Origin of the sequence: Streptomyces sp. NPDC002476 (assembly GCF_042889785.1) — a bacterium.
Taxonomy (GTDB): Bacteria; Actinomycetota; Actinomycetes; order Streptomycetales; family Streptomycetaceae; genus Streptomyces.
In genome coordinates this window covers 1-182,099 of sequence record NZ_JBIARH010000014.1, presented here as the reverse complement: position 1 = coordinate 182,099, position 182,099 = coordinate 1, and the positions used below count along the sequence as shown (strand labels likewise).

Sequence of the window (182,099 nt, the reverse complement as noted above, 5' to 3'; positions counted from 1 at the left end):
AGCGGGCTCCCGACGCCCTGCGACTCCGCCTCCCGCGTCGTCGTCGGTCACCGACGCCCCTTCCCCGAGCTCTCAGCTGCTTTCGAGCAGGGGAGACCCCATCCGCCTCCCTCCTCCGCCCTGGAGTCGAAGCCGCATGACGCCGCTCGCCGATCCACTCCCTGTTGTTCCCCAGGTCGTTAGAGTGGCGGGGACCCAACCGACCGTGCCGTCTGAGATCTGAGGAACACGTGCGCCGACTTGCCGGCCTTCTCGTCGCCCCCCTGTTGCTGCTGACAGGGGCCTGTGGCAACGACAATGGCTCCGCTTCCGAGTTCCCCGCGATCACCGCGGGGGCGAAGTTCGGGGAGAAACCCACTCTGTCCAAGGGGTCCGGTAACCCGCCCAAGGAGCTGAAGACGAAGGTCCTCAGCCAGGGCGACGGTCCCGAGGTCAAGAACGGCGAGGCGGTCCAGGTCAACTACCTCGGCCAGTCCTGGGACTCCGACAAGCCCTTCGACAACAGCTTCGACCGCAAGCCGTTCGATCTGACGCTCGGCGCCGGGATGGTCATCCAGGGCTGGGACAAGGGCCTGGTCGGCAAGAAGGTCGGCAGCCGGGTCCAGCTGGTCATCCCGCCGGACCTCGGTTACGGCGCACAGGGCCAGGGCGACATCAAGCCCAACTCCACCCTCGTCTTCGTCGTCGACATCCTGAAGGCGACACAGATCCCGGCATCCGCCAAGGGCACCGTGGTCGCCCAGGACGACGTCGACCTGCCGAAGGTCGGCACCAACACCGACGGCAAGGCCCCGAAGGTCACCATCCCGTCCAAGAGCACCCCGCCGTCGAAGCTGGTCTCCAACTACGTCCTGGAGTCCAAGGGCGAGGTCGTGAAGGACACCGACAGCGTCATCGTGCACTACGTGGGCCTGGTGTGGAAGGACGGCAAGACGTTCGACAGCACGTACGCCACGGGCCGGACACAGACCTTCCCGCTCGCCCAGGTCACCCTGAAGGGCCTCAAGAACGGGCTGGTCGGCAAGAAGATCGGCAGCCGCGTGCTCCTCGTCGTCCCGCCGGACCAGGGATTCGGCGACCAGGCGCAGCAGACCATTCCCGCGAAGTCCACGCTGGTCTTCGCAGTGGACCTGCTGGCGAAGATGTAAGACTGTCCCGGTTGCGCAGTTCATCATCAAGAGGAGCAACTCAGTGAGCATCGAGAAGCCCGAGATCGACTTCCCGGGCGGCGAGCCGCCGGCCGACCTGGAGATCAAGGACATCTGGGAGGGCGACGGCGCGGTGGCCCAGGCGGGCGACACCGTCTCGGTCCACTACGTGGGCGTGGCCTTCTCCACCGGTGAGGAGTTCGACGCCTCCTGGAACCGCGGCACCCCGCTGCGGTTCCAGCTCGGTGCCGGGCAGGTCATCTCCGGCTGGGACCGGGGCGTGCAGGGCATGAAGGTCGGCGGGCGCCGCCAGCTGACCATCCCCGCGCACCTCGCGTACGGCGACCGCGGCGCCGGTGGCGGCCGCATCGCCCCCGGCGAGACGCTGATCTTCGTCTGCGACCTGGTCGCCGTCTGATCCGCGCCCCTACGCGACGAGGGCCCGTGCCGCAAGGCGCGGGCCCTCGCTTTTGTCCCGGAAGCGGGGAGCGGTACGGTCGACGATCGTAGAGCGGAGAAGAAAGGGCGTCGATGGCGATCGCCAAGGCCGAGCGGCTGATGAACCTGGCCCTGTGCCTGCTGGGAACGAGGCGCCCGCTGAGCAAGCGTGAGCTCCGGGGGTCCATCGAGGCGTACTTGGAAGCGGGCTCCGACGATGCCTTCAACCGGATGTTCGAGCGCGACAAGGACGACCTGCGCGAACTCGGTCTGGTCATCGAGACCGTGGAGAACCTGGACGGCGACACCGGGTACCTCGCCCGCCGCGACAGCAACCGCCTCCCCCCGATCACGCTGGACGCCGAGGAGGCCGCCGCGCTCGGGCTGGCCGCGAAGGTCTGGCAGCAGGCACGGCTGGCCGGTGCCGCCAGCGGCGCGCTGCAGAAGCTCCGGGCGGCCGGGATGCCGGAGACCGAGGACACGTACGAGGTGCACAGCGCCCTCGAACCCCGCATCCCCGTGCACGAGGCCGCGTTCGAGCCGCTGATGCTGGCCTGCCGGGACCGCCGCCCGGTGACCTTCGACTACCGCAAGGCCAACGCCGCCCGGCCCGAGACGCGCCACGTCGAGCCGTGGACCCTGGAGTGCTGGCGCGGCCACTGGTACCTGGCTGGCTGGGACCGGGACCGCCGCGCCGAGCGGGTCTTCCGCCTCTCTCGGATCACCGGCAAGGTGCGTTCGCGAGCGGCCGGGACGTTCACCACCGAGGTGCCCGACGTCGTGACCGTCCGCGAGACCGTGGAGAGCTGGGCGGGGGAGACGGCCACCCGGACCGCGCTGATCAGGCTGCGCACCGGCGCCGGATACCCGCTGCGCTCGCGCGCCGTTTCGGTCCGGGAACTCGGCAACGGGTGGGACGAGTTGGAGATTCCGTACGGGCACGGACTGGACGCCTGGCTCGTCGAGTTCGGCCCGGACGTCGTCGTGGAGGAACCCGCGGACCTGCGGGCCGACGTGGTGGAACGGCTGCGCGCCGTGGCCAAGGACTGAAGGGGGCCGTTCATGGCCACGAACGCGATCGACCAGACCCGCCGGATGCTCTCCCTGGTCACCTATCTGCGCGAGCGCCCCGGCGCCCATGTCCAGGACGTCGCCCGCGCCTTCGGGATCACCGAGGACGAGCTGATCTCGGACCTCGACGTGCTGCCCATGTGCGGGACGAGCTTCCGCGGCGGCGACCTGCTGGACATCGACACCGACGGCGAGCGGATCTGGTGGCACAACCCCGACGACGTCGCCGAGCCGCTGCGGCTCGCGGCCGACGAGGCGACGGCGCTCCTGGTCGCCGCCCGCGCCGTGGCCACGCTGCCGGGCCTGCGCGAGAGCGACCGGCAGGCGCTGCTGCGGGCCACCGCGAAGCTGGAGACCGCGGCCGGTGAGGTGGGGGCGGCCAGTTCGCGGCTCTCGGTCACCTTCGAGTCCGAGGGCGGTGTCTTCGCCGAGGTCGACCGGGCGATCTCGGAGCGGCGCCGGCTGTGGCTGCGCTACTACTCGCCCGCGCGCGACGAGCTCACCGAGCGCGAGGTGGACCCGATCCGGCTGTTCGCCGTGGGCCACACGTACATGGAGGCGTGGTGCAGGTCCTCCGAGGACCGGCGCACCTTCCGCCTCGACCGGGTCGCTGCGATCCGGCTGCTGGACGAACCGGCCGCACCGCCGGAGCTCGAACTGCGCGACCTGTCCGAAGCACTGGTCCAGCCCTCGGCCGAGGACCCGGAGGTCGTGGTCGAAGTCGGCCCCGGCGGGCGGTGGGTCGCCGAGTACTACCCGCACGACACCGCCCGGGAACTCCCGGACGGCGGGCTGCGGATCGCCCTGCGCACCCCCGACCCGGCCTCGCTGCGCAGGCTCGCGCTGCGGCTCGGCGGAGAGGGGCGCATCGTCTCCCCGCCGGAGCTGGCGCGGAGTGCCCAGGAGGCGGCCCGTGCCGCACTCGCCGCCTATGACGCCCCGGTCTGACCGGACATTCGAGGGAGATGTGAGCGATATGTCTGCGATGTCAGGTGTGCCGACCGTGGTGATCCCGGACTCCGTGCGCTTCAGAGCGGCCTGTCCGGACTGCCGGGAGCGGTTCGAGCTGACGGCCGGGGCGATCCGGCTCGCCGTGGGCGCCAGCCGCCGCACCACGTTCTACTCCTTCACCTGCCCGGAATGCGGCTCGGCCGTCCGTAAGCCCGCGGGGGAGCGGATAGTCGAGCTCCTCACCCACGGCGGGGTACGGACGCTGCGCCTCCACAGCAGTCTCTAGTGCCCCTCCCGGCGCCGGCCGCCCCGGGGCTCAGGTTCCCTCCGCGTTCCATGTCCACCACCCGTCACCGGCCACCCGCCGCCGTCCTCGGAATTCTCCGAGGCCCCGACACATCGAGGATCCCCGCATGTTCTGGCCCATGCTCGCCATCGCCCTGGGCTTTCTCGGGATCGCCGTTCTGGGCGTGCTGGCCGTCAGGGTCTTCATCGAGGTCCAGCGTCTGGGGCGCCAGGTGACGCTGACCACTCAGCGCATCAACCGTGCCGCGGAGGACCTTGAACGGGCCGCGACGGACCTCGCCGCCACGGGCGAGGCGTTGCGCTAGGGCGTGTTGCGAACGTCCCGTCCGGCCCGCGACGCCTGGCACGGCACCTCGCCACGTTGTCGGGATCGTCCGCGTACGTCCAGCGCGAGGGCGACCCTCCGCCTTGCGACGCACCGCACCGGACGCCGCGGGCCCCGCCCTTCGGGCGGACGACGCTCCTTTCGAAACACGCCCTGGCCGGGCTCCCCCGCAGACGTACACCTCCGGGCGACAGGAGCACAGCAGCCGCGGCCCCACGCGTTCGTGTGAGGCTGTGACCAGGGCCGGTCGGTCGTCCAGAGCGCGGCCTCCTGTTTCCCGGAGTCGGGGGGGTACGCTGCTCGAGCGGCTCGCAGAGCGAGGCGTGGGCCGTCACCGCGGGGACGCACGGGTATTGCCCCGTGTTCACTCCCGCGGGATACGATCGCTGACAGTACGACGATCGGACGCCCGTTGTTCGATCCGCCCCACCCCGGCTGCCTCGGTGAGAAGGTACACGCTTATGTTCGGAAAAATCGGCGCTCCCGAGATCATCCTGATCCTCGTCGTCATCGTTCTGCTGTTCGGCGCGAAGAAGCTTCCTGACATGGCTCGCTCGCTCGGCAAGTCCGCCCGCATCCTGAAGAGCGAGGCCAAGGCGATGAAGTCCGAGAGCGGCCCGTCGGCCACTCCGGCCGAGCCGGCGGCCAACGACCAGGCCCAGGACCAGGCCGCCCCGCGTACCATCAAGGCCGCGCCGGGTGACGTGACCAGCTCCCGCCCGGTCGCCGAGCCGACCGACTCGACCAAGCGCTGACAGTAACGGGCCGACGCAGGCGCCGGGGATTCGGTGACGGCCTGCTGCACGAGATGAGGACGTGGGTTGCTCAAGTCTTCCCGCAAGCAGGAGAGGGACCCAGAGGGCCGCATGCCCCTGGTGGAGCACCTGCGAGAGCTGCGTAACCGGTTGGCGAAGGGGCTGCTGGGGATCGTCGTCGTCACGATCGTCGCCGCCTTCTTCTACAAGGGGATCATCGAGTTCTTCACCAACCCGGTACTGAAGGCAGTCGGTTGCGAGTCGAGCTTCGCCGAACTCGCCAAGAGGGAGGACGGCACCTGCGCGCGCATCGTCCTGAACGGTCTGCTCACCCCGTTCACCCTGGCCCTCAAGGTCTCCCTGATGGCGGGCATCGTCGTCTCCTCGCCGATCTGGTTGTACCAGCTGTGGGCCTTCGTCGCGCCCGGGCTGCACAGGCACGAGAAGAAGTACTCCCTCGCCTTCGTGGGCGCGGGCTTCCCGCTGTTCCTCGCCGGCGGCTTCTTCGCGTACAAGACCCTGCCCACGATGGCGCGGGTGCTCCTGGACTTCTCACCGGCCGATCTCGACAACCAGCTGCCGCTGGACGAACTGCTGGATCTGATCACGCGCATGGTCGTGGTCTTCGGGCTCGCCTTCGAACTGCCCCTGCTGCTCGTGATGCTCAACTTCGGCGGGGTCCTCACCGGCAAGCGGATGCTCGGCTGGTGGCGGGGCATGATCATGGGGATCACGGTCTTCGCGGCGGTGGCCACTCCCAGCACCGACCCGGTCAGCATGCTGCTGCTCGCCGGACCGATCTGGGTCCTGTACTTCCTGGCCACGGGGATCTCCCTCGTCAACGACCGGCGCAAGGCGCAGCGCGAGGCGGCGGGCCCGGGCGACGACGAGGCGTCGGAGCTGGACCTCACCCCTGCGGACATCGGAGAGGTCGAACCGGTCCGGTCCCGCGGCGCCCTGCCGCACCAGACGAGCTCGGACCGTGACCGGGTGAACGGTTACGACGACATCACCTGACCTGTAGGGTCCCCCGGGTGACCAGCGAGATCACCCTTTTCGTCAATCCCACCGCGGGACGCGGCCGGGGCGCGCGTGCCGCGCAGCCGGCCGCTTCCGCGTTGCGGGACGCGGGATTCTCCGTGCGCACCGTCCTCGGCGAGCATGCCGACGACGCCCTGCGACGGGCCCGCGAGGCCGTCGCGGGGGGCACCGGCGCACTGATCGCCGTCGGCGGGGACGGCATGATGTCCCTCGCCCTCCAGGCCGTCGCCGGGACGACGACCCCGCTCGGCGTCGTCGCCGTGGGCACCGGGAACGACTTCGCCCGCGCGCTGGGGGTGCCGGTCGTGGACCCGGCCGGCGCCGGACGGCTGGCCGCCGAGGCGCTCAAGGGCGGCGGCGTCCGCGAGATCGACCTCGGCAGGGTCGGGGACCGGTGGTTCGGGTCCGTGCTCGCCTCCGGCTTCGACTCCCGGGTCAACGACCGCGGCAACCGAATGCGTTTCGTGGGCGGGCGGTTCAAGTACGACCTCGCGATCCTCGCCGAACTCGCCGCGTTCCGGCCCGTCCCGTACCGGCTGCGGCTGGACGGCGGGCCGGTGCGGGAGATCGAGGCGACGCTCGTCGCCGTCGGCAACGGGACGTCGTACGGCGGCGGCATGCGGATGTGCGCCGACGCCGTCATGGACGACGGGCTCTTCGACGTGGTCGTGGTCGGGAACTGCAGCCGCGCCGCGCTCCTGAGGGTCTTCCCCCGGGTCTACCGGGGAACGCATCTCGGCCACCCCGCGGTGACCGTGCACCGGGCCTCCTCGGTCGAACTGTCCGCGGCCGGTGTCACCGCGTACGCGGACGGTGAACCGCTGGGGGCGCTGCCGCTCACCGCGACGTGCGTACCGGGCGCGGTCACGGTGCTCGCGCCCGGTTCTCCCGGCGTACTTTAAAGATCGAGCCGCTGTCACAGGCGGCGGGTACGCTCGTAGGCAAGATGACAGAGGACCTCTCACCCGCTGAGCGATACCAGGCTTCTCGGATCCGTGCCGCCGAGCTGGCCACCGCACTCGCACCCTTCCGGGAGCTGTACGAATTCGAGCTGGACCCCTACCAGATCGAGGCATGCGAGGCACTGGAGGCCGGAAAGGGCGTGCTCGTCGCCGCCCCGACCGGCTCGGGCAAGACGATCGTCGGTGAGTTCGCCGTGCACCTCGCCCTCCAGCAGGGGCGCAAGTGCTTCTACACCACCCCGATCAAGGCCCTCTCCAACCAGAAGTTCGCCGATCTGGTCAAACGCTACGGACCGGACAAGGTCGGCCTGCTGACCGGTGACAACAGCGTCAACGGCGACGCCCCCGTGGTCGTCATGACCACCGAGGTCCTGCGGAACATGCTGTACGCGGGCTCGCAGGCGCTGCGCGGCCTCGGCTACGTGGTCATGGACGAGGTGCACTACCTCTCCGACCGGTTCCGGGGCGCCGTCTGGGAGGAAGTGATCATCCACCTCCCGGAGTCCGTGACGCTCGTGTCGCTCTCGGCGACCGTGTCCAACGCGGAGGAGTTCGGCGACTGGCTGGACACCGTCCGCGGCGACACCGAGGTCATCGTCGCCGAGCACCGTCCGGTGCCGCTCTGGCAGCACGTGCTCGCGGGCCGCCGGATGTACGACCTCTTCGAGGAGGAGAGCGACCACGGCGGACGCGGTACCGCACGCCGCGAGGTCAACCCCGACCTCACTCGGCTCGCCCGGATGGAGAACCAGCGGACGTACAACCCCCGCGACCGCCGCCGGGGCAAGATGGTCCGCGAGGCGGACCGGGAGCGCGAGCGCCGCCAGCGCGGCCGGATCTGGACCCCGGCCAGGCCCGAGGTCATCGACCGGCTGGACGCCGAGGGGCTGCTCCCGGCCATCACGTTCATCTTCAGCCGGGCGGGCTGCGAGGCGGCGGTGCAGCAGTGTCTGCACGCCGGACTGCGGCTCAACGACGAGGCGGGGCGCCGCCTGGTCCGCGAGATCGTCGAGGAGCGGACCGCGTCCATCCCCGGCGAGGACCTCCACGTCCTGGGCTACTACGAGTGGCTCGAAGGGCTGGAGCGGGGCATCGCCGCGCATCACGCCGGCATGCTGCCCACGTTCAAGGAGGTTGTCGAGGAGCTGTTCGTGCGCGGTCTCGTCAAGGCGGTCTTCGCGACCGAGACCCTCGCCCTCGGCATCAACATGCCCGCGCGCTCGGTCGTGCTGGAGAAGCTCGTCAAGTGGAACGGCGAGCAGCACGCCGATGTCACGCCCGGCGAGTACACCCAGCTGACCGGGCGGGCCGGCCGCCGCGGCATCGACGTCGAGGGTCACGCCGTGGTCCTGTGGCAGCGCGGCATGGACCCGGTACAGCTGGCCGGGCTCGCTGGCACCCGCACCTACCCCCTGCGGTCCAGCTTCCGGCCCTCGTACAACATGGCCGTCAACCTGGTGCACCAGTACGGGCGGCACCGCTCGCGCGAGCTGCTGGAGACCTCCTTCGCGCAGTTCCAGGCCGACCGGTCCGTGGTCGGGATCTCCCGGCAGGTCCAGCGCAACGAGGAGGGGCTCGCGGGCTACCGCGAGGGCATGACCTGCCACCTCGGCGACTTCGAGGAGTACGCGCGGCTGCGCCGCGACCTCAAGGAGCGGGAGAACGAACTGGCCAAGCGGGGCGCCACCCAGCGACGGGCCGAGGCGGCGGCCTCCCTGGAGAAGCTGCGGCCCGGCGACGTCATCCACGTGCCCACCGGCAAGTTCGCCGGGCTGGCGCTGGTCCTCGACCCCGGTCTGCCGGCCGGCCGGGCCAACGGCCACGGGCACCGCGGTCTCGAATACCACGACGGGCCGCGGCCGTTGGTGCTGACCGTCGAACGGCAGGTGAAGCGGCTCGCCTCCATCGACTTCCCGGTTCCGGTGCAGGTGCTGGAACGGATGCGGGTGCCGAAGTCGTTCAATGCGCGCTCGCCGCAGTCGCGCCGCGACCTGGCCTCCGCCCTCCGGACGAAGGCCGGGCACATCGTGCCGGAGCGGCACCGCAAGGGACGGTCCCCGGCCGCCGACGACCGGGAGATAGCCCGGCTGCGGGCGGCCCTGCGCGCCCACCCCTGCCACGGGTGCGACGAGCGCGAGGACCACGCCCGGTGGGCCGAGCGCTACCACCGACTGCGGCGCGACACCAAGCAGTTGGAACGCCGCATCGAGGGCCGGACGAACACGATCGCCCGGACCTTCGACCGCATCGTCGCGCTGCTCACCGAGCTCGACTACCTGCGGAGCGACGAGGTCACCGAGCACGGGCGGCGGCTCGCCCGCCTCTACGGGGAACTGGACCTGCTGGCCAGCGAATGCCTGCGGGACGGCGTGTGGGAGGGCTTGAACCCCGCCGAACTCGCGGCCTGTGTCTCGGCGTTGGTGTACGAGGCGCGGCAGGCCGATGACGCGGTGGCGCCCAAGCTGCCGTCGGGGCCCGCGCGGGCCGCGATGGGGGAGATGGTCCGGATCTGGGGCCGGCTCGATGCCCTGGAGGAGGAATTCAAGATCAATCAGGCGGAGGGGGTCGGGCAGCGCGAGCCCGATCTGGGCTTCGCCTGGGCCGTCTACATGTGGGCGTCGGGACGCACGCTGGACGAGGTGCTGAACGAGGCGGAGATGCCCGCGGGGGACTTCGTCCGGTGGTGCAAGCAGGTGATCGACGTGCTGGGCCAGATCGAGGCCGCGGCGCCCCGGGACGGCAGTACGGTCGCGCGCAACGCGCGCAAGGCGGTGGACGCGGTGCTGCGCGGGGTGGTCGCCTACAGCTCCCTGGGGTGACCCGGGGTCCGGGATGGGCGCCCGGACGGTGCTGCTGGAACGCGTCCCGGCCGGGGCGGGTGGCCGCTCTGCGCGCCCTGGAGAAGCACATCGGCCGCCGCGCCACCACATCGCGCCGATCGAGGTCGGCGGCGTCAACTCGATGCTGTCCGTTGCCTGCGCCGCCGAGGCGGGACTTCCGCTGGTCGACGGGGCCGCCTACTTCGGGTACGACGTGGACTACCTGCCGTTCCGCCGGGACTGCCCCGCGCGACGGTTGCGGGGCGGGCCGAATCACGCGGCGGGCTCCGGGACCGGTCGGTGGCACGGGTCCGGTCGCGGTCGGCCGGTCCGCGGGAGGCGGACCGGCCGACCGCCGGTTCGGGCAGAGTCCCTTGCTCAGGCCGGACGGTCGGCTCGGGCGGACTGGTCGACCCGGGCCGCTCGCCTGCCGGTCGTGTGCTTGCCGGCCTTCATCGACGCGGCCGCGCAGACCAGCCCGAGCAGCAGGGTCAGCGCGCCGATGATGACGTTGTTCAGGATCACCCCGAGGCTCGGGGCGCTGCCGACGACCCAGGTCGAGATGATCATCCAGATGCCCATGGCGCAGATGGCCCAGCTCAGGCCGTACATCCGCTCCGGCATGGCGGTGAACCCCAGACCCAGTGCCGCGATCGCGATACCCATGATCAGGTTGTGCGTCGACAGTCTGGGCTGGGTCCCCAGGAAATTGACCACCCAGGGCGAGATGGCGCAGTAGAGACCGACGAGGAACACCGGTGCGTCCACGAGCGCCACGTCCCGCCCGCCCATCACGCGGGCGTAGCGGTCGCGCATTTCGGAAACATCGGGGTGACCGGCCATGTCACGGCCGGCGTGCGAGAGGTTCGACATGGGGTTCGTCTCCTTCGCTTCTGCAGACCTGGCCGCCTCTTCCGAGCGATAGCGGCCTGCTCTGCCATTCTGCTCTTATATGCCCCTTATGTGTAGTTCTGGGGTGTGTGGGCATCCGGAGAAGCGGAACGCTTACTGGGCGACCGGCCGTCCAGCCGCTGCGCCAGGGCGCCCAGGTGGGCCGTTCGCAGCACCCGGTTCCCGAACCCCGGAAGCGGAACGTGCAGCGGTCCGGTCCAGCGCGCCGGAATCGCGGCGTACCCGTACACGGCACCCGCCAGCGCGCCGGTCACGGCAGCGACCGTGTTCGTGTCCCCGCCCACGTCGACCGCGGCGGACAGCGCCTCCTCGAACGTACGCGTGGTGCGCAGCGCCCACAGCGCGGTGCCCAGGCACGGCCACACCGCCCCGTTGAACTCCGTCGCCGCGCCCGGGTGCCAGCCGGGTGCGAGAACGGTCGCCCACCGCTCGCGGTGATCGCCGTGCACGCGGTCGAGCGTGTCCGGAACGGCGGTGAGCGGATCGTCGCCGTTCAGCGCCACCCGGACGAGTTCGTGCAGAACGGCGGTGCCCTCCCAGGCGGCCCGGTCGCCGTGGGTGAGCGCGGCGATCCGGCGGGCGGCGTCCATCGTCGCCGTCCGCCCCGCACGCGCGAAGTACACCGCCGACGTGGCGGCCCGCATCAGCGAACCGTTGCCCGCGGCACGCCCCTCGGCCTGGAAGTGCAGAGCCGCCGCGAGGTCCCAGGGGTCGCCGCTCATCAGTACGGCCTCGGTCTGCAGGCCGATGTCCTTCGGCCCGGCGTCCGCCCAGCGGCGGAACCGGTCGAAGAGGTCGGCCGGATCGAAGCCGCCCCGCTCCAGCAGGGACTCGGCGACCAGCACGGCCATCTGTGTGTCGTCCGTGGCCTCGCCCGGCTCCCAGCCGCCGCCCCCGCACATCGTGCCGACGCCGTCGGGGAAACGCGCCGCGTACGCGCCGGCGGGGCCGAACTCGAACGGCGCGCCCAGGGCGTCGCCGACCGCCGAGCCGACCACCGCCCCCGCGACCCGGTCCGGCCGGTCCGGGGCCACCGGCCGCCTCGGCCGCTCCCGTCGGTTCCATGAGGTCATGGGCGGAGCGTACGGGGACCGGCCTCCTCACGCGCGCACTTTCCCCCAGCGGTCCCGGTCGCGAGTACGGGGGCGGCGATCCGCTCCGGTGCCGGCCGGCGCTCAACGCAGGCCGCGGGCCCGTTCGAAGCGGGTGCGCGCCTCGCCGAGGTCCACGATCGGCTCCGGGTAGTCCGGAGCCGCCTCCCGGGCGGCCGGTTTCCACGGCTCGTGGACGGCGCCGCCCGTCAGCCCGGCCAGCTCCGGGACCCAGCGGCGCACGTAGTCGCCCCGAGGATCGAACCGCTTTCCCTGGACCACCGGATTGAAGACACGGTTCGGCCGGGTGTCCGTGCCCGTGCCGGCCACCCACTGCCAGTTCAGCTGATTGTTCGCCAGATCGCCGTCGACCAGCAGGTCCAGGAAGTGCGCGGCGCCGACCCGCCAGTCCACGTACAGTGTCTTGGCCAGAAAGCTCGCCGTCAGCAGGCGCGCCCGGTTGTGCATCCAGCCCTCGTGCGCCAGTTGCCGCATCCCCGCGTCCACGAGCGGGTAACCGGTGCGCCCGGCCCGCCAGGCGGCGGCCCCGTCCTCGTCCGCACGCCAGCGGTCGCCGCGCGGGCGGTAGTCGTCGTGCGCGGCACCGGGGCGGGCGGCGAGCACCTGGTGGTGGAAGTCCCGCCAGGCCAGCTGCCGTACGAACGCCTCGGCGCCGATGCCGCCGCGTCGCCGCGCCCGCTGGACCGCCTCGGCCGCGGAGAGGCAGCCGAAGTGGAGGTAGGGGGAGAGATGTGACGTCGCGTCGGCGGACAGATCGTCATGACGGCTCCCGTAGGCGTCCATCGGACCGTTCACCCAGGCGGACAGCAGTCGGCGTGCCACCGATTCGCCGCCGGTGGCGAGTCCGGGCGACACCCCGGTCACCTCCTTCCGCTGCGGCAACGGCTCGCCCCGCACTTCCTCCGGCACCCGCACCGCGTGGGGAGCGGCCAGTACACCTCGTACCCCCGTCGCCTCCCAGCGGCGGAAGTAGGGCGTGAACACCGCGAAATGGTCCCGGCCCGCCGGAACGACCCGGCCCGGCGGGAGCGCGGTGACCACCGCGTCATGGACGTGCAGCGCGCAGCCGGCCGGCGCCAGCGCGGTCCGCAATCGCTCCTCGCGGCGCAGCGCGTAGCCGCTGACGCCCGCCGCGACGTGCAGCTCGCGCGCTCCGGTCGCCACGACCACGGCACGGGCGGCCGCCACCGCGTCGCCGCTCCGGACGACCAGTCGGCCGCCGCGGCGGCGCAGGCCCCCGTCGAGGTCGTGGAGGCAGTCCGCGAGGAACGCCCGGCGGTTGGGGGCGTCGAAACCGGCCTGCCGGATCCCGTCGTCACGCACGAACAGCGGGACGACTTCGTCCGCGTCGCGCACGGCCGCCCGCAGCACCGGGTTGTCGTGCAGCCGCAGGTCGGAGGTGAGGAGTGCCACGGACACCGGCATGGGGCGTACGCCTTTCCGTCGTCGTTCGCACGCCCGGGAGGCCGGGGAACGCGGGTCCGGAAGGCCGTGCTGCGGGGAACCGGGGCCGAGGCGCGCGGGTCCGGAGGCCGATGGCGCGGGCCCGGAACGGTGCGGCAGCGGGGCCGGGGCGCGACGGTCCGGGGGGTGACGCTCCGGGGCCGGGCGTGCGCGAGATCCTTCCACGTGGCCGGGCCGGGCGCCCGTCGGCCGCCCGGAGCGTCCCCCTCACGGCCGTACCGGCGCAGGTCCGTTCGACGCGGGGCCGCCGCGCTCACCCCGGAAACGCGTGTGCCCCCGGCCGGGGGCACACGGGAGCGGGCGGTCTCATGCCGCCGCGCTCTCCTGTTCGCGCTCCACCTGGGCGTTCCACTCGCGCTTGACCGCGCGCCAGGCGTCGTCGTTCTGGCCGAGCCGCCAGTACCCGGAGATCGACAGCCGGGAGAGCGGGATCCCGCGTTCCAGGCGCAGATGGCGGCGGATCTCCTTCACGAAGCCCGCCTCGCCGTGGATGAACGCCTGGACGTCGCCCTGCGGGAACTCCAGCTCCGCGACGGCGGCGACCAGAGCTTTGCCGACATGGCCCTCCCCGCGGTGCAGCCAGGTCACCTCGACCCCGTCCGGCGTCACGATCTTCTGCTCCTCGGAGGCGTCCGCCACCTCCACGAAGGCGTGCACCACCGCGCCCGCCGGCATCCGCTCCAGGGAGGCGGCGATGGCAGGGAGGGCGCTCTCGTCGCCCGCCAGGAGGTGCCAGTCGGCCGCGGCCTCCGGGACGTAGGCCCCACCGGGCCCGAGCATCGTCACCTGCTGGCCCGGGACCGCGCGCAGCGCCCAGGGCCCGGCGAGGCCCTCGTCGCCGTGGACCACGAAGTCGACGGCCAGCTCCCGGGCGGCCGGATCCCAGGAACGCACGGTGTAGGTGCGCGACGAGGGCCACAGCTCCCGGGGCTGCTCCTCGCGGATGCGGGCCATGTCGAACGGGTGCGGGTAGTCCGCGCCCTCGGGCGCGAAGCAGATCTTGACGTAGTGGTCGGTGAACCCGGCGAGTTCGAAGTCGGCGAGCCCGTCGCCGCCGAACACGACGCGCACCATGTGCGGGGTGATCCGCTCGGTGCGCAGGACCTCGGCCCGCTGCGCCTTGGGTGCCTGCCGTGCCGGTCGCTCTGCCACGAGGTTCTCCCCTGATCCGATTTGCTTAGGCTTGCCTAAGCTAGCATCTCAGGCGTGCAGTGTGGAGAGCAGGCGCTGCAGGGCACCTCCCAGCCCCCAGCGCTTCGCGAGGGTCTCCAGGGCGACGGGATCGCGCGGCTCGGCGGGCAGTGCCGGGTCGAACGCGGGCAGCGGTACGTCACCGGCGACGCGGACCACCTTCGGGGCGACCGCCACGTAGTCCCGGGCCTCGTCGAGCCGCTTGCGCTGCGAGGGCGTCAGCCGGGAGGACGGGTCGTCGACGGCGGCCATGATCCCGGCCAGGTCACCGAAGGTGTCCAGCAGTTTCGCCGCGGTCTTCTCGCCGATGCCGGGAACCCCGGGCAGGCCGTCGCTCGGGTCGCCGCGCAACAGGGCCAGGTCGGCGTAGCCGGAACCGTCCACCCCGTACTTCTCCCGCATCCAGGTCTCGTCGGTGAGCTGGAGCGAGCCGACCCCCTTCAGCGGGTACAGCACCCGCACGCCGCGGGCGTCGTCGACCAGCTGGTACAGGTCGCGGTCGCCGGTGACGATGTCCACCGGCCCGGTGGCCAGGCGGGTGAGCGTGCCGATCACGTCGTCCGCCTCGTAGCCCGCGACGCCGACCCGGGCGATGCCCAGCGCGTCCAGCACGTCCTCGATCACCGGCACCTGAGGGGCCAGCGTGTCGGGGGTCTCCTCCTCGTCGGGCAGGCCCTCGGCGGTCTCGACCGCCACCCGGTGCGCCTTGTACGAGGGGATCAGCTCCACCCGCCAGTGCGGCCGCCAGTCCGCGTCCATACAGGCGACCAGGTCGTCCGGGCGGTGGTCCTGCACCAGGCGCGCGATGAAGTCGAGCAGCCCGCGCACGGCGTTGACCGGCGTCCCGTCCGGTGCGCGCACCGAATCGGGGACCCCGAAGTAGGCGCGGAAGTAGAGGGAGGCGGTGTCCAGGAGCATGAGTCGTCGCGTCACACCCCGATGATGCCGCACCCCGCCGACGCCGCCCGTCGGCCGCGTGGGCGCGGCGGGGTGAGGGGCGGGCCGGGGTGCCGTCGCGGGCCGGGGTGCCGTCGCGGGCCGGGGCGCCCGGTCCGGTGCGTGCCGTTCACCCCGGGGCGATCGCGTGCATACCCCGTTCGAATGTGACCTGAATCACTCTTGCGTTTGGCTCGTGTAAGTGGGGGCAGGCGCGCAGCCGGAGCGGAACACGTAGCGATTTCAACCAGTGCACGTGCCGTGCGGACCGAATCCGCGCCGCTCCACGGTCTGCCGGAGGGGGTGGCAGACCGTTTTTCGGTTCAACGCGCGAGGTGTATGTGTCAAGGCTGCAAGCCGAACACCTGTACAAGGTGTTCGGTAGACGACCCGATCAAGCAGTGCGAAAGCTCGAAGGCGGCGCCGACCGCGACGAGCTGCGCGCCGACGGAACGACCGCAGCGGTGATCGATGCCTCGTTCGCCGTGGAACCGGGACAGATCTTCGTCGTGATGGGTCTGTCCGGGTCCGGAAAGTCCACGTTGCTGCGCATGCTCAACGGGCTTCTGGAGCCCACAGCCGGACGAGTCCTGTTCGACGGCCAGGATCTGACCGCCCTGAGCCCCGCCGAACTGCGCCACGTCCGGTCCTCCAAGATCAGCATGGTGTTCCAGCACTTCGCGCTCTTCCCTCACCGGAGCGTGCTGGAGAACGCCGCGTACGGTCTCGAAGTGCAGGGCGTGCCGCGCGCCGAGCGCGAGAAGCGCGCCGTCGAGGCGCTGGAGCTGACCGGCCTCGCCGGCTGGGAGAAGTCCTGGCCCGACGAGCTGTCCGGCGGCATGCAGCAGCGTGTCGGCCTGGCCCGCGCCCTGGCCACCGACGCCGACCTGCTGCTGATGGACGAGTCCTTCAGCGCGCTCGACCCGCTGATCCGCCGCGACATGCAGGACCAGTTGCTCGAACTGCAGAAGCGCCTGAAGAAGACCATCGTCTTCATCACCCACGACCTCAACGAGGCCATGCGCCTCGGCGACCGCATCGCCGTGATGCGCGACGGCAGGATCGTCCAGCTCGGCACCGCCGAGGACATCCTCGTCACCCCGGCCAACGACTACGTCGCCTCCTTCACCCAGGACGTCGACCGCACCCGGGTGCTCACCGCGGGCGCCATCATGGCCGAGCCGCACACCGTCCTGGGCACCAGCACGGACGACGGCGAGGAACTGCGTACCCCGGACGACGTGCTGCGTGCGGCCCCGGCCACCGTCACCGAGTCCACGCCGATCATCGAGCTGTTCACCCCCTGCTCGCGCAGCGGGGTCGCCGTCGCCGTCACCGACACGGAGGGCGAGCTCGTCGGCGTCGTGCCGCGTGCCCGGCTGCTCGCCGTCCTCGGTGAACCGATGAGCCCCACCGAGGTCCCGCAGGACGTCCGGACCCCGGCCGCCGACGCGAAGGGCGCCGAGAACCCGAAGAAGGTGGCCAGTGTTTAGGCTTCCTCTCGGTGACTGGGTCGACTCCGCCGTCGACTGGCTCCAGATCCATCTGTCCTGGCTGTTCGACGCGATCAGTTCGGTCGTCAGCGGCATGTTCGACGGCATAGCCGCCGTGCTCTCCGCCCCCGCCCCGCTGCTCTTCGCGGGCATCGTCGCCGTCATCGCCTGGTGGCTGCGCGGTCTGCTCGCCGGTGTGCTCGCCTTCGTGGGATTCGCCCTCATCGACTCCGTCGAGCTGTGGGACGAGGCGATGGACACCGTCACGCTGGTGCTCGTGGCCACGATCATCTCGTTGGTGCTGGCCGTGCCGCTGGGCATCTGGGCCTCCCGCTCGAAGGCCGTGAGCGCGGTGACCCGGCCCGTCCTGGACTTCATGCAGACCATGCCCGCCATGGTCTATCTGATCCCCGGCGTCATCTTCTTCGGCGTCGGCGTGGTCCCCGGGATCATCGCCACCATCATCTTCTCGCTGCCCCCGGGCGTCCGGATGACCGAACTGGGCATCCGCCAGGTCGACGGCGAGCTGGTGGAGGCGGCCGAGGCGTTCGGCACCACCCGGCGCGACACTCTGCTGCGGGTGCAGCTGCCGCTGGCGCTGCCCACGATCATGGCGGGCATCAACCAGGTCATCATGCTGGGCCTGTCCATGGTGGTCATCGCCGGCATGGTCGGCGGCGGCGGCCTCGGCGGCGCCGTCTACCGCGCCATCGGCAACGTCGACGTCGGCCTCGGCTTCGAGGCGGGCATCTCCATCGTCATCGTGGCCATGTACCTGGACCGGATGACCGGCGCGCTCGGCCGCGAGGTCTCGCCGCTGGCCCGCCGGGCGGTCGCCAAGGCGCAGGCCATGGCCGGCGGAATGAAGATCTGGAACCACCGCCCGCAGCCCGTCGTCGCGGTCGTCGGGGTCGTCGTCCTCGCGCTCGTCGCGGGCGGCATGGGCCTCTTCGGTTCCGGCGGCGCGGACCAGGGCACGGGCGCCGACGCCGCGAAGCCGGGCACCGGCAAGAAGATCAGCATGGGATACATCCCTTGGGACGAGGGCATCGCCTCCACGTTCCTCTGGAAGGAGATGCTGGAGCGGCGCGGCTACCAGGTCGATGTCGAGCAGTACGAGGCCGGGGCGCTGTACACCGGCATGGCGGGCGGCCAGATCGACTTCGAGACCGACTCCTGGCTCCCGGTCACCCACGCCCAGTACTGGGAGAAGTACCAGGACCGGCTGGAGGACCTGGGTCCCTGGTACGGCCCCACCTCGCTGGAGCTGGCCGTCCCCGCGTACATGAAGGACGTCCGGTCCCTGGAGGACCTCAAGGGCAAGGGTGCGCAGTTCGAGGGCCGGATCGTCGGCATCGAGCCGAGCGCCGGCGAGATGGGCCTGCTCAAGGAGAAGATCCTGCCGGGCTACGGCCTGGACAAGGAGTACAAGGTCGTCGACGGCTCCACGCCGTCCATGCTGGCCGAGCTGAAGCGCGCGTACGCCAAGAAGGAACCGATCGTCGTCCCGCTCTGGTCGCCGCACTGGGCCTACAACCAGTTCGAGCTCACCAAGCTCGAGGACCCCAAGGGCCTGTGGGGCAAGGGCGACGGCGTCCACACCCTGGCCCGCAAGGGCTTCTCCGCCGACAACCCCGAGGTCAGCAGCTGGCTCAAGAACTTCAAGATGAGCGAGGAGCAGCTCACCAGTCTTGAGGCGGAGATCCAGAAGGCCGGCTCCGGCAATGAGCAGGAGGCCGTCCGCACCTGGCTGGAAGCGAACCCCGGCGCCGCCGACAAGTGGACCCCCGTGGCGGGGGCCGGCAAGGCCGGGGGCGCGAAGGGCAAGGACGAGCGCTCCCGCCCCCTCGATGTCGCCTGGTTCCCCTGGGAGGAGGACATCGCCGCCACCTACCTGTGGAAGGCGGTCCTGGAGGAGCGCGGCTACCAGGTCAATCTCAAGCAGTTCGAGGTCGGCCCGATGTACGCGGCGATGTCCCGCGGCCAGATCGACGTGCAGTTCGACGGCTGGCTGCCGTACACGCAGAAGAACTACTGGGAGAAGTACGGTTCGCAGCTGAGCGACCTCGGTTCCTGGTACGGCCCGACGTCCATCGAGGTCGCGGTGCCTTCCTACGTGAAGGACGTCGAGTCCCTCGCCGACCTCAAGGGCAAGGCGTCGCGGTTCAAGGGCCGGATCGTCGGCATCGAGCCGGGCACCGCCACGATGGAGAACCTCAAGAAGAACGTGCTGCCGACGTACGGTCTCGACAAGGAGTACCAGGTCGTCGACTCCTCGACACCCGGCATGCTGGCCGAGCTGAAGCGCGCGTACGCCAAGAAGGAGCCCATCGCGGTACTGCTGTGGACCCCGCACTGGGCGTACGACGAGTTCGACATGACCAAGCTGAAGGACCCCGAGAAGGCCTTCGGTGACGGCGACCGTCTGCACACCATCGCCGGCAAGGACTTCCCGAAGACCTACCCGCAGCTGACGAAGTGGTTCAAGGACTTCAGGCTGAGCGAGGACCAGCTCGCCGGACTGGAGAACGAGATCCAGAAGCGCGGCGCCGGTCACGAGGAGGAGGCCGTCGGCGCCTGGATGAAGGAGAACCCGGACATCGTGGACACGATGGCCCCGCAGTAAGGTCCGGACAGGGACTCCCGGACACCGGGGGAGGGGTGGGCACCGCCACGGGCGGGCCCACCCCTTTCCGTTGTCCGCGGGCCGGCGAGCAGCGGTCCGTGAACCGTCCACCGGTCCCGCCCCGGAGGGCGTACGCGGGTCGTGCGGAAGCCGTACGCGGGTCCGTGCGGAACCGCCCGGAGGGGCCCTAACCGGCCGATCTCGCGCAACCATGTGCGGAACGCGCCGACAACCGGAAGGATGAACAGTCGGGAGGGAGCCGCACATGGACGAGAAGGAAACACTCCGAGTGGGCGCCGCGATCCGCCGAAGGCGCAGGTCCCTGGGGCTCACACTGGCCGCGGTCGCGACGCGCAGCGGTCTGTCCGTGCCGTTCCTCAGCCAGATCGAGAACGAGCGGGCACGGCCCAGCACCCGGTCCCTGGACCGGGTCGCCGGAGCCCTGGAGACCACGCCGGCCCGGCTGCGTGCCGCCGCGGACTCGGCACGCGCCGTCGACGTCGTACGGGCGGCCGGGAGCCGGGCGGACACCGGGACCGGAGCGGTCGCCGGGCGCCACGGCGACTGCCAGGGGATCGAGGAGGCCGGCGGGCACGAAGGGAGCGGCTCGGCCGACGGGGTGCGCAGGGTGGTGCGCGGACGTCACCAGCTCAGCGCCCTGGAGTTCACCGGTGAACTCGACCTCGGGCGCGAGTTCCAGCACCGCAACGACGAGGTGATGTACGTGGTGCGGGGCGCCGCGGAGGTGGAGGCGGAAGGGCGGGCGTACCGGCTGGAGGAGGGCGACACGCTGTTCCTGTCCGGCGGGGTGCGGCACCGCTGGCGGGCCACGACGTCCGGCACGCGGTTGCTGGTCGTCGCGGTCTCCGAGCACATCGACGCGACCGTCGACCCGCGCCGCTGAGAGGGTGTCCGTCGTGCGCGTCGTCTCCCTGGTGCCCTCGCTCACCGAGGCCGTCGCCGTCACCGCCCCCGGCCGGCTCGTCGGCGTCACCGACTGGTGCACCCACCCCGCCGGGCTGACCGCCGCCCGCGTCGGCGGCACCAAGAACCCCGACGTGGCCGCGATCGTCGCGCTGCGGCCCGACCTCGTCCTCGCCAACGAGGAGGAGAACCGCGCCCCGGACCTCGCGGCTCTCCGGGACGCCGGTGTCGAGGTGCTCGTCACTGAGATCCGCACCCTCGACCAGGCGTTCGAGCAGCTGGAGCGGGCCCTGGCCGCCGCCTGCGGCGCGCCCCGGCCGCGCTGGCTGGACGACGCCGAGGCCGCCTGGGCCGCGCTGCCCCCGCCCCGGGCCCCGCGCCGTGCGGTCGTGCCCGTCTGGCGCAGGCCCTGGACGGTGCTGGGCCGCGACACCTTCGCCGGCGACCTGCTGTCCAGGCTCGGCGTCGACAACGTGTACGCGGGCCACGCCGAGCGCTACCCCCGGATTCCGCTCGACCGGCTCAACGCGGCCGGCGCCGATCTGGTGGTCCTGCCCGACGAGCCGTACCGCTTCACGGCGGGCGACGGGCCGGAGGCGTTCCCGGCGCTGCCCGCCGCACTCGTCGACGGGCGGTACCTCACGTGGTACGGGCCGTCGCTGGCGCGGGCGGCTGCGGCGCTGCGAGCAGCGCTCCGCTGAGCAGCCCGCGCAGCGTCCGCGCCCCGGCCACCGCCCATGCCGTCACCAGCAGTACGTACAGCGCGACGGCCAGCCAGGTGTACGCGTCGAGGCCGGTGTGCCGGGCCAGCCCCGCGGCGCCCGTGACACACGTGCCGACCGGGAAGGTGAAGCCCCACCACGTCATGGCGAAGGGCATGCCGCCCCGCATCGCGCGCACCACCAGGGCGGAGGCCAGGGCCAGCCACATCAGCGCGAAACCCATCACCGGCACCCCGTAGAGCACGGCGAACGCCTCGAAACCCGCGGCGTACGGCGCCGGGACCGTCCCCTCCGCCACATCGGCGAGCTGGCCGACCGCCGTCGTCGACTGGCCCAGCGGCCCGAGGACCAGGAACAGCGTGGGCGTCAGTGCGAGCGGCAGCGGCCCCTGGTGGACCAGCCGGGCGAAGATCAGCGGCAGCATGACCAGCGTGGCCAGCAGGCTCAGCCCGAACATCGCGTAGCAGGCCAGCAGCGCCGCCTGGCGCCACTGACCGGCGGGCAGCTCGGGGATCAGCAGCGGGCCGAGCGCCGCGGAGACCATCGGGGCCACCACCGGCAGCAGCCACACCGGCGAGGCGGTGCCGGCCCCGATCCGGTGGTGCGCCACCATCAGGTACGGGATCGCGACCGCCGCGGCCAGCCCGATCAGCGTGCCCGCCGTGTACAGCACCGCGTCCAGGGCCACGGCCGCCCCGTGACCGATGACGTCCCGGCCGACCACCATCGTCGAGCCCCCGACGGCCAGCAGCGCCATCGAGAGGCAGCCGTAGAACGGGGCGACGGTGGGGTCCAGCAGATGGTGGCGGGCCTGGTCGCGGTGGGCGGCCCAGTGCCCGGCACGGGCCACGAGCACCGCGGCCAGCATGACCACCGCGAGCGCCCACACCACCGTGCAGGCGCCCCGCAGTCCGGGAACGTGCACCGGCAGCGTGGCTCCCGCGCTCGCCACGATCGAGGTGCCCATGACGCTCGCGTACCAGTTGGGGCCGATGTGCCGCAGCCGGGGGAGGGAGGGAACATCCGGTCGAGCGGTGGCGGACCGCCCGGTCGGCTGCGGGGCGTCGGACTGCCGGGGCTGTGAAGAGATAGCCATGCCACGATTCTCGGAAGTGGCGCGAAGCCCCACCAGGGACTCTGTCCCTATGAGGTCATAAGCTGAATTTATGACCGCTGACCCGCACGTTCCGCTTTCCCACCGGGTTCCCGACCTCGGCGCGCTGGAGCTGCTGCTCGCCGTCGCCCGGCACGGCAGCCTGGGGCGCGCGGCCCGCGCCGTCGGGGTCACCCAGCCCGCGGCCAGCAGCCGGATCCGGTCCATGGAGCGGCAGCTCGGTCTGGCCCTGCTGGACCGTTCACCGCGTGGTTCCCGGCTCACCGACGCGGGCGCGCTGGTCACCGACTGGGCGCGCAGGATCGTCGAGGCGGCCGAGGCGTTCGACGCCGGTACCCAGGCGCTGCGCGACCGCCGGGACTCCCGGCTGCGGGTCGCGGCCTCCATGACCATCGCCGAATACCTGCTGCCGGGCTGGCTGATGACGCTGCGCGCCGAGCGGCCGGACACCGCGGTCTCGCTGCTCGCCGGGAACTCGGCGGCGGTCGCGGGGCGGCTGCTCGCCGGGGAGGCCGATCTCGGGTTCGTGGAGGGCCTGTCGGTGCCGGCGGGGCTCGACGGCACGGTCATCGCCCACGACCGCCTCGTCGTCGCGGTCGCCCCGTCCCACGCATGGGCCCGCCGCCGCACCCCGGTGACCCCGCGGGAACTCGCCGAGACCCCCCTGGTACTGCGGGAGCCGGGCTCGGGGACCCGCCAGGTCCTGGACGCGGCCCTGGCCGCGCACGGCGGGCTCGCCGTGCCCCTGCTCGAACTCTCCTCGACGACCGCGGTGAAGGGCGCGGCCCAGAGCGGGGCCGGACCGTGCGTGCTCAGCGAGCTGGCGGTGGGCGAGGAACTGTCCGCCCGGCGGCTGGTGAAGATCCCGATCGGCGGCATGCGGCTGCGGCGCCAGCTGCGCGCGGTGTGGCCCTCCGGCCACCGCCCGACGGGCCCGGCGCGCGATCTGCTGTCCCTTACGGCGCGGGACGCCCGGCCGCACTGAGGGCGGGCGGGACCCGCCCGTGGAGCCGGTGGTGCGCCCCGCCCGCCGGTCGGTCGCCCGTTCACCGAGGCGGGGCGAGGCCCTCCAGCGTCGCGCGGGCCGGGACCGGGCGGGATGTCGAGGCCGCCGCCACCAGGGCCCGTGCCACCCGCAGGTCCTCGCCCATCTCCGGATGCCACTGCACCCCGAGCACCCAGGACGGCGCCGCGGGCAGCTCGACCGCCTCGACCGTTCCGTCCGCCGCGTGCGCCGAGGCCACCAGGCCCGGGGCGAGCCGTCGTACGCACTGGTGGTGGTAGGTGGGGACGGCGCTCTCCTCCGGCACGATCGACGCGTAGAGCGTCCCCGCCACGGGGGCGACCGGGTGCGAACCGAGGACCCCGGCCGCCCCCAGCGGTCCGCCGTGCCCGTCGAGGTGCTGGGTCAGTGTGCCGCCGAGCGTCACGTTGAGCAGCTGCATGCCGCGGCAGACGCCGAGCAGTGGGGTGCCGCGCTCCAGCGCGGCCCGGATCAGGGCCGTCTCCCAGATGTCGCGTTCCTCGGCGGGAGGGCCCGTCCTGAAGTCGCGCTCCGCGCCGTACAGGGACGGCTCCACGTCCGCGCCGCCCGCGACGACGAGACCGTCCAGCCGGGCCACGGCGGCTGCGGCCCGGGCCGGGGCGTCCGGCGGGAGCAGCACGGCCAGGCCGCCCGATCGCTGGATCATGCGCGGATAGGCGGCGGGGAGGAGCGCGGCGGGCAGCTCCCAGACGCCCCAGCGGGCCGCGGGTTCCAGATAGGTGGAGACGCCGATGAGAGGTTCGGACACGGGACGGTCCCTCCGGTCGGCCGCCGCTGGGCGGGCGGCGGGCTCGGTTCCATCATGTCAATGGTGGCAGAGGATACCTTTGGGATCGGGTGGGAGCACCGCCCGGGCGGCTCCGGTCCCGGCCGCTCGGGCCGGGAACCTCAAGAGCCCGGGCGGGGTCCTCGGCGGCCCGCGCCGGGAGGCTCAGGCCAGGAAGCCGCGCAGCAGCGCGGCCGTACCGTCGCAGTGCTCGCGCGTCACCGCGCGCGCGGCCTCCGCGTCCCCGTCCAGGACCGCCTCGACGATGCTCGTGTGCTGGTGCTGGGAATGCTCCAGGTTCCGCACCAGCAGTGGTATGCAGTCCAGCAGGTCGTTCACCGTGGCCCGGACCGCCGCGTACTGCGCGGTCAGCGAGGGCGAGCCGGCGAGTTCGGACAGGGTCAGATGGAAGAGGGTGTCGCGCCTGCGGTATTCGGGCAGAGGGGCCTCGTGCGTCGCCGCCAGAGCAGCCCGCAGCCGCTGCACGCCCGCGTCCGTCAGCGCCTGTTCGGCGCAGAGCCCGGCCGCCCCGGCCTCCAGCACCTCACGGAAGCGCAGCACGTCCTCCAGGTCGACCGACTCCACCTTCCGGCGCAGCTCCGCCTCGCCCGTCCCGGCGCACCGGGGCACCACGAACGTGCCGCCGTACCGCCCCCGCCTGCTCTCCACCAGGCCCTGGTCGTGCAGCACCTTCAGCACCTCGCGCAGCGTGACCCGGCTGATCCCCAGCAGTTCGGCCAGCTCGCGCTCGGCCGGCAGCCGCCCGCCGCCCGGCACCAGGCCCAGCCTGACCACCTGGAGGATCTGCTCCAGCGCCTCCTCGAAGCCGTTGCCCGCCCGGACCGGCCGGAGCACGGGCAGCAGACGGTCGGTGAACTCGTTTTCCTCGGCCACGCCCCGTGGTTCCCTTCACAATCAAAGGTTCTCTCCCATACCTTAGGGGGTCCGGCAGTGGCCCGCACGGGAGCAGGAGCGGGGCCGGGGTGCGTGCATCGCGAGGCGGAGGACCGAGCCGATGCGGGGCATCGGCGATCGACGACGACGCCGCGAGACGCGTGCCCGGGTCCGCGACGCCCGCTGCCGGACCCTCTCATGCGTTCCGGCTGACCGAAGGAGGAGTGTCCCGTGGCAGACCCGACGGCACCGCTCGGCATCGAGGAGCTGCACGCCCTGGTCGCGAACGGCGAGATCGACACGGTCGTCCTGGCCTTCCCCGACATGCAGGGGCGGCTCCAGGGCAAGCGGTTCGCCGCCCGCCACTTCCTCGACGAGGTCGTGGAGCACGGCACCGAGGCCTGCGACTACCTGCTCGCCGTCGACACCGACATGAACACCGTCGACGGATTCGCGATGTCCTCCTGGGAGAACGGCTACGGCGACTTCGCCCTCCACGCCGACCTCACCACCCTGCGCCGGACCCCCTGGAACGAGGGCACGGCCCTGGTCGTCGCCGACCTCGCACGGGCCGGCGGCGCCCCGGTCGCCGCAGCGCCCCGCCACATCCTGGACCGCCAGCTGGAACGGCTCGCCGCGCACGGCTACACCGCCCACGTCGGTACCGAACTCGAGTTCATCGTCTTCCGGAACACCTACGAACAGGCGTGGGACCGCAACTACCACGACCTGACCCCAGCCAACCGGTACAACGTCGACTACTCGGTCCTCGGCACCGGCCGCGTCGAACCCCTGCTGCGCCGCATCCGCAACGAGATGGCCGCCGCGGGGCTCACCGTCGAGTCGGCCAAGGGCGAGTGCAACCCCGGACAGCACGAGATCGTGTTCCGCTACGACGAGGCCCGGATCACCTGCGACCAGCACGCCGTCTACAAGACCGGGGCGAAGGAGATCGCCGCCCAGGAGGGCGTGGCGCTCACCTTCATGGCGAAATTCAACGAACGCGAGGGCAACTCCTGCCACATCCACCTCTCGCTCCGCTCCACCGACGAGCCCGGACACAGCGTCATGGCCGACGGGGACGGCGGCATGTCCCCGGTGATGCGCCACTTCCTCGCCGGACAACTGGCCACCCTGCGCGAGTTCTCCCTCCTCTACGCACCGAACATCAACTCCTACAAGCGCTTCCAGCCCGGCTCCTTCGCCCCGACCGCCGTCGCCTGGGGCCACGACAACCGCACCTGCGCCCTCCGCGTCGTCGGCCACGGCCACTCGATGCGCTTCGAGAACCGGCTGCCCGGCGGCGACGTCAACCCGTACCTCGCCGTCGCCGCGATGGTCGCGGCGGGCATCCACGGCATCGACAAGGGCCTCGAACTCCCCGAACCCTGCGCGCGCAACGCCTACACCGCCGACTACGACCACGTGCCCACCACCCTGCGCGAGGCCGCCGGACTCTGGGAGCGCAGCGAGGTGGCCGCGGCCGCCTTCGGCGACGACGTCGTCGCGCACTACCGCAACATGGCCCGCGTCGAGCTCGAAGCCTTCGACGCCGCCGTGACCGACTGGGAGCTGCGCCGCTCCTTCGAACGTCTGTGAGGCACCCGTGACCCCGACCGACCGGCCCGAACGGCCTCTGGAACACCACGTACTCGACCCCGCGACCGAAGAACTCCTCGCCACCGTCCCGTCCACCACCGTCGCCGAGGTCGACGCGGCGGTCGTACGCGCGAGGGCGGCCCGGCGCGTCTGGGCCGCCCTCGCCCCCGCCGACCGCGCCCGCGGGCTGCGCCGCTTCGCCGCCGCCGTCGACGCCGAGGCCGAGGAACTGGCCCGTCTGGAGGTGCGGGAGGCCGGACACACCATCGGCAACGCCCGCTGGGAGGCAGGTAACGTCCGTGACCTGCTCGACTACGCCGCCGGGGGAGTGGAACGCCTCACCGGACGGCAGATCCCGGTGCCCGGCGGACTCGACGTCACCCTCCTCGAACCCCTCGGCGTCGTCGGCGTGATCGCGCCGTGGAACTTCCCCATGCCGATCGCCGCCTGGGGGTTCGCCCCCGCCCTCGCCGCGGGCAACGCCGTCCTGCTCAAACCTGCCGAGACCACGCCGCTCACCGCCCTGCGCCTGGCCCGGATCGCCCTGGACGCGGGACTGCCCGAACACCTCCTCCAGGTGCTGCCCGGCGCGGGCGCCGTCACCGGCGGCGCCCTGGTCGAACACCCCGGCGTCGACAAGATCGTCTTCACCGGCTCCACCCGTACCGGCAGACGGATCATGGCCAGGTGTGCCGACCGCGTGAAGCGGCTCACCCTCGAACTCGGAGGCAAGAGCCCCAACATCGTCTTCGCCGACGCCGACATCGAGGCCGCCGCGGCAGCCGCCCCCATGGCGTTCCTGGACAACGCGGGCCAGGACTGCTGCGCCCGCACCCGCATCCTGGTCCAGCGGTCCGTCCACGACCGCTTCCTCGAACTCCTCGCTCCCGCGGTCGAATCGGTCGTCGTGGGCGACCCGTCCGACGAACGCACCGGCATGGGACCGCTGATCTCCCGGGAGCACCGCGACCGGGTGCGCGCCCTCGTGCCCGAGGAAGCGGAGGCTATCCGCGGCAAGGCGCCCGAAGGACCCGGCTTCTGGTTCCCGCCCACCGTCCTCACCGGCGTGGGCCCGGACGCGCCCGTCGCCGCCGAGGAGGTCTTCGGACCGGTCGCCGTCGTCCTCCCGTTCGACGACGAGGGTGACGCCGTCCGGCTCGCCAACGCCACGGAGTACGGCCTCGCCGGCTCGATCTGGACCCGGGACGTGGGCCGCGCGCTGCGCGTCTCGCAGGGGGTCCGGGCCGGGAACCTCTCCGTCAACTCGCACGCGAGCGTCCGTTACTGGACCCCGTTCGGGGGCTTCGGCCGGTCCGGACTCGGCCGGGAACTCGGCCCCGACGCCCTCGCCGCCTTCACCGAGACCAAGAACGTCTTCATCAGCACGGAGGACTGAACCGACATGACCACCACCGACGCCGAGAACGTCTGCCGCCGCCTGACCGGCCGGACCGCCGTCATCACCGGGGCCGGCAGCGGCATCGGTCTCGCCACCGCCCGCCGCCTGGCGTCGGAGGGCGCCCACGTCGTCTGCGCCGACATCGACGAGACGACGGGCAAGGCCGCGGCCGAGGAGGCCGGCGGCATCTTCGTACGCACCGACGTCACCGACCCCGAAGAGGTCGAGGCTCTCTTCGCGGCCGCGTTCGACACCTACGGCTCCGTCGACATCGCCTTCAACAACGCGGGCATCTCCCCGCCCGAGGACGACTCCATCCTCACCACCGGCCTGGAGGCGTGGAAACGCGTCCAGGACGTCAACCTCACCTCCGTCTACCTCTGCTGCAAGGCCGCCCTGCCCTACATGCGGCGACAGCGTCGCGGCTCGATCATCAACACCGCGTCCTTCGTCGCGGTCATGGGAGCGGCCACCAGCCAGATCTCCTACACCGCGTCCAAGGGCGGAGTCCTCTCCCTGTCCCGTGAACTCGGCGTCCAGTTCGCCCGCGAGGGCATCCGGGTCAACGCGCTGTGCCCGGGACCGGTCGACACCCCGCTGCTCCGGGAGCTGTTCGCCGAGGACCCGGAGCGCGCGGCCCGCAGGCTCGTGCACATCCCGGCCGGGCGGTTCGCCGACGCCACCGAGATCGCGGCGGCCGTCGCGTTCCTCGCCAGCGACGACGCCTCGTTCGTCAACGCCACCGACTTCCTCGTCGACGGAGGCATCTCCGCCGCCTACGTCACCCCGCTCTAGAACGACCGGAGGCGGGGGCCGTCCGGCCCCCCGCCGCGGGACGCCCGCCGAACTCAGAGGAACGTACGGCCCTCGCCCCGGTACGTCGGCACCGTCGCCGTCACCCGGTCGCCCTCGACCAGCCGCAACACGTCGAAGCGTTCGCACAGTTCACCGGCCTTCGCGTGCCGGAACCACACCTTGTCGCCGATCAGCAGATCGTCGGCCGGTGAACCCAGCAGCGGCGTCTGCACCTCGCCGGGCCCCTCCTGGGGGTCGTAGCGCAGCCCCTGGGGCAGATACGGGACCGGCAGCCGGTCCGTCCCCGCGGGGCCGGACGCCGGGTAGCCGCCGCCGAGCACGGTCACCACCCCCACCCCCGGGCGGCGCACCACCGGCTGGGCGAACAGCGCCGCCGGACGCGCCGTGAACGACGTGTAGTTGTCGAACAGCCGGGGCACGAACAGCCCCGACCCGGCCGCGATCTCCGTCACCGCCCGCTCCGCCGCCGTGTGCTGCACACTGCCGGTGCCGCCGCCGTTCACGAACTCCAGGTCCGGGGCGACCGCCCGCACGGCCCGCACCGACTCGGCCCGCCGCACGACCAGCTCCCTGCGGCTCGTGGCCTGCATCAGCCGGACCGCCCGCGAGCGCAGCGGATGCCCCGCGACCGCGTCCCCGACCCCGGCGATGTGCCCCTCGTACGCCATCAGACCCACCAGCCGGAAGCCGGGCCTGCGCACCACCGAGCGTGCCAGCTCGGCCAGTCGGGCGGGCGTCCGCAGCGGCGAGCGGCGGGAGCCGATCCGGACCCGGCCGCCCAGCAGACGCAGCGAGGTGTCCAGTTCGAGACAGACCCGGATCTCCTCCCGGCCGCCGGCCCGTGCCGCGTCGATCAGCTCCAGCTGCGCGGGGTCGTCCACCATCACCGTCACGGTCGCGGCGAGCTTCGGGTCGGCGGCCAGCTCCGCGAAACCGGCCCGGTCGGCCGACGGATAGGCCAGCAGCACGTCGTCGAAACCGGCCCGCGCCAGCCACAGCGACTCGGCCAGGGTGAACGACATGATCCCCGCGAACCCGGGCCGGGCCAGCACCCGTTCCAACAGGGCCCGGCAGCGCACGGACTTGCTCGCGACCCGGACCGGTTTGCCGCCCGAACGGCGCACCAGGTCGTCGGCGTTGGCGTCGAACGCGTCCAGGTCGACGACGGCGAGCGGGGCGTCCAGATGGGCGGTGGCCCGGTCGTAACGGGTCCGGTCAGCGGCGCGGGCAGTCATGGCCGCAGCTTGCCAGACGTCCGTACCGCTGGGTAGGGGGTGATCCGCGCAGATCGCCCCGCCGCCCCGGCGTCCCGCTCCCAACCGGGCCCCGCCACCCCGTAGAGTGACGGCACGCGGCGAACCAACGGGCCTGCCTGCGGCGTCGGTCCGCGCACGGTACGGAATGGGATCAGGGGGGCGGATGAGTACCGAGGCGCAGCGTCCTCCCGTTCCGCCCCGCCCGGCCGTGGCCCCGGCCCCCGTCCCCGCACCCGCCGCACCGCCCTCCCCGGTCCCGCCGCCCGCCTCGGCGGCAGCACCCGTACCGACCCCGACGGCCGCCACGGCACCGCCGCCCGCCGCGACGCCACCGGTCCGCGCCCCGCACCCGCATACGTACCGGCAGCCGTTCCCCGATACGCCCGCGGAGACCACCACCCGGCTGCGCCCGGTACGGACCCGCCACCCCGCCCGTACCGCGGCCGCCGCGGTGTGTGTCGTGCTCGGGCTCGGACTGATCGGCGGCGCCGCCACGGGCGCCTGGCTGACCAGCACCTCCTCCGCCGACCCCGCCGTCCGCAGCCCCTACACCGTCGGGCGCTCCGCCTGGCACAGCGTCCCCGTGGACACACTCTTCCCGCGCGTCCTCGACGGCCGGGGAGCGGGGCCCGGCGGCGCCGACCGGGTCTGGACCAGGCTCGCCGTGGCCCCGGACGGCGGCTGCGCGCCGGCCCTGGACCCGCTGCTGGCCCGGGCCCTGCGCCCGGTCGGCTGCGAACGGCTGCTGCGGGCCACGTACACCGACGCCACCACGAGCTCCGTCACCACGGTCGGGGTGATCTTCACCGAGGGGGACGCCCGGGCCATGACGGCGCTGCGCGACCGGTTCTCCGAGCAGCACCTCGACCGCCGCGCCGACCTGATGCCCCGCACCTACCCCGTCGACGGCACGGTCGCCGCCGCGTTCGGCGACCGGCAGCGTGCCGCCTGGTCCGTCCGCGTGCCGACCGGAATGCCCGTCGTCGTGTTCGCCGTCTCCGGGTTCGCCGACGGGCGCCCCGTCACCGACCCGCGACCCGCGGACCGGGCCGCCGACCCCGAGGCGAAGGGCACGGTCGCCGAGGCCGGGCTCGGCCACGAGGCCGGAGGCGTCGCCGACCGGATCGAGCGCGGTCTGCGCCGGACCGTCACCGACCTCACGGAGAAGCCGCGATGAGCCGCGCCCGCCACCACCGCCGCCTGCTGGGCGCGGTCTGCGCCGCCACAGCGTTCGCGCTGCTGCCCGCGGTCCCGGCTCGCGCCGACGCCATACGGGACCAGCAGTGGGGTCTCGAGGCGCTCCACACCGACCAGGCGTGGCGGACCACCAAGGGCCGGGGGATCACCGTCGCCGTCGTCGACACCGGGGTCGACGGCAGCCTCCCCGACCTGGACGGCCAGGTACTGCCCGGCAAGGACATGATCGGCTTCGGCGCCCGCCGCGGCGACCATGCCTGGGCGCGGCACGGCACGGCGATGGCGGGCATCATCGCGGGCCGCGGCCACGGAGCCGGTGGCGCCGACGGGGTGCTCGGCGTGGCGCCCGGGGCGAGGATCCTCCCGGTCCGGGTGATCCTCGAAGCCTCGGACCCGGCCCGCGCCAGGGCCCGGGAGTCCCGCGGCTCGGCCCTCGCCGACGGCATCCGCTGGGCCGCCGACCACGGCGCCGACGTCATCAACCTCTCGCTCGGCGACGACAGCGAGTCGGCCCACCCGGAAGCGGATGAGGACGCCGCGATCCAGTACGCGCTGGGGAAGGGGGCCGTTGTCGTCGCCTCCTCGGGCAACGGCGGGGAGAAGGGCGATCACGTCTCCTACCCCGCCGCCTACCCGGGGGTGATCGCCGTCGCCGCCGTCGACCGGTACGGCACCCACGCCGCCTTCTCCACCCGCCGCTGGTACACCACCGTCAGCGCGCCCGGGGTCGACATCGTCGTCCCCGCCCCCGACCGTCAGTACTACGTGGAGTGGGGCACCTCCGCCGCGGCCGCGTTCGTCTCCGGGGCGGTGGCGCTGGTGCGCGCCGCGCATCCCGGACTGACCCCGGCCCAGATCAAGCGGCTGCTCATGGACACGGCCCGCAGCGGCTCCGGCTCCGGCCACGACGACGCCCGGGGGTACGGCATCGTGGACCCCGCCGCCGCGATCGAGGCGGGCTCCGCGCTCCGCCCCGCCGGTCTGCGGGCCGAGTCGGCCGAGGCCGGGTACCGCGAGCGGTACTTCGGACCGGGGCCCGCCCCCGAGCACCACGACACCAGGCCCACCGGCCGGCTCGCCCTCGCCGCCGGCGGTCTCGGGGCCGTCCTGCTGGCCCTGGCCGTGGTGCTGTGGCGCGGCGGGGCCGGCGGCTGGGCCGAAGCGCGGCGCCGGGCCTGATCCGGTACGCCGACGGGCATCCGGCACGGCGGCGGAGTGCACGCCGACCTGCCGGAAGGGCGCGCGGGCGCGGGGACTACGCTCACCCCGTGGAGCTGAAGAACATTCCGGACCCCGGTTACTCCGACGACGACGGCTCGGCCGACCCGGCACTCGCGGCGGCGCTCGCCGCCTGGGCCGAGGACCGGACGGCGGTCGGCCCGGTACTCGAAGCACTCCAGGGGACCCGGCTGCTGGTCCCCGTCGTCGCCGTGCTCGGCGAGGTGGAGGTGGACGAGAACGGGCTGCGTCGCGAGAAGACCAGCGACATGGCCGTCCCCACCCTCCTGGCCGGGGACCGCCGCGCCCTGCCCGCCTTCACCTCGACCGACTCGCTGGCCCTCTGGGACCCCGGGGCCCGCCCCGTCGCCGTCCCCCTGCACCAGGCCCTGCGCGCCGCCGCGCACGAGAAGGCGGACACCGTCGTGCTCGACCTCGCCGGACCGGTCGCGTTCGAACTGACCGGTCCCGCGCTGCTCGCCCTCGCCGAGGGCCGTACCAGCGCCGATCCGCTGGACGACCCCGCGGTCACCACGGCGGTGCGCGACGCGGTCGCCGCCGAGCCGGCCGTGGTCCGCGCACATCTCGGCCCCGGCCGGGCCGACGGCACCCTCGCCCTCGTCCTCGACGCCGGGACGGATCCCGCCGACGCGGCCCGCCGGGTCGCCGAGCGGCTGGCGGCCGACGAGGTCCTGCGCGCCCGTCTGGTGCGGGGCCTGGACCTGGCGGTGCTCCCGGCCGACGCGGCGGCACCGGGCGAGGCCCTGTTCACGCGCTGAGCCCCCGGAGCCCGTACGACACGCGTGAGCCCACCGCCCCCGGGGGCGGTGGGCTCACGTCTGCGCGGAAGAAGGAAGAGCGGGTCAGCCGAAGATCGGACCGGTGTACTTCTCGCCGGGGCCGGTGCCGGGCTCGTCCGGCACGAGCGACGCCTCGCGGAAGGCGAGCTGGAGCGACTTCAGACCGTCACGCAGCGGAGCCGCGTGGAAGGAGCTGATCTCCGTCGTACTGGCGTCCAGCAGACCGGCCAGGGCGTGGACCAGCTTGCGGGCCTCGTCGAGGTCCTTGTGCTCGTCGCCGTCCTCGGTCAGGCCGAGCTTCACGGCGGCGGCGCTCATCAGATTGACCGCGACCGTCACGATCACCTCGACCGCGGGCACCTCCGCGATGTCGCGGGCCATCTCGTCGAAGCCGGGGGAATCGTTCACGGGGGTCGCGTCACTCATGCGCCATACGATAGGCGCACGTGAACGCCGTGCCGTGGGCGGGAGTGCGGGGAGACACCGGGTTAGCGCACGCTCTGCGGAACTGCTAGCCTTGTGTGACGACCGGCTGGGCGACTATGTGCCCGGCCCACAAGTGGAGGCTCCGATCTCCCACCTGGCTGCCCCTCGGGGCGGCGGGTCACCGGTCAGGCGGTGCCCATCGTTCCGTACGGACGATGGAGCCGCCCGATGCGCCCCGCGGAGGACCGCGGCGGTGTTCCGGTTGTTCCAGGAGCCCCGCCTGTGTCCCGTCGGGGCATTTTTCTTGTCCTTGTGCGGTTGGTCTGATCGAAAACAGACGTTACGCGGCTGTCCGCCAGGCGGTCGCGTGGTGCTACCGAGGAGGATCCATCAGCGCCGAGCCCCGCATCAACGACCGGATTCGCGTTCCCGAGGTGCGACTTGTCGGTCCCAGCGGCGAGCAGGTCGGGATTGTTCCGCTTGCCAAGGCCCTGGAACTCGCGCAGGAGTACGACCTCGACCTGGTCGAGGTGGCGGCGACCGCCCGTCCGCCCGTGTGCAAGCTCATGGACTACGGGAAGTTCAAGTACGAGTCGGCCATGAAGGCCCGTGAGGCGCGCAAGAACCAGGCGCACACGGTCATCAAGGAGATGAAGCTCCGGCCGAAGATCGACCCGCACGACTACGACACCAAGAAGGGTCACGTCGTCCGGTTCCTCAAGCAGGGCGACAAGGTCAAGATCACGATCATGTTCCGTGGTCGTGAGCAGTCCCGCCCCGAGCTGGGCTTCCGACTGCTCCAGCGTCTGGCTTCGGACGTGGAGGACCTCGGTTTCATCGAGTCCAACCCGAAGCAGGACGGCCGGAACATGATCATGGTTCTTGGCCCGCACAAGAAGAAGACCGAAGCTATGGCCGAGGCCCGCGAGGCCCAGGCCGCCCGCAAGGCGGGGCGTCAGGGTTCCGGCTCCGACGCCGCCGCCGAGGGCGGGAACGCCCAGGCTTCGGGAGAGACACCTTCCGAGGCGTGATCTCAGGGGCCGCCATCCAGGCGGCCCCGGGTCCCCCCGGAATCCCCACCAAGAACTGACGCCCCTGCTGTCCGGTGCCTGCACCGAGAGGGGCGCCACTGACGAGGAGAGAACGGCGCGATGCCGAAGAACAAGACGCACAGCGGTGCCAGCAAGCGTTTCAAGGTCACCGGCTCCGGCAAGGTGATCCGCGAGCGCGCCGGCAAGCGCCACCTTCTTGAGCACAAGTCGTCCAAGAAGACCCGCTCGCTGACCGGCACGGTCGTGCTGGCCCCGGCCGACGCCAAGAAGGTCAAGAAGCTTCTCGGCAAGTGAGTCCGTCGCCCCGGGTGATCCCGCGGGCGCGACCTCGACTGAGACCGGGACCCATTCGTTTTCGGGTCGTGTGAGTCCAACCACGGCCCCGCTGCAAGGAGTTGACAAGTGGCACGCGTCAAGCGCGCAGTAAACGCCCACAAGAAGCGCCGGGCGATCCTGGAGCAGGCCAGCGGTTACCGCGGCCAGCGCTCGCGGCTGTACCGCAAGGCGAAGGAGCAGGTCACCCACTCCCTCGTCTACAACTACAACGACCGCAAGAAGCGCAAGGGCGACTTCCGCCAGCTGTGGATCCAGCGCATCAACGCCGCTGCCCGTCAGAACGGCATGACGTACAACCGCCTCATCCAGGGTCTGAAGGCCGCCAACATCGAGGTGGACCGCAAGATGCTGGCCGAGCTCGCGGTCAACGACGCCAACGCGTTCGCCGCCCTGGTCGAGGTCGCCCAGAAGGCCCTTCCGAGCGACGTCAACGCCCCGAAGGCCGCCGCCTGATCCAGGCCGCACCTTCCGTTCGCTGAGCCGGACCCGCAGGCGCTCGCCGTCTGCGGGTCCGGTGCTTTGCACTCCCGTTCCGTTCCGTACGTCCGTCACCTCCGTACGCAGAGAGGCTCGCCGCCGACCATGGGCACCCCCGAACTGATCTCCCCGCGATCCCCGCGCGTCACCGCCGCCCGGCGGCTGGCCAAGCGCAACTTCCGCGGCAAGGAGCGCAGGTTCATCGCCGAGGGCCCGCAGGCCGTGCGCGAGGCAGCCGGACACCGCGGCGCCGACGGCGAACCCACCCTGATCGAGCTCTTCGCCACCGTCGAGGCCGCCGAGCGGTACGCCGACATCGTCGACGCCGCCCACGCGGCCGGCGCCCGGGTGCACCTCGCGGACTCCGGTGTCCTCGCCGACGTGTCGCAGACCGTCACCCCGCAGGGCCTGATCGGCGTCTGCCGCTTCCTCGACTCCCCGTTCGACGCCATCCTCGCCGCGCGGCCGAAACTGGTCGCCGTGCTCGCCCACGTACGCGACCCCGGCAACGCCGGCACGGTGCTGCGCTGCGCCGACGCCGCGGGCGCCGACGCCGTCGTGCTCACGGACGCCTCGGTGGACCTCTACAACCCCAAGTCCGTCCGTGCCTCGGTCGGTTCGCTCTTCCACCTGCCGGTCGCGGTCGGCGTCCCGGTCGAGCAGGCCGTACAGGGGTTGAGGGGGGCGGGCGTACGTATCCTCGCCGCCGACGGCGCGGGCGACGACGACCTCGACGACGAGCTCGACGCCGGGACCATGGGCGGGCCGACCGCCTGGGTCTTCGGCAACGAGGCGTGGGGGCTGCCGGAGGAGACCAGGGCGCTGGCCGACGCCGTCGTGCGGGTGCCGATCCACGGCAAGGCGGAGAGCCTCAATCTGGCGACCGCTGCTGCCGTCTGCCTGTACGCCTCCGCGCGGGCCCAGCGGTCCCGCTCCTGAGCCCGCTCCCGGGCCGGGACGGGGGTCCGTGACGGCGCCGTGACCGTGCCCCGCCGGACGGCGCACGGCGCAGGGCGGGCGCGCGCCCCCGCAGGGTGTCGCACCGTCACCGACGACTAGTAGGGTGACGGGCCCGGGGGCCCACTGCACCGGTCGGCATCGCGAGAGGTGGGATAAGGGATATGGGCGTCGGCATGAACAGGCCGCACGGGACACGCACCGCCGCCGTGCACGCCTGCGAGGAACCCGACGCAGCGGACGGGCCGCCCGACGGCCGGAGCCCCGCACCCGATCCCCGCCCGGACGCCGACGCCCCCGGGGATCCCCACCGGGGCATCGACCCCGACGACCTGCCCGACGGGCTGGTCGTCGCCGACGGGTCCGGCCGGATCGTCCGCTACAACGCCGCGGCGGCCCGCATCACCGCCGTGCCCCGGGCCGCGGCCCTCGGCCGCCTCCTGGAGCAGGCGCTGCCGCTGGAGGACCTCAAGGGCCACCGCTGGTGGACCCTGACCGATCCGTACGGGGGGCTGGCCACCCGCACCGGCCAGCCCGAGCGCCACCTGCTGCTGCCGGGCGGCCGCGAGGTCCTGGTCTCCGCACGGTACGTGCGCGAGCGCCCGACCGGTCCCGTGCGCCGCGTGGTGGTCTCCCTGCGCGGCACCGAGGCCCGCCGCCGCAACGAGCGCAGCCACGCCGAACTGATCGCGACCGTCGCCCACGAACTGCGCTCCCCGCTGACCTCGGTCAAGGGGTTCACCGCGACGCTCCTCGCCAAGTGGGAACGGTTCACCGACGACCAGAAACGGCTGATGCTGGAGACCGTCGACGCCGACGCGGGCCGTGTCACCCGGCTCATCGCCGAACTCCTCGACATCTCCCGGATCGACTCCGGCCGGCTGGAGCTGCGCCGGCAGCCGGTGGACCTCTCCGCCGCCGTCGAGCGCCACGTCCAGGCCCTCACCGCCAAGGGACAGGACCCCGACCGCTTCCTCGTCCGCACCTGCCAGCCGGTGCCCGCGGTCTGGGCCGACCCGGACAAGGTCGACCAGGTGCTCGGCAACCTCCTGGAAAACGCGGTGCGCCACGGCGAGGGAACCGTCACCATCGAAGTCGCACCCGCACCGGCGGACGACGACGAGAAGGGAACGGCCGTCACCGTGAGCGACGAAGGTCCCGGCATCCCCGAGGAATCGATGTCCCGCGTCTTCACCCGCTTCTGGCGGGGCAGCAAGCGCGGCGGCACCGGTCTGGGCCTCTACATCGTCAAGGGCATCGTCCAGGCGCACGGCGGGACGATCACGGTCGGCCGCGGCCCCGGCGGCGGCGCCGAATTCCGGTTCGTCCTGCCGGTGAGCACTCCCGCCTACCTCGGATAGCGGCCTCCACGCCCCGGTCCACGCCTCGGACGGCCGCGTTCGCGCGGCGGCCGGACGGGCCGGGGGCGGGGTGCCCGGAGGCCGCCCGCGCCGCCCGCGGACCCTGCGCACGTCCGGAGCCCTTTAGACTCGTCCTTTGGCACCTTTGCGTCCTCCGGCCGTCGGGCGGGGCCGCCGGGGTCCGGGGCGTCCCCGGTTCAGAGCAGTACCAGCCAATCGGAAGCACGGGAAGAGATGTCGGCACCGAACAAGTCGTACGACCCAGTCGAGGTCGAGGCACTGAAACCGGAAGAGATCGAGCGCATGCGGGACGAGGCGTTCGCCGCCTTCGCCGCCGCCGGTGACCTCGACGCGCTCGCCCGGGCGAAGACCGCGCACACCGGCGGCACCTCGCCGCTGGCGCTCGCCAACCGCGAGATCGGCGCGCTGCCGCCCCAGGCCAAGGCCGAGGCGGGCAAGCGCGTGGGCCAGGCCCGCGGCGCCGTGAACAAGGCCCTCGCCGCCCGCCAGGCGGAGCTGGAGGCCGAGCGGGACGCCCGCGTGCTGGTCGAGGAGGCGGTGGACGTCACGCTGCCGTACGACCGTGTCCCGGCCGGCGCCCGCCACCCGCTGACCACCCTCATGGAGCGCGTCGCGGACGTCTTCGTGGCCATGGGCTACGAGATCGCGGAGGGCCCCGAGGCCGAGGCGGAGTGGTTCAACTTCGACGCGCTGAACTTCGTGCCCGACCACCCGGCCCGGCAGATGCAGGACACCTTCTTCGTCCGCGGCGCCGACGGCGCGGACACCGACGAGTCCGGGGTCGTGCTGCGCACCCACACCTCGCCGGTCCAGGCCCGCACCCTGCTCGACCGCGAGCCCCCCGTCTACGTCGTCTGCCCCGGCCGTGTCTACCGCACCGACGAGCTCGACGCGACGCACACCCCGGTCTTCCACCAGATCGAGCTGCTGGCCGTCGACGAGGGCCTCACCATGGCCGACCTCAAGGGCACCCTCGACCACATGGTCCAGGCGCTCTTCGGCGCGGACATGAAGACCCGGCTGCGGCCGAACTTCTTCCCGTTCACCGAGCCGTCCGCCGAGATGGACATGGTCTGCTACGTCTGCCGCGGCGCGTCCGTCGGCAACCCGGACCGCCCCTGCCGCACCTGCGGCAGCGAGGGCTGGATCGAGCTCGGCGGCTGCGGCATGGTCAACCCCAGGGTGCTCATCGCCTGCGGCGTCGACCCCCAGAAGTACAGCGGATTCGCCTTCGGGTTCGGCATCGAACGGATGCTGATGTTCCGCCACAACGTCGAAGACATGCGAGACATGGTCGAGGGTGACGTCCGTTTCACCCGGCCGTTCGGGATGGAGATCTGATGCGTGTCCCGCTTTCCTGGCTGCGGGAGTACGTCGACCTGCCGGCGACGGAGACCGGCCGTGACGTACAGGCCGAGCTCGTCGCCGTCGGCCTGGAGGTCGAGACCGTCGAGCAGATCGGCGCCGGCCTCAAGGGCCCCCTGGTCGTCGGACAGGTCCTGACCATCGAGGAGCTGGAGGGCTTCAAGAAGCCCATCCGCTTCTGCACCGTCGACGTCGGCGACGCCAACGGCACCGGCGAGCCGCAGGAGATCGTCTGCGGAGCCCGCAACTTCTCCGTCGGCGACAAGGTCGTCGTGGTCCTCCCGGGCGCCGTCCTGCCCGGCGACTTCGCGATCTCCGCGCGCAAGACGTACGGCCGGACCTCGCACGGCATGATCTGCTCCGCCGACGAGCTCGGCATGGGCGACGACGGCACGCACGGCATCATCGTGCTGCCGCCGGAGCACGAGGTCGGCACCGACGCCATCGAACTGCTCCAGCTCGTCGACGAGGTCCTGGACATCGCCGTCACGCCCGACCGCGGCTACTGCCTGTCCATGCGCGGTGTCGCCCGCGAGACCGCCATCGCGTACGGCCTGCCGCTGCGCGACCCGGCGCTCCTGGACGTGCCCGCGCCGAACGCGTTCGGCCACCCGGTGAAGGTCGCCGACCCGGTCGGCTGCGACCGGTTCACCGCGCGGACCGTCGTCGGCCTCCAGCCCGAGGCGCGCTCCCCGATCTGGATGCGGCGCCGGCTGCAGAAGGCCGGGATGCGCCCGATCTCGCTCGCCGTCGACATCACCAACTACGTGATGCTGGAGCTCGGCCAGCCGCTGCACGCCTACGACCGCACCCGTCTCGACGGGCCGATCGGGGTGCGCCGCGCCCAGCAGGGCGAGAAGCTCACCACCCTCGACGGCACGGTCCGCGTCCTGGACGCCGAGGACCTGGTCATCACCGACGACCGCGGCCCGATCGGCCTCGCGGGCGTCATGGGCGGTGCCAACACCGAGATCGCGGACTCCCAGGACGGCACCCACGGCACCACCGAGGTCGTCATCGAGGCGGCGCACTTCGACGCGATCTCGATCGCCCGTACCGCGCGCCGCCACAAGCTGTCCTCCGAGGCGTCCAAGCGCTTCGAGCGCGGCACCGACCCGCAGGCCGCGGCCGCCGCCGCGCAGCGCACCGTCGACCTGCTGGTGCTGCTCGCGGGCGGTACGGCCGAGGCCGGGGTCACCGAGGTCTGCGCCCCGTCCGCGCCCCGCACCATCGCGATGCCCGCGTCCCACCCCGACGAGGTGGCCGGCGTGGAGTACGGCCGCGAGACCGTCGTGCGCCGCCTCCAGGAGGTCGGCTGCGACGTCTACGGGCAGGACGAGCTGATCGTCACCGTGCCGTCCTGGCGTCCCGACCTCAGCGAGCCGAACGACCTCGCCGAGGAGGTCATCCGGCTGGAGGGCTACGAGAACCTCCCGTCCACGCTCCCGACGCCCCCGTCCGGGCGCGGGCTCACCGATCGCCAGCGGCTGCACCGCCGGATCGGCCGGGCGCTCGCCGGGGCCGGGTACGTCGAGGCGCTGAACTACCCGTTCGTCGGCGGCGCCGTGTTCGACCAGCTCGGGCTCGACGCCGACGACGCCCGTCGCCGCACCGTCGACCTCGTCAACCCGCTGTCCGACGAGGAACCGTCCCTGCGCACCACGCTGCTGCCGGGGCTGCTCGGCGCGCTGCGGCGCAACGACGGCCGGGGCGGTCACGACCTGGCGCTGTTCGAGACCGGGCTCGTCTTCGGGCCCGCCGACGGCGCGGCGAAGGCCGTCCGGCTGTCCGTCGACCGCCGTCCCGGCGACGAGGAGATCGCCGCGCTCGACGCCGCGCTGCCGCACCAGCCCCGCCACGCCGCGGTCGTCCTCGCGGGCGCCCGCGAGCAGGCCGGCTGGTGGGGCGCGGGCCGCCCGGCGGACTGGGCCGACGCCGTCGAGGCCGCCCGCACGGTCGCCCGGGAGGCGGGTGTCGAGGCGACCGTCCGGGGCGCCCAGCACGCGCCGTGGCACCCGGGCCGGTGCGCCGCGCTGTACGTCACGGTGAACGGGGAGGAGACCCTCCTCGGGCACGCCGGCGAGTTGCACCCGCGCGTCGTCAAGGCGCTCCATCTGCCGGAGCGCACCTGCGCCATGGAGGTCGAGCTGGACGTCCTGGAGCGGGCCGTCGACGGACCGGTCCGGGCGCCCGGCATCTCCGCCTTCCCGGTGGCGACCCAGGACGTCGCGCTGGTCGTCGCGGAGAACGTCCCGGCGGCCGACGTGGAGCGGGCGCTGCGCGAGGGTGCGGGTGAACTCCTCGAATCGCTGCGGCTGTTCGACGTCTTCACCGGCGACCAGATCGGCGCGGGCCGCAAGTCCCTGGCGTACGCGCTGCGCTTCCGCGCCGCGGACCGCACGCTGACCGTCGACGAGGCCACGGCCGCCCGCGACGCCGCGGTGGCGCTGGCCGCCGAGCGGACGGGCGCGGTGCTGAGGGGCGCGTAACGGCACACCGCGCATCGCGCGGCATGGGACGAAGGGGCGTGTCCGGGCTTCGGACACGCCCCTTCGTGCTCGCAGGGAGATGTGTTCGCGGGTGCGGTCCGACCCGTCCGACACCCTCGCGGAGTGCGCCCCGGGACGGCGCGGGAACGCGAACGGGGCCGGACCGGGTGCACCGGTCCGGCCCCGAAAGGGCGCGGTCGGGGATCAGGAGTACACGTAGAAGCCCGAACCGGTCTTGCGGCCGAGCCGCCCCGCGTCCACCATGCGCTGGAGCAGCGGGGGAGCGGCGTACAACGGCTCCTTGAACTCCGCGTACATCGAATCGGCGACCGATGCCACGGTGTCCAGCCCGATCAGGTCGGAGAGCTTGAGCGGCCCCATGGGGTGGGCGCAGCCGAGCTCCATGCCGTTGTCGATGTCCTCGCGGCTGGCGATCCCCGACTCGAACATCCGGATCGCGGAGAGCAGGTACGGGATCAGCAGCGCGTTGACGACGAAGCCGGACCGGTCCTGGGCGCGGATCGGGTGCTTGCCGAGGACGTCCTGCACCAGGGCCTCCGAGCGCTTCACCGTCTCGTCGGACGTCGTCAGCGCGGGGATCAGCTCGACGAGCTTCTGCACCGGTGCCGGGTTGAAGAAGTGGATGCCGATGACCTGGTCGGGGCGGGAGGTCGCCACGGCCAGCTTCACCAGCGGGATGGAGGAGGTGTTCGAGGCCAGGATCGCGTCCGGCCGGGTCACCACCTGGTCGAGCACCTGGAAGATCTCGGTCTTGACCTGCTCGTTCTCCACGACGGCCTCGATGACGAGATCGCGGTCGGCGAACTCTCCGAGGTCGGTCGTGAAGGTCAGCCGGGCGAGTGCCTCGTCCCGCTCCTCCGGTGTGATCTTGCCGCGGTCGGCGGCCTTCGAGAGGGAGTTGTGGAGCCTGGTGCGGCCGATCTCCAGCGCCTCGCCGGTGGTCTCGGCCACCTTGACCTCGAGACCGCTGCGGGCGCACACCTCCGCGATGCCCGCGCCCATCTGGCCACAGCCCACCACTCCGACGCGTGAAATATCGGCCATAGAGTCCGTCACCTCGTGCCTTTCGCTGATCTCCGAGTCGCAGGTTCCCGTGTGAGTCCGGTGCCCGCCCCGACCCCCCGACGTTACTCCGCCGCATACGGGTGATCGCGGGCCGGGGCGGGCATGCTCTGCCGTACGCCCGGACACGGAGGCGACGGACACCGGCGCGGACCGACGGCGACGGCGGTGCCGGCGCCGGTGGTCACGACGAGGACGACGAGGGAGAGAGACGGCAGGTGCGAGACGAGATGCGGCAGATGGCCCGAAGAGGCTTTGTGACGGGAGCGGCCGGAGCGGTCGCCGGAGCGATGGGCGGGGCCGTCCTGGCGGGTGACGCCGTCGCGGCTCCCGCCCGGCAGGGTTCCGTCTCCCGGACGGTCGACGGCCCCGGGCGGGAGGGCGCGCCGCCGCACGGTGGCGGCCACCGGACCGCGCGGCGCGAACTGCGCGGTGTGTGGGTCGCCACCGTCGCCAACCTCGACTGGCCGTCGAAGCCCGGTCTGACGGCCGCAGCGCAGCGCGCGGAGCTGACCGACCACCTGGACGAGGCCGTCGACCGGCGGCTGAACGTCGTGATGCTCCAGGTCCGGCCGACCGCCGACGCCCTGTGGCCCTCGCCGTACGAGCCATGGGCCCAGTACCTCACCGGCGTCCAGGGCAAGGACCCCGGCTGGGACCCCCTGGGCACCGCCGTGCGCGAGGCCCACGCCCGGGGGCTGGAGCTGCACGCCTGGTTCAATCCGTACCGGGTCGCCAACCACACCGACCCGTCCCGGCTGGCCGCGGCCCACCCCGCCAGGCGGCACCCCGACTGGGTCCTGCCGTACGGCGGGAAGCTCTACTACAACCCGGGCCTCCCCGAGGTCCGCCGCTTCGTCCAGGACGCGATGCTGGACGCGGTACGCCGCTACGACATCGACGCCGTGCACTGGGACGACTACTTCTACCCGTACCCGGTGGCAGGGCAGGAGTTCGCCGACGACGCCGCGTACGCGAAGTACGGTGCGGGGTTCCCCGACCGGGCCGCCTGGCGGCGCGACAATACCGACCGGCTGGTGCGAGAGACCGGCGAGCGGATCAAGAAGATCAAGAAGAACGTCCGGTTCGGCATCAGCCCGTTCGCGGTCTGGCGCAATGCCGCGACCGATCCGCGCGGCTCCGCCACGAAGGCGGGCGTGCAGACCTACGACGACCTGTACGCCGACACCCGCGGCTGGGTCGAGAAGGGCTGGATCGACTACATCTGCCCGCAGGTCTACTGGAACCTCGGGTTCGCCGCCGCCGACTACGCCGAACTGGTGCCCTGGTGGAACGAGGTCGTGCGGGGCACGGGCGTCGATCTGTACATCGGCGAGGCGCTGTACAAGGCCGGTGATCCCGGCCAGCCGGCCGCCTGGCAGGATCCGGCCGAACTCTCCCGCCACCTCGACTTCGCCGCCGCCTGCGACCAGGTGCGCGGCCATGTCTACTTCTCGGGCAAGGACGTGGTCGAGGACCGGATCGGCGCGATGACCCGCGTGGTGGACGACCACTACCCGGGCCGGGTGCGCCCGCCCCGCTGAGGGAACGGCGGAGCGGACGCCGGGACGGGGCGGGCGACCGGGAGGAATCCGGTCGTCCGCCCGTGGCCCGGGAGCGACGAGCGCCGCCGTGGAGGCCGCTACGGGCTCTCCGGTGTCCGCTTCCTGTCGGCGGTGTGCTGTACGACGCTGTCGGGACCAGGCGAAATCAGGTGCTCGTGTCCGTCCTCGGACCGGACGCGGTACGGGGGAGCGCCCCCGGCACCGAGCACTTCGACGATCTCTTCGACCTTGTCGCGCTGCCCCACGGTCCTGCCGTGCGTCAGCAGCCGGTCGCCCGCGTGTGCCTCCATCGGGAGTGACCTCCTCACGGGTGGCGGTCCTTGTCGACAAGTCTATGACCGAAAAGTGACTTCGCCCGCTGGGGGAGCGGGGATCGCGGGCCGGACGCCGGGGCCGGGTCCGCACGCGTACGGCCACCGGGACGCCGTCCCTTCCGGGGGCGTCCGGTCAGCCCTCCTTGTTGCCCTCGTCCGTGCTGTCGTCGCCCTTGCCCTCGCCCTCGCCCTTGTCCGGGGAGTCGGAGAGGAACGCGAGGGCCTCGGCGATGGCCGCCTCGGCAGTCGACTTGTCGATACCGAGACCCGACAGCACGCCCGCGCCGTCCTCCTGCTCCAACAGGGCGAGCAGGATGTGCTCGGTGCCGACGTAGTTGTGCCCCATGCGCAGCGCCTCGCGGAACGTGAGTTCCAGCGCCTTGCGGGCCCCGGCGTCGTACGGGATCAGGTCCGGCACCTCGTCCGCGGCGGCGGGCAGGGCCTCGGTCGCGGCCCGGCGGATCGCGTCCGGAGTGATGCCCTGGGCCTTGACGAAGGCGATGCCCAGCCCCTCCGGCTCGCTGAGCAGCCCCAGCACCAGGTGTGCGGCGCGCAGCTCGTCGTTGCCCGCCGCACGGGCCTCGTTCTGTGCGGCCATGACGACGTTCTTGGCCCGCGGGGTGAAGCGGCCGAAGCCCTGGCTCGGGTCGAGGTCCGACGGCTCGCCGGGGTCCTTGGCGACGAACCGCTTCTGGGCCGCCTGCCTGGTCACGCCCATGCTCTTGCCGATCTCGGTCCAGGAGGCGCCCGAGCGCCGGGCCTGGTCCACGAAGTGGCCGATCAGATGGTCGGCCACGTCGCCGAGGTGGTCCGCGGCGATGACGGCGTCGGAGAGCTGGTCGAGGGCGTCGGTGTGGGTCTTCTTGATGGCCTCGATCAGGTCGTCGAGGCGCACGGGATGGGGCATGCGTACGGGATTCACCATGCGTCAACCGTAGGTTGACAGTGGAGGGGTGTCAACCGCGAGTTGACAGTGGGGGTGCCGGGAACGACGGAGCGCGCCGCCCGACGGGGTCCGTCGGACGGCGCGCTCGTTCAGAGGCCGCGCATGCGCTCGGTCATGCGGTCGTGCAAAGGATGCGTACGCCGCGCGCGAGGGCGCGGGCGCGGGTCAGAGGACGCCGCTGTCCGCGATGGTGATCTTCGCCTGGGGGCGGCCGCTCTGCGTGCCGAGAGCCTCGATCTTCTTGACGAGGTCCATGCTCGCCTCGTTGTCGACCTCGCCGAACACCACGTGCTTGCCGTCCAGCCACGACGTCACGATGGTCGTGATGAAGAACTGGGATCCGTTGGAGTCGGGGCCACTGTTGGCCATGGACAGCAGGCCGGGCTTGGAGTGCGCCAGCTTGAAGTTCTCGTCGGGGAACTTCGCCCCGTAGATGCTCTTGCCGCCCGTGCCGTTGCCGGCGGTGAAGTCGCCGCCCTGGAGCATGAATTCGGGGATGATCCGGTGGAAGGACGATCCCTTGTAACCGAAGCCCTTCTCGCCGGTCGCCAGCGCGCGGAAGTTCTCCGCGGTCTTGGGAACGACGTCGTCGAACAGTTTGAACGTGATCCGCCCGGCGGGCTCGTCGTTGATGGTGATGTCGAAGTAGACCTTGCTCGTCATGGAACCATCCTGACATCGACGGGTCCGGGGCCGCCCGGCGGGAGCGGTTCCACGCCACCGGGGCGCCCCCGTAGTCCGCAGCGCGGAAGCGGACCGCCCCGGTTGTCCGCACTGCGGAAGGCGGTGGTGTGCGCTGTCCGACTGTGGTTACCTGGGCGCATGATCGTGCTCGTGACCCGCCGCCACGTGGACTACGCGCGTGTCACGACCATGAGTTGTCCCACCGCCCGCTGACGCGGCCCCGTGGTGGCCCCATCCCGCGCCGTAGCCGCGCACACCCCCGCGTACGCCCTCCGGCACGGAGCCCCCGTACGCCTGCTTCCCGCACCCCGCCGCTCACACCGTCACCACCCCGCCCGCCGCCGGGCATCGCACGTGTACCGAGGAGAAGCATGAGCCAGCCGACCGACGCCGTCACCGCCGGCCACACCCCCGAGGACGAGCCGACCGGATCCGCCACCCCCGCCTGGTCGTTCGAGACCAGGCAGCTGCATGCCGGCGCCGTCCCCGACCCGACCACCGGCGCCCGGGCGGTCCCGATCTACCAGACCAGCTCGTTCGTCTTCCGCGACACCCAGCACGCGGCCGACCTCTTCTCGCTCGCCGAGCCCGGAAACATCTACACCCGTCTCCACAACCCCACCCAGGACGTCTTCGAGCAGCGGATCGCCGACCTCGAAGGCGGCGTCGCCGCCGTGGCCCTCGCCTCCGGGCAGGCCGCGGAGACGCTCGCCGTCCTCAACGTGGCGGGCGCCGGCGACCACATCGTCTCCAGCGCCTCCCTCTACGGCGGCACGTACAACCTCTTCCGGCACACCCTGCGGAAGTTCGGCATCGAGGTGTCCTTCGTCGAGGACCCGGACGACCTCGACGCCTGGCGGGCCGCCATCCGGCCCGGCACCAAGGCCCTGTTCGCGGAGACCCTCGGCAACCCGCGCGGCAACGTCCTCGACATCCGCGGCCTCGCCGACATCGCGCACGAGGCCGGGCTGCCGCTGATCGTCGACAACACCGTGCCCACCCCCTACCTCCTGCGCCCCATCGAGCACGGCGCCGACGTCGTCGTCCACTCGGCGACCAAGTTCCTCGGCGGACACGGCACCACCCTCGGCGGCGTCGTCGTCGACGCCGGGACCTTCGACTTCGGCGCGCACCCCGAGCGCTTCCCCGACTTCGACGAGCCCGACCCCAGCTACCACGGCCTGCGCTACTGGCCCGCCCTCGGCCCCGGCGCGTACGCCATCAAGCTCCGCGTCCAGTTGCTGCGCGACCTCGGCCCGGCCATCGCGCCGCACTCCGCCTTCCTGCTCCTGCAGGGCGTGGAGACGCTGAGCCTGCGCATGGAGCGCCACTCGTCCAACGCCCAGGCGCTGGCGGAGTGGCTGGAGCAGCGCGACGAGGTCGCGGCCGTCCACTACGCCGGACTGCCGTCCAACCGCTGGTACGAGGCCGGGCGCCGCTACCTCCCGCGCGGCGCCGGGGCCGTGCTCTCCTTCGAGCTGCGCGGCGGCGTCGAGGCGGGCAAGCGCTTCGTGGACGCCGTCGAACTCTTCAGCCACCTCGCCAACATCGGTGACGTGCGCAGCCTCGTCATCCACCCCGCGTCCACCACCCACAGCCAGCTCGACGACGCGCAGCTCGCCGCCACCGGCACCTCGCCGGGCCTGGTGCGCCTGTCGGTCGGCATCGAGAACCTGGACGACCTCAAGGCGGACCTGGAGGCCGGCTTCCGGGCCGCGAAGGAGGCGTCCTGAACACCGCCGACCACCCCGCCGACGGGACCGCCCCGAGGGCGATCCCCCCTCCTGCCACCGGCGCGTGGCAGGAGGGGGACCCCCCGGGGCGCCGCACGTGGTACCACCGTCCGGAGCCCCTGCCGCTGGAGGGAGGCGGCCACCTCCCGGACGTACGGCTGGCGTACGAGACGTGGGGGCGGCTCGCGCCCGACCGCTCCAACGCGGTCCTCGTCCTGCACGCGCTCACCGGTGACAGCCATGTCGCCGGACCGGTCGGGCCCGGCCACCCCAGCCCCGGCTGGTGGGACGCGCTGATCGGGCCGGGCCGGGCGCTCGACACGGACCATTGGTTCGTGGTGGCGCCGAACGTCCTGGGCGGCTGCCAGGGAAGTACGGGCCCGGCCTCGCCGCGCCCCGACGGCCGTCGCTGGGGCGGGTCGTTCCCCCGGCTCACCCAGCGCGACCAGGTGCTCGCCGAGGCCGGGCTCGCCGACGCGCTGGGCATCGACCGCTGGGCCCTCGTGCTCGGCGGCTCCATGGGCGGGATGCGGGCGGTGGAGTGGGCCGTGTCCCACCCGGAGCGCGTCGCGTCGCTGCTGCTGCTCGCCACGACGGCGGTGGCGAGCGCGGACCAGATCGCCTGGGCCACCGCCCAGCTCCACGCGATCCGCGCCGACCCCAACTGGCGGGGCGGCGACTACCACGACGCAGGACCGGGGCAGGGGCCGCACGCGGGCCTCGGTGTCGCCCGCCGTATCGCCCACATCACCTACCGCGGGGCCGAGGAACTCGACGCCCGCTTCGGCAACCGTGCCCAGGACGGGGAGAATCCCTCGCTGGGCGGCCGCTACCAGGTCGAGTCCTACCTCGACCATCACGCCGCCAAGCTCGTCCGGCGCTTCGACGCGGCCAGCTACGCCGTGCTCGCCGAGGCGATGAACGCCCACGACGTGGGCAGGGGCCGCGGCGGCACGCGCGCCGCCCTCGCCCGGGTGACGGCGCGGACCCTGGTCGCGGGGGTCGACTCCGACCGCCTCTACCCGCTGTCGCAGCAGGAGGAGCTGGCCGCCGGGATCCCCTCGGCCGGCCGTGCCCGGGTGGTCGCCTCGCCGTACGGCCACGACGGATTCCTCATCGAGACGCCGCAGATAGCCGCGCTGGTACGGGAACTCCTGGACGACGTACGGGACACGGCCGCCGTACAGGCCGGGTGAGCGCCGCCGTCGGGGGACCACCGTCCTGGTGTCTCCCGGCGGCAGCCCGGCCCGTCGGCGATCCGGGCCGTCGGCGATCCGGGCCGTCGGCAACCCATGGGTCAGTGTCCCGGCCTTCACCGGAGCCGGTACGAGTGCCGCCGCCGCTCACACCTGTCCCTGCCTTGACCTTGACACGGTGACAGGGTCTTCACTGCTGGCCGAGGAGGTGGTCTCGATGACAATCACGGGACGGGACACGGACGCGATGCGAGCGCTTCAGGAGTTGGAGGACGGCCGTTCGTCCGTGCGGCTGAGGGCTGCTCTGGCCGTCGGCACCACGCCCGACCCGCGCTTCGTCGACAAGCTTGTCGAGCGATGCGCGATCGAGCCGGAGTTCTTCGTCCGCGACATGCTGACCTGGGCGCTCACCCGCCACCCGGTGTCCATGACGCTGCCCGGGCTGCTCCGCGAGGTCCGCGCGGAGCGTGCGCAGGCGCGTAGCCAGGCGCTGCACACGCTGTCCAAGATCGGGGACCGGCGGGCGTGGCCGGCGATCACGCGCACGCTCCTGGCGGACGCCGACGACGAGGTGGCGCGGAGCGCCTGGCGGGCCGCGGTCGTGCTCGTACCGGAGGGCGAGGAGTCCGCGTTGGCCGCGGTGTTGGCGACGCAGCTCGGGCGCGGCGGGCGGGAGACGCAGCTGAGTCTCAGCCGGGCACTGGTCGCGCTGGGTGAGGCGATCGTGCCGGCTCTGCGTGCCGCGACGACGGTCCCGGACCCGCGCATCCGCGCGCACGCGCTCGCCACACGACGGCTGCTGCGCGATCCGGACACCGGATTCGAGTTCGCGATCGAGGAGGCGAAGCGCATCGTGGTACTCGGCGGATCCGACCGGGAGGCATGACGGGACGTGTTGATCGGTGAGGTGGCGCGGCGGTCCGGGGTCAGCGCTCGCATGCTCCGGCACTACGAGTCGCTCGGTCTGGTGCGTCCTTCGGGCCGCACCGGCTCCGGTTATCGGGAGTACTCCGGGGAGGACATCCAGCGGATCTTCCACATCGAGAGCCTGCGGTCGCTGGGGCTGTCGCTGCGTGAGATCGGACGCGCGCTCGACGACCCCGGCTTCACGCCCTCGGCGCTCGTCGACGACCTCATCCGTCAAACGCGCGAGCGCGTCGCGGCGGAGACCGATCTGCTCACGCGGCTGCGCCGGATCGATGCCGCGGACCCCGCCGACTGGACGGATGTCCTCAAGGTCGTCGCGCTCCTCCAGGCGCTGGGGTCCAAGAGCGCCGACGCGCGCCAGCGCGCGGCCCTCTCCTCGGTCGACGAGGTTCCGGTGCCGGTGGAGGCCCTGGTCGAGGCGGTGCTGAGCGAGACGGAGCCGAATGTCGCCGGGGCCCTTCGATGGGCGCTGGCGCGATCGGGCGGCCGCGGCCCTGCACTGCTGGCGGAGGGCCTCGGCTCACCGGTGGCCGTGGTGCGGGAACGTGCCGTTCAGGCCCTCGCCGAGATGCCCGGTGGTGAGGCTGCCGCGCTGCTGCGGGACGCCCTCACGGACCCCGACGCCGCGGTCCGCGGCCATGCGGCCCTGGCGCTCGGCGCACGCGGTGCGGCCGAGACGGTCCCGACGCTCGTCGACATGATCGTGGAGGGAAGGAACGACACCGATGCGGCCGATGCGCTGAGCGTGCTGGCGAGCGACACCGCGACGGCGGACCGGATCGCGAGCGGGCTCGTCGACCGCCTCGCCCACGACACCACCGAGGCGCCCGCACGCGGACGGCTGACGCAGGCGCTGGCGGGCATCCCCGGGACGCGGGCGTCACGTGCCCTCGTGGAGCTGTCGTACGACGCGGACCCCGCCGTCGCGCTGACCGCGGCGTACCTTCTTCGGCGTGGTCGGTCACACGGCGGGCGGATACCGAGGGCAGTCATTGCATAAAAGTGCAAAGGTGCGTATAGTCATGCCATCGACGAGGAGGGTTTCGATGGTGGTACGTGCAGCGGTGGCAGGGGCGAGCGGATACGCCGGCGGAGAGCTGCTCCGCCTCCTGCTGGCCCACCCCGAGGTCGAGATCGGGGCCCTCACCGCCCATTCCAGCGCCGGACAGCGGCTCGGTGCGCTGCAGCCGCATCTGCGGCCGCTCGCCGACCGGGTGCTGGAGCCGACCACGCCCGAGGCGCTCGCCGGGCACGACGTCGTCTTCCTCGCCCTGCCGCACGGCCAGTCCGCCGCCGTCGCCGAGCAGCTCGGTGACGAGGTGCTCGTCGTCGACATGGGCGCCGACTTCCGACTCGCGGACGCCGCGGCCTGGGAGAAGTTCTACGGCTCGCCGCACGCCGGTACGTGGCCGTACGGGCTGCCCGAACTGCCGGGCGGGCGCGCGGAGCTGGCCGGGTCCAAGCGAGTCGCGGTGCCCGGCTGCTACCCGACGGCCGTCTCGCTGGCGCTCTTCCCGGCGTACGCGGCCCAGCTGGCCGAGCCCGAGGCCGTGGTCGTCGCCGCGTCCGGCACCTCCGGGGCGGGCAAGGCGGCCAAGCCGCACCTGCTCGGTTCCGAGGTGATGGGCAACATGTCCCCGTACGGCGTCGGCGGGGTCCACCGGCACACCCCCGAGATGGTCCAGAACCTCAGCGCGGCGGCCGGTGAGCCGGTCACCGTCTCCTTCACCCCGACCCTGGCGCCGATGCCCCGAGGCATCCTCGCCACATGCAGCGCGAAGGCGAGGCCGGGGGCGGGTGCCGAAGCCGTGCGAGACGCCTACGAGAAGGCGTTCGCCGACGAGCCGTTCGTCGAGCTGCTCCCCGAGGGGCAGTGGCCCGCCACCGCGTCCGTGTACGGCTCCAACGCCGTGCAGATCCAGGTCGCGTACGACGAGGCGGCGCACCGGATCGTCGTCGTCTCGGCCATCGACAACCTCGCCAAGGGCACTGCGGGCGGCGCCCTCCAGAGCATGAACATCGCCCTCGGACTTCCCGAGGACACAGGTCTCTCCACGATCGGAGTCGCACCGTGAGCGTCACGGCAGCACAGGGATTCTCGGCGGCGGGCATCGCCGCCGGGATCAAGGAAAGCGGAAACCCCGACCTGGCCCTCGTGGTCAACCACGGCCCGCGTCGCGCCGCCGCGGGCGTCTTCACCTCCAACCGCGTCAAGGCCGCCCCCGTCCTCTGGTCGCAGCAGGTGCTCAAGGGCGGCGAAATCGGTGCCGTCGTCCTCAACTCCGGTGGCGCCAACGCCTGCACGGGCCCCAAGGGTTTCCAGGACACGCACGCCACCGCGGAGAAGGCCGCCGAGGTCCTGCCCGGCCGCAGCGCGGGCGAGATCGCGGTCGCCTCGACCGGGCTGATCGGCACCCTGCTCCCGATGGACAAGCTGCTGCCCGGCATCGAGAAGGCCGCCGCCTCCCTCAGCGAGCACGGCGGCGAGAAGGCCGCCATCGCGATCAAGACCACCGACACCGTCCACAAGACCGCCGTCGCGGGCGGCGAGGGCTGGACCGTCGGCGGCATGGCCAAGGGCGCGGGCATGCTCGCCCCCGGCCTCGCCACCATGCTGGTCGTCCTCACCACCGACGCCGACGTGGACGCCACCGGGCTCGACTCCGCGCTGCGCGCCGCCACGCGCACCACCTTCGACCGGGTCGACTCCGACGGCTGCATGTCCACCAACGACACCGTGCTGCTGCTGGCCTCCGGCGCCAGCGGGATCACTCCGGGCCAGGACGAGTTCGCCCAGGCCGTGCGCGCCGTCTGCGCCGACCTCGCCCGGCAGCTCATCGGCGACGCCGAGGGCGCCTCCAAGGACATCCGGATCGAGGTGATCAACGCCGCGACCGAGGACGACGCCGTCGAGGTGGGCCGCTCCATCGCCCGCAACAACCTCCTCAAGTGCGCCATCCACGGCGAGGATCCCAACTGGGGCCGGGTCCTCTCCGCGATCGGCACGACGAAGGCCGCCTTCGAGCCCGACCAGCTGAACGTCGCCATCAACGGTGTCTGGGTCTGCAGGAACGGCAGCTTCGGCGAGGACCGTGACCTGGTCGACATGCGCTACCGGGAGGTCGCCGTCACCGCCGACCTGGCCGCCGGCACCGAGTCCGCCGTCATCTGGGCCAACGACCTCACCGCGGACTACGTCCACGAGAACAGCGCGTACAGCTCATGACCACGGCGCGGAAGCACACCGCACTCCCGAAGGCGCAGATCCTCATCGAGGCACTGCCCTGGCTGACCCGGCACCACGGCAAAACGGTCGTCATCAAGTTCGGCGGCAACGCCATGATCGACGACGAGTTGAAGGCGGCCTTCGCCCAGGACGTCGTGTTCCTGCGCCAGGCCGGCCTCAAGCCCGTCGTGGTGCACGGCGGCGGCCCCCAGATCAGCGCCCAGCTCGACAAGCAGGGCCTGGTCAGCGAGTTCAAGGCCGGTCTGCGCGTCACCACGCCCGAGGCGATGGACATCGTACGGATGGTGCTGGCCGGACAGGTCCAGCGCGAGCTCGTCGGACTGCTCAACCGGCACGGCCCGCTCGCCGTCGGCCTGACCGGCGAGGACGCCCACACCATCACCGCCACACGGCACCGCCCGGTCATCGACGGGGAACCCGTCGACATCGGCCGGGTCGGCGAGATCACCGCCATCGACACGGGCGCGATCCAGGCGCTGCTGGACGACGGCCGCATCCCCGTCGTCTCCTCCATCGCCCGTTCCGCCGACGACCACCACGTCTACAACGTCAACGCCGACACCGCGGCCGCCGCGCTCGCCGCCGCGCTGGGCGCCGAGACGCTGATGGTCCTCACCGACGTCGAGGGCCTGTACGAGGACTGGCCGAAGAGCGACGACGTGATCAGCCGCCTCACCGCCACCGAGCTGGAGAAGCTGCTGCCCGAGCTGTCCAGCGGCATGGTGCCCAAGATGGAGGGGTGCCTGCACGCCGTACGGGGCGGCGTCGAGACCGCCCGGGTCATCGACGGCCGGGTCCAGCACTCGATCCTGCTGGAGATCTTCACCGACGAGGGAATCGGCACGATGGTCGTGCCCGACGAGGCATCCGGCACCCAGGGGGAGTCATGAGCAACCAGGAGTACGCGCAGCGCTGGCAGCACGCGCTCATGGACAACTACGGCACCCCCCGGCTCTCCCTCGTCCGGGGCGAGGGGGCCAGGGTGTGGGACGCCGACGGCACCGAGTACCTCGACCTCGTCGGCGGCGTCGCGGTCAACGCGCTGGGCCACGCCCACCCCGCCGTCGTCGAGGCCGTCTCCGCCCAGGTCGCCTCCCTCGGCCACGTCTCCAACCTCTACATCGCGCCGCAGCCCGTCGCCCTCGCCGAACGGCTGCTCCAGCTCTTCGGCCGCGACGGGCGGGTCTACTTCGCGAACTCCGGCGCCGAGGCCAACGAGGCCGCCTTCAAGATCGGCCGACTGACGGGCCGGACCCGCATGGTCGCCACCGACGGCGGCTTCCACGGCCGGACCACGGGGGCGCTCGCGCTCACCGGCCAGCCGGGGAAGCGCGAGCCGTTCCAGCCGCTGCCCGGCGACGTCACCCACGTCCCGTACGGGGACGCCGAGGCCCTGCGCGCCGCCGTCACCACCGACACCGCGCTGGTCGTCATCGAGCCGATCCAGGGCGAGAACGGTGTGGTCGTGCCGCCCCAGGGCTATCTGGAGGCCGCCCGGGAGATCACCCGGGCCACGGGCACCCTGCTCGTCCTCGACGAGGTGCAGACCGGCATCGGCCGCTGCGGCCACTGGTTCGAGCACCAGGCCCACCAGGGCGTGGAGCCCGATGTCGTCACCCTCGCCAAGGGGCTCGGCGGCGGGCTGCCGCTGGGCGCGACCGTCGCCTTCGGCCCGGCCGCCGAGCTGCTGAAGCCGGGTCACCACGGCTCGACGTTCGGCGGCAACCCGATCGCCTGCGCCGCCGGTCTCGCCGTCCTGGACACCCTGGCGGCCGACGGAGCCCTGGACCGGGTGAAGCGGCTCGGCCGGAGGATCCGGGACGGAGTGGAAGGTCTCGGGCACCCTCTGGTCTCCCACGTCCGCGGCTCCGGCCTGCTGCTGGGTATCGTGCTCACCGAGCCCCGCGCGCCCCAGGTGCAACAGGCGGCTCAGGGAGCCGGAATCCTGGTGAACGCCCCCGCCCCCGACGTCCTGCGGCTGATGCCGCCGCTGATCATCGGTGACGCCGAGGTGGACGCGTTCCTCCGGGTACTTCCCGGCGCCCTCGACGCGGTACACGGGGACGGACGATCCGGAGAATGAGGCGACGACGATGACCGAGGCGCAGGAGACCGAGCAGAGCGGGCCCTCCGTGCCGCAGACCCGCACCGCGCGCCACCGCCGGATCGTGGACATCCTGAACCGGCAGCCGGTGCGCTCGCAGAGCCAGCTGGCCAGGCTGCTCGCCGACGACGGGCTGAGCGTCACCCAGGCGACGCTCTCCCGCGACCTCGACGAACTGGGTGCGGTGAAGATCCGCAACACCGGCGGCGAGCTGATCTACGCGGTGCCGAGCGAGGGCGGTTTCCGCACCCCGCAGGCTCCGCTGGGCGGATCCGCGAAGGAGGAGCGGATGCGCCGGCTCTCCGCAGAACTGCTCATCTCGGCGGAGGCGTCGGCCAACCTCGTCGTGCTGCGCACGCCCCCGGGAGCCGCGCAGTTCCTCGCCTCGGCCATCGACCAGGCCGAACTGCACGACATCCTCGGCACCATCGCGGGCGACGACACGCTGCTGCTGATCAGCCGGGACCCGGCGGGCGGCCAGGCCCTCGCCGACCATCTGCTGCGCCTGGCCCAGAACGAGCGCTGACCGACGCGGCGTCCGGTGCCGCCGGGCCGGTCCCGGATGTCACCGGGACCGGCCCCCGCACGCTTCGTACGTGCCGTCGGCCGTCCGCGGCCGGGCCGCCCGTCGTCCCGGAAGCGTCGGCCACCGGTTCATGGACGCTCTCAGTAGCGGATGATCGAGGTCGGGCCCGAACGGGTCCCGATCGCGATGTGCGGACGACGGGCCGGTTCCACCCAGCCGAGGATCCGGTCCATCGCGGCCGCCGTTACGGAGACGCACCCGGCGGTCGCGCCGCGTCCGTCGACGTGGAGGAAGATCCCGGCGCCACGCCCGCGCACCGGGCGCGCGTAGTTGAAGCCGATGACGAGGGCGCGGGCGTACTGAGTCGGATGGCCGGCCAGCCGCTCCGCCTCGCTCGCCCGGCAGTCCGCGGGCCGGGGCTCCACCCAGCGGTTGTAGGCGCGCGCCGCGTTGTCCTGGCACCACCACGACCGGCCGGTGATCCGGCGGTACGGATGGACGGTGCCGTGCGGCGCCGCCCCGGTCCCGAAGGCGTACGGCAGGCCGTACAGACCGGTGGGCGTGGTGGAGGTGCCCTGCCTGCGGGTCGCCCCCTCGGCCAGGCCCTTCGCGCCGAACCGGGCCGGGGCCGACCCGGCCCTCGACCAGACGCCCCGGCGCAGCTCCCACCAGGTGACGGTGCCGGTGGTGGAGCCCCTGGCCGGGGCCTCGGCCGTGATCAGCTGAGTGCCGCCGCCGGTGCCCGCCATCCGGGCCGGCAGGGGCGGCGCGGCGACGGGCCGGGCCGCGACCGTGCCCGCCAGCGCGAGCAGGACCGTACCGATCAGCAGGGATCTGCGCATGCCCGGACGGTAGACCCCGCGGCGCCCCGCCGCACCCGGACCCGCCCCGGACGGCTCGGAGCCCGCCGGGAGACCTGCGGCCGGGCGGCCACGCCCGTCGCCGGGCGCTCAGTCCCGTTCCGCGCCCGGCATCACCGGCAGCGGGAGCGGCAGGCCCGGCAGCCCGTCGATGCTCGTCGCGACGTGCTCCTTCTTCTCGAAGTACACGCCGAGCGACGCGTCGTCCTCGCGCGCGAAGCGCTGGGCGTGCAGGGGCCGGTCCGCGTCGTACGACATGCAAGGGACGGCGAATCCGCAGGTGTCCCGGATCAGTTCCGCCCGCACCACGATGACGGCGCGCAGCCCGTGCGGGCCGGGATCCACGTGGCGGAAGTGCCCGAGCAGCGACGGGAACCGCGGGTCGTCCCGGAAGACCGGCTCCCCGCGGCCGTGCACCCGCACGATGTTCGGCGGCCCCTGGAACGCGCACCACATCAGGGTGATGCGGCCGTTCTCCCGGAGGTGGGCGATGGTCTCGGCGTTGCTGCCCGCGAAGTCCAGGTAGGCCACGGTCCGTTCGTCCACGACCGCGAAGGAGCCGCTGACGCCCTTGGGGGAGAGGTTGACCGTGCCCTCGCCGTCCAGCGGCGCGGTCGCGGTGAAGAAGATGCGCTGTTCCTCGATGAAGGTCCTGAGCCGCCCGTCGATTCGTTCGTACGTCTTTCCCATGGCGGCCATTGTCGCCGCGGAGCCCCCGCCGGGGCAGGCCGTTCCGGCGGCCGGGACGCATACGGCGAGGGCACGGCCCGGTGCGCACGGGGGAGCGCGGGGCGGTGGCCAGCCGGTCACCGAGCGGCCCGCGACGGCGGCGGAAACAGCGCCGAGGGGTCCGCGACGCGCCGCCCACCAGCACCTTTGACAAACCATACGGAGGACTGCATAGTTATACCCATCAGTGATTGCACCGTAAGGAGAAACCCGTGACCGAGCGCGTCGTACTCGCCTACTCGGGCGGCCTGGACACCTCCGTCGCCATCGGCTGGATCGCCGAGGAGACGGGCGCCGAGGTCATCGCCGTTGCCGTGGACGTCGGCCAGGGCGGCGAGGACCTGGACGTCATCCGCAAGCGCGCGCTCGCCTGCGGTGCCGTCGAGGCCGAGGTCGCGGACGCGAAGGACGAGTTCGCCGAGGGCTACTGCCTCCCGGCGATCAAGGCCAACGCCCTCTACATGGACCGCTACCCGCTGGTCTCGGCCCTGTCCCGGCCGGCCATCGTCAAGCACCTCGTCGCCGCCGCGAAGAAGCACGACGCCGGCATCGTCGCCCACGGCTGCACCGGCAAGGGCAACGACCAGGTCCGCTTCGAGGCCGGCATCGCCGCGCTCGGCCCCGACCTGAAGTGCATCGCCCCGGTCCGCGACTACGCGATGACCCGCGACAAGGCGATCGCCTTCTGCGAGGAGAAGAACCTCCCGATCGCGACCACCAAGAAGTCCCCGTACTCCATCGACCAGAACGTCTTCGGGCGCGCCGTCGAGACGGGCTTCCTGGAGGACATCTGGAACGCGCCGATCGAGGACATCTACGAGTACACGCAGAACCCGGCCACCCCGCGCGAGGCCGACGAGGTCGTCATCTCCTTCAAGGAGGGCGTGCCCGTCGCCATCGACGGCAGGCCCGTCACCGTCCTCCAGGCGATCCAGGAGCTCAACCAGCGGGCCGGCGCCCAGGGCATCGGCCGGATCGACATGGTCGAGGACCGTCTCGTCGGCATCAAGTCCCGCGAGGTCTACGAGGCCCCGGGCGCGATCGCGCTGATCACCGCCCACCAGGAGCTGGAGAGCGTCACGGTCGAGCGCGAGCTGGCCCGCTACAAGCGGCAGGTCGAGCAGCGCTGGGGCGAGCTGGTCTACGACGGCCTGTGGTTCTCGCCGCTCAAGTGCGCCCTGGACGGCTTCATCGAGGAGGCCAACCAGCACGTCACCGGCGACATCCGGATGACCATGCACGCGGGCCGCGCCGTCGTCACCGGCCGGAAGTCGGAGCAGTCGCTCTACGACTTCAACCTCGCCACCTACGACACCGGCGACACCTTCGACCAGTCCAAGGCGCAGGGCTTCATCGAGATCTTCGGCCTCTCGTCGAAGATCGCCGCCAAGCGTGACCTGTCCTGATCCCCAGCTGTTACGTCACCGCCTCCCCGGACCCTCCGTGCGGGGAGGCGGTCGCACATCCACCCCTTGTCCTTCCGAGGAGCACGCAGTGAGCAACGGCACCAGCAACGGCGACGTACGCCTCTGGGGCGCCCGCTTCGCCGACGGTCCCGCCGAGGCCCTGGCCAGGCTGTCCGCCTCCGTCCACTTCGACTGGCGGCTCGCGCCGTACGACATCGCGGGCTCCCGCGCCCACGCGCGCGTGCTGAACAAGGCGGGCCTGCTCACCGACGACGAGCTGGACCGCATGATCGCCGGGCTCGACCGGCTCGAATCCGATGTGGCGGACGGTTCGTTCACCGGCACCGTCGCCGACGAGGACGTCCACACCGCGCTGGAGCGCGGCCTGCTGGAACGCCTGGGCCCGGAACTCGGCGGCAAGCTGCGCGCCGGCCGTTCCCGGAACGACCAGATCGCCACGCTCTTCCGGATGTACCTGCGCGACCACGCCCGGATCATCGGCGGGCTGATCGCCGAGCTCCAGGGCGCGCTGGTGGGCCTCGCCGAGGCCCACCCGGACGTCGCGATGCCCGGCCGCACGCACCTCCAGCACGCCCAGCCGGTCCTCTTCGCGCACCATGTGCTGGCCCACGCGCAGGCCCTGTCGCGGGACGCCGAGCGGCTGCGGCAGTGGGACGAGCGGACGGCCGTCTCCCCGTACGGCTCCGGCGCGCTGGCCGGTTCGTCCCTCGGGCTGGACCCGGAGGCGGTCGCCGCCGAGCTGGGCTTCGAGCACGGGTCCGTCGGCAACTCGATCGACGGCACGGCCTCCCGCGACTTCGTCGCCGAGTTCGCCTTCATCACCGCGATGATCGGCGTGAACCTCTCCCGGATCGCGGAGGAGGTCATCATCTGGAACACGAAGGAGTTCTCCTTCGTCACCCTGCACGACGCCTTCTCCACCGGCTCCTCGATCATGCCGCAGAAGAAGAACCCCGACATCGCCGAGCTGGCGCGCGGCAAGTCGGGCCGCCTCATCGGCAACCTGACGGGCCTCATGGCCACGCTGAAGGCGCTCCCGCTGGCGTACAACCGGGACCTCCAGGAGGACAAGGAGCCGGTCTTCGACTCCTGCGACCAGCTGGAGGTCCTGCTCCCGGCGTTCACCGGGATGATGGCCACCCTGACCGTCAACCGCGAGCGCATGGAGGAGCTGGCCCCGGCCGGGTTCTCGCTCGCCACCGATGTCGCCGAGTGGCTGGTCAAGCAGGGCGTGCCGTTCCGCGTCGCGCACGAGGTCGCGGGCGCCTGCGTGAAGGAGTGCGAGCGGCAGGGCATCGAACTCGACCAGCTGACCGACGAGCAGTTCGCGAAGATCTCCGAGCACCTGACGCCCGAGGTCCGCACGGTCCTGAACGTGCCCGGCGCGCTCGCGTCCCGCAGCGGACGGGGCGGGACCGCCCCGTCGGCGGTGGCCGTCCAGCTCGCCGAGGTGAAGGCCGACCTCGCGGTCCAGCGGGAGTGGGCCGCCGCGAAGAAGAACTGACGGCGGTTCGGGAAACCGGGGGGCGGGAGGGCGCGCACGCGCTCCCGCCCTCCGGTTCCGCCGGGCCGGGTTACGTTGACGGGGAGCGCACCCGAACGACGAGGAGCCCACGATGCCCTTCGCACGGCTGGCCACAGCGACGACGCCGACCGCCCACATCGGGCTCGGCCTCGCGGCGGTCGGCAGACCCGGCTACATCAACCTGCACCGCGACCGCGACCTGCCCGGCGACCGCGGCGTCGAGGCGCTGCGCGAACGCACCCACGAACTGCTGGACGCCGCCTACGCGCAGGGCGTCCGCTACATCGACGCGGCCCGCTCGTACGGCCGTTCGGAGGAGTTCCTCGCCGACTGGCTGAAGGCGCACCCGGAGGCGGACGATGTCGTCGTCGGCAGCAAATGGGGCTACACCTACACCGCCGACTGGAAGGTCGAGGCCGAGGCGCACGAGGTGAAGGATCACGGCCTCGGCACGTTCCTGCGCCAGCGCGCCGAGACCGGCGCCCTGCTCGGCGACCGTCTCGACCTCTACCAGATCCACTCGGTCACCGTCGACAGCCCGGCCCTGACCGACCGGGAGCTGCACGCGCGGCTCGCCGGGCTCGCCGCGGAAGGGGTCACCGTCGGCCTCTCCACCAGCGGCCCCCGGCAGGCCGACGCCATCCGGGCCGCGCTTGCCGTCACGGTCGACGGCGAGCCGCTCTTCCGTACCGTCCAGGCCACCTTCAACGTACTGGAGACGTCGGCCGGAGCGGCGCTCGCCGAGGCGCACGACGCCGGACGCACCGTCATCGTCAAGGAGGGCATGGCGAACGGGCGGCTCGCCGGAACGGAGGCCCCCGCGGTGATCCGGGAGATCGCGACCGACGCCGGGGTGGGGGCGGACTCGGTCGCGCTCGCGTTCGTCCTGTACCAGCCGTGGGCCGGGGTGGTGCTCTCGGGCGCGGCGACCGTCGGCCAGCTCGCCGGGAACCTGCACGCGGCCGTCGTCGACCTGGACGAGGATCGGCGCTCCCGGCTCGGCGCGCTCGTGGAGGATCCGGAGTCGTACTGGCGGTCCCGGGCCGCGCTGCCGTGGGGCTGAGCGAGGGGGCGCGTGGGCGCCGGCGGACCGGGTGAGCGGTGCGCCCCGGCCGGTCCGGAGTCCCTGCCCGGCCTCGATCCGACCGTCCTCGACGGCTGACGGGCGCCCGCCCCGTGCGGCGGCCGGGGCGGCCTGCGCACAGGGCCCGGGGCGACCCGGCGCGCGGCTCAGCGTGCGCCGCCCCGGCGCCCGTCCGCCCACCCTGCGAGCGTCTCGAAGTCGCCCGGCAGCAGCCCGGTGCGCGGATCGATCCACAGCAGCAGCGCCGCCGCCCCCTGCTCCTGGACCCACTCCCGGTCCCGGTCGGCGATCTCGTCGTCGATCCAGGCGAACGGCCGGCCGGCCGCGTACGCCACGATGTACGGCGTCTTCCAGTACGTGTCCTCGGGAGCGGCGACGGGAAGCGACGGCCAGTCGATGTACGGCAGCCGGGGCAGCCCCAGACGCGGCCCGATCCACGCGTTGGCCTCGTCCATCCAGGTCGTCGCCCAGACCAGCTCGTAGCGCCCGGCGAGGCCGAGCAGCGCCCGCCCGTGCTCCGGGTTGAGCAGGACGGGCAGCGGCGGTCCGAACTCCCAGCCCGTCGGCCGCGTCCAGTGCAGCGTGTAGCCGTCCGGGGCACGGCGGTTCATGAGTGCCGCGTACGGGTTGAGCGGACCGTCGATGTCGATCAGCAGCAGCGGCTTCATACCGACATGGTCCTCTTTCGTCCGCCGCGGCGGACGACGGCCCCGTACCGCGCGAGGCGACAGGTCTCCCGGTACGGGTGCCAGGCTCCTCGGTACGGACGACGATCTTCGGTGAGACATTTTTGTCTCATATGGTTTATCGTCGTCTCATGAGTCTCGACCGTGAACAGGTGCTCCGCAGCGCCGCCGTCCTGCTGACCCGAAAATCGACCGCCACCATGGACGAGGTCGCCCGGGCCGCGGGAATCGGGCGCGCCACCCTGCACCGGCACTTCGCGGGACGGGATGCCCTGGTCAGGGCGTTGGAAGACCTGGGCATCCGGGAAGTCGAGGCCGCGCTCGACGCCGCCGCGCTGGACGAGGGGACATCCGAGGAGGCGCTGCGGCGGCTGGTCGCGGCCGTCGAGCCGAGTGCCGGGCTGCTGTCCTTCCTCGTCACGGAGAACCAGCTCTTCGAGGGCGACGAGCTGAATGAGGGCTGGAGCCGGCTGGACGCCCGGGTCGCCGCCTTCTTCCGGCGCGGCCAGGAACGCGGCGAGTTCCGGATCGACCTCACCCCCGCCTGGCTGACCGAGACCCTTTACGGCCTCGTCTCCGCCGGGGCCTGGGCCGTTCAGGCGGGCCGGATCGCCGGGCAGGACTTCCAGTACATGATCGTCGAGTTGCTGCTCGGCGGCGCGCGTCGGAGCGTGGAACGATGAGTGCACTCGACCAGCACGTGCAAGCCCCTCGGGAACTGCGGAGGCCGGGGCGGTGGATCGCCCTGGCCGTCCTCGTCCTGGCGGTGCTGCTCGTGGCCGTCGACGCCACCGTCCTCGCTCTCGCCACCCCGTTCCTCACCGAGGACCTCAAGCCGTCCGGCACGCAGCTGCTCTGGATCGGCGACGTCTACTCCTTCGTCATCGCCGGTCTCCTGGTCTCCATGGGGAGCCTCGGCGACCGCATCGGCCGCAAGAAGCTGCTGCTGTGCGGGGCGATCGCGTTCGGCGCGGTCTCCGTGCTCAACGCGTACGCGAGCAGCCCCGAGATGATGATCGCGGCCAGGGCGCTGCTCGGGGTCGCGGGCGCCACTCTGATGCCGTCCACGCTCGCCCTGATCCGCAACCTCTTCCATGATCCGCGCGAGCGCAGTCTCGCCATCGGCATCTGGGGAGCCATGGCCTCGGCGGGCGCGGCGGTCGGTCCCGTCGTCGGCGGGTTCCTCCTGGAGCACTTCTGGTGGGGCTCGGTCTTCCTGATCAACCTGCCCGTCATGGCCGTCCTGGTCGTCGTCGGCGCCAGGATGATCCCCGAATCGAAGAACCCGGCCCCGGGACCCTGGGACCTGGGCAGTGTGGCGCTGTCGTTCCTCGGCATGATCGGTGTCGTGTACGCCATCAAGGAGATGGCCGCGCACGGGGTGGGCTGGGGTGCGTCCGTCGCCGGTCTCGGCGGTCTGGCCGCGCTCGGCTGGTTCGTACGCAGGCAGCTCACGCTTCCCGCGCCCCTGCTGGACATGCGCCTCTTCCACCACCGCGGCTTCTCCGGAGCGGTCCTCGCGGACCTGTTGACCATCCTCGGCCTGTCCGGTCTGGTCTTCTTCCTGTCCCAGTTCCTGCAACTGGTGCAGGGCCGCCGACCGCTGGAGGCGGGACTCGCCGAACTGCCCGCGACCGTCGGGGCCGTCGCCGCGGGTCTGGTCGCCGGGCGGGTGGCCCGCCACTACTCGGTGCGCTCGGTGGTGTCCGGCGGTCTCGGCGCGATCGGGCTGGCGCTCGCCGCGGTCACCACGATCCACAAGGAGACCGGCTATCCGCTGATCGGCGCCGTGCTGCTGGTCGTCGGCCTCGGCGCGGGGTTCGCCTTCACCGTCACCGCGGACGTGATCCTCTCCAGCGTCCCGAAGGAGCAGGCGGGCGCCGCGGGCGCGGTCTCCGAGACGGCGTACGAACTCGGCGCGGCCCTCGGCATCGCCCTGCTCGGCTCCGTCGTCACCGGCGTCTACCAGGAATTCGTCACCCCGGAGGGCATCCCGGCCGCCGCCGCGGCAGCCGCCCACGACTCACTGGGCGGGGCCGTCGAAGCGGCCCACGGCCTTCCGGCGTCGCAGGCCGACGCACTGGTCGCCGCGGGGCAGGAGGCGTTCGTCGAGGGGCTGCGGCTGGCGGCGGGCGCGGGCGCGGCGGTCCTGCTGGCGACCGCCGTCGCGGCCTGGTTCCTGCTGCGCGGCCAGAAGCTGGCGGAGGGCATCGTGCCCGAGTAGCCGCCCACGGTCCCGGCCGCCCCGCGCGGCGGCTCACCGCTCCGGTCCTGCCCGAGCAGCGGCCCGCCGTCCGCCCGCGCAGCAGGAGCGTCGGGCGCACCGGCGGCACGCACCCGAAAACCGGGCGGCACGCACCCGAAAACCGGGCGGCACGCACCCGAAAACCGGGCGGCACGCACCCGAAAACCGGGCGGTGCGCAGACGAAAGCGGTGCGCACACGGAAGGGGGCCGTACCCGCGCCGGGTACGGCCCCCTTCGCCCTGCCGTGCGTCAGCTCACGCCGCCTTGGCCTTCGTTGCGTACATGTCGACGTACTCCTGACCGGACAGCCGCATCACCTCGGCCATCACGGAATCGGTCACCGCCCGCAGCACATAGCGGTCCCGGTCCATGCCCTCGTAGCGGGAGAACTCCATCGGCTCGCCGAAACGGACCCTCACCTTCCCGGGACGCGGCAGACCGGCGCCGGTGGGCTGCAGCTTGTCCGTGCCGATCACCGCGAACGGCACCACGGGCGCGCCCGTCATCAGCGTCAGCCGAGCGATGCCGGTACGGCCCCGGTAGAGCCGGCCGTCGGGGGACCGGGTGCCCTCGGGGTAGATGGCGAACGCCTTGCCCTCCTCCAGCACCCGACGGCCCGTCATCAGCGCCGCGACACCGCCCCGGCCGCCGTCCCGGTCCACCGGGATCATGCCGCAGCCCGTGAAGAACCAGGCCATCGCGCGGCCCTTGAGCCCCTTGCCCTTCACGTACTCGTCCTTGCCGATGTAGAACACCGGCCGGTCGCAGCAGATCGGCATGATCATGGAGTCGATGAACGTCAGGTGGTTGCCCGCGAGGATCACCGGACCGTCCCCGGGGATGTTCTCCGCGCCCTCCACCTGGGGGCGGAACATCAGGCGCAACAACGGTCCGAGCACTGCCTTGATGAGCGCGAGTCGGGACAACGGTTCCTCCGGTGTAGCGGCCGGGCCGGCCGGGGCGCGGGATCGTGACGGTCCATGCAGGTGAGGACGATACTCGCGGGTACCCGCCGACCGCACGTCGGGTTCATCCAACGGATACCGGACGTTGACACGTGTTTGCGCCAAGTTCGTCCGGCTGCCGCTCCCTCGACGGTACGACTGCCTACGCTCGGCCCGCGCCCGACAGGTGCGAGACATCACACGCGAGGAGCATTCATGACAGAGCGCGCGCAGGCGGGTCCCGGCCGCAGAACGATGCTGGGGGCAGGGGCCGCCGTCCTGGGCACGGCCGCCCTCGGACTCGCCGGCGGAACGGCCGAGGCCGCCGGCACGACCGGCCGCGACGCCGCCGAACGGGCGGGCCGGCCGGGCACCGGACACGGCTTCCGCCTCGACCTGCCGGTGCCCACCGTCATCGGGCACCGGGGCGCCAGCGGCTACCGGCCCGAGCACACCCTGGGCTCCTACCAGCTCGCGCTCGACATGGGGGCGCACGTCATCGAGCAGGACCTGGTGCCGACCAAGGACGGCCATCTCGTCTGCCGTCACGAGAACGACATCACCGCCACCACCGATGTCGCCGCGCACCCCGAGTTCGCGAGCCGCCGGACCACCAAGAAGGTCGACGGGGTCTCGCTCACCGGCTGGTTCACCGAGGACTTCACCCTCGCCGAACTGAAGACGCTGCGGGCCAAGGAGCGCATCCCCGGCACCCGTCAGAAGAACACGCTCTACGACGGCCGCTGGGAGGTCCCCACCTTCGAGGAGGTCCTGCGCTGGGCCGACCGCGAGGGCCGCCGGCGCGGAAAGCCGGTCTGGCTGTACGTCGAGACCAAGCACCCCACCTACTTCCGCGGTCTGGGCCTCGGCCTGGAGGAGCCCCTCGCCAAGCTGCTGCGCCGCTACAACCGCCACCGCCGCAACGCGCCGCTCATCCTCCAGTCCTTCGAGCCCAGCAGCATCCAGCGGCTCTCCCGGCTTGTCGCCACGCCGGGCGTCGTCCTGCTCTCCGGGCCGTCCGAGCGGCCCTGGGACTTCGTCGCGTCGGACGACCCGCGCACCGTCGCCGACCTGGTGAAGCCCGAGGGGCTGAAGTGGATCGCCTCCTTTGCCCAGGGCATAGGGCCCACCCTGGACCTGATCATCCCCAAGGACGCCTCCGGGCGGCTCACCGAGCCGACCACCCTGGTGCGGGACGCGCACGCCCGTGGCCTGGTGCTCCACCCGTACACCATGCGCAACGAGAACTCCTTCCTGCCGGCCGGCTTCCGGCGCGGCACGGACCCCGCCGCGTACGGTGACGCGTTCGGCGCCTTCCGGGCGTACTTCGAGACGGGGATCGACGGCATCTTCTCCGACAACCCGGACACCGCCCTTCTCGCCGCGGCGGACTTCACCGCGAGGTGACACCGGCCCGTACGCGGGACGTCGTCACCACCCGGCCGGGGAATGCCCCGGTCGGGTGGTGACCGCCGGACCGGGCGACCGGTTGCCGGGGCGGGGGAGTTGGTTGGGCATGACCCTTCCAGATCCCGCCCCCGCGGCGAGCACCGCCACTTCCGCGGCCGTCGTCCACGCCCTCCGTCCACTGGTGCACGCCGAGGCCGCGGCGGAGGCCACCACCTCTGCGACCGGGGCCGCGATCGAACCCGCCGACCTCGAACAGGCCGTCTGGCTGCGGCTGCTGGAACGGCTCGCGCGGGGCCGGCCACCGGCCGACACCGGCCGGTGGGTGCGCGAGACCGTGCGGGCGGAGGCCCGCCGGGCCCGACGCACCGCCCGGCGCGAACACCCCTACCGCGACGCGTCCTTCGCGGATCCGTCCGAAGGACCCGAACGGGCCGCCCTCGACGCCGAGGAACGCCGGGCCCTGCGTGCCGCGATCGGGCGGCTGCCCGGCCGGTGCACCCGGCTGCTGGCGGCGCTGCTCGCCCCCGACGACCCCACCTACCGGGAAATCGCAGGGAAGTTGGGTATGTCACAGGGGAGTTTGGGCCCTATCCGTTCCCGATGCCTTGGATGTCTGCGCAGAATGCTCGCGGCGGAGGTTGTCGCTCCCGGCCCCCGGGGAAGGGAGCGTGGGACAACCGGTGGATCAGGTGGGCGGAGGCATGCGCACATGGGCATGAGCGTGATCATCTCGGCGGCGACGGCACAGGACGCCGAAGAGATCCTGAAACTTCAGTACCTCTGTTTCCAGGGCGAGGCCGAGCTGTACGGCAACTACCGCATCGATCCGCTCGTCCAGACGCTCGACTCGGTACGCGCCGAGATCGCCACGCAGCTGGTGTGCGTGGCGCGCCTGGGGGACGAGGTGGTCGGTTCGGTCCGCGGCTTCACCGACGAGGACGGCACCGGCCGGATCGGCCGGCTCTGCGTCCACCCCCGGCTCCGGGGACACGGGCTCGGCGCCCGGCTGCTGCGGGCGGCCGAATCGGGACTCGTCGACGAGCGGTCGGCCACCCGCTTCCGGCTGTGCACCGGGCATCGCAGCGAGAACAACCTCCGGCTGTACCAGCGCGCGGGATACGCCGCGGTGGGCAACGAGACCGGACGGGACGGCGTCCGGATGGTCCTGCTGGAGAAGGACGCGACCACTCCCGTGTACGTGGCCAGCGCGTAGACACCGGGCACGGGGCGAACGGGCAAGGGCGCGCCGGGGTACGGGGGCCGGTTCGGTGCGCACCGGTTCCGCCCGGCGCGCCCCCGCGCTCACGCGCTCTTCGCGCGGCGCAGCCAGATGATTCCGGTCACCGGCAGGATCACCGGGATGAACAGGTAGCCCATCCCGAAGTCGGACCAGACGGTGGCGTCCGGGAACGCCGAGGGCGCCACCATCGTCCAGGTCCCGACGATCAGCACGCCCAGCAGCTCGGCGGCGCAGCACACCAGCGCCGACCTGCGCGCCCGCTCGCCGCCGCGCGCCAGCGAGTACGTGATGAACCCGTAGACGACGGCGGCACAGGCCGACAGCACATAGGCGAGCGGCGCCCTGTCGAAGTCCAGGATCATCTGCACGATCGAACGGGACGCCGCCGCGACGGTGAAGACCCCGTAGAACCAGAGCAGCACCCGGCCGGGACCGGTGCCGAGGTCGAAGGGCCGCTGCTCGCCGGAGTCCGTCGCGGGGGTGCGGTCGGTGTCGGTCACGGTCGGTTTCCCCACATGTCCACGTTCAGTTTCCCCAGATGTCGTAGAGCCGTACTTCGAGCACGGCCAGCACGACCGCTCCCGCCGACACCGTCACCGAACCCCAGCGGGTCCGCTCGCTGAGCGACAGGAAACCGGCCGCGGGCACGGCGAGGAAGGCCCCGGCCAGATAGGCGACGAAGATCGCCGTACCCTGCTCCGGCCGCTCGCCGCGGGCCAGCCGCACGATGCCCACCACCAACTGGGCCAGTGCCAGCAGCAGGACCACGGCCATCCCGATGAAGTGCCAGTCCTTGGTCGGCTGGTCCCGGTATGCGGCCAGTCCGCACCAGGCGGCGAGGGCGAGCGCGGACACGGCGACCGCGATCGTCAGGGCGTCAAGCATGAAGCGAGCGTATTACGGGGGAGCCGACGCCCCGCGTGCGCCCCCGTCCGACGCCCACCGGTCCGACGCGAACCGGACCGAGGCGTCCCGCCCGCGCCCGCCGGACGTACGGACCGCGACGGCGGCCCTCGCCCCGGATCGTGGCCTTGACCACAGCGCGTGCCGCCGACGGGCCTGCGGTTCGTGGCGGAGACAACACCTGCCCGGCCGCATTTGTGCAGGTCACATCCCCGGTAGCAGGAATCGTGGTGGGCGCGGGAGCGGGTCGGCCCGAGTGTCCACGGCTGTCCGCCATCCGGACGCGCCGGCCGGGCGGAATCTGACATCTGTTTTACTTGGGACATGACCACGACGAGCAGCCGCACGTTTGCGACCGAGGCGAACATGACGCCCGGTGCTCGTCGTATGTGTCGAATGCGCACCTTCTGAGGGCCCCCGCCCGATCCTCGCGCCCCGAAGCGAGACCGAGCCCGCGCCGTCCGCACCCAGCGGAACGAGCCCTTCCGTGCACCGCCGCCCCGGCCATCACATGCCTCGCGGCCCTGCCCGGCCCCGCTCGGAACGTCCGAACAGGTCTCATCAGACGAATGCCCCGTGCCCGGCGGACATCGCGCCGCGCACTCGACAGTGACGGAAACCCTGTGATCACCACTACGGGCCTCACGAAGGTCTATCAGGCGCGCGGCCGTGAGGTCACCGCGCTGGACGGCGTCGACCTGCACGTCCGCGAGGGAGAGGTGTACGGCGTCATCGGGCAGAGCGGCGCCGGTAAGTCGTCCCTCATCCGCTGCGTCAACCTCCTGGAACGCCCCACATCGGGCACCGTGACCGTGGCCGGACAGGACCTCACCGCCCTCGCCGGCCGGGGACGGCGGGCCGGGAAGGGGCTGCGCGAGGCGCGCAGCCGCATCGGCATGGTCTTCCAGCACTTCAACCTGCTGGCCTCCCGCACCGTCCAGGCCAACGTCGAACTGCCGCTGGAAATCCTCGGCGTCGGCGCCAGGGACCGGTCCCGCAAGGCCCTCGAACTCCTCGGCCTGGTCGGCCTCGCCGACAAGGCCAGGGCGTACCCCGGCCAGCTCTCCGGAGGCCAGAAGCAGCGCGTCGGCATCGCCCGCGCCCTCGCCGGGGACCCCAAGGTGCTGCTCTCCGACGAGGCCACGTCGGCGCTCGACCCCGAGACCACCCGCTCCATCCTCCAGCTGCTGCGCGACCTCAACCAGCAACTCGGCCTGACCGTGCTGCTCATCACGCACGAGATGGACGTCGTCAAGACGGTCTGCGACTCCGCCGCACTGATGCGCAAGGGGCGCGTCGTCGAGTCCGGCACCGTCTCCGAACTGCTGGCCACCCCCGGCTCCGAGCTGGCCCGCGAACTCTTCCCCGTCGGCGGTACGCCCTCCGGCCCCGACCGCACGGTCGTCGACGTCACCTTCCACGGCGAGGCCGCCACCCAGCCGGTGATCTCCCAGCTCTCCCGCACGTACAACATCGACATCTCGATCCTGGGCGCCGCGATGGACACCGTCGGCGGCAGGCAGATCGGCCGGATGCGCATCGAACTGCCCGGCGGCTTCGACGAGAACGTCGTCCCGATCGGCTTCCTGCGCGAACAGGGACTCCAGGCCGAGGTCGTGACCGACGGCGCCGGGACCGCCGCTGGGACAACCGCCGGGGGCACCCCCGCACCGTTCACCAAGGAGGTGGCGAAGTGACCTGGTCGGACATGCAGCCGTTGCTGGCCCAGGGGACCGTCGACACCCTCTACATGGTGCTCTGGTCCACTGTCGTCACCGTCCTCGTCGGACTGCCGCTCGGCATCCTGCTCGTCCTGACGGACAAGGGCGGACTGCTCCAGAACGCCGTGGTCAACAAGGTCGTCGGGGTGATCGTGAACATCGGCCGCTCGCTGCCGTTCATGATCCTGCTGATCGCCCTGATCCCCTTCACCACCTGGGTCGTCGGCACCTTCATCGGCCCCACCGCGATGATCGTGCCGCTCAGCGTCGGCGCCGTCCCGTTCTTCGCGCGGCTCGTCGAGACCGCCGTCCGGGAGGTCGACCACGGACTCGTCGAGGCCGTCCAGTCGATGGGCGGATCCATCCCGACGATCGTGCGCAAGGTGCTGCTGCCGCAGGCGCTGCCCTCGCTCGTCTCCGGCGTCACCACCACCGTCATCGTGCTCGTCGGCTACTCCGCGATGGCCGGCGCGGTCGGTGGCGAAGGGCTCGGCTCCAAGGCCGTGACCTACGGATACCAACGCTTCGACAACCAGTTCATGCTCGCCACCGTCGTGCTGCTCGTCGTCATCGTGAGCGTGATCCAGTTGATCGGCGACCTGGTGGTACGGCTGCTGGCCCGCCGCGGACGCGCCACCACCTGACGCGCCGCCACCCGAGACCTCCCTTCCCCGCAAGCCCGAACTCCTTGTCCGGGCGCATCACCCTCATCACCGGAAAGAGGCACTTTTCGTGCGCAAGAACATCAGGATCACCGCGGCTGCCGCCGCCACCGCCGCCCTGGCCCTCGGCCTCACCGCCTGCGGCACGGACTCCGACCCCGCGTCCAGGACGGACGGCGCCAAGGCGGACACCTCCAAGGCACTCGTCATCGGCGCCTCCCCGACCCCGCACGCCGACATCCTGAACTTCGTCGAGAAGAACCTGGCGGCCAAGGAGGGCATCAAGCTGGAGGTCAAGGAGTTCACCGACTACGTCCTGCCGAACACCGCCACCGAGAACGGCCAGGTCGACGTCAACTTCTTCCAGCACAGGCCCTACCTCGACGACTTCAACAAGAAGAACGACACCCACCTGGTCTCCGTCGCCACCGTCCACCTGGAGCCCCTCGGCGTCTACTCCAAGAAGGTCGAGTCGATCGCCGAGATCAAGCCCGGCCAGACCATCGCGGTGCCCAACGACACCACCAACGAGGGCCGCGCCCTCCACCTCCTCGCCGACAACGGCCTGATCAAGCTGAAGGCGGGCGTCGGAACCGACGCCGATCTCGGGGACATCACCGACAAGAAGGGCCTGTCGTTCAAGGAGCTGGAGGCCGCGACCGTGCCCCGCGCCCTGAACGACGTCGACGCCGCCGTCATCAACAGCAACTTCGCGATCGGGGCCAAGCTCGACCCCACCAAGGACGCCCTGGTGCAGGAGAAGGCCGACGGCAACCCGTACGCCAACATCGTCGTCGTGAAGCAGGGCAACGAGAAGGACCCGCGCGTCCGGAAGCTCGTCGAGCTCCTGCACTCCGACGAGGTCAAGAAGTACATCGAGGACACCTACAAGGGCGCGATCGTCCCGGCCTTCGGCACCTCCTCCTGACCCTCGCGCACCCGGCCGCCGCACCGGCCGGACGAGCCTCGCGCACCCCGGCCCACGGGGCGCGCGGGGCTCCGTCGTACCGACCCGCCCATGCGCGACGCCCGCCCGATGCGCCATGCTGTGCCTTTACACGGTCTTCGGCATGGAGCGGCGCATGACTTCCACCTTCCCGGACATCTCCATCAGCACGGACCGGTTGGTGCTGCGCCCGTTCGACATGGTGGACGTCCCCGCGTACATCGAGATGATGAACGACGAGCTGGTCACCGCCTGGATCGACGCCCCCCACCCCTTCGGGCGGGTCGACGCCGAGCGCTGGGTGCGCCGGATCGCCCCCGCGCAGCGCACCACCGGTGACGGCATCGTGCTCGCCGTCACCGAGTTCCTCACCCAACGGCTCGTCGGCTCGGTCCGCCTGCACCGCACCGACTGGCGCACCCTCGCCACCGAGGCCACGTACATCACCGCCCCCTGGGCGCGCGGCGAGGGATACGCCACCGAAGCCGTACTCGCGCTCGCCCAGTGGCTCTTCCGCGACCAGGGCTTCGAACGCATGGAACTGCGCACCCCCGCCGGAGACACCGCCGCCCAGCAGGTCGCCCAGAAACTCGGCTGCATCAGCGAGGGAGTCCTGCGCAACGCCCGTATAGCCCGCACCCGGACGGAGGACGGCGGCTGGACCGACATCAGGACCGACCTGATCGTGTGGGGCCTGCTGCCCGAGGACCTCGACGGCGTCGCCGAGCAACTCGCCGACGCGGGCGGCTACGGCGCCCGCGGCGACTGGCACTGACCCTTCCCCGGGGCGCGGGCCCGCACCGCCACCGACCGGGTACTCTCCCTCTCGTACCCCTTTCAGGCACTTTTGACCTGCGACAACTCCAGGAGACTGACGACAGATGGCCGATCGGGTCACCGTGATCGGCTGGGACGGGTCGCCCCTGACCGGAGCGGCCACGGCCGCCCTCTCGGCCGCCACGCTCGTCGCCGGAGCCGCCCACCACCTCGCCCTGCCCGAAGTGCCCGCGCACGCCGAACGCATCCGCCTGGGCTCCATCGACCTGGCGGCCCGCCGCATCGCCGGACACCGCGGCAGCGCCGTCGTCCTCGCCGACGGCGACCCCGGCTTCTTCGGAGTCGTACGCAACCTCCGCGCGCCCGTGCACGGGCTCGAAGTCGAGGTGGTGCCCGCGGTGTCGTCCGTCGCCACCGCGTTCGCCCGCGCCGGAATGCCGTGGGAGGACGCCCGGATCGTCGTCGCCCACCCCCGCACCCTGCGCCGCGCCGTCAACGTCTGCCGCGCCCACCACAAGGTCGCCGTCCTCACCTCGCCCGGCGCGGGCCCCGCCGAACTCGCCCTGCTCCTCGAAGGAGTCCACCGCACCTTCGTCGTCTGCGAGGAACTCGGCACCGCGCGCGAACAGGTCAGCGTCGTCACCTCGGAGCGCGCCGCCGACCACGTCTGGCGCGACCCCAACGTGGTGATCGTCATCGGCGGCGGCTCCGAACCGCAGGCCGCCGGCGCCTGGATCGCCGGCCACGACCCTGGCGGGCCGCGCGGCGTACGCGGCTGGGCGCTGCCCCCCGAGATGTACCCGCCCGACCCCCGGGGCACGGGCGGCGAGGGCGAGTCCCCGGAACTGCGCGCCGCCCAACTGGCCCTGCTGGGCCCCCGCACCGGGGATCTGCTGTGGGACATCGGCTCCGGCGGCGGGGCCCTGGCCGTGGAGGCCGCGCGTTTCGGGGCCGCCGTGCTCGCGGTCGACAGCGACCCCGCCGCCTGCGCCCGTACGGCTGCCGCCGCCCGGGTGTTCGGGGTACAGATCCAGGTCGTCGAGGGCCGGGCCCCGCAGGTGCTGGAGCGGCTGCCGGAGCCCGACGTCGTACGGATCGGGGGAGGCGGCGCCGCCGTCGTCACCGCCGTCACCGAGCGGCGGCCGGAGCGGATCGTGACCCACGCGTCGACACGCGACGAGGCCGAGACGCTCGGCGCGGCACTCACCGGGCACGGATACGCCGTCCGGTGCTCGCTCCTCCAGTCCGTCGAACTCGACACATCGGCCTGGTCGGAGCGCGAACGCTCGGTCGTCTTCCTGCTCTCGGCGGTCCGTTCGGACCTCGCCCCCTGACCAGGTCGGCACGGAGCGCGGGGTAGGCTGGCCGATCGTTGCACCGCGGCTGGGCGTTCGTCGCTTCGTTCGTCAATGTCCGGAAAAGGGGACCGTTTTGGTCCCCGTTGTGGTACGGCAGAACCGGGGGACGCGCGACGTGGCGCAGTCCACAACGGGCCGTGGCGAAATGAGCTGCCGCGGTGGCGAACGACCGGGAGAATGCGGTATGTCCGCGACTCTCTCGTGCCGTGCGGCGCGCCCGCTCGTTCTCATCGACGAGCATCGGCGCGGCGTGGTCGGGCGTCCCGGACGAAGGGCCGAACTAGCACTGACGATGGGCGAGGGGTACGCATGAGTGACACCGGCCAGATCCCGGGTGAGGGACTGCCGGGGAACGCCGGCACGGTGGAGCAGCCGGGCGTCGCCGCCCCGGCCGACTACGCCTGCCTCGCCCCCTCCGACTACGTGCCCGAGGACGACGACCTCCTGCTCATGCCGAGCCCCCAGGGCGCCTGGAGCGACCCGCAGCCGGTCCCGGCCCCCGGCCAGTACCCCGAAGCCGCCGCGCACGCCTCCGTGCCCGCGCAGGGCGGCCACACGGCGCAGGCGGTGCAGGCCCAGGCGTCCGACGAGTCGTCGTTGCGACCGCAGGGGCCCGTGCCGGTTCAGGAACCCGCCCCGGCGCAGCAGCCCGTCCAGGCGCCGCTGACGGTACCCGCGCAGGTCCCGGACGCGGACGCCGGACAGCGGACGGCGGCCGAGCCGCTGCGCGGTACGCACACGCAGGGGACTGGTGACCAGGACTCCGGTTCCGCCGAGCCCGGGGGTGCCCGCATTCCCGCGCCCACCCCGGCCCCCGGGGCGTCGCCCCAGCCCAAGGCCGCGCCGCGTCGGCCACTGCACCGCGGTCCCGTCGCGGCGGACGGACCGTCCTACGGCGGGACGCCGACCGGCGGCGTGGTCCGTTCGCTCGCCGACCGCGGCCCGGCGGGTGCGCCCCAGGCCCAGCCTCAGCCCCGGCTTCAGCCCCAGGCCCAGGCCCAGCCTCAGGTGCAGGCCCAGCCGCAGGCGCAGCCCGCGGCCGTCGCGCCGCAGGCCGGACTGCCCACCGGTGGCCCCGAGTACCTCCGGACGCCGGGTGACGCGTCGGTGCTGCCCGGCCCGCAGCTGGGCCAGATCCTGCCTCAGGGCGGCAGCCCGTGGTCGGCCCCGGCGCCTCAGGCGCCTCAGCAGGCCGCCGCCCCGGTGGTGGCGGAAGACGTCGCTCCGGAAGTGCCGGGCGGGGAGTCCGCCGCCGCGGGGGCCGTCGTCCCGGAAGCGGTGGCTCCTCCAGAGGCCCCTGAAGCGCCGGTCGCGGAGGCCGCTGCTCCGGGTGCGGTGGTCCCGGAGGCCGCCGTCGAACAGGTCGTGGAACCGGTCGCCGAGCCCGCCGCGGAAGCGGTGCCCGTGGCGGCACCCCTGGAGCAGGTCGTCGCACCGGAGGCCGTGAGCGCCCCGGAACCCGCGAACGTTCCGGTGGCCGAGGCGGCCCCGGACCCCGCCGGGGCACCGGTCGACGCTCCCGCCGAGGAGCCGGTGGGCGCCGCCGCGCCGGTCGACGACGCGGTTGCCGGTGCGCCGGATGCCGGGACCGTCGCGCCGGCGGAGGCGGAGGCGCCGTCGGACACGACGCCGGACGCCGTGATCGAGTTGCCCGAGCCCGAGCCCGAGCCTGTGGCCGATGCGGCCGAGGCCGTCGGAGCCGTCGGAGCCGTCGCCGTACCGGAGCACGCGGAGGCCGGGCCCGCCACCGAGGCCGTCGCGGGCGCCGCACCCGACCAGGTCCCGGTACCGGCGGACCAGGCACCGGCTCCCGTCGCCGAGGAGGCCGTGGCGGCGCAGCCCGAGGACGCGGCGATCGCCGTCGAGCCGGTCCCGGCCGAGGCCGTGGAGCCCGCGACCACCGAGGACGCGGCCGCCGCCGAAGCCGCGCAGGCTCCCGAAGCGCCCCAGGTACCCCAGCCCGCGCAGGCTCCCGAAGCGCCCCAGGCCGTCGAGAACGCCGTACCGGCCGAGGACGCCTCCGCGCAGGCCGCCGAGCAGAGCCCCGAGCAGCCCGTCGCACCGGCCCCCGTCCCGGTGGCCGAGGCCGTCGCCGAGGCGCCGTCGGCCGTCGTCCCGGAGCCCGAAGCGGTCCCGGAGGCCCCCGAGCCGGTCGCGGAGGCCCCCGAAGCGGTCCCGGAGGCCGTCGCGACCCCGGACGCTTCGACGCCCGCGGAGACCGCCCCCGCGCAGGCCCTCCCGGCCGTCGAACCGCAGCCGGGACCGGAGGGCCACACCGGGCCCCCGACGGTGCCGCAGCTTTCCGTGCAGGAGACACAGGCCCCCGTGCAGGAGGCGGAGGCCCCCGAGGCGCCCGCGCCCGACGGGACCGGGGCCCCCGCCACTCCGCCCGCGCCCGGGTACGACGACGCCGAGCGCGAGGCCGTGCTCCGCGTCATGCGCGAGCGCCGCGACATCCGCAACGGCTTCCGCAGCGACCCGATCCCGCACGAGGTGCTGCTGCGCGTCCTCGAAGCCGCGCACACCGCGCCCAGTGTCGGCCACTCGCAGCCCTGGGACTTCGTCGTCATCCGCTCGGCGGAGACCCGCCGTTCCATGCACGAACTGGCACAGCGTCAGCGCGACGCCTACGCCAAGTCGTTGCCCAAGGGCCGGGCCAAGCAGTTCAAGGAACTCAAGATCGAGGCCATCCTCGACACCCCGGTCAACATCGTCGTCACCGCCGACCCCACCCGCGGCGGCCGGCACACCCTCGGACGGCACACCCAGCCGCAGATGGCCCCGTACTCGTCGGCGCTCGCCGTCGAGAACCTGTGGCTCGCCGCCCGCGCCGAGGGCCTCGGCGTCGGGTGGGTCAGCTTCTTCGACGAGCGCGAGATGGTCCGTGCCCTGGGCCTGCCCGAGCACCTGGAAGTCGTCGCGTATCTGTGCGTCGGATACGTCGACGAGTTCCCCGAGGAGCCGGAGCTGATGCAGGCGGGCTGGTCCAAGCGCCGCCCGCTGTCCTGGGTGGTCCACGAGGAGACGTACGGCCGCCGTGCCCTGCCCGGCGAGGAACCGCACGACCTGCTCCAGGAGACCATCTCCAACATCCGCCCGCTGGACGCCAAGGCGCTCGGCGAGGCGTGGGAGCGCCAGAAGCGGATGACCAAGCCCGCCGGCGCGCTCGGCATGCTGGAGATCATCTCCGCGCAGTTGTCGGGGCTCTCCCGGGTGTGCCCGCCGCCGGTACCGGAGCCCGCGGCCGTCGCGATCTTCGCGGGCGACCACGGGGTGCACGCGCAGGGCGTCACCGCGTGGCCGCAGGAGGTCACCGGCCAGATGGTCGCCAACTTCCTCGGCGGGGGTGCGGTCTGCAACGCGTTCGCGGCGCAGGTCGGCGCCGAGGTCTGCGTGGTCGACGTCGGCGTGGCCATGGACCTGCCCGCGACGCCGGGCCTCCTCCCGCGCAAGGTGCGTGCCGGAACGGCCGACTTCACGACCGGCCCCGCCCTCACCCGCGAAGAGGTCCTCGCCGCCGTCGAGGTCGGCATCGAGACCGCCCGCGATCTGGTCGCGGCGGGCAACAAGGGCCTGCTGATCGGCGAGATGGGCATCGCCAACACCACCGCTTCGGCCGCGCTGATCTGCGTGTACACGGACCTGGACCCGGCCGAGGTGACCGGCCGGGGCACCGGCATCAACGACGAGATGCACGCCCGCAAGGTCGACGTCGTCCGCCGCGCGCTGGAGCTCCACCAGCCCGACCCGGCCGACCCGATCGGCGTCCTGGCCGCGGTCGGCGGACTCGAACACGCGGCGATGGCCGGATTCCTGCTGGGCGGCGCCTCGCTCCGCACGCCCGTCATCCTCGACGGCGTCAGCGCGGGCGCCGCGGCCCTGGTCGCCCGGGCGATCGCCCCCGAGGCCCTCGCCGCCTGCATCGCGGGCCACCGCAGCGCCGAGCCCGGCCACGTCGCCGCGCTCAACAAGCTGGGGCTGCGCCCGCTCGTCGACCTCGACCTCCGCCTCGGCGAGGGCACGGGCGCGCTGCTGGCGCTGCCGATCGTGCAGAGCGCGGCCCGCGCGATGCACGAGGTGGCGACGTTCGACGGGGCAGGCGTCACGGAGAAGTAGTGCGGTGGGCCTCCCCGAGTGCCGGGGAGGCCCACCGGTCCGTGCCGGGGCTCCCGCCGAACCACTCCGGCCCGCGCCCGCCGCGTATCGTGGACCCACCCGCGAACACCGCATCACCCCACGTCAGAGCCGCTCCACCGCCGCAGCGGCCGTCGCACTCCGACCCCGCACGAGGAGCCCGCACCGCCATGGCCGAGCACGCAGACCACGCCGATCACCCCGCGTACCCCGTCGGACTGCGGCTCGGCGGGCGTCGCGTCGTCGTGGTCGGCGGGGGCCAGGTCGCCCAGCGCCGCCTCCCCGCGCTCATCGCGGCGGGCGCCGACATCGTCCTCGTCTCGCCGACCGCGACCCCGTCCGTCGAGGCCATGGCGGACGCCGGTGAGATCCGCTGGGAGCGCCGCCGGTACGCCGACGGGGACCTGGCCGAGGCCTGGTACGTCCTGATCGCCTCCGACGACACCGCGGCCAACGACGCAGCCTCCGCCGAGGCCGAACGCCACCGCGTCTGGTGCGTCCGCAGCGACGACGCCGACGCCGCCACCGCCTGGACCCCAGCCACCGGCCGCGGCGAGGGCGTCACCGTCGCCGTGCTCACCACCGACACCCACGGCCGCGACCCGCGCCACTCCGCCGCCGTCCGCGACGCCATCGTCGAGGGACTGCGCGACGGCAGCATCGCCGCGCCCCACCACCGCACCCGCACGCCCGGCGTCGCCCTGGTCGGCGGCGGTCCCGGCGACCCCGACCTGATCACGGTGCGGGGACGCCGCCTCCTCGCCGAGGCGGACGTCGTCATCGCCGACCGCCTCGGCCCGCGCGACCTGCTCGACGAACTCCCCCCGCACGTCGAGGTGATCGACGCCGCGAAGATCCCGTACGGCCGCTTCATGGCCCAGGAAGCGATCAACCAGGCGCTCATCGAGCACGCCAAGGCCGGCAAGGCCGTGGTACGGCTCAAGGGCGGCGACCCCTTCGTGTTCGGCCGCGGCATGGAGGAGGCCCTGGCGCTGGCCGCCGAGGGCATCGCCTGCACGGTCGTCCCCGGCATCTCCAGCTCCATCTCCGTGCCCGGTGCGGCGGGAATCCCCGTCACCCACCGGGGCGTCGCCCACGAGTTCACCGTCGTGAGCGGTCACGTCGCCCCCGACGACGCGCGCTCACTGGTCGACTGGCAGGCCCTCGCCGGGCTGCGCGGCACGCTCGTGCTGCTGATGGCCGTCGACAAGATCGGCGCCATCGCCCGTACCCTCATCGCCCACGGCAAGGCCCCCGAGACCCCCGTAGCCCTGATCCAGGAGGGCACCACCGCCGCCCAGCGCCGGGTCGACGCGACGCTCGCGACCGTCGCCGAACGCGCCGCGGCCGAGGACGTACGCCCTCCGGCCGTCATCGTCGTCGGCGATGTCGTGGCGGTCGGCACGGACACCGCGGCGCCCCGCGCCGAATGACCGGCACCCGCACCTCCCGCCCCGCACAGAGTAACCGGCGGTAACGGAACTTCCGTCAAGCCGTTGGCACCACACACCGGACAAGGCAGTATCGAACCCGTGGCTGACCTCATCACCGTCGACGACCCCGACGACCCCCGCCTGCGCGACTACACCGGACTCACCGACGTCGAACTCCGGCGCAGACGGGAGCCCGCCGAGGGCCTCTTCATCGCCGAGGGCGAGAAGGTGATCCGACGCGCCCGGCACGCCGGGTACGAGATGCGGTCGATGCTGCTCTCCGCGAAGTGGATCGACCTGATGCGCGATGTCATCGACGAGGTTCCCGCCCCGGTGTACGCGGTCAGCCCCGAACTCGCCGAACGGGTCACCGGCTACCACGTCCACCGCGGCGCCCTCGCCTCGATGCAGCGCAAGCCGCTGCCGGACGCCGCGGAACTGCTGGCGAAGGCCCGCCGGGTGGCCGTCATGGAAGCCGTCAACGACCACACCAACATCGGGGCGATCTTCCGCAGCGCCGCCGCCCTCGGCATGGACGCCGTCCTGCTCTCCCCGGACTGCGCCGACCCGCTCTACCGGCGCTCCGTCAAGGTGTCGATGGGCGCGGTCTTCTCCGTGCCGTACGCCCGTCTCGACACCTGGCCCAAGGGGCTGGAGACGGTACGGGAGGCCGGCTTCGAACTCCTCGCGCTGACTCCGGACGAGAAGGCCGACAGCATCGACCGGGCGGCCCCGCACCGGATGGACAAGGTCGCGCTGATGCTCGGCGCCGAGGGCGAGGGACTGTCCACCCGGGCTCTTGTCGCCGCCGACCGATGGGTCCGCATTCCCATGGCGCACGGCATCGACTCGCTGAACGTGGGAGCGGCCGCCGCCGTCGCGTTCTACGCCGTGGCCTCGGGCCGCCCGCAGCCCTGAGCAGCTATCGGAGCCTCCGCGGCCGGCCCTGACGGAGCCCCGGGCCCCGGATGCCGCTCGCGTCCGCGTCGGTCTTCCCGGTCCCGTTCCCGTCGTGCCGCTGAGAGCCTGTCGGGTGACCTTCGACCGGAGAGCGGACGCGGCATGGTGTGTGCGGTTCCAAGGCGCCGGGATGTCCTGGGACGAGGTCTCCTCTGCTCGAACGGAGCCGAGAGCTCGGGGAAGGCGCTACCAGGGTATTTCGGCAACGCCGGAGGGGTCCCCCTGGCCCTCAAGGCATGGGGGGAGTGCGTGCCTGGGCGTGGCCGTCCGGTCGGAGGCCACCCGGCAGGCTCTGAGGCTCGACCTGCGTGCGTTCCGTGCCCAGCCCCCGGGCCGGACCCTGGCAGCCCTGCGCCACCGCGATGCCCAGCGCCACCAGCAGCGTCACCACGACGAAGACGACGAGGCGCTGGCGCAGCAGCCGCGGGTTGGCGGGGCGACGGCCCGTCGAGGTCGTGCGGGTCCCGGGCCGGGTGCCCGGACGGCCGCTCGTCCCGTGCGCGCTCTGCGGGCGCCTGCCGGACCGGGTGGTGTCACGCGCCTGCTGAGACCGCTGAGGCCGCGAACCGCCCGTGCGCGGCGCCCCGGGACGCGACGGCGCCACCTGCCGGCCGCTCTGCGGCTGCCTCTGCTGCTGTTGTTGCCGGCGGGGCGCCGGGGGAGCCGTCCGCCGGGTCCGCTGCTCGGTGTACGGGCCCCCGGTGCGGCCCGTCGACCGGTCCAGCTCCCGCGCCGAACGCTGCACCGGAGGGCGGCTCTCGTGCAGCCCCTGCGCCTCCCGCGCCGCGATCTCCTTGAGCCGCATGGAGAGTTGGAGCGTGCTCGGGCGTTCCTGAGGGTCCTTCGCCAGGCAGGCGCTCACCAGTGGCGCCAGCGCGTCGTGCACGTCGTACAACTGCGGTTCCTCGTGCACCACGCGGTACAGCATCACCTCGGAACTGCCGTGTCCGAAGGGCGAGTCCGCCGTCGCCGCGTACGCCAGCGTGGCACCGAGCGAGAACACGTCCGTCGCGGGTGTCACGGCAGCGCCGCGCACCTGCTCGGGAGCGAGGAACCCGGGTGACCCGACGGCTGTGCCGACGTGCGTGAGCGTGGAGGCCCCGGTCGCCCAGGCGATCCCGAAGTCGATGATCCGGGGGCCCTTGGGGGAGAGGAGGATGTTCGACGGCTTCAGGTCGCGGTGGACGACCCCCGCCTCGTGCACCGCCACCAGCCCCTCGGAGAGCGCGGCCCCGATCGAGGCCACCTCGGCCGCCGACAGCGGACCCTCCTCGGCCACCTTGTCATGGAGCGAGGGCCCGGGCACGTACTGCGTGGCGAACCACGGGCGGTCCGCGTCCAGATCGGCGGCCACCAGCCGTGCCGTGCAGCCCCCGCGGATCCGCCGCGCGGCGGACACCTCGCGAGCGAACCGCGAACGGAACTCCTGATCCTCCGCCAGATCCGGCCGGATCACCTTGAGCGCCACCCGCTGTCCCCGCCGGTCCGAACCGAGGTAGACGACACCCATCCCGCCCGCGCCGAGCCGCCGGTGCAACCTGAACGAGCCGACGACACGCGGGTCCTCGCGCCGGAGCCGCATCATCGCCATCTTCTGCCCATCCCCGCTGCCTGGTACGCCTGACGAGCACAGCTTACGTACCCGGCGCCCGGGGCGCTCAGAGGCCGCGCCCTCGCCCGTCGATCGTTTACCGGCGCATGGCACGGTCCATGACGACGTGTGGGCGCGCTCCGGTTCCTGCGAGGTGTGGAACGGGGCATCAAGAGATGTGCGGGGACGTGGTGTTGACGCCGGGGCCGCGGGGACCGTGCGGCGCACATGCGGTCCGCCGTTCCCGTGACGCGACGAGTGAGTGACGTCACGCCCGCGGTGCCGGTCACCGGGACCACCTGGTTCGTCTCGGGGACGATCCCCGGGGGGACGGGGCGGCCGATCTCCACCCAGGGGAGTACGACGACCGGCCGCGGCTCCTCCTCCGGGATGCCCGGCATTCGGTACGCGGGCATGACGCCGTCCCGCTCCCACGTCCCTAGTGTTGAGACCAAGCGGTGGGCGGCACTCGTGCCCCGAGGTCACTCGCCCGCCGCCCCGCATCGGTCAGGAGAGGAAACATGGCGGACACGGCAACGCGGACCATGATCCGTGCACGGGGAAGCAGGCTCCACGCCTCCTTCCGCCGTCGCTCGTCGTCCGGTCACCGCCACCCGCTGGTGGCGACGGCGATGGTTCTTCCCCTGGCGGCCCTGCTCGTGGTCGTCTTCGGCGGCTGGGACGCGGTGGTCACACAGGCGTCGTCCGTGGGCGTGATGCTGGGGCGCTGAGCGGCGCCCCGGGTCCGGAAGAGCGGTCCGGACCGGGACATCCGGCCAACAACCCCGTGGGGACGGGGGTGCGGCGGACGGCAGCGTTTGTCCGGTCAGCTGGGGAGCTGACCGGGCATCGCGCTGCCCTGGTGCTTTCCGGCCGCGTACGCTCGTCGCCGGGCACGGTGCGACGGACCGGCCCGCATCCGTCCACCACCGGGCCCCGCACGGACCGGCCCGAGTCCGTCCGCCACCAGGGGAGACCGTGACCACCGCAGTCGTACGGGCGCTGGGCGCCCTCGCCCACCGGGCCGCCCACCCGCCGTCCGGGACCGCCTGCGCCTGCCCGCCGCCGGAGACGCTCGCGGACCGGGCGGACGGAACGGTGGTCCACAGCGGACCCGTCGTGGCCAAGGCCCACGCCCCCGGCACGCCCGTCCCCGACCTGCTGGCCCGTATCGCCCTCGCGGACCACCCGCGGCTGACCGGCATCCTGCTCGCCCCGCTGCGGCCCCGGCCCGACGAGGCGTCCGCCATTCTCCACGGCCGCCCCGTCACTCTGTGGCCGCACGGTGAGCCCGTCGCCCCGGACGATCCCGGGGCGGCCCCCTGGGGGGAGGCGGCCGCGCTGCTCGCCGCGCTGCACCGCACCCCGCCCCCTCCTTCCCTCGCCCTCCCGCCCATGCGGGGACCCGCCAAGGCGGCGCTCGCCGTCGCCCGGATGCGCGCCGCACGGCCCGACGACCCGGCGACCGCCCCCGTACTCGCGGCCTGGCAGCGACTGCCCGCCTGGGCCCGCGGCGAGGTCCCGCCGCCCGCGCACCGCGCGCGCCATCTCTGCCACGGCGATCTGCACCTCGGACAACTCGTCCGCCACCCCGTGCCGCACGGCCCCTGGACGCTCATCGACATCGACGACGCCGGACTCGGCGACCCCGCCTGGGACCTCGCCCGTCCCGCCGCCTGGTACGCGGCCGGGCTGCTGCCGCCCGACGTCTGGCTGCGGTTCCTCGACGCCTACCGGGCGGCGGGCGGACCCGCCGTACCCGCCGGGGGCGACCCCTGGCCCGAACTGGACGTCCCGGCCCGGGCCCTGACCGTGCAGACCGCCGCGCTGGCCCATGCCAAGTCCGCGGCGGAGGGCCGGGCTCCGGACGAGGTGGAGCGGGCGGTGATCGACGCCTGTGCCCGAATCGCCTCCCTCCCTCCCGAGTTGGCGGCCGGACACACGTCGTAGGCTGAACCGACCGTCGGCGGGTACGCCGTCCGGCGGCGGCCACCCGACGGCGAGGAGTTGAGAGTCGAATCATGCAGTGTCCCAAGTGCCACGCACCCATGCACACCTACAACCGCAACGGCATACAGATCGAACAGTGCAGCGGCTGCCGGGGGATCTTCCTCGACTACGGCGAGCTGGAGACCCTGACCCGGATCGAGGCGCAGTGGACGCAGCAGGCTCCGCCCGCGCCGCCCGCCCCGCAGGCGTACCCGGCCGCGCCGGCCCCCGCCTGGGGAGCGCCGCAGCACCACGGCGGCCACTACCGTCACAAGAGCTTCGGCCGCATGCTCTTCTCGTCCTGATCCCCGCCCTGCGGGGAAGGACACCGTTCTCCCGCGCGGGACACCGGATTCTCCCCAGTGGGGGACACCGGCCGACGGATCACCGCGGGCCCGGACATCACCCGTCCGGGCCCGCGGGCGTTCCCGCCCCGCCCGCCGTTCACGGGCGTGACGCGGAGACCGTGACGTGCTGCGGAAACGAAAAAATCCCCGGTCGCCGAGACGACCGGGGATTTCGGTGGTGCGCGATACTGGGATTGAACCAGTGACCTCTTCCGTGTCAGGGAAGCGCTCTCCCGCTGAGCTAATCGCGCAGGGTGAACCTGCGTGTACTGCGTGCGCGATACTGGGATTGAACCAGTGACCTCTTCCGTGTCAGGGAAGCGCTCTCCCGCTGAGCTAATCGCGCGAGGATCCTTGCGGATCGGTGGACGATACTGGGATTGAACCAGTGACCTCTTCCGTGTCAGGGAAGCGCTCTCCCGCTGAGCTAATCGTCCTTGGAGGTGGAGACGGGATTTGAACCCGTGTAGACGGCTTTGCAGGCCGTTGCCTCGCCTCTCGGCCACTCCACCACGAGTGAGGGTTCGGGAGGATCCCCCACCTTTCTGCGAGCGGACGACCAGGTTCGAACTGGCGACCTCAACCTTGGCAAGGTTGCGCTCTACCAACTGAGCTACGTCCGCTTGTCTTTCCCGGTCCGCTTCCGCGTCCCGGCGACGTGTTGAACTCTAGCGGATTCCCGGGCCAGTACAAAAACGCGTTTGTGCAGCGTGCTGGCGCGCGTCCGTCCCGGAAGCCCTGCGGATGCGCCGTTCTAGACTCGACGACGTGCACGACCTCGCTCCCATGGCCCGCTTCGGCGGTCTCGTCGCGTCCGGCCTGCGGGACGTGACCAGTGATCCCGCGGCCCTCGAATCGTCCGGCTTCTGGGCCGTCTCGGCCGACTTCGAGGGCCGCCTCGTCTGCGCGCGCTTCGACACCGTGCGCACGGAAGAGGTGCCCGCGCCCGTGCGCGGGGCCTGGCGCGGACCCGCCGCCGACGCCTGGACCTCGTCCCTGGACCGTGCCGCGTACATGGAGGGCGTGCGCCGGATCCGCGCGTACATAGCGGCGGGCGAGGTCTACCAGGCCAACCTCTGCCGGGTGCTGACCGCGGCACTGCCCGACCCGGCGGCGGACGTGGACGCGCTCACCGCGCTCCTGGCGCGCGGCAACCCCGCTCCCCACGCCGGAACGATCCGGCTGCCCGCGCACGGCGTGGAGATCGCCACCGCGTCCCCCGAACTCTTCCTGAGCCGGGACGGGCGCACCGTGGAGTCGGGACCCATCAAGGGCACCGGGCGGACCGAGGACGACCTCCTGGACAAGGACCACGCCGAGAACGTGATGATCGTCGACCTGGTCCGCAACGACCTCGGCCGGATCTGTGCCACCGGATCGGTCACGGTCCCCGACCTGTGCGTGGTGGAGAAGCATCCGGGCCTTGTCCACCTCGTCTCCGCCGTGCGCGGAGAGCTGGCCGAGGGAGCCGGGTGGCCCGGACTCCTCGCGGCCGCCTTCCCGCCCGGTTCCGTCACCGGGGCGCCCAAATCCAGCGCCCTGCGCATCATCGAGGAGCTGGAGACCGCGCCGCGCGGCCCCTACTGCGGCGGCATCGGCTGGGTCGACGCCGACCGCCGCACGGCATCCCTGGCCGTCGGCATACGGACCTTCTGGATCGACCGGACACGGAGCGCGCCGGTTCTCCGGTTCGGCACCGGGGCCGGCATCACCTGGGGCTCGGACCCCGAGCGCGAGTGGGACGAGACCGAACTCAAGGCGTCGCGGCTGCTCGCCGTGGCGTCGGGTGCATACGAAGCGACCGACGAACACGAACCGACTGGAGGAATCGCGTGATGAGGATGTGGGTCGACGGCGCACTGAAGGACGCCGACGAGGCCCGGGTGTCCGTGCTCGACCACGGGCTGACCGTGGGCGACGGCGTCTTCGAGACGGTCAGGGCCGTCGACGGCAGGCCCTTCGCCCTCACCCGCCACCTCGACCGGCTGGCCCGCTCGGCCCGCGGCCTCGGGCTGGCCGAGCCCGACCTCGACGAGGTGCGCCGCGCCTGCGCCGCCGTCCTCGACGCCAACCCGATGCCGCTGGGACGGCTGCGCATCACGTACACCGGTGGGGTCTCGCCGCTCGGCTCCGACCGCGGCGACGCCGGTCCGGGCCTCTTCGTCGCCCTGGGCGAGGCGACCCGCCGCCCCCACAGCACCGCCGTGATCACCGTTCCCTGGACGCGCAACGAGCGCGGCGCGCTGGTCGGGCTCAAGACCACGTCGTACGCCGAGAACGTCGTGGCGCTCGCCCGTGCGCACGAGCACGGCGCCTCGGAGGCCCTCTTCGCCAACACCGTCGGACGGCTCTGCGAGGGGACCGGGTCCAACGTCTTCGTCGTGCTCGACGGGCAGCTGCACACCCCGCCCGTCGCCTCCGGCTGTCTCGCCGGAATCACCCGCGCGCTGGCCGTGGAGTGGACGGGGGCCCACGAGACCGACCTGCCGTTCGACGTCCTGGAACGGGCGGAGGAGGTCTTCCTGACCTCCACCCTGCGCGACGTGCAGGCCGTCCACCGGGTGGACGGCCGGGAGCTGCCCGGCGCTCCCGGACCGGTGACCGCGAAGGCCATGCGGATCTTCGACGAGCAGGCCGGGAGCGACCTCGACCCGTAGGGCGTGTTTCGAAAGGAGCGTCGTCCGCCCGAAGGGCGGCCCGCGGCGTCCGGTGCGGTGCGTCGCAAGGCGGAGGGTCGCCCTCGTGCTGGACGTACATGGACGATCCCGGCAACGTGGCGAGGTGCCGTGCCAGGCGTCGCGGGTCGGACGGGACTTTCGCAACACGCCCTGGACGTGTTCACCCGCGGTTCCGCGCACCGTGGTGCCGGGGCCGCGGAACCGAATCCGTGAAACGGGGTGACGAGCCGGGCGCCGGCGGATAGAACAACACCGATGACCACAACCATCCGGCCGACCGGGCCGATTCGGGAAGGCACCGACGGTGCGAGGAACCGCACGTACGACGTGTGCGACAACGGACGGCCCGTGGGGACCGTCGAGATCGGTACGGATCCGGCGTTCGGCACGACAGCCGGTGTGCTGCGCTCCCTGAGCATCGCCGAGCCGACGCGACGGCGCGGGCGCGGCACCATCGCCGCGCTCGCCGCCGAGGAGGTGCTGCGCGCATGGGGCTGCACCCGGGTGTCCGTCGAGGTGCCCGCGGGCAACGAGGCGGCGGCACGACTGGCGGCCGTCCTCGGCTACACCGAGCGCGGCCGCAACATGACCAAGGACCTCGGCCCGACGGCGCCGCCGCTCCCCGAGGGCGTCGCCGCCCGGCCGATGACGCCCGAGGAGTTCGCGCACTGGCACGAGACCGCCGTCGAGGCGTATGCGCGGTCCTGGACCGAGCGGGGCGTCCCGGCCGAGCAGGCGATGCGCAAGTCCCGGTCCGACCACGCCCGAAATCTGCCGGACGGCCTGCGCACCGCGGGCGCCCACTTCCACGTCCTCGTCCACGACGGCGTGGTCGTCGGGTACGTCTGGGTGACAGTGCGGGGGACCGGCCGGGACGGGCCGGCCGGGTACGTCTTCGACGTCGCGGTGGGGGAGGAGCACCGGGGCCACGGCTTCGGGCGCGCCCTGATGCTGCGGGCGGAGCGCATCACCCTGGACGCGGGCGCCCGCAGCCTCGGGCTGCACGTCTTCGCCGCCAACACACCGGCTCTGCGGCTGTACGAGTCGCTCGGCTACCGCACGACGCGCCACCACCTGACCAAGCCCCTCTAGGCCCCTGGCGCCCCCTCTCGGCACCGGTCCGTTCCGGGGCGGAGGCCGCGCGGTCCGGAGGGTCAGCCCCGCTCGGTGCCTTCGGCGAGCAGCCGGTCGGCGATCTCCTCGATCCGCTCGCGCAGCCCGTCCTGGCTCTTTCCGCCGTCCAGCCGCTTGCCGCCGATCACGTACGTCGGGGTCCCGGTGACCCCGATCGCCTTGCCCTCGGCCTGATCGGCGTCGACGATCAGCATGTGACGCCCGTCGATCAGCGCGGTGTCCATCTCCTCCGCGTCCAGGCCGAGTTCGCGCGCCACCTCGATCAGCAGCGGCTCACCGGAGCGGTCCAGGTCGCCGCAACGGGCGAGGACCGCCTCGACGTAGGGCCGGCCCCGGCCCTGGGCCGCAGCCTCCTCGGCAGCCTGCGCGGCGGCGTAGGCGTGCTTGTGCTTCTCCAGGGGGAAGTGCCGCAGCCGCACCTCCAGCCGGTCTCCGTACCGGGCCCGCAGGGCCTGCACGTCGGAGAGGGCGCGGTGACAGTCGGGGCACTGGAGTTCGCACCAGACGTCGAGTACGAGAGGGGGCGCGGGGGTCGAATCGCTCATGCGGCCAGTCTCGCAGGGCCCGCCGCGACGGCCCAATCGGCTCCGGGGCCGCCGAAGCCGTACCGGGAGCCGCCGGTACGGCGGACCGGGTGGCTCCGGAGGCGGCGGATCCGGCGGAGTGCTCCTCGGGGCATCCGAGAAACCTCCCGGAGCGTGGCCGGATTGGCACCTGGGGAGGATCCCGGCCCTGAGATCACCCTGAAGTGATCCGGGACCGTGGCCGCCCGGCCGTCGGCCGGTGCAGGATGGAAGGGACGTTTCTCTCGTGGGGCGTCAGACGTTTCGCTCGTACCTGGAGGCTCCGATGCTTGCCGAGACCATCTGCTCCGCGGCGTCCGCGGCGGGCCTGGGCATCGCCGCCGTCACCGCGTACCGGAAGCGTTTCCTCGCCGCGACCCGGATCGCCGCCTACTCACTGGTGCCGATCGGCCTGGTCCTGACCGGTGTCGTGGAGTGGGTCGCCGGGATCGCCTTCAAGCCGAGCGTGTGGCTCGGCTTCGGGCTGCTCGCCGTGGCCTGGGTGCTGTTCATGACGACCCGCGCCGTCGAGCGCCGGGGGTCCGGCACCCGCAAGGAACGCAGGGCGGCCGAACGGGCGGCGCGCGGCGGAGCCGTCGCCCCCGCCGCGTCGGCGCCCTCGCTCGGCTCCCCGGGCGCCCGTACGCAGCCGGTTCCGGGTACGAGGACCAGGCGGTCGTCCGCGTCCCCCGACGACGACTTCAGCGACATCGAGGCCATTCTGAAGAAGCACGGCATCTGAACCGCGCGCCGCTCCGCCCTCCACCCGGTGGGGCGGCGCGGGTCCGGCCGACGGGCCCGCCGGAGCCTGCGCGACGGCTCCGTACGATGGGGCGACGCCGCACACCGGCACGGCCGAGGGCACCAGTGGGGCAGAGCGAGTGGCGCGCGCGGCAGGGATCAAGGATCTGGCCCGGCAGGCCGGGGTCTCCGTGGGCACCGTGTCCAATGTGATCAACCGGCCCGAGGCGGTGTCGCCGGAGACCCGGGCCCCGGGTACTGGCCGCCATCGAGGAACTCGGCTACGTGCGCAGCGAGTCGGCCCGTCAGCTGAGGGCGGGCCGCAGCCGGATCGTGGCGCTGCGTGTCCTCGACATGGGCAACCCGTTCTTCGTCGACGTGGCGCGCGGTGCCGAACGCGCCGCCCGGGACGCCGGGCTCGGAGTGATGGTCTGCAACAGCGACCAGAGTCCGTCGGAGGAGGCCGAGTACCTGGGCCTCTTCGCCGAGCAGCGGGTGTGCGGGGTGCTGGTCACCCCGGCCGACCCGACCGGTCGCAACCTGGAGGCGTTCCGCCGCCACGGGATCCCGTACGTCCTGGTGGGCCGGGTGGCGTCCGGTGCGGACGTGTGCGCGGTCTCCGTCGACGACGTGCGCGGCGGGGCCCTGGCCGTCGGACACCTGCTCTCCTCCGGGCATCGCTCGGTGGCCTACGTCAGCGGTCCCGACGACCTGCAGCAGATCAGAGACCGGCGTGAGGGCGCGCTGTCGGCGCTCGCCGACGCGGGACTGCCGTCCGGGGCCCTCGTCGAGATTCCCTGCGACCGGCTGGACGTGGCGGCGGGCCGGGACGCCGGGGCCCGGCTCCTCGGCCTGGCGCCCCGGCCCACCGCGGTGTTCTGCGCCAACGACCTGCTCGCCCTCGGTGTGCTGCAGGCGCTGTACGCGGCGGGTGTGCGGGTGCCGCACGACGTCGCCCTCGTCGGCTACGACGACATCGAATTCGCCGCCGCTGCTGCCGTACCGCTCACCTCGGTCCGCAGGCCCGCGGCCGTGATGGGCCGGATGGCCGCGGAACTGCTGTTGGAGGAGGCGGACGACGCCGGCGGCACGCACGAGCACCGCAGCGTGGTGCTCCGGCCGGAACTCGTGGTGCGCGCCTCCAGCATGCCGTCGGCGACCTGACCGGGTCGGACCCGGCCCTTCCGCCACGGTCGGAAGCCCATTCCGCGTACGCCAATTCGATTCCAAGGGGGTGAAGTTTGGAGATTTCGTCGTCAATAGTGGGATACCGCAAGGCTGTCGGCCGAATGGCTGGCGGAAGATCGGACGGAGGCGCGAACGAGCGTGTCCCTGAAGTGGGTGAACTCCCCTTCCCGGCAGGCTGGTTGGCCGTGAGCAGGCTCCGAGGTGCGTCATGATCGTTCCGAGATGGTCGACACTTCCCGGGGCGATGTCCCCGCAAGCCCTGCCGAAGAGCCGCGTGGTTGCCTCTTCGCGCTGTCCCAGCCCCCTTTGATGATCTTCCTCGGGTTGATCGGCATCCTGCTGCTGATGGCCGCGTTGCATGATCTGTTCATGCTGTGAGCGGTCAGCCGGCCGCTTCCTTGCGGCGCGCCCGGTACGCGGCCACGTGCAGACGGTTACCGCAGGTGCGGCTCGAGCAGTAGCGGCGTGAGCGGTTGCGGGAGAGGTCCACGAAGGCGTGCCGGCAGTCCGGAGCCTCGCAGCGGCGCAGCCGCTCCTGCTCGCCCGCCACCACGATGAAGGCCAGCGCCATGCCGCAGTCGGCCGCGAGGTGGTCGGCGATCGAGGCGTCCGGCGCGAAGTAGTGCACGTGCCAGTCGTAGCCGTCGTGGTTGCTGAGCTGCGGTGTGGTGCCGGCGGCGGCCACGAGGCCGTTCACGAGTGTGGCGGCGGTCCGCGTGTCGTCCGTCGCGAAGATCGTGGCGAAGCGCGTCCGCACGTCCCGTACGGCCCGCAGGTCGTTCTCGTGCAGCTCGCCCACGCCGCTGATGCGATGGCGGCGCGCGAAGTCGTAGAGCGCCGCGACGTCGGGCAGGCCATCGGCCTGCCCGCTCTCCGGCCGCCCACTCGCCGGTGCGGTGTTCAGCAGATCGACCACCGTGTCGAGGGCGATCCGGGTGTCGTGGGGGATCAGCACGCTTTCGCTCCCTGGCCTCCGGCGGGCGGCGCCCGCAGTCGATGCCGGCTGACTCTACTGGCCGGGTGCCGCCGCCCAGAGGGCCCAGTGGGCCCGTGAACGGCCCGACGAGCGCATACCGGCCACGCCCCGGAAGGGCGGGGCGGTGCCGGGCAGCGGTGGAGGGAGGCGTGCTCCGGAGGGGGTGTGCGCCGACGCCGCCACCACGGTGGATTCCGTGATGACGGCGTCGGCGTCACCCTGTGTGGTTTTCCGCGCGGCGCCGTCTCCCCGAGTCGGACGGCGCCGTGCAGCTCTCGGCCTGGCTCAGCTCTCGGCCAGGATGTGTGAGAGCTCCGTGTCGAGGTCGAAGTGACGATGCTCGGTGCCGGGCGGAACCGCGGCGTCGGTCCTCTTCAGGAACGACTCCAGGGCCCGTGCCGGGGCCTCGAGCAGGGCTTCGCCCTCCGGGGAGCTCAGTGCGATGCAGACGACCCCCTGGCCGTGACTACGGGATGGCCAGACGCGGACGTCTCCGGTGCCGGTGGGCCGGTGCAGCCCTTCGGCGAGGAGGTCACGGGCAAAAACCCATTCGACCGTTTCCTCCGCTCCGGTGTGGAAGGTGGCGTGCACGGCATAAGGATCGGCCGTGTCATACCGCAGGCCCGCAGGTACAGGCAGTGATGACTCGCTCGACACAACGAGGCGCAGGTGCAGCTCGCAGCTGACCGTGGTGTTCATAAGCGCCAGGGCCTTTCGCTCAGTGTGCGCTCGGGGATTCGCACGTCGGCGAAATCGACATGCCACCTACGGTGGCGTTGTAAACCCCTCTGACCTTTTTGTGTTCCTTCGGGTCGCTCGTACGGCGCTGTGTAACTTCGGGTTATACGGCCATTCCGGTGATGAAGCCCGTTCCGGTAGGTTGGCTGTCGTGAATGCGGAGAGCGATGAGCGGGACGGCGACGCCGAGGCGGCGAAGCCCGGATCCGCCACGGGGGACGTGACGAAGGGGGACGGCGCGCTCGGCTCCCGGGCGCCCGGCTTCATCAAGGCGTCCAGGGCCCTGCACCTGAGCTGGCAGGTCGGTGTCTTCGTGGTCGGCCTCGCGGTGGTCGTGGCCGGGATCGTGATGCTGCCGCTGCCGGGCCCCGGCTGGCTGGTGATCTTCGGTGGCATGGCGATCTGGGCGACCGAGTTCGTCTGGGCGCAGCTGGTCCTGCGCTGGACCCGGCGGAAGGTCACCGAAGCCGCCCAGCGGGCCCTCGATCCCAAGGTCCGGCGGCGCAACGTCATCCTCACGGTGATCGGCCTCGTGATCGCCGCGGTGCTGGTGGGGGTCTACGTCTGGAAGTTCGGCATCACCATGCCCTGGAAGATCCACGAGTGACCCCGGGGTGGTCATGAGGGGCCGCTGACATGGGGTAATGTTTGGTCTGCGCCCGGGCGATTAGCTCAGTGGGAGAGCGCTTCGTTCACACCGAAGAGGTCACTGGTTCGAACCCAGTATCGCCCACCGGGACGGAGGGGCCCATGAGACCGAAGAGTCTCATGGGCCCCTCCGCGTCGTGCGGAATGACCGGGTGCCGGGCGCGGTCGAGCATTCCCCCGTCGTCTTCGCGTGAGCGAAGGCGGAGTCCTTTGTTCGGGAACCGGCGTTCGAATCTCGGGCCAGTGCGACTTCCGGCGCGCCTCATTCGCATTTCCCTCGCGCACTGCTGAGGGAACGGCCCTCCGGGCAAGCGGAATTCCCGGTGAGTTCGGTGCACGGTACCGCTTGAACGCGGTTCCCCGACGGCTTGCCGAACTCCGCCTCAATTCCCGGCCGGTGCGACGGAATTCGCTGATTTCCTTCGGGGTGGGGACAGTTCGGCCGAGCGCCTCCGCCCCTCCGAGTGGTGACGGGGCAGGGCGTCCGCGGCGTACGGGTGGGGAAGCGGGCCGGGCCGCGGCCCGTGGGGGCGACCGGACCGGCCCGCGCGGCGGACCGTCAGCGCATGCGGCCCAGAGCCTCCTTGAGACGCCGTGCGTCGCGCAGCCGCTGTTCGTACGTGGCACCGACCACCAGCAGCAGCACCCCGGCCAGCGCGGGCGGTACCCAGCGCGGCAGGGCGCCGACGACCTGGACGACGTACGGCGCGAGTTCGTGCACGGCGTCCAGGGCCAGCACCGCACCACCGAGCAGCAACAGGGCCTGAAGCCGCAGCCGCGCACCCAGCAGCGTGATCACCAGCGCTGCCGTGCCCAGCAGCAGCGGCCGCTGCCAGTCCGGATCGGACCACGCCGCGAAGAGGCTCGGCACCAGAGTGGCCGCGAGCCCCGCCCCGTACGCCGTCCACGACGACGCCTCGGGATCACGGCGGCGGCGCAGCAGCCCGACCACCAGCGCGGGCACCGTCACCGGCAGGGTGTACGCCTCGGGGGCGAGGACGCCGGAGGCCGACAGCCTCAGCCAGGCCGCCAGGACGAACAGTGTCGTCGCCGCGTATCCGGCCACCGGCCGCCGCTCGGGCCGCAGGGCCGTACCCGCCGCCAGCACCCCGCACAGCGCCAGCACCAGGGCCAGGAACGCCCGGTCCGGGACCGCCATGCCGACCGCCACCACCGCGGCCACGGCCCCGGCCGCCTCCACCGCGAGCGCCGGGGGCCGGCCCCGCAGCCGCGCCCCGACCAGCACCGTCAGCGCGGGGACGACGAGGACCACCGGGGCCGCCCGGTGCGCATCGAGCCCCAGCGACGCCCCGGCCGCGAGGGCCAGCACCGTCGCGCACGCCAGTGCCCCGCACGCCGCCACCGCCTGCGCGACCCGCAGCACGTCCTCCCGCCGCGCCGCCCGGACAGCCGGTGCCGCGGGCCGTTCCCCGGCCGCCGACGCCGCCACGCCGCCGATCACCACCGCGACCGCCCCCGACACCACCAGCAGCGCCCCGAACACCGCGTACGTCGTCGCTTCCGTCGCGAGCGACAGCAACCCCGTACTCCCGGCGCCGACCAGGCCGCACACCAGCGTGGCCGTTCCCACCGCGCCGTTCCCGCGACGCAGCGCCCGCACCGCCCCCGCGAACAGCGCGACGACCAGCAGCAGCCACACCGCCACGGCCGCCGCGTACGACAGCCCGAGCACCGCCGGGGTCACGGCGAGCCCCGCCCAGCCGAGCGCGGCCGCCACCGCCCCCGCCACGCCCCGCCACGCCGGGCCCGGCGTGGCCGCCGCGCCGGCGATCCGCACCGCACGCGTCCACCACCGGTGCGCCGCCCCGGCCAGGACGGCCACCAGCACGAGCACCACCGGGGCCGAGCCCATCCGGGACCACGCCAGGTCCGCCGCGCCCAGCGCGCCCCGGGCACCGCCGTCCGGCGCACCCGCCCACACCCGCGCCAGCTGCGACACCGCGCCCGTCAGCGACAGGACGACCGGCGGCAACGAGGTCAGCACAGCCGCCGCGACCACCGACGCGGAGGACCACACCACCCCCTGCCCGACCCGGCGCGGCAGCGGGGCCCGCACCGCTGCCGACAGCGCCAGCCCGCACAGCAGATAGGCGAGCACCGACCAGCCCCAGGGCTGCCCGGCGCGCAGCACGCCGCCCACCGCGGCCACGGCGCACCACCCGGCCACCACGCCACCGGCGACCGCGAACCCGGTCGGCGCGCGCCACGCCGCCGACACCGCCACCACCGCCCCCGCGAGCAGCAGCACGGCCGGGGCCAGCGCGGCCCCCGCCGTACCGGACGTCAGCGACAGCGTCAGGCCGATCAGCAGCCCCACCGGGCCCGTCACCCAGCACCCGGCGCAGGCCGTCACCCGCACCCCGAGACCCTTGCCCCACAACGCGATCGCGCCGTCCGCCGCCGCCGTCAGCAGCAGCGCCCAGCCGAACGCCGAGGCCCCGGCCCCCGCCGACCACGCCCACAGCAGCAGCGGGAACTGCGCGCTCACCACCGCCAGGGGCAGCGGCAGCCGCAGTCGGCCCAGCAGCAGGCCGTACCCGGCCCAGAGCGCCGCCAGCACCGCCGAAGCCACCGCGGCGAACCCGGGGCCGTCGGCGTCCGGCACCGCCACCCGGTGCAACGCGTACGCGTCCAGCACCATCAGCACCGACGCCAGCGCGGCGACCGATTCCGCCGTCGCGGGCAGCCCGCGCCGCAGGAGCACGGCGGGCACGCCCAGCGCCGCGAACGTCACCACCGCGAGCACCGCCGAACGGCCGGCGATGCCCATCTCGCCCCAGCTGACCAGGGTGAACGCGATCGCCGCGACCGTCAGCAGCAGGCCGCCCAGAGTGAGCAGCACGTTGCGGACGCCGCGCTGCCCGGCCGGCGCGCCGGGCACACCCGGCGGGGCCGCGAACGGGACCGGCGGACGGCCCGGAGGCAACCCGGGCGCAGCGGCGTACGGCGGCGTGGGCGGCACGGCGGGTCGGGACAACACGCTCACCAGCCAGGCACGGCGGACGAGCAATTGGGACCGGCGGGCGTCCAGTCGGGCCAGTTCGTGATCGAGGAGCGCCAATTCCTCCGCGGGCGGCGGCACGTGTTCCATGAACGGGAGTGTGGCCGCGGCCCTGGCATCGGACATGCGTGCGCATACTCAGTTGCCCGCATGAGTACACCGCGGACACGGAGACTGGGGGCATGGACTGGAACCACTACCGCTTCACCAGCGTCTGGGACCTGCCCGCCCCGCCCGCCGCCGTCTACGCGGTCCTCGAACGGGCCGACGACTACCCGCGCTGGTGGCGGCAGGTACGCGAGGTCACCCCGCTCGATGCCGCCACCCGCACCACCCGGATCCGCTCCGTCCTCCCGTACGGCCTCGTCGTGACCATGCGCGAACGGCTCCGGGACCCGCGCGCCGGGGTGCTGGAGGCGGAGCTCGGCGGTGACCTGGAGGGCTGGGCCCGGTGGACGGTCACCGCGCGCGGCACGGGCAGCCGGGTCGTCTACGAACAGGAGGTGGAGGTGCGCAGGCGGCTGATGCGGCTTCTCGCGGTTCCCGGGCGCGCCGTGTTCCGGGCCAACCACGCCTTCATGATGCGTGCAGGACGCCGGGGTCTCGTGGCCCGGCTGGAAGCGGTTTGAACCGGAGCCGCCGAGCCCTGTATGGTTCAACCCGTTCCCGGGCGATTAGCTCAGTGGGAGAGCGCTTCGTTCACACCGAAGAGGTCACTGGTTCGAACCCAGTATCGCCCACCGGGAGAGGCCGGTCCGTCTGCGAAAACGACGGACCGGCCTCTGTTGTCGTGTCACCGGAACCCGCGACGCGTCTCGGCGGGGTCACGCCGCGCTGGGGAGCGCAGGGCGCAGCGGCCACGCCGGATCCACCGCCTCCTCCGTGCCGTTCTTCGCGAACCACGCCTGCAGGCCGCGCGCCTGCGCCGCGTGCCACACCGCCTGCAAGGAGTGCAGTTCGGCCGGCGTGAGCCGCTCCAGGCGGGACGAGAAGCGCCGCCCCACCGCCCGCACGAGCTCCAGCGATGCCGTCGCGTCGGCCGCGGCGTCGTGCGCGCCGTCCAGGGCCACCCCGTACAGCGCGCAGAGATCGGTGAGCGTCCGCCGCCCCTTGCGGTATCGGTCCAGATGTTTGTCGAGCACGCGCGGATCCAGCACGCACAGCGACACGTTCTGCAGGCGCCCGGCCAGTGACGACGCCCGGTGCCTCCTCAACTCGCGGTCCAGCAATGTCAGATCGAATGGAGCGTTCATCACGACGAGAGGCCGCCCGGCCGTGCACTGCTCGGCCAGCGCACGCGCCAGCTCCTCCATCACCGGTGCCGGCCAACGGCCGTTGCGCTGGAGGTGATCGTCCGTCAGTCCATGGATCTCGGTGGCCCGGGGTGGCACCGGAACCCCCGGATTCACCAGCCACCGGGCGACCTGCACCCGGCCGCCCGCCGTTTCCTGGACGGCGAGGGCGGCCGAGACGATCCGGTCCTCCTCGACGTCCACGCCCGTCGTCTCCGTGTCGAAAGCGGCCAGCGGCCCCTCGTACCAGTGAGTCATCCCCGAACTCCTCGCACCCGTAAGGCGGATGGCGGTCCCCGCCCGCATCGCTGATACCCGCGCCCGTGGTCCCGTACGCCGATTGCGGGCCGCCCCGTGCCGTGGCAACTCGGGTGAAAGGAAAGGAAGTTGCCCCTTCGCCATCGAAGAACCCATCGGCACGGCCCGGAAGGCACCCCCAGTCATGGCGCTCGCGCAGTCCGAACCGAGCGGGCCGGTGCCGCGGCCGGATGCTCCCGCTCGCAGCCCTTCCCCGACAACGGCGTCGACCGGCATCTCAGCCATGGCGCCCCCGGCCACGCCGTGGACGACGAGGTGACCATCAAGGTGCAGCTCACGTGCACCTACCGGATCCCTCCGCGCCCGCCGGGAGCGACGTTCGCCCTCACCCTCGACAACGCCCACCTCGCGAAGCTCGCCCGGATGCCCGTCCCGGTGCACCGGATCCTGGTCGTGCTGATCGCGCCGCGCGTCCGCGGCGACCGGGCGCTCTGCGAGATCACGGCCCGCGTGGGGGCGGAGGGATGCCCTGATGCGCCGCCCGACGGACGGTCCCGGCGGCGACGGCGTCCCTGCGGTTGCCCCTCCGCGCCCCGCCGGCCCGGCCGGGGACGTCCCCGGCCCGGGTCGATCCCGCCGTCCTCGGCACGCTGCTCGGAGGGTACGGCCGGCGCCGCCGGGGCGGGGCCGCCGGCCGCCACCGGCCGCCGGCTCACCGCGTTCGTCCCCGCGGAGACGGGGCGTGCCGTCGTCGTACGGCTCCACCACGCCCTGCACGCCACCAGGGCGCGGCCGTGGACCACCAGCGGGCGACCGGCCGCTTCGAGGCGTTCGACGATGCGGTCGCGGCCGGTGTGTGCCGGGAGCTCGTCGAGGCCGTCGTCGCCCTGGTCCGGGGGACCGGAGGGGGCCCGCGTCGCCCTGGAATGGGCGCCCGCGGCCGGCGTCGCCGAGGGCTGCATGCCCCGCCCCGAGCCGGTCGAGTTCACCCCCGGCGACCTGCCCGCCCTGCGCGGGGCCGGCGCCCCCTATCTCCGGGACGAGCCCGCCGTCAGCGTGCGGATCACCGGCACCGTCCAGGAGGAGCGCGCGGACGAGGAGGGGCATGCGGGCGAGGAGGGGTGCGCGGGCGCATAGCGTCGGCCGCCCTTTCCGCCGTGCGCGCACCACCGTCCGTGCGTCCGCACGGGGTCCGCACGGACCCGGTCGGGAGGGCACGCCCCGGGCTTCGCCGCCAAACCGTTTCGCAGAGGGGGCCCGCGGCTCGGTACGATTCGTAACGCACGCGCATCGACGAGAGCGTGCGTACCCCCTGAGTCAGGAGAGACCGGTGTCAGACGTCCGTGTGATCATCCAACGCGATTCCGAGCGGGAAGAGCGCGTGGTGACGACGGGCACTACGGCCGCCGAGCTCTTCTCCGGCGAGCGCACCGTCGTCGCGGCCCGGGTCGCCGGTGAGCTGAAGGACCTCGCGTACGTCGTCGCCGACGGCGAGGTCGTCGAGCCCGTCGAGATCTCCTCCGAGGACGGCCTGAACATCCTGCGGCACTCGGCCGCGCACGTCATGGCGCAGGCCGTGCAGCAGCTCTTCCCCGAGGCCAAGCTGGGCATCGGCCCGCCGGTCAAGGACGGCTTCTACTACGACTTCGACGTCGAGAAGCCGTTCACGCCCGAGGATCTCAAGGCCATCGAGAAGAAGATGCAGGAGATCCAGAAGCGGGGGCAGCGGTTCTCCCGCCGGGTCGTGACCGACGAGGCGGCCCGCGAGGAGCTCGCCGACGAGCCGTACAAGCTGGAACTCATCGGCATCAAGGGCTCCGGCTCCGTCGAGACCGCGGGCGACGGCGCGGACGTCGAGGTGGGCGGCGGCGAGCTGACCATCTACGACAACCTCGACCCGAAGACCGGCGAGCTGTGCTGGAAGGACCTCTGCCGCGGCCCGCACCTGCCGACCACCCGGTTCATCCCGGCGTTCAAGCTGATGCGGAACGCCGCGGCGTACTGGCGCGGCAGCGAGAAGAACCCCATGCTCCAGCGCATCTACGGCACCGCCTGGCCCACCAAGGACGAGCTGAAGGCGCACCTGGAGTTCCTGGAGGAGGCCGCCAAGCGCGACCACCGCAAGCTCGGCAACGAGCTGGACCTCTTCTCCTTCCCGGACGAGATCGGCCCGGGTCTCGCGGTCTTCCACCCCAAGGGCGGTGTCGTCCGACGCGCCATGGAGGACTACTCGCGGCGGCGCCACGAGGAGGAGGGCTACGAGTTCGTCTACTCGCCGCACGCCACCAAGGGCAAGCTCTTCGAGAAGTCCGGTCACCTCGACTGGTACGCCGACGGCATGTACCCGCCCATGCAGCTCGACGACGGGGTGGACTACTACCTCAAGCCGATGAACTGCCCGATGCACAACCTGATCTTCGACGCGCGGGGGCGTTCGTACCGCGAACTTCCGCTCCGCCTCTTCGAGTTCGGCACGGTGTACCGGTACGAGAAGTCCGGCGTGGTGCACGGTCTGACCCGCTCGCGCGGCTTCACGCAGGACGACGCGCACATCTACTGCACCAAGGAGCAGATGGCGGAGGAGCTCGACCGCACGCTCACCTTCGTCCTGAACCTGCTGCGCGACTACGGTCTGACCGACTTCTACCTGGAGCTGTCCACCAAGGACCCGGAGAAGTTCGTCGGCTCCGACGAGGTGTGGGAGGAGGCCACCGAGACGCTGCGCCAGGTCGCCGAGAAGCAGGGCCTCCCGCTCGTCCCGGACCCGGGCGGTGCCGCGTTCTACGGCCCGAAGATCTCGGTGCAGGCCCGGGACGCGATCGGCCGCACCTGGCAGATGTCGACGGTGCAGCTCGACTTCAACCTGCCCGAGCGCTTCGACCTGGAGTACACCGGCCCGGACGGCTCCAAGCAGCGCCCGGTCATGATCCACCGCGCCCTGTTCGGCTCCATCGAGCGCTTCTTCGCGGTGCTCCTGGAGCACTACGCGGGTGCGTTCCCGGTGTGGCTGGCCCCGGTGCAGGCGGTCGGCATCCCGATCGGCGACGCTCACATCCCCTACCTCCAGGAGTTCGCGGCCGAGGCCCGGAAGCGGGGCCTGCGGGTCGAGGTGGACGCCTCGTCCGACCGGATGCAGAAGAAGATCCGCAACGCGCAGAAGGCGAAGACGCCGTTCATGATCATCGTCGGTGACGAGGACATGAACGCGGGCACGGTGTCGTTCCGGTACCGCGACGGCTCGCAGGAGAACGGCATCGCCCGAGACGAGGCGATCGCCAAGCTCGTCGACGTGGTGGAGCGCCGCGTGCAGGTGTGACCCGCCGGTCCGGGAGCCGTCTTCCGGACACGGTCCGCGCCGGTGAGCGCGGGAGCAGGGCCCCGGGAGCCGACCGCCCCCGGGGCCCTGCGCCGTTCCACCCGCGGCGAGCGCCCGCGTCCGGGCGGAGCGCCGGCGGGGCCGCCGAGTCGGGCCGTACGGCGTGGTCCACGACGCAGACCCCGCCGGGGCGGCCGTGCGCCCGCCACCCCGGACCCGGAGTGTGCCCGCGGGTGCGGCCCCGGGCACACGTCGCCCCGGAGCGAAGCAATATGCTGATCGGCATGACGAGTGAGCCGGAGCAGCAGATCGGAGTGGGGACGCCCGACGCCTTTCAGCGCCTGTGGACGCCCCATCGGATGGCCTACATCCAGGGCGAGAACAAGCCGACCGGTTCGGAGGCCGGTGATGGCTGTCCGTTCTGTGCGATCCCGTCGAAATCGGACGAGGACGGGCTTGTCGTCGCGCGCGGCAGCAGCGTCTACGCCGTCCTGAACCTGTATCCGTACAACGGCGGGCACCTCATGGTGGTGCCGTACCGGCACGTGGCCGACTACACGGAGCTGGACGGTCCCGAGACCATGGAGCTGGCGGACTTCACCAAGCGGGCGATGGTCGCCCTGCGGGCGGCGTCCGGGGCGCACGGGTTCAACATCGGGCTCAACCAGGGGGCTTCGGCGGGGGCCGGTATCGCCGCTCACCTCCACCAGCACCTGGTGCCGCGCTGGGGCGGCGACACCAACTTCATGCCGGTGATCGGGCACACGAAGGTGCTGCCGCAGCTGCTCGCCGACACGCGCGCGATGCTGGCCGCGGCCTGGCCGACGGACTGAGGCCGGTGAACGGACCGGTCCCCGGCGGCGGGCCCGGCTCCGGGCGACTGACCGGCCGGGCCCGGTCCTGACCGACAGACCGGGCCCGGCCGCGTGCCGGGCCGTCGGCCCGCGCGGCCCGGCGTGGGCCCGCGCGCTCGGCGGTCCGAGTCCGGCCGTGGCCATACGGGAAGGCCGCCCCGCGTGCCGGACGGCCATGTGTCGTCCGGCACGCGGGGCGGCCTTCGTGCGTCCGGATCCGTGGCGCGGACCGGGTCGGGGCGGCGGTGCCCGTCGTCCGCGCCGGGCCGCGGGAGCCCGACGCGATCCGCAGGCGGTGTCACGCGTCGTACAGGTCGGCCTTGCGCGGGGTCGGGTCCTGCACCAGCCCGCTCAGCACCATCGAGCGGTTGCCGAAGCGCTCCGTGTCGACGCCGTTCTCCTCCAGGACGCGCAGCGCGGCGCTGTGCACGGCGCGCAGCACGGGAGTGGCCGCGCGCATCGCGTCGTCCGCCATGAAGCGGTGCCGCCACGGCTTCTCGGCCCAGGCGTGGCGCAGACCGAACGGCTCGGGCAGGGCGATCTTGCCGCCCAGGTAGTCGAGCAGCGGCGGATACCAGGTCAGCGGGGCGCGCAGGGCGAGACGCACGACCTCCGAGGCGTCGACCAGCGGGAGGGTGATGTCGCGCGTCTCCCAGAACCGGACGGTCTTGTTGACCGTCTTCGTCTTCGCCGAGGGCTTGCTGGTGAAGAGCGAATGGACCGGGCCGAGCGCATGACCGGTGACCTCGATGCGAAGGGTCTCGTAGAGCACCGTGACCGTGATCATCATGGTGATGACCAACTGGCCGTCCCAGAGGGTGAACTGGACGCCCAGATAGTGCCGGTCGCCGCCGCCGAACTGCTGGTGGTTGCAGATCCGCTGTATCTCGTGCGGCTTGACCTGGAACGTGGCCACGTCCTCGCCGTCCGGACGGGACACCGAGTCGGCGTTCTCACCGACGGGCGACACGATCCAGTGGGTGACCGACGGCGTGGGGAATCCCCCCGTGTTCAGCGGGCCGCGCTCCAGCACCTTGAGCTGGTCGTGGACGGCCCGTATCAGATCCCAGCTCCGGAAGCGGTTGAACTCCTTGTCGGGGTCCTTGGAGACGAGTTCCTCGGCGAGCTGCCAGCTTCCCCACCGGGTCCCCATGCCGAGGATCCCCTTGGGGCCCGCGTAGAAGACCGAGTTGGACTGCTGCTCCGCGGAGAGCTTCTCCAGGCTCTGGCGCAGCGCCTCGCGGGAGGTCTCGCTGGGGTTCTTCGGTGAGGCCTCGGGGACCTTGGCGACGATGCCGCCGCCGGAGAGCAGCCCCTCCCAACGGGCGCGCAGGTCCTTGGCGGAGGACTCGGCGATCCGTTTGGCGACGTACCAGCCGATGACGGGCGCGACGATCATCGCCCGTGCGTAGACCGCCAGGAAACCGGTGAGCGGGAGTTGGAGCAGGACGAGCAGGGCCACGATGCCGATGACCGGCAGCAGAAGGTTGCCCAGCGAGGAGAGCGCTTTGTCCTTCGTCCGGCCGAGCCCGTCACGCAGCCGGAACGCGATGATCCACAGGAGCATCCCGGGCAGGAAGAGAACGCCGAACAGGACGGTGACGGCGGTCAGTTTGATGTCGCGGGCCCGACGCAGACGCGTCGCGGACAAGCAGTGCTCGACGACCGTCCGCGGGTCGCTCCCGAAGGACTGGATGAGCGCCTTGCGGGCACCGCCCAGCGTGCGTTCCTGCACGGCACGGGAGAACGCCTCACCGAGGTTGGGCTTGAAGTAGTCGGACTTGAAGAACTTCGAACGCCCCGCTTTCACCTCCGACTTGTGCCACTCGCTGTTGGCGTCGAGGATCTTCTCCACGGGGCTGTCGCGGTACGCGGCGGAGGCGAGGGCGTTCGTCGCCACCGCCGCTCCGCCCGAACCCTGGACAGGGATCTGCGCTCCGGGAGAGAAATCGAATCCTTCGTTGGCCACCGTCGCCCCCACTCACCGCCGAGGAACCACTCCTGCGGCTGTTTCCCAACTGCCGTGCCCCGCACACCTTCTGAGCTGGGACCACAGGGTAACGTCCGGACCCCCGCGCCGTCCGCCCCTGTGGACAAACGGCGGACAGGGGAGGGCGGTGTGGATGATTACACGCCAACGGGGCTGATTTCCTGCTGCTCGCGGATGCGTTCCGCCAGCCGCGGGGGCATCGGTTCGTGCCGGGCGTACGCCCGGTCGAACCGCCCGGTGCCGTGGGAGAGGGAGCGCAGGTCGACGGCGTAGCGTCCGATCTCCAGCTCCGGGACCTCGGCCCGTACGAGCGTGCGTCCGGGGCCGGACTGTTCGGTGCCGACGACTCGGCCGCGCCGCCCGGACAGGTCGCTCATCACCGGCCCCACGTACTCGTCGGGCACCAGGACCCGGATCTCGGCGACCGGTTCCAGGAGCTGGACACGGGTGTCCGCAGCGGCCTCGCGCAGGGCCAGCGCGCCCGCGGTCTGGAACGCGGCGTCGGAGGAATCCACCGAGTGCGACTTCCCGTCCCGCAGCGTGACACGTACGTCGACGAGCGGGTATCCGGCCGCCACTCCGCGGGCCGCCTGGGCGCGCACCCCCTTCTCCACAGACGGGACGAACTGACGGGGCACCGCGCCGCCGACCACCTCGTCGACGAACTCGACGCCCGACCCCGGCGGCAGCGGCTCCACGTCGATCTCGCAGATGGCGTACTGGCCGTGACCGCCGGACTGCTTCACGTGCCGGCCCCGTCCGCTGGCGGGCGAGGCGAAGGTCTCGCGCAGTGCCACCTTGTGCGGCACGGCGTCGACCCGGACCCCGTAATGGCTGCGCAGCCGGTCCAGGGCGACGTCCTGATGGGCCTCGCCGAGACACCACAGCACCACCTGGTGGGTGTCCTGGTTCTGTTCGAGACGCAGGGTCGGGTCCTCCGCGACGAGCCGCGCGAGCCCCTGGGAGAGCTTGTCCTCGTCCGCCTTGCCGTGGGCCCTGACGGCCAGCGGCAGCAGCGGGTCCGGCGCGGCCCATGGCTCCATCAACAGCGGCAGGTCGCTGCCGGACAGGGTGTCCCCGGTCCCCGCGTCGCCCAGCTTGGCGACACAGGCCAGATCACCGGCGACGCACGCGGTGAGCGGGCGCTGCTGGGCGCCGAAGGGCGAGGAGAGCGCCCCGACACGCACCTCGGACTCGTGGAAGGGGGTCTCCCGGCCGGGTTCGGCGAGGCCGTGACCGAAGACGTGGACGGTGTCGTCGGGGCGCAGTGTGCCGGAGAAGACCCGTACGAGCGACATCCGGCCGACGTACGGGTCGGAGGTCGTCTTGACCACCTCGGCGAGGAGCGGGCCCTCGGGGTCGCAGGTCAGGGCCGGGGCCCGGGCGCCGTGCAGCGGGGTGACCCCGGGCAGGGGGCGTTCCTGCGGGGCGGGGAGACCGCCGGTGATCAGGTCCAGGAGTTCGACGGTGCCGACGCCCTGAACGGCCCCCTCCGCGGCGGGGGCAGCGGCGAGGACGGGGTGGAAGGCGCCGCGCGCGACGGCGCGTTCCAGGTCGCCCAGGAGCGTCTCGACGTCGATGTCGGCGCCGCCCAGATAGCGGTCCATCAGGGTCTCGTCCTCGCTCTCCGCGATGACGCCCTCGATGAGCCGGTCCCGTGCCTCACGGAGCGGGGCCCGCCCGCTCTCGTCGGGGGGCGTCTCCCGGCGCTCGCCCGAGGAGTAGTCGAGGACACGCCGGGTGAGGAGCCCGGTGAGCCCGGTGAGCGGGGCGTGCCCGTCGGCGCCCGCGGGGCCGTGCACCGGCAGGTAGAGCGGGAGCACGGCATCGGGGTCGTCGCCGCCGAGAGCCTCGCCGCAGATCCGGGTCATCTCGTCGAACGAGGTGCGCGCGGTGTCCAGGTGGGTGACGACGATGGCGCGCGGCATGCCGACGGCCGCGCACTCGTCCCACACGGCCCGGGCCGCGCCGGCCACCGCGTCGGCCTCCTGGGCGGCCGACACCACGAACAGGGCCGCGTCCGCCGCCCGCAGACCGGCCCTGAGCTCCCCGACGAAGTCGGCGTACCCCGGGGCGTCCAGCAGATTGATCCGGCAGCCGCCCCAGACGACGGGCACCACCGAGAGCTGCACGGAACGCTGCCGCCGCCGTTCCATCTCGTCGTAGTCGGAGACGGTCGCGCCGTCCTCTACCCGGCCCGCCCGGTTGACCGCCCCGGCCGCCTGCGCCAGCGCCTCGACGAGGGTGGTCTTGCCCGAGCCGCTGGGGCCGACCAGCACCACGTTCCGGAGGGACGGGGGCGGGGCGGCCGTCGCCGCCCCGCCGGCGGCCCCGGTGTGTGCGTGTGTCCTGTCGCCCATGATGCGTGCCTCCCGGATAGTGGCCCGGATCGGGAAGAAGAACCTGCGCGATGTGGGAAGAAGGCCGCACGAGCACGGGGAGCCCACACGGCGGCCATCGCCGACGCCCGCGGTAACGACCTGGGGAGCAAGAGGGAGCGGGCTCCCGACGCCCTGCGACTCCGCCTCCCGCGTCGTCGTCGGTCACCGACGCTCCTTCCCCGAGCTCTCAGCTGCTTTCGAGCAGGGGAGGGGGAGACCCCATCCGCCTCCCTCCTCCGCCCTGGATTCGAAGCCGCACGACACCGCTCGCTGATCCACTCCCTATTGTTCCCCAGGTCGTAATTCGAGCTTTCCACTCGGGCCGGGCCGCGTCCATCCGTCGCCGGGCCGGGCCCGTATCCGGCGCCGTGACCTGCGGTGTCCGCCCGCCGCGGCACCGGCCGGCCGCGCCAGCGCGTTCCCGGGCCGCCGGGCGGGTTCCCGGGCCGCGCCCGCGGTGCGCCGGGCCGTTTCCGTACTCCGCCGCGCCGCGGCCGTCCGTCGTGCGGCCCGGCGCGCGGCCGGGTGCCCGGGGGTGGAGTCCGGCGGGCGTGACTACGATGGGCCAGCCGGAGGCCGAATGGGCCGCCCGGCCCACAGACCCTCGGGAAGGCCATGCTGAACAAGTACGCGCGTGCCTTTTTCACGCGTGTCCTCACACCGTTCGCCGCGCTGCTGCTCCGTCTCGGCGTGAGCCCCGACGCGGTCACCCTGATCGGTACGGCAGGGGTGGTGGCAGGTGCGCTGGTCTTCTTCCCCATGGGGGAGTTCTTCTGGGGCACGGTCGTCATCACGATCTTCGTCTTCTCCGACCTCGTCGACGGCAACATGGCCCGGCAGGCCGGGATCTCCAGCCGCTGGGGCGCGTTCCTCGACTCGACCCTCGACCGGGTCGCCGACGGCGCGATCTTCGGCGGCTTCGCGCTCTGGTACGCGGGCCGGGGCGACGACGATGTGCTGTGCGCGGTCGCGATCTTCTGCCTGGCGAGCGGCCAGGTGGTGTCGTACACGAAGGCGCGCGGTGAGTCGATCGGGCTGCCGGTCGCGGTCAACGGGCTCGTGGAGCGCGCCGAGCGGCTGGTGGTCTCGCTGGTCGCCGCCGGGGTCGCGGGTCTGCACACCTTCGGAGTCCCCGGCGTCCAGGTCCTCCTGCCGGTCGCGTTGTGGATCGTCGCCGCGGGCAGCCTGGTCACGCTCGTGCAGCGGGTGGTGACCGTGCGCCGCGAGTCCGCCGAGGCCGACGCGGCCGATGCCGCCGCCGGGCGGGGGAGCGGGGCGGCGCGGTGAGCGACGCGACGGGCGACACGCGCACCGGGCTGCGGGACCGGCTGACCGACGGCCTGTACGGGCTCGGCTGGAGCGCGGTCAAGAAACTCCCCGAACCGGCCGCCCGCGGTCTCTTCCGTATGCTCGCCGATCAGGTCTGGAAGCGTCGGGGCAAGGGGGTGCTACGGCTGGAGGCCAATCTGGCACGTGTCGTGCCCGGAGCGTCACCGGCCCGGCTCGCCGGGCTCTCCAAGGCCGGTATGCGTTCGTACATGCGCTACTGGATGGAGTCGTTCCGGCTGCCCACCTGGAGCCCGGCACGGATCAAGGCGTCCATAGAGGTCGCCGACGCGCACCGGCTGACCGAAGGTCTCGACGCCGGCCGCGGCGTCGTCCTCGCCCTGCCGCACCTGGCGAACTGGGACCTGGCGGGCGCCTGGGTGACCACCGAGCTCAAGGTCCCCTTCACCACGGTCGCCGAGCGGCTGAAGCCCGAGACGCTGTACGACAGGTTCGTGGCCTACCGCGAGGGGCTCGGCATGGAGGTGCTCCCGCACAGCGGCGGTGCCGCCTTCGGCACCCTGGCACGGCGGCTGCGTGCGGGCGGCCTGGTCTGCCTGGTCGCCGACCGTGACCTGTCCTCCTCCGGCGTCGAGGTGAGCTTCTTCGGCGAGAGCGCGCGCATGCCCGCCGGACCCGCGCTGCTCGCTCAGCAGACCGGCGCGCTGCTGCTGCCGGTGACGCTCGGCTACGACGACACGCCCGTGATGAAGGTGCGGGTCCACCCGCCGGTCCCGGTCCCCGAGTCGGGCAGCCGCGCGGAGAAGACGTCCTCGATGACGCAGACGCTGGCGGATGCCTTCGCCGTCGGGATCGCCGACCACCCGGAGGACTGGCACATGCTGCAACGGCTCTGGCTCGCGGACCTGGAACCCCGGAACGGGAAGAAGGACCGGGCGGACGCGCAGGACCGGGAGAACGGGGAGGCGCGCCCGTGAAGATCGGCATCGTGTGCCCGTACTCCTGGGACGTGCCCGGCGGAGTGCAGTTCCACATCCGGGACCTGGCCGAGCACCTGATCCGGCTCGGGCACCAGGTCTCGGTGCTGGCCCCCGCCGACGACGAGACGCCGCTGCCGCCGTACGTGGTCTCCGCGGGCCGGGCCGTGCCCGTGCCGTACAACGGCTCCGTGGCCCGGCTGAACTTCGGCTTCCTGTCCGCCGCGCGGGTGCGCCGCTGGCTGCACGACGGCACCTTCGACGTCATCCACATCCACGAGCCGACCTCGCCGTCGCTGGGGCTGCTCGCCTGCTGGGCCGCGCAGGGGCCGATCGTCGCCACGTTCCACACCTCCAACCCGCGCTCCCGGGCCATGATCGCCGCCTACCCGATCCTGCAGCCCGCGCTGGAGAAGATCAGCGCGCGCATCGCGGTGAGCGAGTACGCGCGCCGGACCCTGGTCGAACACCTCGGCGGCGACGCCGTCGTCATCCCGAACGGCGTCGACGTCGGCTTCTTCGCCTCCGCCGAACCCCGGCCCGAGTGGCAGGGCGGCACGATCGGCTTCATCGGACGCATCGACGAGCCCCGCAAGGGCCTGCCCGTCCTGATGCGGGCGCTGCCCGCGATCCTCGCCGCACGCCCGGACACCCGGCTTCTGGTGGCGGGCCGGGGCGACGAGGAGGAAGCCGTCGCCCAGCTGCCGCCGAAGATGCGCGGGCGCGTCGAATTCCTCGGCATGGTGAGCGACGAGGACAAGGCGCGACTGCTGCGCAGCGTCGACGTGTACGTCGCCCCCAACACGGGCGGCGAGAGCTTCGGGATCATCCTGGTCGAGGCGATGTCGGCCGGCGCACCGGTCCTGGCCAGCGATCTGGACGCGTTCGCGCAGGTCCTGGACCAGGGCGCGGCGGGGGAACTCTTCGCCAACGAGAACGCCGACGCGCTGGCGACGGCCGCCGTCCGGCTGCTCGGCGACCCGGAGCGGCGCGCGGAACTGCGCGAGCGGGGCAGCGCGCACGTGCGGCGCTTCGACTGGTCGACGGTCGGCGCCGACATCCTCGCGGTGTACGAGACCGTGACGGACGGCGCGGCGTCGGTCGCGACCGACGAGCGCACGGGGCTGCGCGCACGCTTCGGACTGGCGCGGGACTGACCGGAGGCGGGACCGGGAAGGGCACCGGCCTCGGGGCCGTGCCCGGCCCCGTGCTCCGGGCCGGGCACGCGCCGACGGTAGCCTTGCCGCCCGTGATCGAAACCCTCATCTGGATCGCCGTCGCGCTCGTCGCGATCGGCATGTACCTCAGCTGGACCGCGGGGCGGCTGGACCGGCTGCACACCCGCATCGACGCCGCCCGCGCCGCCCTCGACGCGCAGCTGTTGCGCCGTGCCTCGGTGACCCAGGAAGTGGCGACGTCGGGTGTGCTCGATCCGGCCGCGTCCATCGTGCTGTACGAGGCCGCGCACGCCGCCCGTCAGGCGGAGGAGGAACAGCGCGAGGTCGCGGAGAGCGAGCTGAGCGCCGCGCTGCGGGCGGTGTTCGGCGAGACGGCGCAGGTGGAGGCCGTGAAGGAGATCCCCGGCGGCCAGGAGGCGGCGCTCGAACTCGCAGCGGCCGTGCGCCGGGTGCCGATGGCCCGGCGCTTCCACAACGACGCGGTGCGCGCGGCACGCGCCCTGCGCCGCCACCGCACCGTGCGGTGGTTCCGGCTGGCCGGGCACGCCCCGTTCCCGCTCGCCTTCGAGATGGACGACGAACCGCCCATGGCCCTGGCGGACCGTCCAGCAGGCTGAGAGCCGCTCTGATCCCGGCGGCCGTTCGCGCGCGTGACCGGGGTCACAAGCCGCCCCGTACGCGTCCAAAACGATCCACAGGCCTTGTATTGGCCCTTGAAGTGGACCGCTCCCGGAGAGTTTGCTCAGCGGTGCACCAATCAGCGCTTTTCAGCACACTTTCTCCGAGTGAGGTCGATCCGTGTCCACCCTCCCCACCATCCCGCAGTCCGCCGACTCCCCGGCCACCGGCACCGCCCGCGTCAAGCGCGGCATGGCCGAGCAGCTCAAGGGCGGCGTGATCATGGACGTCGTCGACGCGGAGCAGGCGAAGATCGCCGAGGACGCGGGCGCCGTGGCCGTCATGGCCCTGGAGCGGGTGCCGGCCGACATCCGCAAGGACGGCGGAGTGGCCCGCATGTCCGACCCGAACATGATCGAGGAGATCATGGAGGCCGTCTCCATCCCGGTGATGGCCAAGTCCCGCATCGGCCACTTCGTCGAGGCCCAGGTCCTCCAGTCCCTCGGCGTCGACTACATCGACGAGTCCGAGGTCCTCACCCCGGCCGACGAGGTCAACCACAGCGACAAGTTCGCGTTCACCACCCCCTTCGTGTGCGGCGCCACCAATCTCGGCGAGGCCCTGCGCCGCATCGCCGAGGGCGCGGCCATGATCCGCTCGAAGGGCGAGGCCGGCACCGGGAACGTCGTCGAGGCCGTCCGCCACCTGCGCCAGATCAAGAACGAGATCGCCCGCCTGCGTGGCTACGACAACAACGAGCTGTACGCCGCCGCCAAGGAGCTGCGCGCCCCGTACGAGCTGGTCAAGGAGGTCGCGGAGCTCGGCAAGCTGCCTGTCGTGCTCTTCTCCGCGGGCGGCGTCGCCACCCCCGCCGACGCGGCCCTGATGCGCCAGCTCGGCGCCGAGGGCGTCTTCGTGGGCTCCGGCATCTTCAAGTCCGGCGACCCGGCCAGGCGCGCCGCCGCCATCGTGAAGGCCACCACCTTCTACGACGACCCGAAGGTCATCGCGGACGCCTCCCGGAACCTGGGCGAGGCCATGGTGGGCATCAACTGCGACACCCTGCCCGAGGCCGAGCGCTACGCCAACCGCGGCTGGTAAGCACCGATGAGCGACACCCCTGTGATCGGAGTCCTGGCCCTCCAGGGCGACGTACGGGAGCACCTGATCGCCCTGGCCTCGGCGGACGCCCAGGCCAGGCCGGTCAGGCGCCCCGAGGAACTCGCCGAGGTCGACGGCCTGGTCGTGCCCGGTGGCGAGTCCACCACGATGTCCAAGCTGGCGTCCCTGTTCGGCATGCTGGAACCGCTGCGCGAGCGGATACGGGACGGGATGCCGGTCTACGGCACCTGCGCCGGGATGATCCTCCTCGCCGACAAGATCCTCGACCCGCGCTCCGGACAGGAGACGCTCGGCGGCATCGACATGATCGTGCGCCGCAACGCCTTCGGGCGCCAGAACGAGTCGTTCGAGGCCGCCGTGGAGGTCGCCGGGATCGAGGGCGGCCCCGTCGAGGGCGTCTTCATCCGCGCCCCCTGGGTGGAGTCGGTCGGTGCGCGGGCCGAGGTGGTGGCCGAGCACGGCGGCCACATCGTCGGCGTGCGCCAGGGAAACGCGCTGGCGACGTCCTTCCACCCGGAACTGACCGGGGACCACCGTGTTCACGCCCTGTTCGTCGATATGGTGCGCGCAGTCGGCTGATCCGATCCCGGTAGGATCTCCCGGGTTCGGATCGATTTTTGGTGACGCGAAGGAGAAGGCAGATGTCCGGCCACTCTAAATGGGCTACGACGAAGCACAAGAAGGCCGTGATCGATGCCAAGCGCGGCAAGCTCTTCGCGAAGCTGATCAAGAACATCGAGGTCGCGGCCCGCACCGGCGGTGTGGACCCCGATGGAAACCCGACCCTTGTGGACGCGATCCAGAAGGCGAAGAAGAGCTCCGTACCGAACAAGAACATCGATTCCGCGGTCAAGCGCGGCGGTGGTCTCGAAGCGGGCGGGGTCGATTACCAGACGATCATGTACGAGGGTTACGGCCCGAACGGTGTCGCGGTGCTCATCGAGTGCCTCACCGACAACCGGAACCGTGCCGCCTCCGACGTGCGCGTCGCGATGACCCGCAACGGCGGTTCGATGGCCGACCCCGGTTCGGTCTCGTACCTCTTCAACCGCAAGGGCGTCGTCATCGTCCCCAAGGGCGGGCTGACCGAGGACGACGTCCTCGGTGCCGTGCTCGACGCGGGCGCAGAGGAGGTCAACGACCTCGGCGAGACCTACGAGGTCGTCAGCGAGGCCACCGACCTGGTCGCGGTCCGTACCGCGCTCCAGGAGGCCGGTATCGACTACGACTCCGCCGAGGCCGGCTTCCTGCCCACCATGCAGGTCGAGCTGGACGAGGAGGGCGCGCGCAAGATCTTCAAGCTGATCGACGCCCTGGAGGACAGCGACGACGTCCAGAACGTCTTCGCCAACTTCGACGTCTCGGACGAGGTCATGGAAAAGGTCGACGCCTGAGCCGGACTCGGCACGGTACGGCACAGTCTTCACGCACGGGCCGACGGGGGACACGCCCCGTCGGCCCGTCGCATTGCCCGACGCATTGTCAGTGCGAGCCGATAGCCTGCGGGAACAGTTGACCGATCGGTACGGAGGGGGATGACCCATGCGGGTACTCGGCGTCGACCCGGGGCTGACCCGGTGCGGTGTCGGCGTCGTCGAGGGCGTGGCCGGCCGGACCCTGACGATGCTGGGCGTCGGCGTCGTCCGCACCCCGGCCGACGTGGAACTCGGCCACCGCCTGGTCGCCATCGAACGCGGCATCGAGGAGTGGCTCGACGCGCACCGCCCCGAATGCGTCGCCGTGGAGCGGGTCTTCAGCCAGCACAACGTCCGCACGGTGATGGGCACCGCCCAGGCCAGCGCCGTCGCCATGCTCTGCGCGTCCCGCCGCGGCATACCCGTCGCGCTGCACACCCCGAGCGAGGTCAAGGCGGCCGTCACCGGCAGCGGCCGGGCCGACAAGGCGCAGGTCGGTGCCATGGTCACCCGGCTCCTGAGACTCGACGCCCCGCCGAAACCGGCCGACGCCGCCGATGCCCTCGCCCTCGCCATCTGCCACATCTGGCGCGCCCCCGCCGTCAACCGCCTCCAGCAGGCGCACGCGGCGGCCGCCGCGTCCCGAACCTCGCGCGCGCCCCGTACCCCCGCGGTCCTCGCACCCGCGCCCCCCGTCCGGAAGGTCCCCCGATGATCGCCTTCGTCAGCGGCCCTGTCGCCGCGCTCGCCCCGACCACGGCCGTGATCGAGGTCGGCGGCGTCGGCATGGCCGTCCAGTGCACCCCGAACACCCTCGCCGGCCTCCGGATCGGCGAGGAGGCCAGGCTCGCCACCTCCCTGGTCGTACGGGAGGACTCGCTCACCCTCTACGGCTTCGCCGACGACGACGAGCGGCAGGTCTTCGAGCTGCTCCAGACCGCCAGCGGAGTCGGCCCGCGGCTGGCCCAGGCCATGCTCGCCACGCACAGCCCCGACGCCCTGCGGACCGCAGTCGCGACCGGCGACGAGAAGGCGCTCACGGCTGTCTCCGGCATCGGCAAGAAGGGCGCGCAGAAACTCCTCCTCGAACTGAAGGACAGACTCGGCGAGCCCGTCGGCGCCCGGATCGGACGGCAGGGCGTCGGCACCGCCGTCACCCCGTCCTGGCGCGACCAGCTGCACGCCGCGCTGATCGGCCTCGGCTACGCCACCCGGGAGGCCGACGACGCGGTTGCCGCCGTGACCCCGCAGGCCGAGGCGGCACTCGCCGAGAACGGGCAGGCCCCCGTGCCGCAGCTGCTGCGGGCAGCGCTCCAGACCCTCAACCGCGCGCGCTGACCGGAGCGCGCACCCGGGCACACCCCGACGCCGCGCCGGGCACCGCACGGCACCGAAACATCCGAGGCGGGACAGACGAATGAACTGGGACGAGACCGGACCCGACACCGGTGAACGACTCGACGGGCGATTCGACGAGCGCCTCGTCGACGCCTGCGCGGACGGCGAGGACAACGCGGTCGAAGCCGCGCTGCGACCGAAGGACCTCGACGAATTCGTCGGCCAGGAGAAGGTGCGCGAACAGCTGGACCTGGTCCTCAAGGCGGCCAGGGCCCGCGGCGCCACCGCCGACCACGTCCTGCTCTCCGGCGCCCCCGGCCTCGGCAAGACCACCCTCTCCATGATCATCGCGGCCGAGATGGGCGCCCCCATCCGGATCACCTCGGGCCCCGCCATCCAGCACGCGGGCGACCTCGCCGCGATCCTCTCCTCGCTCCAGGAGGGCGAGGTCCTCTTCCTCGACGAGATCCACCGCATGTCGCGGCCCGCCGAGGAGATGCTGTACATGGCGATGGAGGACTTCCGGGTCGACGTGATCGTCGGGAAGGGCCCGGGAGCCACCGCGATCCCGTTGGAACTCCCGCCCTTCACCCTGGTCGGCGCCACCACCAGGGCAGGACTGCTCCCGCCCCCGCTGCGTGACCGCTTCGGCTTCACCGGCCACATGGAGTTCTACGCCCCCACCGAACTCGAACGCGTCATCCGGCGCTCGGCGCGCCTCCTCGACGTGGCGATAGACGAGGACGGCGCCGCCGAGATCGCCGGGCGCTCCCGCGGCACCCCGCGCATCGCCAACCGGCTGCTGCGCCGTGTCCGCGACTACGCCCAGGTCAAGGCCGACGGGCGGATCGACCGGCCGGTCGCCTCCGCCGCCCTCGGCGTGTACGAGGTCGACGCCCGCGGTCTCGACCGGCTGGACCGGGCGGTGCTGCGCGCGTTGCTCACGCTGTTCGGCGGCGGCCCCGTGGGCCTGTCGACCCTGGCGGTCGCCGTGGGCGAGGAACGCGAGACGGTCGAGGAGGTCGCCGAGCCGTTCCTCGTCCGGGAAGGGCTGCTGGCCAGGACGCCGCGCGGGCGCGTCGCGACCCCCGCGGCCTGGGCCCATCTCGGTCTCGTCCCTCCTCAGCACGGCGGAAAGGGACAACAGGGCCTGTTCGGGGCGTGACGCGTCACAGGTTCACCCGGACAGGAACCAACGAGCGGCGTCGGGCGTTGTTCCATCGATGCGGACTCGCCTAGACTCCGCCGATGCCGCCCCAATGGGTCGGTGTACCCACCCCCGAAGACCAGGCCGCCCTTCAGCGCGGTCGTGCGAAGGAATCTCGTCCCGTGAATCTCGTGTCTCTCCTCCCTTTCATCGTGCTCATCGGGGCCATGTTCCTGATGACGCGGTCCGCCAAGAAGAAGCAGGCGGCCGCCATTCAGATGCGTGACGAGATGCAGCCCGGCGCCGGTGTCCGGACGATCGGGGGCATGTACGCCACCGTCAAGGAGGTCCACGACGACACGGTTCTCCTGGAGGTCGCCCCCGGCGTCCACGCCGTCTACGCCAAGAACGCCATCGGTGCCGTTCTCGACGACGCCGAGTACAACCGCATCGTCCACGGCGACGACAGCGCCCTCGACCTCGACGGCACGGTCGTCCCGGACGACGCCTCCTCGCTGACCGAGGCGGACGCCGCGTCGGACACCTCGGACGACGCCAGGGTCGACCTGGGCAAGAAGGCCGACGACGCCGAGCCGAAGGACGCCGAGTCCGGTAAGAAGTCCGAGGGCAGGACCGACGGCGAGGCCGACGCGAAGTAGTCGCGCGAACCGGGGATGCCGTGGGCCCACGGGCGTCCGGCACTCCCCGGCCCGTGCGATCTTCTGCGGGGTGGGTTCCCACTACACTTTGTGGCCGCTCGGGCGCGTGCCCGGCTCGGGGCGGTTGGACAGGGAGAAACGAGAAGGTGGCAGCACCGAAGAAGAGCCGGGGACCGGCCGGCGGTCAAGGCAGGCCGGGGCGCTCCCTGGCTTTGATCCTGATCATCATGGTCGCCCTCACCGGAGGGATGTTCCTGGCTGATCAGCCGACGCCACGACTGGGCATCGACCTGGCGGGTGGCACGTCCATCACGCTCAAGGCGCAGAGCCAGCCCGGCAAGCCGGACGCGATCAACCAGACGAACATGGACACGGCGGTCGGCATCATCGAGCGCCGGGTCAACGGCCTGGGCGTCTCCGAGGCCGAGGTCCAGACCCAGGGCCGGGACACCATCGTCGTCAACATCCCCAAGGGGACGAACTCGCAGCAGGCCCGGGAGCAGGTCGGCACGACCGCCCAGCTCTACTTCCGGCCGGTGCTCGGCATGGCGGCCGGCGGCCCCACGCCCAAGGGCACCGCCAGCCCCTCGCCCTCCGGGTCGCCGAAGCCGAGCGCGTCCGCCGACGGCGAGAAGGTGTCCGGTTCCTCGGCCACCCCCTCGGCCACCACGACCACCCAGGGACGCGCGGTCACCGGCGCCCTGACGAAGGACACACCCAGCCCCGGGGCGTCCGACGATCCCAAGGCGTCCAAGACCCCCCCGGCCCCCGCCGACCAGGCCGGGACCGCGCTGGAGAAGAAGTTCGCCGCCCTGGACTGCTCCACGAAGACGGGCCGCGCAGCGGCCGGTGCCAACGCGAAGCCCACCGAGCCCACCGTCGCCTGCGACTCCACGGGTGAGGCCAAGTACATCCTCGGCCCGGCCGAGGTCTCCGGCACGGACGTGGACGGCGCCAAGGGCGCGATCAACCAGCAGACCGGCCAGTGGATCGTCCAGATGGAGTTCACCAAGGGCGGCGCCAAGAAGTTCCAGAAGATCACGGGCCGGCTCGCACAGCAGCAGGCCCCGCAGAACCAGTTCGCCATCGTGCTCGACGGCGAGGTCGTCTCCGCCCCCTACGTGCGCGAGGCGCTGAGCGCCAACGCCGAGATCTCCGGCAGCTTCGACCAGCAGTCCGCCGAGGACCTGGCCAACGTGCTCTCCTACGGTGCCCTGCCGCTGACCTTCAAGGAGCAGACGGTCACCACCGTCACGGCCGCCCTCGGTGGCGAGCAGCTCAAGGCGGGCCTGATCGCCGGCGCCATCGGCCTGGCACTGGTCGTCATCTACCTGGTCACCTACTACCGCGGCCTGGCGTTCATCGCGCTCCTGAGCCTCCTGGCCTCGGGCATCCTGACCTACACGCTCATGTCGCTGCTCGGCCCGGCCATCGGGTTCGCGCTGAACCTCCCCGCGGTCTGCGGGGCCATCGTGGCCATCGGTATCACCGCGGACTCCTTCATCGTGTACTTCGAGAGGATCCGCGACGAGATCCGCGAGGGCCGCACCCTGCGCCCCGCAGTCGAGCGGGCCTGGCCTCGCGCCCGGCGCACCATCCTGGTCTCCGACTTCGTGTCCTTCCTCGCCGCGGCGGTGCTCTTCGTCGTCACGGTCGGCAAGGTCCAGGGCTTCGCCTTCACGCTGGGGCTCACCACCCTCCTCGACGTGGTCGTGGTCTTCCTCTTCACCAAGCCGGTCATGACGCTGCTGGCCCGTACGAAGTTCTTCTCCAGCGGTCACCCGTGGTCCGGCCTGGACCCGAAGCGCCTCGGTGCCAAGCCGCCCCTGCGCCGCTCGCGGCGTGTCAACGCCCGTACCGACCACCCGAAGGAGGCGTGAGATGTCGCGACTCGGCACTCTCGGCGCCCGTCTCTACCGCGGCGAAGTCGGCTACGACTTCATCGGCAAGCGCAGGATCTGGTACGGCGTCTCCATCCTGATCACCATCACGGCCATCGTCGGCCTGGCGGTCAGCGGCCTCAACATGGGCATCGAGTTCAAGGGCGGTGCCGTCTTCACCACCCCGAAGACGAGCGTGACCGTCAGCGAGGCCGAGGACATCGCGACCGAGGCCTCCGGCCACCAGGCGATCGTCCAGAAGCTCGGCAACGGCGGTCTGCGCATCCAGATCACCGAGGTCGACACGGCGAAGTCCGACGAGATCAAGAACCTGCTCGCCAAGGACCTCTCCGTTCCGGAGGAGAAGATCGCCGCCGACCTGGTCGGTCCCAGCTGGGGCGAGCAGATCGCCAACAAGGCGTGGACCGGTCTCGGCGTCTTCATGGTCCTCGTGGTGATCTACCTGGCCATCGCGTTCGAGTGGCGCATGGCGATCGCGGCCCTGGTCGCGCTGATCCACGACCTCACCATCACGGTCGGCGTCTACGCGCTGGTCGGCTTCGAGGTCACCCCGGGCACCGTGATCGGTCTGCTGACCATCCTCGGGTACTCCCTGTACGACACGGTCGTCGTCTTCGACAGCCTCAAGGAGAGCACCGTCGACGTCACCAAGCAGACCCGGTGGACGTACGGCGAGATCGCCAACCGCTCGATCAACGGCACCCTGGTCCGTTCGATCAACACCACCGTCGTGGCCCTGCTCCCGGTCGCCGGCCTGCTGTTCATCGGCGGCGGCGTCCTCGGCGCCGGCATGCTGAACGACATCTCGCTGTCGCTGTTCGTCGGCCTCGCCGCCGGTGCGTACTCCTCGATCTTCATCGCCACCCCGCTCGTCGCCGACCTCAAGGGGCGCGACCCGCAGATCAAGGCGCTGAAGAGGCGGGTCCTCGCCAAGCGCGCGGCCGCCGCCGCCAAGGACGAGTCCGCCGGGGACGAGGAGCCCGGCGACGACCTCCCGCAAGACATCGCGCCCGCCGCCGCGGTCGTCGGCCAGCGCCAGCAGCCCCCCAGGGGCCGCGGCCGGACCTCCGGGAAGCACTGATGACCAGCAGCACCACCGAAAGCGTCCGGGAGCTTCTGCTCAGCCGTATCCGTGACGTCCCCGACCACCCGAAGCCGGGCGTGGTCTTCAAGGACATCACCCCCCTGCTGGCGGACCCGACGGCGTTCGCGGCCCTCACCGACACCCTCGCGGAACTGTGCCTGCGGCACGGCGCCACGAAGATCGTCGGACTCGAGGCGCGCGGCTTCATCCTGGCCGCCCCGGTCGCGGTGCGGGCCGGTCTCGGCTTCGTGCCCGTCCGCAAGGCGGGCAAGCTTCCCGGAGCCACCCTCAGCCAGGGCTACGAGCTGGAGTACGGCACCGCCGAGATCGAGATCCACGCGGAGGACCTGTCCGCCGACGACCGGATCATGGTCATCGACGACATCCTCGCGACCGGCGGCACCGCGGAGGCGTCGCTGGAACTGATCCGGCGGGCCGGTGCCGGCATCGCGGGCGTCGCGGTCCTCATGGAGCTCGGCTTCCTCGGCGGCCGGGCCCGCGTGGAGCGCGGCCTGGCGGGCGCGCCGCTGGAGGCCCTCATCCACGTGTGAGCGCCTGAGAAGACCTGAACCGGGTGACCAGACACTGTTCTGGTCACCCGGTTCTCTTCGTGTGCGCACCGCGGGGCGGACGGCCGCCCGGCCCGGGGCCCGGCACACGGCGGGAGGCGGCGGGGCTCGCACCGAGGCTGGGAACGCATGTGCGGCAAGGCCGGGAACAACCGGCTGCCGGTCCGTCGTTGTGAGGGGTCTCACCGTCCCCGGGGGAGGACCGGCCACCAGCTCGATACGATGGCCTTTCCGGGAGTCCGGACCCGCACGAGGAGCGCTCTTGCCAGACGAGGCCCAGCCAGTCGCCGCCCCGCAGCCCGACAAGCCCGCGGCGGTCTCAGCCGCGCCCGGGAAGAGGCAGCCCGTGCAGAAGCCGAAGCCCCCTGCGCCCGAGGCCGGCCCGGGCCAGGAGCGGTCCGCCGCCCCGGCACTGCGGCCTGCCTCGCCCGCGCAGCCGACCGCCCCCGCCTCCCCGGCCGTCTCCACGCCGAAGCCCCCGGCGAAGCCCGCCGCCAGGCCGGTCGCCCCGGCCGCCTCCGCATCGCGTTCCGCAGGTTCCTCCAACCGGGTACGGGCCAGGCTCGCCCGCCTCGGCGTGCAGCGCTCCAGCCCGTACAACCCGGTGCTCGAACCGCTGCTGCGCATCGTCCGCGGCAACGACCCCAAGATCGAGACCGCCACGCTCCGCCAGATCGAGCGCGCCTACCAGGTCGCCGAGCGCTGGCACAAGGGGCAGAAGCGCAAGAGCGGTGACCCGTACATCACCCATCCGCTCGCCGTCACCACGATCCTCGCCGAACTCGGCATGGATCCGGCGACGCTGATGGCCGGGCTGCTGCACGACACGGTCGAGGACACCGAGTACGGCCTGGACACGCTGCGCCAGGACTTCGGCGACCAGGTCGCCCTGCTCGTCGACGGCGTCACCAAGCTGGACAAGGTCAAGTTCGGCGAGGCCGCGCAGGCCGAGACCGTGCGCAAGATGGTCGTCGCCATGGCCAAGGACCCCCGGGTCCTCGTCATCAAGCTCGCCGACCGGCTCCACAACATGCGCACCATGCGCTATCTCAAGCGGGAGAAGCAGGAGAAGAAGGCCCGCGAGACGCTGGAGATCTACGCCCCCCTGGCCCACCGCCTGGGCATGAACACCATCAAGTGGGAGCTGGAGGACCTCGCCTTCGCGATCCTCTATCCCAAGATGTACGACGAGATCGTCCGCCTCGTCGCCGAGCGGGCCCCCAAACGCGACGAATATCTGGCCGTCGTGACCGACGAGGTCCAGGCCGACCTGCGTGCCGCCCGGATCAAGGCCACGGTCACCGGACGGCCGAAGCACTACTACAGCGTCTACCAGAAGATGATCGTGCGGGGCCGGGACTTCGCCGAGATCTACGACCTGGTGGGCATCCGGGTCCTCGTCGACACCGTCCGCGACTGCTACGCGGCACTCGGCACCGTCCACGCGCGATGGAATCCGGTCCCCGGCCGGTTCAAGGACTACATCGCGATGCCCAAGTTCAACATGTACCAGTCGCTGCACACCACGGTGATCGGTCCCAGCGGCAAGCCCGTCGAACTCCAGATCCGCACGTTCGACATGCACCGGCGCGCCGAGTACGGCATCGCGGCGCACTGGAAGTACAAGCAGGAGGCCGTCGCGGGCGCCTCCAAGGTGCGCACCGACGTCCCCAGGAGCACCGGCAAGGGCGCGCGGCAGGACACCGTCAATGACATGGCATGGCTGCGGCAGCTCCTCGACTGGCAGAAGGAGACCGAGGACCCCGGCGAGTTCCTGGAGTCCCTGCGCTTCGATCTCTCCCGCAACGAGGTCTTCGTCTTCACACCCAAGGGCGACGTCATAGCGCTCCCCGCGGGCGCGACCCCCGTCGACTTCGCGTACGCGGTGCACACGGAGGTCGGCCACCGGACCATAGGAGCGCGGGTCAACGGGCGGCTGGTACCGCTCGAATCGACCCTCGACAACGGCGACCTGGTGGAGGTCTTCACCTCCAAGGCGGCCGGCGCCGGACCCTCCCGGGACTGGCTGGGCTTCGTCAAGTCGCCCCGCGCCCGCAACAAGATCCGCGCCTGGTTCTCCAAGGAGCGCCGCGACGAGGCGATCGAGCAGGGCAAGGACGCCATCGCGCGCGCGATGCGCAAACAGAACCTGCCGATCCAGCGCATCCTGACCGGCGACTCGTTGGTCACCCTCGCGCACGAGATGCGCTACCCCGACATCTCGTCCCTGTACGCCGCGATCGGCGAGGGCCATGTGGCCGCGGCCGGGGTCGTGCAGAAGCTGGTCCAGGCACTCGGCGGCGAGGACGCGGCCAACGAGGACATCGCCGAGAGCTCGCCGCCCTCGCGCGGCCGCGGCAAGCGCCGCTCCAACGCCGACCCCGGAGTCGTCGTCAAGGGTGTCGAGGACGTCTGGGTCAAACTGGCCCGCTGCTGCACACCCGTCCCCGGCGACCCGATCATCGGGTTCGTCACCCGCGGCAGCGGCGTCTCCGTGCACCGTGCCGACTGCGTCAACGTCGACTCGTTGTCGCAGCAGCCGGAACGCATCCTCGATGTCGAATGGGCGCCCACCCAGTCCTCGGTGTTCCTGGTCGCCATCCAGGTCGAGGCCCTGGACCGCTCCCGGCTGCTGTCGGACGTCACCCGCGTCCTGTCCGACCAGCACGTCAACATCCTGTCGGCGGCCGTGCAGACCTCCCGGGACCGGGTGGCCACCTCGCGCTTCACCTTCGAGATGGGCGACCCCAAGCACCTCGGGCACGTGCTCAAGGCGGTGCGCGGAGTGGAGGGCGTCTACGACGTCTACCGGGTGACCTCGGCCCGCAGGCCCTGACCCGGCCGCCGGGTCCCGCGCACCGGCCCGGCCCGTACGCGCGACGGACGAGGCCCCCGTACGCGTCCTTCGGGACGCGGACGAGGGCCTCGACGGCGGCGGGGATCAGCCGCCGAACTCCTCCAGCCCCTTCAGCGCCTGGTCCAGCAGCGCCTGACGGCCTTCGAGCTCCTTGGCCAGCTTGTCGGCGCGGGCGTTGTTCCCCGACGCGCGGGCGGCGTCGATCTGGGCGCGCAGCTTGTCGACGGCGGCCTGCAGCTGACCGGTCAGACCCTCGGCACGCGCACGTGCCTCCGGATTCGTCCGGCGCCACTCCGCCTCCTCGGCCTCCTGGAGCGCCCGCTCCACCGCGTGCATCCGCCCCTCGACCTTCGGGCGGGCGTCACGCGGCACATGGCCGATGGCCTCCCAGCGCTCGTTGATGCCCCGGAACGCGGCGCGGGCCGCCTTCAGGTCCTTCACCGGCACCAGCTTCTCGGCCTCGACCGCGAGCTCCTCCTTGAGCTTGAGGTTCTCGCCCTGCTCCGCGTCCCGCTCGGCGAAGACCTCGCCGCGGGCCGCGAAGAAGATGTCCTGGGCGCCGCGGAAGCGGTTCCACAGGTCGTCCTCGGCCTCGCGCTGGGCGCGGCCCGCCGCCTTCCACTCCGTCATCAGCTCGCGGTAACGGGCGGCCGTGGCCCCCCAGTCCGTGGAGCCGGAGAGCGACTCGGCCTCTGCGACCAGCTTCTCCTTCGCCTTGCGGGCCTCCTCGCGCTGGGCGTCCAGCGAGGCGAAGTGGGCCTTGCGGCGCTTGGAGAACGCCGAGCGGGCGTGCGAAAAGCGGTGCCACAGCTCGTCGTCGGACTTGCGGTCGAGCCGCGGCAGGCCCTTCCACGTGTCGACGAGCGCGCGCAGCCGCTCGCCCGCGGAGCGCCACTGCTCGCTCCGCGCCAGCTCCTCCGCCTCGGCGACCAGAGCCTCCTTGGCCTGCCTCGCCTCGTCGGACTGACGCGCCTTCTGGACCTTGCGCTCCTCGCGCCGCGCCTCGACCGTCGCCACCAGGGCGTCGAGCCGCACGCGCAGGGCGTCGAGGTCGCCGACGGCGTGATGCTCGTCCACCTGCAGACGCAGATGCTCGATGGCGGTCGTCGCGTCCTTCGCCGACAGGTCGGTGGTCCTCACCCGACGTTCGAGGAGGCCGATCTCGACCACCATGCCCTCGTACTTGCGCTCGAAGTAGGCCAGAGCCTCCTCGGGGGAACCCGCCTGCCACGATCCGACGACCTTCTCGCCGTCGGCCGTACGCACGTACACGGTGCCCGTCTCATCGACGCGGCCCCACGGGTCGCTGCTCACAGCGCCTCCTCCACCTGATGCCCGCGAGAGGGTTCGCCCCCCTGGCATCGTCCACAGTTTCCTCGGGCGGGCAGCGCCCGCCCTGCACAACGCCAATCTAGGCGACCGGCCGCCCGGCTGTCCGCACTCGGCGGGGCCGAAAATAATCCGCTCCCACCGCGGTCGTCGCCACCGGACGGCCCGGGCCGGTCGCCCGGTCGCCTCACGACTTGTCGACGGCGGCCTTCGAGATGTCCACGGCCGTCTTCGGCGCACCGTCGCCGCCCGCACCACCGGCCACTCCCGCCGCGCCGACCTTCTCGACGGTCTTCAGCGAGGCGGCGTCCATGGTGCCGAACGGGGTGTAGCTCGGCGGCAGCTTGCTGTCCTTGTACACCAGGAAGAACTGGCTGCCCCCGGTGTGCGGCTGCCCGGTGTTCGCCATCGCCACCGTGCCCGCCGGGTAGGTCACCGTGCCGTCCGCGCCCGCCTTGCCCAGCGCCGTCAGGTTCTCGTCCGGGATCGTGTAGCCGGGGCCGCCCATGCCGGTGCCCTCGGGGTCCCCGCACTGCAGCACGAAGATGCCCTGCGTGGTCAGCCGGTGGCACTTCGTACCGTCGAAGAAGCCCTTGTCGGCGAGCGCCTTGAACGAGTTCGTGGTGTGCGGGGTCTTCGCCGCATCCATGGTGAACGCGATGTCGCCCGCGCCGGTCTTGAGCGACATCGTGTACTTCGCCTTCTTGTCGATCGCCATCGCGGGCTCGGGCTCGGCACTCTCGCTCGTCGACGGCGAGGGGGAGGCGCTCGCCGCCGCGTCGTTCTTGCCCTTCTTGTCGTCGCCGTCGAGGGCGAGGTACGTGCCTACCCCTCCGACCGCCACCACGGCCACCGCCGCCGAGACAGCGATCGTCAGCCGCTTCGACCTGCGGCGGGCCTCCTCCCGGCGCCGCTGCTGCCGCTCGAACTTCTCCCTGGCGAGCTGCCGCCGCCGCTGATCGTTGCTGACCACCGGGTGATCTCCTTGTAGGTCGTTTGTGGGGCCTGGGTTGCCCGTACCGTATATGGGTTACCTGTGTGATGAGGAGCGCCGGTAGGCTCTGAACTGCCGCGACCTTCTCAGTCGCAATCCGCCGTCGGACGACCAGTAAGGACGATCGTGCTCATTGCCGGGTTCCCCGCAGGGGCCTGGGGGACCAACTGTTACCTGGTCGCCCCGGCCGCAGGCGAGGAGTGCGTGATCATCGATCCGGGCCATCGGGCCGCGGCCGGGGTCGAGGAGGCGCTGAAGAAGCATCGGCTGAAGCCCGTCGCCGTCGTCCTGACCCACGGACACATCGATCACGTCGCCTCGGTCGTCCCGGTGTGCGGCGCGCACGACATCCCCGCCTGGATCCACCCCGAGGACCGGTACATGATGAGCGACCCGGAGAAGGCCCTCGGCCGCTCCATCGGCATGCCGCTCATGGGTGAGCTGACGGTGGGGGAGCCGGACGACGTCAAGGAGCTGAGCGACGGTGTGCCGCTGAAGCTGGCCGGTCTGGAGTTCCACGTCGCGCACGCGCCCGGCCATACCAAGGGGTCGGTGACGTATCGGATGCCCGAGGCCGCGGACGTTCCGCAGATCCTCTTCTCGGGCGACCTGATCTTCGCCGGCTCCGTCGGACGCACCGACCTGCCCGGTGGCGACCACGCCGAGCTGCTCGAGTCGCTGGCCCGTGTGTGCCTGCCGCTCGACGACTCGACCGTGGTGCTGTCGGGCCACGGCCCCCAGACGACCATCGGCCGCGAGCGCGCCACGAACCCGTATCTGCACGGGACGGACGCGCCCCGACGAGGAATGTGACGAGAGTAAAGACCGTGAGCACCTTCAAGGCCCCCAAGGGCACGTACGACCTGACCCCGCCCGATTCCGCGAAGTACCTCGCCGTGCGCGAGGCGATCGCCGCACCCCTGAAGAACTCCGGCTACGGATACATCGAGACGCCCGGCTTCGAGGACGCCGCCCTCTTCTCGCGCGGAGTCGGTGAGTCCACCGACATCGTGACCAAGGAGATGTACACCCTCACCACCAAGGGCGGCTCCCAGCTGGCGCTGCGTCCCGAGGGCACCGCCTCCGTGCTGCGCGCCGCGCTGGAGGCCAACCTCCACAAGCTGGGCAATCTGCCTGTGAAGCTGTGGTATTCCGGCTCGTACTACCGCTACGAGCGCCCGCAGAAGGGCCGCTACAGGCACTTCTCCCAGGTGGGCGCCGAGGCGATCGGCGCGGAGGACCCGGCGCTGGACGCCGAGCTGATCATCCTGGCCGACCAGGCGTACCGCACGCTGGGCCTGCGGAACTTCCGCATCCTGCTCAACTCGCTGGGCGACCGGGAGTGCCGCCCCGTCTACCGGGACGCGCTCCAGGGCTTCCTGCGCGGGCTCGACCTGGACGAGGACACCCGCCGTCGCATCGAGATCAACCCGCTCCGGGTCCTCGACGACAAGCGGCCCGAGGTCCAGAAACAGCTGGCGGGCGTGCCGGTGCTGCGCGACTACCTGTGCGACGCCTGCAAGGCGTACCACGAGGAGGTCCGCGACCTGCTCTCCGCGGCGGGGGTGGCGTTCGAGGACGACGAGAAGCTCGTCCGCGGGCTCGACTACTACACCCGCACCACGTTCGAGTTCGTCCACGACGGACTCGGTTCGCAGTCCGCGGTGGGCGGCGGCGGCCGCTACGACGGCCTGTCCGAGATGATCGGCGGCCCGGCGCTCCCGTCGGTCGGCTGGGCGCTCGGCGTTGACCGCACGGTGCTCGCCCTGGAGGCCGAGGGCATCGAGCTCGAACTCCCGGCGACCACCAGCGTCTTCGCGGTGCCGCTGGGCGAGGAGGCCCGGCGGGTGCTCTTCGGGATCGTCACGCAGCTGCGCCGCGAGGGCGTCGCAACGGACTTCGCCTACGGCAACCGCGGCCTCAAGGGCGCCATGAAGAGCGCGAACCGGTCGGGGGCGCGGCTCGCGATCGTCGCCGGCGAACGCGATCTGGCCGAGGGCGTCGTCCAGCTCAAGGACATGGAGTCCGGCGAGCAGACGGCGGTCGCGCCGGCGGACGTGGCTGTGGCCGTGCGCGAGCGCCTGGCCTGACCGCGGTCGGTCCCCGGCGCCTCTCCCGGCAGTGTTCGCCGCCCCGCGGACACTGCCGGTCACCAAACCGGCGTCCTGCCCGGCCCCGGCCGGATATGCCGTCGATTCCCGGATATGCCGTCAACTCAATGAGTGGGAAATTCACCCTGTAGGGGGATTACTGGCGGATGGGGTACGGGGGCGCATCCGTCCCGGCCATAGTCGGCGCGAGACACCCGCCGCGGCGGCGCACCCGCGGGGGTGCGTCCCCGGCCCGCTCCGGGAACCGTCCGGCTCGCTCCGTCCGGGTGGTTCCGTCCCGCCGGATCCGCAGGTCGGGACGGTCGCACCAGGGCGGCGCCCCAGCGGCTGGTCCGTCTTCTCCTCGCCCCCGCGCCGGTCCCGGACGGCCCGCGACCCCGATGTCACGTACTCGCTCCGCGTGGAATCCGCCAGACATGTTTATGTCCATCGAACGGGTGAGCGCTGAAGGGGTGCGGCAGAATGACCGTGCCCAGCAGGCCACTCACTGATGGAAACGGCGATATGACGACTGCAGCGGTTGACCGCCCCTCCTCCGACCAGGACGAGAAGGAGGTGGAGAGGTCCTTCGGCGCCGGCCGGGCGTTCGCGCTGCTGCTGGTGATCACGGGCGCCGCCGGACTCTTCGCGGCGTGGATCATCACGATCGACAAGTTCAAGCTGCTGGAGGACCCGAACTTCACGCCGGGGTGCAGCCTCAACCCGATCGTCGCCTGCGGCAACATCATGACGAGCGAGCAGGCGTCCGCCTTCGGTTTCCCGAACCCGATGCTCGGCCTGGCCACCTACTCGGTGATCATCGGCATCGGCCTGGCGCTGCTCTCGGGCGCCCGCTTCCGCAGGTGGTACTGGCTGGGGATGAACGCCGGAACGCTGTTCGGCGTCGGCTTCTGCACCTGGCTCCAGTACCAGTCGCTGTACAACATCAACTCGCTCTGCCTGTGGTGCTGCCTGGCCTGGGTCGCCACCATCGTCATGTTCTGCTACGTCACCAAGCACAACATCGAGCACCGGATCATCCCCGCGCCGAACTGGCTGCGCAACGGACTGACGGAGTTCCACTGGGTGCCGCCGGTCCTGTGGATCGGCATCATCGGTGTGCTGATCCTGACCCGCTGGTGGGACTTCTGGACGACCTGACCCGGCCCGTGCCGCGACCCTGCCGGGCGGCCGGCCCGGCGGGGGTGTCGGTGTCGTGACATAGGCTTCAGCACGTGGAGCCCGACCTCTTTACCGCAGCCGCCGAGGAACGCCAGGAGAACGACCCGTCCAGCAGCCCCCTCGCTGTCCGGATGCGCCCCCGTACTCTCGACGAGGTCGTCGGACAGCAGCATCTGCTCAAGCCGGGCTCGCCACTGCGCCGTCTCGTCGGCGAGCGGAACGGCGGCCCGGCGGGTCCGTCGTCGGTGCTTCTGTGGGGCCCGCCCGGCATCGGGAAGACGACGCTGGCCTACGTGGTCAGCAAGGCCACCGACAAGCGCTTCGTCGAACTCTCCGCGATCACCGCGGGCGTCAAGGAGGTGCGGGCCGTCATCGACGGGGCCCGCCGCGCCACCGGAGGCTACGGCAAGGAGACCGTCCTCTTCCTCGACGAGATCCATCGCTTCTCCAAGGCCCAGCAGGACTCGCTGCTCCCCGCCGTGGAGAACCGCTGGGTGACCCTGATCGCCGCGACCACGGAGAACCCCTACTTCTCCGTCATCTCGCCGCTCCTGTCGCGCTCGCTGCTCCTCACCCTGGAACCGCTCACGGACGACGATCTGCGCGGTCTGCTCCGCCGCGCCCTGAGCGACGAGCGCGGACTGGGCGGCGCGGTGAGTCTGCCGGGCGACGCCGAGGAGCATCTGCTCCGCATCGCGGGCGGCGACGCCCGCCGGGCGCTCACCGCGCTGGAGGCGGCGGCCGGCGCGGCCCTGGACAAGCAGGAGAAGGAGATCACCCTCCGCACCCTGGAGGAGACCGTCGATCGCGCCGCCGTCACCTACGACCGGGACGGCGACCAGCACTACGACGTGGCCAGCGCGCTCATCAAGTCCATCCGCGGCTCCGACGTCGACGCCGCCCTGCACTATCTGGCCCGGATGATCGAGGCGGGGGAGGACCCCCGGTTCATCGCCCGGCGGCTGATGATCTCGGCCAGCGAGGACATCGGCCTCGCCGATCCCACGGCGCTGCCCACCGCCGTCGCGGCGGCGCAGGCGGTCGCCATGATCGGATTCCCGGAGGCCGCACTCACCCTGAGCCACGCCACGATCGCCCTGGCCCTGGCGCCCAAGTCCAACGCGGCGACGCTCGCGATCTCCGCCGCGCAGGAGGATGTGCGGGGGGGCCTCGCGGGCTCCGTACCGGCCCATCTGCGCGACGGCCACTACAAGGGCGCCGCCAAGCTGGGCCACGCCCAGGGCTATGTGTACCCGCACGACGTCCCCGGCGGCATCGCCGCCCAGCAGTACGCCCCGGACGCCGTCCATGACCGGCGGTACTACCGTCCCACGCGCTACGGCGCGGAGGCGCGCTACGCGGACGTGGTGGAACGGGTGCGCGAGCGGCTCGGCCGGTCCGGTCCCGACGACGAGGCGGCGCGGTCCGGCGACTGAGCGCGGCCGGCAGGGGCGGGTGTCCACCCGTATCAGCGGGGCGCGAGCCTCCCGGGGCCCGTCCCCGAGAGAAGCGCGACCCGTCTCAACGCGCCGCCGCCTCGAAGAGCGTGCGCATGGCGTGGCGCAGCTCGACGACGTCGCGCACCGGCTCGGGGAACTCGAAGCGCGCGTCGAAGCACCGGTCGCGGTCCTCGCGCACGCGTACCCGCAGCCCGAACCGGTCCAGTGCCAGCGGCACGATGGAGGGCCGGTGTGCCGCGCAGCGACGGGACGTCCGCCCGCCCAGCAGCGAGCACAGCGTGCCCAGCTGTTCCCCGTGGGCCGCGTGCAGATGCTGGAGCAGCTCCGTCTCGTGACCGGCGAGCGGATCGGGCACCGCGTCCCGGAAGGCGTCGGGCTCGACCGCCTCGGCGCCCCACAGGTCGTCGACGTACGCCTCGCCCGTCTCCAGCCGCAGCGTCGTCCGGCCGGGGCCCGACAGTCCGGGCACGGTGGTGAGCCATCCCGAGACCCGGGCGTGGGCCCGGACGCGGTGCGGCACGGAGACCGGGGCGACGTCCGTGATCTCCAGCGTCGCGACCAGCTCGTCGTCCTCGGCGTGCGTCGCGGCCCGTACGACCGGGGAGGCCGTGGGCAGTTCGAGGAACAGGTCGCCTTCGGGCCCCACGCTCCTGGCGGACGTCACCAGACCGTCCCAGTCGGCCGTGCGCAGCCCGGGCACGAGCAGTACCGCCGAGCAGGTATTCTGTACGAGAGTTCGTGTGCGCTCGGCTGCTGACGGCATCCGAGTGGTTTCTGGCCCGCCGGGACGCGGCTGACCACGATCTGATCGGTCCTCCGTCATGTCGGCACCCTGTGAGGTGTCGAGATTGTCAGTGCTGTCCGTGATGTGACTGGTGTTCCCCGGGCGAGACATGCGATCTCCTCAACTAAGGTGAGCCTAACCTAACCTACAACGGAGGTCTGGAGAACGTGCCTAACCAGTCGCGTCCCAAGGTCAAGAAGAGCCGCGCGCTCGGCATCGCACTGACGCCGAAGGCCGTCAAGTACTTCGAGGCCCGCCCCTACCCGCCGGGCGAGCACGGCCGTGGCCGCAAGCAGAACTCGGACTACAAGGTCCGTCTGCTGGAGAAGCAGCGTCTGCGTGCCCAGTACGACATCAGCGAGCGCCAGATGGTGCGTGCCTACGACCGCGCCAAGAAGGCCGAGGGCAAGACGGGCGAGGCGCTCGTCGTCGAGCTGGAGCGCCGTCTCGACGCCCTGGTGCTGCGTTCGGGCCTCGCCCGCACCATCTACCAGGCCCGTCAGATGGTCGTGCACGGCCACATCGAGATCGACGGCCGCAAGGTCGACAAGCCGTCCTACCGCGTCCGCCCCGACCAGGTCGTGACGGTCCGCGAGCGCAGCCGCGACAAGTACCCCTTCCAGGTGGCCCGCGAGGGTGGCTACGCCACGGACGGCGAGACCCCGCGCTACCTGCAGGTGAACCTGAAGGCCCTGGCCTTCCGCCTCGACCGGGACCCGAACCGCAAGGAAATCCCCGTCATCTGCGACGAGCAGCTCGTCGTCGAGTACTACGCCCGCTGATTCAGGCGTAGCCGCTCACGGTTCGTGCTCGGGCCCGACCGCCCCCCTCGTGGGGGACGGTGCGGGCCTGAGTGCTTTCCCGGCGCCGAGCACCGGTCCGCGAGGGCGGCCGGGACCCTGCGGCTCCTCGTCGGCCCCGTCCGCCAGCACCCTGGCCACCACCGCGTCCGGATCCAGCGCGCCACCCGCGCGCAGCCCCGCCTCGTACGGGCCGTCGCCCAGCTCCCGCCGCGCCAGTGCCTCGCACCGGACCCGCGGATGGCCGAAGTGCGCCGAGCCGAACAGGGGCAGTCCCACCGACGGCCAGATCCGGTCGGCGGCCCCCTGGAGCAGCGCGGCCTCCGCCGCGTCGCCCTCGACCGCCGTGACCAGGGCCAGCAGTTCCAGGACGAGCACCGAGACCAGCAGGTCGTGGAAGGTGTGCCCGATCGTCAGGGACTCCCTGAGCAGCTCCCGGGCCCGCTCCGGCCGGCCCTCCTGCAGCGCGGCGTAGGCCAGGACGTACAGAGCGTACGAGAGGGCCCACCGCTCCCCGTGGTCCTCGCAGATCTCCCTGACCTCCTCGCAGATCTCCGCCGCGCCGTCGACGTCCCCGTGGAACCCGACCGCCATCGCGAGCTCGATCCGCGCCATCAGTACATTGCTGTTCAGCTCGCCGAGTTCCCGGTAGCGGCCGAGGGCCTCGGTCAACAGCTCCCGCGCCCTGGTCATGTCGTCCGTGACCAGGGCCAGGCACCCCAGCCGGTGCACCGCGTACGCCAGCGCCGTGGCGTCGTCGGCCCGGTCCGCCTCCTCCCGGCACTCCTGGAGCGCGGCGATCGCACCGATCGGGTCGCCCTGCACCACGGCCACGTGCCCGAGCACCCACAGCGCCTTCAGCCGCGAGGGGTCGTACGGCGTCTCCTCCTCCAGCACGTGGTCCAGCCAGCGTCTGCCCTCCGAGAGGCGCCCGCAGCCCACCCAGAGGAACCAGAGCGTGGCCGCCAGGTACTGCGCGAGGTGCTCCTCGCCCGGGATCTCCAGCGAACACTCCATCGCCTGCCGCAGATTCGGCAGTTCACTCTCCGCCCTGGCGGCCACCTGGCTCTGCCGGGGACCGAACCAGTCCAGCTCGCACCAGGTGGCGAGCCCCAGGAACCAGTCGCGGTGCCGGCGGCGCAACCGGTCCGTGTCGCCGGTGGCCACCAGCCACTCGGCGCCGTACTCGCGCATGGTGTCCAGCATCCGGTACCGGCTGCCGACCGCTGTTTCCTCGCGCGCCACGACCGACTGCGCCAGCAGCCCGGAGAGCGCGTCGAGCACCGCCTCGACCGGAAGGCCGGTTCCTCCGCAGACGTACTCGGCCGCCTCCAGGTCGAACTGCCCGGCGAAGACCGAGAGCCTCGCCCACAGCAGACGCTGCTGCGGAGTGCAGAGTTCGTGGCTCCAGCCGATGGCCGTGCGGAGCGTCCGATGACGTGGCAGCGCGCTGCGGCTGGAGCCGGTCAGCAGCCGGAACCGGTCGTCCAGGCGTTGCAGCACCTGCTCGGTCGACAGGACGCGCAGCCGTCCCGCGGCGAGTTCCAGGGCGAGCGGGATCCCGTCCAGGCGGCGGCACAGTTCCCGTGCGGCGGCCCGGTTCTCCTCGGCCAGCCGGAAGTCCGGCCGTACCGCGGCGGCGCGCTCGGCGAACAGTCGTATCGCGTCCTCGTCCGTCATCGGGGCGAGCGGGAAGACGTGCTCGCCGTCCACGTCCAGCGGAAGCCGCCCGGTGGCCAGCACCCGCAGCCGCGGATGCCGGCGCAGCAGCTCGCCCACCAGGCCGGCGCAGGCGTCCACGAGATGCTCGAAGCCGTCGATCACCAGGAGGAGCCGGTGTTCGGCGAGGTGTTCGTGGAGGATCGTGCGGGGCGGCCTGCCGGTGTGGTCGGTGAGGCCGAGGGCGTCGACCACGGCGTGGTCCAGCAGATCGGGCTCGTGGAGGGCGGACAGCTCCACCATCCGGACGTGGCCGCAGTACCGTTTCTCCAGCTGTGTCTTCTCCAGTTGTGTCGCGATCTTGAGGGCGCAGCGGGTCTTGCCCACCCCGCCGACGCCGACGACGGTGACCAATCGTGCCCGGTCCATCACGTGGCGGAGTAAGGCCAGTTCGTCCTCCCGTCCCACGAATTCACTGAGCTCCGCCGGGAGGTTGCCGGCGGAGGTGGGGGCGCTCGGGTCGTGGGGGAGGTGAGGGCGTCGCATGAAACACGCACAGTACTTGTACGAGTGCTCTCCGTACAATCACCTGATGGGATCGCATACCTGTCCGCAGAGAATGCGGTACGGGACGCGACCACCGGCGCGATAGGCTCGGTAGACGACGTCCCGCTGTCCGTGGCGGAGGGCGTCGGTACCGAGCAGAGACAGCACAGAGACAGCGACTATCCAGAGAGCGGTGCACACAGTGTCCGGTGGAGAGGTGGCCGGGATCCTGGTGGCCGTCTTCTGGGCGATCCTGGTTTCGTTCCTCGCCGTCGTACTGGTGAGGCTGGCCCAGACGCTCAGGGCGACCACCAGACTCGTGGCGGACGTGACCGAACAGGCCGTCCCGCTGCTCGCGGACGCCTCCGCGACCGTGCGCTCCGCGCAGACCCAGCTCGACCGGGTCGACGCGATCGCGACGGACGTCCAGGAAGTCACCTCGAACGCCTCGGCGCTCTCCACCACCGTCGCCTCGACCTTCGGCGGCCCGCTCGTCAAGGTCGCCGCGTTCGGGTACGGGGTCCGGCAGGCCATCGGCCGCCGGACCGGTGCCGAACAGGAACCCGCCCGACGGGCGGCCCGGCGCACGGTGATCGTCGGCCGTACCGTGCCCCCCGTGCGCGGTGGGAGGCGCACCGGCAGAAACCCCCGCGGACCGAAGGACTGACGCAGCGATGTTCCGCCGCACGTTCTGGTTCACCGCCGGCGCAGCCGCCGGTGTCTGGGCCACCACCAAGGTCAACCGCAAGCTCAGGCAGCTGACCCCCGAGAGCCTCGCGGCACAGGCCGCGGACCGGGCCGTCGAGACCGGCCACCGGATCAAGGACTTCGCCCTGGACGTCCGTGAGTCGATGGTGCGGCGCGAGGCCGAACTGGGCGAGGCCCTGGGGCTGGAGGCGCCGGTCGACCCCGAGCTGCCCGCGCGCCCCCGCTTCGCCGTCGTCGAGGCGGCCGAGCCCGTCGGGCCGGACAGGGCCCTCGCGGCCGGCGACCGCCGTACGCCTCCCCGCAACTCGTACACCTACAACCCGTACAACCGGAATGAGGACCACTGATGGAGTCGGCTGAAATTCGTCGCCGCTGGCTGAGCTTCTTCGAGGAGCGCGGTCACACCGTCGTCCCTTCGGCGTCGCTCATCGCGGACGACCCGACTCTGCTGCTGGTCCCCGCGGGCATGGTGCCCTTCAAGCCGTACTTCCTCGGCGAGGTCAAGCCGCCCGCCCCGCGCGTCACCAGCGTGCAGAAGTGCGTCCGCACGCCGGACATCGAGGAGGTCGGCAAGACCACCCGGCACGGCACGTTCTTCCAGATGTGCGGCAACTTCTCCTTCGGGGACTACTTCAAGGAAGGCGCCATCACACTCGCCTGGGAGCTGCTCACCGGCTCCGTGGCGGACGGCGGCTACGGCCTCGACCCCGAGCGGCTGTGGATCACGGTCTACCTCGACGACGACGAGGCCGAGCAGATCTGGCGCGACAAGATCGGCGTGCCGGCCGAGCGCATCCAGCGCCTGGGCAAGAAGGACAACTTCTGGTCGATGGGCGTCCCCGGACCCTGCGGCCCCTGCTCCGAGATCAACTACGACCGCGGCCCCGAGTTCGGCGCCGAGGGCGGCCCGGCCGTCAACGACGAGCGCTACGTGGAGATCTGGAACCTGGTCTTCATGCAGTACGAGCGCGGCGCCGGTGACGGCAAGGAGGACTTCCCGATCCTCGGCGACCTGCCGTCGAAGAACATCGACACGGGCCTCGGCCTGGAACGCCTCGCCATGATCCTGCAGGGCGTGCAGAACATGTACGAGACGGACACGCTCAAGGTCGTCATCGACCGGGCCACCAAGCTCACCGGCGTCGCCTACGGCAGGGCCCATGGCAGCGACGTCTCGCTGCGCGTGGTCGCCGACCACATCCGTACCTCCGTGATGCTCATCGGCGACGGAGTCACCCCCGGCAACGAGGGCCGCGGCTACGTGCTGCGCCGCATCATGCGCCGCGCCATCCGCAACATGCGGCTGCTGGGCGCCACCGGGCCGGTCGTCAAGGACCTGGTCGACGCCGTGGTCGACACGATGGGGCAGCAGTACCCGGAGCTGGCCACCGACCGCAAGCGCATCGAGAGTGTCGCCCTCGCCGAGGAGGCCGCCTTCCTCAAGGCCCTCAAGGGCGGCACCAACATCCTCGACACCGCCGTCACCGAGACCAAGGCCGCGGGCGGCAAGGTCCTGCCCGGCGAGAAGGCGTTCCTGCTCCACGACACCTGGGGCTTCCCGATCGACCTCACCCTGGAGATGGCCGCCGAACAGGGCCTGTCCGTGGACGAGGACGGCTTCCGCCGCCTGATGAAGGAGCAGCGGGAGCGGGCCAAGGCCGACGCCAAGGCCAAGAAGACCGGTCACGCCGACCTGTCCGCCTACCGCGCGGTCGCGGACGACTCCGGCACCACCGAGTTCACCGGCTACACCGCCACCGAGGGCGAGTCGACCGTCGTCGGCCTGCTCGTCGACGGCGTGCCCTCGCCCGCCGCCTCCGAGGGCGACGAGGTCGAGGTCGTCCTCGACCGCACCCCGTTCTACGCCGAGGGCGGCGGCCAGCTCGCCGACCAGGGCCGGATCCGGCTGCACAGCGGCGCCGTCATCCAGGTCCGCGACGTCCAGCAGCCCGTCCCCGGCGTCTCCGTCCACAAGGGGTCGGTCCAGGTCGGCGAGGTCACGGTGGGCGCCTCCGCGTACGCCGTCATCGACACCACCCGCCGCCGTGCCATCGCCCGCGCCCACAGCGCCACCCACCTCACGCACCAGGCGCTGCGCGACGCGCTGGGCCCGACGGCCGCCCAGGCCGGTTCGGAGAACTCGCCGGGCCGCTTCCGTTTCGACTTCGGTTCGCCGTCCGCCGTGCCGGGCACGGTCCTCACCGACGTCGAGCAGAAGATCAACGAGGTCCTGGCCCGCGAACTCGACGTCCACGCCGAGGTCATGCCGATCGACGAGGCCAAGAAGCAGGGCGCCATCGCCGAGTTCGGCGAGAAGTACGGCGAGCAGGTCCGGGTCGTCACCATCGGGGACTTCTCCAAGGAGCTGTGCGGCGGTACGCACGTCCACAACACCGCCCAGCTGGGTCTGGTGAAGCTGCTCGGCGAATCGTCCATCGGCTCCGGCGTGCGCCGCATCGAGGCTCTCGTCGGTGTCGACGCGTACAACTTCCTGGCCCGGGAGCACACGGTCGTCGCCCAGCTCCAGGAGCTGGTCAAGGGCCGTCCCGAGGAGCTTCCGGAGAAGATCGCCGGAATGCTCGGCAAGCTGAAGGACGCCGAGAAGGAGATCGAGAAGTTCCGCGCGGAGAAGGTCCTCCAGGCCGCCGCCGGGCTCGTCGAGTCCGCCAGGGACGTACGGGGCGTCGCCCTCGTCACCGGGCAGGTCCCGGACGGCACCTCCGCCGACGACCTGCGCAAGCTGGTCCTCGACGTGCGCGGGCGCATCCAGGGCGGCCGCCCGGCCGTCGTGGCCCTGTTCACCACGGCGAACGGGCGCCCGCTGACCGTGATCGCCACCAACGAGGCCGCCCGCGAGCGCGGTCTCAAGGCCGGCGACCTGGTCCGCACGGCCGCCAAGACCCTGGGCGGCGGTGGCGGCGGCAAGCCGGACGTCGCGCAGGGCGGCGGCCAGAACCCCGAGGCCGTCGACGAGGCCGTGGCCGCGGTCGAACGCCTCGTCACCGAGACGGCATGACGGCGGACGTGACGGGAGCGACGGGGATGCGCCGGGGCCGCCGCCTCGCGATCGACGTCGGGGACGCCCGGATCGGGGTCGCCTCGTGCGACCCCGACGGGATCCTCGCCACACCGGTGGAGACCGTGCCGGGGCGTGACGTCCCGGCAGCCCACCGGCGGCTGAGGCAGATCGTCGAGGAGTACGAGCCGATCGAGATCATCATCGGTCTGCCGCGCTCCCTCGGCGGTGGCGAAGGGCCCGCGGCCGCCAAGATCCGGGGCTTCGCACGGGAGATGGCCCGCTCGGTGTCCCCCCTTCCGGTGCGGCTGGTCGACGAGCGGATGACGACGGTGACGGCCAGTCAGGGGCTGCGCGCCTCGGGCGTGAAGTCGAAGAAGGGCCGCTCCGTCATCGACCAGGCTGCGGCCGTGGTGATCCTCCAGAACGCCCTCGAGTCCGAACGGGCGTCGGGCAGAGCACCCGGTGAAGGCGTCGAGGTGGAGGGCTGATCGCGATACGGTAACGTTCCGCGCGATGCGGCGGTGTTCGAACAAGCACCGCACAGCGAAGAGGCGGAACGTCGCCTCGCGGCTCTAGGGGATCGATGACTGAGTATGGCCGGGGCCCCGGCTCCGAACCGTGGCATCCCGAGGACCCCTTGCACGGGGACCAGGGGTGGGGGGGACAGCAGTCCGCCCACGGCCGGGGCCAGTACGACGGCGGGCAGCAGCCCCATCCCCAGGACCCCTATGCGCAGGACCCGTACCACCAGGACGCGTACCACCAGGACCCGTACGGCCAGGGCGGCTACGCGCAGCAGCCGCAGGACCCGTACGCGCAGCACCCGCAGGCGGCCGATCCGTACGGGCAGCAGTACCACCAGCAGCCCGCGTACGGAACCCCGCAGGATCCGTACGCGCAGCAGCCGCCGCCGCAGGGGCACCAGCAGCAACCCCAGCAGCCCGCCTACCACGACGGCGGCTGGGACCCGGGGCAGCAGCCGGCCGCGCCGTACGACGCCCACGCGGCCGACCCGTACGGTGGTCGGCCGACGGGCCAGGGCGAGATGCCCGACCGGTACGGCACGCCGGACGCCTACCCGCCGCCGCAGCCCCCGGCCGGCCGTGACACCGCTCCCGGACCGGCCCCCGCGAAGAACCCCGACTGGGACCCGGAGACCGAACCGGAGGAGACCCACCCCTTCTTCACCGGCGCCGACGCCCCGGGCGGCAAGGACGACCACGGCGACGAGGACGACGACCCGCCCGCCTCGCGCCGGGCCGCACGCGGCGGCAAAGAGCGCCGGGGCAAGGGCAAGGGCAAGAAGAAGAGCCGCAACGGCTACGCCTGTCTGGGCGTCGCGGTGGTCCTGGTCGGCGGCCTCGGCGGGGTCGGGTATCTCGGCTATTCCTTCTGGCAGGACAAGTTCGGCGCGCCGCCGGATTATGCCGGACAGGGCACCGGCCAGGTCGAGATCGAGATCACGAAGGGCCTCTACGGCTACGACATCGGCAACATCCTGAAGGAGAAGGGTGTCGTCAAGAGCGTCGACGCGTTCGTCGCCGCGCAGAAGGAGAACCCCAAGGGCGGACAGATCCAGGCCGGGGTCTATCTGCTCCACGAGAAGATGTCCGCGGCCGAGGCCGTCAAGATGCTGGTCGACAACAAGAACCAGAATCTTCTGGTGATTCCCGAGGGACGCCGCAACGTCCAGATCTACGAGCTGATCGACAAGAGGCTGGGCCTCAAAAAGGGCACGACCAAGGAAGTCGCCGCATCCAAGGCGTCCGACCTCGGTCTGCCCGAGTGGGCCGGCAATGACAAGGACATCAAGGATCCGCTGGAAGGGTTCCTCTATCCGGTCGCGTATCCGGTCACCAAGGGGACCAAGCCGGAGGCCGTTCTCAAGGCGATGGTCTCCCGGGCCAACGAGGAGTACGACAAGCTCGACCTCGAGAAGGCCGCCAAGGAGCACGATCTGGACGGTCCCTGGCAGGTGCTCACCGTCGCGAGCCTCGTCCAGGCCGAGGGGCTCACGCACGACGACTTCCGCAAGATGAGCGAGGTCGTCTACAACCGCCTGAAGCCGGACAACACGATCACGAATCGCAAGCTCGAATTCGACTCCGCGTTCAATTACCTCAAGAACCAGAGCAAGATCAAGATCGGCTCCAACGAGATCCGCAGCAATCCGGATCCGTACAACACCTATTACCACGAAGGTCTTCCGCCAGGGCCGATCAGCAATCCGGGCGCCGAAGCCCTGCGTGCGACGCTCAATCCCACCGGTGACGGGTGGATGTTCTTCATCTCGCTCGACGGCAAGAAGACCGAGTTCACCAAGACTGCTGCCGATCACGAGAAGCTCAACAAGAAGTTCAAGGAACTCCATGGTCTCGAATGACCCGCGTCATCGGGCCGCCGTCCTCGGCTCGCCCATCGCGCACTCGCTCTCCCCGGTCCTGCACCGCGCCGCTTACGCCGAACTCGGCCTCACCGACTGGACGTACGACCGGTTCGAGGTCGACGAGGCGGGCCTGCCCGCCTTCATGGAGGGCCTCGACACCTCCTGGGCGGGTCTCTCGCTCACCATGCCGCTCAAGCGCGCGGTCATCCCGCTGCTGGACTCCGTCAGCGAGACCGCGTCGTCGGTGGAGGCCGTCAACACGGTCGTGTTCACCCCGGACGGCCGGCGGACCGGTGACAACACCGATGTCCCCGGCATGACCGCCGCCCTGCGGGAACGCGGCGTCGAGAAGGTCGAATCGGCCGCCGTGCTCGGCGCCGGGGCGACCGCGTCCTCGGCGCTCGCCGCACTGTCCGAGATCTGCGCGGGACCGGTCACGGCGTATGTGCGCAGCGCGGAACGCGGCCGGGAGATGCGCGGCTGGGGCGAACGACTCGGCGTCGACGTCAGGACCTGCGACTGGTCACGGGCGGCCGAGGCGCTGCGCGCCCCCCTGGTCGTCGCCACCACCCCGGCCGGTGCCACCGACGCGCTGGCCGGCGACGTGCCCGAGCGGCCCGGCACGCTCTTCGACGTGCTGTACGAGCCCTGGCCGACCGGACTCGCCGCCTCGTGGGCGGCCCGGAACGGCACGGTCATCGGAGGTCTCGACCTCCTGGTGCACCAGGCGGTGCTCCAGGTCGAGCAGATGACCGGCCGTGCGCCCGCGCCCCTCGTGGCCATGCGACAGGCCGGGGAAGCGGCGCTCGCTCCTGGCTGACCTCGTGTTCCGGCCGCCGGGAGGCGTCCGCCTGCTGGACCGGCGACCGGTTCACGCCCCCGGACGTGGGAGGATCGAGGCGGCGGGCCAGGGCCGCGCACCCGGTCGCGCCGTCGCAGTTCGAGGCGCGAGCATGAGGAGCACCGTTGAGCAGGTTGCGCTGGCTGACCGCGGGGGAGTCGCACGGCCCCGCACTCGTGGCGACGCTGGAGGGTCTTCCCGCAGGCGTCCCGATCACCACGGAGATGGTCGCGGACGCGCTCGCGCGGCGGCGGCTCGGATACGGCCGCGGGGCGCGGATGAAGTTCGAGAAGGACGAGGTCACGTTCCTCGGCGGGGTCCGCCACGGCCTCACCCTGGGCTCCCCGGTCGCCGTGATGGTGGGCAACACCGAGTGGCCCAAGTGGGAGCAGGTCATGTCGGCCGACCCGGTCGACCCCGAGGCGCTGGCCGAACTGGCGCGCAACGCCCCGCTCACCCGCCCGCGCCCCGGCCACGCCGACCTCGCGGGCATGCAGAAGTACGACTTCGACGAGGCCCGGCCGATCCTGGAGCGCGCCAGCGCCCGGGAGACCGCGGCCAGGGTCGCGCTCGGCACCGTCGCCCGGTCCTACCTCAAGGAGACGGCCGGCATCGAGATCGTCAGCCACGTGGTCGAGCTGGCCGCGGCCAAGGCGCCCCGCGGCGTCCTCCCGACGCCCGCCGACGTCGAACGGCTCGACGCCGACCCCGTGCGCTGCCTGGACCCCGACGCGAGCGAGGCGATGGTCGCGGAGATCGACCAGGCCCACAAGGACGGCGACACCCTCGGCGGCGTGGTCGAGGTGCTCGCGTACGGGGTGCCCGTCGGCCTCGGCTCGCACGTCCACTGGGACCGCCGCCTCGACGCCCGGCTCGCCGCCGCGCTGATGGGCATTCAGGCCATCAAGGGCGTCGAGGTCGGTGACGGCTTCGACCTGGCCCGCGTCCCCGGCTCCCGGGCGCACGACGAGATCCTGGTCACCGAGGACGGCATCAGGCGCGCCTCCGGCCGCTCGGGCGGCACCGAGGGCGGTCTGAGCACCGGCGAGCCGCTGCGGGTCCGCGCCGCGATGAAGCCCATCGCGACGGTGCCGCGCGCGCTCGCGACCGTCGACGTCGCCACCGGCGAGGCCGCCAAGGCCCATCACCAGCGCTCCGACGTCTGCGCCGTCCCGGCCGCAGGCATCGTCGCCGAGGCGATGGTCGCCCTGGTCCTGGCCGACGCCGTCGCGGAGAAGTTCGGCGGCGACAGCGTCACCGAGACTCGCCGCAACGTGCGCTCGTACCTCGACCACCTGAGGATCCGATGAGCGGCCCGCTGATCGTCCTGGTCGGACCGATGGGCGTCGGCAAGTCCACCGTCGGGCAGCTGCTCGCCGAACGGCTCGGCACCACCTACCGGGACACCGACGCGGACATCGTGGCGGCCGAGGGCCGGGAGATCCCGGACATCTTCGTCGACGACGGAGAGCCCCGTTTCCGTGAGCTGGAGCGGGCCGCCGTACGGACCGCGGCCGCCGAGCACGAGGGCGTCCTCGCCCTCGGCGGCGGCGCGGTCCTCGACGCGGGCACGCGGGAACTGCTGTCCTCGCTGCCCGTCGTCTACCTCTCGATGGACGTCGAGGAGGCGGTCCGGCGCACCGGCCTCAACGTCGCCCGCCCGCTGCTGGCCGTCAACCCGCGCAAGCAGTGGCGCGAGCTGATGGAGGCCCGCCGCCCCCTGTACACCGAGGTCGCCCGGGTGGTCGTCGCCACCGACGGCCGCACCCCCGACGAGGTCGCCCAGGCGGTCCTCGACGCAATGGAGTTGAAGAAGGAGTCATGACGGACGCAGTCACCCGCATCCACGTCGCGGGCAGCGCGGGCACCGACCCGTACGACGTGCTGATCGGCCGGCAGCTCCTCGGCGAGCTGCCCACGCTCATCGGCGACCGGGCCAGACGCGTCGCGGTCCTGCACCCCGAGGCGCTCGCCGAGACCGGTGACGCGGTCCGCCAGGACCTCGCCGATCAGGGCTACGAGGCCATCGCCGTCCAGGTGCCCAACGCGGAGGAGGCCAAGACCGCCGAGGTCGCCGCCTACTGCTGGAAGGCCCTGGGCCAGTCCCACTTCACGCGTTCCGACGTCATCGTCGGCATCGGCGGCGGAGCCACCACGGACCTGGCCGGATTCGTCGCCGCGACCTGGCTGCGCGGGGTGCGCTGGATCGCCGTGCCGACGACCGTGCTCGCCATGGTCGACGCGGCGGTCGGCGGCAAGACGGGCATCAACACCGCCGAGGGCAAGAACCTCGTCGGCGCCTTCCACCCGCCCGCCGGGGTCCTGTGCGACCTCGCCGCCCTGGACTCGCTGCCCGTCCACGACTACGTCAGCGGCCTGGCCGAGATCATCAAGGCCGGGTTCATCGCCGACCCCGCGATCCTCGACCTGATCGAGGCGGACCCCGAGGGCGCCCGTACGCCCACCGGACCGCACACCGCCGAGCTGATCGAGCGCTCCATCCGGGTCAAGGCCGAGGTCGTCTCCGGCGACCTCAAGGAGTCCGGACGGCGCGAGATCCTCAACTACGGCCACACCCTGGCCCACGCCATCGAGAAGAACGAGCGCTACAAGTGGCGGCACGGCGCGGCCGTCTCGGTCGGGATGGTCTTCGCCGCCGAGCTGGGACGACTGGCCGGACGTCTCGACGACGCCACCGCCGACCGGCACCGCGCGGTCCTGGAGTCCGTCGGACTGCCTCTGACCTACCGCGGCGACCAGTGGCCCAGGCTGCTGGAGACCATGAGGGTCGACAAGAAGTCCCGCGGCGACCTGCTGCGCTTCATCGTCCTCGACGGTCTCGGCAAGCCGACCGTGCTGGAGGGCCCCGACCCGGCCGTCCTGCTCGCCGCGTACGGGGAGGTGTCGGCGTGAGCCGCCGGGTCCTCGTCCTCAACGGGCCGAACCTCGGCCGGCTCGGGTCCCGTGAGCCCGACGTGTACGGGGCCACCTCGTACGCCGGACTCGTCGAGACCTGCCGGGCCGTCGGCGAGGAGCTCGGCATGGACGTCGAGGTCCGCGAGACCAACGACGAGGGGGAGCTGATCCGCTGGCTCCACGAGGCCGCGGACGGGTCGATCCCGGTCGTGCTCAACCCGGGCGCCTTCACCCACTACTCGTACGGGATGCGGGACGCGGCGGCCCAGCGCACCGCCCCTTTGATCGAGGTGCACATCTCGAACCCGTACGCGCGGGAGGAATTCCGCCACACCTCCGTGGTCGCGGCGGTCGCCACCGGGACCGTGGCCGGATTCGGCGTCGGTTCCTACCGCCTCGCCCTGCGTGCCCTCGCGGACGAGGTGACCGGCTGACGGACCGGCACATCGACGTCCGGCCGGGCACTGCCGGCCGTCCCCGTCCGTTCACCCTGTGGCGGCCGGGGACGGTACGGTTGCCGTCCCAGTCCCAGTCGCCTGTACGAGACGGAGTGGCACCGGATGCAGCACGCAGTGGGGGCCCCGCTGCCACCGCCCCAGGGCCCGGCGAACGGTCCGCACCAGGCCCGGCACCCAGGCCACCCCGGCCCTCCGGGCCCGCCGCCCCCCGCCGCGCCCACCGGCGGGGGCTGGGGCGGACCGGCCCCGCAGCACGCCCCGGGACCTCCCGTCAGGGAGGTCACCGGACACGTCCCCCTGCCGCCCGGCGGGCCCGTCCCGCTGCCCGCGCCGCCGGCCGGTGCCGGGACCGGCACGGCGACGCTCGCCGTCCTGCTGATCGGCCCGGCGGGGGCGGGCAAGACCACCGTGGCCCGGCTCTGGGCCGGCCGCCGCCGCGTCCCCACGGCCCACGTCAGCCTCGACGACGTCCGTGAATGGGTCTGCTCCGGCTTCGCCGACCCGCAGTCGGGGTGGAACGAGCACTCCGAGGCGCAGTACCGCCTCGCCCGCCGTACCTGCGGCTTCGCCGCCCGCAACTTCCTCGCCAATGGCATCTCCTGCATCCTGGACGACGCCGTCTTCCCCGACCGGCCCGTCGTCGGCCTCGGCGGCTGGAAGCGCCACGTCGGCCCCGGGCTGCTGCCCGTCGTCCTGCTGCCCGGCCTGGAGGTCGTGCTGGAGCGCAACGCCGCCCGCAGCGGGAACCGCCGCCTCTCCGACGAGGAGGTCGCCCGCATCCACGGCCGGATGGCGGGCTGGTACGGCTCCGGCCTGCCGATCATCGACAACTCGGCGTACGACGTGGAGACCACCGCGCGGGTCCTGGACGACGTGCTCGCCCGTTCCATAACGAGCCCGCCCTCCTGGTGAGCCGCCGGTGAGCCGCTCCCGGGAGGGCGCTTGCGGGCGCCGCTCCCGGGCCGGGGACGGCGCGTCCGCGGCCCCGGTCGGACGCGCTGACCGAGCACGTCCGGGCCGGTCCTCGTAGGCTCGTGACATGTCAGACGTGTACGCCGTCCGTCGCGGGCTGCTCCGCGACCGGTGCGCAGCCGTCGGATCCGCGGCCGCGCTGGTCTCCCGTCCCGCCAACGTCCGCTACCTCGCAGGCGGGGCACCCCCCGGCGCCGTGCTGCTGCTCGGTCCCGGCGAGGACGTGCTGCTGCGCCCCCGCGACGCGGTGGGCGAACCCGGGGACGTGCGGACCGACGACCGGCTGCGGGTGGCGACCCTGTCGGCCGCCGACGGGGATCCGGTGGTCGCCGCCGCCGAACTGGCCGGCTCGTCGGGCGCGGAGTCCCTGGCCGTCGAGGAGCACCATCTGACGGTCTCGCGCCACCGCGCCATGGGATCGGTGGTCCCGCGGGTCCGGCTGGCCGATCTCGGCCCCACCGTCGAACAGCTCCGGGTGGTCAAGGACGAGGAGGAGATCGCGTGTCTGCGGATCGCCGCCGAGATCACCGACCAGGCCCTGGGCGAACTCCTCGAATCCATCCTGGTCGGCCGCACCGAGCGGCACCTCGCCCTGGAGCTGGAACGCCGGCTGGTGGACCACGGGGCCGACGGCCCGGCCTTCCCCACCTCCGTGGCCACCGGGCCCAACTCCGGCAGGGGCCGCCACCGCCCCACGGACCGGCGGGTGGAGGAGGGGGACTTCCTCTCCGTCTGCCTCGGCGCAAACTACCGCGGCTACCGCTGCGAGATCGGCCGCACGTTCGTGATCGGCACGGCGCCCGCCGACTGGCAGATCGAGCTGTACGACCTGGTCTTCGCCGCCCAGCGGGCCGGGCGGGAGGCCCTCGTCCCCGGCGCCGCCTACCGCGACGTGGACCGCGCGGCCCGCTGTCTTCTGGACTCGGCGGGCCACGGCGGCAGCCTCGCGCCCTGCACCGGGCACGGTGTGGGACTGGAAATCGACGAGGACCCGCAGCTGGCACCCGCGGCCATGGGTAAACTGGACGCTTGCGTGCCGGTCACCGTCGAACCGGGGGTCCACCTCCCGGGCCGGGGCGGGGTCCGGATCGATGACACGCTCGTCGTGCGCCCCGAGGCGGACGGCGGACCCGAGCTACTCACCATTACGACCAAGGAGCTGCTCGCGCTCTGACGCGTTTCCTCGGTCGTTCCACCAGCTTCAGTCCAGGAGATTCCGCAACCGTGGCTTCCACGAACGACCTCAAGAACGGCCTGGTGCTCAAGCTCGACGGAGGCCAGCTCTGGTCCGTCGTCGAGTTCCAGCACGTCAAGCCCGGCAAGGGCCCGGCCTTCGTGCGCACCAAGCTCAAGAACGTGCTCTCCGGCAAGACCGTCGACAAGACGTTCAACGCCGGCGTGAAGGTCGAGACGGCCACCATCGACCGCAGCGACATGCAGTTCTCGTACATGGACGGCGACTACTTCGTCTTCATGGACATGGACACGTACGACCAGCTCATGGTCGACCGCAAGGCTGTCGGCGACGCCGCCAACTATCTGATCGAGGGCTTCACCGCCACCGTCGCCCAGCACGAGGGCGAGGTGCTCTACGTCGAGCTGCCCGCCGCCGTCGAGCTGACCGTCCAGCACACCGAGCCGGGCGTCCAGGGCGACCGCTCCACCGGTGGCACCAAGCCCGCCACGCTGGAGACCGGCTACGAGATCGGTGTCCCGCTCTTCATCACCACGGGAGAGAAGATCAAGGTCGACACCCGCACGGGCGACTACCTCGGCCGGGTGAACAGCTGACCGTGGCTGCCCGGACCAAGGCCCGCAAGCGCGCCTTCCAGATCCTCTTCGAGGCCGACCAGCGCGGCACATCCGTGCAGACCGTCCTCGCGGACTGGGTGCGGCACGCGCGGGCCGACCACCGCCAGCCGCCGGTCACCGAGTACACGATGGAGCTCGTCGAGGGGTACGCGCGGCACGCGGACCGCATCGACGAACTCATCGTGACCTACGCGGTGGACTGGGAGATCGACCGCATGCCGGTCGTCGACCGGAACATCCTGCGGCTCGGCGCGTACGAGCTGATATGGGTCGACGAGACCCCGGACGCTGTGGTGATCGACGAGGCGGTCCAGCTCGCCAAGGAGTTCTCCACCGACGAGTCCCCGTCCTTCGTGAACGGGCTGCTGGCCCGCTTCAAGGACCTCAAGCCGAACCTCCGCCGGGCGCAGTAGCCCCGCGAGACGTTCTTCGGCGGTCGTGGAGCCCGCGGTCGGACTGGCCGCGGGCTCCACGACGTCCGGCGGGCCTGCCGCGACCCGACGGAGGCCCGCCGCGCCGCCCCCCGTGCAGGCCCCCGCCGGGGACCCGTCGGCGCGGGCGGGGGAGTCCGCCGTACAGGCCCCGCACGGGACGAAAAAGCCGTGCCGACCGGACACCCGGGAAGGGGATGCCCGCGTCGGCACGGCGACACGTTTCTTCGGGGGGAGGGGTCTCAGCCCTCCTCGTGGGCGACGGCGCGGCGCGCGTCCGCGTCGAGCACACCCCAGCTGATCAGCTGCTCCGTGAGCACGGACGGCGACTGGTCGTAGATCACGGCCAGAGTGCGCAGGTCGTCCTGGCGGATCGAGAGCACCTTGCCGTTGTAGTCACCGCGCTGGCTCTGGATCGTCGCGGCGTAGCGCTGGAGCGGTCCGGCCTTCTCCTGCGGGACGTGGGCGAGGCGCTCCAGGTCCAGGACGAGCTTCGGCGGCGGCTCGGCGGCTCCGCCGGGCGTCGTGCCGGGCAGGAGCTCCTGCACCGGGACCCCGTAGAAGTCCGCGAGCTCGGCGAGGCGCTGCACGGTCACGGCGCGGTCACCGCGCTCGTACGAACCGACCACGACGGCCTTCCAGCGGCCCTGCGACTTCTCCTCCACGCCGTGGAGGGAGAGGCCCTGCTGGGTGCGGATGGCGCGGAGTTTGGCCCCGAGCTGTTTTGCGTATTCGCTGGACATAAGGCTCCCCGGACGCTGGAACAATGCGCGGCTCCGCCGCGTTGCTGGTAACTCACTGTGAGGTTACGCAGCGTTACTTGGCTGCGTCAAGCCGAACGGTCCGGACCGACACCCGCGGGGGGTGCGATCGGAGCCCGGCACAAGCCCTGCTACCGTGGATGACGCAAATTCGACGTCCTTTAAAGTCCGTCCCGTGAGGCGGAGAAGGAGGTCCGTTTCTTATGGACGCACAGCATGAACCCCCCGGCAATGCGGCACGCCCCGTTCTGGAGGCCCCCGACATCTCCCGGGCACTGACCCGCATCGCCCACGAGATCGTCGAACGCGCCAAGGGCGCCGACGACGTGGTGCTCCTCGGCATCCCGACACGCGGCGTCTTCATCGCCCGACGACTGGCCGAAAAGCTTCAGGAGATCACCGGCCGGAAGATGCCGGTCGGCTCCCTCGACATCACCATGTACCGCGACGACCTGCGGCTGCGCCCGGCGCGCGCCCTGGCCCGCACCGAGATCCCCGGCGAGGGCGTCGAGGGCCGTCTGGTGGTCCTGGTGGACGACGTCCTCTTCTCGGGCCGCACGATCCGCGCCGCGCTCGACGCGCTGGGCGACATCGGCCGCCCCCGCGCCGTGCAGCTCGCGGTCCTCGTCGACCGGGGACACCGGGAACTCCCGATCCGCGCCGACTACGTCGGAAAGAACCTCCCCACGTCGCTGCGGGAGACGGTCAAGGTCCAGCTCGCCGAGGAGGACGGCCGTGACGCCGTGCTGCTCGGTGTCCAGCGGGCCGTCCCGGCCGGCGAGCAGTAGCCGCACTTCACCCGTACGGAGGAACCCGAGCCCGTGCGGCTGCTTCCGCACGCCCGCATGCCTGAACCCTCCCTCTCTCGGAGAACACCCAGATGAAGCGCCACCTCATCTCGGCCGCCGACCTCACCCGCGACGACGCCATCCTGATCCTCGACACCGCCGAGGAGATGGCCCGGGTCGCCGACCGGCCGATCAAGAAGCTCCCCACCCTGCGCGGCCGTACCGTCGTCAACCTCTTCTTCGAGGACTCGACGCGTACCCGCATCTCCTTCGAGGCCGCCGCCAAGCGCCTCTCCGCGGACGTCATCAACTTCTCCGCGAAGGGCTCGTCCGTCTCGAAGGGCGAATCGCTCAAGGACACCGCGCTGACCCTGGAGGCGATGGGCGCCGACGCCGTCGTCATCCGGCACGGCGCCTCCGGCGCCCCGTACCGGCTCGCCACCTCCGGCTGGATCGACGGTGCCGTCGTCAACGCGGGCGACGGCACCCACGAGCACCCCACCCAGGCCCTCCTGGACGCCTTCACGATGCGTCGCCGCCTCGTCGGCGCCGACAGCGGCCTGGGCCGGGACCTGGAAGGCCGCCGGATCACGATCGTCGGCGACATCCTGCACAGCCGGGTCGCCCGCTCCAACGTCCACCTGCTGAACACGCTCGGCGCGCACGTCACGCTCGTCGCCCCGCCGACGCTCGTCCCGGTCGGTGTCGAGCAGTGGCCGTGCGAGGTCAGCTACGGCCTCGACGAGGTGCTGCCGAAGTCCGACGCGGTGATGATGCTGAGGGTGCAGCGCGAACGGATGAACGCCGCGTACTTTCCGACCGAGCGCGAGTACTCCCGCCGCTACGGCCTGGACGCCGACCGCATGGCGAGGATGCCCGGGCACGCCGTCGTCATGCACCCCGGCCCGATGGTCCGGGGCATGGAGATCACCGCGGAGGTCGCCGACTCCGACCGCTGCACGGCCGTCGAACAGGTCGCCAACGGCGTCTCGATCCGCATGGCCGTCCTCTACCTGCTGCTGGGCGGCGCGGAGCCCGCCGCCCCGGCCACCCCGTCGCCCGACGCCCCCGCCCGTACCGAGGAGAACCAGTGACCATGAGCAAGACCCTTATCCGCGGTGCGAAGATCCTCGGCGGCGGGGCCCAGGACGTCCTGATCGACGGCGAGACCATCGCCGCGGTCGGCACCGGTCTCGACGCCGGGGACGCGGCCGTCGTCGACGCGGCCGGCCGGATTCTGCTGCCCGGCCTGGTCGACCTCCACACCCACCTGCGCGAGCCCGGCCGCGAGGACTCCGAGACCGTCCTCACCGGCACGAAGGCCGCGGCCGTCGGCGGCTTCACCGCCGTGCACGCCATGGCGAACACCTTCCCGGTCGCCGACACCGCCGGCGTCGTCGAGCAGGTCTGGCGGCTCGGCAGGGAGTCGGGCTACTGCGACGTGCAGCCCGTCGGCGCCGTCACCGTCGGCCTGGAGGGCAAGAAGCTGGCCGAGCTCGGTGCCATGCACGACTCGGCCGCCGGGGTGAAGGTCTTCTCCGACGACGGCAAGTGCGTCGACGACGCGGTGATCATGCGCCGCGCGCTGGAGTACGTGAAGGCGTTCGACGGGGTCGTCGCCCAGCACGCCCAGGAACCCCGGCTCACCGAGGGCGCCCAGATGAACGAGGGCGTCGTCTCCGCGGAACTCGGCCTCGGCGGCTGGCCCGCCGTCGCGGAGGAATCGATCATCGCCCGCGACGTCCTGCTCGCCGCCCACGTCGGCTCCCGGGTGCACATCTGCCACCTGTCGACCGCCGGGTCCGTCGAGATCGTCCGCTGGGCCAAGTCCAAGGGCTGGGACGTCACTGCCGAGGTCACCCCGCACCACCTGCTCCTGACCGACGAGCTCGTACGGACCTACGACCCGGTCTACAAGGTGAACCCGCCGCTGCGCACCGAGGCCGACGTCACGGCCCTGCGCGAGGCGCTGGCCGACGGCACCATCGACTGCGTCGCCACCGACCACGCCCCGCACCCGCACGAGGACAAGGACTGCGAGTGGGCCGCCGCGGCCATGGGCATGGTGGGCCTGGAGACCGCGCTCTCCGTCGTCCAGCAGACCATGGTGGACACCGGGCTGCTGGACTGGGCGGGCGTCGCGGACCGGATGTCGTTCCGCCCGGCGGCCATCGGCCGGCTCGACGGACACGGCCGTCCCGTCTCGGTCGGTGAGCCCGCCAACCTCACCCTGGTCGATCCGGCATACCGTGGTGTGGTGGACCCCGCGGGCTTCGCCTCCCGCAGCCGCAACAGCCCCTACGAGGGGCGCGAGCTGCCGGGCCGAGTCACTCACACCTTCCTGCGGGGCCGTGCCACGGTCGTCGACGGGAAGCTCGCGTGACATCACTCACCCCCCTGTACCTCCAGCTCGCCGCCGAGCAGAAGTCGGCCGAAGTGACCGACTGGGCCGAGCGCATCAGCTGGGTCGTCGGACTGCTCGTGTTCGTCGCCTTCGTCTACTGGCTGATGCGCCAGGGATGGAAGTGGCGCGGCAGCCTCCAGTCCGATCTGCCGGAACTCCCGACCACGCCGGAAGGGTTCGCGGACGACGGGAAGACGCTGACGCTGACCGGCCGGTACCACGCCTCGACGACCGCCGGGCAGTGGCTCGACCGGATCGTCGCCCACGGCCTCGGCACCCGCAGCCGGGTCGAGCTCACCCTGACCGACCAGGGCCTGGACGTCGTGCGCCCCGGCGCGGCCGACTTCTTCGTCCCGGCCGCCGCGCTGCGCGGGGCCCGGCTCGACAAGGGCATCGCGGGCAAGGTCCTCCCCGAGGGCGGCCTGCTGATCATCACCTGGGCGCACGGCGACAAGCTGATCGACTCCGGATTCCGCTCCGACCGCTCGGCCGAGCACCCGGCCTGGGTCGAGGCCATCGAACAACTCACCAGCACTACGGAAGGCACCGCACGATGACGACCTCCGCCCGGGGAGCCGGCAGGGCTCCCGCCGTACTCGTCCTGGAGGACGGCCGCACCTTCCGCGGCCGTGCCTACGGGGCCGTGGGGGAGACCTTCGGCGAAGCGGTGTTCTCCACCGGCATGACCGGTTACCAGGAGACGCTGACCGACCCCTCCTACCACCGCCAGGTCGTCGTGATGACCGCCCCGCACGTCGGCAACACCGGCGTCAACGACGAGGACCCCGAGTCGAAGCGGATCTGGGTCTCCGGCTACGTCGTCCGCGACCCCGCCCGGGTGCCCTCCAACTGGCGCGCCCGGCGCTCGCTCGACGAGGAACTGGAGAGCCAGGGCGTCGTCGGCATCAGCGGCGTCGACACCCGCGCCCTCACCCGTCACCTGCGCGAGCGCGGGGCCATGCGCGTCGGCATCTTCTCCGGCGACGCGCTGGCCGACGAGGCCGCGCTCCTGGCCCGCGTGCAGCAGGCGCCGCAGATGGTGGGCGCCGATCTCTCCGCCGAGGTCGCCACGAAGGAGACGTACGTCGTCCCCGCGATCGGCACGAAGAAGTTCACCGTCGCCGCGATCGACCTCGGCATCAAGGGCATGACCCCGCACCGGATGGCCGAGCGCGGCATCGAGGTGCACGTGCTGCCCGCCACCGCCACGCTGGAGGACGTGTACGCGGTCGAGCCCGACGGCGTGTTCTTCTCCAACGGTCCCGGCGACCCGGCCACCGCCGACCACCCGGTCTCCGTCATGCGAGGCGTCCTGGAGCGTGGTACTCCGCTCTTCGGGATCTGCTTCGGCAACCAGATCCTGGGCCGCGCCCTCGGCTTCGGCACCTACAAGCTGAAGTACGGGCACCGCGGGATCAACCAGCCCGTGCAGGGCCGCGACGCCAGCGGCAATTGGGGCAAGGTCGAGGTCACCGCGCACAACCACGGCTTTGCAGTCGACGCCCCGCTCGACAAGGTCACCGACACGGAGTTCGGCCGCGTCGAGGTCTCCCACGTCTGCCTGAACGACCAGGTCGTCGAGGGGCTCCGGCTCCTCGACCGGCCCGCCTTCAGCGTCCAGTACCACCCCGAGGCGGCCGCGGGCCCGCACGACGCCGCGTACCTCTTCGACCGTTTCGTCTCCCTGATGGAGGGCCGGCGTGCCTAAGCGCTCCGACATCCAGTCCGTCCTGGTCATCGGCTCCGGCCCGATCGTCATCGGCCAGGCCGCCGAGTTCGACTACTCCGGCACCCAGGCGTGCCGCGTGCTCAAGGCCGAGGGCCTGCGCGTCGTCCTGGTCAACTCCAACCCGGCCACGATCATGACCGACCCGGAGATCGCCGACGCCACGTACGTCGAGCCGATCACCCCCGAGTTCGTCGAGAAGATCATCGCCAAGGAGCGCCCCGACGCGCTCCTGCCCACCCTGGGCGGCCAGACCGCGCTCAACACCGCGATCTCCATGCACGAGAACGGTGTCCTGGAGAAGTACGGCGTCGAGCTGATCGGCGCCAACGTCGAGGCCATCCACAAGGGCGAGGACCGCGACCTCTTCAAGGCCGTCGTCGAGGCGGTCCGCGCCAAGACCGGCCACGGCGAGTCCGCCCGCTCGGTCATCTGCCACTCCATGGACGAAGTGCTCGCGGGCGTCGACACGCTCGGCGGCTACCCCGTGGTCGTGCGCCCCTCCTTCACCATGGGCGGCGCCGGCTCCGGCTTCGCGCACGACGAGGACGAGCTGCGCCGCATCGCCGGCCAGGGCCTGACGCTCTCCCCGACCACCGAGGTGCTCCTGGAGGAGTCCATCCTCGGCTGGAAGGAGTACGAGCTGGAACTGATGCGCGACAGGAACGACAACGTCGTGGTCGTCTGCTCCATCGAGAACTTCGACCCGATGGGCGTCCACACCGGTGACTCGATCACCGTCGCCCCCGCGATGACGCTCACCGACCGCGAGTACCAGCGGCTGCGCGACATCGGCATCGCGATCATCCGCGAGGTCGGCGTCGACACCGGCGGCTGCAACATCCAGTTCGCCGTCGATCCGGTCGACGGCCGGATCATCGTCATCGAGATGAACCCGCGGGTCTCCCGCTCCTCGGCGCTCGCCTCGAAGGCCACCGGCTTCCCGATCGCCAAGATCGCCGCCAAGCTGGCCGTCGGCTACACGCTCGACGAGATCCCCAACGACATCACCGAGCAGACCCCGGCCTCCTTCGAGCCGACGCTCGACTACGTCGTGGTCAAGGCCCCCCGGTTCGCCTTCGAGAAGTTCCCCTCCGCCGACTCCACCCTCACCACCACCATGAAGTCGGTCGGCGAGGCCATGGCGATCGGCCGCAACTTCACCGAGGCGCTCCAGAAGGCGCTGCGCTCCCTGGAGAAGAAGGGATCGCAGTTCTCCTTCACCGGCGACCTCGGCGACAAGGACGAACTGCTCGCCGCGGCGGTCCGCCCGACCGACGGCCGGATCAACACCGTCATGCGCGCGATCCGGGCCGGTGCCACCCAGAAGGAGGTCTTCGAGGCCACCAGGATCGACCCCTGGTTCGTCGACCAGCTCTTCCTGATCAAGGAGATCGCCGACGAGCTGGCCGCCGCCGACGAACTCGTCCCCGAACTGCTCGCGGAGGCCAAGCGGCACGGCTTCTCCGACCAGCAGATCGGCGAGATCCGCGGGCTGCGCGAGGACGTGGTCCGCGAGGTGCGGCACGCGCTGGGCGTGCGCCCGGTGTACAAGACGGTCGACACCTGCGCCGCCGAGTTCGCGGCGAGGACGCCGTACTTCTACTCGTCCTACGACGAGGAGACCGAGGTCGCACCGCGCGAGAAGCCCGCGGTCATCATCCTCGGCTCCGGCCCGAACCGCATCGGCCAGGGCATCGAGTTCGACTACTCCTGCGTCCACGCCTCCTTCGCACTGAGCGACGCGGGCTACGAGACCGTGATGGTCAACTGCAACCCGGAGACCGTCTCCACCGACTACGACACCTCCGACCGCCTGTACTTCGAGCCGCTGACGCTGGAGGACGTGCTGGAGATCGTGCACGCGGAAACGCTCGCGGGCCCGGTCGCCGGTGTCGTCGTCCAGCTCGGAGGCCAGACCCCGCTCGGTCTGTCGCAGGCGCTCAAGGACAACGGCGTCCCCGTCGTCGGCACGCCCCCGGAGGCCATCCACGCCGCCGAGGACCGCGGCGCCTTCGGCCGCGTCCTGGCCGAGGCCGGGCTGCCCGCGCCGAAGCACGGCACCGCCACCACCTTCGGCGAGGCCAAGGCCATCGCCGACGAGATCGGCTACCCCGTCCTCGTGCGCCCGTCGTACGTGCTCGGCGGGCGCGGCATGGAGATCGTCTACGACGAGACCCGGCTCTCCGCGTACATCGCCGAGTCCACCGAGATCAGCCCCACCCGGCCGGTCCTGGTCGACCGCTTCCTCGACGACGCGGTCGAGATCGACGTCGACGCGCTCTACGACGGCACCGAGCTCTACCTCGGCGGCGTCATGGAGCACATCGAGGAGGCCGGCATCCACTCCGGCGACTCCGCCTGCGCGCTGCCCCCGATCACCCTCGGCGGCTTCGACATCAAGCGGCTGCGGGCCTCCACCGAGGGCATCGCCAAGGGCGTCGGCGTCCGCGGACTGATCAACATCCAGTTCGCGCTCTCCGGCGACATCCTGTACGTCCTGGAGGCCAACCCGCGCGCCTCGCGCACCGTCCCCTTCACCTCGAAGGCGACCGCCGTCCCGCTCGCCAAGGCCGCCGCCCGGATCTCCCTGGGCGCGACCATCGCCGAACTGCGCGCGGAGGGCCTGCTCCCGGCGCACGGCGACGGCGGCACCCTGCCGCTCGACGCCCCGATCTCCGTCAAGGAGGCCGTCCTGCCGTGGTCGCGCTTCCGCGACATCCACGGCCGCGGCGTCGACACCGTCCTCGGCCCGGAGATGCGCTCCACCGGCGAGGTCATGGGCATCGACTCGGCCTTCGGCACGGCGTACGCCAAGTCGCAGTCCGGCGCCTACGGGCCTCTGCCCACCAAGGGCCGCGCGTTCATCTCGGTGGCCAACCGCGACAAGCGCTCGATGATCTTCCCGGCGCGGGAACTCGTCGCCCACGGCTTCGAGCTGCTCGCCACCTCCGGCACCGCCGAGGTCCTCAAGCGCAACGGCATCAACGCCACCGTCGTGCGCAAGCAGTCCGAGGGCACCGGTCCGCAGGGCGAGCGCACCATCGTCCAGCTGATCCACGACGGCGAGGTCGACCTGATCGTCAACACGCCGTACGGCACCGGCGGCCGGCTCGACGGCTACGAGATCCGCACCGCCGCCGTGGCCCGGTCCGTGCCGTGCCTGACGACGGTCCAGGCGCTCGCAGCCGCCGTCCAGGGCATCGACGCGCTCACCCACGGAGACGTCGGCGTCCGCTCCCTCCAGGAACACGCGGAACACCTGATCGCCGCCCGCGACTAGCCGAAGGGGGGACACCGGAAACGGTGTCCCCCCTCTCCATGAGGACACCTCCGATGTACAAACTCTTCTTCCAGCTGTTCTTCAAACGGACGGACACGGAGCGGGCGCACCACCTGGCCTTCGGCTGGATCCGCCTCGCGGCCCGCGTCCCCGTGCTGCGCACCTTCGTCGCCGCCGTGCTCGCCCCCCGGTACAAGGAGCTGCGCACGGAGGCGTTCGGCCTGCGGATGCACGGCCCGTTCGGCCTCGCCGCCGGCTTCGACAAGAACGCCGTCGGGATCGACGGCATGGCGATGCTCGGCTTCGACCACGTCGAGATCGGCACGGTCACCGGCGAACCGCAGCCCGGCAACCCCAAGAAGCGTCTCTTCCGCCTCGTCGCGGACCGCGCGCTGATCAACCGCATGGGCTTCAACAACGAGGGCTCCGCGGCGGTGGCCCGACGGCTCGCGGCCCGCACCCCGGTCTTCCGGACCACGGTCGGGGTCAACATCGGCAAGACGAAGGTCGTGCCGGAGGCCGAGGCGGTCGGCGACTACGTGAAGTCCACCGAACGGCTCGCCGCCCACGCCGACTACCTCGTCGTCAACGTCTCCTCGCCCAACACGCCCGGCCTGCGCAACCTCCAGGCCACCGAGGCGCTGCGCCCCCTGCTCGCCGCCGTGCGCGAGGCGGCCGACCGCACCGTCACCGGACGGCGCGTCCCGCTGCTGGTCAAGATCGCCCCGGACCTCGCGGACGAGGACATCGACGCGGTCGCCGACCTCGCGGTCGAGCTGGGTCTCGACGGCGTCATCGCCACCAACACCACCATCGCCCGGGACGGTCTCGGTCTGAAGTCCCCGAGCGCTCTCACCGGCGAGACCGGCGGACTGTCCGGCGCGCCCCTCAAGGCGCGCTCCCTGGAGGTCCTGAGCCGCCTGTACGCGCGGGTCGGGGACCGGATCACTCTGGTCGGCGTCGGGGGCGTCGAGAACGCCGAGGACGCCTGGCAGCGCATCCTCGCAGGCGCCACGCTCGTCCAGGGGTACAGCGCCTTCATCTACGAGGGCCCGTTCTACGCCCGGGCGATCCACAAGGGCCTGGCCGCGCGCCTGGCCGCCTCCCCGTACACCACCCTCGCCGAGGCCGTCGGCGCGGAGACCAGGAAGGCCACGGCATGACCCGGGAAACGTTCGGCGCGCGTCTGCGCCACGCCATGGACACTCGCGGGCCGCTCTGTGTCGGCATCGACCCGCACGCCTCGCTGCTCACTGCCTGGGGCCTGGGCGACGACGTCGCGGGCCTGGAGCGGTTCACGCGCACCGTCGTCGAGGCGCTGGCCGACCGCGTGGCGGTCCTCAAGCCGCAGTCGGCGTTCTTCGAGCGCTTCGGCTCGCGCGGCATCGCGGTCCTGGAGAAGGCCGTCGAGGAGGCACGCGCGGCCGGCGCGCTGGTCCTGATGGATGCCAAGCGCGGCGACATCGGCTCGACCATGGGCGCCTACGCGGCGACCTACCTGGACCCCGGCTCCCCGCTGTTCTCGGACGCCGTCACCGTCTCGCCGTACCTGGGCTTCGGCTCGCTGCGTCCGGCGCTCGACGCGGCGGTCCTGTCCGGCTCGGGCGTCTTCGTGCTCGCCCTCACCTCCAACCCCGAGGGGGCCGAGGTGCAGCGCGCCACCGCCGCCGACGGCCGCTCGCTGGCCCAGGTGATGCTCGACCACCTGGCCGCCGAGAACGAGGGGGCCCGGCCGCTCGGTTCCGTCGGCGCGGTGGTCGGCGCCACGCTCGGCGACTCGGGCGTGGACCTCGCCGTCAACGGTCCGCTGCTCGCGCCGGGCATCGGGGCCCAGGGGGCGACCCCCGCGGATCTCCCCGGCGTCTTCGGGGACGCGGTGGGCAACGTGCTGCCCAGTGTGAGCCGCGGCGTGCTGAGCCGGGGGCCGCACGCGGCGAGGCTGCGCGACGTCGCCGAACGGCTGACGGACGAGGTCCGGACGGCCGTCGCGGGCGCATGACCGTGCTGGATGTCACTGTGTTGAGTGAATTCTGAACGAAAAACTCGGATGTTATGCCCGAAATGTCCTGGTCGGCAGAGGCTGACCAGGACTTTTCGTTGGTTCTCGCTGACTCGGGCCGCCCGGGCCGCTAGTCTCCGTCGAGAGCCGATGTGCACGAGTGGCGCGTCGCTCGCCTGGTGTGGGGCGCACAGCTTCCTCACCGGTCCGTATCCGACAGATCGACATCCGAGGTGACGTAGGCGTGGCTCTTCCGCCCCTTACCCCTGAACAGCGCGCAGCCGCGCTCGAAAAGGCCGCCGCGGCTCGCCGGGAGCGGGCCGAGGTCAAGAATCGACTCAAGCACTCCGGCGCCTCCCTCCACGAGGTCATCAAGCAGGGCCAGGAGAACGACGTCATCGGGAAGATGAAGGTCTCCGCCCTCCTGGAGTCCCTGCCCGGCGTGGGCAAGGTCCGCGCCAAGCAGATCATGGAGCGGCTCGGCATCTCCGAGAGCCGCCGGGTCCGGGGTCTCGGCTCCAACCAGATCGCATCCCTGGAGCGCGAGTTCGGCGGCAGCGCCGCCTGACGTTCTCGGGCACCCCCGAGAACCTGGATAATCGCTCCATGGCTGCAACATCCCGGGGGACGTCCCCCGTACCCCCGGACGTACGTCCGCGGCTGACCGTGCTCTCCGGCCCCTCCGGGGTCGGCAAGAGCACGGTCGTCGCCCATATGCGCAAGGCCCACCCCGAGGTGTGGCTCTCGGTGTCGGCGACGACCCGCAAGCCGCGCCCGGGCGAGCAGGACGGCGTCCACTACTTCTTCGTGGACAACGACGAGTTCGACAAGCTGATCGCCAACGGCGAGCTGCTGGAGTGGGCCGAGTTCGCCGGCAACCGCTACGGCACGCCGCGCCGGGCCGTGCTCGAACGCCTGGAGGCCGGTGAGCCGGTGCTGCTGGAGATCGACCTCCAGGGTGCCCGGCTGGTCCGGCAGTCCATGCCGGACGCCCGGCTCGTCTTCCTGGCCCCGCCGAGCTGGGAGGAGCTGGTCCGCCGGCTCACCGGCCGCGGGACCGAGTCGGCCGAGGTGGTCGAGCGTCGGCTCGCCGCCGCCAAGGTTGAGCTGGCCGCCGAGTCCGAGTTCGATACGACGCTGGTCAACACCTCCGTCCAGGACGTGGCACGCGAGCTGCTAGCCTTGATGCTGGAGGCTTCCGGCCGCAGCGACGGCACGGACGGCACCGACTGAACCACCCGGGCATGTGCGGTGTACGCGGGCATGTGTGACAGCACGTGCGGGGTACGCGGCATGTGTGACGGACGGACACGTCGGTACCGTCACCAGCGCGGAGCCTCACGCCGTCAAAGGTTTCTTTGATCCTCACCCCCTTCGGAAGGCAGAGAGTGTCCTCTTCCATCACCACGCCCGAGGGCATCATCAACCCGCCGATTGATGAGCTCCTCGAGGCCACCGACTCGAAGTACAGCCTCGTGATCTACGCCGCCAAGCGCGCGCGCCAGATCAACGCGTACTACTCGCAGCTCGGCGAGGGCCTCCTGGAGTACGTCGGTCCGCTCGTCGACACCCACGTGCACGAGAAGCCGCTCTCGATCGCGCTCCGCGAGATCAACGCGGGCCTGCTCACCTCCGAGGCCGTCGAGGGCCCCGCGCAGTAGGCAGGAATCGCACCTCCACCACAGGCCCGGCGGCCACGACCGCCGGGCCTGTGGTGCGTCCGGGGGCGACGGCGCCGCACCTGGCGAGGTGCGGCAGCATGGGGGAGTCCGAATACGAGTGCGGGGAGACGCAGTGGACAAGCCGAAGGTCGTTCTTGGGGTCAGCGGGGGCATCGCCGCGTACAAGGCGTGCGAGCTCCTGCGCCGTTTGACCGAGTCCGGTCACGACGTACGGGTCGTCCCGACCGAGTCGGCGCTGCACTTCGTGGGCGCGGCCACCTGGTCGGCGCTCTCGGGCCACCCGGTCGCCACGGAGGTCTGGAACGACGTCCACGAGGTCCCGCACGTCCGGATCGGGCAGGGCGCCGACCTCGTCGTCGTCGCCCCCGCCACCGCGGACACGCTCGCCCGGGCCGCTCACGGCCTCGCCGACGACCTGCTCACCAACACGCTCCTCACCGCCCGCTGTCCGGTCGTCTTCGCACCCGCCATGCACACCGAGATGTGGGAGCACCCCGCCACCCGCGAGAACGTCGCCACGCTGCGCCGCCGCGGCGCCGTCGTCATCGAGCCCGCCGTCGGCCGGCTCACCGGCGTCGACACCGGCAAGGGCCGGCTGCCCGACCCCGGGGAGATCTTCGAGGTCTGCCGCCGGGTGCTGACCCGCGGCGCGGCCGAACCGGACCTTGCGGGCCGGCACGTCGTGATCAGCGCGGGCGGCACGCGCGAGCCGCTCGACCCGGTGCGCTACCTCGGCAACCGCTCCTCCGGCAAGCAGGGCTATGCCCTGGCGCGCACCGCGGTCGCCCGCGGCGCCCGGGTCACCCTGATCGAGGCCAACACCGGCCTGCCCGACCCGGCGGGCGCCGACGTCGTGAGCGTCGGCACCGCCGTCCAGCTGCGCGAGGCGGTGCTGAGGGCCGCCGCGGACGCCGACGTGGTCGTGATGGCCGCCGCGGTCGCCGACTTCCGCCCCGCCGCCTACGCGCCGGGCAAGATCAAGAAGAAGGACGGGCAGGAGCCGGAGCCCGTCGCGCTCGTTCGTAATCCGGACATCCTCGCCGAGGTCTCCGCCGGACGCGCCCGGCCGGAGCAGATCGTCGTCGGTTTCGCCGCCGAGACCGACGACGTCCTCGCCAACGGCCGCGAGAAGCTCCGCCGCAAGGGCTGCGATCTCCTCGTCGTCAACGAGGTCGGCGAGCGCAGGACCTTCGGGTCCGAGGACAACGAGGCGGTGGTGCTCGGCGCCGACGGCACCGAGACGCCGGTGCCCCACGGACCCAAGGAAGCCCTCGCCGACACGGTCTGGGACCTCGTGTCGCCGCGGTTGGGGTGAAGATCTCGTTCCAGGGTCCGGCACTCCGCGAAACCCCCGGAAAACCGGGCACGGGGGGCATGTCGGCGAGGCTGATTCCGTGCCCTGAGGGGCCCTTTCGGGGGCCTCGGGACTCCCAAGGAGCGAGACGCGCTGTCCGCCGGACGAAAGCGACCGATAAACTGTCCGCGGATCGTGCCGGGCGCAGCTCCCGGGCGGTCCGCCCAATGATCAGCCAGCAGCCGCTGCAACCCCAGGGAGCGATGTGTCCCGCCGTCTCTTCACCTCGGAGTCCGTCACCGAGGGCCACCCCGACAAGATCGCTGACCAGATCAGCGACACGATCCTCGACGCACTGCTCCGTGAGGACCCCACCTCGCGCGTCGCCGTCGAGACCCTGATCACCACCGGTCTGGTGCACGTTGCGGGTGAGGTCACGACCAAGGCCTACGCCGACATCCCGACCCTCGTGCGCAACAAGGTCCTGGAGATCGGCTACGACTCCTCCAAGAAGGGCTTCGACGGCGCCTCCTGCGGTGTCTCGGTCTCCATCGGCGCCCAGTCGCCCGACATCGCGCAGGGCGTCGACACGGCCTACGAGGCGCGGGTCGAGGGCTCCGCCGCGGGCCGCGAGGGCGACGACCTCGACAAGCAGGGCGCCGGCGACCAGGGCCTGATGTTCGGCTACGCGTGCGACGAGACGCCCGAGCTCATGCCGCTCCCGATCTACCTCGCGCACCGGCTCTCGCGCAGGCTCTCCGAGGTCCGCAAGAACGGGACCATCCCCTACCTGCGCCCCGACGGCAAGACCCAGGTCACCATCGAGTACGACGGCGACAAGGCGGTCCGCCTCGACACGGTCGTCGTCTCCTCGCAGCACGCCAGCGACATCGACCTCGACTCGCTGCTCGCGCCCGACATCCGCGAGTTCGTCGTCGAGCACGTGCTGGCGCAGCTCGTCGAGGACGGCATCAAGCTGGACACCGAGGGCTACCGGCTGCTGGTCAACCCGACCGGCCGCTTCGAGATCGGCGGCCCGATGGGCGACGCCGGTCTGACCGGCCGCAAGATCATCATCGACACGTACGGCGGCATGGCCCGCCACGGCGGCGGCGCCTTCTCCGGAAAGGACCCGTCCAAGGTCGACCGCTCGGCCGCCTACGCCATGCGCTGGGTCGCCAAGAACGTCGTCGCCGCCGGTCTCGCCGCCCGCTGCGAGGTGCAGGTCGCGTACGCGATCGGCAAGGCCGAGCCCGTCGGCCTCTTCGTCGAGACCTTCGGCACCGCCACGGTCGAGACCGAGAAGATCGAGCACGCCATCGGCGAGGTCTTCGACCTCCGTCCGGCCGCGATCATCCGCGACCTCAACCTGCTGCGTCCGATCTACGCGCAGACCGCCGCCTACGGCCACTTCGGCCGCGAGCTCCCCGACTTCACCTGGGAGCGCACGGACCGCGTGGAGGCGCTGCGCAAGGCGGCCGGTCTGTAACGACCCGGGGAACAGCCCTCAGCCGTACGCCGGGGCCCGGACACCGCACAGGGTGTCCGGGCCTCGGCGCGTGCTCCCGGCATTCTGCCCTCGGGGCGGGCTCCGACTCGGGAGGCGCTGTCCGCGGGGTCTGGTAGGAATGTGGCTGTGAGCAGCGACGACAAGCGATCCGGCGACCCCGGGCCCGGGGCCGGGGAGCAGCTCGCGCTGATCCGGGAGACGGTGCGCGAGGCGAAGGTGCCGCGGGCCAAGCCGCGGACCTGGCGCGGTGCCGCGCTCGCCGAGGAACTGCCCGTCGCCCGGGTCCTGGTCAACAAGGGTGCGCTCCATCTCGACCAGTACTTCGACTACGCCGTGCCCGAGGAGCTCGACGCCGACGCCCGGCCCGGGGTGCGGGTGCGCGTGCGGTTCGGCGCCGGTTCCCGCCACGTCCGCGGCGGACGGCGCGAGGGCGGGGGACTGATCGACGGCTTCCTCGTCGAGCGGCTCGCCGAATCCGACTACCCGGGGGCCCTCGCCGCGCTCGCCTACGTCGTGTCGCCCGAGCCGGTGCTGAGCCCGGAACTGCTCGCGCTCGCGCGCGCCGTCGCCGACCGGTACGCGGGCAGCCTCGCCGACGTGCTGCAACTGGCCGTGCCGCCCCGCAACGGCAGGGCCGAGTCCAGGCCCTCGCCCGCGCCCCTGCCCCCGCCGCCCCCGCCGCGGCCGGGCAGCTGGGAGCGGTACCCGCAGGGCCCCGCGTTCCTGCGGGCCCTGGCCGAGGGCGGCGCGCCCCGGGCCGTGTGGTCGGCGCTGCCCGGACCGCACTGGCCGCGCGAGATCGCCGGGGCCGTGGCCGCGACGCTCGCCTCCGGCCGGGGCGCCCTCGTCGTCGTACCGGACGGCCGGGCCGCGGGCCGGGTGGACGCGGCCCTCACCGAACTGCTTGGCGAGGGGCGCCATGCCCTGCTGACCGCCGACTCCGGGCCGGAGAAGCGCTACCGGGAGTGGCTGGCCGTGCGGCGCGGCTCGGTGCGGGCGGTGGTGGGGACGCGCGCCGCGATGTTCGCGCCGGTCGCGAACCTGGGCCTGGTGGCGGTCTGGGACGACGGGGACTCCAGCCACAGCGACGACAACGCCCCCTTCCCGCACGTGCGCGAGGTGCTCGAACTCAGGGCGGCGCATGAGCGGTGCGCGTTCCTGCTCGGTGCCACGAGCTGCACGGTGGAGGCCGCGCAGCTGGTGGAGAGCGGCTGGGCGCTGCCGCTGGCCGCGGACCGGGAACAGCTGCGGACCGCGGCGCCCCTGGTGCGCACCGTGGGCGACGGGGAACTGGCGGGGGACGGGGCCGCCCGGGCGGCCCGGCTCCCCAGCCTGGCCTGGCGGACCGTCCGTGACGGGCTGCGCGAGGGCCCCGTGCTGGTCCAGGTGCCGCGCCGGGGGTACGTGCCCCGGCTGGCCTGCGAGCGCTGCCGCGAACCGGCCCGGTGCCGGCACTGCGCGGGACCGCTCCAGGCACCGGACCAGCGGGATCTCGAATGCGCCTGGTGCGGACACGCCGAGACCGACTGGCACTGCGCCGCCTGCGGCTCCGTCCGGCTGCGGGCCCGGGTCGTCGGCGCGCGCCGGACCGCCGAGGAGCTCGGCCGGGCGTTCCCCGCCGTACCGGTCCGCACTTCGGGCCGCGACCACGTCCTGGAGTCGGTGCCGGACACGCCCGCGCTGGTCGTCAGCACCCCCGGCGCCGAACCCGTGGCCGAGGGCGGCTACGCGGCGGCGCTGCTGCTGGACGGGTGGGCGCTGGTCGGGCGACCCGATCTGCGGGCCGGCGAGGAGGCGTTGCGGCGCTGGACGGCCGCCGCCTCGCTGGTGCGGGGCCGGGCGGAGGGCGGCACGGTGGTGGTCGTCGCGGAGCCGACTCTGCGGCCCGTGCAGGCGCTGGTGCGGTGGGACCCGGTCGGGCACGCCCGCCGCGAGCTGGCGGAACGGGCGGAGCTGGGCTTTCCGCCGGTGTCGCGGATGGCGTCGGTGACCGGTTCGCCGGACGCGCTCGCCACCTTCTTCGCCGCCGCCGAGCTGCCGCCTCAGGCCGAGGTGCTCGGCCCGGTCCCGCTCCCGCGCACCGAACCGGGCAGGCCGCGCAGGCCCGGGGACGCACCGCCGGGGGAGTCCTGGGAGCGGGCGCTGGTGAGGGTTCCGCCGGGAAGCGGCACGGCCCTGGCGTCCGCGTTGAAGGCGGCGCAGGCGGCGCGGCTCTCCCGGGGGGGCGGCGACCAGGTCCGGATCCGGGTGGACCCGCCGGACATCGGCTGACGGCCCGGGGCCGGAGCGGGCCGGGCGCGGCCGTCGCCGCCCGCGCACCCGGGGGCGTGGCGGTCGGGCGCCGGGGCACGCGTGTGCCCGGCCCGTCCGCCACGGACGACGGGGCCCGGAGCACCGGGCATGCGGCTGCCCCGCCGTGCGTCGGGCGCGGCGGGGCAGTGGACGGGGTGGTCAGCCGTTGCGCGGGCCGGGGAAGACCCCGGGGCGCAGGTCCTCGCGCAGTGCCGGACGGTCCGCCGGGTGCTGCGGGGGCATGGAGCGTGCGGCGGGCACGGCCGGCAGGGGCGGGGTGCCGCCGGAGCCGGGTGCCATGGGCATCGGACGCGGCGCGGCGCCCTCCCCGGCCGGCTCGGCCGCTCCGGCCTGCCGGGCGTTGCGGCGTGCGCCGTAGCGGCGGTGGACCGCCTGCTTGGTGACCCCGAGCGCGGAGCCCACCGCGTCCCAGGAGAATCCCAGCGAGCGGTCGAAGTCCACCGCCGCGGTGACCAGGGTCTCTACGCTGTCGCGCAGTTCCTGGGCCAGCCTGACGGTGGGGGCCGGGGCCCTGCCGTAGACGACGAAGCCCGTGGACGGGCCGGAGCGGCGCGGTCGGTAGACGTTGCCCAGTTGGGCGGTGAGCGTGCGCAGCGCGTCCACCTGCCGCCGGACCCGCTCGATGTCCCGCACCAACAGATGCAGGCTGGCCCGCGCTTGGGCGTCGTGGGTTGCGTGGTCGGCCATGAAGAAGCCTCTCGAACCGGCGTTGAAAGGGATCGGGCCGCACGTGGCGGCTCGCTTCGGTCAATCTCTCTTGACCAACGCGACAGTCGGTGATCTGGTCACGTACGGGGGCGCGAGCGCATCCCCGAGGGGCGCGCGGTGACGCGTACGCCCCCCGCGTACCCGGCCCATAGACTTGGGGGCCGACCGGCGGACCGGAGCGGCGTCACCCCACCGTGCCGGTCGGCCCCCCCCGCGTCGCAGTTCACCGTACGTTCCGGCCCGAGAGGCAGTCAGCCACCCATGAAGCTCGTCTTCGCAGGCACCCCCGAGGTTGCCGTACCCGCCCTGGACGCCCTGATCGCCTCCGACCGGCACGAGGTGGCGGCCGTCGTCACCCGGCCCGACGCACCGGCCGGACGGGGCCGCCGGCTGGTCGCCAGCCCCGTCGCGGAGCGTGCCGAGGAGGCCGGGATCGAGGTGCTCAAGCCGGCCAGGCCGCGCGACGAGGACTTCCTGGCGCGGCTGCGGGAGATCGCCCCGGACTGCTGCCCGGTCGTCGCCTACGGGGCGCTGCTGCCCAGGACCGCGCTCGACGTGCCCGCCCACGGCTGGGTCAACCTCCACTTCTCGCTGCTGCCCGCCTGGCGCGGCGCGGCCCCCGTCCAGCACGCGGTCATGGCCGGGGACGAGGTGACCGGGGCGTCGACGTTCCTGATCGAGGAGGGGCTGGACTCCGGTCCGGTGTACGGCGTCCTCACCGAGGAGGTGCGTACCACCGACACCAGCGGCGACCTGCTCACCCGGCTGGCGTTCGCCGGGGCGGGGCTGCTCGTCGCGACCATGGACGGCATCGAGGACGGCACGCTGCACGCGGTGCCCCAGCCCGCGGACGGCGTGACCCTCGCCCCGAAGATCACCGCCGAGGACGCCCGGGTGCGGTGGTCCGAGCCCGCCCTGCGGGTCGACCGGGTGGTGCGCGGCTGCACCCCCGCTCCCGGCGCGTGGACGGTGTTCCGGGGCGAACGTCTGAAGCTGGTCCAGGTGACCCCGGTGACGGACCGCGCGGACCTGGCGCCCGGCGAGCTGTCGGCGGCGAAGAACAACGTGTACGTCGGCACCGGGTCGCACGCCGTCGAACTGCTCTGGGTCCAGCCGCAGGGCAAGAAGCCGATGCGGGCCGCGGACTGGGCCCGCGGGGTGCGGATCGCCCACGGCGAGCTGCTGGGGGCCTGAGCGCCCGTCGGGTGACGCCCCCGAGGGCCCCGGGGGCCGGGCACGGCGACGTAGGCTTGGGGGGTTCGTCCCCTCACCACCAGCGGAGCACCTTTCACGTGAACGACCAGCAGCGTCGCCGTCCTGCCAAGCCGCATCGCCGTCCGAAGAAGGACCCCGTCCGGTTCCTCGCCTTCGAGGCGCTCAGGGCGGTCGACGAACGCGACGCGTACGCCAACCTCGTCCTGCCCCCGCTGCTGAAGAAGGCCCGCGCCGCAGGTGACTTCGACAACCGGGACGCGGCGCTGGCGACCGAGCTGGTCTACGGGACGCTGCGCCGCCAGGGGACGTACGACGCGATCGTCGCGGCCTGCATCGACCGGCCGCTGCGCGAGGTCGACCCGCCGGTCCTCGACGTGCTCGACATGGGCGTGCACCAGCTGCTCGGCACCCGCATCCCCACCCACGCCGCGGTCTCCGCCAGTGTGGAACTGGCCCGGGTGGTGCTCGGCGAGGGGCGGGCCAAGTTCGTCAACGCCGTCCTGCGGAAGGTCGCCGCGGACGACCTCGACGGCTGGCTGGCGCGTGTCGCCCCGCCGTACGACGAGGACCCCGAGGACCACCTCGCGGTCGTGCACTCGCATCCCCGCTGGGTCGTCTCCGCCCTCTGGGACGCGCTGGGCGGCGGCCGGGCCGGGATCGAGAACCTCCTGGAGGCGGACAACGAACGGCCCGAGGTCACGCTCGTCGCCCGCCCCGGCCGGTCCACGACCGAGGAACTCCTCACCGCCCTCGGCGAGGAGAACGGCCTGCCCGGCCGTTGGTCGCCCTACGCCGTGCGGATGGCCGAGGGCGGCGAGCCGGGCGTCCTGGAGGCGGTGCGGGAGGGGCGCGCCGGGGTCCAGGACGAGGGCAGCCAGCTGGTGGCCGCGGCCCTCGCACACGCCCCGCTGGAGGGCCGTGACACCCGGTGGCTCGACGGCTGCGCGGGGCCGGGGGGCAAGGCCGCACTGCTCGGTGCGCTGGCCGCCGGACGCGGGGCCGCCCTGCTCGCCACCGAGAAGCAGCCGCACCGGGCCCGCCTGGTCGAGCGCGCGCTGGCCGGCAACCCCGGCCCGTACCAGGTGGTCACCGCCGACGGCACCCGCCCGCCGTGGCGTCCGGGCACCTTCGACCGGATCCTGATGGACGTGCCGTGCTCGGGACTGGGCGCGCTGCGCCGCCGCCCGGAGGCGCGCTGGCGGCGCCGTCCGGAGGACCTGGAGGGTTTCGCGCCGCTGCAACGCGGTCTGCTGCGCGAGGCGTTGGCGGCGGTACGGGTCGGCGGCGTCGTCGGCTACGCGACCTGCTCGCCGCATCTCGCGGAGACCCGGGTCGTCGTCGAGGACGTGCTCAGGGGGCGCGGCGGCAGGCCGGTCGAGGCGGAATGGATCGACGCCCGCCCGCTGATGCCGGGAGTGCCCGCGCTCGGGGACGGACCCGACGTCCAGCTGTGGCCGCATCTGCACGGCACGGACGCGATGTACCTGGCGCTGCTGCGGCGCACCGGCTGACGACGGAGCGGGCGGGGGAGCGCCGCGCGGTGTCCCGGCGGGCGGGCCGTCGTCCACGGGCCGCCCGGGGCCCGCGCACGACGGCCGAAACGTCCGGATCGGGCGGATGGCGCGGCCCGGACCCCGCGAACTGTAACGATCCCGTGAGGCTTTGGCCCGCGCAGGGGCGGGGAACCGGTGCGGAGCATGGCAGGCTTGGCACATGGCCCAGATCAACCCCAGCATCCTGTCCGCCGATTTCGCCCGTCTCGCCGAGGAGGCGAAGGCGGTCGAAGGCGCCGACTGGCTCCACGTCGACGTGATGGACAACCACTTCGTCCCCAACCTGACCCTCGGCGTGCCGATCGTGGAAGCGCTCAGCCGGGCCACGGGCACCCCGCTGGACTGCCATCTGATGATCGAGGACGCGGACCGCTGGGCGCCGCAGTACGTCGAGGCGGGAGCCGGATCCGTCACCTTCCACGCGGAGGCCGCCGCCGCCCCCGTGCGGCTGGCGCGGGAGATCCGGGCCAAGGGCGCCCGCGCCTCCATGGCGCTCAAGCCCGCGACGCCCATCGAGCCGTACGAGGACCTGCTCCCCGAGCTCGACATGCTGCTGATCATGACGGTGGAGCCGGGCTTCGGCGGCCAGGCGTTCCTGGACATCATGCTGCCGAAGATCCGCCGCACTCGTGAGCTGATCTCCAAGCACGGGCTCGAACTCTGGCTCCAGGTCGACGGTGGCGTCTCCGGGTCCACCATCGAGCAGTGCGCCGAGGCCGGTGCGGACGTCTTCGTCGCCGGCTCGGCGGTCTACGGGGCCGAGGACCCCGCCGAGGCGGTGCGCGCCCTGCGCGCCCAGGCCGACGCGGCCACCGCCTCGGCCGCCTGGGCCTGCCGCCACTGACCCGGAACCACGGCCGGAGCGCGCTCCGGCCCCGAACGGAAGTCGGCCCGGCCAAGGGCGGATGAACGCGGTCCGACGGGACCGATCAGGGATCGCCGGATCTGACAGGATGAACGGCGTATCGAGAGTGTGAACAGCAGTGAGGAGATCGCGGTGTCTGCAATGTCGGCGGGACGGTCCGCCCTGCGGATGGGGCCCGCGGAGCTGGTGCAGGCGGCGGCCATGGCCCGCCGCTTCTACCTCGAAGGAAAGTCGAAGATCCAGATCGCCGAGGAGTTCGGTGTCAGCCGCTTCAAGGTGGCCCGGGTCCTGGAGACGGCGCTCGAACGCGACCTCGTGCGCATCGAGATCCGTGTCCCCGCCGAGCTGGATGCCGAGCGTTCCGACGCGCTCCGGGCCCGTTACGGGCTGCGTCACGCGGTGGTCGTCGAATCGCCCGCGGAGGAGCCCGACGACGCACCCGACCCGGAGAACCTGGGGGAGGTCGCGGCCGATCTGCTCGGCGAACTGGTGACCGAGGGCGATGTGCTCGGTCTCGCCTGGGGCCGGTCCACGATCCACATGGCCGCCGCCCTCGACCGGCTGCCCCCGTGCACCGTCGTGCAGCTCACCGGCGTGTACGACGCGGGGACGGCCGAACGCGGCTCGGTCGAGGCGGTCCGCCGCGCCGCCCAGGTGGCGGGCGGCGAGGCCCACCCGATCTACGCGCCGATGCTGCTCCCCGATTCGGCCACGGCCGCCGCGCTGCGCCACCAGACGGGCATCGCCCGGGCCTTCGACTACTTCGACAAGGTGACGGTCGCCGCGGTGTCCATCGGCTCCTGGGAGCCGGGCATCTCCACCGTCCACGACATGCTCACGGACGAGGAGCGCGCCCATTACGCCTCGCTCGGTGTCGCCGCGGAGATGTCCGCGCACCTCTTCGACACGGAGGGGCGCCGGGTCGGCCGGGACCTGGGGGAGCGGTGCATCACGGTCGAGGCCGACCGGCTGCGCCGGATCCCGGAAGTGGTCGCGATCGCGGGCGGCCGGCGCAAGGCCGCCGCGATCGGGGCGGTGCTGCGGTCCGGTCTGGTCACCAGCCTGGTGACGGACACGGCGGCGGCCGAGTACCTGCTGACCGAGTCGGCGGCGCCGAGGCGCCCGGCACTGGAGCGGGCCGACCCGGACGGGGCCTGAACGGGGACGGGGCAGGAACGGTGCGGTCGCCCGGCCCGCGGTCGTCGGCCGCCGCACCCGCGCCGCGTCACGAACGGCGGCTTCCGTACGACGGTGGGAACGGTGTCCGTACCGCGTGAGACGTGAGAACGACGTCCGCCCGCGGACCGTCCGGACGGTCCGCGGGCGGAGTGCGAGGTGTCAGTCCCGGGCGACGCCCAGGACCGTCGCCTCCAGGTATTCATCCGGTTCCTCGTACTGGCCCACGTCCGCCGGGTTGTAGCGGGGGGTCTGGCGCGACCAGTCCAGATTGCCGCGCATCCAGCTCCGCATCCCGTCCAGGTACGGCAGGAGCATCCCGGACAGCTGCGGGTAGGAGCTCAGCAGCTCGGCCTCGGCGGCGAGGAACCGCCGGGTCTCCCTGTCGGTCTCGGCGCAGACGTGTTCCAGCGCCTCCCGCTTTCCGTATCCGCGGTGGTGCCGGACCAGATGGACGAGGTTGTGGATCTCGCCGAGGACCTGTTCCTTCTCGTACGAGTACACGTCGTTGGCCCAGCAGACGACGTTGCACGAGGCTTCCAGGGCGGTGATGAACCGGGAGTCGTTGTGGATCGACTCGGGGGCCTCGATCCCGGCGACGATCTCTATGAGATCCATGCACACGTGGATCGCGCCCGTGTGGCGCCGCTTGGCGATGTACGTCTCCTCGGACGGCACCACACCGTCCGCGCGGTTTCCGGCCTCCCAGGTGGTGGTCGTCATGAGGTACTCGGTCAGGTGCCAGCCGAACCGGGCGCGCCAGTGCGCGGCGGCTTCGGGGATCGTGCGTTCCCACAGGTCGACCAGGGCGACCACGGCGGCGGGAAGCTCCTCCTCCGGCACGGTCCCCGTGCCCTTGCCCTCGATCACGGACCTCATCACGGCCACCACGTCGCGCACCCGCTCCGGGCTGCGGCCCAGGTGGCCGTCGTCGAGCTGGTCGTCGACGAGGAACAGCCACACGAACCAGTCGGCGACGAGGTCGAGCCTCTCGGCGTCGGCGGTCGGATACACCATGCCGACGAAGGCTCCGAAGTCCGCCTGCTCGAAGCGTTCCCTGGCCGAATCCCGGTGCACCAGACCGGTGTTGTGGATCCAGGTGTCGAGATGGACCCGAGTGTGCGGGACGTGCGGATTGGTGCGCTGGGGGAACGGGCAGTAGATGTCCGGCAGTTCACTGTCCACGATGGGTCCTTGATCCTCTCCGGTCTTACCTCTGACGGAGGTTGTGACTCCTCCGCGTCCTCCTCCGGGCGTCGTGGTGACCCACGGGACCTGCGGGTTTTGAAGCTACCCGACCGCTTGCAGCCAGGTCCAGGGATGATGATCGTGAATGATTCCGAATGCCGCGGGGCATGATGCGAGGACGGCCGGGTGCGTGACGCGACCGAGGAGGGGGTCCGTTCGCCCGGGGCTCCCGCGCGTCCTCATTGGAGGAACGTACGAGCGCCGGGGCGTTTTGCTGTGCCTTCGCGAACGCGACCTGCGCCGTTTCGTATGAAAAAATGAGCATCATGCGTTTTCTTGAACCCGGCACCGGTCGCTACACGGAGTCCCCCTCGGTTCCGTACGACCTCACATACGACGACGTCTTCATGGTCCCGGGGCGTTCGGCGGTCGGTTCCCGCCAGGGAGTCGATCTCTCCTCGCCCGACGGCACCGGCACCACCATCCCGCTGGTCGTGGCGAACATGACGGCCATCGCGGGCCGCCGGATGGCCGAAACGGTCGCCCGCCGCGGCGGGCTCGTCGTCATCCCGCAGGACATCCCGATCGACGTGGTCACCGATGTCGTCTCCTGGGTGAAGAAGCGCCATCTGGTGCTGGACACGCCGATCGTGCTGACGCCCGGCCAGACGGTGGCCGACGCGCTGTTCCTGCTGCCGAAGCGCGCGCACGGCGCCGGCGTCGTCGTGGACGAGGACCACCGGCCCGTCGGTGTCGTCACCGACCACGACCTGGGCGGTGTCGACCGCTTCACCCAGCTCTCCGAGGTCATGTCCAGGGACCTGATGCTGCTCGACGCGGACATCGCGCCGCGCGACGCGTTCCACGAACTCGACGGTGCCCACCGCAAGTTGGCGCCCGCGGTCGACGCGGACGGCCGTCTCGTCGGCATCCTCACCCGCAAGGGCGCGCTGCGCGCCACGCTGTACACCCCGGCCACCGACGCCGCGGGCCGGCTGCGGATCGCCGCCGCGGTCGGGATCAACGGCGATGTCGCGGGCAGGGCCGAGCAGTTGCTCGACGCGGGCGTCGACACGCTCGTGGTGGACACCGCGCACGGCCACCAGGAGTCCATGATCGGCGCCATCCGCGCGGTCCGGGCGCTCGACCCGGGGGTGCCGGTCGTCGCGGGCAACGTCGTCGCCGCCGCAGGGGTGCGCGACCTCGTCGAGGCGGGCGCGGACATCGTCAAGGTCGGTGTCGGGCCGGGCGCCATGTGCACCACCCGGATGATGACGGGTGTGGGCCGTCCGCAGTTCTCCGCGGTCCTCGAATGCGCCGCCGAGGCGAAGAAGTACGGCAAGCACGTGTGGGCCGACGGCGGCGTCCGGCACCCGCGCGACGTCGCGATGGCACTCGCGGCGGGCGCGTCCAACGTCATGATCGGCTCGTGGTTCGCCGGTACGTACGAGTCGCCCGGCGACCTCCAGCAGTCCGCCGACGGGCGCTTCTACAAGGAGTCCTTCGGCATGGCGTCCGCGCGCGCCGTGAAGAACCGCACCTCGGACGAGTCGGCGTACGACCGGGCCCGCAAGGCGCTGTTCGAGGAGGGCATCTCCACCTCGCGGATGTTCCTCGACGCGGCCCGGCCCGGTGTGGAGGACCTGATCGACTCGATCGTCGCGGGCGTCCGTTCCTCCTGCACCTACGCCGGTGCGGCATCGCTGGAGGAGTTCACCGAGAGGGCGGTCGTCGGCGTGCAGAGCGCCGCCGGATACGCCGAGGGCAAGCCGCTGCACGCCAGCTGGAGTTGATCCGGCGACCGCCATGAAGCGGTTCACCGACGGGAGTCGGTCTCGCTCACGCCGCGGCGTGGCGCTGCCGGAGCCGATTCCCGTGCCCGTCACAACACCGTTGCCCCTCACGGCCGTTCGCGCCGTGAGGGGCAACCGCTTTCCCGCCCGGGGGCGGGGCACGGTTGTCCGATTACGGTGCCTGGGTGGCCTGAGCCACGGCCCAACTTCCTTGGAGCCTCAGTAGTATGAACGGCAATCAGTTGCCCGGCTCTCTCTGCGGTAAGGGATCTCATGTCCTTCTTCACTGACCTGGCCCATCAGTACATCGACGGAGAGTGGAGGCCGGGCAAGGGGTCCTGGGACATCATCGACTTCAACCCGTACAACGGGGAGAAGCTCGCCTCGATCACGGTCGCCACGGCCGACGAGGTGGACCAGGCGTACCGCTCGGCCGAGACCGCCCAGCACGCCTGGGCCGAGACCAACCCGTACGCCCGGCGGCAGGTGCTGGAGCGGGCGCTGCGCATCGTCGAGGAGCGCGAACAGGAGATCGGCGACGCGATCGTCGCGGAGCTCGGCGGCACCCGTCTGAAGGCGGCGTTCGAGCTGCATCTGGCCAAGGAGTTCCTGCGCGAGTCGATCCAGCTCGCGCTGCGGCCCGCCGGGCAGATCCTGCCCTCGCCGACCGAGGGCAAGGAGAACCGCGTCTACCGGGTGCCGGTCGGTGTCGTCGGCGTGATCAGCCCCTTCAACTTCCCGTTCCTGCTGTCGCTGAAGTCGGTCGCCCCCGCCCTGGCGCTCGGCAACGCCGTGGTGCTCAAGCCGCACCAGAACACCCCGGTCTGCGGCGGCACGCTGGTGGCGAAGGTGTTCGAGGACGCGGGGCTGCCGGCCGGGCTCCTCAACGTCGTGGTCACCGACATCGCCGAGATCGGCGACGCACTGCTGGAGCACCCCGTTCCGCAGGTCATCTCCTTCACCGGCTCGGACAAGGTGGGGCGGCACGTCGCCACGGTGTGCGCGGCCAACCTCAAGCGGGCCGTGCTGGAGCTCGGCGGGAACAGCGCGCTGATCGTCCTCGACGACGCCGACCTGGACTACGCCGTGGACGCGGCCGTCTTCAGCCGCTACGTGCACCAGGGTCAGGTCTGCATGGCCGCGAACCGCATCCTGGTCGACCGGGCGGTGGAGAAGGAGTTCACCGAGAAGTTCGTCGCCAAGGTCGCGTCGCTGCCGGTCGGCGACCCCGCGGCGCCGGACACCGTGATCGGCCCGCTGATCAACGCCACCCAGGCCGAGGCGATCACCTCGCTCGTCGACCAGGCGGTGGAGGACGGGGCCACCGCCCTGCTGCACGGCCGGGCCGAGGGCAACCTGGTGAGCCCGTCCGTGCTGACCGGCCTGCCCGCCGATGCCTCCGTCCTGTCCCAGGAGCTGTTCGGACCGGTCGCGCTCGTCGTGCCGTTCGACGGCGAGGACGAGGCGGTCCGGATCGCCAACGACACCCCGTACGGGCTCAGCGGCGCGGTGCACACCGGCAACATCGAGCGCGGCGTGCGCGTCGGGCAGCGCATCCACACCGGAATGATCCACATCAACGACGGCACGGTCCACGACGAGCCCATCGTCCCGTTCGGCGGCGAGAAGAGCTCCGGCCTCGGCCGGCTGAACGGCGACTCCATGGTCGAGGCGTTCACCACCCAGAAGTGGATCTCGGTGCAGTACGGCCGCTCGCGCTTCCCCTTCTGACGGGGTCGCGCCCGCGACGCGGTTCCCTTCCCCACCGCCCCGCCGGGTGCGCCCGGCGGGGCGGTGGCGTGTTCTACTTCGGAGGGCGGCCCGCGCCGCCCCCGAACCGGCCATCGCAGAGAAGTGAACCGCCCGACGTGCGCCTGAACGACCTCGACGAACGCATCGTCCACGCCCTCGCCGAAGACGCCCGGCGCTCCTACGCGGACATCGGCGCGCTCGTCGGTCTCTCCGCCCCCGCGGTGAAACGCCGCGTGGACCGGCTGCGCGCCGAAGGGGCGATCACCGGGTTCACGGTGCGGGTCGACCCGGCGGCGCTGGGATGGGAGACCGAGGGCTACATCGAGATCTACTGCAGCCGCAACACCTCCCCGGAGGGGATCAAGCAGGGGCTGGAGCGTTATCCGGAGGTCGCGTCGGCGTCCACGGTGACGGGCGAGGCCGACGCGCTGGTGCAGGTCTTCGCCGCGGACATGCGTCACTTCGAGCAGGTGCTGGAACGGATCGCGGGCGAGCCGTACGTGGAGCGGACCAAGTCCGTGCTGGTGCTGTCGCCGTTGCTGCGCCGGTACACGTCGGGGCCGCCGCAGTAGGCGCGGTGCGCCGGGACGACCGGACCGACCCCGCCCGGGCGGACCGGCCGAGACCTGCGTCACCCTTCTGACCTGCGACGACGTCCGGCGCAATGAATCGCCGCCGCGGGCCCGTGATGCGCAATGGATCGACGGTGGATGCGCAACGGTCGCGCCTTGTCCGCCCCGAGCGGCGGACCGTACCGTCGATACGTCCCGCCCCGCCCCCATCGCCCGAGGTCAGACATGCCGTCGCTGCGCACCGCCCTGCTCCAGAGCTCCGGACGCCCCGGGCACGTGGACACGAACCTCGCGGCGCTCGACGAGGCGGCGCGGCGGGCGGCGGACGCCGGGGCCCGGCTCATGGTCTGCCCCGAACTCTTCCTGACCGGGTACGCGATCGGTGCCGACGTGGCCCGGCTGGCCGAGCCGGCCGACGGGCCGTCCGCCGGGGCCGTCGCAAAGATCGCGGCCCGGCACGGGCTCGCGGTCCTGTACGGATGCCCGGAGCGCGACGGCGAGCGGATCTTCAACACCGCACGGCTCGTCGGCCCGGACGGGGCGGCGCTCGCGAACTACCGCAAGACCCATCTCTTCGGCGACTTCGAGCAGGAGTGGTTCACCCCGGGCGAGCACCCCGTCGTGCAGGCCGAACTGGACGGCGTCCGCGTCGGGATCCTGATCTGCTACGACGTCGAGTTCCCGGAGAACGTCCGCGCACACGCCCTCGCCGGCACCGAGCTGCTGCTGGTGCCCACCGCGCTCATGCACCCGTACCAGTTCGTGGCCGAATCGCTCGTCCCGGTACGGGCCTTCGAGAGCCAGATGTACGTGGCCTATGCCGACCGCACGGGCCCGGAGGGCGCGTTCGAGTTCGTCGGGCTGAGCTGTCTGGCCGGCCCCGACGGCACCGTCCGCGCCCGCGCCGGACGCGGCGAGGAACTGATCATTGGCGACGTCGACACCGCGCTCCTGGGCGCGTCGCGCGAGGCCAACCCGTATCTGCGCGACCGCCGCCCCGGCCTGTACGGCTCCCTCGCCTGAGCCCGGGCCCGCCACCCTTCCACCACACCGTCCCGTTCCACCGCTTTCGTTCCCGCGCAAGGAGTCCGTACCCCATGACGTCCACGGTGCCCAACGCCGCCCAGCACACCGAGGCGGCCGAGCCCATCACCATGTTCGGACCGGACTTCCCGTACGCGTACGACGACTATCTGGCGCATCCCGCGGGGCTCGGGCAGATCCCGGCGACCGGGCACGGCACCGAGGTCGCCGTCATCGGCGGCGGGCTGTCCGGCATCGTCGCCGCGTACGAGCTGATGAAGATGGGCCTGCGGCCCGTGGTGTACGAGGCCGACCGGATCGGCGGCCGGCTGCGCACCGTCGGCTTCGACACCTGCTCCGCCGCAGGTGAAGGAGGGGAACTCACCGCGGAGATGGGCGCGATGCGCTTCCCGCCCTCCTCCACCGCGCTCCAGCACTACATCGACCTGGTCGGCCTGGAGACCAGGCCGTTCCCCAACCCGCTCGCCCCGGCCACCCCGTCGACCGTCGTCGACCTCAAGGGCGAGTCGCACTACGCGCGGACCATCGACGACCTGCCGCAGGTGTACCGGGACGTGATGGACGCCTGGAACCGGTGCCTGGAGGAGGACGCCGACTTCTCGGACATGAACCGCGCGATGCGCGAACGCGACGTGCCGCGCGTCCGGGAGCTCTGGTCGAGGCTCGTCCGCCGGCTCGACAACCAGACCTTCTACGGCTTCCTCTGCGACTCCGACGCCTTCAGTTCGTTCAAGCACCGGGAGATCTTCGGCCAGGTCGGTTTCGGCACCGGAGGATGGGACACCGACTTCCCCAACTCCATCCTGGAGATCCTGCGCGTCGTCTACACCGAGGCGGACGACCACCACCGCTCCATCGTCGGCGGCAGCCAGCAACTCCCGCTGCGGCTCTGGGAACGCGAACCGCGCAAGATCGTCCACTGGCCGCTGGGCACCTCGCTGTCCTCGCTGCACGGCGGCGAACCGCGCCCCGCCGTCACCCGGCTGCACCGCACCGCCGGCAACCGGATCACCGTCACCGACGCCGCCGGCGACATCCGCACCTATCCCGCCGTGATCTTCACCGGACAGTCCTGGCTGCTGCTCTCGAAGATCGACTGCGACGACGCTCTCTTCCCGATCGACCACTGGACGGCGATGGAGCGCACCCACTACATGGAGTCGTCCAAGCTCTTCGTCCCCGTCGACCGGCCGTTCTGGCGGGACGAGGCCGTCGACGACAGGGGGGTGCCGACCGGGCGGGACCGCATGTCGATGACGCTCACCGACCGGATGACCCGGGGGACGTACCTCCTGGACGACGGCCCCGACCGGCCCGCCGTCATCTGCCTCTCGTACACCTGGTGCGACGACAGCCTGAAGTGGCTGCCGCTCTCCGCGAACGAGCGCATGGAGGTCATGCTGAAGTCGCTCGGCGAGATCTACCCGGACGTCGACATCAGGAAGCACATCATCGGCAACCCGGTGACCGTCTCGTGGGAGAACGAGCCGTACTTCATGGGCGCGTTCAAGGCCAACCTGCCGGGCCATTACCGGTACCAGCGGCGGCTGTTCACCCACTTCATGCAGGACCGGCTGCCCGCCGACCGGCGCGGCATCTTCCTCGCGGGCGACGACATCTCCTGGACGGCCGGATGGGCCGAGGGCGCCGTGCAGACCGCGCTCAACGCCGTCTGGGGTGTGATGACCCGGTTCGGCGGCGCGACCGACCCGACCAACCCCGGCCCCGGCGACGTCTTCGACGACATCGCGCCGGTCGAACTCCCGGAGGACTGAGGAGCGTTCGGACCCGGGCCGGGGTCCGCGCCGCCCCCGGCCCGGGTCAGGCGGGGCGGCAGACGCTGCGCTGGCGTCCCAGCCCCGAGATCTCGACCTCCATCACGTCGTCCGGCCCCAGGTACGGGAAGCGGCCGGACAACGCCACGCCCTGAGGGGTGCCGGTGTTGACGATGTCACCCGGTTCCAGCACCAGGTACTGCGACAGGTGGTGCACCAGGTGCGCCACACTGAAGATCATGTCCGCGGTGCTGGAGTCCTGCCGCGGCTCCCCGTTGACGAAGCTGCGCAGCCGCAGCCGCTGTGGGTCGCCGACCTCGTCGGCCGTCACCAGCACCGGGCCCAGCGGGTTGAACGTGGCGCAGCTCTTGCCCTTGGACCACTGACCGCCCGACTCCTCCAGCTGGAAGGCGCGTTCGGACACGTCGTTGCTGACGGCGTAGCCCGCGATGTGCGCGGCGGCGTCGGCGGGGGAGTCCAGGTACGAGGCGCGGCGGCCGATGACGACGGCCAGCTCCACCTCCCAGTCGGTCTTCTTCGAACCGCGCGGGATCAGCACGTCGTCGTACGGGCCGACGACCGTGTTCGGCGACTTGTAGAAGAGGATCGGCTGCTCGGGCGGCTCGCTGCCGGACTCCGCCGCGTGCGCCGCGTAGTTCTGGCCGATGCAGAGCAGCGCGGAGGGACGGGCCACGGGGGCGCCGATCCGCCGGCCGGTGATGTCGACCTCGGGGAGCGTGGGCTCGGCGGGGACCAGGTGCGGGTTGTCCGCGAGCGCGGCGAGGAACGCGCCGTCGATGTCGTCGGTGATGCCGGAGAGGTCGTAGTGACGGCCTTCGGGGCAGACGAGGACCGGGCGCTCGTGGCCGGGCTCGCCGATGCGCATCAGTCGCATGGGAGGAACTCTCTCAAGAGGTAGGGGTGTCGGGGGTTTCGCAGGGGGCTCAGTGCAGTCGGGCGAGGGCGTCGACGGTGACGGCGTGCGCCGGGGGGCGTCCGGCGAGCAGCCGCAGCACCTCGTCGACGGCACTCGCGCCGAGCCGCCGACGGCACTCGACGGTGCCCGCCGCCTGGTGCGGGGTGAGCAGGACGTTCGGCAGGGCGCGCAGCGGGTGGTCCACGGGCAGCGGCTCGGCGTCGAAGACGTCGATCGCCGCGTCCAGCCGGCCCGACGACAGCTCGGCCAGCAGCGCGTCCTCGTCGACCAGCCACGATCTGGCGGTGTTCACCAGACCCGCCCCGTCCGGCATCAGCGCCAGCTGCGCGGCGCCGATCATCCGGTGCGTCTCTTCGGTGACCGGCGCGTGCACGGCCACGATCCGGCTGCGCGACAGCAGCGTCTCCAGCGGGACGGACCGCACACCGAGCTCCTCGGCGTCCGCCTCGGACAGGAACGGGTCGGTGACGCTCACCCGCGCCCCCATCGCCCGGACCAGGGCGATGTAGGCGCGGCCGGTGCGAGAGGCGCCGATGACCCCGATGTCGCTGCCGTGGATCTCGTGGCGCGGCGGTGCCTCGCTCGCGGCCGCCCACTGCGCCCCGCCGCGCAGCGCGTGGTCGAAGCGGTGGACGCGGTGCAGCAGCGCGAGCGTGAACGCGAGCGCCACCTCGGCGACCGGGCGGGCCATCTCGTCCCCGGCCTGGGTGACCGAGATGCCCCGCCGGAACACGTCCTCGGTGACGTACGGGGCGACCGCCGAACCGGTGTGCGCCACCAGCTCCAGCCGGTCCGCCGAGGCCAGCAGTCCGGAGTCCACCTTCGGCGCGCCCCACGCGGTGATCAGCGCACGGGCGCCCGGCAGCGCGGCCGCGACCGCCGCGCGGTCCCGGTGGTCGTCCAGGACCGTCAGCTCCGCCGCCCGCTCCAGCTCCCGCCACACCTCCGCGGCGAAGAACTGCTCCCGCAGCGGGGGCGGCACGGCGACGACCACCCGGTCGCGGGCGGTCGCCGGGTCAGGAGAGCCAGTCATCGAGGTGCTCCGCGACGAAGGCGTCATCGGTCAGCCACGGATAGGCCGCGGCCACCCGGCTGATCTCCTCGGCCTGCCCGGGGGACAGCGTCTCGGCCGGGTCCAGGCAGCGGATGTTCGCCAACAGGCCCTGACGGTGCAGGACTTCGTGAACGCCGGCGATGCAGCCCCGGAACGCGCCGAGCACGTCGAAGACCGCGCTGTTGGCGTCGGTCAGCTCGGGGCGGCGGGCCAGGCAGCGCACCATCGCCTCGTGGTCCCCGCCGCGCGCCCTGCGCACGTCGTCGAGGAGCGCCACGGCGGAACCGGTCCACACCGCCCACTGCCCGAGCAGCCCGCCCGCGAACCAGCGCCGGGTGCCGTGCGCCGTCTCGTACGGGGTGAGCAGGTCGCCGATGATGTCGTCGTCGTTGCCGGTGTACAGCGCCACCTCGTCGGCGCGGTCGGCGGCTGCCACGGCCCGCACGACATCGGCCGAGCGGTACCGGTCGAACGGGGCGATCTTCACCGCGACCGTGTTCGGCAGATCGGTGAAGGCGGACCAGAACCCCGGCGACAGATACCGCCCGCCGACGGCGTCCTGGAGGTAGAAGCCGATCACTGGCAGCACCTCGCCGACGGCGCGGGCCCGGTCCAGCAGCCCCTTCTCGTCAGCCCCGGGCACGGCCGGGCTGAGCAGCACCGCGTCGTAGCCGAGTTCGGCGGCGGTCTCGGCCTCGGCGACGGCCTGCGTCGTGTACCCGCAGGCCCCGGCGACCTTGACGAACGGGCGGCCGGCCTCGGCGTCGATCGTCTCGGCGGCGAGTTCCAGGACCGGCCGGAACAGACCGACCTCCGGTTCACGGATCTCGAACTGGGTGGTGTGCACGGCGACGGCGACCCCGCCCGCGCCCGAGGCGAGGTAGTAGCGGGTCAGTGCCCGCTGCCGGCGCTCGTCGAACGAGCCGTCGGCGTGCAGGGCCAGCGGGTGGGCGGGGATCACCGCGCCGTGGGCGAGCGCCTCCAGGGCGGGTGAGGGCCGGGTGGGTATGGACTGGGCGGGGGGAGTGGGGGACATGGGGTGGATCAGAACCTTCCGTCGCGGACCTGGAATTTGGTGGGCTTGCCGGAGAGTGGCAGCCCGCGGCGCAGCCAGTCGGCCTGCCACTCGACGAGGGTGCGCAGGGTGACGTCCGGGTAGCCGAACAGGGCGTGGCAGTGGCTTGCGTCGGAGAGCAGTGCGGTGGGTGCTTCTTCGCCTGCCAGTACCGGTTCCTTGTCGAACTCTTTGCCGAGCCATTGGGCCAGGCGCCGTACGGACGCGGTTTCGGGGCCGGTGAGGTTGAGTGT

General features: G+C 72.3%; 160 protein-coding genes, 7 tRNA genes and 6 pseudogenes. 129 read left to right on the top strand and 44 right to left on the bottom strand.

Going from position 1 to position 182,099, the window contains the following annotated elements:
• Positions 1-230: 230 nt before the first annotated feature.
• The 11 genes and pseudogenes from ACFYXM_RS18690 to ACFYXM_RS18640 all read left to right on the top strand — a co-directional run.
• Complete coding sequence (locus ACFYXM_RS18690; protein ID WP_389290534.1) at positions 231-1,148, top strand: FKBP-type peptidyl-prolyl cis-trans isomerase; 918 nt, start codon at positions 231-233, stop codon at positions 1,146-1,148.
• A 43-nt stretch (positions 1,149-1,191) separates the two neighbouring features.
• Entirely contained in the window at positions 1,192-1,566 is a 375-nt protein-coding gene (locus ACFYXM_RS18685; RefSeq protein ID WP_389290532.1) for an FKBP-type peptidyl-prolyl cis-trans isomerase, read from the top strand.
• Positions 1,567-1,679: 113 nt separating this feature from the next.
• Positions 1,680-2,636: a helix-turn-helix transcriptional regulator gene (locus tag ACFYXM_RS18680; RefSeq protein WP_389290530.1), complete on the top strand. Its 957-nt coding sequence runs from the start codon at positions 1,680-1,682 to the stop codon at positions 2,634-2,636.
• A 12-nt stretch (positions 2,637-2,648) separates the two neighbouring features.
• The gene (locus ACFYXM_RS18675; RefSeq protein ID WP_389290528.1) at positions 2,649-3,605 is read left to right on the top strand and encodes a helix-turn-helix transcriptional regulator; all 957 of its coding nucleotides are present in this window, start codon (positions 2,649-2,651) and stop codon (positions 3,603-3,605) included.
• Positions 3,606-3,633: 28 nt separating this feature from the next.
• Entirely contained in the window at positions 3,634-3,894 is a 261-nt protein-coding gene (locus ACFYXM_RS18670; protein ID WP_389290526.1) for a hypothetical protein, read from the top strand.
• 127 nt (positions 3,895-4,021) lie between these two features.
• The gene (locus ACFYXM_RS18665; protein ID WP_351525165.1) at positions 4,022-4,219 is read left to right on the top strand and encodes a hypothetical protein; all 198 of its coding nucleotides are present in this window, start codon (positions 4,022-4,024) and stop codon (positions 4,217-4,219) included.
• 481 nt (positions 4,220-4,700) lie between these two features.
• Positions 4,701-4,994: a Sec-independent protein translocase subunit TatA gene (gene tatA, locus ACFYXM_RS18660; protein WP_351524933.1), complete on the top strand. Its 294-nt coding sequence runs from the start codon at positions 4,701-4,703 to the stop codon at positions 4,992-4,994.
• A 66-nt stretch (positions 4,995-5,060) separates the two neighbouring features.
• Positions 5,061-6,011, top strand: a complete 951-nt coding sequence (gene tatC / locus ACFYXM_RS18655) for a twin-arginine translocase subunit TatC (protein WP_389290524.1) — start codon at positions 5,061-5,063, stop codon at positions 6,009-6,011.
• A 17-nt stretch (positions 6,012-6,028) separates the two neighbouring features.
• Positions 6,029-6,937 carry a diacylglycerol kinase gene (locus tag ACFYXM_RS18650; protein WP_389290522.1) on the top strand — a complete coding sequence of 303 codons (909 nt, stop codon included), beginning with the start codon at positions 6,029-6,031 and terminating at the stop codon, positions 6,935-6,937.
• Positions 6,938-6,981: 44 nt separating this feature from the next.
• Entirely contained in the window at positions 6,982-9,816 is a 2,835-nt protein-coding gene (locus tag ACFYXM_RS18645; protein ID WP_389290520.1) for a DEAD/DEAH box helicase, read from the top strand.
• A 13-nt stretch (positions 9,817-9,829) separates the two neighbouring features.
• Positions 9,830-9,997: pseudogene (locus ACFYXM_RS18640) on the top strand (DUF917 domain-containing protein); the annotation flags it as partial.
• A gap of 197 nt (positions 9,998-10,194) precedes the next feature.
• Here the strand turns inward: ACFYXM_RS18640 and ACFYXM_RS18635 are convergent.
• From ACFYXM_RS18635 to ACFYXM_RS18615, 5 genes are all read right to left on the bottom strand, one after another.
• Positions 10,195-10,689, bottom strand: a complete 495-nt coding sequence (locus ACFYXM_RS18635) for an SPW repeat protein (RefSeq protein ID WP_389290518.1) — start codon at positions 10,687-10,689, stop codon at positions 10,195-10,197.
• A gap of 86 nt (positions 10,690-10,775) precedes the next feature.
• On the bottom strand, positions 10,776-11,801 hold the full coding sequence (locus ACFYXM_RS18630) for an ADP-ribosylglycohydrolase family protein (protein WP_389290516.1): 1,026 nt from the start codon (positions 11,799-11,801) through the stop codon (positions 10,776-10,778).
• A gap of 102 nt (positions 11,802-11,903) precedes the next feature.
• Complete coding sequence (locus tag ACFYXM_RS18625) at positions 11,904-13,265, bottom strand: cryptochrome/photolyase family protein (RefSeq protein WP_389290514.1); 1,362 nt, start codon at positions 13,263-13,265, stop codon at positions 11,904-11,906.
• Between the two features lie 345 nt (positions 13,266-13,610).
• Positions 13,611-14,456: a siderophore-interacting protein gene (locus ACFYXM_RS18620; RefSeq protein ID WP_389290512.1), complete on the bottom strand. Its 846-nt coding sequence runs from the start codon at positions 14,454-14,456 to the stop codon at positions 13,611-13,613.
• A 48-nt stretch (positions 14,457-14,504) separates the two neighbouring features.
• Entirely contained in the window at positions 14,505-15,413 is a 909-nt protein-coding gene (locus tag ACFYXM_RS18615) for a 5'-3' exonuclease H3TH domain-containing protein (protein WP_389290553.1), read from the bottom strand.
• A gap of 419 nt (positions 15,414-15,832) precedes the next feature.
• Between ACFYXM_RS18615 and ACFYXM_RS18610 the strand changes: the two genes are divergently transcribed.
• The 4 genes from ACFYXM_RS18610 (at position 15,833) to ACFYXM_RS18595 (ending at position 21,175) form a co-directional block, all read left to right on the top strand.
• On the top strand, positions 15,833-16,924 hold the full coding sequence (locus ACFYXM_RS18610; protein ID WP_389290510.1) for a glycine betaine/L-proline ABC transporter ATP-binding protein: 1,092 nt from the start codon (positions 15,833-15,835) through the stop codon (positions 16,922-16,924).
• A complete protein-coding gene (locus ACFYXM_RS18605) occupies positions 16,917-19,550 on the top strand; it encodes an ABC transporter permease/substrate binding protein (protein WP_389290508.1) in 2,634 nt (877 codons plus the stop codon). The genes ACFYXM_RS18610 and ACFYXM_RS18605 overlap by 8 nt, the downstream gene beginning before the upstream one ends.
• Before the next feature lie 265 nt (positions 19,551-19,815).
• Positions 19,816-20,454, top strand: coding sequence for a helix-turn-helix domain-containing protein (locus ACFYXM_RS18600; RefSeq protein ID WP_389290506.1), 639 nt, complete (start codon positions 19,816-19,818; stop codon positions 20,452-20,454).
• A gap of 13 nt (positions 20,455-20,467) precedes the next feature.
• Positions 20,468-21,175 (top strand): helical backbone metal receptor, encoded by a 708-nt coding sequence (locus ACFYXM_RS18595; RefSeq protein WP_389290504.1) that lies wholly within the window; start codon positions 20,468-20,470, stop codon positions 21,173-21,175.
• Here the strand turns inward: ACFYXM_RS18595 and ACFYXM_RS18590 are convergent.
• Positions 21,114-22,292, bottom strand: coding sequence for a TDT family transporter (locus ACFYXM_RS18590; protein ID WP_389290502.1), 1,179 nt, complete (start codon positions 22,290-22,292; stop codon positions 21,114-21,116). The two genes, ACFYXM_RS18595 and ACFYXM_RS18590, sit on opposite strands and share 62 nt — an antisense overlap.
• Before the next feature lie 70 nt (positions 22,293-22,362).
• Between ACFYXM_RS18590 and ACFYXM_RS18585 the strand changes: the two genes are divergently transcribed.
• Positions 22,363-23,295 carry a LysR family transcriptional regulator gene (locus ACFYXM_RS18585; RefSeq protein ID WP_389290500.1) on the top strand — a complete coding sequence of 311 codons (933 nt, stop codon included), beginning with the start codon at positions 22,363-22,365 and terminating at the stop codon, positions 23,293-23,295.
• Positions 23,296-23,356: 61 nt separating this feature from the next.
• Here the strand turns inward: ACFYXM_RS18585 and ACFYXM_RS18580 are convergent, their stop codons facing one another.
• A complete protein-coding gene (locus tag ACFYXM_RS18580; RefSeq protein ID WP_389290498.1) occupies positions 23,357-24,103 on the bottom strand; it encodes a gamma-glutamyl-gamma-aminobutyrate hydrolase family protein in 747 nt (248 codons plus the stop codon).
• A gap of 183 nt (positions 24,104-24,286) precedes the next feature.
• Positions 24,287-25,015 carry a FadR/GntR family transcriptional regulator gene (locus ACFYXM_RS18575; protein ID WP_389290496.1) on the bottom strand — a complete coding sequence of 243 codons (729 nt, stop codon included), beginning with the start codon at positions 25,013-25,015 and terminating at the stop codon, positions 24,287-24,289.
• A 231-nt stretch (positions 25,016-25,246) separates the two neighbouring features.
• Here ACFYXM_RS18575 and ACFYXM_RS18570 point away from each other — a divergent pair, with 231 nt between their 5' ends.
• From ACFYXM_RS18570 to ACFYXM_RS18560, 3 genes are read left to right on the top strand one after another with little or no spacing between them, the layout of a single operon-like run.
• A complete protein-coding gene (locus ACFYXM_RS18570) occupies positions 25,247-26,614 on the top strand; it encodes a glutamine synthetase family protein (protein ID WP_389290495.1) in 1,368 nt (455 codons plus the stop codon).
• Positions 26,615-26,621: 7 nt separating this feature from the next.
• On the top strand, positions 26,622-28,010 hold the full coding sequence (locus ACFYXM_RS18565) for an aldehyde dehydrogenase family protein (RefSeq protein WP_389290493.1): 1,389 nt from the start codon (positions 26,622-26,624) through the stop codon (positions 28,008-28,010).
• Positions 28,011-28,016: 6 nt separating this feature from the next.
• Positions 28,017-28,808, top strand: a complete 792-nt coding sequence (locus ACFYXM_RS18560) for a 3-oxoacyl-ACP reductase (protein ID WP_389290491.1) — start codon at positions 28,017-28,019, stop codon at positions 28,806-28,808.
• A 53-nt stretch (positions 28,809-28,861) separates the two neighbouring features.
• Here ACFYXM_RS18560 and ACFYXM_RS18555 read toward each other — a convergent pair whose 3' ends face one another.
• Positions 28,862-30,064: an amino acid deaminase/aldolase gene (locus ACFYXM_RS18555; RefSeq protein WP_389290489.1), complete on the bottom strand. Its 1,203-nt coding sequence runs from the start codon at positions 30,062-30,064 to the stop codon at positions 28,862-28,864.
• Positions 30,065-30,248: 184 nt separating this feature from the next.
• On the opposite strand from ACFYXM_RS18555, the gene ACFYXM_RS18550 reads away from it, so the two are divergent.
• The 3 genes from ACFYXM_RS18550 to ACFYXM_RS18540 all read left to right on the top strand — a co-directional run bounded on the left by ACFYXM_RS18550 (position 30,249) and on the right by ACFYXM_RS18540 (position 33,279).
• Positions 30,249-31,262, top strand: a complete 1,014-nt coding sequence (locus ACFYXM_RS18550; protein WP_389290487.1) for a hypothetical protein — start codon at positions 30,249-30,251, stop codon at positions 31,260-31,262.
• Positions 31,259-32,461 carry a type VII secretion-associated serine protease mycosin gene (mycP, locus tag ACFYXM_RS18545; protein ID WP_389290485.1) on the top strand — a complete coding sequence of 401 codons (1,203 nt, stop codon included), beginning with the start codon at positions 31,259-31,261 and terminating at the stop codon, positions 32,459-32,461. Before ACFYXM_RS18550 ends, mycP begins: the two co-directional genes overlap by 4 nt.
• 89 nt (positions 32,462-32,550) lie before the next feature.
• Entirely contained in the window at positions 32,551-33,279 is a 729-nt protein-coding gene (locus ACFYXM_RS18540) for an SseB family protein (RefSeq protein WP_389290483.1), read from the top strand.
• Between the two features lie 84 nt (positions 33,280-33,363).
• Here ACFYXM_RS18540 and ACFYXM_RS18535 read toward each other — a convergent pair whose 3' ends face one another.
• Positions 33,364-33,726, bottom strand: a complete 363-nt coding sequence (locus ACFYXM_RS18535; protein ID WP_073787788.1) for a DUF1844 domain-containing protein — start codon at positions 33,724-33,726, stop codon at positions 33,364-33,366.
• 326 nt (positions 33,727-34,052) lie between these two features.
• On the opposite strand from ACFYXM_RS18535, the gene infC reads away from it, so the two are divergent.
• The 7 genes from infC (at position 34,053) to pheT (ending at position 41,784) form a co-directional block, all read left to right on the top strand.
• Positions 34,053-34,757: a translation initiation factor IF-3 gene (infC, locus tag ACFYXM_RS18530; RefSeq protein WP_389290551.1), complete on the top strand. Its 705-nt coding sequence runs from the start codon at positions 34,053-34,055 to the stop codon at positions 34,755-34,757.
• 120 nt (positions 34,758-34,877) lie between these two features.
• On the top strand, positions 34,878-35,072 hold the full coding sequence (gene rpmI / locus ACFYXM_RS18525; protein WP_362627802.1) for a 50S ribosomal protein L35: 195 nt from the start codon (positions 34,878-34,880) through the stop codon (positions 35,070-35,072).
• A gap of 108 nt (positions 35,073-35,180) precedes the next feature.
• Positions 35,181-35,567 carry a 50S ribosomal protein L20 gene (rplT, locus tag ACFYXM_RS18520; RefSeq protein WP_073787782.1) on the top strand — a complete coding sequence of 129 codons (387 nt, stop codon included), beginning with the start codon at positions 35,181-35,183 and terminating at the stop codon, positions 35,565-35,567.
• A 129-nt stretch (positions 35,568-35,696) separates the two neighbouring features.
• A complete protein-coding gene (locus tag ACFYXM_RS18515; RefSeq protein WP_389290480.1) occupies positions 35,697-36,530 on the top strand; it encodes a TrmH family RNA methyltransferase in 834 nt (277 codons plus the stop codon).
• Between the two features lie 182 nt (positions 36,531-36,712).
• On the top strand, positions 36,713-37,909 hold the full coding sequence (locus ACFYXM_RS18510) for an ATP-binding protein (protein ID WP_389290479.1): 1,197 nt from the start codon (positions 36,713-36,715) through the stop codon (positions 37,907-37,909).
• Positions 37,910-38,143: 234 nt separating this feature from the next.
• Positions 38,144-39,271: a phenylalanine--tRNA ligase subunit alpha gene (gene pheS / locus ACFYXM_RS18505; protein WP_351522151.1), complete on the top strand. Its 1,128-nt coding sequence runs from the start codon at positions 38,144-38,146 to the stop codon at positions 39,269-39,271.
• Positions 39,271-41,784, top strand: coding sequence for a phenylalanine--tRNA ligase subunit beta (pheT, locus tag ACFYXM_RS18500; RefSeq protein ID WP_389290477.1), 2,514 nt, complete (start codon positions 39,271-39,273; stop codon positions 41,782-41,784). Before pheS ends, pheT begins: the two co-directional genes overlap by 1 nt.
• 204 nt (positions 41,785-41,988) lie before the next feature.
• On the opposite strand, the gene ACFYXM_RS18495 is transcribed toward pheT, so the two are convergent.
• Complete coding sequence (locus ACFYXM_RS18495; RefSeq protein WP_389290475.1) at positions 41,989-42,849, bottom strand: 3-hydroxybutyryl-CoA dehydrogenase; 861 nt, start codon at positions 42,847-42,849, stop codon at positions 41,989-41,991.
• Positions 42,850-43,097: 248 nt separating this feature from the next.
• On the opposite strand from ACFYXM_RS18495, the gene ACFYXM_RS18490 reads away from it, so the two are divergent.
• The gene (locus ACFYXM_RS18490) at positions 43,098-44,411 is read left to right on the top strand and encodes a glycoside hydrolase family 10 protein (RefSeq protein ID WP_389290550.1); all 1,314 of its coding nucleotides are present in this window, start codon (positions 43,098-43,100) and stop codon (positions 44,409-44,411) included.
• A 98-nt stretch (positions 44,412-44,509) separates the two neighbouring features.
• Here ACFYXM_RS18490 and ACFYXM_RS18485 read toward each other — a convergent pair whose 3' ends face one another.
• The 3 genes from ACFYXM_RS18485 to ACFYXM_RS18475 all read right to left on the bottom strand — a co-directional run bounded on the left by ACFYXM_RS18485 (position 44,510) and on the right by ACFYXM_RS18475 (position 46,355).
• Positions 44,510-44,722, bottom strand: coding sequence for a DUF1918 domain-containing protein (locus ACFYXM_RS18485; protein WP_389290473.1), 213 nt, complete (start codon positions 44,720-44,722; stop codon positions 44,510-44,512).
• A 157-nt stretch (positions 44,723-44,879) separates the two neighbouring features.
• Positions 44,880-45,671, bottom strand: coding sequence for a Clp protease N-terminal domain-containing protein (locus tag ACFYXM_RS18480; RefSeq protein ID WP_389290471.1), 792 nt, complete (start codon positions 45,669-45,671; stop codon positions 44,880-44,882).
• 186 nt (positions 45,672-45,857) lie between these two features.
• Positions 45,858-46,355 carry a peptidylprolyl isomerase gene (locus ACFYXM_RS18475; protein ID WP_389290469.1) on the bottom strand — a complete coding sequence of 166 codons (498 nt, stop codon included), beginning with the start codon at positions 46,353-46,355 and terminating at the stop codon, positions 45,858-45,860.
• A gap of 392 nt (positions 46,356-46,747) precedes the next feature.
• Between ACFYXM_RS18475 and ACFYXM_RS18470 the strand changes: the two genes are divergently transcribed.
• From ACFYXM_RS18470 to ACFYXM_RS18430, 9 genes are all read left to right on the top strand, one after another.
• A complete protein-coding gene (locus tag ACFYXM_RS18470) occupies positions 46,748-48,109 on the top strand; it encodes a bifunctional o-acetylhomoserine/o-acetylserine sulfhydrylase (protein ID WP_389290467.1) in 1,362 nt (453 codons plus the stop codon).
• The gene (locus ACFYXM_RS18465; protein WP_389290548.1) at positions 48,106-49,305 is read left to right on the top strand and encodes a homoserine O-acetyltransferase; all 1,200 of its coding nucleotides are present in this window, start codon (positions 48,106-48,108) and stop codon (positions 49,303-49,305) included. Before ACFYXM_RS18470 ends, ACFYXM_RS18465 begins: the two co-directional genes overlap by 4 nt.
• Before the next feature lie 217 nt (positions 49,306-49,522).
• Positions 49,523-50,191, top strand: coding sequence for a HEAT repeat domain-containing protein (locus ACFYXM_RS18460; RefSeq protein WP_389290546.1), 669 nt, complete (start codon positions 49,523-49,525; stop codon positions 50,189-50,191).
• Positions 50,192-50,197: 6 nt separating this feature from the next.
• Entirely contained in the window at positions 50,198-51,232 is a 1,035-nt protein-coding gene (locus ACFYXM_RS18455) for a MerR family transcriptional regulator (protein WP_389290465.1), read from the top strand.
• 46 nt (positions 51,233-51,278) lie between these two features.
• The gene (gene argC, locus ACFYXM_RS18450; protein ID WP_389290463.1) at positions 51,279-52,307 is read left to right on the top strand and encodes an N-acetyl-gamma-glutamyl-phosphate reductase; all 1,029 of its coding nucleotides are present in this window, start codon (positions 51,279-51,281) and stop codon (positions 52,305-52,307) included.
• Positions 52,304-53,458, top strand: a complete 1,155-nt coding sequence (gene argJ / locus ACFYXM_RS18445) for a bifunctional glutamate N-acetyltransferase/amino-acid acetyltransferase ArgJ (RefSeq protein ID WP_389290461.1) — start codon at positions 52,304-52,306, stop codon at positions 53,456-53,458. The genes argC and argJ overlap by 4 nt, the downstream gene beginning before the upstream one ends.
• Complete coding sequence (argB, locus tag ACFYXM_RS18440) at positions 53,455-54,369, top strand: acetylglutamate kinase (protein WP_389290459.1); 915 nt, start codon at positions 53,455-53,457, stop codon at positions 54,367-54,369. Before argJ ends, argB begins: the two co-directional genes overlap by 4 nt.
• On the top strand, positions 54,366-55,562 hold the full coding sequence (locus ACFYXM_RS18435) for an acetylornithine transaminase (RefSeq protein WP_389290457.1): 1,197 nt from the start codon (positions 54,366-54,368) through the stop codon (positions 55,560-55,562). Before argB ends, ACFYXM_RS18435 begins: the two co-directional genes overlap by 4 nt.
• Before the next feature lie 10 nt (positions 55,563-55,572).
• Entirely contained in the window at positions 55,573-56,109 is a 537-nt protein-coding gene (locus ACFYXM_RS18430; RefSeq protein WP_073787752.1) for an arginine repressor, read from the top strand.
• Between the two features lie 140 nt (positions 56,110-56,249).
• Here the strand turns inward: ACFYXM_RS18430 and ACFYXM_RS18425 are convergent, their stop codons facing one another.
• Positions 56,250-56,951 (bottom strand): L,D-transpeptidase, encoded by a 702-nt coding sequence (locus ACFYXM_RS18425; protein WP_389290455.1) that lies wholly within the window; start codon positions 56,949-56,951, stop codon positions 56,250-56,252.
• Positions 56,952-57,059: 108 nt separating this feature from the next.
• Entirely contained in the window at positions 57,060-57,659 is a 600-nt protein-coding gene (locus ACFYXM_RS18420; protein WP_389290453.1) for a pyridoxamine 5'-phosphate oxidase family protein, read from the bottom strand.
• 251 nt (positions 57,660-57,910) lie between these two features.
• Here ACFYXM_RS18420 and ACFYXM_RS18415 point away from each other — a divergent pair, with 251 nt between their 5' ends.
• The 3 genes from ACFYXM_RS18415 (at position 57,911) to ACFYXM_RS18405 (ending at position 61,713) form a co-directional block, all read left to right on the top strand.
• The gene (locus ACFYXM_RS18415) at positions 57,911-59,104 is read left to right on the top strand and encodes an argininosuccinate synthase (protein WP_389290451.1); all 1,194 of its coding nucleotides are present in this window, start codon (positions 57,911-57,913) and stop codon (positions 59,102-59,104) included.
• 88 nt (positions 59,105-59,192) lie between these two features.
• Entirely contained in the window at positions 59,193-60,629 is a 1,437-nt protein-coding gene (gene argH / locus ACFYXM_RS18410) for an argininosuccinate lyase (RefSeq protein ID WP_389290449.1), read from the top strand.
• A 112-nt stretch (positions 60,630-60,741) separates the two neighbouring features.
• Complete coding sequence (locus ACFYXM_RS18405) at positions 60,742-61,713, top strand: aldo/keto reductase (protein WP_389290447.1); 972 nt, start codon at positions 60,742-60,744, stop codon at positions 61,711-61,713.
• Between the two features lie 167 nt (positions 61,714-61,880).
• Here the strand turns inward: ACFYXM_RS18405 and ACFYXM_RS18400 are convergent, their stop codons facing one another.
• Positions 61,881-62,402 carry a hypothetical protein gene (locus ACFYXM_RS18400; RefSeq protein ID WP_389290445.1) on the bottom strand — a complete coding sequence of 174 codons (522 nt, stop codon included), beginning with the start codon at positions 62,400-62,402 and terminating at the stop codon, positions 61,881-61,883.
• A 149-nt stretch (positions 62,403-62,551) separates the two neighbouring features.
• Here ACFYXM_RS18400 and ACFYXM_RS18395 point away from each other — a divergent pair, with 149 nt between their 5' ends.
• Positions 62,552-63,103 (top strand): TetR/AcrR family transcriptional regulator, encoded by a 552-nt coding sequence (locus tag ACFYXM_RS18395; RefSeq protein ID WP_389290444.1) that lies wholly within the window; start codon positions 62,552-62,554, stop codon positions 63,101-63,103.
• Entirely contained in the window at positions 63,100-64,644 is a 1,545-nt protein-coding gene (locus ACFYXM_RS18390; protein WP_389290442.1) for an MFS transporter, read from the top strand. The genes ACFYXM_RS18395 and ACFYXM_RS18390 overlap by 4 nt, the downstream gene beginning before the upstream one ends.
• 276 nt (positions 64,645-64,920) lie before the next feature.
• On the opposite strand, the gene ACFYXM_RS18385 is transcribed toward ACFYXM_RS18390, so the two are convergent.
• The gene (locus tag ACFYXM_RS18385; RefSeq protein ID WP_389290440.1) at positions 64,921-65,592 is read right to left on the bottom strand and encodes a lysophospholipid acyltransferase family protein; all 672 of its coding nucleotides are present in this window, start codon (positions 65,590-65,592) and stop codon (positions 64,921-64,923) included.
• A gap of 234 nt (positions 65,593-65,826) precedes the next feature.
• Here ACFYXM_RS18385 and ACFYXM_RS18380 point away from each other — a divergent pair, with 234 nt between their 5' ends.
• From ACFYXM_RS18380 to ACFYXM_RS18370, 3 genes and pseudogenes are all read left to right on the top strand, one after another.
• A complete protein-coding gene (locus tag ACFYXM_RS18380; RefSeq protein WP_389290438.1) occupies positions 65,827-67,017 on the top strand; it encodes a glycerophosphodiester phosphodiesterase in 1,191 nt (396 codons plus the stop codon).
• A gap of 109 nt (positions 67,018-67,126) precedes the next feature.
• A pseudogene (locus tag ACFYXM_RS18375) lies at positions 67,127-67,588 on the top strand (sigma-70 family RNA polymerase sigma factor); the annotation flags it as partial.
• Positions 67,589-67,729: 141 nt separating this feature from the next.
• A complete protein-coding gene (locus ACFYXM_RS18370) occupies positions 67,730-68,233 on the top strand; it encodes a GNAT family N-acetyltransferase (RefSeq protein WP_389290544.1) in 504 nt (167 codons plus the stop codon).
• Between the two features lie 89 nt (positions 68,234-68,322).
• On the opposite strand, the gene ACFYXM_RS18365 is transcribed toward ACFYXM_RS18370, so the two are convergent.
• Both ACFYXM_RS18365 and ACFYXM_RS18360 read right to left on the bottom strand, forming a co-directional pair.
• Positions 68,323-68,760 carry a hypothetical protein gene (locus tag ACFYXM_RS18365; RefSeq protein ID WP_389290436.1) on the bottom strand — a complete coding sequence of 146 codons (438 nt, stop codon included), beginning with the start codon at positions 68,758-68,760 and terminating at the stop codon, positions 68,323-68,325.
• A 25-nt stretch (positions 68,761-68,785) separates the two neighbouring features.
• On the bottom strand, positions 68,786-69,145 hold the full coding sequence (locus ACFYXM_RS18360) for a hypothetical protein (protein WP_389290434.1): 360 nt from the start codon (positions 69,143-69,145) through the stop codon (positions 68,786-68,788).
• 641 nt (positions 69,146-69,786) lie between these two features.
• Between ACFYXM_RS18360 and ACFYXM_RS18355 the strand changes: the two genes are divergently transcribed.
• From ACFYXM_RS18355 to ACFYXM_RS18320, 8 genes are all read left to right on the top strand, one after another.
• On the top strand, positions 69,787-70,860 hold the full coding sequence (locus ACFYXM_RS18355; RefSeq protein WP_389290432.1) for a methionine ABC transporter ATP-binding protein: 1,074 nt from the start codon (positions 69,787-69,789) through the stop codon (positions 70,858-70,860).
• Positions 70,857-71,528 (top strand): methionine ABC transporter permease, encoded by a 672-nt coding sequence (locus ACFYXM_RS18350; RefSeq protein WP_389290430.1) that lies wholly within the window; start codon positions 70,857-70,859, stop codon positions 71,526-71,528. The genes ACFYXM_RS18355 and ACFYXM_RS18350 overlap by 4 nt, the downstream gene beginning before the upstream one ends.
• 88 nt (positions 71,529-71,616) lie before the next feature.
• Entirely contained in the window at positions 71,617-72,474 is an 858-nt protein-coding gene (locus ACFYXM_RS18345) for a MetQ/NlpA family ABC transporter substrate-binding protein (protein ID WP_389290428.1), read from the top strand.
• Between the two features lie 115 nt (positions 72,475-72,589).
• Complete coding sequence (locus tag ACFYXM_RS18340) at positions 72,590-73,267, top strand: GNAT family N-acetyltransferase (protein WP_351525145.1); 678 nt, start codon at positions 72,590-72,592, stop codon at positions 73,265-73,267.
• 106 nt (positions 73,268-73,373) lie between these two features.
• Positions 73,374-74,603, top strand: a complete 1,230-nt coding sequence (gene cbiE, locus ACFYXM_RS18335) for a precorrin-6y C5,15-methyltransferase (decarboxylating) subunit CbiE (protein ID WP_389290425.1) — start codon at positions 73,374-73,376, stop codon at positions 74,601-74,603.
• A gap of 333 nt (positions 74,604-74,936) precedes the next feature.
• Positions 74,937-78,743: a nicotinate-nucleotide--dimethylbenzimidazole phosphoribosyltransferase gene (gene cobT, locus ACFYXM_RS18330; protein ID WP_389290423.1), complete on the top strand. Its 3,807-nt coding sequence runs from the start codon at positions 74,937-74,939 to the stop codon at positions 78,741-78,743.
• A gap of 188 nt (positions 78,744-78,931) precedes the next feature.
• Positions 78,932-80,194 (top strand): uroporphyrinogen-III C-methyltransferase, encoded by a 1,263-nt coding sequence (gene cobA, locus ACFYXM_RS18325; RefSeq protein WP_389290421.1) that lies wholly within the window; start codon positions 78,932-78,934, stop codon positions 80,192-80,194.
• A gap of 99 nt (positions 80,195-80,293) precedes the next feature.
• Positions 80,294-81,112: an RNA methyltransferase gene (locus ACFYXM_RS18320; protein WP_362028168.1), complete on the top strand. Its 819-nt coding sequence runs from the start codon at positions 80,294-80,296 to the stop codon at positions 81,110-81,112.
• A 271-nt stretch (positions 81,113-81,383) separates the two neighbouring features.
• Here the strand turns inward: ACFYXM_RS18320 and ACFYXM_RS18315 are convergent, their stop codons facing one another.
• Positions 81,384-82,745, bottom strand: coding sequence for a serine/threonine-protein kinase (locus ACFYXM_RS18315; protein WP_389290419.1), 1,362 nt, complete (start codon positions 82,743-82,745; stop codon positions 81,384-81,386).
• 521 nt (positions 82,746-83,266) lie between these two features.
• Here ACFYXM_RS18315 and ACFYXM_RS18310 point away from each other — a divergent pair.
• The 3 genes from ACFYXM_RS18310 (at position 83,267) to ACFYXM_RS18300 (ending at position 85,039) form a co-directional block, all read left to right on the top strand.
• The gene (locus tag ACFYXM_RS18310; RefSeq protein ID WP_073787713.1) at positions 83,267-83,476 is read left to right on the top strand and encodes a hypothetical protein; all 210 of its coding nucleotides are present in this window, start codon (positions 83,267-83,269) and stop codon (positions 83,474-83,476) included.
• A gap of 247 nt (positions 83,477-83,723) precedes the next feature.
• Positions 83,724-84,695, top strand: a complete 972-nt coding sequence (locus ACFYXM_RS18305) for a phosphotransferase (RefSeq protein ID WP_389290417.1) — start codon at positions 83,724-83,726, stop codon at positions 84,693-84,695.
• A 71-nt stretch (positions 84,696-84,766) separates the two neighbouring features.
• Positions 84,767-85,039 (top strand): zf-TFIIB domain-containing protein, encoded by a 273-nt coding sequence (locus tag ACFYXM_RS18300; RefSeq protein WP_073787709.1) that lies wholly within the window; start codon positions 84,767-84,769, stop codon positions 85,037-85,039.
• Between the two features lie 218 nt (positions 85,040-85,257).
• On the opposite strand, the gene ACFYXM_RS18295 is transcribed toward ACFYXM_RS18300, so the two are convergent.
• The 5 genes from ACFYXM_RS18295 to ACFYXM_RS18275 all read right to left on the bottom strand — a co-directional run bounded on the left by ACFYXM_RS18295 (position 85,258) and on the right by ACFYXM_RS18275 (position 85,704).
• Positions 85,258-85,332, bottom strand: a tRNA-Val gene (locus ACFYXM_RS18295).
• A 23-nt stretch (positions 85,333-85,355) separates the two neighbouring features.
• A tRNA-Val gene (locus tag ACFYXM_RS18290) sits at positions 85,356-85,427 on the bottom strand.
• A gap of 19 nt (positions 85,428-85,446) precedes the next feature.
• A tRNA-Val gene (locus tag ACFYXM_RS18285) sits at positions 85,447-85,518 on the bottom strand.
• Position 85,519: 1 nt separating this feature from the next.
• A tRNA-Cys gene (locus ACFYXM_RS18280) sits at positions 85,520-85,593 on the bottom strand.
• Between the two features lie 38 nt (positions 85,594-85,631).
• Positions 85,632-85,704 (bottom strand) — tRNA-Gly (locus ACFYXM_RS18275).
• Positions 85,705-85,867: 163 nt separating this feature from the next.
• On the opposite strand from ACFYXM_RS18275, the gene ACFYXM_RS18270 reads away from it, so the two are divergent.
• The 3 genes from ACFYXM_RS18270 to ACFYXM_RS18260 all read left to right on the top strand — a co-directional run bounded on the left by ACFYXM_RS18270 (position 85,868) and on the right by ACFYXM_RS18260 (position 88,851).
• Positions 85,868-86,917 carry a chorismate-binding protein gene (locus ACFYXM_RS18270; RefSeq protein WP_389290542.1) on the top strand — a complete coding sequence of 350 codons (1,050 nt, stop codon included), beginning with the start codon at positions 85,868-85,870 and terminating at the stop codon, positions 86,915-86,917.
• Positions 86,917-87,738 (top strand): aminotransferase class IV, encoded by an 822-nt coding sequence (locus tag ACFYXM_RS18265; protein ID WP_389290414.1) that lies wholly within the window; start codon positions 86,917-86,919, stop codon positions 87,736-87,738. The genes ACFYXM_RS18270 and ACFYXM_RS18265 overlap by 1 nt, the downstream gene beginning before the upstream one ends.
• 276 nt (positions 87,739-88,014) lie before the next feature.
• Positions 88,015-88,851, top strand: a complete 837-nt coding sequence (locus ACFYXM_RS18260; RefSeq protein WP_389290413.1) for a GNAT family N-acetyltransferase — start codon at positions 88,015-88,017, stop codon at positions 88,849-88,851.
• A 62-nt stretch (positions 88,852-88,913) separates the two neighbouring features.
• Here the strand turns inward: ACFYXM_RS18260 and ACFYXM_RS18255 are convergent, their stop codons facing one another.
• Positions 88,914-89,438, bottom strand: a complete 525-nt coding sequence (locus ACFYXM_RS18255; RefSeq protein ID WP_389290411.1) for a DsbA family protein — start codon at positions 89,436-89,438, stop codon at positions 88,914-88,916.
• 304 nt (positions 89,439-89,742) lie between these two features.
• Here ACFYXM_RS18255 and ACFYXM_RS18250 point away from each other — a divergent pair, with 304 nt between their 5' ends.
• The 3 genes and pseudogenes from ACFYXM_RS18250 to ACFYXM_RS18240 all read left to right on the top strand — a co-directional run bounded on the left by ACFYXM_RS18250 (position 89,743) and on the right by ACFYXM_RS18240 (position 91,763).
• Complete coding sequence (locus tag ACFYXM_RS18250) at positions 89,743-90,198, top strand: hypothetical protein (protein WP_389290409.1); 456 nt, start codon at positions 89,743-89,745, stop codon at positions 90,196-90,198.
• 139 nt (positions 90,199-90,337) lie between these two features.
• A pseudogene (locus tag ACFYXM_RS18245) lies at positions 90,338-91,361 on the top strand (LacI family DNA-binding transcriptional regulator).
• Between the two features lie 246 nt (positions 91,362-91,607).
• Positions 91,608-91,763: a hypothetical protein gene (locus ACFYXM_RS18240; protein WP_389290407.1), complete on the top strand. Its 156-nt coding sequence runs from the start codon at positions 91,608-91,610 to the stop codon at positions 91,761-91,763.
• 4 nt (positions 91,764-91,767) lie between these two features.
• Here ACFYXM_RS18240 and ACFYXM_RS18235 read toward each other — a convergent pair whose 3' ends face one another.
• Positions 91,768-92,340, bottom strand: coding sequence for a CGNR zinc finger domain-containing protein (locus ACFYXM_RS18235; RefSeq protein ID WP_389290405.1), 573 nt, complete (start codon positions 92,338-92,340; stop codon positions 91,768-91,770).
• A gap of 306 nt (positions 92,341-92,646) precedes the next feature.
• A complete protein-coding gene (locus tag ACFYXM_RS18230) occupies positions 92,647-93,060 on the bottom strand; it encodes an SsgA family sporulation/cell division regulator (RefSeq protein ID WP_003959770.1) in 414 nt (137 codons plus the stop codon).
• Positions 93,061-93,250: 190 nt separating this feature from the next.
• On the opposite strand from ACFYXM_RS18230, the gene ACFYXM_RS18225 reads away from it, so the two are divergent.
• Both ACFYXM_RS18225 and ACFYXM_RS18220 read left to right on the top strand, forming a co-directional pair.
• Positions 93,251-93,706 (top strand): TIGR02611 family protein, encoded by a 456-nt coding sequence (locus tag ACFYXM_RS18225; RefSeq protein ID WP_389290403.1) that lies wholly within the window; start codon positions 93,251-93,253, stop codon positions 93,704-93,706.
• Positions 93,707-93,760: 54 nt separating this feature from the next.
• Positions 93,761-93,832, top strand: a tRNA-Val gene (locus ACFYXM_RS18220).
• Between the two features lie 474 nt (positions 93,833-94,306).
• Here ACFYXM_RS18220 and ACFYXM_RS18215 read toward each other — a convergent pair.
• Positions 94,307-96,859, bottom strand: coding sequence for an SCO7613 C-terminal domain-containing membrane protein (locus ACFYXM_RS18215; RefSeq protein WP_389290401.1), 2,553 nt, complete (start codon positions 96,857-96,859; stop codon positions 94,307-94,309).
• 92 nt (positions 96,860-96,951) lie between these two features.
• On the opposite strand from ACFYXM_RS18215, the gene ACFYXM_RS18210 reads away from it, so the two are divergent.
• Complete coding sequence (locus ACFYXM_RS18210) at positions 96,952-97,398, top strand: SRPBCC family protein (protein ID WP_389290400.1); 447 nt, start codon at positions 96,952-96,954, stop codon at positions 97,396-97,398.
• 39 nt (positions 97,399-97,437) lie between these two features.
• A tRNA-Val gene (locus ACFYXM_RS18205) sits at positions 97,438-97,509 on the top strand.
• Positions 97,510-97,593: 84 nt separating this feature from the next.
• Here the strand turns inward: ACFYXM_RS18205 and ACFYXM_RS18200 are convergent.
• Entirely contained in the window at positions 97,594-98,319 is a 726-nt protein-coding gene (locus tag ACFYXM_RS18200; RefSeq protein WP_389290398.1) for a 3'-5' exonuclease, read from the bottom strand.
• A 219-nt stretch (positions 98,320-98,538) separates the two neighbouring features.
• On the opposite strand from ACFYXM_RS18200, the pseudogene ACFYXM_RS18195 reads away from it, so the two are divergent.
• The 4 genes and pseudogenes from ACFYXM_RS18195 to ACFYXM_RS18180 form a co-directional block, all read left to right on the top strand.
• Positions 98,539-98,850 (top strand): annotated as a pseudogene (locus tag ACFYXM_RS18195) (DUF4365 domain-containing protein); the annotation flags it as partial.
• Between the two features lie 159 nt (positions 98,851-99,009).
• A pseudogene (locus ACFYXM_RS18190) lies at positions 99,010-99,432 on the top strand (hypothetical protein); the annotation flags it as partial.
• A gap of 217 nt (positions 99,433-99,649) precedes the next feature.
• A complete protein-coding gene (gene thrS / locus ACFYXM_RS18185) occupies positions 99,650-101,635 on the top strand; it encodes a threonine--tRNA ligase (RefSeq protein ID WP_389290396.1) in 1,986 nt (661 codons plus the stop codon).
• A gap of 272 nt (positions 101,636-101,907) precedes the next feature.
• Positions 101,908-102,468: an HIT domain-containing protein gene (locus ACFYXM_RS18180; protein ID WP_351517289.1), complete on the top strand. Its 561-nt coding sequence runs from the start codon at positions 101,908-101,910 to the stop codon at positions 102,466-102,468.
• Between the two features lie 319 nt (positions 102,469-102,787).
• Here the strand turns inward: ACFYXM_RS18180 and ACFYXM_RS18175 are convergent, their stop codons facing one another.
• Positions 102,788-104,458, bottom strand: a complete 1,671-nt coding sequence (locus tag ACFYXM_RS18175; protein WP_389290394.1) for a hypothetical protein — start codon at positions 104,456-104,458, stop codon at positions 102,788-102,790.
• 158 nt (positions 104,459-104,616) lie between these two features.
• The gene (locus tag ACFYXM_RS18170; protein WP_389290393.1) at positions 104,617-106,839 is read right to left on the bottom strand and encodes an elongation factor G-like protein EF-G2; all 2,223 of its coding nucleotides are present in this window, start codon (positions 106,837-106,839) and stop codon (positions 104,617-104,619) included.
• Between the two features lie 636 nt (positions 106,840-107,475).
• On the opposite strand from ACFYXM_RS18170, the gene pgsA reads away from it, so the two are divergent.
• The 15 genes from pgsA to ACFYXM_RS18095 all read left to right on the top strand — a co-directional run bounded on the left by pgsA (position 107,476) and on the right by ACFYXM_RS18095 (position 122,991).
• Positions 107,476-108,147, top strand: a complete 672-nt coding sequence (gene pgsA, locus ACFYXM_RS18165) for a phosphatidylinositol phosphate synthase (protein ID WP_389290391.1) — start codon at positions 107,476-107,478, stop codon at positions 108,145-108,147.
• Positions 108,144-109,124, top strand: a complete 981-nt coding sequence (locus ACFYXM_RS18160; protein ID WP_389290389.1) for a phosphatidylinositol mannoside acyltransferase — start codon at positions 108,144-108,146, stop codon at positions 109,122-109,124. Before pgsA ends, ACFYXM_RS18160 begins: the two co-directional genes overlap by 4 nt.
• Positions 109,121-110,281: a glycosyltransferase family 4 protein gene (locus tag ACFYXM_RS18155; RefSeq protein ID WP_389290387.1), complete on the top strand. Its 1,161-nt coding sequence runs from the start codon at positions 109,121-109,123 to the stop codon at positions 110,279-110,281. The genes ACFYXM_RS18160 and ACFYXM_RS18155 overlap by 4 nt, the downstream gene beginning before the upstream one ends.
• A gap of 92 nt (positions 110,282-110,373) precedes the next feature.
• The gene (locus ACFYXM_RS18150) at positions 110,374-110,919 is read left to right on the top strand and encodes a hypothetical protein (RefSeq protein WP_389290386.1); all 546 of its coding nucleotides are present in this window, start codon (positions 110,374-110,376) and stop codon (positions 110,917-110,919) included.
• Between the two features lie 181 nt (positions 110,920-111,100).
• Positions 111,101-112,021, top strand: coding sequence for a pyridoxal 5'-phosphate synthase lyase subunit PdxS (gene pdxS / locus ACFYXM_RS18145; protein WP_389290384.1), 921 nt, complete (start codon positions 111,101-111,103; stop codon positions 112,019-112,021).
• A 6-nt stretch (positions 112,022-112,027) separates the two neighbouring features.
• Positions 112,028-112,621: a pyridoxal 5'-phosphate synthase glutaminase subunit PdxT gene (gene pdxT, locus ACFYXM_RS18140; protein WP_389290382.1), complete on the top strand. Its 594-nt coding sequence runs from the start codon at positions 112,028-112,030 to the stop codon at positions 112,619-112,621.
• A gap of 62 nt (positions 112,622-112,683) precedes the next feature.
• Positions 112,684-113,436: a YebC/PmpR family DNA-binding transcriptional regulator gene (locus ACFYXM_RS18135; protein ID WP_389290380.1), complete on the top strand. Its 753-nt coding sequence runs from the start codon at positions 112,684-112,686 to the stop codon at positions 113,434-113,436.
• Positions 113,437-113,584: 148 nt separating this feature from the next.
• Complete coding sequence (ruvC, locus tag ACFYXM_RS18130) at positions 113,585-114,172, top strand: crossover junction endodeoxyribonuclease RuvC (RefSeq protein WP_389290378.1); 588 nt, start codon at positions 113,585-113,587, stop codon at positions 114,170-114,172.
• A complete protein-coding gene (gene ruvA / locus ACFYXM_RS18125; protein ID WP_362028108.1) occupies positions 114,169-114,795 on the top strand; it encodes a Holliday junction branch migration protein RuvA in 627 nt (208 codons plus the stop codon). Before ruvC ends, ruvA begins: the two co-directional genes overlap by 4 nt.
• Positions 114,796-114,874: 79 nt before the next feature.
• Positions 114,875-115,960, top strand: coding sequence for a Holliday junction branch migration DNA helicase RuvB (gene ruvB / locus ACFYXM_RS18120; protein ID WP_389290376.1), 1,086 nt, complete (start codon positions 114,875-114,877; stop codon positions 115,958-115,960).
• Between the two features lie 164 nt (positions 115,961-116,124).
• Complete coding sequence (gene yajC / locus ACFYXM_RS18115) at positions 116,125-116,601, top strand: preprotein translocase subunit YajC (protein ID WP_389290374.1); 477 nt, start codon at positions 116,125-116,127, stop codon at positions 116,599-116,601.
• Between the two features lie 146 nt (positions 116,602-116,747).
• On the top strand, positions 116,748-118,481 hold the full coding sequence (secD, locus tag ACFYXM_RS18110) for a protein translocase subunit SecD (protein ID WP_389290372.1): 1,734 nt from the start codon (positions 116,748-116,750) through the stop codon (positions 118,479-118,481).
• Between the two features lies 1 nt (position 118,482).
• A complete protein-coding gene (gene secF / locus ACFYXM_RS18105) occupies positions 118,483-119,583 on the top strand; it encodes a protein translocase subunit SecF (RefSeq protein ID WP_389290370.1) in 1,101 nt (366 codons plus the stop codon).
• Positions 119,583-120,137 carry an adenine phosphoribosyltransferase gene (locus ACFYXM_RS18100; protein ID WP_389290369.1) on the top strand — a complete coding sequence of 185 codons (555 nt, stop codon included), beginning with the start codon at positions 119,583-119,585 and terminating at the stop codon, positions 120,135-120,137. The genes secF and ACFYXM_RS18100 overlap by 1 nt, the downstream gene beginning before the upstream one ends.
• 280 nt (positions 120,138-120,417) lie before the next feature.
• On the top strand, positions 120,418-122,991 hold the full coding sequence (locus ACFYXM_RS18095; RefSeq protein WP_389290367.1) for a RelA/SpoT family protein: 2,574 nt from the start codon (positions 120,418-120,420) through the stop codon (positions 122,989-122,991).
• Between the two features lie 105 nt (positions 122,992-123,096).
• Here ACFYXM_RS18095 and ACFYXM_RS18090 read toward each other — a convergent pair whose 3' ends face one another.
• Positions 123,097-124,326 carry a DUF349 domain-containing protein gene (locus ACFYXM_RS18090; protein ID WP_389290366.1) on the bottom strand — a complete coding sequence of 410 codons (1,230 nt, stop codon included), beginning with the start codon at positions 124,324-124,326 and terminating at the stop codon, positions 123,097-123,099.
• A 202-nt stretch (positions 124,327-124,528) separates the two neighbouring features.
• On the bottom strand, positions 124,529-125,314 hold the full coding sequence (locus ACFYXM_RS18085; protein ID WP_389290364.1) for a peptidylprolyl isomerase: 786 nt from the start codon (positions 125,312-125,314) through the stop codon (positions 124,529-124,531).
• A gap of 147 nt (positions 125,315-125,461) precedes the next feature.
• Here ACFYXM_RS18085 and ACFYXM_RS18080 point away from each other — a divergent pair, with 147 nt between their 5' ends.
• From ACFYXM_RS18080 to ACFYXM_RS18065, 4 genes are all read left to right on the top strand, one after another.
• Positions 125,462-126,148 carry an MBL fold metallo-hydrolase gene (locus ACFYXM_RS18080; RefSeq protein WP_389290362.1) on the top strand — a complete coding sequence of 229 codons (687 nt, stop codon included), beginning with the start codon at positions 125,462-125,464 and terminating at the stop codon, positions 126,146-126,148.
• Positions 126,149-126,162: 14 nt separating this feature from the next.
• Positions 126,163-127,425 (top strand): histidine--tRNA ligase, encoded by a 1,263-nt coding sequence (gene hisS, locus ACFYXM_RS18075; RefSeq protein WP_389290360.1) that lies wholly within the window; start codon positions 126,163-126,165, stop codon positions 127,423-127,425.
• Positions 127,426-127,950: 525 nt separating this feature from the next.
• A complete protein-coding gene (locus tag ACFYXM_RS18070) occupies positions 127,951-128,586 on the top strand; it encodes a vitamin K epoxide reductase family protein (RefSeq protein WP_389290358.1) in 636 nt (211 codons plus the stop codon).
• 74 nt (positions 128,587-128,660) lie between these two features.
• On the top strand, positions 128,661-130,043 hold the full coding sequence (locus ACFYXM_RS18065; protein ID WP_389290356.1) for a replication-associated recombination protein A: 1,383 nt from the start codon (positions 128,661-128,663) through the stop codon (positions 130,041-130,043).
• A gap of 85 nt (positions 130,044-130,128) precedes the next feature.
• Here ACFYXM_RS18065 and ACFYXM_RS18060 read toward each other — a convergent pair whose 3' ends face one another.
• Positions 130,129-130,830, bottom strand: a complete 702-nt coding sequence (locus tag ACFYXM_RS18060) for a DUF2470 domain-containing protein (RefSeq protein WP_389290354.1) — start codon at positions 130,828-130,830, stop codon at positions 130,129-130,131.
• A gap of 188 nt (positions 130,831-131,018) precedes the next feature.
• On the opposite strand from ACFYXM_RS18060, the gene rpsD reads away from it, so the two are divergent.
• Positions 131,019-131,633: a 30S ribosomal protein S4 gene (gene rpsD, locus ACFYXM_RS18055; RefSeq protein ID WP_360114604.1), complete on the top strand. Its 615-nt coding sequence runs from the start codon at positions 131,019-131,021 to the stop codon at positions 131,631-131,633.
• A 15-nt stretch (positions 131,634-131,648) separates the two neighbouring features.
• On the opposite strand, the gene ACFYXM_RS18050 is transcribed toward rpsD, so the two are convergent.
• Positions 131,649-133,856: an ATP-binding protein gene (locus ACFYXM_RS18050; RefSeq protein WP_389290352.1), complete on the bottom strand. Its 2,208-nt coding sequence runs from the start codon at positions 133,854-133,856 to the stop codon at positions 131,649-131,651.
• 217 nt (positions 133,857-134,073) lie between these two features.
• Between ACFYXM_RS18050 and ACFYXM_RS18045 the strand changes: the two genes are divergently transcribed.
• From ACFYXM_RS18045 to nusB, 14 genes are all read left to right on the top strand, one after another.
• Entirely contained in the window at positions 134,074-134,523 is a 450-nt protein-coding gene (locus tag ACFYXM_RS18045; protein WP_389290540.1) for a DUF948 domain-containing protein, read from the top strand.
• A 7-nt stretch (positions 134,524-134,530) separates the two neighbouring features.
• Entirely contained in the window at positions 134,531-134,911 is a 381-nt protein-coding gene (locus ACFYXM_RS18040) for a hypothetical protein (RefSeq protein ID WP_389290351.1), read from the top strand.
• A complete protein-coding gene (alaS, locus tag ACFYXM_RS18035; protein WP_389290349.1) occupies positions 134,911-137,580 on the top strand; it encodes an alanine--tRNA ligase in 2,670 nt (889 codons plus the stop codon). Before ACFYXM_RS18040 ends, alaS begins: the two co-directional genes overlap by 1 nt.
• A 26-nt stretch (positions 137,581-137,606) precedes the next feature.
• A complete protein-coding gene (gene ruvX, locus ACFYXM_RS18030; RefSeq protein ID WP_389290538.1) occupies positions 137,607-138,071 on the top strand; it encodes a Holliday junction resolvase RuvX in 465 nt (154 codons plus the stop codon).
• Between the two features lie 95 nt (positions 138,072-138,166).
• The gene (mltG, locus tag ACFYXM_RS18025) at positions 138,167-139,966 is read left to right on the top strand and encodes an endolytic transglycosylase MltG (protein WP_389290347.1); all 1,800 of its coding nucleotides are present in this window, start codon (positions 138,167-138,169) and stop codon (positions 139,964-139,966) included.
• Positions 139,953-140,789, top strand: a complete 837-nt coding sequence (locus ACFYXM_RS18020; RefSeq protein ID WP_389290345.1) for a shikimate dehydrogenase — start codon at positions 139,953-139,955, stop codon at positions 140,787-140,789. The genes mltG and ACFYXM_RS18020 overlap by 14 nt, the downstream gene beginning before the upstream one ends.
• A 146-nt stretch (positions 140,790-140,935) precedes the next feature.
• On the top strand, positions 140,936-142,120 hold the full coding sequence (gene aroC, locus ACFYXM_RS18015) for a chorismate synthase (RefSeq protein WP_389290344.1): 1,185 nt from the start codon (positions 140,936-140,938) through the stop codon (positions 142,118-142,120).
• Complete coding sequence (locus tag ACFYXM_RS18010; protein ID WP_389290342.1) at positions 142,117-142,635, top strand: shikimate kinase; 519 nt, start codon at positions 142,117-142,119, stop codon at positions 142,633-142,635. Before aroC ends, ACFYXM_RS18010 begins: the two co-directional genes overlap by 4 nt.
• Positions 142,632-143,723 carry a 3-dehydroquinate synthase gene (gene aroB, locus ACFYXM_RS18005; protein WP_389290341.1) on the top strand — a complete coding sequence of 364 codons (1,092 nt, stop codon included), beginning with the start codon at positions 142,632-142,634 and terminating at the stop codon, positions 143,721-143,723. Before ACFYXM_RS18010 ends, aroB begins: the two co-directional genes overlap by 4 nt.
• A complete protein-coding gene (aroQ, locus tag ACFYXM_RS18000; protein WP_389290340.1) occupies positions 143,720-144,160 on the top strand; it encodes a type II 3-dehydroquinate dehydratase in 441 nt (146 codons plus the stop codon). Before aroB ends, aroQ begins: the two co-directional genes overlap by 4 nt.
• Before the next feature lie 126 nt (positions 144,161-144,286).
• Positions 144,287-145,096, top strand: coding sequence for a Pro-rich N-terminal domain-containing protein (locus ACFYXM_RS17995; protein WP_389290338.1), 810 nt, complete (start codon positions 144,287-144,289; stop codon positions 145,094-145,096).
• 127 nt (positions 145,097-145,223) lie between these two features.
• Positions 145,224-146,330 (top strand): aminopeptidase P family protein, encoded by a 1,107-nt coding sequence (locus ACFYXM_RS17990; protein WP_389290336.1) that lies wholly within the window; start codon positions 145,224-145,226, stop codon positions 146,328-146,330.
• A 50-nt stretch (positions 146,331-146,380) separates the two neighbouring features.
• On the top strand, positions 146,381-146,947 hold the full coding sequence (gene efp / locus ACFYXM_RS17985) for an elongation factor P (protein ID WP_073787608.1): 567 nt from the start codon (positions 146,381-146,383) through the stop codon (positions 146,945-146,947).
• 2 nt (positions 146,948-146,949) lie between these two features.
• Positions 146,950-147,381 carry a transcription antitermination factor NusB gene (gene nusB / locus ACFYXM_RS17980; protein WP_362028043.1) on the top strand — a complete coding sequence of 144 codons (432 nt, stop codon included), beginning with the start codon at positions 146,950-146,952 and terminating at the stop codon, positions 147,379-147,381.
• Between the two features lie 260 nt (positions 147,382-147,641).
• On the opposite strand, the gene bldD is transcribed toward nusB, so the two are convergent.
• Positions 147,642-148,142, bottom strand: a complete 501-nt coding sequence (gene bldD, locus ACFYXM_RS17975) for a transcriptional regulator BldD (protein ID WP_030355502.1) — start codon at positions 148,140-148,142, stop codon at positions 147,642-147,644.
• Between the two features lie 221 nt (positions 148,143-148,363).
• On the opposite strand from bldD, the gene pyrR reads away from it, so the two are divergent.
• The 14 genes from pyrR (at position 148,364) to ACFYXM_RS17905 (ending at position 165,117) form a co-directional block, all read left to right on the top strand.
• Entirely contained in the window at positions 148,364-148,948 is a 585-nt protein-coding gene (pyrR, locus tag ACFYXM_RS17970) for a bifunctional pyr operon transcriptional regulator/uracil phosphoribosyltransferase PyrR (protein ID WP_389290334.1), read from the top strand.
• Positions 148,949-149,040: 92 nt separating this feature from the next.
• Positions 149,041-150,042 (top strand): aspartate carbamoyltransferase catalytic subunit, encoded by a 1,002-nt coding sequence (locus ACFYXM_RS17965; RefSeq protein ID WP_389290332.1) that lies wholly within the window; start codon positions 149,041-149,043, stop codon positions 150,040-150,042.
• Positions 150,043-150,044: 2 nt separating this feature from the next.
• The gene (locus ACFYXM_RS17960; RefSeq protein ID WP_389290330.1) at positions 150,045-151,331 is read left to right on the top strand and encodes a dihydroorotase; all 1,287 of its coding nucleotides are present in this window, start codon (positions 150,045-150,047) and stop codon (positions 151,329-151,331) included.
• A complete protein-coding gene (locus tag ACFYXM_RS17955) occupies positions 151,328-151,909 on the top strand; it encodes a hypothetical protein (protein WP_389290329.1) in 582 nt (193 codons plus the stop codon). The genes ACFYXM_RS17960 and ACFYXM_RS17955 overlap by 4 nt, the downstream gene beginning before the upstream one ends.
• Positions 151,906-153,060: a glutamine-hydrolyzing carbamoyl-phosphate synthase small subunit gene (gene carA / locus ACFYXM_RS17950; RefSeq protein WP_389290327.1), complete on the top strand. Its 1,155-nt coding sequence runs from the start codon at positions 151,906-151,908 to the stop codon at positions 153,058-153,060. Before ACFYXM_RS17955 ends, carA begins: the two co-directional genes overlap by 4 nt.
• Positions 153,053-156,361: a carbamoyl-phosphate synthase large subunit gene (gene carB, locus ACFYXM_RS17945; RefSeq protein ID WP_389290326.1), complete on the top strand. Its 3,309-nt coding sequence runs from the start codon at positions 153,053-153,055 to the stop codon at positions 156,359-156,361. Before carA ends, carB begins: the two co-directional genes overlap by 8 nt.
• A gap of 53 nt (positions 156,362-156,414) precedes the next feature.
• Positions 156,415-157,524 carry a quinone-dependent dihydroorotate dehydrogenase gene (locus ACFYXM_RS17940; RefSeq protein ID WP_389290324.1) on the top strand — a complete coding sequence of 370 codons (1,110 nt, stop codon included), beginning with the start codon at positions 156,415-156,417 and terminating at the stop codon, positions 157,522-157,524.
• Complete coding sequence (pyrF, locus tag ACFYXM_RS17935) at positions 157,521-158,360, top strand: orotidine-5'-phosphate decarboxylase (protein ID WP_389290322.1); 840 nt, start codon at positions 157,521-157,523, stop codon at positions 158,358-158,360. The genes ACFYXM_RS17940 and pyrF overlap by 4 nt, the downstream gene beginning before the upstream one ends.
• 244 nt (positions 158,361-158,604) lie before the next feature.
• A complete protein-coding gene (locus ACFYXM_RS17930) occupies positions 158,605-158,928 on the top strand; it encodes an integration host factor (protein WP_014157387.1) in 324 nt (107 codons plus the stop codon).
• 38 nt (positions 158,929-158,966) lie between these two features.
• Positions 158,967-159,593 carry a guanylate kinase gene (gene gmk / locus ACFYXM_RS17925; protein WP_389290320.1) on the top strand — a complete coding sequence of 209 codons (627 nt, stop codon included), beginning with the start codon at positions 158,967-158,969 and terminating at the stop codon, positions 159,591-159,593.
• Positions 159,594-159,748: 155 nt separating this feature from the next.
• Complete coding sequence (gene rpoZ / locus ACFYXM_RS17920) at positions 159,749-160,021, top strand: DNA-directed RNA polymerase subunit omega (protein ID WP_030610454.1); 273 nt, start codon at positions 159,749-159,751, stop codon at positions 160,019-160,021.
• Between the two features lie 133 nt (positions 160,022-160,154).
• Positions 160,155-161,357 (top strand): bifunctional phosphopantothenoylcysteine decarboxylase/phosphopantothenate--cysteine ligase CoaBC, encoded by a 1,203-nt coding sequence (gene coaBC, locus ACFYXM_RS17915; RefSeq protein ID WP_389290318.1) that lies wholly within the window; start codon positions 160,155-160,157, stop codon positions 161,355-161,357.
• 244 nt (positions 161,358-161,601) lie between these two features.
• Positions 161,602-162,825 (top strand): methionine adenosyltransferase, encoded by a 1,224-nt coding sequence (metK, locus tag ACFYXM_RS17910; protein WP_389290317.1) that lies wholly within the window; start codon positions 161,602-161,604, stop codon positions 162,823-162,825.
• A gap of 147 nt (positions 162,826-162,972) precedes the next feature.
• The gene (locus ACFYXM_RS17905; RefSeq protein WP_389290315.1) at positions 162,973-165,117 is read left to right on the top strand and encodes a primosomal protein N'; all 2,145 of its coding nucleotides are present in this window, start codon (positions 162,973-162,975) and stop codon (positions 165,115-165,117) included.
• Between the two features lie 180 nt (positions 165,118-165,297).
• On the opposite strand, the gene ACFYXM_RS17900 is transcribed toward ACFYXM_RS17905, so the two are convergent.
• Complete coding sequence (locus ACFYXM_RS17900) at positions 165,298-165,846, bottom strand: hypothetical protein (RefSeq protein ID WP_389290313.1); 549 nt, start codon at positions 165,844-165,846, stop codon at positions 165,298-165,300.
• Between the two features lie 282 nt (positions 165,847-166,128).
• Here ACFYXM_RS17900 and fmt point away from each other — a divergent pair, with 282 nt between their 5' ends.
• From fmt to ACFYXM_RS17880, 4 genes are all read left to right on the top strand, one after another.
• The gene (gene fmt, locus ACFYXM_RS17895; protein ID WP_389290312.1) at positions 166,129-167,061 is read left to right on the top strand and encodes a methionyl-tRNA formyltransferase; all 933 of its coding nucleotides are present in this window, start codon (positions 166,129-166,131) and stop codon (positions 167,059-167,061) included.
• Between the two features lie 98 nt (positions 167,062-167,159).
• Positions 167,160-168,593 (top strand): RsmB/NOP family class I SAM-dependent RNA methyltransferase, encoded by a 1,434-nt coding sequence (locus ACFYXM_RS17890; protein WP_389290311.1) that lies wholly within the window; start codon positions 167,160-167,162, stop codon positions 168,591-168,593.
• Between the two features lie 202 nt (positions 168,594-168,795).
• A complete protein-coding gene (gene rpe, locus ACFYXM_RS17885) occupies positions 168,796-169,479 on the top strand; it encodes a ribulose-phosphate 3-epimerase (protein ID WP_389290309.1) in 684 nt (227 codons plus the stop codon).
• Positions 169,480-169,641: 162 nt separating this feature from the next.
• Positions 169,642-170,658: a sugar-binding transcriptional regulator gene (locus ACFYXM_RS17880; protein ID WP_073787572.1), complete on the top strand. Its 1,017-nt coding sequence runs from the start codon at positions 169,642-169,644 to the stop codon at positions 170,656-170,658.
• Between the two features lie 180 nt (positions 170,659-170,838).
• On the opposite strand, the gene ACFYXM_RS17875 is transcribed toward ACFYXM_RS17880, so the two are convergent.
• Complete coding sequence (locus ACFYXM_RS17875) at positions 170,839-171,861, bottom strand: terpene cyclase (protein WP_389290307.1); 1,023 nt, start codon at positions 171,859-171,861, stop codon at positions 170,839-170,841.
• A gap of 329 nt (positions 171,862-172,190) precedes the next feature.
• Between ACFYXM_RS17875 and ACFYXM_RS17870 the strand changes: the two genes are divergently transcribed.
• The 5 genes from ACFYXM_RS17870 (at position 172,191) to ACFYXM_RS17850 (ending at position 178,800) form a co-directional block, all read left to right on the top strand.
• A complete protein-coding gene (locus ACFYXM_RS17870; protein WP_389290306.1) occupies positions 172,191-173,657 on the top strand; it encodes a GuaB1 family IMP dehydrogenase-related protein in 1,467 nt (488 codons plus the stop codon).
• A 273-nt stretch (positions 173,658-173,930) separates the two neighbouring features.
• Positions 173,931-175,388 carry an aldehyde dehydrogenase family protein gene (locus tag ACFYXM_RS17865; protein WP_389290304.1) on the top strand — a complete coding sequence of 486 codons (1,458 nt, stop codon included), beginning with the start codon at positions 173,931-173,933 and terminating at the stop codon, positions 175,386-175,388.
• Between the two features lie 137 nt (positions 175,389-175,525).
• On the top strand, positions 175,526-175,981 hold the full coding sequence (locus ACFYXM_RS17860; RefSeq protein WP_389290303.1) for an Lrp/AsnC family transcriptional regulator: 456 nt from the start codon (positions 175,526-175,528) through the stop codon (positions 175,979-175,981).
• Positions 175,982-176,206: 225 nt separating this feature from the next.
• Positions 176,207-177,004: a carbon-nitrogen hydrolase family protein gene (locus ACFYXM_RS17855; RefSeq protein ID WP_389290302.1), complete on the top strand. Its 798-nt coding sequence runs from the start codon at positions 176,207-176,209 to the stop codon at positions 177,002-177,004.
• 74 nt (positions 177,005-177,078) lie between these two features.
• Positions 177,079-178,800 (top strand): flavin monoamine oxidase family protein, encoded by a 1,722-nt coding sequence (locus ACFYXM_RS17850; protein WP_389290300.1) that lies wholly within the window; start codon positions 177,079-177,081, stop codon positions 178,798-178,800.
• Positions 178,801-178,846: 46 nt separating this feature from the next.
• Here ACFYXM_RS17850 and ACFYXM_RS17845 read toward each other — a convergent pair whose 3' ends face one another.
• From ACFYXM_RS17845 to ACFYXM_RS17830, 4 genes and pseudogenes are all read right to left on the bottom strand, one after another.
• Positions 178,847-179,695, bottom strand: coding sequence for a fumarylacetoacetate hydrolase family protein (locus ACFYXM_RS17845; protein ID WP_389290298.1), 849 nt, complete (start codon positions 179,693-179,695; stop codon positions 178,847-178,849).
• A gap of 49 nt (positions 179,696-179,744) precedes the next feature.
• Positions 179,745-180,770 carry a hydroxyacid dehydrogenase gene (locus ACFYXM_RS17840; RefSeq protein ID WP_389290296.1) on the bottom strand — a complete coding sequence of 342 codons (1,026 nt, stop codon included), beginning with the start codon at positions 180,768-180,770 and terminating at the stop codon, positions 179,745-179,747.
• Positions 180,754-181,800, bottom strand: a complete 1,047-nt coding sequence (locus ACFYXM_RS17835) for a dihydrodipicolinate synthase family protein (protein ID WP_389290536.1) — start codon at positions 181,798-181,800, stop codon at positions 180,754-180,756. Before ACFYXM_RS17835 ends, ACFYXM_RS17840 begins: the two co-directional genes overlap by 17 nt.
• Positions 181,801-181,835: 35 nt before the next feature.
• Positions 181,836-182,099: pseudogene (locus ACFYXM_RS17830) on the bottom strand (epimerase); the annotation flags it as partial.

Excerpts from the sequence above, each read along its gene's own strand:
- ACFYXM_RS18675 (WP_389290528.1), top strand. The coding sequence starts at position 2,649 with ATGGCCACGAACGCGATCGACCAGACCCGCCGGATGCTCTCCCTGGTC.
- ACFYXM_RS18170 (WP_389290393.1), bottom strand. The coding sequence starts at position 106,839 with ATGGGCGACAGGACACACGCACACACCGGGGCCGCCGGCGGGGCGGCG.
- ACFYXM_RS18270 (WP_389290542.1), top strand. The coding sequence starts at position 85,868 with ATGGCCCGCTTCGGCGGTCTCGTCGCGTCCGGCCTGCGGGACGTGACC.
- ACFYXM_RS18510 (WP_389290479.1), top strand. The coding sequence starts at position 36,713 with ATGGGCGTCGGCATGAACAGGCCGCACGGGACACGCACCGCCGCCGTG.
- ACFYXM_RS18625 (WP_389290514.1), bottom strand. The coding sequence starts at position 13,265 with ATGCCGGTGTCCGTGGCACTCCTCACCTCCGACCTGCGGCTGCACGAC.
- ACFYXM_RS18060 (WP_389290354.1), bottom strand. The coding sequence starts at position 130,830 with ATGCCGTCAGCAGCCGAGCGCACACGAACTCTCGTACAGAATACCTGC.
- ACFYXM_RS18645 (WP_389290520.1), top strand. The coding sequence starts at position 6,982 with ATGACAGAGGACCTCTCACCCGCTGAGCGATACCAGGCTTCTCGGATC.
- ACFYXM_RS17965 (WP_389290332.1), top strand. The coding sequence starts at position 149,041 with ATGAAGCGCCACCTCATCTCGGCCGCCGACCTCACCCGCGACGACGCC.
- ACFYXM_RS18255 (WP_389290411.1), bottom strand. The coding sequence starts at position 89,438 with ATGAGCGATTCGACCCCCGCGCCCCCTCTCGTACTCGACGTCTGGTGC.
- ACFYXM_RS17960 (WP_389290330.1), top strand. The coding sequence starts at position 150,045 with ATGAGCAAGACCCTTATCCGCGGTGCGAAGATCCTCGGCGGCGGGGCC.
- ACFYXM_RS18050 (WP_389290352.1), bottom strand. The coding sequence starts at position 133,856 with ATGCGACGCCCTCACCTCCCCCACGACCCGAGCGCCCCCACCTCCGCC.
- ACFYXM_RS18485 (WP_389290473.1), bottom strand. The coding sequence starts at position 44,722 with ATGGAGGCACACGCGGGCGACCGGCTGCTGACGCACGGCAGGACCGTG.
- ACFYXM_RS18560 (WP_389290491.1), top strand. The coding sequence starts at position 28,017 with ATGACCACCACCGACGCCGAGAACGTCTGCCGCCGCCTGACCGGCCGG.
- ACFYXM_RS18555 (WP_389290489.1), bottom strand. The coding sequence starts at position 30,064 with ATGACTGCCCGCGCCGCTGACCGGACCCGTTACGACCGGGCCACCGCC.
- ACFYXM_RS18550 (WP_389290487.1), top strand. The coding sequence starts at position 30,249 with ATGAGTACCGAGGCGCAGCGTCCTCCCGTTCCGCCCCGCCCGGCCGTG.
- ACFYXM_RS18615 (WP_389290553.1), bottom strand. The coding sequence starts at position 15,413 with ATGCTCCTGGACACCGCCTCCCTCTACTTCCGCGCCTACTTCGGGGTC.
- ACFYXM_RS18260 (WP_389290413.1), top strand. The coding sequence starts at position 88,015 with ATGACCACAACCATCCGGCCGACCGGGCCGATTCGGGAAGGCACCGAC.
- rpmI (WP_362627802.1), top strand. The coding sequence starts at position 34,878 with ATGCCGAAGAACAAGACGCACAGCGGTGCCAGCAAGCGTTTCAAGGTC.
- ACFYXM_RS18470 (WP_389290467.1), top strand. The coding sequence starts at position 46,748 with ATGAGCCAGCCGACCGACGCCGTCACCGCCGGCCACACCCCCGAGGAC.
- ACFYXM_RS18390 (WP_389290442.1), top strand. The coding sequence starts at position 63,100 with ATGAGTGCACTCGACCAGCACGTGCAAGCCCCTCGGGAACTGCGGAGG.
- ACFYXM_RS18230 (WP_003959770.1), bottom strand. The coding sequence starts at position 93,060 with ATGAACACCACGGTCAGCTGCGAGCTGCACCTGCGCCTCGTTGTGTCG.
- ACFYXM_RS17855 (WP_389290302.1), top strand. The coding sequence starts at position 176,207 with ATGCCGTCGCTGCGCACCGCCCTGCTCCAGAGCTCCGGACGCCCCGGG.
- ACFYXM_RS17845 (WP_389290298.1), bottom strand. The coding sequence starts at position 179,695 with ATGCGACTGATGCGCATCGGCGAGCCCGGCCACGAGCGCCCGGTCCTC.
- ACFYXM_RS17990 (WP_389290336.1), top strand. The coding sequence starts at position 145,224 with ATGTCAGACGTGTACGCCGTCCGTCGCGGGCTGCTCCGCGACCGGTGC.
- argB (WP_389290459.1), top strand. The coding sequence starts at position 53,455 with ATGACCACGGCGCGGAAGCACACCGCACTCCCGAAGGCGCAGATCCTC.
- ACFYXM_RS18420 (WP_389290453.1), bottom strand. The coding sequence starts at position 57,659 with ATGGGAAAGACGTACGAACGAATCGACGGGCGGCTCAGGACCTTCATC.
- pdxT (WP_389290382.1), top strand. The coding sequence starts at position 112,028 with ATGAGCGACACCCCTGTGATCGGAGTCCTGGCCCTCCAGGGCGACGTA.
- ACFYXM_RS18250 (WP_389290409.1), top strand. The coding sequence starts at position 89,743 with ATGCTTGCCGAGACCATCTGCTCCGCGGCGTCCGCGGCGGGCCTGGGC.
- ACFYXM_RS18515 (WP_389290480.1), top strand. The coding sequence starts at position 35,697 with ATGGGCACCCCCGAACTGATCTCCCCGCGATCCCCGCGCGTCACCGCC.
- ACFYXM_RS18585 (WP_389290500.1), top strand. The coding sequence starts at position 22,363 with ATGACCGCTGACCCGCACGTTCCGCTTTCCCACCGGGTTCCCGACCTC.
- ruvC (WP_389290378.1), top strand. The coding sequence starts at position 113,585 with ATGCGGGTACTCGGCGTCGACCCGGGGCTGACCCGGTGCGGTGTCGGC.
- ACFYXM_RS18040 (WP_389290351.1), top strand. The coding sequence starts at position 134,531 with ATGTTCCGCCGCACGTTCTGGTTCACCGCCGGCGCAGCCGCCGGTGTC.
- ACFYXM_RS17840 (WP_389290296.1), bottom strand. The coding sequence starts at position 180,770 with ATGACTGGCTCTCCTGACCCGGCGACCGCCCGCGACCGGGTGGTCGTC.
- rpe (WP_389290309.1), top strand. The coding sequence starts at position 168,796 with ATGGCCCAGATCAACCCCAGCATCCTGTCCGCCGATTTCGCCCGTCTC.
- tatA (WP_351524933.1), top strand. The coding sequence starts at position 4,701 with ATGTTCGGAAAAATCGGCGCTCCCGAGATCATCCTGATCCTCGTCGTC.
- pheS (WP_351522151.1), top strand. The coding sequence starts at position 38,144 with ATGTCGGCACCGAACAAGTCGTACGACCCAGTCGAGGTCGAGGCACTG.
- ACFYXM_RS18400 (WP_389290445.1), bottom strand. The coding sequence starts at position 62,402 with ATGAAGCCGCTGCTGCTGATCGACATCGACGGTCCGCTCAACCCGTAC.
- ACFYXM_RS18395 (WP_389290444.1), top strand. The coding sequence starts at position 62,552 with ATGAGTCTCGACCGTGAACAGGTGCTCCGCAGCGCCGCCGTCCTGCTG.
- ACFYXM_RS18340 (WP_351525145.1), top strand. The coding sequence starts at position 72,590 with ATGCTGTGCCTTTACACGGTCTTCGGCATGGAGCGGCGCATGACTTCC.
- cbiE (WP_389290425.1), top strand. The coding sequence starts at position 73,374 with ATGGCCGATCGGGTCACCGTGATCGGCTGGGACGGGTCGCCCCTGACC.
- ACFYXM_RS18100 (WP_389290369.1), top strand. The coding sequence starts at position 119,583 with ATGACCAGCAGCACCACCGAAAGCGTCCGGGAGCTTCTGCTCAGCCGT.
- ACFYXM_RS18215 (WP_389290401.1), bottom strand. The coding sequence starts at position 96,859 with ATGGAACACGTGCCGCCGCCCGCGGAGGAATTGGCGCTCCTCGATCAC.
- ACFYXM_RS18010 (WP_389290342.1), top strand. The coding sequence starts at position 142,117 with ATGAGCGGCCCGCTGATCGTCCTGGTCGGACCGATGGGCGTCGGCAAG.
- ACFYXM_RS18020 (WP_389290345.1), top strand. The coding sequence starts at position 139,953 with ATGGTCTCGAATGACCCGCGTCATCGGGCCGCCGTCCTCGGCTCGCCC.
- ACFYXM_RS18590 (WP_389290502.1), bottom strand. The coding sequence starts at position 22,292 with ATGGCTATCTCTTCACAGCCCCGGCAGTCCGACGCCCCGCAGCCGACC.
- gmk (WP_389290320.1), top strand. The coding sequence starts at position 158,967 with ATGGCTGCAACATCCCGGGGGACGTCCCCCGTACCCCCGGACGTACGT.
- carA (WP_389290327.1), top strand. The coding sequence starts at position 151,906 with ATGACGACCTCCGCCCGGGGAGCCGGCAGGGCTCCCGCCGTACTCGTC.
- ACFYXM_RS18180 (WP_351517289.1), top strand. The coding sequence starts at position 101,908 with ATGCTGATCGGCATGACGAGTGAGCCGGAGCAGCAGATCGGAGTGGGG.
- ACFYXM_RS18210 (WP_389290400.1), top strand. The coding sequence starts at position 96,952 with ATGGACTGGAACCACTACCGCTTCACCAGCGTCTGGGACCTGCCCGCC.
- pheT (WP_389290477.1), top strand. The coding sequence starts at position 39,271 with ATGCGTGTCCCGCTTTCCTGGCTGCGGGAGTACGTCGACCTGCCGGCG.
- ruvA (WP_362028108.1), top strand. The coding sequence starts at position 114,169 with ATGATCGCCTTCGTCAGCGGCCCTGTCGCCGCGCTCGCCCCGACCACG.
- ACFYXM_RS18265 (WP_389290414.1), top strand. The coding sequence starts at position 86,917 with ATGAGGATGTGGGTCGACGGCGCACTGAAGGACGCCGACGAGGCCCGG.
- ACFYXM_RS18370 (WP_389290544.1), top strand. The coding sequence starts at position 67,730 with ATGGGCATGAGCGTGATCATCTCGGCGGCGACGGCACAGGACGCCGAA.
- ACFYXM_RS18380 (WP_389290438.1), top strand. The coding sequence starts at position 65,827 with ATGACAGAGCGCGCGCAGGCGGGTCCCGGCCGCAGAACGATGCTGGGG.
- ACFYXM_RS18300 (WP_073787709.1), top strand. The coding sequence starts at position 84,767 with ATGCAGTGTCCCAAGTGCCACGCACCCATGCACACCTACAACCGCAAC.
- ACFYXM_RS18405 (WP_389290447.1), top strand. The coding sequence starts at position 60,742 with ATGCCCTTCGCACGGCTGGCCACAGCGACGACGCCGACCGCCCACATC.
- ACFYXM_RS17870 (WP_389290306.1), top strand. The coding sequence starts at position 172,191 with ATGCGTTTTCTTGAACCCGGCACCGGTCGCTACACGGAGTCCCCCTCG.
- ACFYXM_RS18665 (WP_351525165.1), top strand. The coding sequence starts at position 4,022 with ATGTTCTGGCCCATGCTCGCCATCGCCCTGGGCTTTCTCGGGATCGCC.
- ACFYXM_RS18315 (WP_389290419.1), bottom strand. The coding sequence starts at position 82,745 with ATGGCGATGATGCGGCTCCGGCGCGAGGACCCGCGTGTCGTCGGCTCG.
- ACFYXM_RS18635 (WP_389290518.1), bottom strand. The coding sequence starts at position 10,689 with ATGTCGAACCTCTCGCACGCCGGCCGTGACATGGCCGGTCACCCCGAT.
- ACFYXM_RS18460 (WP_389290546.1), top strand. The coding sequence starts at position 49,523 with ATGACAATCACGGGACGGGACACGGACGCGATGCGAGCGCTTCAGGAG.
- ACFYXM_RS17850 (WP_389290300.1), top strand. The coding sequence starts at position 177,079 with ATGACGTCCACGGTGCCCAACGCCGCCCAGCACACCGAGGCGGCCGAG.
- ACFYXM_RS18310 (WP_073787713.1), top strand. The coding sequence starts at position 83,267 with ATGGCGGACACGGCAACGCGGACCATGATCCGTGCACGGGGAAGCAGG.
- ACFYXM_RS17995 (WP_389290338.1), top strand. The coding sequence starts at position 144,287 with ATGCAGCACGCAGTGGGGGCCCCGCTGCCACCGCCCCAGGGCCCGGCG.
- ACFYXM_RS17865 (WP_389290304.1), top strand. The coding sequence starts at position 173,931 with ATGTCCTTCTTCACTGACCTGGCCCATCAGTACATCGACGGAGAGTGG.
- ACFYXM_RS18240 (WP_389290407.1), top strand. The coding sequence starts at position 91,608 with ATGGTCGACACTTCCCGGGGCGATGTCCCCGCAAGCCCTGCCGAAGAG.
- ruvX (WP_389290538.1), top strand. The coding sequence starts at position 137,607 with ATGCGCCGGGGCCGCCGCCTCGCGATCGACGTCGGGGACGCCCGGATC.
- ACFYXM_RS18475 (WP_389290469.1), bottom strand. The coding sequence starts at position 46,355 with ATGACGAGCAAGGTCTACTTCGACATCACCATCAACGACGAGCCCGCC.
- fmt (WP_389290312.1), top strand. The coding sequence starts at position 166,129 with ATGAAGCTCGTCTTCGCAGGCACCCCCGAGGTTGCCGTACCCGCCCTG.
- ACFYXM_RS18495 (WP_389290475.1), bottom strand. The coding sequence starts at position 42,849 with ATGGCCGATATTTCACGCGTCGGAGTGGTGGGCTGTGGCCAGATGGGC.
- ACFYXM_RS17940 (WP_389290324.1), top strand. The coding sequence starts at position 156,415 with ATGTACAAACTCTTCTTCCAGCTGTTCTTCAAACGGACGGACACGGAG.
- bldD (WP_030355502.1), bottom strand. The coding sequence starts at position 148,142 with ATGTCCAGCGAATACGCAAAACAGCTCGGGGCCAAACTCCGCGCCATC.
- cobT (WP_389290423.1), top strand. The coding sequence starts at position 74,937 with ATGAGTGACACCGGCCAGATCCCGGGTGAGGGACTGCCGGGGAACGCC.
- ACFYXM_RS18135 (WP_389290380.1), top strand. The coding sequence starts at position 112,684 with ATGTCCGGCCACTCTAAATGGGCTACGACGAAGCACAAGAAGGCCGTG.
- ruvB (WP_389290376.1), top strand. The coding sequence starts at position 114,875 with ATGAACTGGGACGAGACCGGACCCGACACCGGTGAACGACTCGACGGG.
- ACFYXM_RS18430 (WP_073787752.1), top strand. The coding sequence starts at position 55,573 with ATGACCGAGGCGCAGGAGACCGAGCAGAGCGGGCCCTCCGTGCCGCAG.
- ACFYXM_RS18670 (WP_389290526.1), top strand. The coding sequence starts at position 3,634 with ATGTCTGCGATGTCAGGTGTGCCGACCGTGGTGATCCCGGACTCCGTG.
- pgsA (WP_389290391.1), top strand. The coding sequence starts at position 107,476 with ATGCTGAACAAGTACGCGCGTGCCTTTTTCACGCGTGTCCTCACACCG.
- ACFYXM_RS18360 (WP_389290434.1), bottom strand. The coding sequence starts at position 69,145 with ATGCTTGACGCCCTGACGATCGCGGTCGCCGTGTCCGCGCTCGCCCTC.
- secF (WP_389290370.1), top strand. The coding sequence starts at position 118,483 with ATGTCGCGACTCGGCACTCTCGGCGCCCGTCTCTACCGCGGCGAAGTC.
- aroB (WP_389290341.1), top strand. The coding sequence starts at position 142,632 with ATGACGGACGCAGTCACCCGCATCCACGTCGCGGGCAGCGCGGGCACC.
- cobA (WP_389290421.1), top strand. The coding sequence starts at position 78,932 with ATGGCCGAGCACGCAGACCACGCCGATCACCCCGCGTACCCCGTCGGA.
- ACFYXM_RS18070 (WP_389290358.1), top strand. The coding sequence starts at position 127,951 with ATGACGACTGCAGCGGTTGACCGCCCCTCCTCCGACCAGGACGAGAAG.
- ACFYXM_RS18535 (WP_073787788.1), bottom strand. The coding sequence starts at position 33,726 with ATGAGTGACGCGACCCCCGTGAACGATTCCCCCGGCTTCGACGAGATG.
- mltG (WP_389290347.1), top strand. The coding sequence starts at position 138,167 with ATGACTGAGTATGGCCGGGGCCCCGGCTCCGAACCGTGGCATCCCGAG.
- pyrR (WP_389290334.1), top strand. The coding sequence starts at position 148,364 with ATGGACGCACAGCATGAACCCCCCGGCAATGCGGCACGCCCCGTTCTG.
- ACFYXM_RS17900 (WP_389290313.1), bottom strand. The coding sequence starts at position 165,846 with ATGGCCGACCACGCAACCCACGACGCCCAAGCGCGGGCCAGCCTGCAT.
- ACFYXM_RS18435 (WP_389290457.1), top strand. The coding sequence starts at position 54,366 with ATGAGCAACCAGGAGTACGCGCAGCGCTGGCAGCACGCGCTCATGGAC.
- ACFYXM_RS18630 (WP_389290516.1), bottom strand. The coding sequence starts at position 11,801 with ATGACCTCATGGAACCGACGGGAGCGGCCGAGGCGGCCGGTGGCCCCG.
- mycP (WP_389290485.1), top strand. The coding sequence starts at position 31,259 with ATGAGCCGCGCCCGCCACCACCGCCGCCTGCTGGGCGCGGTCTGCGCC.
- argC (WP_389290463.1), top strand. The coding sequence starts at position 51,279 with ATGGTGGTACGTGCAGCGGTGGCAGGGGCGAGCGGATACGCCGGCGGA.
- ACFYXM_RS18680 (WP_389290530.1), top strand. The coding sequence starts at position 1,680 with ATGGCGATCGCCAAGGCCGAGCGGCTGATGAACCTGGCCCTGTGCCTG.
- ACFYXM_RS18600 (WP_389290506.1), top strand. The coding sequence starts at position 19,816 with ATGGACGAGAAGGAAACACTCCGAGTGGGCGCCGCGATCCGCCGAAGG.
- ACFYXM_RS18425 (WP_389290455.1), bottom strand. The coding sequence starts at position 56,951 with ATGCGCAGATCCCTGCTGATCGGTACGGTCCTGCTCGCGCTGGCGGGC.
- pyrF (WP_389290322.1), top strand. The coding sequence starts at position 157,521 with ATGACCCGGGAAACGTTCGGCGCGCGTCTGCGCCACGCCATGGACACT.
- ACFYXM_RS18480 (WP_389290471.1), bottom strand. The coding sequence starts at position 45,671 with ATGGTGAATCCCGTACGCATGCCCCATCCCGTGCGCCTCGACGACCTG.
- ACFYXM_RS17880 (WP_073787572.1), top strand. The coding sequence starts at position 169,642 with ATGTCGGCGGGACGGTCCGCCCTGCGGATGGGGCCCGCGGAGCTGGTG.
- ACFYXM_RS18200 (WP_389290398.1), bottom strand. The coding sequence starts at position 98,319 with ATGACTCACTGGTACGAGGGGCCGCTGGCCGCTTTCGACACGGAGACG.
- alaS (WP_389290349.1), top strand. The coding sequence starts at position 134,911 with ATGGAGTCGGCTGAAATTCGTCGCCGCTGGCTGAGCTTCTTCGAGGAG.
- ACFYXM_RS18490 (WP_389290550.1), top strand. The coding sequence starts at position 43,098 with ATGCGGCAGATGGCCCGAAGAGGCTTTGTGACGGGAGCGGCCGGAGCG.